The organism is Paenibacillus sp. CMAA1364 (assembly GCF_054373195.1).
The window spans coordinates 57,672-288,357 of sequence record NZ_JBITNB010000002.1 but is presented as its reverse complement, the minus strand read 5'-3'; the positions used below and the strand labels follow the sequence as shown (position 1 = coordinate 288,357).

Here is a 230,686-nt window from a genome sequence, read left to right as displayed (position 1 = left end):
TACCTTCCGTTATATGACGAGAATCTGTTGTCACACCATGAATGATTTTACTTTGATCTTGATCATGCAGTAACGTACCCCCGCACATCGTCGCGATCTCACCTAATGTTCTAATTATCACAATTCTATACCCCTTATCGCTTCCTTGGCGACGATACGATCATCGAAATCAAGGATCGTCTGTCCAATTTTTTGATAGGTCTCATGACCTTTCCCCGCAATCAATACTACATCTTCAGGGCTTGCCATATCAATAGCCTTTTGAATAGCTACACGCCGATCGATAATCAATTGATAGCGATCGCTTGCAATCAGTTCTTCAATAAGACCAACTTCAATTTCCTTCAATATGGATTCTGGATCCTCGGTGCGGGGATTATCAGAAGTAACAAAGACAACATCACTATACTTTGCCGCAATTTTCCCCATCAATGGACGCTTCGTGCGATCCCGATCTCCACCACATCCAAATACGGTGATGACTCTACCCTTGGCGAACTCATTCACTGTCTTCAAGACATTCTCCAGTCCGTCTGGTGTATGAGCATAATCAACGATGACTGCAAACGGCTGCCCAGCGTCTACCGCTTCAACACGTCCATCAACTCCAGCCAGTGCTTCAAGACTCATTCGTATATCCTCAAGCGGAACACCTTCTAATAGGGTAGCCGTGATCGCTGCAAGTGCATTATAGACATTAAATTTACCTACCATTTTCAATTTGATATCCGTACTGCCTTTGAATGTATTCACATGAAATTGTGTGCCTTGCGAGCTTATCGAAATCTCAGTTGCCCTTACATCAGCGTCTTCACCTAAACCATAAGTCACGACTTCAGAAGAAGTGATCTTATTGAAATATTGCGATGCTGGATCATCTGCATTTAACACTGCAAATTTACGTTTGTCGAGATTAGCCTGAAATGTGTTACCCATTCTAGAGAAGAATAAACCTTTAGCTTCACGATATTGTTCCATTGTATTGTGATAATCCAGATGATCCTGTGTTAGATTCGTAAATACAGCTGTATCGAAATCCGTACCTTTCACTCGGCCTTGTTCTAGTGCATGGGATGATACTTCCATTACACAGCAACGTGTACCATTCATAGCCATATCATGTAATGAACGTTGTAATTCCAGTGCTTCTGGTGTTGTGCCAGACATAGGAAATGAACGACCACCATATCGCATTTGAATCGTACCAATGAGTCCTGTTCTCACACCATGATCATTCATAATCTTCTCGATTAAATAGGCCGTTGTTGTTTTCCCATTCGTTCCTGTTATCCCAATGATTTTCATTTGTTTACTAGGTGAACCGAAGAATGAATCTGATAATACTGCCATGGCATACCGACAATCTTTGACGATCATCTGCGGCAAATCAATATCTAGTTCATGATCGACAACAAGCGCTACTGCCCCTTTAGACATGGCATCTTGGGCATATTGATGACCATCCACCGTATGGCCTCGTAAGCAGATAAATAAGTCTCCTTCTTTGACCTTCTGGGAATTCGTCTGTAGACCAGATACTGTAATATCCCCGTTCCCCATAATCCGCTTAATCATCAAGCTTGAAGCTAATTCATTAAGTCTCATAACATCGTTCCTCCGCTTATCTCAATTAACAACTATCATTAAGGATTTCCCATATAGATACGAATGGTAGATCCTTGTTCTACTCTACTGCCAGGTTTAGGTGCTTGGCTAACAACGTTCGTACCATTGCCTGACTTAGAGAGATTGAAATTCATATTCAGGTCTTCGTATAAGTCTTGAACCGTCGCACCTACCAGATCAGGTACAGTAACGATAGGAATTTCACCATATCTATATTCCTTTTCCAATTGATCTTGTCGTTCTGGCACTTTCATATAGTGGAGGGAATCCTCAAGTATATTCTGTACAATAGGTGCAGCAACAACTCCACCGAATTGAATCCCTTTGGGATTATCAACGGCTGTATACACCACAATCTGAGGATCATCTGCTGGTGCAAATCCGATAAAAGATACAATATGCTCAGAAGCAGAATATCGTCCATTCACAACAATTTGTGCGGTTCCAGTCTTACCACCAACACGATATCCATCGATGAAGGCTGGTCTTCCGGTCCCTTTTGCTACTACACTCTCAAGCGCTTCCCTAACTTGCTTAGAAGTTTCTTCTGATATAACACGCCTAATCAGTTCAGGCTTATTCTCTTCGACAATCGTATTGTTCTCCTTGTTGATCCACGCTTTTGAAATGTAGGGTTTGTATAAATTACCACCATTGATGGCAGCCGAAACTGCAGCCACTTGTTGAATAGGTGTAACAGACACACCTTGACCAAATGACGTTGTCGCTAGCTCTACAGGACCTACTCGTGGTAACTTGAATAGTATTCCATTACCTTCTCCATTGAGATCAACGCCTGTTTTCGTACCAAAACCAAAGTTTTTAATATATTTAAAAAGAGTCTCTTTACCTAGCCGTTGTCCAAGTGCAACAAACCCTGGATTACATGAATTCTCCACAACCTCAAGAAAGGTCTCACTACCATGACCTCCACGTTTCCAGCATTTCAAAGTCGCTCCTCCTACTTTAACATAACCAGGGTCAAAAAAAGTATCATGTTGTAGATCAACCTTCTTCTCCTCTAATGCCGCAGCAAGAGTAATGATCTTGAATGTTGAACCAGGCTCATATGTCATCCAAATGGGAAGATTTCGATTATAAATGTCAGGTGCGTAGTCTTGATAATGTGCAGGTTCATATCCAGGTCTGCTAGCCATACCTAGAATCTCCCCTGTTTTGGGATTCATCGCTATAGCCCAACTACCTCGGGCTTGAAACTGAACCATGGCTTGATCTAGTTCACGCTCAATAATCGACTGGATGGATTTATCAATCGTTAGTTCTAGACTCAATCCATCCTTTGGTTGTGCATATTTCTCTGAAGATCCTGGCATCAGTCGACCCGCTGCATCGGAGAGATATGAGATGTTTCCATTCAATCCCTTCAGCTTATCGTCATACCTTTGCTCAACACCTGTGATTCCTTGATTATCAATCCCTGTAAATCCTAGAATATGGGCGGCTAGATCACCATAGGGATAATATCTCTTATTATCCTCCGCAACAATAATCCCCGGTAACTTCAGATCGCGGATTTGCTGAGCAAGTTCCAATGTTATTTTTCGACCACCGGGTTGTAGTTTCTCATTCATAGATCGTTTCTTAGATATCTTCTTTAGAATATTCTCTTGACTCATTCCAAGCAAGGGAGACAGAATGCGAGCCGTTGATTCAGGATCCTGAATCTGTACAGGAATTGCCCATACGGTTGGTGAACTAACATTGTACGCTAGAGATATTCCATTTCGATCTAGGATCTCTCCTCTTTTGGCAGTGAAGGGAAGATTTCTGCGCCATAATTCCTCTGCTTTAGCCGTGAGCTCCTTACCTTGTCCAAACTGAACATAAGCAAGCCTACCTATAAGAGCTGTAAACAACACGCAAAAGAACAGTAAGCTCCATAGTAGCCTCCGTCTGCGTGTTACATTTGAAACCTTCATATTAAAACCTCCCTAGTAATCCTTTCTAGAATTCCATGACAAGCGTTCATATCATGAATATTCAAGATTACCAGGGGTTAGAACAAGCTATTTCGGCTCATCCTCTGTGACTATTTCATCCTTTAACTCATTGATAGGATTTAGTGTTAATTGGATCATTCGATTGCCTTGATCTGGTATTTCCTTTTGCTCGACAACATACCCTTCACCTACCACGCTCACTTTCACCTTCAGTAACGTTAATAGTTGAAGTGCGTCTCGTAACGACTCACCCTTTAAGTCTGGAATTTTCATGGTCTCACTATCTTCTGTTAAAAGATAGATTCGTTGTCCAACAGTCATAATAGAGCCTTTAGCTGGATATTGGCTTATAACCTTGTTACCTTTTCCTAAGGTTTCGAATGCGATACCCGTGTTCAACAGCTCACTTTTAGCCGCTTCAATAGATTTCCCTGTCAATTCTGGTGTGGTATTCCTCAATGGTTGCGATTCATGCTTCTTATCATTCCCTTTATTCCCACCACTCGCACCATTCACACGATCGCCTGAGAATGTCTTAGGTACTTTCATATATTGAAGTGATTGACTTACGATTCGTGAGAATACAGGTGCTGCAACTGCGCCACCACCGACATTCGGATCATTAGGTTCGTCCACAATAACAATGACTGCAATCTTGGGATCATTGACCGGTGCAAATCCGACGAATGATGCAACCGATTTGTCATGATCGTAAGAACCCTTACCATCTTTATCTCTTATAAGTTTTACTGCCGTTCCCGTCTTACCCGCCACACGGTATCCTTCGATATAGGCATGTCTACCCGTTCCTATCTCTTGATCTGCCACGACTTGTTCTAGATAGTTACTTGTCTCTTTGGCCGATTCTAGGGATACGGCCTGACCGACTACTTCTGGTTGTATCACATCCGTTATCCCTGTATTAGGATCATGGATTTCCTTAATAAGATGTGGCTGTAACAACTTTCCTCCGTTAGCAATAGCCGCGATGGCAGTCACCTGTTGAATAGGAGTAACTAGAACCCCATAACCGTAGGAAGCCGTTGCAACCTCGACATTTCCAGGTAAATCTATTGCCCAAGATGCCTCCCCAGCCATGTCTATCCCTGTCTTTTGTCCGAAACCAAAGTTGTTGATATATTGAAGCAAACGCTCTTTCCCTAGCATTTCAAGTCCCATTTTTACGAATGCGACGTTACTAGAACGCTTGACGCCTTCCAAGTAGGTGATTGTATCCCAACCTGCACGCTTTATATCATATAATATCGTCTTGGTACCTTTTACTTTGATTTGACCAGATAAATAGGTGTCTGTTGGTTTTACTAATTTCTCTTCAATGGCACCCGCTAGCGTTACGATTTTAAAAGTAGAACCCGGTTCATATAGCGATCTTACGGCATGATTGTAATAATTCTCAGGCTCCGGTGTTTCCCAATAGGAATTAGGATTAAAATTAGGCATATTGGCCAGTCCTAGGATTTCCATAGTCATCGGATCAACAGCGATAACGGTCATACTAATAGGCTTATACTTCTCAAATGCTTCTTTCATCGCATCTTCAATATAATATTGTATCGTGTCATCAATCGTCAGTTGGATGTCTTTCCCGTTCTTGGCAGGGACATAGACCTCATCCGCATTAGGTAACTTGTCTAATTGACCATCACTTTTATAATTAATAGATCCATTGGTTCCTTTGAGGACATCATCATAATATGCTTCCATACCCGTAATAGCGTTGCCATCACGATCTGCATAACCAATAATATGAGCGGCCAAAGAATTTTTGGGATAATATCTCTTTTGTTCTTTTAGTAGGCCAATCCCTGCATCGGTTACTTTCTTTTCTTCTTTTAATTTTAATTTGATCTCTTTAATTAGCGCTTCTACCTCATCACGCTTAGCCTGATCAATCTTCCAACCTTCGGTACGAACTTCGCGATTTGTTTTATAGCCATCTTTATCTTTGGCTGTAACGAGTTTAAGTAACTCATCTTCGTCTTTTCCAAGAATTCGATGTAATCCACTAACTACGTCCTTCTCAATACCATTCTCATGGATGACTTTAGGGTTAACTGTTACTGTGTACGCAGGGGCATCGATTGCCAAAGCGTCGCCATTGCGGTCTGTTATCGTCCCACGTGTAGCAGTGATAACATCCTTTTTGGACCAATTTGCGACAGCTCTTTCATGCCAGAGATCGCCATTTACAATTTGTATCATGAACACTCTAATTATTAAAATAGCAAAAAGGAGGGTTATGCATCCTCCTACTAACAATGTGCGTAGCTTTATTCTTTTTACCATCCTAATATCCCCACATCCACTATTTTTGTGCTGTATCTATTCCATTCTTCTGCGTAACTTTATTTGAACTAGAAACACGTGGAACATGAATAACACTATGTTCTTCTGGAAGAACATATCCTTCACTGAGTGCGGTTTCAACTATTTTTTCTTTTAACGTTTGTCTCTGCACCTCAAGTTGAGAGATTTTAACTTTATTACTTGCAATGACAGCACTTATCTTTTGACTTTGTTTATTTAGATCATAAATATGCGCATAACGAGAAATAACCAAACTTGCTATTGCCACACATACGATCACTGTTAATAAATATAGTAACTTCTCTCTAACTGGGATTGTGGTGCGTGTTGTGATTACTTTCGTCTGCTCACGATACCCAGGAGATACTCGTTCTATTGGTTTTGGTTTCATTGCTAAATTACCACGTGTATAAGCCATTTATTTATGCCCCCTGAACTCCCCTGATTATCATAAAGAAATGATTACATGTATTGAATTACAGTTTCTCTGCGACTCTTAGTTTGGCAGATCTTGAACGTAAATTCTCTTCAAGTTCTAATTCACTGGCAACAATAGGTTTGCGATTGATTAATTTTACTTGACCATTATTCCCACATACACACATTGGAAAGTCTGGTGGACACGTACATTTTGCAACATAACTACTAAGTATTTGTTTGCAAATTCGATCCTCCAATGAATGGAAGGTAATCACTGACACTCTTCCACCAGGTGCTAAACAACGTACCGCTTGATGCAACCCTTCTTCGAAAGCCCCTAATTCATCATTTACAGCTATTCGTAAGCCCTGAAAGCTTCGCTTGGCTGGGTGTCCGCCTGTTCTTCTAGTAGCCGCAGGTATACCTTCTTTAATAATCTCTGCTAGCTCACCTGTCGTCTGGATTGGATGTTTCTCTCTTCGAGATACGATCAGCTTCGCAATGCGTCTTGCATACTTTTCTTCACCATACTGGAATAACACTCTTGCGATTTCTTGTTCAGACCAAGTATTAATAATGATATCTGCCGTAAGCTCTGCAGATTGATCCATACGCATATCAAGCGGAGCATCCTGATTGTAACTAAATCCACGTTCACCCTTGTCGAATTGTGGAGAAGATACACCCAGATCGAATAATATTCCGTCAACCTGAGGAATTCCATCCTTCTCCGGAACCGATTGTGCTTTTAATGTCTCTTCTAAATAACGAAAATTCGTCTTCACTAAAGATACTCTATCGCTATAAGGAGCCAATTGTTCTTTCGCGTGTTCTAGTGCCCAGTCATCTTGATCTAAACCAATTAATCTTCCGTATTCTCCAAGCTTTGATGCGATTAATGAGCTATGTCCAGCTCCACCTAGGGTACAGTCGACATAAATACCATCTCTTTTGATACGTAAACCTTCAGCTGCTTCTTCTTTGAGCACTGTAATATGATGAAACAAAATGCACTCCCCCCAAACCATTAGAAATCAAAATTAAAATCGACTAACTTTTCAGCAATATCGTTAAATGTTTCCTCAGATTGATTGTAATATTCATTCCAAATCGGTTTACTCCATATTTCCATTCGATTAGATACACCTAGAACAATACATTCTTTATCCAATTTAGCGTAATCTCTAAGATTACTTGGTAGATTTACTCTGCCCTGTTTATCCCATTCACATTCGGTAGCGCCTGAGAAGAAAAATCTAGTAAAAGCACGAGCCTCAGATTTCATAAGTGGCAGTGTTTTAAGTTTCTGCTCCAGTAAAGACCATTCCTCTATCGGATAGACAAAAAGACATTGATCTAACCCTCTAGTAACAACGAATGAGCTGCCAAGAAGTTCACGGAATTTGACCGGGATAATAATTCGGCCTTTCGTGTCAATGCTATGTTGAAATTCTCCCATAAACATTGTTCTTCTCACTCCTTAGTCCGATTCCCCCACTTTGCACCACTTTACCCCACTTAACAATACTAGATTCGCCATTAAAAATCAAAGTCCTTCTTTTATATAGGAAACTCCCTTTGTAGGTCCAAAGACTCTTATTCCTGCACATATTATCAAACTACGGTACGTATTTAGAGTGAAAAGCATATATTTATAGCCATTTAAGTCGCTTTAACACTTTCAACGGTATCCTTCACCACTTGAAATATAGGTCTAAATACCCCAGTAATAACAACACTATTTCCATAAAAAAAGGTAAGCCCCACGAATTGGGACTTACCTTATCTACATCATAGTGTCATTTGGAGTGTTATTAGTTGGTATTCCAGCTCTCTAAATAAGTTGCTTGTTCTGGACTCAATGTATCTAATGAAATCCCCATACTCTCTAATTTGAATTTCGCTACTTGCTCATCAATGCTATAGGGAACATTAATTACGGCTTTACCTAGTTCTTCATAATGTTCATTTACATATCTCAAGGATAACGCCTGCAATGCAAAGGTCATATCCATAATTTCTGCAGGATGACCATCCCCCGCACCTAAATTGGCTAATCTTCCTTCCGCAATCAAATACATTTTGCGTCCATCTGTAAATTGATATTCTTCAATATTCCGACGTACCGTACGCACAGAACTCGAACGAAGTCGTAGTTCAGGCTTATTCACTTCAACATCAAAGTGTCCTGCATTTGCAAGAATAGCTCCGTCTTTCATCACATCATAGTGTGCACCAGTAATAACATCGCGATTGCCTGTGACCGTAATAAAGAAATCACCTAGCTTCGCAGCCTCAACCATTGGCATCACATGAAATCCGTCCATATGGGCCTCTACAGCCCTGATTGGATTAACCTCAGTAACGATAACATTAGCACCCAAGCCCTTAGCACGCATGGCTACACCTTTTCCACACCAACCATAACCTACAACTACAACGTTCTTACCAGCTACAACCAAGTTCGTTGTCCGAATGATCGCATCCCAGACAGATTGGCCTGTACCATACCGATTATCAAAAAGGTATTTACAATAGGCATCATTGACAGCAACCATCGGGAGCTGTAACATCTGATCTTTTTCCATTGCTTTTAAACGCAGAATACCCGTCGTTGTCTCTTCCGCTCCACCCCGTATATTTACGAGAAGATCAGGTCTTTCCTTGTGAAGGATAGTGACTAAATCTCCACCATCATCGATAATTAAATCTGGCTTCGTCTCTAATAAGGCGATCAACATTTGTTTGTATTCCGCTGGTTCTGGGTTATGCTTGGCTAGGACAGTTACACCATCTTCCACTAGAGCCGCACATACATCATCCTGCGTGGATAGAGGATTACTTCCAGCAATCGTAACTTCAGCACCTCCAGCTTGTACCACCTTTGCAAGGTAGGCTGTCTTGGCTTCCAAATGAAGAGATATCGCTACTTTTAATCCTTTAAAAGGTTGATCTGTTTCAAACTGCTTACGTATCCGATTCAATACAGGCATATGCGCCTCTACCCAATCAATCTTCAAATGTCCTTCGGGTGCTAGACTCATATCCCTTACAATACTGTTCTTAATCGATTTAGAATTCATTGTTTCCCCCCGATATTTTAAGATTCACACCAATATCAATCGATGTTCTTCTGAGTAATCTATATTTAATTCCATCAAATCTTTAATGAAGGATATGCCATAACAATTCAAATAATAGTATACATTATATACTCTCTCCTGTGGCTTACCTAGCGGAAATAAGGACGTATTGATTCTACTCCACTGACGAAGCTCCGCCTCATGTCGATGTTCCAGAGCTTCCTTAGATTTAAGTTCCAAATAAGATATTTGTTGCTTAATCTTCTCCTTATTCCGTTCACCCAAGGTACGCAATCCTTTTTGCATTTTACCAAGATCATCGAGAAGAGGCATATACATTTGTTCAAAAGCTGCTTGTATCTCATTGAATCTGTGATCGATGTGCAATGAATCTTGATTCGATAACCACTGCTCTCGGCGCTCTTCATAGTCGTATTGTACATCCTGAAAGGATAGATCATATTTCTCCATATACTTCATTTGCGTTCTATCTAGTAGCGTGAAGGACATCCTTGGAAGTAATATGGGCATCTGTAACCCCATCACTTCAAAAGCTTGTCGTGTGATAGCCCAGTAGGCAATCTCTCCTTGACCTAAGACACTCGCTAGAACAGGGAATAATGAATCTTGCATTATCGGTCGTGTAAGAACATTATTACTGAATCGCTCTGGATGATTATCTAGCATATCCAATAATTCAGCTTCTGTGAAAGACACCAAGCCTTTGCGATCCATGAATTTACCATCTTGTCTTAACAAGAGTAGTCTATTATCCTCATGAAGATAGAATAGGTTAGCACCATCATCCGCTACATCCGCCTGTAAATTATAACCTAAGGCAGTGATCTGATCTGCAGAAGATTGATAGGCACGTCCCAACAATTGATTCTTCTTAATGATAGACTGGAAAATGGGCGACTCCAGTTCTCGTAGATGAGGATCTGCTGAATCCAGCAATACAAGCCCATATTCTCCAAAGATATCTCCCAATTGCTTGGCAAAAGCACCACTAAGATCATGCGAATTATTCACCGCATGCTGAATTTTGACTATCATTTCTTCCTTTACATCACTGTCCGGTAAGTTCTCTCTCCACACCTTCATTACTTGGTACCATTCTTCTGTTGTTACAGGTGTCAGACTAACCGATGTACGCGATCTCATATGTTTTTGCAACATAATCTTCGTGGGCTCTGGATATTCTGATGATCCCATATACGTATGATTAACTTCATCCCAATCATGATCTTCACCAGCTATCCAAAAGACAGGTACTACCGAACGTTTAAGGCGTTGTTGCGCTTGTCTTGCTGTTAGGATAATCGTCATTGCTTTGTAGATCACAAGCATTGACCCTATAAAGAGACCGCTTTGTTGACCGCCCGTAACAACTAATGTGTCTGCTTGTCCTAACATATATAGTGATGTATGTACGGCATCATGGGCATTATGTTTCTCATTATATTCTCTTAATACCTCAACTAATGCTTGACGATCCACCCGTCTATGCTCCGATTGGTCCAACCACTTCACTCGATCAGTCCAAGTGCTATCCGCGCGATAATCTTCTCCATACAGTGGTGCAACCTTCTCATAGTGATGAATGTAATCATCAACAAGCTTTGAGCCACACTGTAGTGGTTCACTAACAACTTCCATCGAGTGTACCTCCTATTTCTATACTATAAAATAATCCAGGCAGATTATCTAAAATTCTTACTTGATTGTATCTAATATATTTCTCGTAGTCAAAAGATAGTTCCACTATAGCACAAGCAAATCCAAACAAACTAACTCAGTACATTCTTATCCCTTTTTACTTTTTAAAAAAACCGCCGATTTTCTCGACGGTTTCAATGTATTATGAGTATAAGATCATTAAGCATAAGGTGCTGCGACCCAATGCCCTTTCGATACTTCCACTAGTCTTGAATCTACTATTTCCTCACTTGATCCATTCGCATCATGGATTGGACCTGCAAGATCATCAGGCATAATAATACGTTTCTTATTACGTTCAATCTCAGGATCTGGGATTGGAATGGCGGATAGAAGAGTCTTTGTATATGGATGGATCGGATTGCTATACAGTTCTTCACTATCTGCTAATTCAACAATTTTGCCTAGATACATCACTGCTACACGATCACTAATATGTTTAACCATAGAAAGATCATGTGCAATGAATAAATAGGTTAATCCCATACGATCCTGTAGATCTTTGAGCAGATTCACCACTTGTGCTTGAATGGATACATCTAACGCAGAGATTGGTTCATCACATATGATGAATTTGGGATTCACAGCAAGTGAACGAGCAATACCAATACGCTGACGTTGTCCTCCAGAGAATTCATGTGGATATCTAGTGGCATGGTCTGGATTGAGACCAACCATATCCAATAATTCTTCAATCTTTTTCTTACGTTCTTTACGACTGTCCGTTAATTTATGAATATCGAATGCTTCACCAATAATATCCGATACTGTAAATCTAGGATTAAGCGAAGCATACGGATCCTGAAATATCATCTGCATGTCACGACGCATAGCCTTCATCTTGTTAGGTGTTAATTTGTATATGTCCGTACCATTAAAAGTAACACTTCCCGCAGTTGGCTCATATAGACGAAGTATAGTACGACCTGCTGTTGATTTACCACAACCAGATTCTCCAACCATACCTAACGTCTCACCTTGTTTAATGGAGAAGCTAATATCATCTACAGCCTTCAATATACTGCCTTGTCCAACATTGAAATATTTCTTCAATCCATTGACTTGAATTAATGATTGACTCATAATCATTCATCACCCTTCTGAGCCATTGGATGCAAGTTCCAGCAGCGTGCTGCATGTGTATCACCAAATAAGGTTGCATCTGGATTAATGGTCTCACATACTTTCATTGCCTCGTCACAACGGGCACAGAAAGCACATCCTAATGGTGGCTTAATAAGGTCTGGTGGTGTACCGATGATAGGAATAAGTTGCTCGCCTCGTTGCTGATCTAGACGAGGCATAGAACGAAGAAGCCCTTTCGTATATGGATGTTTAGGATTCTTGAATATCTCCATAACCGTACCTGTCTCTACCATTTCACCAGCGTACATGACGATAACCCGATCACACATCCCTGCTACGACACCAAGATCATGCGTAATCAAGATAATCGATGTGCCTAGACGTTGTTGCATTTCTTTCATAACTTCCAAGATCTGAGCTTGTATTGTAACATCCAGAGCAGTTGTTGGTTCATCAGCTATCAATAGTGAAGGTCGACAAGATAGCGCGATGGCAATCATAACACGCTGACGCATACCACCAGAGAACTCATGCGGGTATTGATTGAATCGATTCTCAGCATTCTTGATACCAACAAGCTTCAACATTTCTATGGCTTGTTTCTTTGCTTCTTTAGATGACATATTCTGATGCTTTATCATAACTTCAGTGATTTGTTTACCAATTCTAATGGTAGGATTCAAGGAAGACATTGGATCTTGGAAGATCATACCAATATCTTTACCGCGAATTGCTTCCATTTGTTTATTCGACTTTTTAAGAAGGTTCTCTCCGTGAAAGATAACTTCACCTTTCTTAATACGTGAAGGTGGAGAAGGAATTAATCGCATAATTGTTTGTGCGGTAACACTCTTACCACTACCAGATTCTCCGACAATCGCCACCGTCTCACCTTCACCAATCTCAAAGTTCATGCCGCGAACAGCCTGAACTTCTCCCCCATTAACATGAAATGATACGTGCAAATCTTTCACTTGTAGGATCGGCTCCATGATTCCACCTCCTATTTCTTTAATTTAGGATCCAGTGCGTCCCGAAGACCGTCACCGAAAATATTGAAACAAAGCATGATTAAGCTGATTAGAATGGCAGGAAATAACATCCGCCACGGATAATACTGCCAACCCGTTAATGCATCATTAATCATTGATCCCAACGATGCTACTGGTGCTTGTACACCTAATCCTAAGAAACTTAGAAATGCCTCTGAGAAAATAGCACTTGGTACAGATAATGTTAATGTAACGATAATCGGACCAACTGCATTAGGTAGAAGGTGTCGGAATATTAGCCGACCTGATCCTGCTCCCATTGAACGAGAAGCTAATACGAATTCTCTATTCTTCAATTGAATCATTTCTCCACGAACAATCCATGACATATTAATCCATCCCGTTATTGTCAGTGCAATAATGATCGTACTTAAACTTGGTTCCAGTACGACCAACAATAGAATGGTTACCAACAAATAAGGTATGGAGTATAGAATTTCAGAGAACTTGTTCATAATTTCATCAACACGTCCACCGAAATAACCCATCGTTCCACCATAGATAACACCTAGAATTAGATCTATCATAGCAGCCGCTAAACCAACAATAAGTGAAATCCTAGCACCCATCCATGTACGAACAAACATATCACGACCCAATTCATCTGTACCGAACCAATGAAGAGAGGACGGTGCCTGATTAGTTAATGACAAGTTATTGGTTTTATAGTCAAACTGCGAAATAAGTGGACCAAAAATAGATGCTACAATTATAAGAAGCAATATAATAAGTGAAGTCATTGCAAGCTTATTTTGACAAAGTCGACGCCATGCGTCTTTCCAAGCGGATAAGCTCTCTCTTTGAATAACCTCAGATTGTTTCTCATCCGTGCCAATCTTACGGAAATCATCAGGAGTTAACGCGACCTGTTCTGTTGGGTTCTGAATCTGATTATTATCCAACCGTTAGCCCTCCTTTCTCTTGGCGAATGTAATCCTTGGATCAATCATGACGTAGGCAATGTCTGTAATAAATCTTGCGAGCATAAGAATAACACCATAAAAAATAGTAACGCCCATAATTAACGTGTAATCACGATTGGTAATTGAATCAACGAACACTTTACCAATACCACCAATACCAAATATTCGTTCGATAACAACAGAACCCGTAATAATGTTAGCGGTCATTGGACCAACATAAGTAACAACCGGTAGTATACCGTTACGAATTACATGCTTGAACATAATTGTAAACCAATTCAGACCTTTAGCTTTCGCTGTCTTAATATAGTCCGCTTGTAGCACTTCTAGCATACTCGAACGAGTAAGTCGTGCTATAAAGGCAATCGGTTGCGCTGACAACGCCATGACAGGAAGAACGTAGTCCATTGGACTGTCGAAGCCAAGAACATTAAACCAACCTGCTTTCTCTGCCAGGTAATACTGCAAGAGAGAAGCAAGTACAAAGCTCGGGACAGACATACCTAATACAGCAAACACCATGGCCACATTATCAATTAACTTCCGATGATATAACGCTGCGAGCATCCCCAGAAGAACTCCCATCACTACAGCAACAACAATGGCCACAGCTCCAAGCTTCAGAGACGTTTGGAATGTGTCTGTAATAATTTTTGATACATTTTGATTCAGCTTCTTCATAGATATCCCGAAATCACCTGTGGCAATATCACCTAAGTATTTACCATATTGTTGGTATACTGGTTTGTCCAATCCATACTGCTCCATAAGACGTGCTTTCATTTCAGCAGAGACCTTCTTTTCAGATTGAAAGGGATCACCTGGGATCGCTCGCATGAGAAAGAACGTGGCAGATATCAATATGAACAACGAAAGAAGCATATAAAAGAATTTACTAGCAATATAACGAAACATCCCTATTTACACCTCCGTCAACAAAGTACTTCCCAATACATCATATTTATAATAATAGATTACAAGGATTAATTCCAATCACTTAATTTACCTAAGATTGTAATCCTTGGAATAGTCATAATCACAGACAAAAAAACGGGATATATATGGTGTTCCACATATACATCCCGAAGTAACTAATTAACTTCAAATGCCAAACTACTCGATGTAAGCACGTGAAAAGTCAATTGCACCACTATAATCAATGGAAATACCTTTAACATTTTCCTTTGTTAGCGATACATTGGTGTAATAGTAAATCGGTAAAATAGCTTGCTCGTCTTCTATGAGAATTTTCTCTGCTTTTGCCATACTTGCCATACGTTCTACATTATCTTGTGATACACGTGCATCTTTCACTAACTGATCATATGCAGCGTTACTAAATCCAGTATCGTTATTACCACCACCTGTTGTCCATAGGTCGATAAAGTTCATAGGATCATTATAGTCAGAACTCCAACCCGCGCGTGCTACTTGGTAGTTCAAGTTTTGACGAGTTTCTAAGAATACTCCCCACTCAAGGTTTTCTGTCTTCACAGCTACACCCAAGTTGTTGTTCCACATATCAGCAATAGCCAATGCAATTTTCTTATGGCTCTCACTAGAGTTATAAATCACCGTGATCTCTGGAAGTGTTGTGTATCCTTCTTCAGCCATACCTTCAGCAAGTAATTTCTTAGCTGCTTCAATATCTTCAGTGAAGTAACCATCTTTAAATTCATTACGGAATTCATCTTCTGAACCTTTGATACCTGGTGGTACGAAACCAAATGCAGGCAATTGTCCACCAAGTGTTACTTGCTCTACAATGCTTTGGCGATTTACAGCCATTGCAAATGCTTTACGGATCTTAACATTGTCAAAAGGTTTCGCAGTATTGTTAAATTGATAGTAATACGTACTTGCAGTTCCTTTAATATTAAATTCATTAGGTAGATCCTTCTTCAAGGATGGAATCGCATCGGAAGGAATTTCCCCGTTCGGCGCACCAGCATAATGAAGTTGTCCACTCTTATAACTTGATAATTCAGAATCGCCACTTTCTACAAGAGATGCTTCAATTTTGCTTAATTTAATATTTTTATTATCCCAGTACTTTTCATTCTTAGTGAACTCAAGTTTTTGACCTGTTGTCCAATTCGTCAAGTTGAAAGCACCATTCGTAATCATTGAATTATAATCTGTAGCCCATGTTGCGTTATCTTTCACAGAACTATGAACAGGGAAATACGTATAGAAGGAAGTAAGACCCAAGAAATATGGTGTAGGGTTCTCTAGTGTTATTTCTAATGTATATTCATCTGTTGCTTTAATTCCAACTTCTGCGAAGTCAGTAATTTCTTTTTTATTATATTTGGTTGCATTCTTAATGTAATCTAATTGATATGCGTAAGGAGGTGCAGGTGTTGTAGCAGGGTCAAGAACTCTCTGCCATCCAAACACGAAGTCATTAGCTGTTACAGGATCACCATTACTCCATACTGCATCTTTACGGATGTTGAATTTATACTGTAAACCATCTGGAGAGATCTCCCATGATTCAGCAGCAGCTGGAATCTCTTTACCACTCTCATCCATGCGTACCAAACCTTCATACATTAACTTAAGAGCTGTATTCGCTTGGCTATCTTGTGCTTGTCCTGGATCAAATGTAGGTGGTTCTGCACTCATGTTAATACGAAGCACCTGATCCTTTGTTCCCTGTGCTTCATTTGTTGCATTCTTACCTTTGTCTGCGGTTCCCTCATCTTTATTGTTTGATCCGCAAGCTGCAAGAACAGTACTTACGATCAAGATGAGAACTAGCATACTCAACAATCTTCTTTGTTTCATCTGATATATCCCCCTAGCAAATTAGTATATGGTAATTGATTATACAACCAGCGGTCAAAAAAATCTACATAACATTTTATTATTATTAAAAATCGTCCACATTCAATTACATTATTACGACTTTAGACAATTATATATAAAAAAAATCGCGTTATTTATGTATAACACTTGACTTTCTTGGGATCTACAATTGTACTTACATCGATTTATATATATAGCTGAACAATACAATGACTGTGAATATGACATAACTACACATCATAATAACGAATGTCATCCTCCATACAGCTCTAACCATTCGCGTGACATCTACCTTCCCTTTCATTCGATTCTGCGCCCCGCCAATCATGCCTACTCCAATCAGAAGGAATAACAAAATTAAATAAAATCCAAATTGATTATCAAAAATATTGTTAAATAAAGCAGACACAGCCACAATTAGAAATATGGTTGTAATGTCCATTGCTATTAATAAGGCGTTACGTTTATTATTCTTCCACTTAAGGTGAATGAAATATACGAATAAGAACGGAAAAAAAGGAAGAATACAAAATACGATTAAAGAATTACGTAATAATTCCATGCTTTCACTCCTCCACCCTATGAATTTCCTCAATCCATTCAACCATCTTCTTATGATAGATAGCTTCTATCCCATGTGCTTCAGCTAACGTAACGATGCTACCGTTAATCCAGTGTATTTCAGTAGGTCGACTTCTCGTTATATCATTTAGCATGGAAGATGTATTCCTTGAAGTCATCTCACATACATGTAATATCTGATTCCATAGATCAGTATCCCATGCAATGCCACAAGCATCATACACAGCCGTTCCTTCGTCAAAAAGTTTCCTCATCATATCCATTCTACTGTCCATTGCTAACAACTCACCATTTGTAATTCCCCATAGCGCTGTCAAAGGATTAATAACCGCATTAATCAATAATTTTCGATAGATAAACTTATCGATTTCATTCGACAGATCCCATTTAAATCCTGCTTTATTAAGAATATTCACGAGCTCGTTCTCATCTTTTGGCAAAAAAACTTCTTGACCATTCTTATTATGTATAGATTGACCCATTAAAGTAACTCCCTGTCCTGCATGGTTAACTTTATTATAGGCCTGTGTATTTGCCGCCTCTGTTGTGATCGCAGCGTAAATTGACCAACTTGGGTTTACAGAAGCTAATACCGCTAAATGGCCTACGCCATTTTGAAAACAAACAATTCCTTTTACTTTGTGTAACGATAACTCATCCATTCTTCTTAAATAGCTAGATACGATCTCTTCGACATCCTTTTGTTTCGTCATCAAGAATATCCAATCCCCCGGATGCTTAGCCCATGTATCTAAGAAATGATCCATTACATCAGCATCTATCTTCAAACCCCTTATGTCATTTGCCGAGCTCGAACTCGTCATTTCCACATAAAGTCCTTCCGTTGTTAGCAGACGTGATTGTTCAACACTTCTACACCATAAACGTACTCGAATACCATTAGATACTAATTTACCTGCAAATAGTAGTCCTAGTGACCCACCACCGATAATGTCAATTATCAACTCACTATCTCCCATCCGAATCATCTATCTTTGTAATAACATTATACTTATATCCAATCATTATTGCATAAAAAGCCTGAACAGAGTTTATAGAATACGCTGTTCAGGCTTTTTATAGAATCTTATCTAACTATTCAAGTCGTTCTAGATTCCCATTAGCATCCATTTTAAATCTGGATCTACTCTCATCATCATCCTCATTTAGAAAGGCTAACCGTCGAGCACGATCCATAATTTGAATTAATGCCTTATAGTCGTCATTTACGACTCGATAATCCGTTTGAACCTCGTTCACCTGTTTAGATAGTCTTTCATTTACATGCCTCAGTTGTTCTAGCTCATCATCTTTTTCGCGGAGCTCCTTCTCAAGCATCTTCAACTGTCTACTATTCTCCTGAACCGTACCTTTCCATTGTCTCAAAAACCGAATAACCGCTTCCATAGACAATGTTTCTTCACTCAATCCATCCATTTTATAATAATTACTATCGTCTTCCACTTTAGCTAAGCTAGCAACCTGAAAACTCATTGCTGCAGGTTGTTTCTTATAATAGCTACGCTTCTGACGCTGAGCCTTAGCGATACTAATCGCTTCTTCATACTTTTTACGAACAAAACTATTCCATCGAAACCCGCATGCAGCTGAAGTTCTACTGATGCGTTCCCCAACTTCTTCAAACGCCGATAACTGTGTACCACCATCACGAATATATCGCAAAGTTACTTCTGCCAATATTAAATCGTCATCTACACTCCATGCATCTTGTCTTACGGCTGTCATGCAATCAAACCCTCCTAACAACGTCCTAAAATAACCATCTTCATAACCAATCGTTTCGATAATGATTCTGGTATTAAAGCTGCTTAATTCATATCTATGCCTCTCTTAGAGTTCATAGAATCTATTTGATACTATTTTGTATTACCACTTTTATGATTACTCATACACGCAATTGAAGTTTATCCCTAAATGACCCGAATTATTAAATCTATAACATACATCACAAAAATAGAGATTTTATTAATTTCATCATTTACACTTAATTCTGTAACCGCTATAATAGAGCATAGATAACTTTGACCGTACATATAGAAAGGGGATATGAATGTGGGACGCATGTTTCGAACGCTTGGCTTTTTCACTCTTGCCATTGGGCTAATGGCCTATGCTGGAGGTATGGTGGAGATGGCGTTATTGTTCTTTCTACAAACTGCCTTCTTCGTTATTTTAGGTTACATGAATTTCACAGAGAGAACCTATATTCTCCTATTTTGGGCTTACATGATAGTCACATTTACAGGTTTTAGTTACTGGACTGTATTTATGATGGATATGCCGGTCTAACTTTCAGCAACCAATCGCATGACCAGAAAACGACTTTTCCGTCCTATATTTAGGATAGAAAAGTCGTTTTTATAGTTAGCTATAAAAGGTATAATAACTAAAACCATTTCCCCCTACATATAGTTAATACATGACATCGAAAGGAGGACAACCTTGTGCTCATTAAAAAATGCCAATATATCATTGGATGTATACTCTTATTCTTATTACTTAGCTCCATCCATTATTCTAGTGGGATCTCACATGCTGACCCGTCCATTCCATTTGATAAACAAACACAACAATTACTCGAGCAAAGCTTGTCCATCATAGAGATTGATCATGAAATTGAACGTATACATACACGAATGAAGGCGATGGAACAGGAACAAGCTAGATTGGAGACAGAACTCATTCAGATGCAACATCAAATCCTCGATAAAGAAGACCGTGCAGGTAAAATAGTCCGCTCATACTATATGGGTGAAAGAGACTTCTTACACTCGGCCTTTCTTTCGATCCATAATATTAGTGATTTGCTTCGAATCTATAATTATTATGATCTTATTATTAGTCATGACAAAGAAATTCTAAGTACATATAAGACGAACTACAATGATCTCCAATCCACCCAACATCGAATCAAGATCAATTCAGAGGAACTTGCTGGAATCAAAAACAATCTTCTAACACAACGTGAGCGCATACTAGCTTTTCAACAATCGATAAATGGTACTCTTAATCTAAGCGATAATCCCGAGGCAATGCGACAAATGATGAATGAATTTAATATATATTGGGAGAATGTTGGATTATATGAGGTCAAACGATATTTCAAAGCACTTGCCTCAGCAATGAATGATTTACCTACGTTTATACAGAATACAAAAGGTATGATGCGAGTCAACGGCTCAACATATACAATCGACATCACAGAAGATCAGTTAAACACATTTTTGCGCTCTAAAAATAAATTATTCAATGACTTTGCCTTCCAATTCAATGAGGACTCTATTATAGCTTCAGGTCAAAGTGGCAATCTGTCACTTTCCATTGAAGGAAGTTATAGCTTGATCAATGAACCCAAAAATGGCATTGTATTTCAAGTCAACAAGCTCTTGTTCAATAATCTGCAATTACCCGATACAACCTGCCGTGCATTGGAGGAAGAATTTGACCTTGGATTCTACCCCCAAAAACTTATGTCTTTTGTGAAAGCAACATCCGTTACCACATCTAAGAATCATTTAGTTATCACATTAAAATTAACGATATAATTTTTTGAATTCATCCATGTCTATCTGACCTGTTAGCAATTGTTTCACTGCTATTGTTAACGCTTCCCAAGACGGGCTGACCTTAAGATCTAGTTCCTCTTTAAATCTCTTAGGTTCCTGTAACCATTGGAGTCCATAAGGAATGTATTGAATATGACTTGGTTCCTTCTCATAGATCGTTCTCAATGCTGGTAAGCGCTTCGTTGTCTCTAACCATTGCTGTTGGTTGTACGTAGATATCATATAATCAATCCACTCTGCCGCTTGGTCAGATAATATGGTCTGTGATGTCACTGCGATAGAAGTACTTCGTAGAAATACAGGAGCTTGGTTATAGAAATCTTCTGGAATCTTCACCTTTAATCCATCATACTTGGGTTCCGCCATATCAGAATAAGGAACAAGGTATAGAGGCATGCCATGTTCTTCAATTAACTTCCCATCATCTTGTGTTTCTTTGTTCTTAACATATATATATGGAAGTGTTTGTTCCAACCACTGTAATGTCTCTTCATCTGGATGCAATAGATCAGAACCGAAACCTGCCATAAATGTAGCTAGTGCATGGGGATCATTTGCATCTAATCCAAGCAATATTTGCTCTTCTCTACTTCCTTGTTTACTTAAAAAATCCATCCATTCTTTATTCGTAGTAGGCACCTCATCCATACCCATTGTAGCTAAAATATCCTGTTGCCATATTAACACATAGGGATTCATATCGTAAGGTGTCGCCCAATGATAACCGTTCCATTCCACCGTTGGCAGCAATAGTCTTAAGGTATCACTTCCTGAGGTACTCTTGAGATAAGATTCCACGGGTAGTAGGTATCCTTTGGTAGCAAATCCTTTTACCCATTCACTCTTCATTAAAAGGATATCTGGGCCCTCTCCTATAGCTAACAATCGCGAGATTTCTTCAGAACCTATCTCTTCTGTATAATTAGTCAGAACAGTCTTTATTCCTGTTTCTTGATTAAACCTTTGATTCATTCCTTCTAGACTTTTGAAATCACTCTGGCTCATTTGAACAGAAATATGCATTGGTGAACGGTCATCATCTAAATTCGGTGAGTCCAAATCCATAGGATTCAAAGAAGTATTATTTGTTCTTCGCAAGTCTTTCTGAGTGAAATCAAGACTTGGAGATAAACTCGTTAAAGACAATAGCAAAATCGCAAATAAGATCAAATGATTTTTACGCTTCATTTGCCTATATCTCCCCCCTCAAACATATGAGACCATTTTAGCAAACAAACACCTGGTTTGTCCCACCATTATTTGTAAAAATTTCTCCCAAGCAGAATGAACTGCTAAATCCCTCGATTTGGGGAGTTAACAGTTCATTCTTGTTTAGTTCACAACTTAAAATATTGCTTGGGAAATGATCATTATAATAAATCGGCTGCTAATTGAGCTAATTGCGATCTCTCTCCTTTTTCCAAAGTGATATGTCCGCTTAGTTGCTCTTCTTTGAAGCGTTCTACAATATAGCTTAACCCATTACTTGAGGCATCTATATAAGGATGATCTATTTGCTCTGGGTCTCCCATCAATATCACTTTGCTTCCTTCACCTGCTCGAGAAACGATAGTCTTCACCTCATGTCTAGATAAATTCTGGGCTTCATCAATGATGATATACTGTCCTGGAATAGATCGACCTCTAATGTATGTGAGCGCCTCCACTTGGATGCTTCCAAGCCCCATCAGAATCTTATCTATGTCCCCTGAACGTTTCGTCTCAAATAAGAACTCTAAGTTGTCATAAATCGGTTGCATCCAAGGTCGTAACTTATCTTCCTTTTCACCTGGAAGGTAACCAATATCCTTACCCATGGGCACAACAGGGCGAGCGATTAACAACTTTTTATATTTATGCTCATCTTCTACCTTGGACAATCCAGCTGCTAGGGCGATTAGCGTCTTACCTGTGCCAGCCTTTCCTGTAATCGTAACTAGTGGAATCTCATCATTCAACAATAATTCTAAGGCCATGCGTTGCTGAGCATTGCGTGCGCTAAGTCCCCATATCGGTTCATGGCTAAGGAAAAGTGGTTCAAGACGAGTACATTCATGATTAACCTTTAGAAGTGCAGATTTTGTACTACCCATCTCATCTTTTAGAATAATAAACTCATGACTATATAAGGGATAAGTTAGTTCAAGCGTCTGCGTGAGTAAGAATCGATTCGTGTAGAATTCATCAATGATGGATGGGTGAACTTGAACTGTGCTGTATCCCGTGTATAGCTCACTAGGGCTCGCTGTACGGCCTGTAAGATAGTCTTCTGTATTTAGTCCAAGAACATCAGCTTTAACACGTACGAGCACATCCTTGCTTACAATAATTACGGAGGCAGGGTCTTCTTTCTCTTCTTCTTCCGCTTGGTAATTCAATGCCACTGCAAGGATTCGATTATCATTATTTATTTCGCCAAACAAATCTTGCATTTTCAAGTAACTACGATGATTTAGTTCTACTTTTAGAATTCCACCATGTTGTAGCATTACCCCACTATGCAGATGTCCTAGCTGTCTAAGACCATCCAATAACCTGGATACAGTGCGAGCATTTCGTCCAATTTCATCAGGGTTTCTTTTTTTTGAGTCGATCTCTTCAAGTACAATAGCAGGAATAATGACATAATGTTCTTCAAAGCTATATATGGAATTGGGATCATGCAACAGTACATTGGTATCCAACACATAAATCTTTTTCATCTACATCCCTCCACAGTATGCTCAAAGTAGATACATAAATTTTCTCGTCTCGGACATGATAAATCTACACTTCTAAAATAACAGCAATAAACTTTGTTGTGAAAGGACGGAACACATATGAGATTATGGAGATTATGCTTATGCTTACTCCTAGTTCTAACCCTATTGTCTAGTTGTAGCCATCAATCGAGGAATGCATCACCCTCTTCACAGAATCAAAAGATGAATAAGTTATCTTTGACAACTAAATCAATGGAGAGCACAGAGAAAACGAAAGATCTTTCTGATAAGAATCACTTAGAAGCTCTTGCAGAAAGGGTATCTGGCGTTAAAAAGGCGCACTGTGTCATTATGGGGAATACCGCCATCGTCGGCATTGATGTAGACGGTGACTTAACCCGATCACGCGTAGGCACGATTAAATATTCTGTCGCTGAAGCTCTTAGGAAAGATCCCCGAGGTATGCAATCCTTAGTAACTGCGGATATGGATATTTCTCACCGTATTGCAGAAATTGGTAAACATATTCGAGAAGGGCGTCCTGTATCTGGATTCACATCAGAATTAGCAGACATTATTGGACGAATCATTCCGCAACTTCCTAAGGATATCCAACCTACTCAGAACATTGCTCCTGCGGGAACACCAGACAAGAAAACTTCACCTTGATCAAGTTTATGCTCGATAACATCAAAAAAAGCCTAGTGATTGCTCACTAGGCTTTTTGCATGGCAGAGAATACTTGTACATCTAATTTCTCTGATGCACGTTGATCATATGTTTTAATGTATTGAGGGGCTGAGGATAGCTGTGCACCGTAGAACAACGCATTACGTACTGCTTCAATACTAATGTCGAAACAACATAGCTTGAAGGGAAGTTCAGGTAATGGGTCTAGGGCAACAGACGCTCTACCGTTAATAGCATGCACCTTACTATCTCCGAATACTGTAATGGTAACCATAGGATTATTTCTGATATTCTCCACGAGACGAGAACGATGATCAATAGCTATACGTAATGTTGAAGCGTTTAAGGCATAAATCCAAGAAATCGCACTGGAAGTTGGACCACCAGTTTCAGCATCTATCGTGTTTAACAGGACAAATGTCTCCGACTTCAATTGAGAAAACAAGGCATCTGTCATTTGTGTGACGGATTCAGACATAGATCCACCTCCCCGTATACGCTACAATCGATATTGTTCTATTGTATTATATCACATCTCGAAATTCACATCCAAGTTCAAGGATTGGATTGACTCGCTTCTATATCTGTCGCTGCTTTGGAGTGTACCGATTTACCAGCAATCTCATCTTGCAGTGCTTGCTTCGCTTGATTTAATTCTTCATCATTAATATACACATAAGGACTTTTCCAATTCCCAGTCACAGGAACAAACTTGACATTGTCTTTTGATATGTTCCAATACGTAGCAATGACGTTCTTAAGCTGCGCTTGTTCCATATCAATCTCCATGTTGTCATCTACGGCATCAATTACTTTACCCAACTTCGCAACACCGCTGAATGTTTGCATCTGATCAATTAATGAATGTAACACTTCATTCTGACGCATATTACGACTGAAATCATCGGATTCCTTCGTTCTTGGTTTACAGCCGGAACTAGACTTACGATAGCGAACATAGCCTAATGCGTCTTCACCCTTCAACTTGGCAGGTCCCTTAGTCAGATTAATGTTAGTACCATCTGCGTTATCCTTATAGCACATATCCATGCTGATATTCACATTCACACCTCCAAGAGCATCAACAACATCACTGAACCCTTGAAAGTTAATAATTGTTCCATAATCAACAGGAATATCCATATACTTCGACAACATGGTCTTCATTTCATCCATAGCCGTTATTCCTGACTTCTTCTCAGCTTCTAAAAAGGTAGGATAATAAGCATTTATCTTCCTAACTCTATATCCGTCAAGTTCAAAACGTGTATCCCGGGGAAGGGAGACCACCGTAGCTGATTTCGTATCCGGATTAAAGGCAGCAATCATCATCACATCCGTTAGATGGGTTCCTGTATTAGGACGATAATCTGTTCCTAGAAGTATCATTGTAATCGGCTTTACTTTGGCTGATGCCTCTGGTGCTACTGGGTTATCATTTCCGGTCTCCAGAATGGTATCATCCACTTTCATAGCTACCCAACCGACATAACCCGCAAATGCTAATATAGTTAATATCATAACAACAAGTAAAAATTTTAAAAAAGATTTAAATGCGCTCTTTTTCTTCTTTTTTTTCTTATGTGATACTTTCAATTGTTTATTGCCCCCAGTAGGTTTCCTCGGAGGTAATTGCACATTGCTAGGACTCATGTTACACACCTATTTCATTAAATTGAATTCAAGTTTGACCCCATATGAGAAGTATTCATACATTTTTGGATGATGAATTATCCTTTTTCTTCTGTCTGCCTTCAATGAAATAACGAAAACGGACAAGAAGCATTAGAAATACCGCAACCAATAAGCATTGAATAATCGGCAACTTATCATGTTGAAAAATAAGTAGCATTCCTGAACCTAATGCCATCAACATGTATAAAATGATCTCCTTGAGTAACGGCAACTTCTGATGCACTCGAAATACTTGATTATAAACATAAGTGATCAGTAAGAAGATAATAATATAAGAAACAAGAGGATGCGCTGCAAACCATGCCTGCATATAGGTTCCACTCCTTTCATAATGGGGATTTTCATTGCCAATTACTGTGCATTCTCCATCTTACGATGCTTCTCTGCACGTTCACGTTCACTTTTATTCAATATTTTCTTACGCATACGAATGGATTTAGGTGTGATTTCACACAACTCGTCATCATTCAAATATTCCAACGCTTGCTCCATAGAGAAGATAATTGGAGATTTCATTTTAACCGTTTCTTCTTTGTTCGCAGAACGAATATTATTGACTTGTTTCTCTTTACTTACATTTACAACGATATCATTGTCACGCGTATGCTCACCAACAATCATACCTTCATAAATTTCAGTACCTGGTTCTACGAATAAGGTACCACGATCTTCAATACCCATCATCGCATACAATGTAGAATTTCCATTCTCACTAGAAATCAATACACCCTTCTGACGACCACCAACTTGACCAGAAACGACAGGACCATAGCTATCAAAAGCATGGTTCATCACACCGTAACCACGAGTCAATGTAAGGAATTGTGTACGGTAACCGATAAGACCACGTGCTGGAATTAGGAATTCCAAACGAACGTTACCAGAACCAGTATTCACCATATTCGTCATCTCAGCTTTACGTTGACCAAGGCTTTCCATGACAGATCCCATATTCTCATCAGGAACATCAATCATAAGACGTTCGATCGGCTCGCTTTTTACGCCATCGACTTCTTTTATGATAACGGATGGTTTGGATACTTGTAGTTCAAATCCTTCACGGCGCATGTTCTCAATCAGAATCGTTAAGTGTAGTTCACCTCTACCCGAAACAATAAATGCTTCTGGGGTTTCCGTGTCGTCTACTCTTAGACTTACATCTGTTTCTAATTCTTTATAAAGACGCTCACGTAATTTACGGGAAGTAACCCATTTACCTTCACGTCCTGCGAATGGACTATTATTAACTACAAAAGTCATTTGTAGTGTAGGCTCATCTATTTTGAGTACTGGCAAAGCTTCTGGATTATTAGGGTCTGCGATGGTTTCTCCGATATTAATATCTTTAATACCAGCGATAGCAACGATATCACCCGCTCCTGCTTCTTCAACCTCAATACGCTTCAACCCTTGGAAGCCGAACAATTTCTCAATACGTGCTGTCTTGCTCTTACCATCACGCATAATAACTGTAACGGATTGTCCTTGGCGGATAATACCACGGTTAATACGACCAATCGCAATACGTCCCAAATATTCGTTATAGTCCATCAATGTTACTAGGAACTGCAATGGCTCATCTATTTTTTCAGTAGGTGCTGGAATATGATCAAGAATTGTTTCATACAGAGCATGCATCGTTTCGTCTTGTTTCTCAGCAACTAGACTTGACGTACCGTTCAATGCAGAAGCATATACTACCGGGAAATTCAATTGCTCATCAGATGCTCCAAGTTCGATAAACAAATCTAATACTTCATCAATAACTTCAGTTGGACGAGCTGCTGGTCTATCGATTTTGTTAACAACAACAATTGGTGTCAAGTCAGAATCTAATGCTTTACGCAGAACAAATTTGGTCTGTGGCATACATCCTTCATATGCATCAACAACCAATAGAACACCATCAACCATCTTCATAATACGTTCAACTTCTCCACCAAAGTCAGCGTGACCAGGTGTGTCCATGATATTTATTGTGAAGTCATTATACGTAATTGCTGTATTTTTCGCCAATATGGTAATTCCGCGTTCACGTTCCAAATCACCGGAATCCATTGCGCGTTCGTGATGTGTTTCATTGTCACGGAAGATCCCTGACTGTTGTAGTAATTGGTCAACCAATGTTGTCTTACCATGGTCAACGTGGGCAATAATCGCAATATTACGAATCTTTTCTCTTGATTGCATAGTTATTTTACCTATCCCTTCATTCTCAAGTCTCTACTTGCTTTACAACGTGTCTCACAAAAAAAGCGCTCGGCGATAATGCCGACGCTTCATCATATCTTATATATTATAGTTATTTTTATGAAAAAATCAAGTTCTATTGTAGAAAAAAGTTCGCTTTTACATAAAGAATGTTTACCAATTTCTACGAATTGTACCCTGTCTTCCTAGAATTAGCCAAATTCCTGCACCAATTAGCAGAATAGCTAACCAATAGATTCCACCTGTTCTCATTAGACTGAATAAGAAGAAGATGAATGAAAGGAGGCCTATACTAAGCGAAACCCACAGAAGAATATTCGAACTGTAATTTTCATTTAAGTAATATTCATATAACCCGACAGCAAGTCCAAGAAGCAAAGCTGGCCATAAGTATGCCATCAGTCCCCATCCCCATATATTACATATCAAGAATAGCAATCCCCACACGATGAATATACCACCAGGAATGAGAAGTAAGGATGGTCTTCTAAGATTGAAATAAAGCCAATGCAATATAACGCCTACAACGATTATAAGAATTGGCCATAACGAACGACCGAGAAAGCTGAACACTCCAAATTTACCAAGTAGAATAACAATACCTGCAATCACAATCCCTAGTCCTAGTTTTATATCTTTGTTAGATGACATTTATACACCCTCTTTTCTCTTGGCATGTCCATTCTTGTCGAAATATAGATGAACATATGATTAACAATATTGTATATGATAATCGTATAAATAACCATATTGTTAACGCAAAAAAGAACGTGAAGGTCACGAACTTCATGTTCCTTTTACTCTGCATTTATATCCAAACCATAAGAAGTTATACACGCTGCATTGTCAACTTCCTCATTCTTCCGAATGAAATCACTACGATTGCTAGTAGGATTGGTAGTACAGAATGCCATTGTGGCCAAAGGTTCCCTATAAAACTCCCAAATCTAGCATCTTGAAGCATCATTTCACCCGCTGTATAAGCGAGTATTCCAGCACCTAAGTATATAAGAACGGGAAACCGTTCAAGCCAATGAATTATAATCGTACTCCCATAGATCACAATCGGTATGCTAAGTGTAATCCCAATAACGATTACAGCTAGATCTCCTTTAGCAATTGCTGCAATAGCAATGACATTATCGATGCTCATAATGAAATCTGCTGCAAGGATGGTACGTATCGCCTTGGATATCGTTGGTATCTCTCCAAGTCGAAGATCTTTCTTCTGTTGCGTTATTAAATGGAAGGCAATCCATAATAACATAAAGCCACCTAGTGCCTGCAGATAAGGTATCTTTAACATCACCACTGCAACAAACGTGAGAAGACATCTAAGCACTATAGCACCCATAGCACCCCACCAGACCGTTCGTTTACGCTGAGCCGGTGGTAGATCTTTACTAGCCATTGCGATGACAACTGCATTATCACCACTTAACACTAAATTAATTACCAATATTTCCATCAATAACCATAATATATCCATAGTACAACCCCCTCCATTCATACATGTATGAATGAAACGAGTTGCATATGCTTATCCATTGATCATTGGATATATATTTATAGTGTTTGTTTAGAACCAGTCTTCTTGAATTGTATTATTCATCTTTGTGTTCTTACTTTGTGCAGGGGCTATTGTCACGGTCTCAGTACGATCCAAAGCTTGTTGTAAGAGTTCAGGAAGATTGGTAATACGTCGTTCAATTTTCTCAACGATCCGTAGATTGGGATTGGTTGATGGTGATTTAGATACGAATAATGTACAACAGTCCTCATGCGGTTGAATGGAAATATCATACGTTCCAATATCCTTAGCAACGGTAATAATCTCGTTCTTGTCCATCGTGATTAGTGGTCTAAGAATCGGTAGTGCTGTCGCACGTCCAATAGTATTCAGGCTAGATAACGTCTGACTAGCCACTTGACCAAGGCTGTCACCTGTTACAATCGCTAAAGCTCCTTCTCTCTCCGCTAAAGATGTTGTGATAGACAACATTGCTCTACGCATGAAGGTAATGATGAGATTATCCTGTCCCAATCCCGTAAATGCAGTCTGTACTTCCGTAAATGGAACGAAGTGAACTTTAATCCCACCCGAGTATTCAGCCAATACACTGACTAGATCCTCTACTTTATCTTTAGCTAATTTACTCGTGAATGGATAACTAAAGAAATGGACACATTCTATGGATAATCCTCTACGCATCGCACTCCACGCAGCCACTGGACTATCAATTCCTCCAGATAATAAGGTCATCGCTTTCCCATTACTTCCTCTTGGAAACCCACCTACTGCTGGAATAACTTCATAGAATATATAAGTCTCTACCTCCCTAATCTCTACTCGCAGATCAAGTTTAGGTTGATTCATACATACATCGAGCATTTGAAATTCTTTTAATAACAAAGATCCTACATGGTTGTTCATTTCATGTGTAGAATGAGGGAAACCCTTCCACACTCTTCTTGCACTTACTTTGAAGCTAGTATTCTGAGTCAAGTTCATTTCACTCAAGTATTGATGGCTTGTCCGAAGAATGTCATCTAAGTTAGATTCACAGACGATAACTGGACTGATTGAACCTACACCAAATACCTTTCTCAAAGCTTGTATCGCATCCGTAGCATTTTCACCATGAAGCATAATATAGATTCTTCCGAACTCACTCCTAAATTCCACACGTGGATAAGGGATAAGAACAGATTTAATATGAAGAAGTACAGATTTCTCAAACCTTCTTCGATTTTTCCCCTTTAACATAAATTCTCCAAAGCGTATTAGTAACATATCATAAGTAACCATTCATTATTCTTCCTTTCTAACCATTCGGTCTAGCTGCTTCACACAATGATGAAGCGCTTGTTGTAACATGTGTACTTCTTCTATCGTGTGACTGTCCCCAAGACTAATTCGTATACCACTCGTAGCTTCATCCCTACTAAGTCCCATAGACAACAATACACGACTTGCTTCTATTCGTTTCGTGGAGCAGGCCGATTTCGTCGATACAAGCATGCCTTGTTCTTCTAGTGCATGCAATAGCACTTCAGATCTCATCGCTGGGTATGAGAAATGAACAATATGGGGTGCTGAGTTCTCATGGGTATGTAACTTCAAACCGTTTATATCCTGTATAAACGCATGAATCTGATCACGAAGAACAGTTGTCTTTCGCTTAAAAAATTCTTGCTGTTCCTGTGCCATTCGCATTGCCTTAGCCATAGCAACGAGTTGGGGTGTATTCTCTGTTCCTGCACGCATTCCGTATTCTTGAGATCCGCCACTTAAAAGAGGTGTTATCTTCAAGCCTTCACGGATATATAACACACCGCATCCTTTAGGTCCACGAAATTTATGAGCAGATAGCGTATACATATCGACTTGCCATTGCTTTAGATGAATGGGTAACTTACCAAAAGCTTGAACACCATCAACATGAAATATTGTTCTTTTATTACATTTCTTAATTTCATGACCAATCGCTTCAATCGGTTGTATAGCCCCCATTTCGTTGTTGACATGCATAATACTGACAAGAATCGTATCTTTTCTTATCGTTGATGTAATCGATGCAGGATCAACACAACCACGGGCATCTACAGGAAGATAGGTAACTTCATATCCCCATTCCTCTAATTGGCGGAAGCTTTCGTATACAGAGGCATGTTCGATTTTAGTTGTGATCACATGTTTACCACGATTAGCGTATTGAAGGGCAACACCCTTAATCGCCATATTATTTCCTTCTGTTGCACCTGATGTAAATACGATTTCCCTTGGTTCCACATCTAATGAATTTGCACAACTTTCACGTGATCTTGTGATCAGCTTGATGGCATCATCGCCCATTTGATGTATGGATGACGGGTTACCATAGTGTGTCTTCATTACTTGACTTAATGTACGAATGACATCCTCATAAGGTGGCGTGCTCGCCGCGTGATCCCAATAAATCATTGTAGATCCTCCTTTATACAGAACAACGCAAAAAGATCAATTATCGGAGAGGGTGTAAAGGATATTGTTGATCCTTGACCCTAGTACCTCCTCGTATGATCTTCTAGCGATTCATATTTAATTGTTCTTATGCTTCGTATTTCGAACGAGCGTTCTGAACTTTAGTAATATAATTTCTAGTCTCCATAGGGAGTGAATCCAAACGATTCATGAGTTCTTGATCTGTAGATATTCCTAGTCGGGAAACTCTACCCGGACCCGCATTATAAGCAGCAAGTGCAAGATTCTCTTGTCCATCAAATCGCTTCAATTGGTAGGAGAGATACCTTGTTCCGGCATCAATGTTTTCTTTGGGATCAAATGAATTGTTCACGCCAAGTCCTGCAGCTGTCCCATCCATCAATTGCATCAACCCTTTTGCTCCTGCTGATGATACGCTATTAGGATTGAAAGAGGATTCTGTATCAATAACCGCTTTAATAAGTGTCTCAGATATTCCATACCGTTGACTTGCCTCATGAATAAGTTGGTTATAATCTGTCTGTACTGAATCTCCGTTGATTTCATTGTCATTAGATATTCTAGTATTATCCGTACTCACAACGCCAAGCTGCTGCCATAAGAGACCATCACTCCAAGATACACCAGCATTCGGAGATATCTCTTGTTGATCTGATAATTCAGAAGTTGCCATTACTTGAGTCAGTAAACCTTCGAAGTTAGATCCACTCATCTGAGCACTAAGTATGTCTTGAATGAGTTCATCCTTATTCTTAATTGTTGCATTTTTTTGTGAATTTATAAGTTGTTTCGCGGTCACACTATCCATTTGCATTCCCTTATCCCAACTTCCGTCATAATCTTCTTGTTATATTTTATCATGTGATCATGTCTTATGCCACCTTCTATCCTAAAGAATTGTTACAAATGTAAAAAGAGAGCTTTCTTACCTCAATAGGAGGCATTAGAAAGCTCACTTTGAAATGTTACTCGACTGAAGGCTGTTATGATCTTCCCAGAGGAATCAGCACAAGGTAGCTTATCGTTGCTAAGACCCCTAAACCCATTGCCCATGTACCTGTGACCTTTTTGCCTTGGAAATAGGCATAGTAGCCCATCATAATGGAAATAGGACCTAGAACGATCGACCACATGAATAAGGACACTAAACCAAGCGCAAGACCGACATACCCTGCCAAATTTCCTGTAGAACGATCAAAATCCTCTACATCGGTGTCTCTAGACTTAGGTATGTCTCGCATCCGCACGGGTGTAGATGCGACTTCTGCAGCATATTCCTCTTTATGATTGCTTACAAGACGTGGGTAATCCGCACGATTATTCAACTTCGGGTGGATCGTCCCATTCTTATCAATCACTTTATTACTTCCCAATGATTCTTCAGTTGCTGAACCTAGATCTTCATTCTTCATAACAACACCCCCCTCGATTTCAGATTAGAGTGCATGCTTATTGTGGTCTAAACGTTAAACAACAGGTCGATGAAGATGTACGAGCCTTATCCTGATTTAATGAAAATGGTTCTTCTCCATATTCCTCATGTAAGTTCATCGTTGAATGAGCATCAATTTCAATCATAATTTTCTCAGCACGACATAGGTTTTCTTCTCCCCAAAAGTGACAGTTACTCACACTACATTTTACCAATGTTTTATTATCATTATTCATGTATATCACCTCATCTACATTGTCTCCGACCATACATATGACTATGCATTATCGAAGTTGTAACTTGATGCAAACATGCAATAATTATCCTCACCATCTAACGAATAAATGCAGAGGATTTTCCTAAGGATAATATAAACAATGTTGATGAAGGAGATGTGGATATGTCGCAACGATCACGTATAGTTGGAGCCGTTATCATCACAACAGGGATTATCACTACGCTTGTATTATTACCTAATAAAAATGCCGTTCCCCATTACAACACCAGTTCCTATAACCGTTCTAACTCAAATGTAGATTCACTCACTCATGTTATAGACCCACATCAAGAAACTCGCATGAAGCAGAAGACGATGAATCAAGATATCTCATCAACCAACACATTATCTCGAATGGATGCGAAAGAGCATTTGATCGATCTCGCAAATCAATTTCTTACGTTGGGTACGAAAGACATGCAGACGTATATCCATCAATTACAGCAGACTCATGATCATATTCCTTGGATAGGTTGGATCAATTTCACAACACAGCAATCCCGCACTTATCAAGTGAAAAATTTGACTATCGATATGAAAAACAACAAGCACTACAAACAATATTATGCAATAGCCAAACATCACTTACGTAACCATCAACCTTATGAATCGCCTTCATTTCAAGTCGAAGATACACAATATTTCTTCATTGCAGAACCATCTACACAAGGAAATGCGGGTGTTATCGGACTCATTAGTCAAGACATCCTAAATGCAGTCACCAATCATCAGAAGCGTAATTTAAGACTAATCCCTTACCCCAAAGAAGGTAATTATCGAATCGAATCTGTGGATACTAACACACTTCGAGATATTACAGTAAAGACCGGACATGATAATGAAAATGCTAGCCATTATTATGAACATGAAATTGTGGTTCATTTCACAAAAGATATGACAGATAAACAATTAATGGCTATATCCAAAGATATTCAATCCAAGTGGGTGCGTAAGATGGGTTATGCTTATGTCTTTCATGCCAACACAATGGATTATTCTGAATTAAAGGAATATTTCACAAATAAATACCATCCAAACTATGTCGAACCACACTATTTATATCTGACCAATGGTGATCGTTCTCAACTAACGAATCCAACACCTCCGATCATTCCTAATGATTTATTATTCTCCAAATACCAATGGAACTTACCTGCGATAGAAACTAATAAAGCATGGGAGTTATCCAAAGGAAGCGAAGATGTCATTGTGGCCGTAATCGATACAGGCGTAGATTTGAATCATCCAGACCTGAAGGGCAATCTTATTCAAGGCTATAACGTGATTGATCCTTCCAAACCGCCTACAGATGATGTAGGTCACGGTACACATGTATGTGGAATCATTGGTGCTGTTGTGAATAACAACGAAGGGGTAGCTGGTATAAGTTGGTATAATAAGGTGATGCCCATTAAAGTACTCGATAGCTCTGGTGCTGGGACAACCTATTCTGTTGCAGAAGGAATTATATGGGCAGCGGATCACGGGGCCAAGGTTATCAATATGAGTCTTGGTAACTATGCTAAATCTAACTTTCTTCATGATGCTATCAAATATGCCTATGATCGTGATGTTGTCATTATAGCGGCGACAGGTAACGATAATACAGAACGACCAGGATATCCTGCGGCTTATCCTGAGGTATTCTCCGTATCCGCGACAGACTCAGAATTGAAACGTGCTTCCTTCTCTAATTATGGGGATTATGTAGATGTTGTGGCACCGGGGGCAAGCATAGCCAGTACCTATTTAAAGAATCAGTATGCTTCACTCTCAGGAACCTCTATGGCTAGCCCACATGTTGCTGCATTGGCAGGTCTTATTCGATCTAGAAATCCTAATCTCAACAATGTAGAAGTGATGGATTTAATGCGTGGTAGTGCTATTGACTTGGGAACTGCTGGACGAGATAAGTATTTCGGTTATGGTCAAGTTGATATATATAATAGTCTACAAGCCGCAGGGAATGGCGCTTCTGCTCTTCAATTCTGGCCTCAACATGTCCAAAAGAAAATGCAGTCCATAATCCACAATAGTGCACAGTCCAAATAACTTATTAAGGTAGATTTGTTTTCTTATAAAACGTCATAAAAATGGTGTTGTTTCATCAATAATTATTGATGAAACAACACCATTTAATGTTATACAGTTAAGTTGCAGTTGTGAAAGTTTGCCGTAAGCCGGGTCCTGTATTCTTTGTGGTATATTCGGGAACTACCCTCCCACTTCAAACGACAATCATCTATCTAGGCCGAACATTGCTGAACGGCTCAAGCGACCAACCTAAACGCGCCTCAGGCTAAGGTTGCTCTTCTTTACAGAAAAGCTGCGTTCCATTAGGTCTTGCTCCAAGTGGGGTTTACCAGGAACGAAGTCACCAGCGCTCCTCGGGGTCTCTTACACCTCGGTTCCATCCTTGCCTGTGCTACTTGCGTAGCCATCGGCGGTCCATTTCTGTGGCACTATCCTTCAACTCGCGCTGACTGGACGTTATCCAGCACCCTGCCATATGGAGCCCGGACTTTCCTCTCGTGATACCTTACGTATCACCAGCGATTGTCTGTCAAACTTTCAGAGCAACAAATGATAGTATACAGCGAATTTATCGCAGTTACAAGCTTCACTAACTTGTAACTAACGAAATAATCAACATCACATAAATTGAAACGGTTCCGTATTCACTTCAGATACATGTACTTTTGTATCGACACGAGCTTTTTGAAGTTTAGCACGCATCCAATCTGCGACTTTAGATTTCATAATTTTCTCAGCGTTATGTCCTGGATCAATAATAGCGATACCAGCCATTAGCGCATCTTGTGCCGTATGATAATCAATATCTCCAGTGACGAGTACATCTGCACCGCAATAGATGGATGGTGAGACATAACGACTTCCGGATCCTCCAAGCACAGCTGCTTTACGAATGGGACGATCCAAGTCTCCAACTACTCTAACATGTTCAACGTCTAAATTACGTTTCACTACTTCAACGAAGTCTGCTAATTTCATAGGGCTGCTTAGTTTACCAACACGACCAAGACCGAGCGTTCTTCCTTTTAAATTCATAGCATACAGGTCGTAAGCTACCTCTTCATAAGGATGGGATTTGAGCATAGCTTGGATCACTTTGCTCCTAATACCATGAGGCACGATGGTCTCAATACGCATCTCATCCACACGTTCCATTCTTCCTTGTTTACCTATAAAAGGTTCCGTTCCTTCCATAGGCATAAATGTTCCGTATCCCTCTATGTTAAAACTACAATGACTGTAATGACCAATCATCCCTGCACCTGCTCCAAGAATTGCATCTAACACTTGCTGATGATGCGTCTTAGGAACAAACACAACCAATTTAGATAACTCCTCTGTATGTAAATCTTCTATAGGGGAGCCATTCTCAATACCTAATGCTTCTGCCATCCAATCGTTCATACCACCCTCTGCAACATCCAGATTGGTATGACTGATGTACACGGCAATATCATGTTTGATTAATTTCTCATACAATCTACCCATCGCTGTGTCTGTCTGCAATTGCTTGAGTGGTCTGAATATAATAGCATGATGTGCAATGATAAGATCCACCTCAAGTCGAATGGCTTCTTCTATCACTTCATCATTCACATCAAGTGCAATCAGAACATGATGAATGTCTTTTTGTAGCGTCCCCAACTGCAGTCCAATTCGGTCATCAGGCATGGCTACGTGTTTGGGAGCTAGTTCCTCCATATATTGAATTACAGTTTGTCCTTTGGCAAACACGCGAGAACCTCCTTAATCTGATTCATTTCTTGTTGGAAATTTTTGATTTTGTCTTGGGATGAAGATAATGTTGACGTGCCCAAAGAACGTACTACGCGGTTTAGTTTATCAAGCTCTGATAACCACTTCGTTCTAAATATCATGTTATTCTCTTTGATTAACCAAGGTCCCATGCGTATTTGTATCTCTTTTGTCACTTTTACCGAACCATCCACATGAGCTATATCATATTCTTGGTATACCTCACTATTGGTTAACAGCGTAGCATCTGATTCCTCGGGTACGGCAGTTAATATTTCATATACTTTTCGATCTTCCTCCATAATGTGCTCCGATAACAGAACGAAGTGATGATCCAGTAACCATCGCCGTACAATCTCTTCTCCCACATTAGGTTGTAATATCAGCATTGTCACACCTTCAAGCTTATCTATACCCTGTTCCAATATGCTTGCGATCAACGCACCACCCATGCCTGCAATCGTGATAACCTCTACTTCACCAGGCGCTATCACATCAAGACCATCACCTAATCTAACAGAGATTTGATCTTGCAGACCCGCAGATGCAACTTGTCTCAAAGCCGCATCTCTAGGTCCAGCATTCACTTCACCTGCAACCGCTCGTAATACCTTGTTACTCTTTATAGCCGCAACAGGTAACATGGCATGATCTGACCCAATGTCAGCAAAGGTACTACCTTCCGGCATTTGTTCCATAATATATTGCAATCGTTTCGATAATTTCATAACAGCCCCCATACAGCATCCTTTATTTTCATATATAGATATATATTATTTGATGAAATCATTAACATTGTCATTTGCATTGGCATCCAAAAAGAGCTAAAATAAAAACTAATAAAACAGATTTAGGTAGTTCTACCATTTAGTACAAAAAGGACCTTTCTGAGCTAATAAGCCACAGAAGGTCCACCAAACCATTTATTCTAAAAAGTCTTTCAATCTCTTACTACGGCTTGGATGGCGCAATTTACGAAGTGCTTTGGCTTCGATTTGACGAATCCGTTCGCGAGTTACACCGAAGACTTTACCTACCTCTTCAAGTGTTCTCGTACGTCCATCATCCAGACCAAAACGTAAACGTAATACGTTCTCTTCTCGTTCAGTTAACGTGTCGAGTACATCTTCTAATTGTTCTTTCAGAAGTTCATAAGCTGCTGCGTCTGCTGGTGCTAACGCCTCTTGATCTTCAATGAAATCCCCAAGGTGTGAATCATCTTCCTCGCCGATCGGTGTCTCAAGTGAAACGGGTTCTTGGGCAATCTTCATGATTTCCCTAACTTTCTCAACACTTAACTCCATCTCTATAGCGATCTCTTCTGGTGCAGGTTCGCGTCCTAATTCTTGAAGGAGTTGACGAGATACACGGATTAGCTTATTAATCGTCTCGACCATATGAACGGGTATTCTTATCGTCCGAGCTTGGTCTGCAATAGCACGAGTGATCGCTTGACGTATCCACCATGTTGCATATGTGCTGAATTTAAATCCTTTTCCATGATCGAATTTCTCAACAGCTTTGATCAGTCCCATGTTACCTTCTTGAATAAGGTCTAGAAATAACATTCCACGTCCAACATATCGCTTGGCAATGCTGACTACGAGGCGTAGATTAGCTTCTGCAAGGCGTCTTTTAGCTTCTTCATCACCTTTTTCAATACGTTTAGCTAGTTGAACTTCATCTTCTGCTGATAGTAATTGAACACGTCCAATTTCCTTAAGATACATACGAACAGGATCATTGATCTTGATCCCTGGAGGCAATGATAAGTCGTCTGCAAAGATCGTCTCACCCTCCTGTTGTTCTTCAGAGTCATCATTAGGTCGAAGGGTATTCGTTTCATCATCCTCATTCTCATTAACCACTTCAATCTCCAAGTCACTGAGATGCTCATAGAACTCTTCCATTTGTTCTGGGTCTTGGTCAAATGGTGATAATTTCTCCACAATGTCTTTCATATTCAACGTCGATTTCTTCTTGCCTTGCTCAACCAGTTGGTCTTTGACTTGATCCAATGTTAATTCTGTCTCTATTTCAGTACGTTGATCATTCGCCATAACTCGACTCCCTCCTCCCTAGAAACAATCCAACCTTAACGATCATTTACTGTCTCTCTAGGGCAATAATTTCAATTGCAATTTGTGCTGCACGCATACTATCTCCTGATCTTTCGGCACTTACCATTTCTTCTTTTTTCAGTTCTATAATCTGTTGCTGTGGAACTTTATGAATTTCCCGAATGTAATCGTTCAATAACTCAACATTCCATTCTTGGGCTATATCCATCATCGAGATAGAACTAACTATCTTCTCGAATCGATCATCTTGAAGCGATGATATAAATCGACTTGTATCTGGGTGTTTGCCCTGTGCATAATAGGCATATAGATAAGCAGCAATAGCTGCATGACCCTCAATATTGAATGCATCTCCAAGATGTTCTCCAACGTATTGTGCAACTTCAACATTCTGAAGCATTAAGGCTATGAGTCTACGTTCTGCAGTATGATAAGCTGGCAATAAAGTTGGTGTAGGTACCTTCTCTTTTTTATGCCTACCATTATTCCACCCATAGTCAAAATTATCCCCATCCGATATGTTTTTTTGCATAGACTGACGAATAAGGTTGCAATCCTGCTTAAGACTTTCATAAGATAATTGGTGTTCTGAAGACAATTCCCTTAGATATACTTCCCGTTCTGTTGAGGATTCGAGAAGTGCAATAATCGGCAGAACTTCCTTCATATATGAGATCTTTCCATCTTCTTCTAGAAGTATATGGTTTTTTTTGAGATATATAAGTTTAAATTTCGTTGTAGAAACAGCCCCTTCTACAACTTGACTCATAAAGCGCTCAGGTCCATATTTACGAATGAAATCATCTGGATCAAGTCCATCGCTTAAGATAGCAATTTTAACTTTTATTCCTGCACTCTCAATCATTGGTATGTTCTTCATAGCAGAGGATTGTCCTGCTCGATCACCATCGAAGCAGATCAATATTTCATCTACCATCGTCTTCATCATAGAAATATGACCTTCCGTTAAAGAAGTTCCCATCGTTGCTACACCATTTTGAACCCCAGCTTCCCATGCGGCAATCACGTCACCGTAACCTTCGAACAGAACAATCTGGCGCAACTTGCGGATAGAACCTTTCGCTTGGTGTAAGTTGTACAATATTCGGCTCTTATTGAATAACTTACTCTCAGGCGAATTCAAATATTTGGGTTGCCCATCACCGAGTACTCGCCCAGCAAAAGCAATCACTTTGCCATTCCTGTCGTTGATAGGAAATATAACGCGATCACGGAATCGATCAATATAACCGGAACCATCACTACGAGCAGACAGTAGTCCACCCTTGTCCATTTCCTCAAGATCGAAGGATCGTTTCGTTAGAAATTGTACTAACGTATTCCATGAGTCTGGGGCATAGCCAATTTGAAACTGATCAATCAACTTATCTGTGAATCCACGAGAACGTAAATAAGCCATTGCAGGTATACCGTGTTCCGTATTCTTTAACAAATAATGATAGAATTTAGATGACCATTCGTAGGCTTGGAGTAGTCTTTCTCTTTCTGGGTTTGTTGAGTTCACTGCATAACTTGTGACTTCAGGCATCTCAATATGACTTTCTTCTGCCATCCATTTAACAGCCTCTGGAAAAGAGATCGACTCCATTTCCATCATGAATTTAATAGCATTTCCGCCTTTGCCACAACCATAACAGTAGAATATCTGTTTCTCTGGCGTCACTGTAAATGATGGTGTCTTTTCCGAATGGAATGGACATAGACCCTTCATATACTTGCCTTGCTTCGTGAGATGAACGTATTTTGCTACCGTATCGACGATATCATTGTGCTCTAGAACAGCATCGATTACCTTCTCCGGAATATTACCATGTCCGGTACTCATCTTTACCACCTTCATCTCTTTTAGCAAGTAAATATTATTCGCTACGAGTCGTCGTTCTCCTGCATTTTCTCTAAAAGTTTTGTCAGATTGTGTTGGAATAACATTTTATCATCTGCTGTAATCGGTTTCGGACCCTTAGAATGTTTGCCCATTCTTCTTGCCTTTGCTTGATGATGTCTTCGGTCCAACATTAAATCAATATTGTCATCTCCATATTGCAATCCTCGATTGGAGAGTACGTAACAGCCTTTGGCGAGTGCCAATGCTGCTAATCCATAATCTTGTGTCACTACAACATCCCCATGCTTAATATGGTTAGCAATATAGATGTCTGCACTTTGATCACTTCGATCCACTTGCACAGCAGTAACTCCCTCTTCCTCTCGAATGAGATGATCATATGAGGAGACCATGATGACGGGGATAGTAAAAGTTCGAGCTGTTACAGCAATTTCGTGTTTAACAGGACATGCATCTGCATCAACGACAATACGACAATTAATCTGTATAGTCACAATAACACCTATTCTACCTTTTATTTAATACTTATTATAAGTATATACGCTCTCGCCTAGCCAAAATCCTTCTTACTAGGCATTAGTAAAATAATGGTGGTTCATGTTAGGTGAATATATAGAACGGGTCTGTTCTATATACACAGACCGTTCCATATATAATTACCCATTTTAACGAACCTTACCACACAAGTTTTGAGAAATCTGCAAATTTCTTAATATCTTGATCAATTGCGACAAGAAGTGCTAAGCGATTATTTCTAATATTCTCATCTTCTGCCATAACCATAACTGAATCAAAAAATTGAGTAATTGCTTCTTGAAGTCCACCAAGTATTTGTAACGCTTCAGTTCCATCTCGATAATCCAAGGACTTTTGATATTGGTAAACCATAGCATTCCATACTTTATAGAGTTCTTTCTCTGCTTCTTCTTGAAGAAGCGATTCATCAATGATTTGATGTTCTGCTTTACCACTTAGATTACTAACACGGTTAAATGAATCAACCACTATTTTAAAGTTTTCTTGGCTTTTCACAGCGTTCATAAGAGCATCACCACGAGAAACGACGGAAGCTATATCAACAAAGTCAGATGATATCACTGCATCGACCACATCATAACGTATATTTTCTGAAAGTATTTTTTTTACTCGAAGTCCAAAGAACTCCGTTACAGGTATACGTATCTCATCAGCAGTACGTTTCATTTTACGAAGACTTTCGTGAACTTCTAAGCTGATATTCAACAATTCGGTCAATGTTATCGGTAATTTCTGATCAAGCATAATCTGAACAATCCCTTGCGCTTGACGGCGCAAAGCATATGGATCTTGTGATCCTGTCGGAATAATACCTACGGAGAAACATCCCACAATCGTATCCATTTTATCTGCAATACTAACGAGTGATCCAACTAGCGAAGAAGGTGTGTCGTCTCCAGCAAACCGTGGTTGATAATGCTCAAATACAGCTTTGGCTACTTCTTCCTTTTCTCCAGCTCTACGTGCATAATCTTCACCCATTACCCCTTGTAATTCAGGGAATTCGTAGACCATTTGTGTCACAAGATCGAATTTACATATTTCTGAAGCACGACTTACTGCGTCTGCATCTTGATTAGATACTTGTATAACAGATGCTAGCTTATCCGCAGTACGGCGAATTCTCCGCACCTTATCCGCTATGGAGCCTAATTCTTCATGGAACACAACGTTCTCAAGCTTCAACAATGCATCTTTAATATGAAGTTTTTGGTCTTCAAGGTAGAAGAATTTCGCATCCGACAATCGGGCACGCAGTACCTTTTCGTTCCCCTTCGCAATCATATCCAAGCCTACATCATTTCCATTACGAACGGTCACAAAGAAAGGTAATAATTGCTCCTCATCATTAAGTACAGGGAAGTAACGTTGATGCTCCCTCATGGAAGTGATTAGCACATCTTGCGGAATTTCCAAGAAAGAAGGATCAAATGTTCCGTATAAAATAGTTGGTATTTCAACTAGGAACAATACTTCTTCTAGCAGATCTTCTTTCACCGCAATCTTCCACTGCTTCTCTTGCGCGAGCGCATCAATTTGGTTCGTTATCATCTCTTTACGCTCATCTATATCTGCAATGACAGACTGACTACGAAGGACATCCAAGTATACAGATGGATTCTCTATAACAGCCTCATCGCCTAAGAATCGATGACCTCTTGTTATATTACCTGATTTAACGTCGGTTATTTCTAAATCAATTACATCATTTCCAAACAAAGCGGTAATCCAACGAATAGGTCTGACGAATTTAAACTCATAATGACCCCAACGCATATTTTTAGGGAACGTCATTGAAGTGATTATATTTAAGAGAGCTTCCGATAGAATACTTGATGTCTCTACTCCCAAATGACTCTTCGTAACATAAATATATTCAACACCATTTAGTTCTTGAAACCTGAATTGCTCAGGATCAACTCCCTGACTTCGCGCAAAACCTAGTGAGGCTTTACTCCATTGCCCACTGTCATCCTGTGCTATTTTACGAGAAGGGCCTTTTACTTCCTCTTCTGTATCTTCTTGTTTCTCAGCCACCCCTTCTACAAGAACAGCTAAACGGCGCGGGGTTGCATAGGCATGAACTGTTCCATGAGAGATTCTAGATTCGTCTAGCCACTGAACCAAACGGTCTTTCAACTGATCCACAGCTGCCCGTATGAAACGAGCCGGCACTTCCTCTAACCCTATTTCAAATAATAGATCTTTAGCCAAGTTCAACCTCTCCTTTCTTACACAATGGGAAGCCTAGTCTTTCGCGTTCCTCTAGATAAGTAGCTGCAATCTGTCTAGCCAGATTCCTAACACGCATAATATAACCTGTACGTTCAGTCACACTTATCGCACCACGGGCATCTAGCAAATTAAAGGTGTGTGAACATTTCAATACATAATCATAGGCTGGGAATACGAGATGTTGTTCCATCGCCTTATTGGCTTCTTCTTCATACATATTAAATAAGGTGAATAACATAGGGACATTAGATACTTCGAACGTATATTTTGAATGTTCAAATTCTGCTTGATGAAAAATATCCCCGTACGAAATACCATTCACCCATTCTAGATCAAATACATTCTCTTTATCCTGAATATAGGATGCAAGGCGCTCCAAACCATACGTAATCTCCACTGCGACTGGATTGGCATCAATCCCACCAACTTGTTGAAAGTATGTGAATTGCGTGACTTCCATACCATCCAGCCATACTTCCCAACCAAGACCCCATGCGCCTAAGGTTGGTGCTTCCCAGTTATCTTCTACGAATCTAATGTCATGCTTCAAAGGGTCAATGCCAAGACGGACTAGACTTTCTAAATAGATTTCTTGGATACGATCAGGAGATGGCTTCAGAATCACTTGGAATTGATGATGCTGATAGAGTCGGTTCGGGTTCTCCCCATAACGTCCATCTGCTGGACGACGAGAAGGTTCCACATAAGCCACATTCCAAGGTTCTGGACCAATAGAATGCAAGTATGTCATAGGATTCATGGTCCCTGCACCTTTCTCAGTATCATATGGTTGTACAATAATACAATTGTGCTCTGCCCAGAATTGTTGCAGTGTAAGAATCATTTGTTGAAAATTCATTTACCCTCGCTCCTTTACTTATGTACATGATAGGATCTTTTTTTATCAGCACAGCAAATAGCCCCCATCCCTACGCCTGCTGCACAGACATAGGGACGAGAACTAATATTCCCGCGGTTCCACCCTACTTGATCGTATTGCAACTTAAAGTCACAATACCATCCACTTTTATTATTCCATTCATGCTCCTGAGTTGCCATTCCACGATTCTTCCACGCTAGGCTCTCACCATCCCCAGCTCGCTTTACTTCTTGAATCCATCATCGTGATAATCTCGATCAATGCATGTTATTTCTCATTTAGTATTACAATATATTAATGGATATTGTTCCATTCGTCAAATTTCATACTTGTCCATTTGGTCTAGGAAATTTCTTGATTTGAGCTTTAGACCCAGCTGGATGTCAATAAATGCTCTCATGATAAGCTTAAGTTCCACTTTTGTTTCTTGTTTCACATCAATATTTCCTAGTTGTCTTAGATCAAGTCGGGCAAAGATTCGTAACATCTTAAGTCCACGCGGAGAAATTTCCATAGCTTGTCGATCAAGGTGTCGACAAGCTCGACATAGCAATCCTCCAAGTTGTGGACTTATCCAATGTTCATCATCATCTTTGACCAGACCACAGGAGATACATGTATCTAACTCGGGAGCATAACCTGCAGTTTGTAATATCTTCATCTCATAAATATGGATAATAATTTCAAGATCTTTGCCGTCTTCCAAGGCGGCAAGACATGCCTTCAGTTGCTGAAACCAAAAGCTTCCCGTCTCCTCATCATGAACAACACGGTCTAACAGTTCACAAGCATATGATGCGTATGCAGCTTTATAGAGTTCGCCATGCAGACGGTAATGTGAAGTTATAATCTCGCCTGCATTTAATGTCCCTAAGCCTGTACCACTCCGAAAGAAAACATATTCGCCTAGCGTAAATAGCTGTGTCAATGCAGCATGTCGACTTTTCAATTTCTTAGCACCGCGAACAAGAACTCCTATTTTACCCGCGTTCTCGGTGCAAAGCGTAATGATCTTGTTACCCTCGCCGTAGTCCATGCTGCGGATGACGATTCCTTCCACCCTGTATAGCAAGCTTCTTCCCCCAACCATTCTCGAAGCAATCGATCATTCATTCTCTTCATAATCAACCTTCTCTTCTACCACATTGTCGGGAGATAACAATACTGAACTTGGAGTACTGCCTGCTTCTTTGAATAATAAATAAGCATCCACATCTCCAGTCATCGCAAAATACTTCCACGAAAAATCTCGCATACGTATTCATCCTTTCCTTGAGAAATGCATCTGCATCTTCAAATTTAGGATGTACGATGTACGTTCTTATATGTGTTGCAATTCCTCCCAACCCGAAACAAAGGTATTAGCTACCGCGATGAAAACCGAGGTCACGAAGAATACGATCCTGATTGCGCCAATCTTTTTTAACTTTAACCCATAATTCTAGATATATTTTGGAACCTAATAAATTCTGAATATCATGTCTTGCTAGCTGACCAATTTCTTTCAACAAGACACCTTGTTTGCCAATAATAATCCCTTTTTGTGAACTTCTCTCCACATAAATAACAGCCGAGATATGAACTACGCCATTATCTCTTACTTGCATATCTTCAATCGCCACTGCGATGGAATGCGGAATTTCTTCTCTTGTTAAATGTAGTATCTTTTCTCGAATCAATTCAGAGCAGACAAATTGTTCTGGATGGTCTGTAATTTGATCCGAAGGATAATATTGAGGTCCTTCTGGTAGATATCTTTCTAATTGTTCAAGCAAGGTATTCACATTATTCCCATTCTTAGCCGATACAGGGATAATCTCAGCGAAATCATATAGTTTACGATATCCCTCAATAAGTGGTAACAACGCTTCAGGCTCGATGCGATCAATTTTGTTTAACACAAGAATAATCGGCGTCGATACATTCTTCAGTTGCTCGACTATGTATCGATCCCCACCACCCATTCCCTCAGAAGCATCTACAAGAAAACAGACTGCTTCAACTTCACCCAACGTATTTAATGCCGTCTGATTCATGAAATCACCAAGCTTAGATTGGCGTTTGTGAATCCCCGGTGTATCCAAGAATACAATCTGCATTGTTTCTGTTGTGTATACACCATGAATTTTATTACGTGTTGTCTGTGGCTTGTCTGACATGATTGCAATTTTTTGCCCAATGACTTGATTCATTAATGTTGATTTCCCTACATTGGGTCTTCCGACTATCCCTATGAAGCCTGATTTGAACTTTGCCATTAATTTATTGTCCTCCTAATATATGTTACCTTTGTGTACCGACCACTACCATTAATTTATGTCCTAGTCCTTGCTGTTCTTCAGATCAGATGGACCAAAATAGCCTGGGAGCAACTCACTAACCGTTGTTTCAAGAACATCACCCTTCAAATTACCAAGAATGACTTTCATATGTGGATCGCATAATTCTACCATCACTTGACGACATACACCACAGGGAGCAATCGGATCTTCTGTATCTCCTATAACAGCTAACGCTTTAAAGCTACCTACTTGATGTCCATCTGCAATCGCCCGGAACATGGCTGTACGTTCAGCACAATTGGTAGGACCATAAGCAGCATTCTCAACGTTGCAACCATAATGGACTTGCCCTTTAGAATCTAAGAGAGCCGCACCTACCCCAAAATGCGAATAGGGAATATACGCTTTCTCTCTAGCTTTTAATGCTTCCGCCAGTAACTCCACCGAATTCATTTGGCAACCTCCTGCTCTACTCACAACAATTCAATAATCGGTCTATAAAATACAACTATTCCTACAACTACCGCAAAAACCGCAGTGATGAACACAGCTCCTGCGGCCGTATCTTTGGCGACTTTAGCCAAAGGGTGATGATCTATGGACACGAGATCTACTACAGCTTCTATCGCTGTATTAAACAGCTCTGCTGCGATGACCAATGTAATGGCTAGCAACAGAAACAACCATCTCATGGGTGATAGAGCGAATAGGCTGGCTAGCAACAGTACAATCACCGCTGCCACCCCATGTATCCTTATGTTCCTTTGCGTTCTCCATGCGTATATAATACCGTCCACAGCATAGCTAAACGAAGATCGTAGAGGTCCTTTTGCCATTAACGAGTCAATCCGACTTGAACCAACACAGCTTCTTGTTTGGCCATCATCTCATCCTCAGCAGCTTTATCTTGATGGTCATAGCCAAGCAAATGTAAGAAACCATGAACGAATAAAAAGCCGATTTCTCTATCTAATGAATGACCAAATTCTTCACTTTGTAGTTTCGCTCTAGTAACAGAAATAATAATATCACCTAGTACCTCTGGTATTCCTTCAAGCATGTCACCCTCTTCTGATCCATAGATAATTTCAAGTTCATCATCAAGAGAATCGTTCATTGCAAAAGAAAGTACATCCGTCGGTCGGTCGATACCACGATAATCTCGATTCAATTCATGAATCTGTTCATCATTCACGAAAGTTAAGGCCACTTCCCCATCCATGACACCTTCAGCTTCTCCGGCCTTCTGCAAGGCTTGTTCAAGCAATGTAATGAAAGAATCCTCTATCTCGTATTCCGTCTGCTCATTGTTCCAAGCCAGTTGTAGACTCATATGCTAAACACCCTTTCTATCCTCTTCGTCGAGCTTTTTCGTTACCTTCTTTATTTCTTCTGGATATTCAATACGAGAATGGAATATCCCCATAACACTTTCCTTCAGAGTCTTCCCAATGATATCAAGCTCTTTCATCGTCAGATCGCAGTCATTAAATTGATGATCATCCAAACGATTTTTGATGATTTTCTCAATCATGGTTTCTACTTGTTCTACCGTAGGATTGCGTAACGATCGTACTGCCGCCTCCACGCTATCCGCTATTCCCACAATGGCAGATTCCTTGGATTGCGCCTTGGGACCTGGATATCTAAAGTCAAGGTCCGTAAAATCAGGTTCTACACCTTGCTCTTCTGCTTTCTTTAATGCCTTGTGGTAGAAAAAATGTAGAAATGTTGTGCCATGATGTTGTTCAGCTATATCTCTAATTAACTTTGGCAACTTATATTCCTTAAGCATTTCAACGCCATCTCTAGCATGAGCAATGATAATCGATTTACTGAGTCTCGGGTCTAACAAGTCATGTGGATTCTCCATATGATTCTGATTCTCGATGAAATAGCTCGGACGCTTCGTCTTACCAATATCGTGATAATAGGAGCCTACTCTGCATAACAGACCATTTGCACCAATTGCTTCCGCAGCAGCTTCTGACAGATTGCCAACCATAACGCTATGGTGATACGTTCCTGGTGTTTCAGTAAGCAATTTACGAAGCAATGGATGCGTTGGACTAGAAAGTTCAACTAACTTCAAGGCTGATAAGATACCAAAGGTTACTTCGAAGAATGGCATCAACCCTATTACAAACACAGACGTTAACAATCCACCAATAAATGCAAATCCAATCGTATATAGTGTCTCCATGTCACTCCACTTAGCACCATCGATGAGGATCATAATGAATACTGTGATAGACCCAATCAGACTCACCATGATACCACCCTTTAAAAGGGTGGATCGTTGGCTTGCTTTGTGAATAACGGAGATTGCAACATATGAAACCGTCATTGTAAAAAAACCAAAGTGAAAATCAAAAATTTGAGTAGCATTGACATTTAATATAATGCTAGACAATATACTGAATATCATCGTACAAAAGAATGCCAGTGACATATCCATCAATAAGGTCACTAAGATGGCTCCCAATGCAACTGGGGCAAGATAGCCTACATAAGGATAATCACTGTTCTGAAGAATACTCACAAGATTCATAGACACAATGGTAATCATAAATATGAGGATTAGCATGAGCAACTGCGAGTTATTGTACTTATATTTATTCGTACTGGATTGACGGATAAACATATGTAATCCGAGCGTCAATAAGCACGACAACATCAATAACCCCAATTGTGGCCAATAATTCACTTCGTTCTTGAGCAATTTATTATCATTCAAAAGAGTATAGAGTTCTTCCGTAATGAGTTGTCCTTTGCTTACTAGAACATCCCCTTGCTTAATAAAGACTGTCTCCGTATTCTCACGAGCCTTCACTTGAGCTTCTTTGGTTGCTTCTTCATCAAAGAATTTGTTCGCTGTGAGTGTCATACGTGCGAGTTCCTGCACAACTTCACGAGGAATCTTATTGCGAAGAGGGCTTGTACTAACTAACTCAGCGACTTTAGCTCTAGCACTCTGTGCATCTATGATCTGATCATTACTTAGCCTAGAGACTATTTCTCGAGCAACAGGCTTCATCTCTTGAATGTCTTCACTCGTCAGCCTTGATATCTTAATAAATGTTTCTTCTGGAATGCGATACACTTGTTGACTGGTGACTTTAGCTATTTCGTCAAGAATTTTATCCGAATACGTCCCCGCGCCTCTACTAGTCTTCAAGAAATTCTCGATGAAATCCTCAGACCGTTGTGGTATTTCTTGTCTATAAATGGATACCTTATCTTGATTAGACACCTGATCATCTTGATTCAGTCTATCTATCCGATCAAGAATTTGGACGATCAATGTTTCATTACGAATAGGAATGATACTGTAAATAGGCTGTACTTGTTCAGCAGCTTTTTCTTGCGCTTTTAACGTCGCTTTACTATTCGGAATTTGTCCAGGCGCTGCAATTTCTTTCTCACTGTAAGATCCCAATCGAATATCATAACGTTCGGGAAGTACTTTCGGAGCAAGACTCACATAAATCAGCATGACAAGTAATAGAAACAAAGTATAGCGTGCAAGCACACTATACTTATAACTAATCTCTCGGAATGATGATAAGAATGATTTGCCTGTTGGATGTCCCTTCGGATTCATAGAGTCAATCCTCTCTATCCTTGGTTTTCTGCCGCTAGATCATAGGCAACTATAATTTTCTGAACTAATGAATGACGAACAACATCTGATTCTGAGAAATAAATAAATCCAATATCTTCGATGGATCCCAAAATCGCATCCGCTCCGACTAATCCAGAACTTTTACCTCTAGGCAGATCGATCTGCGTTATATCTCCTGTAATGACCATCTTGGAACCGAATCCAAGCCTAGTCAAGAACATTTTCATTTGAGCAGGTGTGGTGTTCTGTGCTTCATCTAGAATAATAAAAGCATCCTCAAGTGTACGTCCACGCATATAAGCAAGTGGGGCAATCTCGATCAATCCTCGTTCCAATGCCTTTGCCGTCTGGTCTGGACCCATTACATCGTATAATGCGTCATAAAGAGGTCGTAAATAGGGATCTACCTTCTCTTGTAGATCGCCAGGAAGAAATCCCAAATTCTCACCTGCCTCTACAGCTGGGCGTGTCAAGACAATACGTTTTACAGAACCTTCTTTAAGAGCCGCTACCGCTAATACTACCGCCAAATAAGTCTTACCTGTCCCTGCAGGACCAATTCCGAAAACGATATCACGTTTTTGAATGGTCGATACATACTTCTTTTGCCCAATGGTCTTTACTCGAATAGGTTTACCACGATAAGTCTTCGTTATTTCACCTTTGAACAAATCCAAAAGTTGGTCTGCTCTGAAGTCTTTGGCTAGATCTATGGCATACATAATGTCTCTTCCTGTTAAGACATAACCGTTACGTACCAATTGGAGTAATACATCAAATAAATGTTGAAGCTTCTGAACTTCAAGCTCTCCGCCACTTATCGTAATTTCAGATTCTCGCGAATCAATCTTGGCAGGAATTTGAGCTTCAATCATATTTAGAAAGGTATCCTGTGCACCAAAAATAGCTAATCCTTCAGCTGCGTTTTGAACTGATATCTTTGTGTTATATGTTTTCTCAGACAAATATGCTCATTCTCCTTGGCTATATACTATGGGTAACTCTTCCGTGATAAACTCCTCGACTTCAAAGAGTACTTTCATATAAACTTTACCATTCTCTTTGTTCTCATGCAAAACTTTTCGACTTATGATCTGTGTCCCACTACCATACTTAGCCATAATATCACGAATTGCACCATCTATTCCTTGCTTCTTCGCTTCCTCTATAGTTATTACTTCGTTTCTCACTTCAACTTCCATCACATGCTCTGTCATCCATCCTATGGGTAGTTTAGTTGATCTCCAAGTAAGTGGATCGTGTTCGGTTACTACATCATGATTCTCAAATAAGATCTTCCCATATCCCCACAATTGGATGCCACGATCACCAAGAACGAGATAACTTCTATTTTTGATTTCTCCCGTATAGATTTTATGTCTTTTCACTATAGGGACTTCAATTTTGTATTCATGCCATACCAGTCCCTTAACTTCTCCTTTAGCAACGACAGACTCGGAATTCTCAGCATCACCAAGAAATCCAGAAATTAAGATCTGTCCTTTTTTAACACGACTATTCTTTGATACAGTTGGACGACCTTGCTCAGAATAAATACTTGTAATGATTGCGTCTTTGGTGCTTATTAAATGTCTTGGGCTAAGTAGTGGTCCGGTATCAGGTATGCTCGATTCGACCACTTCTATCGTTATCGTTGTTCCTTGTCTATTCACACCAACCCAAGCGGTTCCAGGTAGTTGTCTATTCAATTGCTGCGATAGCTTGTCCAGATGCTTCATACGATAAACCCATTGTAGAGGATATATCCCCTCTTGTTTCGCGATCATAAGGACGTCTTCCTTAGCGATCTTCACATTACCTATGACTTTCACTTCCCACACGAGAGAAGAGAAGAGCAGTAACATTGCAAAGAAGAACATGAACCCTAATGCAAAAAAACGTCGTTTTTTCAAACGGATCATTTGAAATGGAAATCCAATTCTTCGATTTACATGTATACGACAGCCTGTCCTTTTCAAAATAGGCAACACTTCATAAAAGTCCTCTACTAACAACTTCATTTCAACGGTCTGAAATGAAGTTGGCTTCACATCCCACACGGGGATTCCGATGTCAGTCAAAGAATTTATGAATGATTCCACGTGACCCTGTCTTATTGTGACTTCAATGTACCCACGCCAATACGATAATGCTGGAATTTTCAATACTTCGCCCCCGCTCCTATGTACTTTATATTCATAATGACACCTTCAACATGTACTTCCTGGGATAAAATAGTTCGAATCATGAGTTCTGAACCCTCTATCTCAAGGTATCCTTCATGAAGGGATAGAATGAGTTGATTGGGCGAGAATTGGATCACGCTGAGATGATTCTCTATAAGAAGTTCCTTATTACCAATCATCGTTAATCTTGGTAAATTAAAGACAATATCTTGGGGTAAATCCAATTTCTTATAAGTCCAATTCCGAAGTTTGCTACTGATTCGGGTCATACGAAGGTCTTCCCCCTTCCTATTACTAATAACGATATGCGGAGAATATCTATTTTATGAGCATAATCCCATCCATTCTTAGCGGATATAACAACATCAATGTAACGCTCTGCATGTCCAAGGAGACGCTAGAACGCCCATCAGTCGTATCCGAAGCAATTATCCATGGAAATACACATAAGTGTTCCTTAGTGACTAGAATCGCTCGCTAACCGCTCGCTTGCGTTGATAGGGTGTGAAGCTAGTTATGTATATGTATGTTTTCATACAAAAAAGGATGCCTATAACCGTTATTCACGGTTATAGGCATCCTATCTAATGATTAGAATTCAGTTATTCTAAAGTCTTCGTCTTACGAATGCCTTTTTGGATCGTGGTGATCCTAATATTTCAGACCATATCAATCCATTGACCGCATGATTTGCTAAACCTTGAGCATTAGATTCTACCATTTCCTTGTCAGCGGAAGCATAAGCATCCCACTCATTCGGCTTTTCATCAGAAATCCGATCCAAGTTAGCATTCATACGTTGAATATCTTCTTGCATTCCTACATGTCTATGATCAGGAATATCCCTAGACACTTCATAGGTATTCGTCTCTGATTTATAGTCTTGATGGGAGGATTGTTCCTCTTCATATGGGAATCGATCGAGTTGTTCCCTGTTCGTATCGTTATCATATTCTCTCATCTCACTGGGGTGAGACGTACGTTCATCTTCACCACCAAATGTAGGCATATTTCTTGGGGTACCCTTCGCTTTACTATTCCCTTTATTCATAATCGAAGAAATGACACCAAATGCAATGACTAAGATCCAAATGATATTCATAGGTACATCATTCCCTACTTATTATTTTTTGGGAGTACCAGAGATATCTCCACCATCCCCCATTTTACCAATAGATCCTCTCATCTGAGTATCTGCCTCGACATTCTTAAAGTTCATATAATCCATTACACCAAGCTGCCCAGCACGGAACGCCTCTGCCATGGCCAGTGGTACGTCTGATTCAGCTTCTACAACCTTCGCTCTCATCTCAATTACGCGAGCTTTCATCTCTTGTTCTTGCGCTACTGCCATTGCACGACGTTCTTCCGCCTTAGCTTGAGCAATTCGCTTATCTGCTTCTGCTTGTTCTGTTTGCAAGTAAGCACCAATGTTCTTACCAATATCTATATCCGCGATGTCTATAGATAAGATTTCAAATGCCGTCCCTGAATCCAGACCTTTTGCAAGAACGGTCCGTGAAATCATATCCGGATTTTCTAATACATTCTTATGAGAATCACTCGAACCAACGGTAGTTACAATACCTTCACCAACACGAGCAATAATCGTCTCTTCACCCGCACCACCAACCAGACGATCAATATTTGCTCGTACGGTAACTTTAGCTTTAACTTTCACTTCAATCCCGTTTCTAGCTACCGCTGCAACAACAGGGGTCTCAATAACACGTGGATTAACACTCATCTGAACCGCTTGGAGCACATCACGACCCGCTAGATCAATAGCAGCTGCGCGTTCGAATTCCAAAGGAATATTCGCACGTTGTGCAGCAATTAGTGCATTAATAACACGGTCGACATTACCACCTGCAAGATAATGGCTTTCAAGTAGGTTTATATCAAGTCCTAGACCGGCTTTCGTAGCCTTAATCATCGGATTGACAATTCTACTCGGCGTTACACGACGAAGTCTCATAGCAACAAGTGTGATGATGCCTATGCGCACACCCGAAGATAGTGCAGCAATCCATAGCATAATTGGGAAAAAGCTAAAAAACACACTAAGTAAGATAATAATAACTACAGCAATCAAAAGCACAGAAATCATTGTTGGGTCCATAAATTTGTTATCCTCCATAAATCAATATTTATCACATCGAATACATATTGTTGTGATATGGCTTCCAAATAAAACACTATCCTTCTACTCTACAACAGATTCAACAACAATACGAGATCCTTCTACTTTTACGATATGAATCTTTGTATTTACAGCGATAAATTGTCCTTCGGTTACGACATCAACCCGTTCACCGTCCACAAGGATCGTTCCACTTGGTCGAAGGGTGGTCACGCTGATACCTTCTTTCCCAAGCAAAGTATCCTTACTTGCTGTAGGTATAAATCCATTCTCTTTTGACAACGTATCACTGAGAATGAATCTGTGCCATATTCCACGTTTCTTAAAGATCATAGCTACCGCGATAATGGCGATGATCGCACACACAATAGCAATACCTAACGACAACGCTACGTGTGAAGTACTGTATGCCGCGCGCACTACTCCAACAATAAGACTTATTGAACCTAATAATCCTAGTATACCAAAGCTTGGAATAAACAATTCAAGCACTAGGAACAAGATACCCGCAATAAAGAGGATCCATGTCTCCGAGCCGGCGAAACCTGCTACATAATTACCAAAGAAATAGAGCGTAAAGCCTAAGATTCCTAGAATACCAGGAATACCAAAGCCAGGAACGATCAATTCAATGACAACACCAGCGATTCCCATAAACAATAGTAATGTCATGACAATACGACTCGTTAGAAATTCAGCTAATTTCTCAGACGCTGTATGTTCAACACGGAACACATCATCTGTTGAATAATCCATAAATGTGATGACTTCATCCACTGTTTTGGCTGTATTCTCTGAATAACCTACTTTTAATGCCTGATCACTGGTAAGCGATATAATTTCTCCGGCCTTTTTTGTATAATCGATTTCTGGCATTTCTACAGTCATATTTACGTCTGACATACCTTCCGCAATCTTGCGATTACGACCGTTGATCTCAGCGGCACTACCCATTTTGGACTTCCAAAAAGACACCAGCTTCGGATCTTCAACATGTTTGCCTGTACCATCCACTAATGCAGCAGCACCAATCATACTTCCTGGAGCCATCATAATAGCATCTGCATTCAACGCAATATAACTTCCAGCTGAAGCAGCATTGCCACGAATATACGCTACCGTCTTAATTTCACTATCGCGAATCAATGTCCCTATCTCTTCTGCTGCGTCAATGCGTCCACCCGGTGTATTGATCTCAAGTACAATCAGAGATGCATTCATGCTCTTGGCTTCCATAAATCCGCGTTCCATGAACTTTTGTAATCCTCGTTCGATATTCTGATCGACAGGGATAACGTATACACTACCATGGTTACTGCTATCTTTTGAAGTTACTGCTGTTGCATGAACAACTTCTCCGAACACTGGAATCAGTTGTCCTACAAGTAATAAAGTTAAAACCAAAGAAAAACCAATCTTCTTTATCAACTTCATTGCCCATCCTCCCCCCTCAGTTCATGATTATCTCTATTCATTTCAGTGTAACCAACTATCTTAGTTATTACGTATATATGTGCATCTGGTTCCAACAAAAAAACACCCCCAAATAAAAGGGATGTTCTTGTATGTTTATTGCAGAAATTGTTGAACCACTTGATTCACGAGTTTGCCGTCAGCGAGTCCCTTTACCTTGGGCATTAGGGCACTCATCAACTTCCCCATCTCGGCTTTCGAAGAAGCACCGGTTTCATGGATGGTCTGCTGTACAATAACTTTAATTTCCTCTTCAGATAGCTGTGTGGGAAGATACTGGCCGACTATCTCGATTTCTGCCTTAGCACTTGCGACAAGATCGTCGCGGCCTGCTTTTTCAAATTCTTGGAGGGCATCTTTGCGCTGTTTGATTTCACGACCTAAGATATCAAGCACTTCGGAATCATCCAAAGTTCTTTTTAGATCTATTTCAAGATTCATGATTGTCGAACGAATCATTCTAATAGTAGATAGTTTGAATTTGTCGCGACTTCTCATTGCTTGTTTCATGTCTTCGTTCAATCGCTCGCTAAGATTCATATATGTTAAATCCTCCTAGAACTTTCTCTTACGAGCAGCCTCAGACTTTAGCTTGCGTTTCACGCTTGGTTTTTCAAAATGCTTACGTTTCTTCACCTCAGCTAATACGCCATCTTTAGCGATGGAACGTTTAAAGCGACGAAGTGCAGCCTCGATTGTCTCATTCTTACGAACTTTCGTTTCAGACACCAGTTTTCCCTCCCTCCGACCAGACCGTCCAAGAGTAATAACACGGTTCATCAACATTTATTATAGGTGAAAGTGAAATAGGGTGTCAACCTTCCAACTTTATTTCATGAAAAAATTCCAATCACGACATGGAATGACATTACTGATGAGATTTAGAAATACCCGTTAAAGCCCCTAATCTCGCTCCACCGAGCAAATGATAATGTAGATGGTGTACCGATTGTTCCCCATCAGAACCACAGTTATTTATAAGTCTATAACCCGTATTAGAAATACCTAGTTCTTCTGCTACTTGTTGTGCAACTTGATGCATTTCACCAATTAGTGGAAGATCCTCCATAAGAACTTCATTCATGGACGGGATATGTTTTTTAGGGATGATAAGTACATGTGTCGGTGCTGCTGGTGTAATATCGTGAAACACAAATATATTGTCGTTCTCAAATACTTTGTTCGAAGGAATGCTACCCTCGACTATTTTACAAAATAAACAATCCACTACATTCACCCCTTTCTAATATGGAGAGCCAGACATCATCATGCCTTGTCCAACTTTAAATATACCATGCGTTAACATCTCTTGCCAATCACTCAAGAGCAACGCCATCCGCAAAAACCCAATGTAATACAAAAGGTACCCTAATCATCACAATTGTGATCATTGAGGTACCCTGTAGTTATCATATGAATAATCAGAAATAAGGTAATAAAGCCAGCGTGCCAAGCAATGCTAACGGTAGAACTACACGATTAAATCTTCGTCTACCATATGGATTGTACCCATATCCAGGTCCATACCCATAGCCAGGTCCAGGTGCTGGTGCAGGGTAATATCCGGGGATAAATGCTCTTGAATCCAAGCCCGGATAACCGCCAGAAGCCCAAGATTGGCCTCCACAGCCACATGACTGAGCACTTCCGTTGCCATAACCATGCTCTGGTCCATAACTGGCGGGTTGTACATTAGGCTCGTTACTATAACCTGCCAAGGGCGAAATGTTCTCCATCGATTCATGATTCATTTCATGACCTACAGGTACAGCTAAATACAGTTGTTCATCGTCTACATGCTCAATAAATCCATCAAATGTTCTTCCATCCACAATCATTACTCTCACATAACGATGCATGTGTTGATGACAAGTTTGTTTAGGGTCTACTTTTTCCATCCGCTCTATTCCTCCTAAATATTCCATGATCTACTGTCATCATATTCAAGTCTAGGCGAATGGATACTTATATTATTATTTAATCATTTCTAACAAAAAGACAAAAAAAAGAAGAAGCACCTAGTCAGCTTGTATAAGCTGCTTAACGTCCGGACCTATGTTAAGGAATTATTCCATTCCATAAGTCCGCCGAGGTACTTCTTAAGAGATGTCGGTTATTAACTGTATTATAACAACACGATGTATCTGTTACTGTGACGAGTATCACATTTATTGTTGTTTTACATATTTTCCACTACTAATCGTGAACCAGCCCCTGCATTCTCCGCTGGAAGAACGACCAGTTTACGCGGCAATCGCGCTCTAAGTTCGGGTACATGACTAATAATTCCCACGGATAAATGATCGTTATGAAGCCGTTCTAACGATGTGATCACCATTTCAAGGAGCTCTGGATCTAGTGTTCCAAACCCCTCATCCAAGAAGAAGAATTGTAAAGGATATTGACCACGCAGTTGGATTTGGGCGGACAAGGCAAGAGCTAAGGAGAGTGATGTTAGAAATGTCTCTCCACCGGATAATGTCGACACAGGACGGCGTATCCCGCCGTTCGCATCATCGCGAATAACAAATCCCCCTGCTGAGTCCACTTCTAGCGCATAACGTTGTCTGGTGAGGAATAGAAGTCGCTGTGAAGCAGCCTGACTCACTTGCATCAACTGTTCTTCTGCAATATATTCCACAAACGCATTGCCTCGCAAACACGACTGCAGTTTGGAGAGTTGATCTCCATTCATCTGTCCTTCTGTACGTTCTTTCTCTAATTCCATCCATCTAGAATGTCGAGTAATGACATCTTCCAAATCACGTTCTGCTCTAGCTTTTAATTGAAGAGCAGCTTCGTCGGCTTGTCTACTTTCTTCCAATGATGTTTTACATATCTCCCAATCTTCTAGTGATAATGATTGTCCTGACAGCCTATCGACGACATGGGCAAGCTGTAGCTTCACTTCCCTTTCTTGGTCACGGTGTGCTGTGATCTTCTCCGTATATTTCTTCTCTTCTTCGGGATGAATACAACATCCCATCACTTCTTCAGCACTTGATAAAATAGATTGAGCTAACATTTGCTCCCAACGTGTTAATGCAGCTTTATAATGCTCGACAGCCGAATCAAGTGCTTGCTGTGCTATAACAGCATCTTTGATTGCTTCATGCTTCTTTTCTTCCGCATTGCGTCTTGCTTGAGAGGATTGTTCTGATGCTTGTCTTAATACAGCTAATTGCTGAACACATTCCTCGAGTAAGCCTTCAGCCGAATTCTTTCCTACTAAAGTAAAGAGTCTCTCTTCTTGTTGCATCAGTTGTTCATGCTTACCTTCCCACTGCGTATTCCATTGAATATAACTCTTGTCTAATTCACTGATTTGCTGTTCAATTGACCGTACCATTTCTCCCTTTTGATCTATAAAAGGAATACTGATTTCAATACGCTCCTTGATGGTTTCAACTTCAGCATCCTTTTTCTGCATCCATTCAAATCTCTTTTCCAATTCTAACATTGGGAGATCGGGATATTGTTCCTGCCAATCCGCTAGTAACTTTGATAAATCTTCACTTATGCGTTCAAGTTTCTTAGTTGTTTCCGCGTGAATATTCTTTAGAGCATCTATGTCAGCCATATATTTCATATGTTGCTGTTGACGCTTAATATCATTCTCTTTCATCAAGATAATATCTTGCTTCAGAGTTGTAGTCTTACGCTTGCATTCTTGCAATGTCTCTTTCAACTGGCGGACCTTATCGCCCCACAGCTGTTCAGAGAATACCGTGATTTCTTGATTACTACTCTTGGATAGTTCCGGAACTTCCATTGTCAGCAAGTCATATTCATCTGGTAACGGTGCCCCTACTTGTTCCATCATTGTTCGAGTTTCTAACAAGAGCTGGCGAATTTCTAAGCGATCGTCTTGAAGCTTCGTATCTATCTGTTGAAGAACCACCTTTTGTTCCTTCAATCTTACTAGTTCCTCACCATCATTCATCATGACGACCGGATGTGGATGTTGTTCAGAACCACACACAGGGCAAGGGTGTCCATCGTGTAGCTGTGTAACCAATCTTACGGATAGTTCATGCGTCTCAAGTTCAACGATCTGAGTGGTGACTTCTCGCTCGTCTGAGCACAATCTGCTTATCTCCTGATTAATCCACTTATACTGTTCATGGAGCATATCTATATGAGAAGTTATTTGATCCATAAGATGCGTATGTTGATGCTTGTTCTTCAATACATCCTGTTCGGATTTACGTAACTTGGAACTCATTTCAGCGAGCGTATGAACCTGTATTTCATATTCTTTCGAGATCATTTGATGTTGCTCTTCACTCGATTGGATAACATGTTTACGCTGTATGGCTTGATGAATCAGCGCTCGATCTTGTGATCGCGTCTCTAATGATTTTAAGCTTAGTTGCAATTCAGCTTGTTTCTTTTGACCTTTCGATAGGAGTTCCTTTTCTTTCAGAAGTTGTTCCTGTAGATCAGATCTCGATCGTGAAGCATTCGTTCTCATAACATCTAAGTTATGACACTCATTGCGCAGTGTATCACGTTCCTGTTGCAGCTTCACCGCTTGTTCCAATTGATCTTGTCTAGTTAGCAACTTAGGTTCTTCTATCGATCCTTTTAATTTCGCAGCATCATCGACTTCTATAGCACAAAGTGAAACTTGTTCCGCTTCTTGTTGCTTCGTCCGTAACCGTATAGCACTTGACTCACGGCTCAGATATGCTTCTTTATTCTCTTTCATCTGAGTGAGTATTGGTAATAACTGCTGCGCAACGCTTGCCTTAGACAACCTATCCTCTAATACTTTCACTTCATTCTCGAAAGACGCCAGCTGCAATAATTGTTCGTGTCTGAGATCACGTTCCATTTGCCATTCCCATACTTTCATCAACCGCTCCGCTTGCATACTCATCTCTTGTAGTCTAAGACGAGAAGTTTCTGCATGAACGACCGCCTCAGCACGCCGGTTCTGAGTTTGTTCTAGCGCATCTTTACTGGCATTCCCCAGTCCTTGCTGCTCGGCTTCAATATTTCGAAGCATGGCTTCATTCTCTTTGACCCGTCGACTCAGTTTCTGACCTAATTGATCCCCGTATTGCTCTAGATGAAATAGCCGTTGCAACATTTGTCTTCTTTCCGTACCCTTTAATGCTAGGAACTCGGCAAATTTGCCTTGTGGTAGCACAACTGCGCGTGTGAAGTCATCCATCTTCAGTCCAATCTTCTCTTCTACACACCGCGTCACTTCAGCTAGCTTATCTGCCATAACGACATCTCCCTCAGGAGTAACTTCAATGAATCGACTGATCGTATTACTAATGGATAATTCATTCACTCGCTTAAATCGACGTTCAACTCGATATTGTTGTGCACCCTCAGATGACATCAATTCAAATGTAAAAGATACAAATAATGCATCTTCTGAATGATTCATAATTCCTTGTGTACCATTAACTGCTCTTTCCACTTTCCCGTACAACGATAATGTAATGGCGTCAAGCAAAGTTGATTTACCACTGCCTGTCGGACCAAAGATACCGAACAACCCCATCTGTGTTAGGTCATCGAAATCAATTTGTTGCATTTCACGATAACTTTGTAGACCAGATAGCTTTAGCGTGATCGGCTTCATGAGGCATCTCCTTCTTCCGAAACGGTATTATTCTCAACCACAAGTTCGAGGAACAATTGTACAAGTCCATCATCAGGCTCTGCGCCACCTGTTTGTCGTTGATAGAACTTACGGAATATTTCATGTAATGGTAAGCGTGACCGCTCAATCTCTAACTCCATCGTTTCCATTTCTGGATAGATGGGACGGATATGTACCAATCCTTCGCGACTCTTCCGTAATCTTTGAATCTCGCCCAGAGATAAGGCATCGGTTAATGATATTTCCAGATCGATAAAAGCACGCGCATCTAGATCCTCATCCAACCAACGGTATACTTCTTCCAAACCTCCCTTTGCCTTCCAGCGCACTAAAGGTCGACCACAAGATAGGAATAATTCTGTAAGTACCGGCTGTTCTCCAGGGGATATATCTAGCATCGTCACCGATTTCGCTTGACCCGCTTCAGAGAAGCTATATGCAAGTGGCGATCCACTATAGCGAATCATCCCGTCACCTTTAACCGCTTGTGCCCTATGAAGATGTCCAAGAGCTGTATATTGCGCACCTATGGATAGCGAGGATGGATCAACGGTGTATGCTCCACCAACCTGAATAGGCCGCTCTGAATCTGATTCGACTCCCCCTAAGACATAAATATGGCTCATGGCTATGTTAATGGTTTGAGGTGTGAATTCTCGCGCTAACATACCCATAAGTTGGCCAACACGAGCACTATAAGCATGACGCAAATCATCTTCATTTCCTTCGGTTATTAACAATTCGTTCAAACGAGCTTCAGATGGATAAGGAAGCGCGGCGATCTTAGCCACTTCTCCCGTTCGAGTGGAATGAACAGTTATAGCATTAGCACTTGGAAGTCCAACCAATGTAATACCTTGACGCGATACTAACGGTGATACGGACGATACTCGCTCTGGTTGATCATGATTACCTGCTATAATAACAAGTGGTCGACCATTCGCACTTAATCTTGCTGCAGCTTCATAGAACAATTGCTCTGCCGCAGCTGGTGGATTAACAGAATCATACACATCCCCGGCCATCAAGATGAGATCTGCCTGCTGTTCATCCGCCATTCTTACCAATTCATCTACGAAATCCTCTTGCTCTTTCAAGCGACTACGCCCTTCCAATGTACGGCCAAAATGCCAATCACCTGTATGCAATATACGCATGTTATCCCTCCTCTCATCTTGCTTATAATTTAGCCCAATGCGCACCATCGAAGAAGTACAGCCACAACTCATGTAGCGGTTCGCCCATGATATCTTCCAATGCCTGACTATATAGTTCTAACTGGAAGCGATACTGCTCGACTAAGGCCTGTACGCCACCACGTTCTTCTAGCACACGATCCGTTTTGTAATCTATAAGAATTAACTTCCCGTTATCTCTAAAAATACAATCCACAACCCCTTGGATTAACACCGTTTCTTGTTCCAACTGGCTTACATCAACGGATGCTTCTCTATTATCAGAGTCCGTTAGATTCTTTATGACATTTAGCCCTTGATAGGCTTCGGTCGCAGAAAGTGCATAACTGAACGGCATTTCCCGTTCCACCCAATCGGCGTGAAGTAGTCTTGAACCAATATCACTAAGGAACAATCTCGCTATCTCTTGCGCATCTATTAAACTCGACTGTTCTTTCGTAATAATCTGTAGATCAGCCAATAGCTGAAGTGTTTCTTCAACAATCTTGGAATCGACTTCACCAAGATCAAGTGGAATATGTTGCATAATCGTATGGTAAACGGTTCCCCGTTCAGTAGCACTCATACTTTTGTTCTCCATAAACTTAGGTCTTCGAAGTTGCAATGTTGCTTGTTGCACAGCCATCTTCTCCTCTACCCAATCCACAGACGGCAATTCCTGTAGAGAAAGAATCTTCTTCATCTCTGTTACGGATGTTTTAGCTGCCAGTGTACTAGCGACAGCATGTGGGTATGTCCACGCAAGTCTACTATCCATCTTCGCTTCATCTGATCCTTCTCTATTCTCAATAGCTGATAAAGAGATTAAGTCATGTGCTAACATAGCTTGTATCTTCTGCTCACGGTTCAAGGAGACTTCTTTCTCATCTAAGTCCACTATGAATGGTTGAGACAATTCATCGGCTTTTAGAATCGATATTGCCCACACGGAAGGGTCGTCACTCAATGTTGGTGCAGGCGCTTCTGACACACCACCGATCTGTCTTAGCACTTCTGCGTTTCGATGTCGGATCAAGGCTGGTCCGATCCAATCCAAATAATTACGCCCTCTTGATAGTACATGATCAGGAAGAATATATGGCTGATGCGTCTGGACCTGTGTCCACGATAATATTTTCTTGGTAAGATCCTTAGTCGTTCCTATAAGTATTAATTTCTCCTTAGGACGTGTTAGTCCAACATATAGAACGCGCATCTCCTCAGCAAGCAATTCTTGCTGTGAACGGCGGCGTATAGCAAGGTAAGGTAATGTTGGATAACTAACACGCATATCATGATCAACGAATTTGGGACCAAAACCTAATTCCTTATGCATTAGAAATGATTGATTTAAATCCTTTTGATTGAAATTCTTCGCAATGCCTGCTATGAATACAACTGGAAATTCTAAACCCTTACTTTTATGAATCGTCATGATTCTCACGGCATGCTCTTGCTTGTCAGATCCGCCTGGTGCGCCTAGATCGGAACCATGATCACGAAGCCTTGCGATGAACGTTAAGAAGCGAAATAAGCCCCTTGATGCTGTCGTATGTTCATATTGAACAGCACGATCATATAGTGCCGTAAGGTTACTCTGACGCTGTCTTCCCCCAGGAAGCCCACCTACCCAATCCATATAGCCTGTCTCTTTATAGAGTTGCCATATCAAATCTCCCAGGCTGCCACGACGTGCTTCATTACGCCACCTCTCCAACTTATGAAGGAATTGGCGTAACTGGGCACTCAGTTCAGAAGAGACCTTTGTCTTATGAAGATCTACGGTATCTTGCACTTGTCTTATGCTGTCTTCATCCATTGCTACTTCGGCAGCAGCAATAATTGCTTCATAGAATGATCCTGATGCACATAAGCGAACTTGAGCTAATTCTTCCTCCGTTATTCCAACAATAGGTGAACGCAGTACACTCGCCAGCGGAATATCTTGTAGTGGATTATCAATTAGCTGCAATAAAGACATCATGATCTCCACTTCCGTTGCCTGAAAATACCCTTGATTCTGCTCTCCATCACAAGCTATCCCTTGTTGACGAAGCTCGTCCATAATTAAAGGTCCCCAAATATAGGCAGAACGAAGAAGGATGACCATGTCACCATGAACAACGGGACGCATGGTCTTTGATTCCTTATCGAAGATGAACAAAGGTTCACCAGTTTCACCTGTCATCTCTTTGATCTTCTTAGCGATGGCACGTGCTTCTAGTTGGGCTGTCTCCATCTCCACCCATTCGATTTCTTGCACATAGGATTGATCCTCATCTTCAGATGTCTCTTCCTCATTTGATCTTCCACTATTCTCACGATCGATCAGCACCATTTCTGGTGTATACGGTGATTGATCTAAGCCATCTGAAGTATTCTGAAATGTAGCACCGTACACTAATTCAGCACGTTCGTTATAACTGATCTCGGCAACATTCTCATTCATGATTTGACGAAAGATGACATTAACCGCATCCAGAACATGATGTCTACTACGAAAATTACGGGCAAGATCGATCACCGTCCCCTCATTCTCTTCGACACCATATCTACTGTATTTGTCCATGAATAAGCCTGGGTCCGCTAGTCTAAATCGATAAATACTTTGTTTCACATCCCCAACCATGAAACGATTACCAGGCTTATCTCTGGAGATTAATCTCACGATGTCTTCCTGAACATTGTTCGTATCTTGATATTCATCTAATAACACTTCATCGAAATGATTTGCATATTCTATTGCCGCATCAGACGGGAGAAGTTGATCCATAGAGGAATCTGGATGTCTTAATATTTGTAGACAATAATGTTCCAAATCACTGAAATCCACGACTGCACGCGATTTCTTCTCCGCTTGATACAATTGACCGAATTGAATAACCACTTCAGATAACTCCTTCATCACTGGCGCAACATCATGAAGTTCGTTCAGGTAGGTATCTGCGGATCGCCCAAATAATGAATTTTTAAGTTCATTCAGTATCTTCTTAACATTATCTCTAAGCTCTTTCACACGCTCTTGGATGTCCGCATCAGTCTCATCTTTGCGACAACTTTTCAATTTCCCAAATGAAATGGTTTGAAAGGCATCGTATAGTGCATTCCAAGGGAAATCTTCTAGGCATTCTCGAAGAGATTCAACCATTTCCAAATCATCACGCAAATTATCTACATAAGGAGCTGGACCCCCAGGTGACATGGCCAAGCTTATAGCTTGTTGTAATAACCCCGAAGCACCTGCAATAGATAATTTCGCATCTTTAACAATACTCTGAACCCAAGGACTATCATCAAGGGTTGTTATATCTGAGATTAAGAATTGAGATGCCATGTGTCCTAGCCAATCATCTGGCCAAGAATGACTTCGCGAGAAGTCGTATAGCTTCTGAATCAGTAAGTATAGTGCATCATCACTTCGTTCACCGCTGAACCAATCAGCAACACGGAGAAAGATTCCCTCGTCGCCTGCTTGACCGTACTTCTCCTCAAAAAGTTGTTCTAGAATCTCCTGACGTAGCAATTCGGCTTCGTTCTGGTTGAGAATTCGAAATCCTGGATCTAAGGGAATCCATTGGTAGTAGCGACGTATAACTTCCATACAAAATGAATGGAGTGTCGTAATGGACGCTTTGCCCAGTAGCGCAAGTTGGCGACGTAAATGTGCATTATCAGGTTCTTTTTCAAGTTCCTTATCCAATGCTTCCCGAATGCGTTGACGCATCTCAGATGCCGCTGCTTTAGTGAATGTAGCCACGAGAAGTCGATCTACACTAAACCCATCTTCCTCATTCATGATTTTGCGAATAATTCTTTCTACCAATACAGCTGTCTTCCCTGATCCGGCTGCCGCTGCAACAAGAATGTGGTCACCGCTGTGTGTAATGGCCTTCCACTGGTTGTCGCTCCATATACTGCCTTCAGGCTTAACTGATCCCATCACGGTGTATCCCCTCCTTGCGTCTTGGACAACAACTCCCATACTTGTTCTTTACTTGGCTTACCAAGGATGTTGTAGTGATTACCTTCAATTGTTTCATCGAACTGACACACTGGCTTATAAGAACAGAATGTACAAGCCGTCTCATTCTGTATACGATACGGTTCAATCTTAACCTCGCCTTCAGTCATACGTGTGCCGATTTTGACGATATTCTGTCGAACAGATGACAATAGACTACCCCACTGTTCTTTGCTCGCTACAGCCGCCGTGCTGTAGAAGCTTCCATCAGCTTTCAACGCTACCGGAAGAATCGCAGAATGACCTTTTTCTAACGTGGCATCCATGTGCGCAACAACATCTCGATCTGCCAGTAACAAGCCCTTCATTTTAAATCGTTTAAGCAATTCATCAGCAGCCTGTTCAGCATTCATCGCATTCGTGGATTGCAATAATGGATCATGTACGTGGAAATACAACGTGCCTGCGGGTATTGCCACTTGTCCAAGCCATTCTTCTGAGTATGTCAATAATACGTCGAGATACGTTAATAATTGAAGGGATAAGCCATAATACACCTCATGTAGCTTGAGATCATTCTGACTGGATTTATAATCAATGACTCTTAACATCATTCCTTGTTCTCCCTGTGCCATATCTACACGGTCAATTCGCCCTACAATTTCCATCATTGAACCATTCTCCAATAGAAATTTCAGTGGAGGAAGTGTTTTGCCAGGTCCGAAATCAAGTTCAAGTCCGATAGGTTCAAAATGACCTCGACGTGCGTGTTCACCAAGAATAATCGAAGCTCTTCCAACAATATTCTTTAGTTTTCTTGAAATATATGCGTAACGTTTGGAACTTAGTAAGATTTCACCTTGCAAAAGAGGTGTCAAACGATCTACTGCGATATCCGCTTCCCATCGACATTCCTCAGCCGTTAGACTCCCCCAGCTGACGTTGCGGTTCTTTAACTGTGTAGCCATGTCGCTAAGTGCAGAGTGGAATAATTGTCCGATATCTGGCGCCTTTAACCGATACATTTGGCGTTCCTTCAACTTCAATCCATGCGAAGCAAAGTGTGAGAATGGACAAGCTACAAATCTCTCCATTCTAGACACACTTGTTCGAATTTTAGTTCCATACAGCCTCTGACTTGTTACATGTTGTAGCGGTATTGTCTTATTCTCATAAAATAATGAACCTAACAAATTCAATAATGGCTCACGCCACTGCTCATGATCTATATACCAATTGTAGACTTCCCACCACAAATCAGATATTTCACTGCCTTGTTTCCATTTGTGAAGCTCAACAATCAAATAACTTAACGTCTGTTGCGGATTCGTTATATAACTAAGTAGTTCTTCACTTGTCTGTTCTTCAGACGGTTGCGCTAATAATGGTTGTTCTTTCAGATACGGGAACATCTTCTTCACATGTCGAACCACTTCCGAAGGCAAGAGAACTTTCCCTTCCTCATCCGCAGAAGCGTAAGAAATCCATACATGATGACTAGCTGAAGTTAAAGCATTGTAGATCAGGAATCTCTCATCTAGAAGTTTGCGCGAGATGCTTGGAGCTAGCTCTATGCCAACTTCCGTTAACTGAATCCGCTCTTGTTCTGTCAATACACCATCTTCTTGTAGAATCGCAGGAACTATTCCTTCATTAAAGCCCAGTAGAAATGTATATTTCACACCACTCGTCCGAGTACGATCCATATTACCTATTAAGATCTGATCGATAGATGGGGGAACTAAGGCTAACTTCATCTCCGCTAAACCGGTGTCTAATATGCCCGTAAACAGATCAAAGCTCATGTCTTCATGACCCATCAACTCCACCATCTGATCAAGTAAATCTAGGATGGCTCCCCACAATTGTCGATGTTCCTTAGCTATCTCTGGTCGACCTACTTCTACCGCTTCTTGACTCAGAAAGTCTATCTTTTGCGGTACATCTGATTCTTCTAATAATAAATATAGTGCTGTACATAAATCCTGAGTAGTCTTTGCATTCTTCAATCTATTCTCAAATGCCATCAACGGTCTGCATATCGAGGCACGACAGCGTTCCATGAGTTCTAGCAGTTCTTCCCCCTTCTTCTCCCGGCTCACATTCGTGTCGCCTTCAAGAGATAGACTAGGCGTGGCTAGCCATGGACGTCCGTCCGTCCAACGATAGCCATGAATGCCGCAGGCTAGAACATAATTCTCTAAACGGTCCATGTCTTTACGCTGAAGGGATCCATCTAATGGCAATAATAAATCTGTCTTAACCAAACGAAATACATCTTCGTAACGCCACTTTCTTTTCACAATATCAAGGGAGGCCCGTATAAATTCTACTAAGGGATGGTGCAACTCACTCCGCTTCTGATCGAGAAAGAACGGAACATTATTATCGCGGCAAAGAGGACCTATGATAGATTCATAATCTCCTAATTGTCTAACGAAGATAGCCATTTCTCTGAACCTAGCGCCTTCATCACGAACCAGGCGCGTCATTTCCCGTAATGCTCCCTCTACTTCTGCACGTCGATGTATCGCCTGATGAATAGATATACCTTTAGGCTTATCACGATCCTCATGTTGTATATCGTGCCAGGGAACACGACGATCGAATCCTCGCTCAAGATGGGCAAGCTCGGGCGTATCAACAAATCTTGGAAGTTGATCAAGACTTAACAACCGATCTGATACCTCTATGCCTAGCTCCTCTGCTATGCCTTTTAGCTTCACATACGTTGTCGCAGTTGGATGAAATAAATCTAGCTCCTGCGGAAGCATTCCGCTAGGCAACACTTTATCTAAGGTTAACGCTATCGTTACCGAAGCAGCGTTAGCCATTAATTGCTGTAAGACCATATATTCTTGAGGTGTGAATCCATGGAAACCATCAATCCATATATCTGCTTCCTTAACAAAAGAGGAATTCGGAATGGCTTGCGTTAATGTCATTAAGTAATCTTCATTATCCATATATAAAGGAGATAGTTCTCGCTCGAAATCTTGATATAACGTCACAATATCCCTAAGCTTGTCTCTTAAGATCGGTGTCCCCAATCGATTCGAGACCATCACAGAGAGTTGTTCAGACACGTTCGCGGCATCTATACAATACCGTTTCATCTCTGAATAAAGTTCGCCCAATCTACCCACGAAACCTACTTGGTCACCTGAAGGGCCAAACAATGTTAGTTCTTCTTTGCGTCGTTGTAGAATCTTATAGAGAAGCATTCTTTTCCCATCTTCACTAATACCTACTCTTGCAGACCCACCGGTCTCTTGCATTACACGATAAGCCAGTCGTTGGAAACTTAACACCTGCGCGCGCGCAATCCCTCTCACCGAACCCGACGTTACTAAAGCATGCTCAGCTTGAAAAGAGCCCTGTTCGGGTACGATCAAGATCATGGGCTTTCCTTGTGACTCCTTGCTTAGACGAGTCGAAATTTCTTGTAATATATTCGTCGTCTTACCACTACCCGAACGTCCAATGAGAAATTGAACCGACATGGGATGCCTCCTTCATAATCCTATAAACTAACCGATTACTTTCTATTATAATCGTCCTTAAGCATTATATCATATCTTTCATTACACAGAACATACGTTTGTATCCATGTGTATGAATACTACCTGTTGAAGATCAAGACATTTATCTATTTCTACCTCATTGGATAGATGATATTATGTGATTTATGAATGACCTTAATCTATTGTATAAAGTTATACAGGATATTCCTGCACACTATGTTAAAATAGCTTTATATAGACAGGAGGGCATTCTATGTTACGCAAATTTAAAATACAGCATAGATTGATCGGAACTTTCCTGATTGTCTCCGTTCTCCCTATATTATTCCTTGGGTATTATGCTTATCATCTATATTCAGAATCAATCAGCGACAAGCTGAGTAAGTCCACTTACCAAGCCTTGAGCTTAATCAACATTAATCTACTTGCTGAACTTCAGAACTATCAATATCTTATTGGGTCCATCTCTACCAATGAATTTGTACAGGATAAATTATTACACGGACTTACAAAGCAAGAGAACCTTGATCATGCCAAAGAAACAGCGATGGATGAAATATTCAGAACCATATTTCCTTCACATGCTGTAAATGTAAGTATATTCGATACTACTCATCGTCTTTTTTATGAACTTGGATTTGTGACCATTGATAATCAAACCTTAGATAAGGCCATGAACAACGTGGACACGAACGCTCCTTATGATGGTCTTACGTATGTCAAGACAATCCGTTCTTACGATACAATCGCATTAGGGAGAAAAATACACGCCTTAAATGACAGTTCCAATCAGATTGGTTATGCTTTTGTATTTATCAATGGCGATTTATTCTCTGATAATATTCTATCCAATGTTGATCTTGGGACAGGCTCTAAGTTAATGATTATAGGAAGAGATGGAACGGTATTGTCTGCTAACGATAAAAACATTCCATTAGGTGCTACTTATAACGATCCTAATCTTTTCGATAAGATTAAAGTGCAGCATGAGCAAGGTATATCTTCCTTCTCTACACAGGTCAATGATACAGATCAACAAATTTCTTACATATATAACGAACAAATCGGTTGGTATCTAATTTCCATGATGCCCTTCTCCTATATCAATTCAGAAACAAGTAAAATAACCATCAGTATGTCTGTCATTATATTGCTTATTGTTATATGCTGTATCGTCATTATTTCTGTCATGAATACAAGTATTGTGAAACCGATAAAGGAAATTATTAATTTTAGTAATCAAGTATCGAACGGGGAATTCTCTATTCGTATCCAAGATGAGCAAGAAGATGAGATGGGCGTCCTCTCACGGAAAATGAATAGCATGGTTGGTGAAATTGAACATCTGATGCATAATCAGAAGCTAGACCAAAAACGTAAACGTGAGTTAGAGTTACAAATGCTTCAATCTCAGATCAATCCACACTTTCTATTTAATACATTGAACACGCTACGTTGGCTTGCTATTATTAATCAGGTACCCGTATTAAGTAACGGTATTACTTCACTATCCGAGTTACTTCGCAGTACCATTCTAGATCATAACGAGGAGATCACGATTGAACAAGAGCTTCTCAATTTATCTAACTATTTTGAAATACAAAAGATTCGTTATGCAGATAGTTTCCAAGTTGAATACGCTATCAATGATGAACTGCTTCAATGTCTTATCCCGAAGTTCATCCTGCAGCCTGTCGCAGAGAATGCTATTATTCATGGCTTATCTGAACATGGAAGATCCATTATCATTACAATCACCGTTGAACGAAGAGATCAATTTATCCATATTGAAATATTAGACAACGGTAAAGGGTTTGATACAACGACATTCAAAGCTTCTGATAATAATAAAAAGTTGTCTGGTATAGGAATAACCAATGTTAATGAACGAATCAAGCTCTATTACGGCGATGAATATGGTCTGAATCTTACCAGTATTATTGGGAAAGGTACTCGCTGTACCATTCTTATTCCGTACGAGAATCAAGATAGATTAGATTAGGGGGTATTCTTCATGTTTAATGTTCTACTTGTAGATGATGAACCTATTGTAAAGGTAGCACTCAGAACGATGATTAATTGGGATGATCTTGGTTTCCCGATTTGCGGAACAGCATCTGATGGTGTCGAAGCCTTAGCGATGGTCGAGAAACTACAACCAGATATTATTATCACTGATCTTAAGATGCCTAATATGGATGGTCTTCAATTCATTAAGGAATTAAACAACCGTAACTATAGTGGTAAAATTATTGTAGCGAGCAACTTTGGGGATTACGAGTTGGTGAGGGAGGCTTTGCTTCTTGGTGCCGTTGACTACATGTTGAAAATTAGTATCACCACTGGAGATCTTATTTCACAGCTCCAAAAAACAGCAGGTCTTCTACAAGAACAAGAACATACATTACTAGCACAAGAAGCTAAAGATCAATTCATGCAAACGAATCTAAAAAGTGTGAAAAATTCACTTTTGAAGGAGTTCTTTACAGATAGCTCTTATGATCTCAATCATTACTTACAGAATAAAACGATTTCATTATATATGATGGATACCCCCAGTTATCTATTCTATATTACTTTTGATCTTGATCATTCTGTAGATCATGCTGAAAAAGCTGGAATTTCGGTCGCATTTATTGAGAACATGATTCTTGATTTAATTAAGACTGCAGATGATATTGAAGTTTTTCAAGTAGAGACAAATGGTATCCTTGCCTTAATCTCCACACAAAAGCTTAACAACCATCAGATTAGTCCTGTAGATTTTATCAACAAAATCCGCAAATTGATTAGCATGTACATCTCCATCGAACCAACCATTGTGTATTCGGAAGAATTGACTGGCTATCAAGCTGCGAGAGACACATTCTGGGCTTGCAAAGAAGCTCTAAACATTAACTTTTATAAATATCTTCCGATGATCTATGTCCGTGATATCATGTTAAAGGAAGACCTTATTCATACCAACTATGTTGACTTCTCTATTTCTATCATTAAGAATTGGAAAGATACGAATCAAGATTCCATTGAAAATATGCTGAAGGCATTTTTCCAAGAATGCCAACAACGTCATATCCATCCGCATGTTGTTAAAGATTTCATGATGAAATGTCTAGACTATATACCTTTATATGAGAATAAAATACATATTGATAATCCAGTTGAATATGAGAAAATTCAAAAAGATTTAATTCATAGTAAAGATATATCATCATTTACTGTGGACTGTATTCAAGCTTTTCACTTGCTACGCTTCGACAACGATAAAGCTAGCACTCCTAAATTTAAAAAAGAAGTTGTAGATGTCATAGATTATATAGAGCATCATTATCATGAGAAAATCACCTTAGAGATGATTTCAAATTACACGAATTTCAGCGAAAACTATTTATGTCGTATGTTCAAGGAACAAGTAGGTACAAGTCTTGTCAGCTATATCAATAATGTAAGAATGAATAAAGCAGCTGAGATTATCACGAATGGGTCGAACTATATAAAGGAAGTATCTTCTTTAGTGGGAATCAATGATCAATTCTATTTCAATCGACTATTCAAAAGACATTTCGGCATGTCACCTACGGAATACAAAGCCCAACAAATCCAATGATTATTTCATTGTCATTTCAGATTGTATCTCAGCAAATGTTCGCTCAACATTCACCATCCATTGTTCCGTCGTCATTTTACCTGTCATAATAGGGGTCATTGCATTTCTGAATAATTCATCTTTAATATTCGTTTTAGACCCTTTAGCTGTAGCCTTCCATTCTTGTATTATCGAAGTTGCTCCATCATACGCACTAAACATTTCATAGACACCAGGTGTTAAGTACGGTTTAGCCAGTTCTTTAGCACCCTTTAATGCAAATACACCATTCGATTTCTCTGCAAATAATTGGATGGATTGATCTGTATATAGAAACTTCAAGAATTCCTTCGCTAGTTCCGGATTGTTCGCTCTTGCTGGAATAGAAAACTGTTCATAACTGGATAGTATAAAACGCTCATCTCCCTTGTTAAATACGGGTACAGGAATCATACCAAATTCAAATCCATCTTCTCGAGGTGAATTTGTCATTTCATTCTCCATCCAAGTTCCATTAACAATAAATATCGCTTTACCAAGCATCATGTCTGTTTGTGATTGTGTATGATTCAAAGCAACTGATCCATCCATAAGAAATCCTTCCATACCTATTTTCGCAAAAGTATCTAATACCTTTTTAACAACATCCGTTTGAAAAGATCCCGCTTCATAACTAAAAACGCCATTTAGATATTCTATTCCACCAGCATTAGCCAACGAAGGATACATAATTTCCTCTAAATATTCAGGATAAATGCCTTGATATGTAAATAACGCTCTTTTTACTCTATTTCCATTCTTGTCGATCAAATCATTCTCTTTTTTCTTCAGCTCTTCTCCCAAAGCGAAGAATTCATCCCACGTTTCAGGCAACTTCCATCCTTTATCTCGAAATAACTTTTTATTATACACTAAGCCCATAGGCCCAGCATTAAATGGGGCCAAATAAATGTTGCCATCCCCATAAGGTGAGAACCTCGTACTCTCTAACATTCCTGGAAGAATCAGATCCTTCAATATTTCATCTTTATCCAGTGCTTTACTTTCAAATACGTCACTAATATCAAGCAGTCCCTTTTCCCTAATTAACGAGGTCATCGTATCACTTTGTTCCGTATCTACTACAACTAGGAAATCTGGAGGATTGCCTGCCACGATTTGAGGTCTAACCACATCTCCTATTCTAGGACTCTTTGTCATGTTAACTTTTACCCCAGGATGGGATAATTCAAATTCCTTTACAATTCCCTCCCAATAATCAGATCCATATCCTCCTTGGAATACCGCTATATTTAATTCATTATTCTTAAACATTGTTGCTTGAACCACTTCATTTGAATTTGTACCTTTACCCATATATATCGAACTTAATCCTAATATCACAGCTAGTAAGATGAAGCTCATCATTCTCTTCACTATGCTCACTCCTACTTTGTATTCTATACCTAGAACACTTCAACTATAATGAACGGCAAAGAAACCTTACATGATCAAATCACACTAATCTATGTACAATATTATCCTCATCGTTCATAACAAAAGGCGAAGATTGATAATTATTATACCACATAAGTAAACGCTATCATCGCCTAATAGTCACAACTTGATAATCTTTGCATGTCTTTGTACTATTCTATCTACCTCTCTTATATCTATTGAAGTCATCAAATGTAAGCGTTATTCTAAATTTGCGAGATGGGACTCATCATCTCCATCGTAATAAACAAAACAAAGAAAAACAGGAGGGTTACAATGAAAAAAATTCTTAGCTTAGCTCTAACAGCAACATTAGCATTTAGTCTAGTTGCTTGCGGTGGGAACACGACCACGAACAATTCTAGTCCTGCACCTAGTGATACTCCAACGCCAGAAGTTACAACGCCAAAAGAGGAGACTCGCACTTTGAAATTAGCAGCATTAGAAACTGCTTACGGTGCCGATGTATGGAAAGAAATAGTAGCAGGCTTTGAAAAGGCTACTCCTAATGTAAAGGTCGAAACTACCATCGACAAAAGCTTAGAAGATGTCATTGGACCCGGCATGAAATCTGGAGATTTCCCTGATCTTATCCACCTTGCTGTAGGTCAGAAGAAAGGATTAACAGAAACCTTCATTAAAGATAATAACTTGGCCGATCTTACGGATGTATTATCTATGACTGTTCCTGGTGAGAGTATTACTGTTCAAGACAAACTGATTCCAGGATTTCTAGATACCACGATGACAAATCCATATGCTGATGGTAAGACTTACCTCATGCCAATGTTCTATAGCCCAACTGGACTATTCTACAACGCTGGATTATTTGAGCAAAAGGGTTGGACAGTTCCTACAAATTGGGATGAAATGTGGGCATTAGGTGAGACAGCTAAGGCTGAGGGAATCGCACTATTCGCATACCCAACTAGTGGATATTTCGATTCATTCTTCTATGCATTGCTTAACGAAGTTGGTGGTCCTGAATTCTTCACCAAAGCAATGAATTATACAGAGGGGATCTGGCAATCACCAGAAGCAACACAAGCCTTTGATATTATTAGCAAGCTAGCAACATACACAGAAAAGACAGTGCCTGCTAATGGTAATAAGGATAACTTCGCTAAAAACCAACAACTAATTTTGGATAACAAAGCTCTATTTATGCCGAACGGAACTTGGGTCGTTGGTGAGATGAGTAAAGCACCTCGTGCAGATGGCTTCAAATGGGGCTTCACATCCCTACCAGCAGTTACTGATGGCGGTGATCGTTACTCCTACACATTCTTTGAACAAATCTGGGTACCTGCAAAAGCTGAGAATGTGGATTTAGCTAAAGAGTTTCTTGCCTACCTTTACACAGATGAGGCAGCTTCTATATTCGCTAAAGTAGGAGCCGTACAACCGATTAAAGGAATGTCCGAGAAACTTGATGGTGATAACAAATTGTTCTACAGCATCTACGACACAGGCACGAAAGCTGCAATGGGTGCATTCTCAACAACAGATCCTGTTGAAGGTGTTAACATTTCCGATGCTGTATTTGCTGCAGTGGACTCTCTTGTAACAAAAGATAAGACGCAAGCACAATGGGTTGAATCAATCACCAAAGCAAGTGATGCACTACGTGGCGCATTGAAATAAATAATAGAAATGAATTAAATATATAAATCATGGTGGTATGCGCAAGCAGCCACCTTGATTTTTCCTTTGGAAGGAGACGGGCACATGGAAATCAAAAAGGGACAAGGAAGTTTTATATTCTTCTGTCTTGCTCCCGCTGTAATCCTATTTGTTGTATTTCTAATTATACCTACGATCGATGTATTTCGTATGTCGACATACAAATGGGGCGGATATACAGATGACAAAACCTTTGTTGGATTTCAAAACTTCACAAAACTTTTTCAAAGCGATAAATTCTACCAAGCATTTCAGAACAGTCTTCTACTCATCGTAATCGTTACCATTATTACCTTTGCATTTGCACTTGTATTCGCGTCTATGCTATCTCGCGAGAATTTAAAAGGACAAAATTTGTTGAGAGTTATCTTTTATATTCCTAACATCTTGTCTGTTGTCGTAATTAGTGCTATTTTCTCTGCTATATATGATCCCAATAGTGGTCTACTGAATGCATTCCTTAATTTATTCCGAGGAGCAGGGTCAGATGCTACGCTATGGCTTGGTGATCAGAAGATCGTTATTTACTCCTTAGCAGGTGCTATGATTTGGCAAGCAATAGGCTACTACATGGTCATGTATATGGCTAGTATGGCGAATATTCCAGAAAGTTTGTATGAATCCGCTGAACTTGAAGGTGCTGGTCGGATGGATCAATTCTTCTCCATTACAATTCCTTTGATCTGGGCAAATATTCGTACAACCCTTACCTTCTTTATCATCAGTACCATCAATATGAGTTTCCTATTCGTAGTTGCAATGACTTCAGGCGGTCCTGACGGTTCAACCGAGGTATTCCTAAGTTATATGTACAAAGAGGCTTATACTAATTCCTCGTATGGTTACGGTATGGCTATTGGTGTTATTGTGTTCCTATTCTCATTCGCACTTGCTGCTATCTTGAACGCAGTCACCACACGTGACCATTTGGAATTTTAAGGGGGCGTCAACTTGAATAATAATAAACTTACACAACGCGGCGTCAGTGACAAACTCTATAAGATTTTCATCTATATAGTACTAGTCGCACTGGCGGTCGTCATTCTCGTTCCTGTTGCTTGGGCTTTCATGGCCTCCATCAAACAGGATAAAGAATTCTACGGTAATCCTTGGTCCCTTCCAGAGGGAATCTTCCTACAGAACTTTTCCGATGCTTGGAACAAGGCTCAGATGGGCAGTTATATGTTCAACTCTGTTATTGTAACCATTATGGCTCTAGCAATACTACTCGTCATTGCATTACCCGCGGCTTACGTTCTATCTCGTTACAAATTTAAAGGTAGCGTATTCTGGAATATGATGTTTATGGCAGGATTATTTATCAATGTGAACTATATTGTTGTTCCAATCTTTCTTATGCTTAATAACGGTGATAAGGCCGTTCGTGGGTTACTTGGACACCCCATATTCTTGAATAACTTATTGATTCTAGCGCTTGTGTATGCAGCAATGGCACTTCCTTTCACGGTCTATCTATTAGGAGGTTATTTCAAGTCATTACCAAGGGAATTCGAAGAGGCGGCTTCTGTAGATGGTGCAGGCTACTTCAGAACGATGGTACAGATCATTATGCCAATGGCTAAACCTAGTATTGTTACAGTCATTCTGTTCAATTTCCTGTCATTCTGGAACGAATATATCATTTCGATGACTTTACTAACGAAGCCCGGACTTCGAACATTGCCCGTGGGATTAATGAATCTCATGGCAGCACAGAAGTCATCCGTTGAGTATGGTCAGATGTATGCAGGTCTAGTGTTAGTTATGTTGCCAACTCTCATTCTATATATTCTAGTACAAAAGAAGCTTACCCAAGGCATGACTATGGGTGGACTGAAAGGTTAAGGTGCTATTATGAGCGATTCCATGCGAAATATATTGCGAAGTTTAATGATATTGATTGTTTTTATCTTCGCTGTCGTACTCGTCATTATTGGTCAGAAAAACATTGGTGCTCCTGGTCTTGGACTAATGCTTCTAGGGTTAGCACTTCTAATAGGTCTTCTCTGGTTCTATAATCGGAAATTCAAATAAAAAGGAGAATTCATTACCATGAATAAAGGCCGTGTTACCATTCCAACTGATTTAGATGTCATTTCTCAAACCAAAGATGTTATGAAACGCTGGGGAGCGGATGCCGTTCGAGATTGTGATGGAACGGATTTCCCTGAAGAATTACGAGATATCGATGCTAAAGTCTATTCTACTTATTACACAACCCGCAAAGAAAACGGATGGGCAAAGGAAAATCCCGAAGAAATTCAACAGATGTATCTTATGTCCGCTTTCTATACAGCTGAAAGTTCCAATCTAACGATCCCTTTAATGAAGGGATTATATCCGGATATGCTGAAAGTAAATACCCATGATGATATCAAGCGTTGGTGGGAAGTCATAGATCGTACAACTGGTCAACCTCTACTGACTTCGAAATGGAGTTATAACGAGGAAACAGGGAGTGTCATTATTGAAGCGATCCCTTTCCATGATTATACGGTCAGTTTCCTAGCTTATATTATGTGGGATCCTGTACATATGTATAATGCGGTCACCAATGATTGGAAAGACGTTGAACCTCAAATTACGTTTGATGTTCGTCAACCGAAAACAAGAGAGTTCACCATGCAACGTTTACGTCAATTTATTGAAGAACACCCTTATGTCAATGTCATTCGTTTCACAACATTCTTCCATCAATTCACACTCGTATTCGACGAGCTAGCACGTGAGAAGTATGTGGATTGGTATGGCTATTCCGCATCGGTTAGTCCATATATTCTGGAACAATTCGAACAAGAGGTAGGCTATCCATTCCGAGCAGAATACATTATTGATCAAGGTTATCATAACAACAACTATCGTATTCCAAGTAAAGAGTTCCAAGACTTCCAAACGTTCCAAAGACGTGAAGTTGCGGCTCTTGCGAAAGAATTAGTTGATATTACACATGAATACGGTAAAGAAGCTATGATGTTCCTTGGAGATCACTGGATTGGCACTGAGCCATTTATGGAAGAATTCTCAACCATTGGTGTAGATGCGGTTGTAGGTAGTGTAGGTAATGGTTCAACACTTCGCTTAATCAGTGATATCCCTGGCGCAAACTATACAGAGGGACGTTTTTTACCTTATTTCTTCCCAGATACTTTCCATGAAGGTGGAGACCCTGTACGCGAAGCTAAGGTCAACTGGGTTACGGCTAGACGTGCAATTCTTCGCAAACCGATTGACCGGATTGGTTATGGTGGATATCTGAAGTTAGCACTCGATTTCCCAGATTTCATGGAATACATTGAGAGTGTGTGTGATGAGTTCCGTACATTATATGATAATGTCCAAGGAACGACGCCTTACAGCGTCAAAACGGTTGCCGTACTTAACTGTTGGGGTAAAATGCGTGCTTGGGGAAATCATATGGTCCACCATGCGCTCTACCAAAAGCAGAATTATAGCTATGCGGGTATTATAGAGGCACTATCTGGTGCACCATTTGATGTTAAATTTATTAGTTTCGATGATATTAAGAAAGATCCTTCGATCCTTAAAGGAATCGATGTTATCCTGAATGTTGGGGATGGAGATACCGCTTATACCGGAGGCGATTGGTGGCTGGATGCAGACATCATCACGGCTGTGAAGCAATTTGTTCATGAGGGTGGCGGATTCATTGGTGTCGGCGAACCAGCTGCTCACCAAGCTAACGGACGATACTTCCAGCTAGCGAACCTTCTTGGTGTAGAGCAAGAACGTGGCTTCACCCTAGGTTATGATAAATATAACTGGGATGAGCAAAACCACTTCATTACAGAAGATTGTGCTGTCGATTCAGAAGGACAGAAAATCATCGACTTCGGTGAGGGTAAGAAGAATATATTCGCCCATGAAGGCACTACCGTCCTTCGTCAGATCGATAAAGAAGTTCAACTTGCCGTGAATGAGTTCGGTCAGGGACGTTCGGTCTACATTAGCGGATTGCCTTACAGCTTTGAGAATAGTCGCATGCTATATCGTGCGATCCTCTGGAGTGCGAATAGCGATCACGAGCTTCAGCGTTGGTTCAGCGACAACTATAATGTCGAAGTCCATGCTTATGTGAAGAACGGTAAATATTGTGTAGTTAACAACACGTATGAACCACAGGACACTACGGTCTATCGTGGTGACGGCTCTAGCTTCCCTCTTAAGATGGAAGCCAATGAGATCAAGTGGTATGAGATTTAACAAGAGGCAGTCTATGCATCACTACGAATGCGGAATCATTCTTCCGTTGAGATAACTGATAACTAGAATTAGCAGGTCAAGGGGTTAACCCTGACCTGCTATTTTATATTTTAGTCTGTGGTTATGTGTTGAAAAAGAGAACACGACGATCAAATCCTCGCTCAAGATGGGCAAGCTCGGGCGTATCAACAAACCTTGGAAGTTGATCAAGACTTAACAACCGATCTGATACCTCTATGCCTAGCTCCTCTGCTATGCCTTTTAGCTTCACATACGTTGTCGCAGTTGGATGAAATAAATCTAGCTCCTGTGGAAGTATTCCGCTAGGCAACACTTTATCTAAGGTCAACGCTATCGTAACCGAAGCAGCGTTAGCCATTAATTGTTGTTACACCATATATTCTTGAGGTGTGAATCCATGGAAACCATCAATCCATATATAAAGGAGATAGTTCTGGTTCAAAACCTTGATATAACGTTACATTATCCCTAAGCTTGTCTCTTAAGTTCGGTGTCGCCAATCGATTCGAGACCATCATAGAGAGTTGTTCAGACACGTTCGCGGCATCTATACAATACCGTTTCATCTCTGAATAAAGTTCGCCCAATCTACCCACGAAACCTACTTGGTCACCTGAGGGGCCAAACAATGTTAGTTATTCTTTGCGTCGTTGTAGAATCTTATAGAGAAGCATTCTTTTTCCATCTTCACTAATACCTACTCTTGCAGACCCACCGGTCTCTTGTATTACACGATAAGCCAGTCGCTGGATACTTTAACACCTGCGCGCGCAATCCCTCTCACCGAACCAGACGTTATTAAAGTATGCTCAGCTTGAAAAGAGCCCTGTTCTGGTACGATCAAGATTATGGGCTTTCCTTGTGACTCCTTGCTTAGACGAGTCGAGATTTCTTATAATATATTCGTCGTCTTACCACTACCCGAACGTCCAACGAGAAATTAAACCGACATGGGATGCTTCCTTCATATAAGGATAAATGATCAAGTCCAGTCACACACAGGTTAACAATTCATCGTATAACTTATTTATTAAATTATATTAGAATAGTCATAATCATTATAACCTATTCTTCATTTCAAAGAACGTATGTTCGGTTCATCTACTCACATCTATGAAAGATTCCTATCGACGTCTTTAGTTAAAAAGTTACTACAGAGGTTGGTTTAATGTATCCAACACAAACGAAATGTTTTGATTATCACCTATACTGTAGCCACAATCTCACTGTTAAACAGATTTAAGATACTCGAGAGGTACAATATCTTTCCCCCGAATGGCAAATATGTAATATCTGTAACAAGTTTTTGTAGAGGTGTATCAGCTTGAAATTCACGCTTTAATGGATGTTCTGCTAGATGCAAAGGCTATCTTGTTGCTTTACGTCTCTTTACCCTAACTTTATACTGTCTGTAGTCCCTCACGTTGCATAATCTGTTGTACACGTTTGTGATTGATTGTATGTTCCATTCGAAGCAGCGCTGTGATCTTTCGATAACCATAGCGATACTTATGTTGCGTACAGAGCTCCCGAATCTTCTCTACCACGTGATCTTCGCGCTCGGTCTCGTACGCTGCTTTCCAACGATAGTATGTTGTACGAGGAATTCCAAGCCATGTACAAGCTTGGGTAACACTTACTTCTTCTCGAATTGACTTGATCCATTCCACTACAAGCTTTGGTGATACCTCCTTTCCATCTCTTTATACTTTTTTAGCACATCCAATTGTTGCTTCAAAAAGCGATTCTCAAGTTTTAGTTTCTCTAGTTCTGATGTTAACTCTGCTCCCTTACCGTAACTATATTGTTTGCCCACGGGTTGCCTAAGTCGATTCTCCTCACCATTACGATACCATCTCATCCAAGTCTTTAACTGTGTTTTATTTCGTATGTTGAATTGTTCCTTAACATCTTTCACCGGAACACAAGCTAATCTCATTTCAATTGCTTTCATTTTATTTCCACAGGGTAACTAACTCTTGTTGCCAATGCAAAAACACCTCCAAGTCTGTATCCATATCTTACGACATGGTTGCATTCTCTTGAAGGTGTTTTAATTTATCTCATGCTAGGGGGTCAGTCCCGATTATTCTTTCACGCCTCCGAGCGCTACGCCCGCGATAATATACCGGGATAACAGGAAGTAAACCACAAACAGCGGTAGAGCCGTCAAGGCTAGTCCCAAGTAGATCGAGCCGAACTCAGTTTTGTAGATATCACCGCGAAGTAGGCTGACCATGATCGGCATCGTATATTTCTCCTTCTGTGTCAGCAGAATCAGAGGCATGAACAGGTTGTTCCAGTTCCCAACGAAGGCAAAGATGGCCTGCGTCGCCACTGCCGGCACCATCAGCGGCATGATAATCCGGTTAAAGGTGCTGAATTCACTAGACCCGTCTACGCGTGCTGCTTCCACGATCTCTATCGACAGCGTGGCGAGCAGGTATTGGCGCATAAAGAACACGACCGCCGGCGCTGCAATCGCAGGCAGAATCAGTGGAAGAAAGCTGTTTGTCCAATGTATTTTATACATGAACTGATAGAATCCGATTGCACTTGCCTGGGAAGGAATCATCATCACGCACAAAATAAAGGTAAAGAATGGCCCACGTAGCTTCCAGCTATAAGTCACAAGCCCATAAGCCGCTAAGGACGAGAAATAGACCGTTAAGAGGGTTGCTGAAGCAGAGATAATAAAAGAATTCATAAACCCTTGAATGGGATCAAAGCTCTTGTCGAGCAGCACTCGTAGGTTACTCATCAAGTGCGTCGAAGGAAACAGTGAGATACCGCTTTGAATTTCCGCTGTAGAGCGAGTGGCGTTCACAAACATGATCCAAAACGGGATGATACTGAGTACCGCCAAAGAGATACAGACGATATAGATAATCGTCTTGTTCAATTTACGGGTGACGGTTCCACCTTTTTGATTATTGTTCATGTGATACGCCTCCCTTATGGCTATTCTTGGCGGCCTTTCTATGCATTTTATCTATTTTTTTTATTTTTGCCGCGTCGCGGTCACGCATTAAATAGAACACAAATCCAGACAATATTGCTGAAATCACGAACATGATCATACTCGCCGCTGCAGCACGGTTGTACAAATAGCTTCCCTTAAAGGCTTGCCCATAAATGAACATGGACGTGGTAAGCGTGGAATCATCCGGTCCGCCCGCAAGGAAGAGCTGCGGAATATCGAACATAGTCAAACCACCGACCATCGATGTAATCAGCGTGAATAACAAAATCGTACGTAAACTCGGTAGCGTGATACGGAAGAAGGTCTGAAATCCATTGGCGCCGTCAATCGACGCAGACTCGAATAGTGTAGGATTTATACCCATAACACCTGCGATCAGAATGATCATGGTGTTGCCGTACCACATCCAGAACTGGATGAACGCCACAATGCCCCGCGCTGTCGTCTTATCCTGAAGGAAGAAAATCGGAGCGTTGGACCAACCCATCATTTCAAAAAAACTGTTTATGGGACCCATCGGATAGGCAAACAGAGTGCTAAAAAGGACAGCAATTGTACCCGCTGTGATAATATTAGGCATATAGAGCAGAACCTTGAAAAAACCTTGCCCCTTAATTTTAAGACGCTGGTTCGTGAACCATGCAGTGAGCAAGAGCGCGAGAAGGATCTGGGGAACGAAGTTGACAATCCAGAGTATCCCGGTGTTAATTAGAGACTTTCTGAATGAGACATTATCAAAGAGGAGATCTTTGAAGTTCTTAAAAGGATCATCCAAAATCCGGATTGGCTTTGGTATTAATCCCTTTAAATCGGTGAACCCGATGAATGCTGTGTATAAAATAGGATATAGCGAGAAAATAAGAAATGCCAAAACGAACGGTAATGTAAAGATATAGCCGTATTTAGAGTAGTTAACACCTTTGCGGCGCATGCTCTCCCCCCCTTTAGTTGATACGAAGGGGCGGGAAGTTACCCCGCCCCTCCGATTCTTTTTTATTCGCTAGCGATATCAAGTTGATCCTTGACTTGTTGCTTGAAGGTTTCGATCGCTTTATCACGGTCCTTGTTACCCGCAGTATATTCGCGTACTTGATCACGCCAGAGCTGGTTGATCGTTTCGTCGAACTGGGTCAAGTTCTTACCTGAAGCGTTGGCGTTGGCCGGAACGAACACGTCGAACATATTCTGTCCGCCAAGCAATGGAACTTCGCCGTTAGACTTATCCATGATAACAGCAGAAGCAACACTGTCCTTCGTACCTTGCTCGCCATCTTTCATCGTTCCGTTAGCCCAGTAATACTGGAGCCCAGTTTCGGAGGTATCGAGTGTTACCCACTTAATAAAGTCCGCAACAGCCTTTTTCTTGGCGTCGTCCTTAGTTACGTCTTTGTTAGCGAGCAACCAGGTGCCTCCCCAGAAGAAGCCTGTCGGTGGCTCAGTAACTGCCCAGTCACCATTTGTATCTTTTACTTGTCCGTTCATGACGTAGTTGATAAGCCATGCGGGACCGAAGAAACCGAAGACCGGTTGGGAGCCAGTGCCGGACATATCGGCGTACCAAGCTTCTGTCCAATCTGTCGTATCGTTGTGGTATCCATTGTCTTTCAACTTCTTGGAGAGATCAAGGAACTCTTCGCGCTTCGGATCAATATGAAGCTTACCATCGACAATCCAGCCCTTCTCAGAACTGTTTTCGATCGCGTGCCACATATCCCCATCTCCAGAAACTGCGCCATACCCTTTAGCTTTCAGCTTCGTAGATGCATCAAAGAATTTATCCCAGCCTGGACCAATTTCGTTCTTGATGGCAGCCGGGTCATCTGTTCCAAAGACATCCTTGGCAATCGAGCGGCGATAGATAAAGGCTCCGCCAGTCGCCTGGTAGCCGAGACCTTTCAGCTGGCCGTCTTTGCTGCCGATATCAACTGAATACTGAGCAATGCCTGCGTCCTTAACCATTTGGTCATCAAGACCTAGGTCAGCATAGTTAGCTGCATAGGTGGATGCGTCGCCTTGCGTATACTTGAGCACGAACGCCGCTTCAGCTGCATAAATGTCCGGGGCATCTTTACCGCCACCGGCAAGACCCTGATCAAGTGCAGGCTGATAAGCACCATCGGTGGTTGCGATAATCGTGGTTTTGAAATCCACATTCGCATCTGGATGGGTTTCCATATACTTTTTGGTCATGTTCGGAATCTCGTCCGTGAAGCTCCATAGATTGATGGTGACTTTCTCACCAGTTCCGGCTTTTGGATCCGCTGGAGCAGTGGTAGTTGCTGGAGCTGGAGTGGAGTTTGGACTCGATGAGTTCGAATTTGAGTTCCCCCCACATGCTGCAAGAGCAGATGATATCACAAGCAATGTAGAAATCCCAACTAAAACACGTTTCATACTTTTCATACTGTACCTCCCCTTTTTTATTGATTCCTCGGTTTTTGTAACCGCATACACAATTATAAACCCTACAATTCTCTAGGATAAGGATCCATCTTTGGGAAAACTTCCACTTTTTTTGGATTTCGTTTCGTACAAGCCAAAAAAAGACACCAAGGGATCTTTACCTTGGCGTCGCCATTATCTGTGCCATTCCCTTTCACTAATTACCCGCTTTAAGCGCTTCATCCTGCTTCTTGACGAATTCTTCCGGAGTAATCTCCTTTCCGAATAGCGCCTGAACCTGATTAATATGCATATTGGAAGCCCCCGGTTTCATCTGGGTGTCCAGATAAAGGGTTACCTTATTGGCGTTATTCAATTCGTCTATTAGATCAATAAACATTTGTGGGAGCTTGATGGAAGCGGTATCTACTTTGGTGGCGGGAATTATCCCCGCATCGACAACGGAGTGCTTTCCCCACTTCTGAACGAAGAAGCTGACGAATCTTTTAGCCTCTCGAGCATGCTCGGAATTTCGGGATACGAACAATCCAGTCCCTGGACCACCAACCCAATTATCCACATTACCTTTACCACCCGCAACCGTCGGGAACTTGAAATAACCTATCTTGGCTTTAAATTCTTGGGATACGTCCGCAGTGGTCGTGTAGTTTGACAGTTCCCAAGTACCCATCGCGAACATGGCAGATGTCCCGTTCATGAACTGCACTTTGGCTTCGTCATTGGATAATCCGTTATACCCTTTGATGAATGTGTTCAGGTTCACCAACTCTTGTACTTGTCTTGCAGCCTCAAGTAAGGATGGGTCCGTGAATTCCTTGTTCGCAACGGCTTTATCCATCACATCCGATCCCCCGATACGATCAGCCAGATACATGTACCAGATAGAAGCCGGCCAACCATCCTTGCCGCCAAGGGTAACAGGAGTAATGCCGTTATCGTTCAGCGTTCGGATGATCGCTTTAAGATCATCCAAGGTATGAGGAGACTGTAAATTAAATCGGGAAAATATTTCTTTGTTATAATAGACCGGAACAATGTTCAGTTCGACTGGGAGAGCATACGTCTTTCCATCTACGGAGTACGCTTCGGTCACGTCAGCTACGAATTCTCCATTCAGCTCGCCCCGTAAGAGACCATCCATGACCGCAAACTTGTTTCCCTTGACATAGGGATCCATGAAACCGGCGGCCCAAGTGAGTCCTATGTCTGGCAAATCATTGGATGCGGCGAGTACTTTCAGCTTACTCTTGTACTGCTCGTTTTCAAGAGCTTCCGTCGTGATGGTGATTTGCGGATTGGCTTCTTCAAACTCCCTGATTATTCCTTTTACCATTTTGTTTTGCGCGGAGCTGTTGCCGTCCGACCATAGATGCATCATTTTCAAAGTAATTTTCTCGCCACCACTCTTAGGGCTGTTCTCTTCGTTTGCGCTGCAAGCAGTCGTGATCAAAAGAAAAGCCAGTAATAGGCCACAATATAAAATGATTCTCTTCATGAGTATTCCCCCTTGCCAATTCATTATTGGATATGGCTTTCCATTCCATTCCTCATGGATCGATATCGCCCTGGACTCATTCCATCATACTCCTTGAATAGCTTATTGAAATATTTGACGTTCTGATAACCGGTTCGACTTGCAATTTCCGCAATGGGCAGATTCGTTCTCAGTAGCAATTCCTTCGCTTTCTGCAATTTTCTACGGGCGACGTATTCGCTAAAATTGAGCTGGCATTGCTCTTTGAATAGTGAGCTGAAATAACTCACGTTCAGATGTATATGCTCGGCGACTTCCTGCTGTCTAATCGCTTCCTCTATATGCATTTCCACATAGTGGATCGCCTGGCGGATCGGATCGCTTAATACCGCTTCTTCATCCCTGATGGCCATTAATTGCGGATCGGCCACCTTCCTCATGAAGACGATATCTTTCCGCTCTTCCCCTGCCTTTAGGGCATTCTCCACGGATGCGATTAGCTTTTCCCTGCTAGCCGGCTTTAACAAGTAGTCCACTACCGACAAACGAATCGCTTGCTGGGCGTATTCAAATTGGTCATGCCCGGAGATGAGAATAACGGATGGCTGACGCTGGATCCCTTTCTCCCTCATTTGGCTAACTAAAGCAATACCGCTGATTTCCGGCATGCGGATGTCCGTTATCATGAGTTCCACAGAAATCTCCTCAAGAATTTGCATAGCAGTCACGCCATTACTTGCCGTCAAGATCTCATATTGACCAGCTGCCCATACCTCAAGTATTTTCTTCATTCCTTCTCTCGATCTCAGTTCATCATCGACGATAAGAATCGTTCGGCTACTCATTGCGTTTTTCCTCCTTGGACAGGAATTCGGATTTTTATACAAGTGCCTTGTCCCTTCTGGCTATCTATAGTCATTACCGCACTCTCATCATACTTTCCCGAAAAGAACAGTTGAAGCCTCCTCTGCACATTGACGATTCCCACACCGGAATCTTTAGAGGAAGGCACCTTCCCGCTATCCAGCCCTTCCATAAGGGAGCGTAGCTTTTCCTCGTCCATTCCCACCCCGTCATCTTCCACCGTAATGGCTATCCGTTCTCCGTCGCGAGCGACCGTAAGCCTTACCCGACCGGGCTCAATCTTGCTCTCGACTCCATGTAATATGGCATTCTCCACGAGTGGCTGCAGCAATAGTCGAGGCAGATCCACATCCGCAAATTCAGGAGGAGCATCGATTTCCCAATCCAAACGGTCTTCAAAACGCATCTTCATGATGAGCAAATATCGCTTTACATGCTCCAGTTCGTCATGTAGCCTCACCCATCCCCCTTTACTCTGACCAGTGATGGTATACCGGAATAAATCAGACATGGCGACAACATACTCTGCCAGTTGGTCTTGATCCTTATCCAGTAGCGACCAGTACAGAACATCGAGGGTATTAAATAAAAAATGCGGATTGATTTGAGCTTGAAGTGCCTTTAACTCGGTGTGGCTCCGAGATAGTTCTTTCTCATAAACCAGCTGGATCAGCTCGTTGATGTTATCGACCATTGTGTTATAGGAATAATTTAGTTCCTGGATTTCCATGGTGGATGACACGTTTTCGATGGGCTTCAGAATGCCGAGACCGCTATTCCTCATGGCTTTAATCAGTTTTAACACAGGGCGGGTGATAAGAGCGGCCAGAAAAAAGGAGAGTAAGATGAACAATAAGATGCCCATGATGGCCGATACGACTATCGTCATCCGCAAGATCGATATGCCTGCGGTGATGACGCTTACCGGAGTTAAGATGAGTAACGTCCATCCAGTTACGGAAGACCGTTGTTTGACTACAATAAAAGACTGCTGGTCGATGGCAACGACCTGATCGTTGGACCCCTCCATCAGCATCGTTGCTGTCTTTTGCGAAATGGTGGCATCGTTGGACGTGATGATTTGACCAGCAGAAGAGAGGAGCAACATGGTTTCCTTTTCCCCCTCACCGGACAAGGACCCATTCAGTGCAAACTTGCTACAGTCCGCGCGAATGAGCAAATACCCGCCTGTCGTGAAATCCCGGTCAATGAGGCTGATCTGCCGAATCGCCAAAACTGATGTGGGATCCAACGGATCGATGCCGAACCAGACGAGGCTACCTTCCTTCTCCTTCGTCAGCTTGATCCAATCCTCAGGCACCTTATCTCTCAGACTGCCGCTGTCCAGAGGATGCAGTCTCGCTCCGTCTTTGTTGTATAGCTCAACAGATTGTGTAGCATTCGTATAGATTTGAACCAGATTGATAATGGGTGCCAACGCCTGTCGTTCCGTAAAGCTAGCGGGCTGACCCTCTACATCCCGTATTAGTAGTTGCTGTATATACTCGTTAGTCGATACCAGCATCGTCAGAGAATTAATCTGTTCGAGAATCCCCTCTAGGCGGCCATTAGCTTGAATCGCATTTTGCTGAATATGCTTCTCGGCGTTGTTCTTGAGCAGCGTCGAGACGGAATGGAACGTAATCGCTCCGACGAACGTCAGAATGATCAACATGACGCTGAGAAAACCGAGCAACATTTGATTCCGAAGCGTATTTAAATTTAACATCGATAGCATCCACCGCACGCAGTCATTTCCTCCCTTCGTAAGGAAATCATGGAATAATCACCTGCATCAATATATGTAAGGGTTTTCAAAACTTACTGTCATTATATTATCATATTTACTAAATTTTCCGCAAAGCAAAATTGTGAAAGGCTACGCTGGATTATCTGCTTCTGTTTCGCCTCATGTTTCAATTCGTTCATCTCGAGCCACTCCACTTATAGAGATACTCTCCCTTCCACTCAGAGAAGAGAGAGTTTGTCCATAATCAAGCTACTTTCATAAAAGTTGTTCAAAAAGGTATCTTTTAATCATGAAGCATTTTAACTCGAAATTATGGTTCATCTTATTTACTTCGCACTTCAAAAATAGCGAATTTCAGATAGTGACCCTCATTCACACCTAAAATCTGCGGATGATCTTTACCTGCAGCACGCCATTCGATTAGACGAAGGATTTTACCTGCATCCGCAGCAGCTTCTTGAATGGTCTCTAGAAATAAATCAGGACGCATATGGTAGGAACAACTGGCTGTAACAAGGTATCCCCCTTCATTCACTAGCTTCATGCCGTGCAGATTAATATCTTTATAGCCACGACAAGCACCTGCTACGGCACTTTTATTCTTTGCAAATGCTGGCGGATCAAGGATGACAACATCCCATGTCCGACCTTCACTCGTAGCCATCGGTTGGGATGTATCCACTTTATTCTTGCCAGTACCCGTATGAGAGCGTCTCACTCTCTCATCTACACCTTTCACCTGTGTGCGTAGATATTGAAAGGCATCATCTACAACAAACTCAACACGATCCGTGAATCCGTTTAATTCTACGTTAGATTTAGCACTTTCAATCGCATGTTCCGATATATCTAAGCAAGTGACCTTCTTGGCGCCATACTTACAAGCATGTAATGTGAAGCTCCCTGTGTGTGAGAAGCATTCCAACACCGTAGCCCCATCCCAATAAGGAAATGTAACGACACTTCCACTCTTGTTCACAGGCAATGGAGTCGTCTTGCCATCTTGTTCAACATTCTGCACCTTAATCCCGCTTCTAGTCCCCCATCCTGTCATCAACGGCTTAATCGATGCCCGATTCTCACGCTGATCGAAGAAGTATCCCGTCTTCTGGCCTTCTACGATATCTACAACAATATCCAGCCCATTCTCACTGACTTTCACATGGCGTGGACATTCTCCATATAAGGGTCCTTTCACTTGCTGCAACCCTTCTAATTCACGTACAGACACATCACTGCGCTCATATATACCAACCGGTTGCAAGACTTCAACTAGGGCATTCACAATATCATTACGACATAAGTCCATGCCTAACGTCAACAATTGGACTACCAATACATCATCGAATCGATCCACAATCAATCCTGGTAGAAAGTCTGCTTCACCATATACCAGTCGATACGCAGTCTCTTCTGAGATAAATCGATCTCGATGTTGAAGGCAGTGTTGAAATCGTTCTGTAAAGAAGGCTTGGTCCATCGATTCAATGGGACGATACGAAACGATTCTAACGGTAATCTGTGATGCAGGATTATAATATCCGGTTCCTAGATACCTTTTCTGATGATTCAGTACACTCACTAATTGTCCGGCAACTGGATCACCTTCTACGCTTGCAATTTCACTTTTAAATACCCACGGATGGCCATGTTCTAACCTCTTCTTCTGACTTCGTTGTAGAATAACTGATCCCATTCATCTTCACTCCTTAATATGTACCTGTATCGATCTATGTCATCACAGGTCTGTTGTGTTTGTCATGCCTGTCCAATGATGGGCATATATTAATATCAAGGTCATTCATAACCTAAATAACTTATTGATTAACCACTTAAGGAGAATCTTGTCCATGTTTCATGCGATTATTTTCCCTGTCGTTTACGGTCTAGCCATCTTTCTTATGGGCATGAAGCTTATGGAACTTGCTCTTGGTCGATGGGCTGGCCCCTTGTTAACTAATGTTCTTAGCAAAGCGACTTCGTCTCCACTCAAAGGCATGCTATTCAGCACGATTATTACAGGTATTCTACAGAGCAGTACGGCCATTACAGTCATTACCATTGGGCTCGTAAATGCCGGACTTCTCACCTACGCTAGAACACTTGGCATCATTCTCGGCAGCAATATTGGTACTTGCCTTACAACCGAGTTAATGGGATTACAGATAGGTCGATTCGCTCCCCATCTTCTCCTCATATCCTTAGTCGTGTGGTGTATTGCTGTCATCCTTCATGATTATAATCCAAGGATATTGCGCCGGACCAGGCATCTAATGGAACCTATTCAATATCTATCGCTTGTTGTAGCTGGGTTCGGACTTATCTTGTTCGGTATTCGTGTCATGCAATCGATCGGGCCTGCATTGGATTCTTATGGTGTCTTTGGTTGGTTCATCGAACATGCTTCACGAAATGTCCTATGGGGTGTTATTGCTGGCGCATGTCTGACCGCACTCATCCATAGCAGTGCAGCAGTCATTGGCTTAGCCATGGGTCTAGCAACTTCTGGAGCCTTACCCGTAGAGGTTGGCATTGCCATTGTTCTTGGTTCCAATGTAGGAACATGCGTTACTGCTGTGATTGCCGCTGCAGGTAGTTCTCGTTCAGGTAAATTTGTCGCTTGGACTCATGTCATTTTGAATGTTGGGGGCGCCCTCTTATTCATGCCCTTTATCCAACAATTACATCATGTATCTACATGGTTATCTAGTGACTTCAGCAGCCAAATAGCTCACTCACAGACGATATTTAATATCCTCTGCTCTGTTATAGCACTACCTTTATGTTATCTTCCTATTTGGAAAAGAATTGATCATCCTCATCGCACGACCCCGAACATTCACTAATCAAGAAAATATAAGGATTTCATCGCCTGCTACACCTACTAACAGAACAATGAAATCCTTATCCATATTTGTTTTGCTTATTTAGATGTTGACACTAATCAACTTCCCTTTACACCCGTTCACACCAGCTTCAAGCATCTCCACACGACAAATTTGACGCTGAAGTTCTTCTGATCCATCAAAGGTCATCTGTAAATAGTTATCGCTGAATCCCTGTAGTTTACCTGAACCTTCAAATCCTTTACGGGCACCTTCAGGAATCACTTCAAGAACTTGTCCTATGAACTTCTGCGCATAGGCAAGTTGCATCTCTTCAGATAGGTCGATTAGTTCGTGAACACGTGCATTCTTAATCACTTCATCCACTTGATCCTCCATCCGTGCGGCAGGAGTACCTGTCCGTTTGGAATAGGGGAATACATGCATTTCCGAGAATTGGATTGCCTTCATCAGATCATATCCATTACGGAACATCTCATCCGTCTCACCTGGGAAACCAACAATAATATCCGTTGTAATGCCTACGTCCGGTAACGCTTGGCGAATTAAGCCCATTTTATTATAAAATTCTTCGGTTGTATATTTACGTCTCATTCTCTTCAATACTTGATCATCCCCAGCTTGCAGCGGAATATGAAGATGACGACACATTTTTGTAGATCGATTCAGAACGTCTAGCATCTTCTCATCAATTTGACTTGCCTCAATAGAGCTGATTCGAATCCGTTCTAGTCCATCTACTTTATCTAAATCTAGCAATAGATCAGATAAGTCATAATGTTCAAGATCATCACCATATCCACCCGTATGAATGCCTGTTAAGACCATTTCCTTATAACCAGCTTCCACAAGTTGATGTGCTTGGGTAATGATGTTCTTCGGATCTCTACTGCGAGACAACCCTCGTGACCAAGGAATAATACAGAATGTACAGAAATTGTTACATCCATCTTGAATTTTCAGAAATGCACGAGAACGATCGGTGAAATCTGGAACGTCCATTTCCTCGAATACTCTATTCTTCATAATGTTATGGACTGCATTCACAGGCTCACGCGATTCTTGAATTTCCTTCACATAAGGAATGATCTTGTCTCTATCCTGCGTACCAATGACAAGATCCACACCCGGTATATCCAATATCTCTGCGGGAGATGTCTGTGCGTAGCACCCGGTAACGGCAATGATGGCATTCGGGTTACGACGAACAGCACGTCTTATAATCTGTCGACTTTTCTTATCTCCTGTATTCGTAACGGTACATGTATTAATTAAGTACACATCAGCAGTCTGTTCATAATCGACCTGTTCATATCCCTCTTCTTTAAAAAGTTGCCATATGGCTTCTGTATCATAAAAGTTGACTTTACATCCTAATGTATAAAATGCTATGGATGGCATTCTCAAACTCCTCCCATTTCACCAAAATCATATAATATGCAAGTTAAGGCAACCATACCTGCAGTCTCGCAACGCAATATACGTCGTCCTAATCCAATGCTAATAGCTCCAGCTTCCTCAGCTTTACGGCATTCGCCTTCACTAAATCCACCTTCTGGTCCAACAATAAGTAACACTTTAGGTTCATTATTTGTTTTAACTTTCTCAATTAGAGGTTGAACGGCATCACGGAGTTGTGATCCATTCTCTTTCTCATAGCAGAAATACACCGCATCATACTGATTGAACGAATTCATTAACTGCTTCCAAGTCAATGGCGAGTCTACTACAGGCACAATATTGCGATGACTTTGCTCGGCGGCTTCTTTACAAATCTTTCTCCACCGTTCCAGACGCTTCTCTTCTTTCTTAGCATCATATTGAACAATAGTACGTTCCGATAGAAAGGGTATAAATGATACTGCCCCAATCTCTGTACATTTTTGTATAACGGTCTCCATCTTATCGCCTTTAGGGAGACTCTGTGCCAATGTGATTTTTACACGTGGTTCTTGTAACATTTCGAGATGTTCAACGATATTAGCCGTAACTAGGCCTTGCTCTAGTATCTCTAGTTCAACTATTGCTTCACGAGAAATACCGTCGCTCACAATAATCTTATCGCCAACTTTACCTCTCATAACCCTCGTAATATGACGTGCATCTTCACCTGTAATATCTACTGTTGTTTCTTTGAATTGTTCCATAGATATGAAATATCGTTGCATCCTTTATCAACATCCATTCTTACCGTAATTAACCACCGAATATTACTATAAACATATTAATAAACCCTACATACATCGACATAGCCGCATCATAAAGCGGCGTAATCGTATACTGCCGAAGTACAGGAATGAACAATATTAATAGGAACACTAACATCGACCATTGTTCAATCTGTTTCAGCTTCCCACTAGCACTTTGAGGAAGAACATCTTCAAGGATCCGATAACCATCCAATGGAGGTAATGGGATAAGGTTAAATAAACAAAGAAAGAAGTTCATAATAATAATAAAGTAAAACGTGGTAGATATCGCCTCACCAAGTTTTAGGTTGGTAATTGAGCCAAGGATATTAAATTGAACAAGTCCAGCATAGACTAGAGCTCCCACAACACCGAGCACGAAATTACTCAAAGGTCCTGCCAAAGATACCAAAGCACCCATGAGACGTGGACGTTCGAAATTATCGCGATTCACGGGTACAGGTCTTGCCCAACCAAAGCCCGCAATTAATAACAGTACAATTCCGAACAAATCGAAATGTACCGTTGGATTCAGTGTTACGCGCCCCAATAATTTAGCCGTGGGATCACCGAACTTGTTAGCAAAGTATGCGTGTGAGAACTCGTGTACCGTGAATGCCAATACAATTGCTATCAAAAAAAACGGCATTTTGTCTATCGGCCAAATTAATATACTATTAAGGAAATCCATACTTACCTCTTTCTAGCTACGAAGGCAATCCATTCTTCCTCACGATTCACATCGATGATTTCAAAGTTAGATGCTTGCAGCGCCTCTTGAACAATAAGTTCTTTATTGGAATATATGCCCGATGTAATAAAAATACCGTCGGGTTTTAAGACTTGGTACACATCATCAATCAATAATAATATCACTTCTGCCAGTATGTTGGCTACAACCATATCAACGGGTACGGTTACACCCAAATTTACGCCATCCTGTTGATGTTTGAATACGGATAGGAGATCACTTTCTTTAACCGTTATACTATCTTCCATCACGTTATAAGCGGTATTCTCTTGTGCACTATGTACGGCTACTGGATCTAGGTCAACGGCTAAGACATGCTTCGCCCCAAGAAGAATTGCCCCGATGGCTAATATACCCGATCCTGTTCCCACATCAATAATTTCTTCCCCACCCTTTATAACATCCTCTAATGTACGTAAACAAAGGGTTGTTGTTGGGTGTGTTCCTGTACCAAATGCCATACCAGGATCCAAATGGATTAATTTCTCATCTTCTGATTCTGGTGTATATTGTTCCCAAGTCGGCTTAATGGTTAGGCTCTTAGATACTCTGATAGGCTTGAAATATTGTTTCCAAGCATTAGCCCAGTCCTCTTCATCGACGATCTTCAATTCATAGCGAACGTCACCCGTATCAATATCATACTGACTCAGCTCATCAACGCGCTGTTTCAATACAGGAACAATATTGTCCATCTCCATATCTATGGAGAAATACCCTTTAATCTCGGCCTGACCCTCAGGAATATCATTCAAAGGCTCATCATATAGCTCGCCATACTTCGTATCTCTTACTTTATTGAGCGTTCCAGATTCTTCAATGGAAACACCACCAGCTCCCGCTTCATGCAGGAAATTAGAAATCATCTCAATGGATTCTTCGGTCGTGTGTATCGTGAATTCGTGATATAACATGTTGTCTGCGTCCCCCTTATACCTATGCGTAATTATCATTGTACTATACAAAGAGTTCAGTGTACAAAAAAAGTTGACATATATAGTAAGAGGCTATGCCATCCCTATTCGGACGGCATAGCCTGGCAATTAAGTCGCCATGAAATGCAGTTAAAAACTCTATTAATACTTATCCACGACCGCTCCTAACACTGCTCCTCGGATATAAGACTGTCCGCTAAGCTTCTGTATTTCTTTTGCGGTAGCTGTAAGGACAACACCATAAAGTCGAATATCCGTTTTATCTGGTTTGTCTTTCATAGCCTTCAAATAATTATAAATTCGATTGAACTCATAATGATATTTCCCATCAAGGCCTTTCTCCAATGAGTTAATAAATTCACTACCTGTAATTACTGGACCGTCTATATGAATACCGAAACCGTATACCCAATCATCAATAACTGGAGTTGCGTAGCTCATATTACCATTTCCATCTTTGTACGGTTCAAAGTACTTTTTATCATCGTAAGTATCTACCCAATACCACACTTGTGTTAACTTAGTAGGAATCATAGATTGGACCTCATCAAGTGAATAACTTTTATCAAAAGAAATAGCCATTTCCACAAGCTTTTCTTCATTTATCTTCTTCACAATCGAAAGGTCATTCAACACCTTATCATTATAATTTACTGTGGGTATGTAGAACGCCATTTTCCGCTGACCATTCTGTCCGTTATATCCACGATTATATCCAAAATTTTCCTTAAGCATTTCAGGATCAGGAAGGGATAGCATCAAACCGTTATCATTGCCGCTATGACTTGTAAAGGAAAGGAGCGGTAATACATTATAGACCGTCTTCTTTGTTAGCCAAGGCATGGGTACACCTTCAATAATTTTAAAAATATTAAATTCAATTCTGCCTGATAGAAATCCAGTTTCATCTGTAATACCTGATACGTATTGATTCGGCCCACTAATCTCTTTTAGCATATACTCATCTATTATTACACGCTTCGAACTCCAACTTGCAAGTTGTGCATTGCCTATTATACCTATAAACAGGACAACTACTGAGACAACTAAAGATATAGTTATATTCCGCGTCTTCTGATTTTGCTCCCAATCGGATTAAGTATCTTATTATCTCGGATAGCATAGGTTGAAGTAAGTGGTTCAGTTGCCCGGGTTCCATGTTTCACCTCCCATTACATGTATAACGAACAAGTGTCCCAAATGTTATATTTTATTTTATTTTATTTCATTGTTATGTACTATCTGCATCTTTCGTTTTCTATATCTTATATTTCCATTGCTCTAGCTAGGGTATCACGCAGTTAGTTGCAAATTTGTTCTCTAAATCCACCACTATTGCTCTTTCGCCCACTTTAGTTGATCAAATGGTATCTAATTGCTCGAAAACTCACATTTCATGGTTTCACAGCGTTTTAACTGTCATCTGAGCACTTATTTGTCGCTAGCAGTCTATTCTGTTAATTTAAATGTCATCTAGACACTTATTCCATACCTGCAGATCTTCTCACTCCGAAATATGCACCAAATACAATCTAAGAGACCCTATAGAAACTTATACTATCTCATATATCAAAAAAAAGCTTGACCACAAAGGGCCAAGCTTCAACTTAAAATCAATCTCCACGGAATGCTTTCTTTACACGATCAAAGAATGATTGCTCATGCTCATGTGTCTTTTCACCATCTAAAGAAGCGATTTGACGCAGTAGATCTTTTTGCTCATCATTTAGATTGCTTGGTGTAATTACGACCACTTTCACATGTTGATCTCCTTGACCAATACCACGAAGACGTGGAACACCTTTACCTTTAAGTCGGAAGAACGTACCTGTCTGAGTACCTGCTGGGATCTTCAGCTTAACTTTTTCCGTTAATGTTGGAACTTCAACATCGTCACCCAGTGCTACTTGTGCAAAGGTTAGTGGAATCTCGCAGTATATGTCATCACCTTCACGTTCGAAGAAATCATGTGCTTTCACACGAATGACAATATATAGATCCCCTGAAGGTCCGCCACGTAATCCGCCTTCCCCTTCACCTGTCATGCGTAGTTGTGCTCCATCATCTACACCAGCAGGAATCTTAACATGAATCTTACGTTGTTTCTTCACTTTACCTTGCCCTTGACAAGTTCCGCAACGTTCCTTAATAATCTTCCCAGCGCCGCCACAATTCGAACATGTACGACGATTAGCCATTCGTCCAAATGGTGTGTTCTGAACTACTTCTTCCTGCCCAGTACCATGACATACTTGACACGTCTGAGGTTTCGTACCTGGTTTAGCACCCGTACCATGACATGGATCACATGTTTCTGTACGCGGAATCGTAATGTCACTTTCTTTTCCAAATACAGCTTCTTTAAATTCAATGGTCATTGTATATTGCAGATCATTTCCACGCTGTGGCGCATTGGGATCTCGTCTTCCGCCACCGCCGAAGAACATATCGAATATATCACCCATGCCTCCGAAGTCACCACCGCCGGAGAATCCACCGCCCATACCTTGGCTTGGATCAACATGTCCATATTGATCATACCCAGCTCGCTTCTGTCCATCACTTAGTACATCATAGGCTTCTTTAACTTCCTTAAACTTTTCTTCCGCATCATCAGCCTTATTCACGTCTGGGTGATACGTACGTGCCTGTTTACGGTAAGCTTTCTTAATCTCTTCATCCGATGCGTTTTTACTGACACCGAGAACTTCGTAGTAATCGCGCTTTTCAGCCACTCTGCCACCCCCACAACATCTCTATTATCTTCTCATACATGCATTCACATTCTCACAAAGAGAAAGCCAAAGCACGGGATGCCCCAGCTGCTTTGACCTTCCCTTACTCCTTCAATTCATTCTTATGAAGGAAACTCTCTATAGGTTACTCTTGTTTCTTATCTTCGTCAACAACTTCATAATCTGCATCTACGACATTATCTTTCCTTGGTCCACTCTCAGCTGAACCTTCTGTTCCTTCAGCGCCTTGCTGTGCTTCAGCAGCTTGCTCATATAACTTCATTGACAATTGTTGAACAATTTCTGTTAATTCTTCCGTTGTTTTATTAATTTCTTCAAGGTTATCTGTTTCTAAAGCTGCTTTTACTTTCTCTTTTGCTGCTTCAGCCTTTTCAATCTCAGACGCGTCGATCTTCTCGCCGAGATCCTTGATTACTTTATCTGTAGAGTATACAAGTTGATCAGCGTTATTCTTCGCTTCAATCATCTCTTTACGGATACGATCTTCTTCGGCATGCTCTTCAGCATCCTTCATCATGCGATCCACTTCTTCATCACTCAACCCGCTTGAAGATGTGATTGTGATCTTCTGACTCTTGTTTGTACCTTTATCTGTTGCAGATACGTTAACGATACCGTTCGCATCAATATCAAATGTAACTTCAATTTGAGGAATACCACGTTGTGCTGGTGGAATATCACCTAGCATGAAGCGTCCAAGTGTTTTGTTGCCTGCTGCCATTTGGCGCTCACCTTGCAAGACGTGAATTTCTACGCTTGGTTGGTTATCTGCATAAGTTGAGAATACTTGTGATTTACTAGTAGGGATCGTTGTGTTGCGCTCGATCATCTTCGTAAATACACCACCTGCAGTTTCAATACCTAGAGAAAGTGGAGTTACGTCAAGTAGAACAACGTCTTTTACTTCACCTGTTAATACTCCCGCTTGAACAGCTGCTCCAAGAGCAACAACTTCATCTGGATTAACGCCTTTATGCGGATCTTTACCTGTTAATTTCTTAATAGCATCTTGGACAGCAGGTATACGTGTAGATCCACCCACAAGAACAATTTTATCAATATCATTGGCAGTCATACCCGCATCACTAAGTGCTTGACGAGTAGGTCCAAGTGTACGCTCAACCAAAGTAGATGTTAATTCATCGAATTTAGCACGTGTAAGATTGATTTCTAAATGCTGTGGAACGCCATCAACTACAGTAATAAACGGCAAGGAAATTGTTGTAGTCAATACACCAGACAATTCCTTTTTCGCTTTCTCTGCTGCATCTTTCAAACGTTGTACAGCTGCTTTATCTTTACTTAGATCAATTCCTTGATCCTTTTTGAATTCACTTACCAGATAGTCAATAACCAATTGGTCAAAATCATCTCCACCAAGACGGTTATCTCCACTTGTTGCTTTCACTTCAAAGAATCCATCGCCTAGTTCAAGGATAGATACGTCAAATGTACCGCCACCAAGGTCATATACAAGAATTGTATGATCCTCAGACTTTTCCATACCATATGCAAGTGCTGCCGCTGTAGGCTCATTTACAATACGTAGAACTTCTAGACCAGCAATCTTACCAGCATCTTTTGTTGCTTGACGTTGGCTATCATTGAAATAAGCAGGTACGGTAATAACAGCTTGAGTTACCGTCTGTCCTAGATATGCTTCAGCGTCTGCTTTTAATTTCTGCAAAATAATAGCTGAAATTTCTTGTGCAGTATAATCTTTATCATCAATTCTCTCTTTGTGGTCCGTACCGATAAAACGTTTAATGGACATTACCGTACGATCAGGATTTGTAATGGATTGACGTTTCGCTGTTTCACCAACAACACGCTCACCGTCTTTCTTAAATCCTACGATGGAAGGTGTTGTTCTTGCACCTTCTGGATTAGCGATAACAACAGCTTCTCCACCTTCCATTACTGCCACACAAGAGTTCGTTGTACCCAAGTCTATTCCGATTACTTTACTCATATTAAATTTCCTCCTTTTATATATACATCATTATTATTTATTCATCATTGATGGCTGGCTATCTATTCTTTTCAAAACTTCTATTCGCTTACTTTAACCATAGCTGGACGTAATAGCTTATCCTTCAACATGTAACCCTTCTGTACTTCTTCAACTACTGTTCCTTCTGGGTAAAGATCACTTTCAACCTTCATGATCGCCTGATGGAATTCCGGATTAAATGGTTGTCCTACCGTTTCCAAAGCAACTAATCCTTCACCCTGCAAGGTAGTTTCCAATTGACGGAAGATCATATCCATTCCTTTTGAGAAAGATGCAACTTGCTCATTAGCCATATCAACCGCAAATGCTCGTTCGAAGTTATCCATAATCGGCAAGAGTTCTGTAACTAATTGAATAGAAGCATATTTAGCAGCATCTGCCTTTTCCTTCAGTGTACGTTTACGAAAGTTATCGAAATCAGCTTGTGCACGAATAACGCGTTGTTGATTCTCATCCGCCAATGCTTGTAGACGCTCTATCTCAGATAGAACATGCGGTTCTTGTTCAAGCGAAGACGTGGTTTGATCTTGATTCATATCATCTAGGATGTCTACCAATCCTTCTGTATTGTTGTTCATTTCCTGTTGTTCTTCTTTCATGATGTCTCCACCTCCTTAACCAAAATTAAGTAAAATTAATTGATTATATTATACGAGTTCTAGGAGAATATAGGTGTCTAATCGCTTAACCGTCCATCCTCTTCCCTCATTTTAATCACATTATGAATTCGTAGCACTGCCATTGCTACTTCTCCAGCGGCCTTTAGTCCATGGGACTTCACAAGAGCTGGATCAATAATCCCTGCATCTTCATAGTTGATAAGTAAACCCGTATCACAGTCGATTCCCATGCTATCACAATTGGCTGCGAACTGAGCGGCACGTGCTTCCTCTAATTTCTCAAGTGAATGATAACCAGCATTGAGCAGAATTTGAGACATAGGCTTTCGCAGTGCTACCGCAACTGCTGCAACACCAAAAGCCTCCATTCCCATGATGCTTTGCCTTATGTGTTCTAATTCATAAGAAACAGACAATTCAACCGTACCTCCACCAGGGAGAATGCCACCTAATACCGCAGTCTGAAGCGCTGATGCTGCATCTGCTGCGATTCTTGCGGATTCCCCTACGACTTCAGCAGTGCTTGCACCTACAATTATCGTAACGAAGGTTCCTTCATTATGAATTTGAGATTTCAATCTCACTCGTTCAAGTTCTTCATCATATGCCACCTGAGGTGAAGTTCCTAATACACGTTGTAGTTGTTCAGGATTCTTACGCAGAGCTGTCCTTCTAACTGGCGTTGCACCCGTCATCTCACATATATGCGTAATATCAGATCGACTTAATCGTTGAATGACAAGTATATCATGATCAATACAGAACTGTTCTGCATCTGGATGTATACCACGCTCTAATAAAATAACACCAACACCGAGCTCGTTCAATTGTAGTAGTTCCCGACTAAACTGCTCTCGAAGTTCCATATAGCGTGCAAATCCAGATTCCGTTGTTAATACTTCTTCATCTAGAGATTCCGGTTCTAACGCATCTTGTAGAACTAGAATTCGGACATCTTCTACTAGCCTTTTGTTAATCGTATGCAAAGGCTTCTGTCTCAGTAACAATCCTTCATATACTTCATTGTCGGCCTTCTCAATGGCAATCACACAATTCGCTAGATGAAATGTGGGTTGGATCAATCGTTGCATACCCACTTTGGATGCAGCATCCATGACAAGTTCTACGATATCAGTACGTTCTCTTCCAGCAATATAAACCGTCTTATTTAAATACGGATCATGTAATCCTTGAATCTTTCTAGTCCGACTTTGTAATGCTTCAAGAGCAAATCCAATGCCTAGCTTCATACCCGATACAACTTTGGATGCTGGAACGCCCTTCATGATCTGAGCTACACCTTCTTGTACAAGTGCACCTGCTAATACAATCGCTGAAGTCGTACCGTCTCCGACTTTTCTTTGTTGTGATCTTGCAACTTGAATAAGTAGACTAGCTGCAGGATGACTTACATCTATTCTGTCCAAGATCGTGACGCCATCATTGGTAATAATTACTTCTCCTCTGGAACCCACAAGCATGACATCAAGTCCCTTCGGACCGAGTGTGCCTTCCACTGCAGAAGTAATGGCGCGGACCGCATTGCTATTGTTAAGCAAAGTCGAGTAACGTTCCTCACCATCGAGAAGTGATTGCTGTCCTTGGCTCATGTGTCCCACTCCCTATTTGTACCAATGTGACAATAATGTTGTCAAATCTTTAGATATAATGCCCATGATGCTCATAACACGAGCGTATTCCATCCGGGTAGGCCCCAAAATACCAATTGTACCTAAAGACTCACCTTCTAGTGAATACGTAGCTGTGATCAAGCTACAATCAGCAAATGCCTTATGATTATTCTCTGTTCCAATCCTGACCTGAATTCCATTTCCGCTTATACTTGGGTCCATCATCTTCATTAAGGTAGGGGTTTCTGCCAATAAATCAAGAATACCCTTCACCTTTTCTACGTCTTTAAATTCTGGTTGTGTCAGCATGTTCGTCGCACCACTAAGGTATACTTGATGTTCACTCTCACTATCTAACACGGAATCCAACACAATAAGCAATTCCTCATAATGGGAAGTGTACCTTGCAAGTTCTTCTGCAAGTTCAGAATATAAGCTTGATTTCAGCTTGAATAACGGAACATTTACAAGTTTACTATTAAGCAGATTCACCACTTTTTCCATCTCTGAAACAGACACACCAGGAGGGATTGATACTGTCTTATTCTCAACTTGCCCAGTGCTTGTAACAATAATTGCGACTGCAGTAGTCTCATTGAGTGGTAACAGTTGGAAATGGCGTAATGACGTATGGAATACCTCAGGTCCTAACAGAATAGACGTATAATTCGTCATATGCGATAAGATTGTAGCTGAATGTTGAATCACTTGTTCCATTGCATTTAATTTCTCGGCGTAAAAGGATTTAATCTTATTGCGCTCAACAGGATCAATTCCTATCCATGGAGCCATATGGTCTACATAATAACGATAACCTTTGTTGGAAGGTATCCTCCCTGCGGAAGTATGAGGTTGTTCTAGAAACCCCAATTCTTCTAGATCAGCCATTTCATTACGTATGGTAGCTGGGCTATATCCAACATCAGCTCTCTTAGATATGCTGCGAGAACCTACAGGTTCGGCAGAACGAATATAATCATCAACAATTACATTCAATATCATTCTTTGACGTTCGGTTAACAACTTGATCTCCCCCTCGCAGCAATCTTATTTTCGTTTTTCGTTAGCACTCACATCTGTTGAGTGCTAATCGCTAATACAAAAATACCAAACTGACCTATTTGTTGTCAAGTCAGTTCAGTATTTTTAGAACAGCTATTTCATCACAGCAATGTTGTTTACTACAGAAAACGCAGTCAGTCCACACTTTTTCAGGAAAAATTTCTTTCTCAACAACATCAAATCCGTTCTTAAGAAAAAAGGATACCTCATACGTTAATGCCATGACATTAGGTATCTGTCTTACTTTAGCTTCTTCTATTAATGCAGAGACGAGCATAGATCCTATCCCACGTCCCTTATATTCTTCCCCTATACCTAGAGAACGTATCTCTACCAAATCTGTCCCAAGTTGGAACAATGAACCACAACCAACGGTCTGACCATCGATCTCAGCGACAATAAACTGATCTAATTGTTGTTCCAGTATCTTACGTGAGCGAGGAAGCATAATTCCTTTTTCAGCATAACCCTGTATCATCACAAATAGATATTCTATATCTTCGGGTGATGCTTTCCTGCATACCGGCGACATGATACTCTCCCCCTAACACATGTTGCTAATCGTTATGAATAAATATACAACAAAGCGCATAAGAGTTCAAGCTGTTAATTGTTCACTAAGGATCCTACGAATTCACCAAACACATCATTACCGAATAATATTCCTTTATCGCTTAGACGATAACCCAACAGTGTAGGCTCTAGTAGACCATTGCCAACCATTTTGTTAAGTTGCTTAGCAAATATGACATCCATTTCCTCACCGAACTGATCTTCAAAATGAGCTTTGGATACCCCTTTCAACACGCGTAATCCCACCATTAGGAAATCTTCCATAGCTTCTTCCTTCGAGATTTGGAAATCATCCATTCGTGGAAGACCCTTTCGTACACTGTCAATATAGGGATTTACCCCTTTTATATTCATATGCCGTTTGCGGCCTACGTATCCATGAGCACCTGCACCAAGACCATAATAATCTTCATTTAACCAATATGTCATATTATGTCTGCTTTCAAATCCGGGCTTGGCAAAATTACTGATCTCATATTGATCATATCCTGCTTGCTTCATTCTATCCATCAACAATAGATACATCTGAAGTTCATCATCTTCATGCGGTAGAGGCAACTGATTTCTCTGATACATCGTATGGAAAAGTGTATTCTCCTCTACTTTCAAACTATATATTGAATAATGATTCAAGTTAAGTTCCAGCGCCTTCGTCACACTCTCTGCTAGCATCTCTAATGTCTGGTTCGGCAGTCCGAACATAAGATCAATGGACATATTATCAAATCCTGCTCTACGAGCGTTCTCAAGGCTGTGATAGACATCATCCGTATTATGAATTCTTCCGATTCCTGTTAGCAACTCATTCTGAAAAGCTTGAACTCCGAAGCTTACACGGTTAACGCCGCCTTCTCTCATCACTGTCAGCTTCTCTAGATCCGTTGTACCTGGGTTAGCTTCCATGGAGAATTCAATATCATCTGACCAGTCTGGGAAATGCGTACGTACGGAATTTAAGAAGTATTTCATTTCGTCAGGTTTAAGAACAGTAGGTGTTCCACCACCAACAAATATACTTTTGATCTGTCCAGGTGGCGTCTGCGCAACAGTCAATTCCATTTCACGATCAAGAGCAACCAAATAATCCATTACAGGCTGATCCTTTAATACATAAGAATTAAAGTCACAGTAAAAACATTTATTGGTACAAAACGGGATATGCAAATAAATCGCTTGAGGTTTACGGCTTCCCTGATGGATATTTTGCTGATGATGCTGAAGTTCGGCCATAATGTGGACCTCCTAAGATTTTTGTAGCATAACTTCCTGGATTCACTTCGCAAAAATCACTTCGGAAGCATATGCTCAATTTTTGTAGTTAGAAAAGGGGAGCCATTGTGGCTCCCCTGTGAATAGATTCACCCAATATGCATCGTATTCCGGCTGATCAATCGTCGACTTTCAATACCGCCATAAATGCTTCCTGCGGAACTTCAACGCTTCCGACTTGCTTCATACGTTTCTTACCTTCTTTTTGCTTCTCAAGCAATTTACGTTTACGTGAAATATCTCCACCATAACATTTAGCCAATACGTTCTTGCGCATAGCTCGTACCGTTTCCCGTGCAACTACCTTTGTTCCTACGGTAGCTTGAATAGGAACTTCGAACATTTGACGCGGGATAATCTCACGTAGCTTCTCACAAATGATACGACCACGAGCGAATGAACGGTCTCGGTGAACAATGAAGGAAAGCGCATCAACCTGTTCGTTGTTAAGCATGATATCCATCTTAACAAGATTCGATCTACGATATCCAGATAATACATAGTCAAACGAAGCATAACCCTTCGTACCCGACTTCAACTTATCGAAGAAATCATAGACAATCTCAGAAAGAGGAACTTCATAAATAATCGTTACTCGATTCTCGTCTAAATATTGCATGTTCACGAACTCTCCACGTTTGTTCTGACACAATTCCATCACCATACCAACATAATCATTAGGCACGATAACGGAAGCCGTAACATATGGTTCTTCGACATGATCTATCTTGCTAAGTTCCGGATAATTCGAAGGGTTATCAATCTGAATGAAATCACCATTTGTCATGGCAATTCGATAGATAACACTAGGGGCAGTTGTGATCAATGGAATGTTGAATTCACGCTCAATCCGCTCCTGAATGATCTCCATATGAAGTAAACCTAAGAATCCACAGCGGAAGCCGAATCCAAGTGCGCTAGATGACTCGGGTTCAAAGCTTAGAGAGGCATCATTTAACTGAAGCTTCTCAAGCGCTTCCCTTAGATCAACATATTCTGATGTCTCAATTGGATATAATCCACAATATACCATAGGATTGATTGTCCGATATCCAGGTAGTGGTTCTAGTGTAGGGTTTTTTTCGCTAGTTACGGTATCACCTACACGGGTATCCCCAACATGCTTAATCCCCGCAATAATGAAGCCAACGTCGCCTACGTGCAATTCATCCACGATGGTCATGCTTGGCATGAAAGCACCAACTTCAATAACTTCAAAAGTCTTGTTCGTTGCCATCATCTTAATTTTGCTTCCTGCTTTGATACTACCATCGACTACACGTATATAGACGATAACGCCTTTATATGCGTCGTAATGAGAATCGAAGATAAGCGCTTTGAGCGGTTGCTCGGGGTCCCCCGTTGGTGATGGAACCTGCTTCACAATCTGCTCTAGTATTTCTTTAATTCCAATCCCCGCTTTAGCGGAAGCAAGAACAGCCTCGCTTGCATCCAAGCCAATAACATCTTCTATCTCTGTTCTAACACGTTCAGGGTCTGCATTAGGCAGATCGATCTTGTTGATAACTGGTAAGATCTCAAGGTTGTTATCCAAGGCTAAATACACATTCGCAAGTGTCTGTGCCTCAATACCTTGTGCAGCATCAACAATCAATAATGCGCCTTCACAAGCAGCAAGACTTCGAGATACCTCATACGTAAAATCTACGTGTCCTGGTGTATCAATTAGATTGAGGATATATTCCTCACCATCATCTGCACGATATAATAAATTAACAGCCTGCAACTTAATCGTAATTCCCCGTTCACGTTCAAGATCCATCTTATCAAGGACTTGCTCCTGCATCTCACGAGAAGACAGTGCACCCGTATACTCAAGTATGCGGTCAGCCAAGGTAGATTTACCATGATCTATATGGGCAATAATACTAAAATTACGAATTTTCTTTTGTCTCTCAAATACGTCCTTCATTCCTTACCCCCACAAACATCCTGATGTTTCGATCAACTCATTATAACAGTTGTCGTATATACGAGCAATCCTTAGCTAGAGCGAAATGAAATTAAATGTCATAACACGATTTTCATTGTGTCGCAGAATTAAAAATAGATACGACTAAACGGATACCCTTTTGCGAAGCTCTTTGTAACAAAGAGGCTGTTTTATCAGCTAAAACATCTACTGAAGCTTTAGTATTATTCGGAATAAATATATCTTGGGGTGTTAAATCCGTATAGTTAGGAACTATTGTCTGCTCTTGTTCTGGACCCTCATAAATTGCAGGTTGTTTCACGTCAGGCTTTATTGTAATCGTATAGGAACGTTCAACACTTTGGTCAGCATGAATCTGTGGCAACGGAATCGTGATCGCTTGGGGAGCTTGTGTCTTTGCTATTACGCCTTGCTTAAGAGTCGTATATACGTCTGTAGGTTTTGAAGTAGCGAACTGCATCCCTATAAGAATTCCTATTCCAGCCCATATTCCAATCGTCCACATTCTTTTACTTAACCTAGACATATATAGTCCTCCCCCACTTAGCATTTTGTAAGTTAACTACCATTTGTTGTATTCACTTCTGATTTTACAGCATTAGCTTTCTTTGCATTTTGATCTTCAAAATACACATCCGCTAGAATATCAGCCAGAATGCGACTCGTCCGCTCCAACTCTTCTTTCGTATTATCTATGCCTCCGATTTCAATAATAATGCTATTCGGAGAGAGGGATTGATTATACTCGCCGTTACCCTGGTTTGCTGTTTTACCCCAAATTCCTCTAGAAATACCGGGATAAGTAGCTTCTAGACGCTGGTGAATAGAATTGGCATAAGCCTCATTTTGACGCCAATTCTTATTTTCATGACCAATAATAAAGTACATTTGAGCATAACTAACATTATTGATGGTGGTTGTCGTTTTATCGTGTCGTTGTGAATCACGATGAATATCGAGGAAATACGTTAACTTATCATTTTGCGCCATGGCTTTTTTAATAGATTCTCGTGAATATTTATAAGAGAACTTATAACTATAATCTTTCATATAAGAAGGATAATCATCTTGCAAATGTTTCGTAGCTATCCCTTTCACCTTCAATTGTGTTGCAATCATACTTCCTACTTGCATCACATTCTCACTAGATTTAGCTGAACTAGGATTAGTGCTTGGAGTTCCTATAAGTGGATTAAATGCTTCCCTAGGATGAGAGTGATAGATTAGAATCTCTCCATTGCGATCTTGCAATTCATCTTTGGGTTCTAACGGTTCCTCTGGTTTAGTAATTTCATTCGCCATTGTGATAGGGTCAGGGATAGCAATACCTTCTTGAGCTTTTGCACTTGCCACAGCTTTGCTAGAATCAGGATGATAATCCTCTGGAGCTTCCATATTCTTATTTCCAGTAGCGCTACGAAGCAGAACGGGATTATTCCGATCCATACCTGGCAATTCTTTTGCTAACAGACTTTTAGGATCCCGAATATTAACATTGGTCAGCAATTGAAATACAAATGTACTCATTTTCTCAGCAGATAATGATGATGATTCTTTATCTTTATTTAAATGGGGCATTTCCATTGCCAACATATCCTTGAATAAATCACTGGTAAGGGATGAAGCGAAACCTTTCATGGAAGAGATAGGTGAAGTGTTGAAGCTTTGCTCTGCTATACCGCCAAGACCTAACATGATGAAAAAAATAATTGAACTCATCATCAAAATCATAAACGTTCTTCCCATGGTAAGAACTGATAGCCATTTGGCTCTCCAGAGATGTAAATTCCAAATTTGAAACCATTCTTTTTTCATTCGTATGTCCTCCTGAACTCTCTTATACTTTCAATCTATGAACTGGAGGGAATTACTAGAACCAACAACCACAAAAAAAGAAGCTCCGATAGACTCGGAACTTCCTCCAATTGCGATATATCGACATTGATTCTTAGTGTGTATATGATCCTACATTTGTAGTATCCACAGCTTCATGCAGTGCTGCATTTAATCCTGTAGCTATGATATTCGCCATATCTTCTATAAATTCATCGATCTCCTTCGGTGTTACAATGAGATCGTGACCGAGCGGTTCCAGTACTTCTTTCACAAGGGCAAGCCGTTCTTCTTCAGGCATATCATCTAGCATGCCCATGATCTGCCTCGTATGTTGTGTTTCTTGATCCAGATGCTTCTTCATCAAATCTATTGCATTATTGACGATAGTCGATGCATAGCAAACGGTAGGTACACCTATCGCAACACATGGTACACCCAGTACTTCCTTGGTTAATCCACGTCGTTTATTACCAATTCCAGAACCAGGATGAATGCCAATATCCGCAATTTGTATTGTCGTATTCACCCTCTCAAGTGACCTAGATGCCAACGCGTCAATGGCTATAATCAAATCAGGCTTCGTACGATCTATAATACCTTGTACGATCTCACTTGATTCGATTCCCGTTACACCGAGCACACCAGGAGCAATCGCACTCAATTCACGGTATCCAGGGGCCACTTGATCAGGTACTAATTCGAAATAATGACGTGTAACTAATATATTCTCTACAACGAGCGGCCCTAAGGAATCTGGGGTCACATTCCAATTCCCAAGACCAACAACTAGAACCGTGCTGTTCTTTTGAATACCAATCAGTGTGAGGAAATCTTCGAATTCTCTGGCAAAGGCCTCGGCTACTCTTCCTTGTAATCCAGTGTCACCACCTCGTAAGCCAGGAACCTCTAACGTGACATAATGTCCTTTTACCCGGCCTATCCTTCTAGAGCCCTCTTCATTGAATACATTTAGCCTTGTAATTTTAATGCCATCACTCTCGGTTATTTCTTCATCTACTCCTGATATGGGAATATTAGATCCCCGTTCAGCCATTTCTTTCGCATCTACTGCGAGATCTGTACGAACACTGTAATTCTGTAAATCTAATGTCATTTCATTCATACCCCCTTCTAATTCCTACTAGTAGTGTGCGAGGGAGGGTGGATGTTTATACAAAGCCTTTTAAGTATTGCTTTTTCATGTATCACATGCTAAAATATTTTAAGTTGTGAATCATGTCGATCTATCGAATGTCTTTCAGGAGGTGAATGCAATGCCAAATATTAAATCCGCTATCAAACGTGTAAAAGCAAATGACAAACGTCATGCGCTGAATGCTTCCCAAAAATCCGCTCTTCGTACAGCTGTTAAAGCTGCTGACAACGCGCTGGTAAATAATGAAGTTGAAGGTGCAAATACTGCTATTCAATTTGCTTCCAAGAAATTGGATAAAGCTGTAACAAAAGGCTTGATCCATAAGAATGCAGCAGCTCGTAAGAAATCACGCTTAGCGAAAAAACTTAACGCCCTTAACGCACAAGCTTAAGAAGCGCTATTCATACGACAGATGCAAAAGTCCTGAACAGCAGGTAGCTGATCAGGACTTTTTATCATTTCTACGACCCATTTCTTAGCCTAAACGGAGCAAGAATAATTCTAATCCAAGCACCTTGTCTATCCTTCCAGTCTTCATCTCATAATCAAGATCTGCTAACCTACTCAGTATAGTTCGTAAATAATCGAATTTGAACTTTCGTCCTTGTTCTCCTGCGATTTTGACAGCATAGGGGTGGATAGATAATTGTGATGCAATTTGTCCTTGAGAATAACTCTGACTTGTAAGTTCTTTCACCTGAAGTATGATACGGAATTGCCTTGTAATTAATGCTGCAATCTTAATTGGCTCTTCTCGCTGTTTCAAGAGTTCATAATAAATGACCAACGCATGCTCTAATTTTAGGTTTGCCATATCCTCCACTAATGCAAATACATTCTGCTCTGTACTTCGGGCTACCAATTGCTCCACGGTATCCACTTCGATCCTGCCATCTTCTCCTGAATAAATACACAATTTATCTAGTTCGGATGAAAGTTTCTGAAGCTGTGTGCCTGCGTTTCTGATAAGTATACCTGCCGCCCCTGATGCCATCGTACAACCTCTTACCCTTGTCTCCCTTTCTACCCAGTCAACAAGCTCATCGCCTCCTAAGGAAGCAAATGCGAGGGTAATGCTAGAAGCCTTCAAGGCTTTAACCACTTTCTTGCGTTCATCTAATTTATCATGGTTAACTAGAAATACAAGAACACTGAATTCAGAAGGATTCTTCAAATAATCCAGCAGCGAATCCAAATGATGATCTATCTTTCCATTCTCTTTACCTGCTGTGAAAATAGAAGCATCCCGAACAAAAATTAATTTGCGTGGCACCATGAAGGGTAATGTCTCCGCTTCTTCCATAACCATTTGAATTGGAGTCTCTGCTAAATCATAATTCACAATAGCAAATTCATGATCTTCCTTCGCAATGGCCTGATCAATTAATAGCGAACTGAACTCTTTCATTTGATACTTCTCTGATCCATATAGCAAGTATACCGGAGCAATATCTCCTGTCTTAATCGCTTTTGTTGCTGATTTGATATCCAATGTAATCCCCTCCGATCCATCCATACACATACATTATCTCTCTTTGTACATTATTCTATCAAAAAAGAAGCGTTGTAACCACAACAAAGGAACCTTCTGTCTTCACCTAAGGTTCCTTTGTAATTCAGTTCTTCTATAACAACTAACGCAATCAGATCATAACTGATTCCGATCATTGTATATGGCGTACCCATCCCAGTATCACTAGGGGTTAGTCAAAGATTGAATTTGTTCGGGAAATGTATAGACAGATGTCTGCCCATCACGTTCGATGTGATACGTAAACGTAGTACTGTCCAAGGACCATACACCCATTATCCAATCGCCAACAATATCCACACTCTGAAGTACCTTTTTAGTACCAGCATTTTTATTAGGTAATTGGTAGATCACTAGTTTGTTATTCTCAAGCACTGCATTCATGGTACCATTCGGAGATTCTAATGCATTTGTTACTGCACCTGTCTTCTCAAGCATAGGTTGTGAAGCACTAAACCTCGCGATATCATCCATAATATGTTGCTTATTCGGAACAGGATCAATCGTGCCATCCTGATCTGATTTCTTCGCTACGCTATCATCAGGGTTGGTTATCTCTACGTCTTGTTTCACCGGTTCCTCAATCAATTGCGCAGTAGACACACCATTGGATTGATCTACTGAGCGATCCGTAATTTTTGTCTTATTCTTTGGATCTAGCGTATTGGTTGAATCTAATTGTTGTGGATTGGATGGTGACGAAGAGTCAGCACTCGGTTCTTTATTATCTTTTATGGGAGTAGTTGATTCTTCATGATCTGAATTTGGCTGTATGATATCCGGTACTTCTGGATTGGAATCACCATTATCCAATGCGGATGATCTCAGTACATTATTTAGCGAGTCTAGATTTGCATCTTCATCTGCATTAGATGGAGACGTCGCTGCCTGCATCTTATTAGAATTAGATTCCACAGCTGTTGTAGAATCTAGACTGGCAGGAGCCGTTCCATGATATTGAATCTGTGCATCTGAAATCTGTTCTGGAGAATAACTATAGATAGCTACTCCTAATACACCTATGGCCGCAGCCACACCCATGAAGGTTCTAGTAGCTTTCATAGTAAAGAATTTCTTCTTATGCTGATTGATATTTGCAACCGGAATCATCTGCGCTGGTTGAACCTCTTCATAATCAATCTGGACTTGTCGTACACGATCCAATGCATCAAGTTGAGGCATAATAGCATCCACCAAACTAAATCTAGGTACAACTAACGGAAGTGCTTCTAGTTCATGATTAAGCGCTTGTATTGCACGAAAAGTCTGTTCACATTGTGGGCACCCAGCAATATGTTCCAACATTTCTTTCTCCTCTTGCACTTGAAGTTCGTTATCTAAATATTGGTGCATCCATTCTACAACCCCACTACATCTCATCCTGATACACCCCCTTTCTGATACTCATGTAATAAGTTCTGCAGTTGTTGTCTTGCTCTGAATAAATAGGACTTTACCGTATTTAGCGGAAGATCCAAACACTCCGAAATCTCGTTATAGGAAAGTTCCTGTAGGTATCTCAACACAATTACATTTCTATGATGTTCTGGGAGTTGATTAATAGCTTCTCGAATATCTTCTGCCACATAAGAGGATAGAACAATATGCTCAACATCCTGTTTATCTTGAAAATTAAACTCATGCTCATCCATAGATACCGTCGGTTTAGTTCCCCTAAATTTGTCGATACATATGTTGGTTACGATTCGTTGTACCCATGTTTTGAACTTTGCCTTTTCTTCATAAGAATCAATTTTTGTATAAATACGGATAAGTGCTTCTTGCGCAGCATCCATTGCATCTTGTTCATTATTAAGCATATAAAAGGCTGTACGATAAACATGATGTTCAATATCTCGTAATAGGGTAATTAGAGCGTCGCGATCGCCCGATTGAGCGGCTCTAATGAGTCCAAGCTCTACCACAAAGGATCCCCCTCTCCCTGCAATCTTACTGACGTGTAAGACCAGCAAATTGTTGCACTTTTTTTATTTTTTCTAATTATATTTCATCATATAATAGAAATACTACTATGCGAATCTTACAAATGTAAAGATGAGAGTTCAAAGCCGGTATGAAATCGATAAATTAGATCATCAATTCAATTTATTTCTAATCCATACACCATTTGGGTGAAGCCTCATCTGAACCTCCCCATGTTGATCTGTGCGATATATGGTCATATCATGCTCTTTAATGCGATCAACCACTTCAGCTTTGGGATGACCATATGTATTGTGGATTCCCACAGATATAACAGCAACGCTTCCTTTCCAATGAGAGAGCCATTGCTCTGAAGTTGATGTTGAACTACCGTGATGGGCAATTTTAATTATATCAATACCTGTTGATATAAGATTTGCATTCGCTTTATCTTTTAGAATATTCAACTCGCTAGAAACGTCCATATCCCCCGTTAATAACATTCGAACACTATTCATCTCTAGCGTAAAGACGACGGAATGGTGATTCTGTTCCTTGACCACAGGTAACCCCTCCTGCTCTACTTGGGTCATATCTGGCGATATAAAGGTGAATTGAGTATGTGAATCAGGTCTCATAATCATCTTATTATGAAGGGCATACATGGGAATATCCTTATCTAGTGCTGTCAAGAACAATTTGTTGAATGCAACTCCACCTGTTAGTGTACCATTAAACATTATTACTTTCACTGGGATATGATCCAGCACAGCCTGTAACCCACCGAAATGATCCTGATCACCATGAGTAATGATCACTGCGTCAAGATGATGAATACCCCTCTTTTTCAATAATGGAACAACGACTTTCTCGCCTACTTCAAAAGGCTCACGCCGATTCTTCCATATATCTTTTTCTTTCCTAAAGTTCAATGTTCCTCCACCATCCACAAGAATCTGTTTGCCATCAGGTGTCGTAATAAGAATGCAATCCCCTTGACCAACATCGATAAAAGATATTTGACCTGCACCCTGTAAGGATGGTGGTTGATACGCTGTATATAAAAGAACGATAAATAGTATTAAGAATGGGGCTACAATCCATTGTTTCCATGTTAACTTATGACCTCCATTCTCCTTATGAAGTTTAGAATGTAGCACGCCTTCAAGTGGAAGTGTATCATCGATACACACAGGATCCCGTCGAACATGGTATACCCATATTTGACCTAATCTTAATAGCACATATAAGAGGATGTAGTAAGAACAGATCCACAATACAGATGGCGAAGGCCATATGGTGATCCATGCTGGATATGCATTCATTCCTTCGACTATGGCAAAAGTCAACTTATTGAGCCATTCCACAACCCATGCTATACTCCTACCCACTGGGAACCATAATGACCCTAAGATCAATGAGGTCATACCCATAGGCATAACAACAGCAGAAATAAGAGGCACAAGCAGTAAATTAGCAAGAAAAGATAATAAAGAGAATTGGTTGAAGTAATATATCGTCAATGGAAAGGAAATAAGCTGGGCAATGATTGCCACCGCGATTGCACCACCAAGCTTAGATGGCAACCATTTCAGCATCGATCTAGCTAAAGGTAGGTATAGTATTAATCCCAAAGTAACAATAAAAGAAAGCTGAAAGCTAACATTTAATAATAAATATGGGTTCCATACTAGCATCACAAACGCTGTAGCACTAATGATATTCAATCCATCTTTCAATAATCCTTGTCTAAGCGCATAGAGGGTAATCATGCTCATTATACCAGCGCGTATAACAGATGGACTGCAACCTGTTAGAAGAACGTAACAGGGTATAAGCACTATAACGATGGTAAGTGTCGTTTCACGTGTGAGTCTGAACCAAGATAACATGATCAACATCAGACAAGCGACAAACACGGCAACGTGTGTACCGGATACAGCCAATATATGAGATAATCCTAATTGTGAGAATTGACCGTATGTCATTGGATCCACATCATCTCGCATACCGATGATAAGACCATTCATATAACCAGCATGTCGTCCTTGGTATAGTTGATCCATCTTCGTTGCTATCTTTTCTCTTAACAGATCATTCAAGCGAAGTATAGATATCATACCCCATGAAGAATTTGGCGTGACTTGCACATTATTCAGACCATCCACTTTTATGATCCAATGAATTTTCTTCGTCCGTAAATAATTGCGATAGTCAAATGCATCAAAGTTTCGTGCTGTAGACGGGATTTCAAGCGTTCCTTGAGCTTTAATCATATCCCCACGTTGCCATGACATAGCAAGAAGTTGCTCTTCTTGTGTCTGAAGTTTTACCTGTAGAAGCAATGTCTCTGAGACCTTCAGTGTATGGATAGCTGATAATTCTAAGTTCATACTGACTCGATCACCATCTATATTTACGATGCTAGTAATCATTCCTTCAGCCTGAATACTCGACATATCTAATTGCGTAATATCCTGATGCATCGCCAAAGGTAATGAGCTCACATTCGTCACATCAACCCATTCCCAATAGCCACCAGAAAGTGTAAAAGCCAACCATATCATGATTGTTAATCTCCATCTTATATTTAGAATCGGGATCGAAGCTAGAAGTATCAAGCTCAACCCTAACCATATCAAGCCCAACATATATCCTGAATATGAATAGGCTGTGATACTTCCGAGAAGCCAACATAGCGCAAATAACATTAGGGGTCTGCTCTGCATTTCTATCACCTTTCTTCTATTAATTCAGGTCGCGAAATTTCATTTATAACAAAAAGAATCCCTTTCACGACTAAGGTAATTGTCGTCAAAGAGATTCTTTCTCTAGGGTATTGCTATGAGTTAATGGCAATTAGAATAACTATGTTTAGTTCGTGACAATACTCGATGTATCGTTAGGTGGGACAAATGATTGAATCTGACGAAACGTAATTTTCTTCGTATTCATCATCAAGGTTACTTTATCGGTGTCTTTCGTATACGGTCGATGATATACAATTTCACTAACCCCGCTGTTGGCTAACATATTAGCACAGGTCCAACACGGTTCATCTGTTACGTATACTGTACTACCTTCGCGATCGACACGGTCGGTAAACAGCAATAAATTCTGTTCCGCATGGATAGTTCGAATACAACGTTGCTTCTTGACCATCGTTTCTTGATCATCCACAAGGACCAAGGATAGATCCTCTGCGATCATACAACCCGCTTCTGAACAATCTGGCATACCCATAGGTGCGCCATTATAAGCCGTCCCTAGTAATTTCTTCCCTTGTACAAGTACAGCACCCACATGTCTACGTTCACATCGAGAACGTGTTGACACCATATAAGCGATATCCATGAAATACGTATCCCAATCTTTTCGAGTATCTGTCATCTCGTTGTCCTCCTTTATAAAATCATCCTATAGTTCCACAAGTGGGGCTATCTTTTCAAGCATTTTAACTCCAATTCCTTTCACTTTCTCAAGGTCAGAAATTGTACGAAAGGGGCCCTTTTCATTACGATAATCCAATATCGCCTGTGCCTTTTTGTCTCCAATCCCTGGGAGTGTACTCAATTCTGTCTTGTTAGCTGTATTCACATTTATAATCTTACTATTGGATACCTGCGTTGTTAGGGATTGAGATGGGTTAGGTTCAGTTATATTCTCAACTGTTGCAGGGACTTGGACAGAAGGTTCATTATTCAGCTTCATCGGTTCAGATATATCAGTATCTGTTAGCACATGCGCTATTTGTAAATTTAATGGTTGCCAGTCTTCAATGCCCCCTTTATCACCTGTACCTGATAACAAAATATACCCACTGCTTATGACCGCACCCAGTAGAAATATCCCTTGATGTATTCGTCTCATCGCTTTACACCTCTATCCTATGAGATTGGTATGACCTCACGACATTTCGACAGAATCACATGTAAAATAATAATATAACTTCATATGATCTGTTATTTCGTCATGAGTCAAAGGTACTTACGCATAGATTATGAAGTAGGATTATGTCATGAACGCTAATTATGAAAGGAGGAACTATACGACATGAAAGTAGGAATGATTGGAACCGGTAGTATGGGAAGCACATTAATTGATGCTTTTATTCAATTCGGTGCCTTACAACCACACCAACTCTTCATAAGTAATCGTTCTCCAAAGAAATCGCTTGTACTTACGCAGCGCCATGAAGGTCTAAATATGTGTCGCAACAATATTCAGACGGTAAGATGCAGTGACATTATATTTCTGTGTGTCAAACCACTTCAATTCTCCTCATTAATTCAAGAAATCAAAGATGAGATTCGACCTAACCAACTTGTAATATCGATCACTAGCCCGGTGCAAATTGAACATTTAGAAAATCATTTATGTTGTAAGATCGTCAAAGTCATTCCAAGCGTAACTCATAAGGTGGGTAGTGGAACATCATTAGTTATGTATGGCAGCCGAATCGAAGAGACAGACAAGCGCGTGATTCATGATCTTCTCTCTTCGTTCAGCAAACCGTTAGAAATTAAAGAATCGCAGGCACGCATTAACTCAGATTTCTCTAGTTGCGGGCCTGCTTTTATGAGTTTCTTCTTATCCAAATGGATTGATGCTGCCGTTGAGATGAAAGGTAGTTCTAAAGAAGAAGTAACCTGCTTAGCAAGCGAGATGATGCTAGGCACAGGCAAACTACTAACTCAGGGAGGTTTGACACCTTTACAGCTTCAAGAACTAATTGCTGTACCTGGCGGAATTACCGCCCAGGCTTTGGCTCAATTAAATAAAGGCTTAGAAGGTGTCTTCCATCAGTTAATCACTACTACCCATGATAAATATGATGAAGATGTTGCGAAATTAGATAAGTTATTCGCTAAATAGATAATTAAATAATTAGCTAACTACAATATTAACTAATTTCCCTGGAACAGCAATCACTTTACGAATGGTTTTGCCTGCAATAGCTTGCTCCACGCTTGAGAGAGATAGACTATGACTTTGTAAAGTCTCTTGGTCCATATCCTTAGGCACCAGTGCACGCTCTACAATTTTACCATTCACTTGTATAACGATCTCCACTTCTGAATCCACTGTGAAAGATTCATCGAATGACGGCCATTCCACAAGCGTGATGCTTTCTGTATGCCCAAGGCGCTGCCATAACTCTTCAGCTATGTGCGGTGCCATTGGGGATAACATCTGTACAAATTGCTCCACAGCAGCCTTCGGCAATTGTTCTGTCTTATAGGCTTCATTCACAAATATCATCAACTGACTGATAGCTGTATTAAACCGTAGATTGTCCAAATCCTCAGTAACCTTTTTGATACTTCTATGCCATACTCGTTTGAATTCAACGCTAGCTTCACCATCCACAATCTTATCCTGTAGGTTGCCTTCTTCATTCATAATCAGGCGCCATACACGTGCAAGGAAACGATGGCTTCCTTCCACACCGTTCATACTCCATGGCTTCGTAGCTTCTAATGGGCCCATGAACATTTCATATATCCGCAACGTATCCGCACCATGACTCTCGACGATTTCATCTGGATTAATGACGTTACCACGTGATTTACTCATTTTCTCATTGTTCGTACCTAATATCATTCCTTGATTCACAAGCTTCTGGAAAGGTTCCTTCGTATCGACGATACCAAGATCATAAAGAACCTTATGCCAGAATCGGGCATACAGCAAGTGTAATACGGCATGTTCTGCGCCACCAATATACAGATCTACTGGAAGCCATTGTTGTTGCTTATCTTTTGAACATAGTTCTTTATCATTATGAGGATCAATGAAACGTAGATAATACCAACAGCTACCAGCCCATTGCGGCATGGTATTCGTCTCACGACGAGCCTTCATCCCAGTCTCAGGATCAGTCGTTTCTATCCATTCCGTCACATTAGCTAGCGGTGATTCCCCAGTACCCGATGGCGTAATATGGTCTACTTCGGGTAGAACTAGCGGTAATTGATCGACAGGAACGGTCTTCATTGTTCCATCTTCGAGATGAAGAATAGGTATCGGTTCTCCCCAGTATCTTTGACGGCTAAATAACCAATCGCGTAGACGATATGTAATTTTACCTTCGCCTTTGCCGTTCTCTTCTAGCCATTTAATCATCTTCGCTATAGCTTCTTCATTCTTCAATCCATCAAGCAGTTCAGAGTTAACGTGTTCGCCATCTCCGCTATATGCCTCTACATCGATATTTCCACCTTTGACTACTTCAATAATCTCTAAACCGAACTGCTTAGCAAATTCCCAGTCGCGTGAATCATGCCCAGGTACAGCCATGATCGCTCCCGTTCCATATCCAGCAAGTACATAATCAGCGATCCAGATTGGCATTTGTGCACCATTTACCGGATTAACTGCGTATGCCCCTGTGAACACGCCAGACTTATCCTTCGCTAAATCTGTGCGTTCCAGATCACTCTTATGGGACGCTTGCGTAATATAAGCTTCCACAACACTTAATTGCTCTGCTGTTGTTATTTGTGATACCAATTCATGCTCTGGGGCTAACACACAATAACTTGCACCAAATAATGTATCTGGTCTAGTTGTGAATACAGCTAATTGCGCGTCGTATCCTTGAACATCAAATCTAACTTCTGCCCCTTTGGATTTACCAATCCAGTTACGTTGCATGTCTTTGATACTCTCCGACCAATCTAATTCTTCTAGATCCTCTAATAACCGGTCAGCATATTCGGTAATTCTCAACATCCATTGTCTCATCGGTTTACGTACAACAGGATGATTTCCACGTTCACTTAATCCATTAATCACTTCTTCGTTCGCAAGTACCGTTCCAAGCGCTGGACACCAATTCACAGGTACTTCAGCTACATAGGCAAGTCCTTTATTGAATAACTGAATAAATATCCATTGTGTCCATTTATAATAGTCTGGATCGGTCGTACTAATCTCTCTATCCCAATCATATGAGAATCCTAATGATTTAATCTGACGGCGGAAATTGTTAATATTCTTAACGGTTATATCCCTTGGATGTTCACCCGTATCTATCGCATGTTGTTCCGCAGGTAGACCAAAAGCATCCCATCCCATTGGATGAAGGACATTGTAACCTTTCATTCGTTTGTAACGCGATATGATATCTGTAGCTGTATATCCTTCAGGGTGGCCTACATGTAGCCCTGCTCCTGATGGATAGGGAAACATATCCAATGCGTAGAATTTCGGCTTTGTTGGATCTTCACCTGTTTTAAATGTTTCGTGCTCATCCCAATATTGCTGCCATTTAGGTTCAATAATACGTGGCTGATAGCCCTGTTGTTGCTGTTCACTCATGACTAAATATTCCTCCTCATAATGTTGTTCATGTTCTCAGTCAGACACTATTATCCATCAAAAAAACCCCTACATCCTTAGCGTTTGATCGCTAGGGACGAGAGGTTTGATTCCCGTGGTACCACCCTAGTTAGCGAAATGCATTCTTTGCATTCCACTCACTTTGACCCCTTAACGCGGGTAAGACGATGATACTTCGTATATAGAAAAATTGTCGTTTATAAAGAAAAGTCCGACAAGCCCTTCCACATTCATATCATTACTCCGAGGCAAGTTCGCTCCAATATACCAACCGGCTTGCAGCAATCGCCGGCTCTCTGAATGATATCTCGAAATTACTACTCCTCATCAACGTTTATATATACATTTTGATGAATCAAATTATACAGAATCAAATAAATTAAGTCAACAAGCGCTTTAGTTGTACATATTCTGACTTTATTGTCTTTGAGTATAAATCAAATCATATTAACGAATACTAATAGACGTCTTTCCAAAACAACTAAGGGAGAGATCATATGAGAGAAGGTTTAATTCCTACCGTTCTTGGAACTGTCGTATCTGCATCTGGTGCTGCAATGCTCGGAAGTAGGTATAAGCTTGCTGCTTATGGTGTTCTTGGCTTCGGTCTAGCACATATCATCCTGGGAAGTATCGACCTTGTTGAACATCGTTGAGTTATGGAAAGATTACGTTGCATAAGACGGTTTCTTATGTGTGTGAATGATGACTAGCACGAACAAGCCTTGGATCAAAGGATCCAAGGCTTGTTTATTATCTCTTATTTAACGGCTACATAGAAAAGTCTCTGTGCATCATCTTTGGCTTCGTTCCATTCAAAGTCTGCGTATACATGAACATCACGAAAGCCTGCTTTGATGAGCTCAACTCTCATCCATTCAGGATCATAGGCACGCTGCACATGAATTTCCTCAAAACGACGATATTGATCGCCACCTTGTTCAGCACGAACAAATATTCGCAAATGATGCTCAATCTCACAACGATCTGAATTAAGATCACAAGTCCAAATATACGATACCATACGTTCATCAAGGACAAACGGCTGTTCCTCATTGTAACGTTTCATCGTGTTCGGATGATGAACATCAAATAAGAATGTACCATCTGTCTTAAGACCTTTATATGTTCGAGCAAACAGAGACACAACATCTGATTCTTCCGTAAGATAGTTAATGCAGTCACAAAAGGATATAACAGAATCAACGGGTTCTGGTAATTCCCATTCCCTCATATCCTGTTGAATCCAACGTATACTCCCTTCACGAAAAAGACGATTTCCGCGTGGAGTTCCTTCCATCTTTCCCCTGGCAACGGATAGCATATCCGACGATATGTCTATACCCGTCACTTCAAATCCAGCATTCACCAAGGGAATGGTGATACTCCCTGTGCCACATCCTAACTCAGCTACACGAAGAGGCATGCCATATTTCTCCCAAGCCGTTCTGGCAAACCTTATCCAGTCAGGGTATGGCATGTCTTCCATTAGTTCATCGTATACATATGCAAATTTTCGATAGGATGACATCATGACACCACACTTTCATTGAACCTAGCCTAAGATGGCTCGATCTCACTGTTATTCGGCTCTGCAACCACGAGATAGGTCCAATTTTCCTTTTGCGCAATGAGACCTTCTTTCATCAACTTACCTAAAGCCCGTTTGAATGCTGATTTACTAATTCCGAATCTCTCTTTAATAATATCAGGAGGAGTGGCATCAGAATAAGGCATTCCACCACCTGGACGATCCTTTAGGAATGTCAATAATTTGTCGGCATCTATATCTCTTCCAATCTCTTTTAAGGGAGTCATTGAAAGATTAACTCGTCCATCTTCACGGATATGACTAATGCGAACATTGACTTCTTCACCTAATCTCAGCATTCGAGTTCGCTCTGAAGTGTGTATGAATCCAATCATCCCAAACCCAACAACCCCACCATCTACAATGACGAAAGAGCCTATCTGCAGTGGTCTATAGACGGTTGCATTCATCCATTGGTTAAGACATGAAGTCGGTGCATCGTAGGTTAGTTCTTCCAATTCATATTCCCCTACTAACTTAGCAAGAAGTCTACCTTGTTTATCATGTTCCATCGTAACGAATACCGAGTCACCCACCAAGGGATGAAGTTCTTTGATCTCTGGTAATTCACGAATAGGTAACAAGAGTTGACGCCCCAGTCCCATTTCGAGGAAACATCCTAAGCGTGGATTCACATCCGCAACAACGAGCTTAGCTAACCCTCCTAATATCAAGAAAGGTTTCTTCATTGTCGCTGCTAACCGATCTTGTGTATCGAAGAAAATAAACACTTCAATGATGTCTCCGGGTTTGATTTCACTTGTAATCTCCGTATAGTGAAGTAAGACATCGAAATCATCACCATATAAAAAGAAACCATACGGAGATACTTCACGTGCTACTTCAAGCGAGACAACTGTACCCGCAACTAGACTCATACGATCTCCACGACCGCTGCATCAGACCAAAGCTTCTCGATATTATATGCGCTACGCTCGTCACGATGGAAGATATGAACGATAACATCTCCTAAATCCATCAATACCCAACGTGCACTATCCATACCTTCAATCCCACGAATCGTAGTACCTGCATCCATAGCTGATCTACGGATCTCCGTAGCAATGGCTTGTACCTGTACATCTGAATTACCATGACAAATGACAAAATAATCAGCAACTAATGATATGCCTTTTAAATCGAGTGCAACAACATCCATAGCCTTTTTATCTTGAACGGCAGCTATGACCAAATCTAACAATTTCTTAGGTTCTATAAAATTCTGTTTCATGAATTCGCCTCCAATGTTGTTATTAAATCATTACGTGCTAATACGGTTAATGGAAATATGACCTGCTTACGGGACACAAGGAAGTTGATCGTAGTATCTAAACCAGCAATTAATCCTTCTTCTAAGCTATCCTTGGCAAGTTCTCTAATATTATTCACACCTGGGAAATCTCTCCCTGGTTCCATGTAATCAGCCAAACACACTACTTTATCTAATAAAGTCATCCCGACACGACCTGATGTATGATAGCGTATAGCATCTAACACTTCGCTATCTACAATACCATAATCATATCTTGCGACGAATGCCCCAACCTCAGCATGCCAAAGTTGTTTATTGTATAACAACAAATCATCCGATAACTGATGATCAACAAGAATCATTCTGAGTTTATCAACAGGCCAATATTTAGCTACATCATGTAAGATCGCAGCCAGATCAGCCTTTAGCGGATCAGCCCCATATTGCTCAGCTAACTTTACTGCTGTCTCCATAACACCCTTCGTATGTTCCCATCTTTTCGTAGGCATCTGTGAAGATACAACTTCAATGAGTTCACTACGACTGTATCCCATAAAATCCCCTCCTTAGAATATAATCATATACTCGTTCAGGGACCATGTAACGGATAGAATGACCATTCTCTGCCTTCTGCCTAATACTAGAAGATGAGATGTCTACAAGAGGCATATCCGCTAATCGTACATTTGACTGTAAATAAGAAGGCAATGTATTCAATGCTATAGGAGAACCAGGTCTACCCACACCAATAAACGTTATTAATTTGGAAAGATCTTCAATCCGGTCCCAATGAGGTAAATAATTAACCATATCTGCCCCAATAATAAAATAGAAGTCAAACGATGGTTGTATCGATTTGAGTTCCTCTATTGTATCGATGGTGTAGGAGACACCTCCTCTTCTTATCTCTAGATCAAGCGTCCGAAAAGAAGGATGGTCTTTAACCGCTTCAGCAACCATAGCTAATCGTTGCTCACCCGTTACTCCTGCCTTATCTTTATGAGGTGGAATATGGCTTGGCATGAACCAGACCTCATCAAGCTGATATGAATCTCTCGCAGATTCCGCTGCGAGCAAATGACCGATATGAAGTGGATCAAAGGTCCCCCCCATGATGCCAATCTTCATACTGAATCCTCCCTTATTACGGCAGTTGAATTTCTTTATTATCTTTCGACTCTTTATATAGAACGATCACTTTCCCAATAACCTGAACGAGTTCCGCACCGGTCTTCTGGGCTAACTCAGCCCCAATCTCGTCACGATCTTCAAGACAAGTATTCAAGACCGTTATTTTCATTAGTTCTCTTTTTTCAATGGCTTCTACGATATGGCGAATCAAATGATCGTTTGTTCCATTCTTTCCTACTTGGAACACAGGATCTAAATGATGTGCTAGTGAACGTAGATAACGTTTCTGTTTGCCGTTTAACATGTCATTTCCAAACTCCTTTTATTCAATTCATTATTCTATGATCTCTTTTATTGATTAATCTAGCAAACTTTGCAATACAGCCTGCCTCATCTGTTCAATGGGTGCTTGCTTGCCCGTCCAGTATTCAAGTGCATACGCTCCTTGATTGATAAACATCCCTAGCCCACCATGTATCGTACAACCACGCTCTTGACTTCTATTCAGCAATGCCGTCGTTATCGGATTATAGATCAGATCACTGACAATGATCCCTTGGGGAAGACGATCTGGGTTGATGGGAGCTTCGTCTACATGTGGATGCATACCGATGGAGGTCGTATTAATGACAATATCCATATCTTCAAGATAAGTAGATACATTGTCCATAGATATCCCATGAATATTTCCTGAAGTGTTCCACTCCGTTGCTAATTGAATAGCTTTATCTTCCGTACGGTTGGCAATCACGATATGTCCTGGACATTCCTGTACCAACGCATGAACAATCCCACGAGCTGCACCACCCGCTCCTAGGACCATGATTGATTTTCCGCTCAAACTCACATGCGTCTCATCCTTTAAAGACCGAACATATCCGATACCATCGGTATTGTACCCTGTAAGATAGCCGTTATCATTTACAATGGTATTTACAGCGCCGATCAATTTGGCTGATTCATCCAATTCATCCAAGTGCGCCATGACGTCAACTTTATGTGGGATGGTCACATTTATACCACGAAACCCTAACTCTTTGATACGACGGATGGCTTGACCTAAATCTTGACGACTGACATGTAGTGGGATATATTCCCCTTCCAGACCAAGTGCTGCCAATGCAGCATTATGCATCACTGGCGATTTAGAATGAGCGATAGGGTCCCCGATCACTGCAAGACGCATAAAGTGGTTAGGTTGTGAAGTTAATTCGCTCCATAACATTTGCCTATTTCACTCGCCTCTCGTGTGTATTCGATTCATTCTGTGCGTCTAATATCCTTCGCACGAAGTTCGAAATACTACTATATCAATGACGGTCTAGTCAATACCTTGACTCCACGTGGTACGTGGATAGCAATGACAGCACCTTTGTCACTATTTATCTTAATCCAACCTAGACCAGAGATGAACAGATCACTCTGAGCACCACGCTTAATGCTGAATTCATGTCTTGTCCATTCAGGTAGCTTAGATAAATTCTCTTTGTTAGGCGGAGCCAACATTACACCAGCATGTTCTGCATACAACTCATCCGCACGTTCCAACTTGGTACGGTGAATATTGGTCTGGTTACTTAGGAAACAGGTGAATGATTGCCGATCGCCTTGGATGAAGTCGAATCGAGCTAACGCTCCGAAGAATAACGTTTGCCCTTCATTCAGTTGATACACCATCGGTTTAAGTTGATTCTCTGGCATCGTTGCACCAAGATCTTGACGACTCACAAGTTCACTGAAACGCCATTGGTACACAATACCCGGTGTATCAATAATGTATTGACCATCATCAAGAGGAATATTCACCATATCCAACGTCGTACCTGGATAACGTGAAACCGTTAATTCTTGTTCAAGGTCACTATAATCTCTAATTAGACGATTAATTAACGTTGATTTACCTACATTTGTTGCACCTACAACATATACATCCCGATCTCCACGGTAGGTAGCAATGGTCTCAAGCAAACGGTCAAATCCTTGGTTCTTCTTAGCGCTACACAAGATAATTTCTTCCGTTTTAAGTCCATTTTCTTTACTTTGTTGCTGAACCCAGTTCTTGACTTTATTCCAATTCGTAACTTTTGGGAGCAGGTCAATCTTATTAACAGCAAGAATGACAGGATTATTCCCGACAAAACGCTGTAATCCAGAAATCATACTTCCTTGGAAATCGAACAGATCCACAATATGAATGACCAGCGCATTCTTATTGCCAATCTGGCTTAATAGCTTCAAGAATTCATCTTGATCCACCGTAACCGTAGAAGATTCATTATAATTCTTAATACGGAAACAACGTTGACATATAATTTGTTCTTGCTCTAGCGCCTTCGCCGGTACATACCCAGGTAAATTTGCTTGTTCTGTTTGTAGTGTAATCCCACAACCACTGCATCTTATGGCTTCTTGCTCGCCAATAACTTCACTCATTCTTGTTACTCCTCCTCAAGCCATAATCCTTTTTTACGAAGATTCTTAAGCGCAATGCGCTCTATTCTCCGATTCATTCTAGTTGTCCATCCTTCATCTTGAACCGAGATCGGTTGGACTAATACTGTATACAGTTTGAGTCGATTACCACCGAACACATCTGTCAGCATTTGATCTCCTACCATGATTGTCTCTGTATTTGAAAGTCCCATCATCTTCATAGCCTTCTGAAAAGGTTTTAACGAAGGTTTACGAGCTTCATGCACAAATTGAATATCCAATGGTGTAGCGAAATCCGATACACGCGCTAGATGATTGTTGGAAACAATGATTAGTTGAAAGCCTTTTTTCTTTATCAGCTCAAACCAAGTGAGTAGCTCCGGATGAGCAAGTGGTGCTTTGGCACCCACCAGCGTATTATCCAAATCGGTAATAATCCCTCGGTAGCCTTTCGCATATAGATCTTCTAAGTCGATATCGAATACTGTATTCACTCTTAATCTCGGAATCAACATTTCAAACAAGTCCAGTCACCTCAGTTTCATACGACAAACTATACCATAATATGATGAGCTATTACAAAGGAAAACCGCCCAATTCACACATGTGAATCGGACGAGTGGTTGACTACCTTTTCCTTTTCGCCCTTATAGCTTGCTTAAGTTCCCTAGCAACTCGATCAACGTTAACCCACTCATTAGCATCTACAACCTCTGAGCTATACTTTGCTTTTTCAAACAATACTAGTAATTTCATCAATAAAGGTTCCAGTGTCGGTTCATTAATCTTCCATTTAAAGACGGTTTCACGTAACGTGTCTTGCTTATCATAGATCATTCCATGTCTATGAACGTACCAAAGCCAACGTTCTGTCTCAATGAACACTTTCTCATTAGACGTTAGTTCCTTTCCTTGTCTAAGCCGAAACCATAGAAAGCGAAGAGAATGACGCGAGCGGTATCCCTTATATCCGAGCCATAGGAACAATGGAATACTAATCACTGCGCTTATAATTTGTAACCAGTGCGTATTCGCAGTTGACACCTTGGATTCTTTTATATCTACCTTATCTTCTATCTCTGGTTGATCCACAGGTTCTTTCTCTTGATTGTCCGCTGATTCGAGGATAGGCATATCAAATCCAGGGGTTGCTTCAATTGGAATCCAACCATAGGGTCCGAAATAAATTTCTGCCCAAGAGTGTGCATCTGCATTAGTAACGTTATATACACCGGAATTCATCTTTTCCTGCTGACCTAAACCATATTCAATAGATCCAAGTTGATTCCCAGGAGCATACCCTTTGACCCATCGTGCTGGAATATCGAGTGATCTCGCCATCATGACAATCGAAGATGAGAAATAATCACAGTATCCTTGCTTCACCTCAAAAAGAAAGCTGTCCACGAAATCATCACTTATTTTGCGAGATAAATCCGGTTTATTTGTATACGTATAATTGTTCTGTAAATGAGCCTGCAATAATAATATTTGCTCATAAGGCGTCTTTGCTGATTGCGTGACCTCTACTGCAAGTTCCTTTACCCGCTTAGGGTAATCATCAGGAATCTGTAGATAACGCTCATCTACTGCATCTTTATACAAATCATTATAGGATTGTTCGAGTAATTCATCTGTTGGAATCATAGGAATCTCTGAAATCAGACTATATGTCTTTGGATATGTCCCCTCGGTCTCTTTACCATTCCAATGAAGTTCATCTTGCGACCCTTTCCATTGGATTTCCTTTATGTCCTTCTCGTCATCTAACGTTTCAATTGAAGTAATTCGATAGGCACCAAATAATACTGGATACATACGATCCGTCATCATCTTTATTGTCTGTTCCACTGTTTCTGTCTGCATTACGGATGGTATTACCTGGTTAAGCTGTTCGAGAAGCCGTACATCTTCGTAGGCGTTATCCTTTTTGTCGCTTGTCCAACCCTTTCCAGAGTAGAGTCGTCTAGTCTCCCCACGCCAATAACTTCTCTTCGATGATTGCACAGTCATCACCACATCGTAATTATACTCAAATGCCCCTCCCAATTCACGGTCATCTCGACGATATCCAGAGATGGTAGGTCCTGCGTTGTCCTTGTCTTGAGACCCTGATTCAGAAATACCATCAGACGTTGCATTCTTTTCATTCCACAGAGTATATGGATCCTTAAGAATAGGAGAGAACTTCGGCATATTTACACCAAGAAGAAAGATTATAGAGAAGATCAGAACGATTTGGGCTATCAACTGAAATGGATAATGAAGCATTTGCTTCCATCCTTGTGGATATTGCTGTTTGAATCGCTTCAATTGATGACTGACCAACCAGCCCAGCATGACGAATACTAGCCATACCGCTTCATCCCACAGAATGTCAGATGTGAATGAATCCAGAATAGCAAAAGTAACAATCTGAACTCCCATGAAAATAAGAATCGCCCATTTACTAGTTACGAATCTAGCTGTGATCAAGCACACTATAGCGGACAAACAAGCGAACCAGATATAGGGTTGTGACGCACTAATAAAAGTTTGCATACGAATGTATAGATCATCACTTGGCACATATAATCCATATTCTATAAGCGTATAACGTAACAACACTATGCCAAGAACAGATTCCAATAACATCCGGTAAACTCTTTTAATTGGTAACAACATTTCAATTATAACAAGCATAATCACAGTTCTTTCCACGAGTAAGGTCGTCTGTTCTAACCATATCGGTTCTGTATATGATAACCACTGTCTCGCAACAATCCAAATCCATATATATGATGAAATAGTTACCCAATCATACTTCATAAGAGGTCTATCTTGGGTCATCCAAATCCGCCTCCTAATGCTCTAGGCAATTCTTCTAATGAGGAGATTGTATACGCTTGAATGCCATCTGTTCGAAGTAAAGTTACCCATTCTTTCGACTTCTTCTCATTAGATCTACGAATGTGTATATGCGTAGGACTCATATGATACGAATGTGCCCATCGCATAATATCCACCACCGATTGTCCATTCATCGGACTAATTAGAACGAAATAAGAACCTTGTTTCAATATTCGAGTAGTCGATTCTAGCTTCGGAAATATTTCGCCGACGCCATCCGCGTCCAGATCGATTAAATGATGTTGCATCCTCTTACATTCTATTATATTGTCGGAAGGCTCAAAGACTTTCAATTGACTACCCATCGTGCATAATCCAATATTCATACGTTCTCGGCATCCATATTCTAATAATGAAGCCACGGTGGAGACAGCAAGTTCAAATTGTTCATCGCTTGTATAGTGAGCCTTTGTTGCATCTAGCATAAGTATTGTTCTGGGAACCGATTCATACTCGAATTCTTTAGACTTCCATGTTCCTGTCTTCGCAGTAGCATTCCAGTGCACTCTTGTAAGTCGATCACCATATACATAATCTCTCACACCACTAATTTGGGTCGTTTCATTTCGGGATGAAGATATCCCTGCCTGAGGTCCGGCTAATCGAGAATGCCGATCAAACAACTGCCAATATGGAATAAAGATCGTTTGTGGCAATACATGAAATGATGCAGGAGCATGTATAACTCCTTGATATTGCATAATTCCAAAGATATCTTCTGCAACACACTCTGTATCTAAGAAGTTATATTTTCCTCGTTCCAGAGGAGGCGTTTGAAATACCAATTGCGCTTTTCCACGAAAACTCGGAATCACACTTTCTTTGAAAGACCATAACTGACCATTATGTCTTCTTAACACGTCTCTTACGATGATAAAAGGAAACGGAATAAATCCGGGAATAACTAATACAAATTTAATTTGTAGCTGATCCCCCGCATATAAAGTCTCGAAATGATCGTCATTTCTTGTAAGAATACGATTACCTACTACCGCATTCACACCGTTATAACCTCCAATGAGTAGGTATGCCACTAATAAACTTGACATCCCAAACAGCATGGAAGACAGCTTCCCCCCTTGCAACAACAAATAGAATAGGCTAATCACCCATACCGAAATAACTGCCCATAGTCTTCGGTTACGTAATCCCTTTCTTAAAGTACTTAGGATTTTCTTCATTCCTCCTATCGTCCCATCATGGTGACTGGCACATGGGTCTGTTGAATAATACCCTGCAAAATACTGTCCTTGTGTAAATTATCTAGACGCGCTTCCGGCCGAAGCAGTATTCTATGCAACAACAGATGTGGAGCGAGATGCTTAATATCATCAGGAAGTACATAATCTCTTCCTTGAATAAACGCGTACGCTTTACATGCCAACATGAATGACAGCGAAGCTCGAGGGCTTGCTCCCAATAGCACCGATGGATGTTCGCGTGTCTTACGAATCAATTCAAGCATATAATCTATGATCACATCATCCATATGGACATGACGTATTTCTTGTTGCATAGCAGCAATTTGTTCCATATTCGTTACGGAATTTAATTCATCCACAGGTTGTCCCATTCGATGCCTCAACATTAATTCTTTTTCGGTTATTGCATCTGGATAACCAAGGTTCATTTTCATCATGAATCGATCTAATTGAGCTTCTGGAAGAGTGTAGGTTCCTTCGAAGTCAATTGGATTCTGAGTCGCTATTAGCATAAAGGGGTGTGGCAGTTCATGTGTTTCCCCGTCTACGGTTACATTGCGTTCTTCCATTACCTCAAGTAGGGCCGATTGAGACTTCGTCGTCGCCCGATTAATCTCATCAACTAATAAGATATGCGTCATGACAGGTCCTGGCCGAAAATAAAACTGTTGTTCTTTCGGATGAAATACAGATACACCTGTGATATCACTTGGTAGAATATCAGGGTTACATTGAATACGTCGATAATCACCATGGATTGATTTAGCTAATGCCTTCACTAACTGTGTCTTCCCCGTACCGGGTACATCTTCTATAAGCACATGTCCTCCTGCAAGAAGTGCAGTTAGTAATAGTTGTATTTCTAAAGATTTACCTAATATGCATGATTCCAAATTTGTACGTAATTCCGAAATAATTCTACTGGACTCTAGTCGTACTGGCATGTCGTAGTCAAACCTCCTATAACTTACATTTATTACATTGTACATGATGAATAGTTTTAAGTATATTGGGCACAATCCCAATCCATAATCGTCAACCGTGACAAATAGATAAGCGATCGTCCTGCATCCGATTGGAGTGGACGATCACTTACAGCGTCAACTTGTATACTTCTAATTAAAAAGACAAATCAATACAATAACCAACAAAATAAATAAAACATATATCACAAGACGTTTCTTCAACGTTAGTTCCATGATATGTGCTCCTTTCTGTTGCGTGCTACAGAACATTCACCCATTGCATGTTATTCGTGTTAAAGGGCTTTTGTGCATGTCTATATCGCATTGACGTGGACATTCCACAAGACAAAGTTCATACTAAGTACATTGAAATTTATTAAAAGAATGAATGAACACTAAAAAAGGAGCGTTGCTACAATGAACCAAAAAACGATGGATTTATTTCGCCAATTAACAGAATTCCCAGCCGCATCGGGCTTCGAACGAGAATTACGCGCTTGGGTTAAAGATGCGATGTCTTCCTATACCGAAGAATTTGTACAAGATCGTCTTGGTAGTCTATTTGCCGTGCTACGAGGAGATGAGAACGGTCCTAAAGTCATGGTGGCAGGTCATTTTGATGAAGTTGGATTCATGGTAACAGGGATTACGCCAAGTGGGATGATTCGATTTCAGCCACTTGGAGGATGGTTTAGCCAAGCAGTTCTTTCTCAACGACTACGGATCATAACTGATAATGGTCCTATCCTAGGTGTCGTGGGCTCTACCCCAACTCATCTATTAGATGAAGCACAACGCAGCAAACCGGTAGACATCAAATCTATGTATCTTGATATCGGGGCTGATAATCAAGCAGAGGCAGAATCATTCGGTATACATCCCGGGCAACAAATCGTACCCATCTGTGATTTCACACCACTCGCCAATCCTAAGAAGATCATGGCTAAAGCATGGGATAACCGCTATGGACTTGGGCTTGCTATGGAATGTTTAGAAGCACTCCATAAGGAGAAGCTTCCCAACACATTGTATGTCGGTGCAACCGTACAGGAGGAATTAGGATTACGTGGAGCACGTACATCTGCTAACCTTATCCAACCCGATATTTTCTTCGCCTTAGACGCTAGCGCAGCCAATGACATGACAGGTGACAAACAATCCTTCGGACATATTGGGCAAGGTACGTTACTGCGTATTTTCGATCCATCGATGCTTACACACCGGGGACTGGTCGAGTACGTTCAGGACACGGCAGAGACACACAAGATTAAATACCAATACTTTGTTTCTCCAGGTGGCACAGATGCAGGTCAAGTTCATCTTAGTGGTATTGGCGTTCCATCTACCGTGATTGGAATTTGCTCTCGTTATATCCATACATCTTCATCTATCATCCATACAGATGATTATGATGCAGCCAAGGAATTATTACTTACCTTGGTTAGAAACTTGGACCGTACAACGCTGAACACGATTCTGGAGCGTAGCTAGATAGTTAAATGAGGCAACAGCCTTGCCCAAATACAACAAGTTGACTCCTGTAGGTTACGAGGAGTCAACTTGTTGTTTAAGGATTTCTATTACTACAACAGCGATCGTAAGAATGATCCGCATGCGTAGTCAACATCGCATTTGTCGAATACTTTCCTTATATTCGCTAGGCAATAACTGAAAGGAATGCTGAAAAGAACGAGTAAAATGAGCCTGATCATAAAATCCACATTGATCCGCAATTAACTTGATTGATAGACTCGAGTTTTCAAGAAGCATTTTAGCTCTCCTCAAACGCAATTTTTTCAACATGGCTACTGGTGTATTTCCGTAGATCCTCTGAAAATCACGACTGAAATACACGGGGTCCATAAATACCAGATCTGCTAGCGTATTTCTATTAATCTTTTCATGTAAGTGTTCTTGCATATAACTTATAATCTTCCTGAACCGATCTTTTCCATTTAATAAATCTAAGGGAACCATACCCGGAGTACTGCGTACACTACCGAGCAATTCATTCAACAATGTAAACACGAGGAATAGACTTTGTACGTCGCGAAATGAATGATCTTGCACCCATAGTTGAAATAGCTCATAGAAGCATTCCTCATAACGCTCACAATCTCTTAGCGTGATCACATTCTTTAGTGGATACATCTGAAAGAAATCAATGTCAGTAAGTACCTTAAGTTCAATATTCATAAATAAATGAATACCATCACCGCCACCAATCACACGAATATCTAAATCCGGACGATGTATCATGACATCTCCCGCTTTCGCGTGATAAATCCGATCTCCCACAATAACCGTAACATTCCCTTTTTTGATATAAGAAATGGTACAGTATGGCTGCTTATAAATAGTGATGTCACGCGTCTTATAGATAAGTTCCTCCATATAATGTAAGGAGACTTGAAGTTGATCTTGAATACTGGTACTGGTATACGCTACCGTCTCATTAGCACTCGTAATCTTTTGCGTGAAAAGGTCCCCCTTCTTTCATTACTGTCCACAATGGATCGATATCTTCCTGCATGGATAGCATCATTTCGTCGTGCCACTCATTTAATAAATAAACAGCGTTCATGCAGATATCTCTTCTTGCATCCGCAAGATTGTTCTGCTCGTACGGATCTATTGTAAGATTAAACAACATTTCTTTAGGGAAACCGTGATACCCATCATGATATGATCGAATATATAACCACTCATCAAATCGAACACTCCGCTGACAGACATGTGCACACTGTGATACAACTAGGTAATCTCTTCCAGTAGACGTACCTTTCGTAATACTATCCGCATAACTAGAACCATCCCACGTATCTGACTTAGGGGCACCAAGCAAGCTAGCTAGTGTTGGTGCAAGATCAAGTTGATAGTGCAATCCATCATCTTGCACTCCTTTTAATCCATTTGGCCAACGAACAATCATTGGGATATGGCATGTCGCCTGATCTGCCGTGCCATGCTCGGAGTAAATACCTAACTCACCAAGGCTTTCACCATGATCAGCACTAATAATAATTGCTGTTTCTTCCATAATACCCAATTTCTCAATTGTGTCGATAATGTGTCCAATATGATTATCCATATAACGTACAGCCGTATCATAATTATCAATAATCGTTCGTAGATCTGAGAGTTCCTCAATCGGTTTATTGTGCCTTGCATATTTGTAATAATGCGACTTAGCCAGCTTATTCATATCTTCAATGCTGTGTTGTCCCTTTTTGAGTTTGTGTTGTTCGAATACCTCTTGTGTGATCCATTCTGGCAACGGTTCATTCTCGAATGGATTGCCAATGTGATCTGGTGCTCTGTATGGTGTATGTGGATCCCAGAAGTTCAAATGAAGAAACCAATCATCTTTCGTACCGTTATCCTCTAACCATTTCAGTGCCGTAGGAAGAACTTCTTCAGCCGACTCTCCACCTTGACCTCCAATATTCAACACTTCATTGAAACCAGCATTGAATGTCCAGACAGAGTGCCGTTCTGCAAATGTACTGATCGAAGTTGTCTTGAACCCAAGGCTTCTAAGCATACCCGGTAGACTCTCAGTCCGCAGACGGTCGCTGAATCCTCGGTCTGCGCCTTCACGTCTCATATCTCCAGCAGTACCGCCATGTCCAACAAGCCCATTATGGATTCCAAATCTACCCGACATCAACGCTGTTCTCGATGGCATACACGGTGCATCTGAACAGTAATAATTCGTAAACCGAACGCCTTCCTTTGCAACTTTATCAATATGGGGTGATGTCTCACGATGATATCCATAGCAACCTAGATGATCAGGCCGTAAGGAATCTAAATCTAAATATAGAATTCTCATTTCATCCATCCTGTCTTTGTATTATATGAATCAACCCTTTACTGCTCCGGCAATTCCATCTACGAAATAGCGTTGTAGGAACATGAAAATAATGATGATGGGAACAATTGCAATCGTTCCGCCCGCTGCTATTCCTGTCCAATCTATGATATTCTCCCCTCGAAGTGCATATAAACCAACTGCAAGTGGCCGCAAATCTGGTTTACTTAACGTTAATATCAATGGAACCATAAATGAATTCCACGACCAAATGAATTGCATAATGACAACACTTCCTACAATTGGCTTAGACAAGGGAACCATAATTCGAATGAATGTTTTGACAAATCCACAGCCGTCCATGATGGATGCTTCTTCTAATTCCTTGGGGATTCGACTGAAGAATGTGGCAAAGAGTAGAATAAACACAATGTGATTTCCACCCGCTTCAGCTAAAATAACCCCTAATAAATTGTTCATGAGCCCCAAATTTTTGATCAAATCGTAAATGGGGATAATCGCCAACTCCATCGGTACGAACATACTAGAAACAAGAAGCAATAAGACATATTTCTGACCTTTAAATGTATATCTTCCGAGCACATAACCACTGGTCGCTGTAGCAAGCAACACAATGATGATCGTACTAATCGAAATGACCACACTGTTAAAAAAATAACTTTGGAAATTGGCTTCATTCCAAGCTCGTACGATATTACTTGTATTGAAGCTTTCCGGCATTAACTTAAGGCCATTGGTAAAAAATTCACTCTGCGTTTTAAAGGATGCCGATACCATCCATATGAATGGATATATCCATACGAAACAAAAGATGATCATCACAACATGAAACAATGACTTATTGAATATCTTCATACTTTTCCACTACCTTTAATCCGTTTACTCACAACAGATTGAATGATGGCCAATATAATGATCGTAATCGCAAAAAAGATGCCTGCCGCAGATGCATAACCTAATTGTGGAAGTCCCATTTCACTTGAGAACGCATACCGATAAATATATGTAGATACAACGTCCGTAGTAAAGAAAGGGCCACCGTTAGTCATCGTTTTGATTAAATCGAATACTTTCAAAGAATTTACTACGTTAAGCAATAGGATTACCGCACCAATAGGTACAAGTAGAGGAATCGTTATATAATAGAATAGTTTTACACCTCTGGCTCCGTCCACCTCAGCTGCTTCATACAGGTCCTTTGGAATTCCTTGAAGTCCTGCCAACCAATAGACTAAGTTAACGCCAAGGTTCTTCCATACCGAAATGATCACGATCGTGAACATCGACCATTTGGCATCTCCTAACCAATTCACAGGAATGTCCAGAAATCCAATCCTGATTAGTGCATCATTCACCGCTCCATCGCTTCCCCATATAAAAACCATAATAATACCTACAATGGATGTCGTTGTAACGACGGGAAGGAAAATTAAGGTTCTATAAATACTTGCTCCCTTTAATCTAGGATTATTCAGGATGACGGCTAGAATCAATGGCACAAATAAATGAAGTGGAACGACACCTAGCATAAATTTAAAGCTGTTTTTGAACGCATTCCAAAAATATGGATCTTTGGCAACATCAACAAAATTCTGAAGTCCAACATAGGTCGAGTCTGAAGTCAGACCCGACCAATCTAAGGTAGCATAATACACGCTGGCCACGATGGGCCAGCCTTGGAACAGTAAGAACAACACTAACGTAGGGGCAAGGAATATCCAGCACCAAGCTTCAATCTTACGCTGCCTATTTCCTTTTGGAATCACCACTGTTGGTTTAACAGTTACCGTCTGCATATTATGAAGATTTCCTTTCATCGTATAGAGTCGTAATCCGCAGAAGTATAGTCCTTATCTGAACTCCAATTTGAGAATCTAAAATCATCAATCCCTACGTTTGCTCCATCTGCCTTTGCTTTCTCAATAGCATCATTTAGTGCCTTATCGATTCCCGCAGATAATTGCTTAAGAGGAGCACTTGGATCTTTCAACGCACCTGCTACAACACCCTGGAGAATATCTCCCACACCTGGTTGAACGTCTTTATAATTGGCGTACACATCAGCAAGATCTGGATTTCTAAGCTGCGGACTTGGTACTAATCTAGACATTTGTTGTGCAACCTCATAATATTGCTTGAATTGCGGAATTTCCGAAGAATCATCATTCACTTCTTTGAGTACAGAGAATCGATCTCCGTTCTTCACCAAGATAGATTGATATTCTTTACTGAAGTATTCCTTCAAATAGATAGCTGCTGCTTCTGGATGCTTAGAAGTTTTGGATATACCTATCCAAGGATTAAAGTTGGATCTAGGCAAATAGCCCTTTTGTCCTTCATCTGGTATAGGTGGTGCCATAACACCGAAATCCAAATTAGGATTATCTCTAACCCATACGCCGATTGACCATTCCCCTTGGAGCATGAACCCCGCTTGACCTTCACCGAATAAAGCACGTGCTTCAGGAGCAGATAAGCTCATCGTGTTCGGATGGAAACTTCCATCGTCTTTCAATGCTTTAAATAGGTTCATCACATCTATCACGGGTTTAGAATCATAGGATGCATTATTGGTAACTAAACTGATAGGCGAATGCTGATTCAAACCACTTCCACCTAATGCCGACCAATCCATTACTGCAAGTCTCCAACGATTTACTTGTTTGCCACCTTCGATGATACCATAAGCTTTACCTGCACCGGCTTCTGTTATTTTCTTGGCAGCTTCACGAAATTCACTATATGTTTTGGGTGGATTCTCAGGATCTAAGCCGGCATCTCTAAACAATTGTTTATTATAATAAATGATTGTACTTGGCACGCTCATTAGCGCTGGTATGGAATAAATCTTCCCATCCAACATCGTTGAACCTTCAGCAAATATGCCGTCTACAAATCTATTCTTAAATTCATCATCAATATAGGGATCTAATGGTTGATACCATTCTCCCTTAACAGCGGTACTCAATGACATATTAGCTGGAATTGGGAACAAATCGGGTGCATCATTAGATTTAATGGAAGTAGTCAAGGTGTTTTGGAATTGATCTGCGGTGAGTAGTGTATATTCAATCTTAATATTGGGGTATTTGATTTCGAAGTCCTTGATGAATTGATCCCGGAAGACTTTCTCACTGTCTGCCCAATCCATGACGCGTAATGTAATTTGCTCATCCTTCGCCGGCTCTGTGGCTACCGGTTCAGCTTCTTTATTCCCGTTATTGGTTACAGTTGTATTATTCGAACCAGCACACGCTGTGATGACTTGTAAAATTAATGTTAGAATAATTACAAATCCAACAATCCTCATTTTACTCTTCATTATTAATCCTCCTTGTTTTCCTGTCGAGTCTTATTCAATAAATCAAACAATTACGCTATATACCGACAATGTATGCGCTATCATTTCCTCCCTCCGCATGTGATTTATTTCATATTATATTACAATTCACCTTCAATCAATGTAAGTGTGATAGTTAGATTTGTATTTTTGATACTTTATACCAAGTGTATTAATACGGTATATCCTATGTATTGAATGATGGATTAATAAAGCACAAACAGCCCATCCTCTAATGTGGATTGGGCTGTTAGATATACTACTTATTTAGGCGTATGAAACTTATACCTGCTAAATATTGCTTCTTTTTATTAATTATGAACATTTACAGGTACACCCGTTGCTGCACTCTCATAAAAGGCATCGATAATTTCTGAGAAATAGATACCATCTTCAGCTGGAGAGAGCAATTTCTTCGTTTCATTCTCAATGCAATCAACAAAATGCTGGAACTCATTCACTAATTGTAAATTGGGATTTAATTTCAGTTTAGGCGTAATATCTAGACAAATATCGGAACTTCCATCGAAGAACTTCAATACGCCGTTAACGAGACTGGCTCCGCCTTTGGTTCCCATTAGTTCCACATAGAACCGATCTTCTTCAATGTTGGAAGCCCAACTGAAATCGAAGGAAAGTGAAGCCCCTCCGTGTAAACTCAAATAACCTACTGCAGCATCTTCCACGTTGAAAATACCACCGTCTATTCCTTTATAGCCGTTGCGATTTCGGGTCGTCGTATGAATGAAATTCTGATGGATGTTACCTGCAACGTAGGAAACTTTCGGTTGTCCCATGAGATAAAGGGCTAGATCCAGATAATGAGCTCCAAGATCAATCATAACACCACCGCCAGAAAGTGCCTTATCCGTAAACCACGTACCTCTTCCCGGAATACCGTTTCTTCTGATCCAGCCTGCTTTTGCGCTATAAATTTCACCGAGATTACCTTCAGTAATCCACTTTTTTAAATAAACAGCTTCATTAGTAAAACGGTTATTTAACCCGATCATGACCCTCTTGCCCGATTGGTTCTGTGCCGCCACAATTCTCCGCGCTTCCTCTGCGCTAATGCTAAGTGGTTTCTCACAATGGACATGAATCCCTAGTGACAGTGCATATTCCGTAATTTCTGCGTGCAGGTAGTTCGGTGTAACAATACTCACGATATCAAGCCGCTCTTTAGCAAACATCTCTTTGTAATCACAGTATGTATTTAAAACACCATACTTCTCTGCCATGCGAGCTGCTTTATCTGGAATGATATCGCAGATGGCCACAATCTCCACATTTGGTATATCTAGATAGCCATGAATATGCTTCTTCTCCGCATTTCCACCTGCACCAACTATGCCATATCTCAATTTTTCAGTCATTTTCTCACCTCATTTAGGTTGTCATTTAGTTCTCTAGTAGAAGATTCTTGAAATACGATACTGAATAGACCACACCTTTGGCTACAAGTTCATCAGGAAGTGCTGATTTACGTGGCTCAATGCTAAGTCCAGCGTTATATCCAACAGCTCTTAGTGTAGCTACAAAAGAAGGCCAGTCCGTTTGATCCATACCAGCAGGTGGCTCATCCACCTTATTTCCATTTACCAACAGTGAACCTTTTAGATGCACGTGATTGAACCGATGTCCCCAGTCAAACGTTTCTTGCATATAATCGCCACCAAAAAAGCGCGCATGTGATGGATCGAACTTAATCCCAAGCTCCGGTAAATGACCGTGAATAATACGCCATACATCAGGTGAGTGTACGAAGTTTACTTTTCGACAGTTATACGTTGAGATCTTAACATTTCTAGTTCTTGCATAAATAAGGAGTTCATTGAAAAATGCAATCGCTGCTGTACAGTTCTCGTAGAATGACAACTCTTCTACATAGTTGCAACCCACGACAAAGCTTGGGCAATTCAACTTGTTTGCCGCATCAATTAATTGGAAGCATCGATGCAATTCATCTTGCAGGATTTGTCCCTTTTCATTAATACGCTGGGATTTCCATCGTCCGATGGAACCAATCTCAACATTATATTTGACTTTCCATTCAGATATTTGCTCCAACTGCTCACAAAAGTCCTCTACGCTGTCTCCTTCATTCACACAGAATTCAAGAAAGTTCAATTCTCTTCTATTTGCTACAATAAAGCTATCTTCATTCATAGGAGCGATAATCCCTAACTTCATAAGCTTCTGACTTCCCTTCTAGACAAAAAATATAATATGTACATTATTAAATTATCGTTCAACATATAGCCTAATCCCATTCACCATAAGAATCAAGCTTCCTAGATATATACATTCTCTACGCTGTCATCTGGCACAGAAAAAGCTGAATAAACCAGCGAAATACGGAGCGTATTAACGTCGGTTTGTTCAGCTCTCTTATTATCTATTCATTTCAACGTGCTGTGACCTTTTCTTACGACAAGTCCCTTTTATACTGAATCGCCATGTAAATTCCACCAACTAAAATGGCTAACGCATATTTGAACAAGAAAAAGATATTCCACATATATTCTTTAGGAAAAATAATGTCACATAGAATAATTGCACACAGCATGAAGTAACTGCTTTTCAAAAATATTTTATTTGTCCGCTCGTCGTCTTGCCCAATTTTCTTATAAAATACATAGGCAAAAATCACACTACCCATGAGCAGTAAAAAACCAACTCCAATGAGAATATTCCAATTTCCCGTGGATTGTTCAGCCCAAGACTTTAAAGGGGAAAATATTGCGTTATGGATATCTGAGAATAGCTTATTTATCATTTTGATCATTTCCTTTCACATAAGTAAAAATATCGTTTACATCAACATTAAAGAAATTGGAAATACGAAAAGCTAACAGCAAAGTCGGAACATAATTCCCTTTTTCCATTACAAAGATGGTTTGTTTGGAAACCCCAACTTTCTCTGCTAATTCTTGCTGAGACATTCTGGCAAGCACACGATATTCATAAACCTTATTGGATATCGAATCACCAAAATCTTTCTTCATGGCAATCACCTCTTAAATAAAACTATAAACTAAACATTCAATAAAGTAAAGTTAACTTATACAAAACATTTAAAAACCTTTATCTTATGATCTATTACCTTTATGTAACAAGAGCCAGAATGCAGAAAGAACTTGGATTACTGATCTCTACGCTGAAGTAATACACAAGCTAACGATTCATCCTGTAATACTTGCATCATTCCATCCATTTGCAAATGCTAGGCTGACCCACGAATATTTTCTTTTTTCAATCTTCAACTGGACCAAGTATGCTACGTCATCTGCTTCACTACCTAAAATATCAATTAGAGAAATTTCATTCCCTTCTTTGTCAGTCCCTATTGGATCGTGGAATGTCGCCAACTTCGTTCCTTTACTCGTCTGAAGACTTTCAATGGCTTTATCAGTCCAATGGTTCCAAACGATATCAGATCCTCTAAATCTTCCCCAGTGTTATCTAACTTCTTGACGATATGAACACGATATAATGTAAAAAAGTAAACTAATGGCGATCGCTCCCGATTCGAATTAGTTTACTTTTATGTTTTGTTCCTGATCTGTAATTGTCGATCAATCATTTGTGCCCATTCAGGCAATTCATCTATATAATATTTCACTCCACCTTTATCTGCTTCAAGAATAATTTCACCATCTGTTTTACTATTATCAATAATAACTAATTGATCTAATTGGTCCAAGTGAGACAACAGGTTATTCATGCTCGTTACGTTACGTCTAATAATATCCTCAGTTTCAATGTGATGACCACCATTTTTCACACGCGTAGCAACACGTTCAATATTCAGTCGAACATCCCCTAGTCCTACATAAAACATAATGATTTCAAAACCTTGTTCCTTTGCATCTCGCATCTCGCATCTGTTGAATAACGTTACCACCCGCTAAAGTAGTTTCTACAGTGAAATCACACTTACCCCAAGTCGGTCAACAATCAAATTGCGGATTGTGCTCTTACCACTTCCATTATTACCAGCAAACACAAACATGGTTGCAACTGTCTCAGTCATGGTTAATTTCCTGTTCATTCACTTCCTTGATCTCACCTGTGCTATATTCTTTAACAATCTTCCCCTCAGCTGTTTTATATACGATATATGTCCCATTTGCTTTAGCATCCAATTTCGCACGATCGCCTGTTAACCGAATCAATTTAGCAAGGTCCTTTGTAAGATTCATCATTTATACAAACACCTCATTTTTTATTACAGCTCGAGTATAACACAGTACATTACATATTAGCTTAAGTCTGTATGCATCATACAAACAACTAGCTCATAAGAATGAGCTGTATATTTCTCACTCTAACAGACTAATTCATTTCTCACCCGTCATATACGTTTCAAAATCCATCCTTTATGAAGCCAATCAAAAGTTTGTTGATTATCGTCTAGTAAGGCACGTTTTCCCGCTGTCCAACTTAAAAGCTGCTCATCTTTTTAAAAAAAGGATTTGCCAACATACAAGAAAGCAAGAATCCTTACGTTGATATCCTTCGTTTGTTTATGTTGCAGAAACACAAATAGCCAGTAGGATTGAGAAATTAGTATCTCTTCCCTACTGGCTATTATCCTACATTTTCAAGTTATCGTTTCGCCTTATAAAACTCATGATATAGCTTCATCAACGCCCGCTTCTCAATCCGCGATACATAGCTGCGACTAATCCCAAGTTCCTTCGCTATTTCTCGCTGTGTTCTTTCTTCGCCACCATGTTCCAAGCCGAATCGACCTTTAATAACTTCTTGTTCCCTAGCGTCTAGTATACTTAAATTTCTATAAATTTTACTCTTCTCAATCTTCAACTGTACCAAGTCTGCTACGTCATCTGCTTCACTACCTAGAATATCTATTAGAGAAATTTCATTACCTTCTTTGTCAGTCCCTATTGGATCGTGGAGTGAAACATCTTTACGCGTCTTCTTCAATGAGCGAAGGTGCATTAGGATTTCATTCTCAATACATCGTGCCGCAAATGTCGCCAACTTCGTACCTTTACCTGTCTGAAAACTTTCAATGGCTTTAATGAGCCCAATCGTCCCAATGGAGATCAGATCCTCTAAGTCTTCTCCGGTGTTATCGAACTTCTTGACAATATGCGCCACAAGCCGCAGGTTATGTTCAATCAACATATTTCGTGCGTAGCCATCGCCCTCGGCCATTAACTTTAAGTACTTGCTCTCATCTTTTTCAGATAGAGGCTGAGGAAAGGCGTTGTTCTTGACGTACGAGACAAGTAAAGAAAGCTGCTTAATGAATAGCGCTATCGCTGAGATCAATCCAGGCATTGAACCGAACACCTCCATGTTGGATTCCGTTAGATTATGAGGCGCATCCCGCACGGCTTCCTATCTAGTCGAATATTGAAGTCTGTTCTTTAGTCTATGTGGGCAATGGCCTAGAAGTGCATGTACGAGAAAGAGGACAGATAAAAGGTTTGCCGCAAAAGAAAAAACTAATATGATTATGGCAATAGAGCGTAACCGTTCGTGATGTCAATTAAGTGGAGCCACTGAATAACTTGTGATTTTAGTTTTGCAAAATGAATTTCAATAAATAAAGGCGATCTCCATTCTAAAATGTTCCCTATACAACATTCTTTCCTTGAACTATCAGGACTACTAATTGGGTTCTACCTTGATTCACACAAACAGGCAGCTTCCATGAAGGAGGCTGCCTGCTTATCGTCTTACAACATAATTTCAATAACTATTTCAAAGTATCCAATAACTCCCTAATTTGTTGATTGAGGTTCAGAATATTCATAATTACCGTCAATGCCTCTGCGCGTGTCGATGTTCCTGTAGGGTTAAACTTATCTTTAGCTGTCCCATTGAGGATTCCCGCTTTGGCCGCTGTGGCTATTTCCTCCTTCGCATAAGAATCATCGATATCCGTGAACGTCATTTTTCCATCTTGCTTAATATTTTGTAAATTCAGAATTCTGGACATGATCACAGCCATTTCTTCCCGGCTGATCGTTTGGTCCGGTTTAAATGTAGCATCGCTGTAACCATTGATTACTCCCACTTGCATAAGTGCCTCAATGGCTTTGACCGCCCAGTGATCACTAATGTCCATCAATGCTACATTCGCTCTATCCCCGCCTGCAATGTCAAACACGCACTCTTCGTTTCTTCGTATAACGATGTCTAATGAATTAATGTGTAACTGTTACTGTCATCGTGCTGCTCGATGTAGCTCCCGAATCATTCACGAGCTCAGCCCGGTACGTATAGGTGCCTGCTGCTCGATTCGTCAAGTTCGTTAGTGCCGACTGGGCCGACGATGTCTGACTGGTCAGTGTTTGCGTATCAATTAATACGTCGTTCTCATACAAACGGTAGGACGTTCCATTCGTTCCCCACCACATATTCATACTCACCTTGAACATGCCGTCTCCATCCCAATTGTCGTTGGAAATAACTGGTATGCCTGGATCAGCCTGCGTGACATTCACCACGAGCGTATCGCTTGTTGTGGTACCGAATGCATTGATAAGCTGCGCATAATAACGGTACGTTCCGTTCTTCCTTCCGCTTATTGACGTAGCGGCGATTTGGGCACTCGGGCTATTATCTGTAAGGATCTTGATTTCGATAAGCACATCATTCTCATAAAGCTTATAGATTTTGCCATTATTTCCGTACCACTGGTTCATGGTGACTACATATTGACCATCCAATATGCCGTTATCATAGCCATTGTCACTAGACAGAACAGGTTTGGCTGGAATAGCTGTGCTTTTCGAAACGATGGAGTTCACCGTTGCGGTAGCCGTACCTTGATTACCGACAGCGTCGATAAATTCAAAAGTAAAGCTACCGTTACTTGTAAATAAATACGTGCTTAATCCGTCGTTATTCGTAATGGTAACAGGCTTGCTCGTGTTCAGCGTTGCCTGCACAGAATTAGTTATCACATCATAGACAGCATAAGTCACAGTGCCTACCGCTACGACTTTATCTATATTGCTGATGACGATGCTTGTTACATTGGATACATTGCCTGCGACATTCGATCCTCTTGCATATACGGTATCATTCGCTGTAACGACAACAGGCTCGCTGTATACTGTCCATGTCCCGTCTATGCCGACCTTGTATTCCTTCAATGTCACGTCCGTAGGATACGTGATGGTCACAGACACATTGCCGTTGGTTGGTGCTGTCGGATCAGCAACTAATGTTGCATCTGCTAGAGGTGTTGGATCGACATCCATATTGGATACCTCCGTTGAATTCTCCCCCTCCAGCCCATTACGATATCCGCTAACCGCGAAATAGTAGGTGCTTCCAGCCTCCAAACCTGTGATTGGGACTCCTTCCGAAGCTGGAGCGACCACATCCATTTCTTCTGTGTAGAGGTTCGGCTGCTTCCCGTACTTGATTCGATACCCGTCAGCTTCTGTCACTAATCCGAACTTGACAGTGGCTTCTGTTGTCGTAATCATAAGGACTTCTTCTATAACCGGTCGTGCGACACCGTTTAACTTTTCAACTTGAAAATCATCATAGCTGACGGCTGCATTAGCAGATAGAAGTCCAGCCGTACCGATCGGTAATGAGTTATCCTCCGCTTCAGCACCCAGCTGTCCATCGATATACAGCTTGATGTTGCTGCCATTAAATTCTGCACGCAAGGTGTGCTCCAGCGCATCGTTCCACAGTGGGAACTCTACTTCCTTCACAGAGCTAATGACACTATTCACCTTTTTACGTATGGCTGCATACCCTTTCCCTGCTGTTTTATCCAGCTTATAACCAATCAAATAGTAGTTAAATACATTGGTAGTACGTCCGAGCAGATAGCCCTCACTGATGGCATTCGCAGTATCGGGTGTCATCTTAATCTTCGCTGACACACTGTAATCCTTCCAGTTCATCCCTTCGGTGACCCACATCCGATCGGGATTGCTGCCCGTAGATAGAACATGATAATTACTATTATTTTCTTGAAGTTGGAACGCACCTGTTGATAAGGTCCAATCATTTAGGAACTCTCCGTCTGTGAAGTCATCACTAAATAGCAGATCGCTATTAGCTTTACCTACAAGTTCATTCGAATTCGGGCTGATTCCCGTCGCATTCACACCTGCAACGACAAAGTAATAGGGGGTTCCCGAAATATTCACTTGAATCGCATTGACGCCTTCAGTTAAGCCTTCCACACTATTCGTATAATTGCCGGCCTCATTGCCGTAACGAATGATGTAAGACGTATTCTTGGGATCTGTTGTGAAACTCACAATGAGCTTGTTACCGTCTGCAATAACATGGCTTAACACCGGAGTTACCACATCTGGGACGACAGGCGCCATAGATAACTCATTGGAAATTTCGCTTTCTCCAATAGCCGTCACGGCTGATACCGCGACATAATAGGTTGTGTTGTTCGTCAGACCCTTAATCACCGAGCGTGTTTTTCCTGTCAACATAGTTGACGTGTATTGACCTGGCTGCGTACCGTACTTCACCTTATATTGTGTAGCTCCTTCGACCTTAGCGATATTCACCGTCAGTTGTCCGTCGCCGACTTGAAGCGTCTTGAGAACCGGTGCCTCCGCCTTGGTAGGCTGTACAAGAATGCCATCGAACTTAGCGCTAGCCCCCCAATTGTATAATCCGATGGCCCCTTCCACATGGGATACGTCCGTTACACTTAGTTGCAAGATACTATTCACATATAACTCAATGGCTTCACCTGTAAATGTCCCTTTGAATCGATAGGCCGTGCCTGGCGTTACAGTAAATGGCTGCTCGGCGATCGTCGTCATCACGCCGTTCACATTCTTCTTAATATAAAGTTTACCCGCATTATAAGACATCAAATAGTAATTATTCGCATCAGATACGCGTGCCAGCAATCCCGCTTCCCCTGAAGCAGATGGTTGCACCCACGCCATATAACTCACGTCTTTGAACGTATTCTTCGTGTAAGCAACCCCTGCGGAAGCAGAAGTGCCATCGTCCGAAAGCAGCTTTTCTTCAGGATCCACTGCTGTTGCACCTAATGCCGTCGTAAGTGGCGTTTTTCGATTAAAAGGAATAATCGTATTTTTCTCAACGACCCAATTACCGGACCCTAGAATCCAATGATTCGTGATCGGGTTGATGATACTGTCATAATTAAATGTATCATTGAACACAACGGGGTGAAGAAGACCTACACTAAACATATTATCGACTAAGCTTTTATAGGGTGTCAGATACTCCATATGGGTCCCTAACCATGATTGCGCATAGTACCCATTCATCACCTTGGCATAGTAATCGGATACCCCGACCATCTGCCAGCGGTTAATCTCATCCGCTATGGTCTGATTATTTGGCATGTTCCAAAAACCATATACATGCAACATAATGCGGTTCAGCAATGATGGATCAATACCTAGTACAGCATAACCGGAACTTTGCCTACTACCTGCTGCATCCGTTGAATAGAATTCTTGAGCCATGCCTGGCTCTCCCATGTAATCACCGTCTTCAGCAGTAAGCGACCACATGTAACGCTGAGTTTCATGATAGAGCTCCATCGGATTCGCAATAAATCTGTCTAAAGATACGCCTTTAAAAGACCATTTATTACTTTGTACAATCTTTTCCATCAACTGCTTCTTAGCTGCAAGTGTACCGAAGTTGGTTGTCGATATAAAAGACTTGTAAATAGTTGTCAAGCCTTGTTGATTAAGTTCGGCATTGAATGTATCGAAATTATAATCCTTCATAATCGACTTCACATTTTCCAAGCCAAGTACAAAAGAAGCTGCCAAGAAAATCGTTATGTTGGGCTCAGAGAAGTTGGAGTTCCCTCCGTTCCAGACGTTGGTATCCCCATTAACAGCTATACGTTGTGCGCTTCTCGGATTATCATTAATGTCAAAATCGCTTAACGTATACGCCGTAGCGATCAGTCCTGCTTTGAAAAGAGTGATAAGCTTGGAGCGCTCATCGGCTGTGAATTGCTGCATAATCTCCTCGTCATTCCAAAGTAAAGCAATCGCTTGTAACAGCGGGGATTGCTGTCTAGAATCGAGTCCACCCATAAGGTTAGGCATATTCGCCTCAGTCGTAATCATCTTCCTGACCGTGCTCACATATCGCTCGATATAAGCGGGATCTCGGTCGCCATGTGCGATCGCCATAGCAATCGCGGCTACGGCACCTGTTGTCGTCATTTCAACACCCGATCCATTTGCTATAGCTTTGTTCTCGAAGGTAACATTCACGGAATCCTTCATCGCATCTACCAGATATTCCTCACTAGGCGGAGCATAAGGATACTTGATTTCCTCGCTTGCAAGCACTTCACTCTCCAGCGCTGGCGCTATGTTGCCTGATAAATCCTTGAGCGCACCTGAATCAATACGGAAACGGTTCGAACTTCCTTGCATTGGAGCAATCAAAATCACAGTTATCGTATTCCCGCTAATTTTCACTTCATCCTGTGCACCAAGCGGTACATAATTGGTTCCACCATCCTGTGACCGTTGTACGGATGCCTTGAACTGCGCTGTATCTAACCCATTTACGGCTATACTTTTGTTAAAAAGCAACACTACCTTTTTATTAAAGTTACTGACATAGGCTTCTTGAATCACTGGCGCACTTACGTCGACGTTGATGGAATCCGAGGTCCATACATCAGATACCACATTGCCAGCTACATCTTTAAGCGTTCCTGCGGCAATTTTCACCTTGCTATCTGTAGCCAGCTTAACTGTCTTGGTCATAACAAGCTCTCCGCCAACCAACGCTATTGAATCCGTTGCATCCAGTGCTGCAAAATTCACACCATCTGCCGCATAGGTTACTGCAGACTTCAGCGCTGCATCGTTCGCCAATGCATTAACCAAATACTCATTCGCACGAATCGTCATCATCTTGTTCGATTCATCGAGCAAGCCTGCAGTTTGTATAACAGGAGCTGCACTATCATACGGAAGAACATCTGATACCCATTCAGCAGACAAATTACCTTGTGTATCTCGGAGGAGATGTCCATCCATCTTGAGCTTTGCCCCGGGTATGGATAAGCGACTCGACAAGTTCAGGATAAGCTGTTTATCTACGATTTGCACACCATCTGTTATAGCTAATGCTGTCCAAGCTGTGCCATTTCTTGCTATCTGGATTCCTTTCTTCAGCGCAGCCATATCTGCAGTATGATTCGTAATTTTCTCATTATACCTCAACACAATCTTCGAATTCTGATCTTGGAGGGCAATTTCCGTAACCTGTGGAGCACTTACATCATAGTCAAGAACAAGCTGAGGCGCATTTGCACCGCTCTCCTTAGTTGACACCGTACGATTAACATTGGCCGTGCCAGTCAGTAGAAGTGACATCGTCTTATCCCCGACAAGCTGCGCCTGGGTGTATGCAGTAATATCCCATTCGTACCAGCCTTCCGTGGTTCCAACGATCGTCTGAGCGACAATAGCGGAAGCAGCAGGAACAGGTACCGGCTGATTGGCATATGTAAGACCATTTTCTGTCCAGGTATCCATCGGAACGGTATACAATTTCAATGTTTCTGCAGAAGTTCCTGCAAGTGGCAAATAGAGCCGCAACATGGCACTATTAAACTGCTTAGCATCATTGAGATTGTACTTCAGATACAATCTTCGATTATATATTTCTGTGCCTTCTTTCAGCTGGACTACATCTGTGTTACCATAATTCTTGTTCAGATTGGCTGTTCCACTGTCCACCCCTGCATCAGCAGTAGGCAGTAGGATCCGACGTTGCTCATAATCTGTAATTGAGCCCGATCCCCCGGATAACTTACCACTTATGACTTCAGTAATAAGCATATTTCCATCTGTATCCTTGATGGAGTTAGGCAGTAGCTTTATCCGATTCTCCGTCCCAATAAGCGCACTCCCAAGAGCAATAGTCAGTGTATTTGCATTCACACTTACACTCGCCTCCGCAGGAAGCGAAGAATAATCTACACCATTAGCTGCTAATGAAATAGCAGACTTCAGCGATCCTCCTGTTGCATCCACAATCGGCTCATCAAAGGTCATCGACACGATCGTAAACGTGCTGTTTACAGTAGTAGACTGGTACGAAGGAGCGATACCACCATAATCAAGAATGAGCTGCGGGGCAGTAGCCACACCGCTTTCCTTGGTGGACACTGTCCGATTCGTCGCGTCGGCCGTTCCGATCAGTAATAGTGACATGATGTGGGTTCCTGCATTTTTTTCATTCGTATATGCAGAGATGTCCCATTCATACCAGCCTTCCCCCGCTCCAACCACCGCCTGACCTACACTGGCAGTAGATACAAGAGTAGTCGTGCTAGGTATTGGCTGATTGTTAGACGTAATACCAGTTTCCGTCCAAGCATCATCCGTAATCGGATACAAATACAATTTTTCTGCAGCGCCGGCAATTGGCATGTAAAGTCGGAGCTTGGCAGTGGTGAACAGCTTGGCATCCGTAAGATCGAACTTGAGATAAAGGCGCCGTTTCGTAGTAGCATTGCCCTCCTTGAGTACGGCTTGGACTGAGGTACCATAATTGGTATTCACAGTCGCTGTACCACTATCCACATAGGCATCGGCGATAGGCCGTAAGTTCCGATGGTTCTCGTATACGGGCGGCAGATCAGCAGAGACCAACGCAGGAAAGCTAACCTGCAAAATAAGCGAAATCAGCATAATGACGGATAAGAAACTGCTAGTGCGTTTTATTAATTTTTTTGGCAACATGATCAAAACTCCTTTATCCATGGTTTGTCATTGGTCAATCAATCATTCGCAATTATTATTGATAACGCTTCCGTTTGATATAGTGATTGTATCGAGCAATCCACTACCATAGGACAATGGATTGCGGGTCTGCCCAGTTACCTCAAGGCATATCTGCCGAGCAACAAGGCCAAATAACGATTTTATTCGTTATGTAATGATAGGATAAATGAGAATCCTTCATAGCCTAACGACCTGATCTGCCGGTATTTCAACCGAATCACTTTCGACGCTTATCCAAACATTCAATGCTGAAGGATTATGCACAATTCGGCAATCGGCGGAGAAACGAAGCCGCTTCAACGCTTGCATGTAAGCAACGATTTCTGCGTTGGTCGCGTACCAAATATCGTCCCGAAAACCGATTTGCTCACCAAATCGATCAATCTGCTCCCAATTGTTATCATCTTCAAATTCGTAGCTGTGACCCCAAACGTAAAGCAGTGTCATGCGCGAATACTTGGGCTGAAGCTGAACGAACGTGTCTGCATGATCAAGCATTTGCTTGTGATGGCAGGTCGGATGCCAGCTCAAAAAGTCACTTGGCACAGCATAAGTACCATGGCTTCTTATGGTCCTGGCATACTCTATACCGATGTCTGGCAGTAGCCCAATCACCTGATCGTTGTAGCTGCCAAACGGATAGCTCATCCCACGAACCGGATATCCGACAAGAGACTCAAGCGCTTCACGGTCCTCCAAGATTTCACGGACGATTAAGTCCGTCTGCAATTGTTCAAGGAACGGGTGATCGACCGTATGCGCCGATACTTCATGACCCTCGAATAATGAAGCAACCTCCGACGCAACGATATAGCCTTCTTTTCCCAAAAAACCACTGTTCAAGTGAAACGTCCCTTTCAGGCCGTACTCATTTAACTTTTTCACCAACCTGCGATCGTGCACGGTACCATCATCGAAACTCAGAGTAAGCGCTTTAATTACGCCCCTCGGAAATAAATCCAAACCAATACGCATATACATACCTCCTAAGTTCATGGATAATTGTGGTTCCGGTCTATTCCCTATATTGGTTATCAATATAGGCACGGCTCATAGCCACATGTGATAGCTGCCCCGTTTTCTGTACTGATCTTACACCCCATCTATCCGATGAACAAGGCGACCAGATAACGATTTCATTAGTCATGTAATCAAATACAACGAAGAAACGGAGATGCCCATCATCGCGCACTCTTCGTTTCTTCGTATAACGATGTCTAATGAACTAATGTGTAACTGTTACTGTCATCGTGCTGCTCGATGTAGCTCCCGAATCATTCACGAGCTCAGCCCGGTACGTATAGGTACCTGCTGCTCGATTCGTCAAGTTCGTTAGTGCCGACTGGGCCGACGGTGTCTGACTGGTCAGTGTTTGCGTATCAATTAATACGTCGTTCTCATACAAACGGTAGGACGTTCCATTCGTTCCCCACCACATATTCATACTCACCTTGAACATGCCGTCACCATCCCAATTGTCGTTGGAGAGAACTGGTATGCCTGGGTCGGCCCGCGTGACATTCACCACGAGCGTATCGCTTGTTGTGGTACCAAATGCATTGATAAGCTGCGCATAATAACGGTACGTTCCGTTCTTCCTTCCGCTTATTGACGTAGCGGCGATTTGGGCACTCGGGCTATTATCTGTAAGGATCTTGATTTCGATAAGCACATCATTCTCATAAAGCTTATAGATTTTGCCATTATTTCCGTACCACTGGTTCATGGTGACTACATATTGACCATCCAATATGCCGTTATCATAGCCATTGTCACTAGACAGAACAGGTTTGGCTGGAATAGCTGTGCTTTTCGAAACGATGGAGTTCACCGTTGCGGTAGCCGTACCTTGATTACCGACAGCGTCGATAAATTCAAAAGTAAAGCTGCCGTTCCAATAAAATAAATGCGTGCTTAATCCGTCGTTATTCGTAATGGCAACGGGCTCGCTCGTTGTCAGTGTTGCTGCCTGAGCTGTGCCGTCATAGACAGCGTAAGTCACTGTCCCTGTTGGTGCGACTTTATCGATATTGCTAACTTCATAGCTGCTTTCTGGAGACACATTGCCCAAGGCGTCGCTGCTTCTTGCATAAACGATCGTATTGTTGGATACAACAACTGGAGAACCGTAAGCAGACCATGCCCCGTCAGCACCGAGCTTGTATTCCTTTAACGTCCCGTCCATAGGATAGTCAACAGTAACTGTAACGCTAGTGTTGGTTGGGACCGTCACATCTGCATGGAAGGTGGCAGGGGAGATGTCATTTTTTTGAGAACTGGTTGTCTCAATTGAATTCTCCCCCTCCAAACCATTACGATATCCGCTAACCGCGAAATAGTAGATGCTTCCTGCCTCTAAGCCTTCGATCTTCACTCCGCCCAAAGAAGCTGGAGCGGAAATATACATCTCCTCCGTGTACTGGTGGGACTGCTTCCCATACTTGATCCAATAACCATCAGCCCCTGCCACTGCTCCGAAGGTAACCGTTGCTTCTGTATTCACTCGGGCTACTTCCTCAATAATTGGCCGTTCCATGGCATCTAACCGTTCAACTTTAAAATCATCATAGCTAACGGCTGCATTAGCAGATAAAATACCAGCTGTGCCAGTTACTAATGAGGTATCCACTGCTTCAACAGCCAGCTGTCCATCCATATACACCTTGATGTTGCTACCTTTAAATTCGGCTCGCAAGAGGTGCTCCGCATCACTGTTCCAAGTAGGAACCTCCACTTCCTTCACAACGGTGATCACACCATTTACCTTTTTACGTATGGTTGCATACGCTTTACCTGTTGATTTAACCAGCTTATATCCAACCAGATAATAGTTATATACGTCCTTCGTTCGTCCAAGTAGATAGCTCTCACTGATATTAGTCATCAAGGCGTCGGGTGTCATCTTAACCTTCGCCGACACGCTATAATCCCGCCAATTCATCCCTTCGGTAACCCACATCCGATCGGGATTATTCGCCTTGGAAACGACTTCATTATTCGTCCCTTGAATTTGGAACGCGCCTGTTGATAAAGTCCAATCGCTTGCAAACTCGCCATCCGTAAAGCTATCGCCAAATAGAAGATTACTATTTGATTGGCTAACCACTTCATTGGAATTAGCACTGATTCCCGTTATATTCTCACCAGCAACCACAAAGTAATAAGGGACCCCTGCTGCTTTCACTGGAATGGCAAAGACGCCTCCTGTCACCCCTTCCACAACATTCGTATAGTTACCAGACTCTTTGCCATAACGAATGATGTAAGACGTATTCTTAGGATCCGTTGTGAAATTCACAATGAGGTTATTACCGTCCGCAATAACATTCCTTAACACAGACGTCGCAACATCCGATACAAATGGAGTCTTAGACAACTCATTGGAATTTGCACTCTCTCCAACAGCCGTCACGGCTGAAACGGCGACATAATAGGTGGTGTTGTTCGTTAGACCCGTAAGTACCGTGCTCGGTTTACCTGTTAGCATAGTAGATGTGTACTGACCAGGCTGCGTACCGTATTTCACCTTATATTCCATAGCTTCCGCGATCTTATTGATATTCACCGTCAATTGTCCATCGCCGACTTGAAGCGACTTTAGAACAGGTGCCTCCGCCTTGGTAGACTGTATAAGAATGCCGTCGAACTTAGCGCTGGCCCCCTTATTATATAAACCGATGGCCCCTTCCGCATAGGATGCGTCCGTTGTACTTAGCTGCAAAGTGTTATTCACATACAACTGAATGTCTTGACCTGTGAATGTCCCTTTGAATCGATAAGCCATGCCTTGCGTTACGGTAAATGATTTCTCAGCGATCGTCGTCATCACACCGTTCACATTCTTCTTAATATAAAGCTTACCCGCACTATAGGACATCAAATAGTAATTGTTCACATCAGATACCCGTGCTAGCAATCCCGCCTCCCCCGAATCAGATGGCTGCACCCATACCATATGACTCACGTCTTTGAACGTATCTTTCGTGTAGGCAACCCCCGCCGTAGCAGATGTACCATCGTCCGAAAGCAGCCTTTCTTCAGGATCCACAGCCGTTGCACCTACTGCCGACGTGAGTGGCGTTTTCCGATTGTAGGGGATGATCGAATTCTTTTCAACAACCCAGTTGCCAGTTGCCAAAATCCAATGACTCGTGATCGGGTTGATGATACTGTCATAATTAAACGTATCATTGAACTCAGCTGGGCGGAATAATCCCAAGCTAAACATACTATCGACAATAGCTTTAAAGGGTGTCATCAATTCTGTATGGGTGCCCATCCAGCTCTGTGTATAATAACCGTTCATCACCTTGGCGTAGTAATCAGATACCCCAACTTCTTGCCAGCGATTAATCTCAGCTGCCATTGCTTGATTACTAGGCATCTGCCAGAACCCGAAAACATCTATAAGAATACGGTTCTGCAATGATGGATCGATACCCAAGGCGACATAAGAGGCGCTTTGCCTGCTACCTGCTGCATCTATGGATTTGAACTCTTGAGCCATCCCCAGTTCTCCCATATAATCGCCGTCTTCGGCTATGTTGTTCCACATTTTACGCTGAGTTGTATGATGGAGTAGCATAGGATTCGCAATAAACGCATCCAAGGTCACGCCTTCAATCGCAAATTTAGTGCTGTGTACGATATTTTCCATTAACTGCTTCTTAGCCGCCAGAGTACCGAAGTTGGCTGTAGCTATAAATGACTTGTAAATAGCGGTTAAGCCTTGTGCACTAAGCTCCGCATTAAATGATTCGAAGTTATATTCACTTAGGATCCTTTTCACATTCTCAAGCCCAAGCACGAATGACGCTGCCATGAAAATAGTTACGCTCGGCTCACGGTAGTTGGCTCCGATCCAAACATTGGTATCCCCATTAACAGCTATGCGCTGATCTCTCCTCGGACCATCATTTTCATCAAAATCGCTTTGCGTGTAAGCTGTAGCAATAAGTCCTGCTTTGAAAAGAGTGACAAGCTTGGAGCGCTCAGCAGCTGTGAATTGCTGCATAATCTCCTCGTCATTCCAAAGTATGGAAATCGCATATAACAGCGGTGATTGCTGTCTGGAATCGAGTCCGCCCATGAGGTTAGGCATATTCGCCTCAATCGAAACCGCCTTTTTCACCGTGCTGACATAACGTTGTACATAGGCAGGGGTTCGGTCACCCTGTGCGATCGCCATGGCAAGGGCCGCTACCGCATCTGAAGTCAGCAATTCAGGCCCCGAGCCATTGCCTTGAGGTTTATTACTAAATACAACATTAGTTGAATCTACCATTGCATCTACCAGATACTCCTCGCTAGGCGGCGCATAGGGATAACCAATGTCATTGCTTGTAAACAGATCACTCTCAATCGCATTGGCTATGTTATCTGATAAATCTTTGAGAGCTCCTGAAGCCAAACGAATACGATTTAAATTCCCTTGTATAGGCTGGTTCAAGATCAAAATTAGCGCTTTCCCGCTGATCATCACCTGATCCTGAGTACCAAGCGGCTCATAAGTGGCTCCACCATCCTCGGATCGTTGTATGGCTGCCTTAAACTGAGCATCCATCCCATTCATTGCTATACTTTCATTAAAAACTAAAACCACCTTTTTGTTATGACTGCTGACATGCGCCTCTTGAAACATTGGCGCACTTGCATCGGTGATGAATGGGTCCGAGGTCCATCCCCCAGTGGTCACATTATCTTGGGCATCCTTTAACGCTCCCGCGTCAATTCTCATCTTGCTGCCTGCTACTAGCTTTTCTGTTTTGCTAACAACAAGCTCTCCATTAACCAACGCCACCGAATCTGCAATTCCCAGAGGAGTGAAGTTCACACCATCCGCCGCATAGGCAACAGCTTGTTTCAATGCTGCGGCATCCGTCAGCGCATTATACAATTCCTCATTAGCATGAATCGTCACCACTCTATTACTTTCATCGAACCCGACAGATGATTGAATATCGGGAGGAGCACTATCATACGGAAGAACATCGGATATCCATTCGATATTCTTCACATTTCCAAATGTATCTCGAATAATGTTCGGGTCCAACTTGAGCTTAGCCCCTGCAAAGGATAAGCGATCAGTCAACCGAATAATAAGCTGATCCTTCGCAATTTCCACAACATCCGTTTCCGCCAACGCTGTCCACGTCGTTCCATCCCTCGCTATCTTGATTCCTTGCTTAAATATCGTCAAATTCGCAGTATTATTCACTAATTTCTCATCAAAGCTTAACACAATCTTCGAATTCTTCTCTTGGAAGGAGGCTCCGGTAACCTGTGGAGCGATCACATCATAGTCAAGAAAAAGTTGAGGCGCATTCGCACCACTCTCCTTGGTAGACACGGTCCGATTATCTTCGGCATTCGACCCGAGCAGCAACAACGACACGATGCGGTCTCCCACATTTTGCTGACTGGCGTATGTGGTAATATCCCACTCATACCAACCTTCCCCTGCTCCAGCCATCGTCTGAGCTACAATTGCAGTAGACGCGGGGGTAGGTACCGGCTGATTGATAGATGTAATACCGGTTTCTGTCCAAGCATCATAGGTAACAGCGTATACGCTCAGTGTTTCAGCACTGCCCGCAATTGGCATGTAGAGACGAAGCTTGGCAGTGTTGAATATCTTGGCTTCGGAGAGATCGAATTTGAGATAGAGACGCCGTTTCGGTGTACCTTCTTTGATAACAGCTTTGTCCAAAGTTCCATAATTAGAGTTCAATGTCAATGGACTACCATCCACATAAGAATCGTCAACAGGCAGCAAGTTATGACGGTTCTCATAATCGTTGACTGAGCCCGATCTCCCAGTTAACTTACCGCTCACGATTTCAGTAGTAAGTACATTACTGTATTTATCCTTTACGGAGTTAGGCGAAAGCTTAATCCTATTATTCGTCCCAACAAGCACACTTCCAAAAACAATATTCAGTGTATTCCCACTCACGGTTACAGTTGCCGCCGGAGGAAGTCCAGAATAATCTACGCCATTCGATGCGTATTGAATATTAGACTTAAGTGATCCTGCTGTTGCATCCATTATCGGCTCGTCAAAGATCATCGACACCGTATTAAACGAGCCTTTTACAGCTGTGTACTGATAACCAGGTATCTGATTATCGTTGAGAACTAGCTGCGGTGCATTCACCCCGCTTTCCTTGGTAGACACTGTCCGATTCGTCGAATCGGCCGTTCCGATCAGCATCAATGACATGATGCGATCTCCTGCAGCTATTTGACTCGCAAATGCGGAGAGGTCCCACTCATACCAGCCTTCTCCCGCTCCAACCATCGTCTGACCTACACTAGCAGTAGTTACAAGGGTAGTAGTGATAGGAATTGGCTGATTGTTAGACGTAATACCGCTTTCCGTCCAAGCATCATCCATAACCGGATACACATACAGTGTTTCAGCAGCGCCCGCAATTGGCATGTAGAGACGAAGCTTGGCATTGTTGAACAGCTTGGCATCGGAGAGATCGAATTTGAGATAAAGACGCCGTTTTGTGGTAGCGGTTTCCTTGATCGTCGCTTGGACTAAACTTCCATAATTGGTGGCCGAGATCGTTGGATTATCAGCCATCACCTGAGCATCGGCGATAGACCGTATGACTCGATTGCTCTCATATACAGGGACTGAATCAGCAGAGACAACACCGGGAAAGCTAACCTGTAAAATAAGCGAAATCAGCATGACTACGGCTAAGAAACCGCTAGTTCGTTTAATCATGTATCTTGTCAACATCAACAAAACTCCTTTACCCATGGTTTGTAATTGGTAGATTACTCTTTCAACAGGAAAATGATGTAAGCGCTTCCACATTTGAGAAATCGTCCCTCCTGATCCCCCCTTCTGATTTATTAGAGACCTTCTCTTAGCTTCATACTAGCAGGTGCATAGCTGCCTACCAACGAGTCTAAGTAACGATTTTATTCGTAATGTAATGAAAACACATCAAAATAATTACGCTGTATTATGGTTCATGGATTTCCCCACCTTATCCTCTGATAAATGCGTAAAAGCAGGCCCCTTTTTGAGGAACCTGCTTGAACTTGGTCTTAACCATGTTAAGATCATCTATTTCTTATTTTTTTCATACCATTCGTCATTGGCCTTGATGATCGCAGCACCTTCGGTCCGGTAACGATCCACATATTCCTGGAATGTTTTATCGATATCGACCTTGCCAACAACAATCTTAGCCGCTGTTTCCTGCCAAGCCGTTTCTAGGGTGTTCTTTAAAGGAGTAAGATCAGCATTCGGAGCTTTCTTCAGGGTTGGAATCCCTTCATTGGCAAGAACATCGATCGCATTCTTCAAGAGAGCTGCATTCTCTGGCGTTAACTTAACTGATGTCAACTTTTCATTAAAGCCATGCATACGGAACAAGTTATCTCTAAGAACGTTTAATTTTGTCGCAGCATCCTTTTCAGCGTCATACGTAAGTTTTCCATCGGTGTTTGTATAGCTTTCGCCTTCAATTCCTAGCTCAGAGAATGTTTGCCCCTCTTCACTGAATAACCAATCTAACATCTTCACGATGGCCTCAGGATTCTCAGCATCTTTATCCACAATATAAGTTTTGGTAGCAGACGCAACTGCAAAACCAAGAGGGCCTTCATAACCTGTACCGCGCGGTGTTGCAAATGTGATAACGACTGGCTTCTTATCCGGAAGTGCTGTACTTAGATCATCCTGCCACTTCGGTAGTAACTCAGGCGCATGATTCCAAACCCCAACTAGATCGGATTTGATTTTTTGTTCCCATTGCGGACGTTGATTCGTCAGGAAATCTTGATCCAGCAATTTCTCATCATACATCGTTTTAAAATATTCGAGTGCTGTTTTCATATTCGGAGCCATGTTGCCACTAATTACTTCTCCATCTACAATCATTTCAACTTGCTGAATCACACCGAACATACCGAAGATGTTATCTCCCCAAGACCAATTATCACGCATGGAGAAAGGAATTTCGTCTTTCTTACCGTTCCCATTTGGATCCTTGTCTCGGAATTCACGAAGTACATTAAGCAACTCGTCCGATGTTTTTGGAATTTGAAGGCCTAGGTTATCCAGCCAATCCTTACGAATGTATAAGGTACGAGTCGAATTAGCGATAGCTGGCTGTGGAATGCCCATGATCTTACCATCCACCGTAATGTTATCCCATACCGCTTGGGGAACCACTTTTTTCATATTCGTTCCATACTGATCAATAAGTGGTTTCAAGTCTAAAGCACGATTAGCAAGGATCAGATCGTCCTGTAAGCCGTATCCCAAGTGAACATCACCATATTCACCTGATGCGACTTTCAGACGATACGTCTCGATCGCATTGGCAGCAGGCAGAAATTCGATATCAATATCCGTATTAGTCTTACTGGCAAGGTATTTAACAAACGGAATATCCATCGCCTTGCCTCCAGGAACAGGCTGGTTAAAATCAGACACGATGAACTTAACCTTTGCTGGAGCTGAAGACGTAGCTTCAGGCTTACTTGTCGTACTTGTGCTTGGCTTATTAGTAACAACTGGCTCGCTTTTGCTTGTCGCACAACCTGCTAGAAGTGTAAAAACTAGAACCATTGACCCCACTACACTTACACTTTTTTTAATCTTGTTACTCATTTAAATTGACCCCCCTTAGTATAATAAATGTTCTTTATATGAACGGCCTAAGCCATACATAGAATTTTTACTCTTTAAGCGAACCCAGTAGAGCACCCTTGATAAAGTGCCGTTGAATGAATGGGTAAATAACAACAATCGGTAGCGTGGAAAGGATAATCGTCGCCATCTGAATACCTTGCGGTGACACGCTTGTAGCTGATTCAAGCGCAGCGGAGGTACTTTCATTCGTACTTCCCCCGTTAATAACGTTATATAGATATAATTGCAGTGGTCGTAAATCGATATTCGTAATGTAAATCAATGCCGAGAAAAAGTTATTCCAATGCGCTACCGCGTAGAATAAGAGCAAGGTCACCAAGATCGGTAACGAAAGAGGTATGGCAATTTTGAAAAGTAACCGATATTCACCCATACCGTCTATCCTAGCTGCCTCAAACAATTCCTCAGGCAATGCACGAAAAAAGGTTAGACACAAAATCATATTGAATGCATTGATAGCTCCAGGCAAGATTAGTACCCAGACTGTATTAAGAAGTCCCAGTTGCTTAATAACTAGGAATGTAGGAATAAGTGGTGCATGAAAAATCATAGTAACCAGAATGAACAGAATGACCAGCTTCTTGCCTTTTAAATGCGATTTCGACAATGGGTATGCCGTAATAATTGTAAGGAATAGGTTCAATAAAGTTCCGACTACGACAACAAATACAGAAATTTTGATCGCTTTCCAGAAGGCGGCATTTCCCAGAACATACCTAAAGTTATCGAGATTGAACTCCACCGGCCAGATGCCTACCCGCCCCTGCGTAACGGCCACGGATGAACTGAATGCCCCAGCTGTTACATGAAGAACAGGTGCAAGAATACAGATGGAAATCAGAAGAAGCAAGGTTACATTGAAGATATCGAACACTTTTTCCCCTGTGGATTGCCTAATTTTCATGATGTCCCCCCCTAATATAGGCTTTCGCCAGTTGTAGCTCTACTCAGGCGATTCGCTGAAACCAGAAGTACGAATCCAACAACGGATTTAAACAACCCGATGGCTGCTGTAATACTGTACATACCTGTCTGAATTCCTGTTCGATACGAATACGTATCTAATATTTCTGAAACAGGCAGGTTCGCCGGATTCTGAAACACGAAGACTTGTTCAAAGCCTACTTCAAGTACACTACCAATCCGGAGCAGGAACAAGATCATGATGGTTGAAAGCAATCCAGGAACCGTAATGTGAACGAATTGTTTCCACCTTCCAGCACCATCAATTTTGGCAGCTTCATATAGGGAAGGACTTATACCAGCAATGGCGGCAAGGTAAATGATCGCGCTCCACCCCATCTCTTTCCACATAGAAGACGCAATGATAACGGATCTAAAGTACTCCGAATTCTGCAGGAACATGATCGCGTCCCCACCTTGGGCTGTAATCCATTCGTTAACCATACCACGAGAGGACAACAGCATAAACGCGAAGCCGAATATGATGGTCCATGAGAAGAAGTGGGGGAGATACACAATGGTTTGTATCCATCGTTTAAATACCATTCTTCTTAATTCATTCAGCAGCAGTGCAAGGATAATTGGAGCTGGGAAGGCAAATATAATCTGATACAAACTGAGAATTATGGTGTTCCAAATGATCTTCCGCAGATAAGGGTATGTAAATATAGCTTCGAAATGCTTGAACCCCACCCATGGGCTTTCCCAGAATCCCTTCAAACCCAACATGAATTTGAAGTCTTGGAAAGCGATGATACTTCCAAGTAGCGGAAGATACTTGAAAATAAGAAAGTACAAGATACCTGGAATAAGCATGATATACAATGCCTTATTGTTAAGCAAATATCGAATTAATGCCTTTTTCTTAGCAGGTTGTAGTCCATTTGCAAAGGGTTCCTTCGCTGGCCTGGTCTTACCCACAGCAATGTGTTTCATGGTCTTCTCCTCGCTTATGTTTGATTTGTAACTTCATTTTAACAGCAACTAAGTTGCCCACCAACGGGGCCAGATAACGATTATAATAGTTATATAATGAGATAATGATAAAAGTTGGTTATCAGCTTTAACGAAGGTCCCAAGGGGCATTTATGTTTATGAATAGCAAAAAAAGGCAAGAGCCTTGCTCCTGCCTTTTTTGCTATTCATTAACTGATCATTCGTTTCTTATATTCCATCGGACTTAGACCATAATGTTCTTTAAACACCTGAGAGAAATGCATCGCATTATCATAACCAACATGTCCAGCAATTTCGTACATTTTGAGTTCTGTTTCAAACAGCAGTTCCCTAGCCTTATGCATGCGGATCGCAATAAGCTCATGGATAATCGTGGTTCCTGTTTCCTGCTTATATAAGTTGACAATATGCGACCGACTCATCGCAACATAATCCGCAACATCCTGTAGGGCAACCTTTTTGTCATAATGGCTATGAAGGTATTGCTTAATTTTATCAATAACTTTGAGGGATTGGCTATCTTGAAGTTTCATCATTACTTTAAGGATTACATGGGCTCCCTCCTCCAGGCGCCTTACAGCACATAGACGGAAATACATTCTCCGCTTATCATTCTTAATCAATCTCTCACCCAGACCTAGATCCTTGCCTTCCTCCAAAACAAATGATACTCGTTCGGTTCTAATTGAATCGATGATCAATTGAAGCCAAGCCATCGACAGTGCGTTCAACAGATGATACTCCCCATCGACCCACAGTTCTAGCATCTCCAAGGTTTCCATCAAGAGCATAGGCATAGTCTCAACGTGTACTGTTCGAATCTGCTCGATCCAGCGATCCAGCATATCACGAGACTGAGGAAGTCTATCTATCAGCAACTTTTGTGCCAACTGATCCCGTTTGGACTGAATATTGCTTATAGCATGGCTGATGGATTCACCCAGCCGCATCTCATCGATTGGCTTGAGCAAGTAGTCAATCGCCCCGAGTTGCAACCCCCGCTGTGCAAAATAGAAGTCATCATGGCTCGAAATAATAATGCTACTCATCCAAGGGTATTGAGCATTGATCTCCTTAATTAATTCCAACCCGTCTTTGATCGGCATCCGGATATCAGTCACGCACAGATCAGCATAGTTATGCTTCAGCCAATCCAATGCCTCCTGTCCATCTGCAGCAGCACCCGATACGACAATCGTATTGGCAATTTCTTCGATTCTTTTGGTTAAACTAGTACGTATGATGAATTCGTCGTCTACAACAAGTACATGGATCATGCTTTAATCGCCCTCTCAGGAAGTTTATCAGGAAAGTTAAGGATGACGCAGCAACCTCCCCACTCGCTGCTGTTCGAAATCTGAATGCCAGCATGGGGATGATCATAGACCAACTTGAGTCTGTAATGGACATTCAGCAGTCCGATTCGCGACAATTGATCATATTGAAGTCGATAATCCGGATTATCCAACTGCTGTTGAATATTCTCCAGATTGCTCGGATCGAAGCCTGGACCGTTGTCTCTGACAACGATGCGAACCCATCCCCCACTGCACTCAACTACCACAGATAATTGCAGTAGCTTGCCTGTCTTTTCCAAAACATGTTTAAAGGCGTTTTCGGTGATGGGCTGAAGAATAGCCTTTAGACACGGAATACTTGCATCCTCAACGGAAGATGTCACGTCATATTGAAATTTATCGCTGTATCTGATCTGCATAATCCTCAAGTAATGTCCCAAAAAAAGGACTTCTTCTTTTATTGAGACGATAGTATGCCGGTAATCAGCTGTATAGCGAAGCATATGGGAAAGACCTACCGTCATGGTCTGAATCTGTTTATGGTCGATCAGACTCGCCATACCGTTGATCGATTCCAACGTGTTATACAGAAAATGAGAGTTTATTTGCGATTGAAGTGCTTTATGTACAGCATCCTGCTGCCGAAATTTCGTCTCTGTTAACTGATCTATTGTAGCATTCAAGTGGTCCAGCATGGCATTATACGCTCGTCCTACATCAGCAACTTCATCATTGCCAGTGATGAGGACCTTATGTTCAAACATACCGAGTTTAGTTTGCTTGATCGCGGCCCGTAACCTTCTCAAACCACGTGTAGATCCCGAGGTTACCGTAATGATGAGCAAGAAAGAAATAAGCAAGCCCATAGTCCCTATTATAATAGTTGCGTTTCGGATACGGCCAATACTTATTAACACATCATCATACGGAATGGAAACGACCGATTTCCAACCAGTAAACGGAATCGTTTGAAACATAATTAAATCCTTGGTGGTTGCCCGAAAAAAGGAGCCATTTTCTTTATCCTTGATACCAGCTATGACGTCCGAATCAAGTGATTTCATAATTAAATCGCTTTCAGGATGCACAAGAATATGTCCATCCTTATTGATGATAAAACCAACTCCCTTGTCTCCGATTCCCATTTCATTCAGAATCTCGATAGTAGGCGTTAATGAAATATCCAGCTTGATAAAGCCCTTATGTCCGATATAGTTCAGGTACTTTACTAGCGTCAGTGTAGGTAATTCCTGATTATTCCCTTGATTCGTGAGCAGGCTTGTCGTATTGCTTCTAAAGATGGTAGTCTTGCTTGTAGTGGGGATGCTCTCAAACCATAGCTCATTTTTGACAGAGTAATCCTTGTCCGTGCCAGTCAAGCTGTAATTCATTTCATTCCCATTGTAATTAAATAATGTGATATTCAAGACTTCAGGGTGTAGCTTTGTAAACGGTGTGAAATTCTTCTCTTCCATCCTTCGATAGGCTAAGTACAAGTTAATTACATCATCTTTTGGAGACTTCAACCAGTCCTGGAAATCCTGGCTTGAACCAAGTAGCAGCAACTCTTGATCATAGGCTTCAAAATATCGGTTCAAGTTCAAATTCGCTTGCTTCAGCACGAGATTACTCAACCGTTCAACATCCAACCTTAATGTTCGCGAGTAATCATAATAGCTAAACCCCCCGATGGAAAACAAAAGGAGAAGGATAATAGCTGTGTTCATCATAATAAGCTTATTCGTAAGTGAGCGGTTCACAGGCTCGCGGATTCGTTTCCACATGAGGATATTGACTACCCCTCCTCTTTTCCCTTGATTTTACTATTTACATGTATCTCGAGCAACTGTTATCTATAGGAAGAGGCTAGATTCGTTATATGATTACATAAATCATTATATAACGATGTATAGGAACAAGAGTGAGCTATCTAGTAGAGGTGAAGCAGATCTTATGTCATGCTTGTAAAGCCTCATTCGTTAAAACGTCAAGTCGTTGAAGACTCGAATGTAACGAAAGACATCACTTGCTACCTTGGAACACCACAGTGTCAATCCGAACTTCGTCACCGGATGGTGATGTTCCAGGTTAACAATCAAAATGTGAATACCGTATTTAATCAATTGTTCGCAGCACTCATGACATATGTGCTTTTAAAGTTAGTTTATGATAATCGTAAATTCTGGGTCATATTATATTTCGTCACTCCCAATAAACTATGTATTCTTACATTATAAACAAGTAGTAATATATTGGAGGCATCCTTCCTCGCAGTCTTACATCGGATAATCTAAATAAAGAGGGCCCTTTTTCAGATAGAGGCTGAGATCAATCCAGGCATTGAACCGAACACCACCATGTTGAATACTTAGATTAGTAACCGATCGGTTCCTAACTAGTCGAACATTAAAGTCTGTTCTTAAGTGTATGTAGGTGTTTGCCTAGAAGTGCCTGTACGGGGGAATGGGAGCATACAAGAAAATGAGCCATAGCATTTATGCTTTGGCTCATTCATCTTGGATTGCTTATATTCATCTGAACAGAATAGTGTGAAACAAGAAAAAGCTCATAAGTGGAATCCATATGCCCTAAGTAATCACTTATTTTTTATTGAAAATAAGTGTATTGGTGATATCTTGATAGCCCGGTTTTTTATCCTTAAAGTACTGTTCAAGCGTCCATAATATAACCTGCGTGTAATGAGTTGGATGATCAACGACCGTAATCAAATAAGCGATCTTCACCTTTCCGACTTCACCGGAAATCTCGAATTGAAGAGCATCCCTTTCATCGACCTTCGTCTTGAGCGGATCACTAATCTTTACGCCTTCCAATGAACCTTCCATTTGATCTGCAATCAGTTTGTGATAATCCTCCAATGTTGTACCATCTCCGAACAATTCCTTTTCCTCAGATATAACGCCCACATAATCCTCTGTATCTGTTTTGCTAGCCTGTATACTAGCATCTTGGACAAGATTGGGATGTTCAATCCAACTAGCAGGAAGCGTAATGGTCAACAACCCATCCTCGCTATTGAAATCTGACGTTTTACCTTGGTCCACACCAGTTGTGGGAGATAGACTTACGCTGTCATCTTCCTTTAGAACCTGAAATGATTGAATAATCTGTAGGAATTCGTCCTTATTGTTTGAGAATTTGCGTTCTGACGACCAACTAATAATTTGGTAAAATCGATTTCCCTTTTCTATGATTGCCGCCATGTAATGAACCTTAGTCTTTTGAACCTCACCCGTAAATTCAATCAGGGTCGCGGAAGCACCTGCAATTTTTATATCATCTGCACTCTTTATTTCCATATTATTTACATTAATTTCAGTATTCTCTTTGAAAATATTTACAAAATCCTGCAAACTCGTATCGTCGGAGAAATCCTTCTTCTGGTTTGCAATAACCATGATGTATTTGTCCTTGGACTCATTAGAGGCAGAGATGATAGCAGCATCGTTTATTGCCTTCTCTTCTTTCCAATCCTTGGGAAGGGTTAGTTGGATATCTTCATTTGCACTTTTAATAGCAGTACCTTTAAATTCTGGTGTTGTGCTATCGTTTGTTCTGTCCATAGATTGTTGGGGATCTGGCGTGACTGGTGTTGACGCTTTATCTTCTTTCTCGGTACATCCAGTTAGAATTCCTGTTACTAAGAGGGCTGTGAGTATCAACCACTTCATTCGTTTGTTAATTATAATAATATTCTCCTCTTTCTGTTAAATAATAGTTATCTAAAGGTTTCCTTACCCTAATTGGCATATGTTCAAACAGGATGGCAATGATGATCATTTTACTCAAATTATTCTAATTAATGTCATTAACCAGATTAAAAAGGTTGATCCACAGACGATAATTTCCATGAAGTGTATCAGCATTACCTTAGCGTCGCCTTGGTTTATTTGACGAATCCCTAAGAAATTACAATGCTGAATGATATAGATGAACACGCAGGTAATTGCTAATTCAGCTGAGAGCCAAGCTCCACTCGGTAAAGTCATGGTATACCTGTTATTACCGCTTATCTCCAGACTTAGTGCAAATCCGAAATGCTTAGATAACATAAATGTCAGAACAATCATAATAAAAAGAATCAGTGGTAAGCTGAAAGGATGTTCTCTATAATCGATTTTCCGCATTAAATACCGAACTTTAATACTTTTGAATTGAATGTCCTCCTCTCCTGTATCCTCTCCTGTATCCTTCATAATATAAACAAACGAGAGTCCGACAAATCCCACAGACAGGATTGGTTCCAGCAGACTATACGCCACAGCAGAATCATAGATGAAAATAATAACTAGCATAACAAAAAGAAAAATAAACAGTCTTTTTACAAACTTCTCCCTTTGTCTCCACAACTTGTTGATAAAACCCCGATTATCCTTACCTGTACCTGAACCATTATTTACTGTCAGAGTAATCCGCTTTCTATTACGCTGGATGATTGAATAAGCGATAAGTATCAAGCATATTCCGAGAATCAAATAGATATAACTTTCTTTTGGATAAGTAATATACGAATAATAATTATCTATAACCCACATACCATCCATAATAATGATGAGTAGGCCAACAAGTAAAAGATAAGGAGCCATTTTATAAATTATCATCTTCTCCCCCCCTTTTCATGGTATCAGTCATTTGAAGACACGTCTTCAATATAGTTGTATTTACTAATCTAAAAGGGTATATCCCGGATGGTAGATCCTAATGAATACAACAACCTTCGACGTTAACGGTCACTATTATCCTATATAAGGGCGAATTCCTATCTGTGCATGTACGGTGTAAATATATATCTTTGGAATATAAAAAGAGCCCTCATTGAGACAATGTAGTATCTGCTCGTGGGCCCCTTTCCTTATATGCAACTTATTGTCATCCCATCTAGAATAGCTTGGTCCGCCAGAAGAGCAATCTCCATTGCGCGGTAAGCTTCTTCCATCAGAGTCATGGACGAAAGATTGTTCTCGATCATCGACAGGAAATAGTCCAACTGGGCACCGGTTGACTTCTCAGTGAAATCTATATTCATATGACGAACGGTTCCCTTTCTGTAGTCCTCATATTCAACCAAGTTCCCCAAGTGCTGCTCTTCCTGAGGTCGGTCGCTTTTATAGATGATTCGGATCCGTCCAGCTGGACCAATAAACTCTTTTCGGTTATCGAAGGGCATATCAGTGCCCCATCCAGTTTCGAAGGATCCGATAGAACCATCTGACAGTCGTAGAGTAATAAGCCCATAATTGTACGTGTAAGGCGGAACATCCTCGTCTAACCGTTGTCCGATGCCATTAACATTTAGAACGTCCGCCCCGGTGGCCCAGCGCATGACATCGATATAATGAACCCCGCAGTCCACAATCGGTGATGCATCCTTCAAGAGGGAAAGATGAGTCGCCCAGTCCTTGGATCGCTTCAACTGAGTGAAACGCATGACCATCGGGGATCCAACAGCTCCGTCATGAATCATCTTTATCACCGACTGGTAAGTGCTATTGTGTCGCAAGATGTGGCCAATCAGTACTTTTGGCTTGGACTCCCTAGCCATCTTCATGAACTCCAGCGTCTCCTTGGCGCTCTTGGCGATAGGCTTCTCGCACAAGACATGCTTGCCGGCGGCAATGCTTGCTTTGGCGATTTCAAGATGGGAAGATGGATAAGTCGCGATTATAACGAAATCTACATCGCTTCGCTCGATCAGGATGCGATAATCATTGCTCCAATATTTAGCCCCGTATTTATGGGCAACTTGTTCAGCCTTCTCTTTATTCCAATCAACAACACCGACCAATTGGACCCGTTCATGGCTTACAATAGCGTCCAAATGGAGAGTCCCCATATAGCCGCAGCCGATCAATACCACTCCATACTTTTTCATAATAAATCATACCTGCCCTTGTTCACCCAATTCGTTCAGGGAGAGTTGTGTTACTTATATTATAGTCAATTTAATGATGAATTGATTTAGTTAATGAAGATACTTTTTGGATTATTCCGTTATTAGTGACTATCAAGAAATAAGTTCTCTCTCCATAATCATGTGTTACGACCGAATTCATATTCTTCCGGTTTCAACTTTAAGTACTTGCTTTTATCTTTTTCAGTTAGTTTCTTAATGAATAGTGCTAGCGCTGAGATGAGTCCAAGCATTGAACCGGATACCTTCACGAGGGATTACCATAAAATATACCCGCAAAATGATCCCTTTTCATCGTGTCCACCTCTACAGGTTATCGTTCAGGTTACATCTTGTTCTTCTATCCTTATCGAAGTAACATCTCCAAGCGAGCACTTACCCCTGCTTCATCTTCCATCCGTGACCAATAGCCCTTAAGTTGCAGACGCAAGGCCTCTATCATATCAGCATCGAGTCCGAGATCGAAATATTGTCTACAATTAAGCCACATACTGTTATATACATTTTCGTTATGCGGTCGATTACCTAGCAATCCATCCGTTAACGAAAGTGCTTTTTCATGTGTAGGTAATGAAAGAGTATGTCGACGTATGTGTGACTGTGCCTCGAAAGAACTTAAGTAATCCACAAATCGGTTGGCTAGTTCTTGCTGCGGGGAGTCTCTATGAACAGATAGACCTGTGACAAGCACCAGTGTATCCGCATTGGTAAGCGTCGGCAATGGTGCTAACGCATAATCCAGATTCGATTTATGTAGCCGATTGAGACCGAAGTACGTTGTCAGGATAATAGAAGCATTACCCTCAAGAAATAATTGTTCTATATCGGAATTATCCTCCGTCCACAACGATATTGGTCTTCCTTGTTTGTGAATAAGGTCACGTGCTATTCGTAACCCTTCCCATAGTGCTGGATCATAAATCGCACGCTTTCCTGACTCATCTGAGTTGAAACGAAATCCATTCTGTAACAAGAAGATCGGCCAGCGATTGATCGATTGAATATGCGTTGCAAAACCCCATACATCTAATTGATTTGTAAGCTTTCGAACAGCTTTTAACAGTGTATACCAAGTCCAACTACTATCTGGCATCTCTATATCGCATTCCTCAAAGTGCGCACGATTATAACAAAGAACAAGTGGTGAGAACAAGAATGGTGTCGCCATTAGACGTTGATTGTTCGACGAATGAGGATCTAGAAAAGGTATATTCAGTATTGGACTAGCTACATCGTTATAAGGTAGAGAAGTTAAATGACTCAGACCCGCATGGTGTGAAGAATGATTTCGACGTTTCATCGTGTCCCAAGAAGTAACGCTCACTACATCTGCTAGTCCGTGATCTGCATACTCCATCGGAAAAGCTGTCGGCATCATATGTATGCGTACACCCGAATGGGTATTCTCGAATGAATCCACTAGCTGTTGTAAATCCGCTTCTTTAAGTAAAGATGGATGATAAGCGAAACGAAGTGTCGTTTGCCCGAATTCAATTGCATTCGTATTGGTTATGGTGGAACTATCACTATCCTCAGGGCAATGAGATCCCCTTAACCACATGGAAGGATCATTAACTTGATTGCCCACACGACGCACTTTCGTTATCAAACCTTCATTGACGAGCCCATCCAATGCACGCCTTACTGATTCTTTATTCAAATGATATTGTTCCCCTAAACGTACCTCCGAAGGAAGGTAATCATTCGGTTGGATCCAACCATTGTATATTTGGTCTCGAAGTTGAACGACTAACAGCTGAATCCGTTGATTAAACTCCGTTTGAGTTGGTCTTACCATGATTTCGCCTCATTTACTTATATCTTATCTTTGAAAAAAGAAGTATCTTCCATGGAGTTTACCACAAAATAAAAATATGATGAAATGATATTTGTAGGTATAGTCGATAAATCAGTTAATCTATCACTTTATATATCCTTGCACATGCAAATCGATAAATAGTCTTTAATAACTTACTATTATACTGTTGACAGCGCTGTCATTAATATCTAGGCTATATAGTATAGCCTAGATTGAAACATAAAATATTCTAGCAAAAGGGAGGAACTTCATTTGAAATCGAAACGAGTTATTATAATAATGCTCAGTATGTTGCTTGCTCTACCCGTTATTACACCAATGACGCAGAAGGCGCAAGCACAACCCAGCGTTACGTACGAGAAGGTTAATATCGACAATCCGGGGTTTGAACAGGTTAATGATGATGGTAGCTTTCCAGGATGGAATATTAACATTACGGGTGTAGATGACGGATTTCTTACTGAAGCCGTATCTGTCACTGACATTACTTATGTTAAATCTGGATTGCGTAGCTTGAAGCTGGAAGATCATAGTCCGAAGAAAGGAATCGAGTTTAAAAGTAATAAGATTCCAATTGAAGGAGGTAACTTTTATCGAGTAACCACAGCTGTCTATGCTGCTGCCAAAAGTGTAGGTATTTATGTGAAGTATTATGACAATACCGGAAAGTTCGTTGGAGATAGCAATATTCTGGCTAATAACCCCATGACATGGGAAATGAAGGAATTGGAAGTGTTCGCACCTACAACGGCCTCTCATGCAGAGATCTGGTACTATAAATCGCCTGCTGGTGCAGGTACCAAGGTATATATCGATGATGTGGTCTTTGAGAAAAAGATAGAAACTGTAAGCGTTGAACTCGATGCACCCTATGAGGATCAAGCTGTGGATCTTGGTGAAATGGTGAAGATTGGATTGTCACAAGCAGCTACCTTTGGCATGGGACCCGATGGCAAATACGAACAGTATATTACAACGACGGGCTCACCAAGTGCTTTTACAGTCGTCGATGCCATTACGGGTGAACAGAAATTCACCGAACGCGTAGCTGGCGCGAATGACCCGGTGTGGGGAATTGCAACAGGATCAGATGGCAATATTTATTTCGGATCTTCTGCTAAGCTCTACCGCTACATGGTCCAAGATAAAAGAATAGAGAACTTGGGAATTAACCCTACCGGAAATACAACGATCTATGATATTAAGGCAAGCAATGATGGCAAAATATATGGAAGTACATTCCATGCCACGAATATGGGAAAGGTATTCGAATATGATATCGCTCAGGCTACATTTACAGACCTTGGCGTAAGTAAAGCTGGTCAGAAATATGTACGAGGACTCGGCGTAACAGATCAATATGTGTATGCCGGAGTAGGTGAAATGGCTCACCTTATGCGAATTGATCGTTCAACGAAGGCGATAACTGAAATTCAAATACCGCCGATTAGCGGTCAGAAAAAGACACTTTCAGCTGTAGATATCTACAACGGACATCTATTCGTCTATGCAGGCGATCGAGTATATGTTCTGAAAGAAGATGCTAACTATACATTCGTAAGAGAGCTTCCATTTCAAAACAAAATATCTCCACCGTCCACAACAGAGCCTAATATTATTTACTACAAACTAGGTGAGCAACTATATAGCTACAATATGGTGACAAATAGTGAACCCACGTTAGTTGCCGCTATTACGCAAGCGCTTCCTGATACAGATTTCAAAGCACACCATTGGATAACGCCTGATTCCGGACGTTTTGCAGGTCGTAACGTGCTATACAGTATGGCAGCTTATGGTGAGACTATTATTTTTGATCCGGCAAGCGGAGAATATGAATCACATGTAGCACAACTCCCAGTTATAGGGACTCCAATCAATACCTTGGAACATCATGATGGACTATTATATATGGGCGGCTTCCAACGCGGGATGAGTATATATGATATTGCTAGCAAAAAAGTAATTCATGATTATCCAACGTTCCATCAACCTGAAAGCATCGGTTTCTTTAATGGAGCGGCTTATTTCGGAACCTATACGGGTGCCAAAATGTATCGTATGGATTTATCAGAGCCACTTCAATATAATCAATTCGGTTGGGGAAATCCGGGGCTTGCATTGAAAATTGAAGATCAAAACCGCCCTTATGTCATGACGGGTGGCGATGGTAAGTTATTCGTCGGCACATTCCCATCAGGTAGTCGGTTCGATGGGTCATTGACGATTATCGAAGAAACGAAAGATTCTCAGAACAAGATCATAGGTGTAACATCTGAAACCATTAGTAATCCTGCCGACAACCGAACTATTATTGGTCTGGCATATCATAATGGTAAATTGTTTGGAAGTACAACCGCATTCAGCGGCAGCGGAAGTGCAACTCCAGCTCCCCTGCAAGATAATGCTACTGTATTCCGTTTCAATTTCGATACGAAAACAATCGAGAATTCATTCACTCCCAAGGTTGAAGGAATTGATAGTAAAGTTCAAATCATTGGCGAATTGTCTGTTGGCCCCGACGGTCTGATATGGGGTGTAATGGATAGCTTTGTGAATGCAACGATAGGTTACAAGGCAGCCATCTTCGCCATGGATCCCGAAACAATGAATATTGTGAAGAGTAAGATCATTACCACATCACCTAATACAACGAGTAAATATCGTCCATATCATCTACGTTGGGATCATGATGGGATGCTGTATTCAACCATTGGACGAAAATTATTCATGATTGATCCAGAAACATTAAATGCTAAGCAACTGTTGATTGGTAAAACGATCAATTTAATGACAATGTCCGATAACGGAGATATCTATTACGTAGAGAATGCAAAACTATTCAAACTACCTAGAAAACAAGATCCTGTGGACCCTGTAGATCCTGTGGACCCTGTGGACCCTGTAGATCCTGTAGATCCTGTAGACCCAGTGGATCCTCCTGTAGATCCGGTGGATCCTGTATATCCTACGAATCCACCCGTGGATACACCCAATCCTATCACACCAACACCACCTGTTGACTCTAAGAATGAAACAACACAAGTGGTGTCTGCGAGCCAGTTAAGCTCTCAGCAAGGACCAGCCGTGATTGTGGTGAACAGTAATACGAATGAATTACTACTACCTGCAAATGCAGCTGAATTAATTGCTGGTGGAATGCTACAAATTGTTCAGAATAATAACATCATTACATTGCCAGTCGCTGTGCTAGAAGATCTTGCAAGCACACTCGGCTCTAAACAGCACCCTAATTCGTTCATCTCCCTCAACTTAGGTCAACTAAGTACAGAACAAACGAAGGATTTGGCTAACAGTGTACAGAGCGGAGAGCATGTTCAGATAAAGTTAGCTAGTGCAATTATACCTTTAGGGTTGAATCTTAGACTATCATCGGGTTCATTGCTTCCTTATCCGAAGTTTAAGGCGCCAGTGAAAATACAGATCGATATTGGCGAACAAATCGATGGTAAGCTACTTGGCATCTACTATATAGGTCAAGATGGTAAGCTGAATTTCGTTGGAGGTCAAAGAAACGGCAAATGGTTGGAAGCCGAAGTAACTAGTGTTGGAAATTACGGTGTGTTCGAGTATAACAAGTCTTTCGTAGACGTATCAACCAACCATTGGGCTGACATAGCCATTCGGGTATTGAGTGCCAAACATGTATTCAAAGGTATCACTGAAGCTGAATTTGGTCCAACGCAAACACTGACAAGGGCTCAGTTCGTTGCGATGATTGTACGCGCGTTCGAACTTGAATCAAGTGACTCAACGCAAGCCAAATTCAAAGATATAAAGCCAGATGCTTGGTATGCAGCGGATGTTGCAACGGCTGTAGCTGCTGGTGTTGTAAATGGTATATCGATGGATCAATTCGACCCACATGCTTCCATCTCACGTGAACAGATGACTGTAATGCTTGTACGTGCATATGAAAAAGCATACGGACTTCCAAATGTAGAAGGAATACAATTACAATATGGAGACACTCCTGCGATAAGCCCTTGGGCAGATCAGGCAATGAATGTTGCTGTTGAGCTTGGTTGGATGCGAGGCACAACGTCTAGCACACTAGCTCCGGCCAATACGGCTACACGCGCTGAAAGCGCCACATTGATCTATAATGTAATGAAATCATTCTATAAATAATCATTTTAAAAGAACAGGCAACTTTCTAGTTCGATTTCGAACAGAAAGTTGCCTATTTCTTTCGTGAACTTATTCTCGTCCGATTACAATTGCAGCGATATAAATTCGCCCGGAACTTTTAATAGGAATCGTATTATACCCTCTCTTTTTCCTGTGTGACTCCAAGAATCCGCACTAGAGGACGAATCGTCAGACCTTGAACCAGCAAAGAGAATAGAACCACACTAAATGTAAGAACTAAAATATCTTCTCTTCCTTCAAAGGATGGTGGCAGACTTAGCGCTAACGCGATGGAGAGGCTTCCTTTGACCCCACCCCAGTTCAAGATAACTTTCCATGATCGCTGAAATCCTTTTAGAAACATCAGACTTGTATATACTGCCAGTGTTCGCCCAATAAGTACAATCGCTATGGCAATCGCTATGAGTACCCATTTATCTGAAAAATCAATATTTTTTATTTCAAGTCCAATCATTAGGAAAATAAGTGAATTAGCAAGTAATGTCACTACGTCCCAGAAAGAATTGATATTCATTTTAGTTGTTGCAGACATGCCAATACGTGAGCCATAATTTCCAAAAATCAATCCACTAACGGCAACCGCAATAACGCCAGACACCTCGAAATGCTCCGCTATGAAATAACTTCCAAAGAATAAAAGCATAGAAAAGCCAATCTCCAAAGGATAATCGTCATACAGCCGAATTAGTTGGGAGAATAAATAGCCTAAGACCGCACCAATTAGAATTCCACCCACAGCAAATTTCAGAAACAACAAAATACCACTGCCCATCCCTATCCAGCCCATTTCCATATAAGTTAGCAGGTAAACAGAAGAGATTTGGAACAATACAACAGCAATCCCATCATTAAAAATGGACTCCCCTTCAATAATTGTAACCATATTTCGAGGAACCCCTAATGATTTGAAAATGGAAATCACACTGATCGGATCTGTAGCGCTCATCAATGCCGCAAATGTAAAGGCAACCGTTAACGGCAGCCCAAGCGTCATATAAATCAGCAAGCCAATGATTAAATAAGACAATAGTGTTCCTCCCAAAGCTAATGCCAGAACGGGCTTACTCTGCTCTCGAAGGTGGGAGATGGGTAGCTTCAGCGTGGCATCTCCCAACAGTATTGGAAGAAACAATGAAATGATAATGGCCTGGAATATATGAGATTGTGTTATAAAAGCTTCTGCATGCTCCAAGACCGGAATATGTACAAATCCAAGCAATAACCCTGTCAAGACTAAGGCTATGGAATAAGGTTGGTTGGCTTTTTTTGCGATTGCAATGATACCCATAGAGATGGCTAGCAAAATAAGGATCTGAATAAAGACTTCATTAAAGTGATTCACTCCACACCCCCTATTACCTTTGTTTCAAGTTGAACCTTGTGTTCGTTATTTTACCCTAGAGATAGAAGTAATATTACTCGGTTACCTAATATTAGGGTGGCTATAGAATGACGCGGAATCATCGCCTTCATCCACGATGACCCCATAATTAGCGCCTATATCTCCATACTCATGTTTGCATCCTTTATATATTGTTAATTATTACCCGTATAGGTTTGGGATAAATCATATAGATAGGTCAATAGCTTGTCAGCAAACGTAAGTTTGAACAATGAGTGTGATAAAATAATCTCGCCAAAGGCGAGGTATTGAGAAATCTATCTTAGGATAAGAACTCACGATGAACTAACTTACATGAAATTCAGTATAACTGTATCCCTCTCTAGTCTTCTTTACTTCCAAGATCGCAGGTATCGCTTGCTTTAGCTCCTGAACATGTGAGATAACGCCTATCATTCGACCGGATTGCTGCAAGTCAATCAGAATATCAATGGCTTTATTCAATGACTCTTCATCTAGAGAACCAAAACCCTCATCAATAAACATCGTTTCTAGCGAAACACCACCTTCATAAGATTGAATGACATCTGCCATTCCCAGTGCTAAACATAATGAGGCATTGAACTTTTCTCCACCAGATAATGTCTTCACGTCCCTCAACTGACCAGTATAATTGTCATACACATCAAATCCAAGACCACTTTGCTTGCCTCGTTTCTCCATACGATCGCTCCGAACAAGGTAATATTGTCCTCCCGATATTTTTTGTAATCGGAGGTTCGCATTACCAATAATCTTCTCCAAAAATTCAATTTGCAGATAGCGTTCGAAAGAGATCTTTTTACCATTTTCTCCACGTACCACATCATATAAATCTTTAACCAGTAGATGCTTGCGTTCGGCATCCTGACAAATGCTCTCAGCCAATTGTATATTCTCCTTAAGTTCAGTCCCCTTATCATGATTATTCTCGGCTTGCATAAACTCACCACGAAGAATTTCTATGAATAATTCCAACTCCTTCAGTTGCTCCTGTAGCAAGACAAGATCTTGGCGTTCTTTGCCAAGAAGCGACGCATCTAATTCCTCAATCTGCTTGCTTATCGATGCTAATGATGTTTTATACACTTCAATCTCATGTTTCAATGCCACTTGTACTTCGTCAATCATTTTCGCTGCTTTATAGGCTTCTTCAGTCGTAAATCCGCCCTGCTCTAACGCTTCGATATAACTCTGGTTAGCTTGTTCCTTATGGACAATCGCCTCTTTCTTCAGAACCTCCGCATGGTCGCGGCTTGTAACTGCCTTAGTACTCCGTTCATTGGCCTCTTGGTATTGCTTTTGTGCCATCTTCCATGCAACCTCTAGTTGCTTCTTGTTGTCTACCACCACTTGGATGTGCTGTTCTAGCTTCTCTAGACTTCTCACATCTTCTGGCAAGATGGATAATGATTGAACGAATAGCGCCTTCTCTGTCGCATATTCTGTCTTCTTCTCATGGAAGATCACCAGAATAGTTTCACTATATTTACGCATTTCATCTATTTTGACATCTAACGTATTCAACACTTTTTTAAGCGGAGCTAGCTTGGTGTTATCTTCTTTCAACTGCTTCTCCTCTTCAGAAAGCGCTTTTCCTTCCTTCACTAACTCAGAATAAATATGCTCAATACCTTCTATTCTTAAGCCCTGTTCAATCAATTGAAGCTGTTTCTCCTTCATTTGCTGTTCTGTAGCTGTAAGAGTTGCCTTTGCTTCAAGGTGTCTCTTTTCAGTTATTGATTTATCCTTACGTAACATCTCAAGCTCTTCTTTCGTAGGGATGTCCCCAGTTGCAGCTGCTTTCTTTGGATGGTCCACGCTTCCGCAAACCGGGCAATGATCACCATCGTGAAGATGACTTGCGAGCAATCCTGCTTGACCCTCAATCCAGCGGTCCTCCACGATAGAATACGCTTGATTCGCTTGTTCAAATATTATACTACACTCTCTTTCTTCTTCTTGTCCTTTAGTGAATTTTTGTAGGAAAACAAAGTAATCTTGTATCAATGCGGCTTGCTGCCTTAGAAGATTAAGCTTCTCTGTCTTTTCAGGTAAATGATGCACCTTTTCTTCTAAATCCTTGATTTGAGCAGCTTTAGCCGTTCGTTCAGTTTGATGGGTCTCTATTATATTCTGGGTATCCGCATGTTGTTTCGACAAGGATTCTACTTCTATCGTAAGAGTTGATACCCGTTGTTGCTTCTGATCTATTTCCTTTACTGTTGGCAAGAATCCTTGGAGACGATCCAGATCGCGCAAAGCTTGTTCTCTTAATCCTTCCTTGTTCTCTTCTTGCTCGTAAATGACAATAGACTTATTGAGAGATTCCTCTGCCTGCATTAATTCAGCAAGTGCATCTTCGAAGAGCTTAATCTTACGTGACAGTTCTTCCATTGATTCGGCGTGATGCCGCTCATAGACATGAAAGTGAACTGCTTGCTCAGCGAGAGATAATTGCACCTTCTTTTGCTTGAACTCGTTATCTTGTTCGACAAGCTGCTGCCAAATAGTGATTTTTCGATTCAAAAGATCCAATTGCTCGTTCACCGTCTGTGCTTGATGAAATAAGATCGTATTGTCTTGAAGTTTGGTAGTTTCAGATTGCAGTCGTTGTTTCTTTTCTTTCATTTGTTGAACATAATAATGAATCTCTTTATCTAATGCTTCAAGTACTTGATACGTATTCTTATGTTCTTGTTGAAATACGTTATACAGATCAGAGTCTTCGCGCCCGGCCAATGATCCCTTCACATTGCTAATATGAAACTCCCGAATACTTACCAGCTCCGAGCAGAAATGCTGCATTTCCTTTCGTTTTTCATTTAGTTTTTCGGTGACATCTTTGTACAATCCCGTCTTAAAAATACGACGCAATATCTCTTCTTTATTCTCTGTCTCCGAGGTTAACAGCTTGCGGAATTCACCCTGTGGAAGCATGACGATTTGGCTGAACTGATCCTTCGTGAGTCCAATGATTTCGCGAATCTTCTCATCCACCTGCGATACGATAAAGCGGTCCGTAATCGGAACATCTTCTCCACTCTTGATTTCGTATAGCTCGTTTCTCTCACCCGTTGCACCTTTATTTCCTAACTTCACATGGGCTAACTGTCGAAACACACGGTATGTCCGACCTTTCAAGCAGAATTCCAAATCAACGGATGTATGCATTTGATCATTGGCGAAATGACTGCGAAGCATTCTACTGTCGTTTCGATCCTCCCCGCTTGCATCTCCGTATAACCCAAAACTGATAGCATCAAATATGGAGGTTTTCCCCGCTCCCGTATTTCCAGATACGACAAATAAACGGTTATCCTTCAGTTCGGAGAAATCAATTACTTCTATATCCTTATACGGCCCGAACGCCGTCATCGTTAGCTTCAACGGTTTCATATCGCTCACCCTCTTTCTCAGATATTTCTTGCAAGGTTTCGATAAACAATTTCTCGGTTTCTGGTGAAAGTTCCGTTGCACACACTTCTTTATAAAATGATTTGAACAGCGAAAGCCCATCCATTTTAGCTCGTCCATCAACTCCTAGAGATTCCTCGCTCAGCTCTTGAATGGCCATCTTCCGTTGTACATGCATGGCATTTGGATAGACCGAACGAACCCGTTCCATTGGAGATAATACTAAGGCTTCATCAAGCAAGCGAACGAACACATAATCTTCATTAATCGGTTGGCTTTCGATGTCCGCAATCAGTCCTTCTACCGTCCGCATGTCATGTTGTGGTAATAACTCTTTTTTCTCGGTTGTAATGCTTCCGTGTTGATCTAGCTCAACAATTAAATATCCTTTGTTATGATGTTCTTCCGAAATGGAGTACTTCAAAGGCGAGCCAGCATATCGGACCGTTTCGTTACCAACATGATGCGCCTGATGCAGGTGACCTAGTGCCGTATAGTTGAATCCGTCAAAATGTTTGGCGCTTACGTGTTCAGCCCCACCGATGGATAAAGGTCGTTCCGAGTCGCTTGTATTATCCTGAGCTTCACCGCCAGGCGTTACAAAGGCATGTCCGACGAACACGTGACGAGCGCTCGGGTCCATGGTTGCTATGATCGTCTCCGTGATCTTCCGCATGGCATCATCATGTGTTGTGATACTATCATCGCCCAGGATATAGCGTACCTTCCCAGGCTCCATATAAGGAATGAGATGGAAATGGACCTCACCGTGCTCATCACTCAACACTATGGGTTTCAATGGATCCGTAAGTTCACCTGTGATATATAGTCCTGATGACTTCATAATGCTGCTACCGAAATCAAGCCGGCTCGGACTATCATGATTCCCCGCAACCGCTAGTACAGGAATTCTCATCTGAAGTATAATTCTTTCTAACACTCGATCCAGTAGTTGTACAGCTTCCGTCGGCGGAATCGCACGATCGTATAGATCACCCGCGATAACGATAACATCCGGCTTCTCCGTCTCTATATCCTTCATCAATTGCTCCAAAATATATTGCTGATCCTCCGTCATATATACGCCTTGTACCAGCTTGCCTAAATGCCAATCTGCCGTGTGGAATATTTTCATCTTATCCGTCCTTTCTGGGTATCTTTTTACCGTAGCTATCTTGAGGGGTTATATTGTAGACCTAATATAACAAAAGTCCGCTGACAGATAGATGTCAGCGAACTTTTGTTCGGGTGGGTTTATTTTTAGATGGAAATGGTTAAGGAAGAGCTACTAGGAATATTTCATTTCATAATACCCCTGCAATATAAAAACGCCCCAACCTGGGACACATTGTGAAGAGGTGCGGGTGGGAACTGTTCCTTAAATAATAAATCAGTTGTTAAACAATCGTCAACAATTCAATTCTTATCCCCACTTCAAATTATTTCATTAATTATTTATTAACCACATATGTATCGGCCATCATATCGTGCATTCCTCTTTTTTTAGCGTGGAAGGCTACCATAAAATATCCTATTAGAAATAAGCTGCCAGACAGGAGCTGTGCAAGAAAACGTCCACATGAATGTACATACGTTAAACGATTACCGTTCACATCTACTATTTTAGCACCGATAGCCACTTTTCCAAAAGTCCCCTGCATGTGGGTCGAAGGCCAGTATGTATAGTAAAAGACACCTATTAAAATTTCAATTAATAAATGAGTATGAAAAAGATAAAAAAATATGCTTAGAATCAACGAATCCAGAAAAAATGCAAATACACGACTCCAAAATCCAACATAAAGCGATACCTGTGGGATATACACTATTTCTTGACGAATTATATTCGGTTGCTGAATGTGATCTAGAATTGGAGTCGGTGAACTTGGATTTTTGCTATTACCTTCTTCCACTTGCTTCAACCATTTTTGCATGCGTTGATTATGTGACATAATTACCTTCCTCCTGTAATTTACTATTATATAAACTCCAGTTCACTCTCTGGTTTAATAGAATTCTACGGTTCTAAATATAGGTTATTGCTATGATTACTCCACCCTTTGACTTTTCCGCTTACATCAAAATCAATTTGAGACAAACCATAACCCCAAATGTCCCCTATCATTTCATAAGATTGTATACTGTCCGGTGTACCCATCAACTTATTTACAGTTTCCTTGTCGCTTCCAAGTCCAAAAGTCGAATCTTCCTTGCCTAATTCCTTATTCGGCTGCTCAGTAAGCTCACGCGTAGGATCCTTTTGTTCACTAATGAATGTCTCCGCTATCGGTTCTTGTTCTATAGTTGTTGAATCCGCTATAATATAATCACTCTTTCTTTCACTAACTGACTTCCAACCGCTTCGTGTGCCGGCATTTAGGGAAGCTGGTACACCCATAGAACTGACCTCTGGGTCCATTCCGTAACACGAGCTTGGAATTGCATTTTGGACATATTATTTCATCCACAATAGGTATTCCCGCTATATCAGCGATAGGGTTTAGCATCGTAGTATCAACTCCATCAACAACTATGTTCTTCTCTTCCACAACAACTGCTTTGGATAATAAACCCTCACCAGCCTCAATAGATAGAATCATTTGGATCAAGCCTTCTCGATTAATTAATTTAACTACATTAGACTTGGCCAGTTCATAAGCAGCAACGGTGTAATCACTATTGGATACGACCCATGCCTCAACAGCTCCATAATGAGCAATGGATGCTTGTGCTTCTTGCACTGCTTTAATACCTACGTTCTTACTGTAGCGCTTGGCCTGCACAACAATCTTCTTGCTATCTTTTTGGATGATAAGATCTGCGCCATAATCGCCTGCCGCTTTCGTCACTTCTGCTTTGTATCCCTGGGCACGGAATAGATGTCCTAGATAATGTTCAAATTCGATACCTTCCATCTTGTCTATATCAGCGATTCCAGAATTTTTAATACGTTTCTGACTATTTAATTTTCGAATGATAAGAAGGGATGTAAGGAAAGAAAACACCAAACCACCTACAATAATCGATATTTCTATAGATTTCGTTAAGATATATGTTCCCGCCATCGAACCCAACAATACAAGTCCTATAAACCCAGTAATCATTTCATTCATCTGACTTCCTCTGCTTTTATTCCTAGCCATTGTTACGCCTCCGTTGATCATTTCGCATGTTCCTATGATTCGGCATAAAGGAAGTAATTCCCTCTATTCATACCGAACTTTAGACCTATGAAAGAGAATAAAAGTTCTACAAGATACCTGTGTATTATAAAAATAGTAAGAATCAAATCAATATGTGGATACCTAAAGTATGTAGACACTGTTTAAAGGGATTAGACGAAAAGTACATTATCAACCTTAACGGAGAACTGTATTGTGGCGAGGATTGTCTTGATCGTTTTAATGATATCTCCTATGACCCATATCCTTATGAAGATCAATATTTGGGCATCCGAAGAGACTATATCGATCTATTTGAAAACTGGGAGCTTACATTATCCTCAGCAGAGAATAATCAGGAGTGTGAAATAGATGAGATGTATGAAGGAATTGATGAGATCATCGATGATTACTACGAATTCTTCCAATCTGAGGGAGATGATGGCATCTATGCACAAGAAATTTACCAATACATCTGGAAACTAAAAGAATTACAGCAGAAGATACTAGCTTGGCGTCCGAACCGCAAAACATATTATTGGTTATCTACCAATTTAGGCCTGTATGCAAAATATGGTTCAACCGATACACCTTATGACGAGATGATGTACGACAAGATTACTATAGCACTATATTTGGATGGTTACGGAGAGGACTTGCATGATATCATTAAGAATTATGCCCATCCTATTCACTGGGGTTGTAATTTAGTATTTAACAACAATGAGGACGCCACTGAGGTATATGAAGTATTCAAACCATATTTCGAAAGGTATGATCAAGAAATACGTATCATCGAGTCGCATCGATGTGAGGCCCTATACTGCGAAGACATTGCTGATAAAAGCGATGAGAGTTTGTACTTGAATGGCTTCTTTTATTGCAATACACATATCGACTGCGGTGAATATGGTATTTATTCCGAGAAAGAATTAGCTGAGAAAGTTAATTACTATGCGGCAAATGAAGATAGGCGCCAGGTTGTAATCGAAGGTATCGACGACTGGTGTTATCCTTTCAAAGAAAAAGTGAAACGATCGTGCCGCAGCCATTGCGTAGAGATCCCTACATGGGCAATATGAGTATTGAGGGATATTAATATTTTCTCTAGAGGTAAATCTATTGGGCTCCTCATTAAGATCAAGTAGCTGTAAAATCGAATTTATTAATTCCACTCCATGTGGAGTAGAACTACGGTTCACTGAATATTTTGATCCGAGTGATTATCTTACTCAGTCGATCCACTTGTATCTATTACCATTGGAACATGATCACTTTTTGCGATCCAATCCACAAATCCCAAGATGTTGATCTTAGTATTCTCATTTATAAATGACTGTGACAAAAAACAGTAATCGATATGAAATTGATTCATCATATCCTTTCTGAACGCAAGGGTGTTTGTACGCTCTTCCCCTTGCTTCTCTTGCGTTAAACGATGATATAAACTCGTAATATAATTATTTTCTAGAAATTCCACAACTTTTGAATGATTTCCTGTCTTTAAATGTCCCTTGTCCCATATAGTATTACTATTAAAGTCTCCTATCAAGATGGTATCTTTTTGAAGTAGATGCTTATATTCCTGTATTGCTAACCACACTTGTCCGATATAACGATTATTTCTATCATTAATATCGTTTTGTGCCCATACTGCGAATAAATTAAAAGCGTATTGACCACTCACCTTAACTGGCAGTATATATCTAAATAAAGGATTATATTCTTTTTGAATTTCAATATTAATATTTTCTTTAGCAACGACTAATAGACCTTTATTATTATTGTTACCAATCCAGATTCTATTCGGGTATGATTTCAACTCTTCAATATTCAACTTAGAGGTGTCTTCGCTCTCCTGAATCACATACATATCAGCATCAAACTCCAACAAATATTTCGCCTTATTTCTAAATGCTTGATTACAATTCCAACTTATTATTCTTATTGCCCGCTCACCTTCCTTTCAATTACTTTTAGTATGATAAAAGTTCCACGAGACCCCTATGTATATTGTGTGAGAGAGGCAGCCTAAATAACACAGAAAATCGAAGGAGATAAGATCATTGTCATTAACCAATGAAAATCTATCAACCATTCCACATAAAAATCAAGCTTCTTGCTGGCAGCATTTCAAAACAATCTTAGATGATCAAAGTCTTTTAGAGGAATATGGGGAGATGATTGTGTCTATTCTGAATTCTTCGTTCTTCTGGAGAGCCATACAACGACGTTTAGATTTTCTTATTTATTCGATGATTATGAACGGAAGTTCATCAATTTCCTAAACTCTTTTCTGGACGAGAGAACAATGCGGTATAGAAACTGATGCAACATTCAGTGTCATTGAACAGGACATTGCGATTCTTATAAACCCTGCAGGTGATGTATGAATAATCCAGTTGTTACGCCACTGGGTGAGTGGAGTCGTTGAAGAATTACCAGAGATAGATGATGAAGCTTGCTATATGTTTCTCTCTGCTCCATATTTCACTTCCATGATTAATGAAGTACAACGAACCCAGGGGCAGAATGGTTGGAAGTACTCACAAGTGATTTATGGTATACGCCTCTAAAAGAACTGAAAAGCGAAATAAATGCAGGACTAATTAAAAGCTAATCCAAATAGAGTCAAGGAGCCGAGCGAAATGCAGGAGTAGATACCTGGGTTTCGCTCGGCTCAGCGGTGAACTTCAATTGATATGCATATCAACTCAATAGCCACCTTTGTAGAACAGTGATGAGTTAAAGGATATTCATATCGGGGACCGACATTGGTATTAACCTATCTCCAGCTCTTTTTTATTATTTTACAAACCATTCTTGCGATTGCTTTCGATGTTCATCCGTAATGTGGATGCTAATAATTTTATATGCCGTCCAAAAAGCTGCAGCATCATCCGTATACCCCACACCTATTAATACATCAGGAATGAGGTCAAAAGGAAGTACGATATAGGCGAGTGCACCAAAAGCTGTTAGTCTTGCTGTTAATGGCGTTTTGCTGTCCACCGCACAGAAGTACATAGATACTGCATCTTTTGCAAAAGGGATTTTGGATGCATGTTTTTTAATCTTTTTTAAAAACTCCCTTTTTACATACTTCTCTTTTTTTTCACTTCCACCAATTTTGGAAGTCCAAGAGTCCACATCCAGTTTTTCAGTTTGAGAAAAATCGCTATTAATCTCAAGAGCTGCAGCTAATTCATTATTTGACTCATATACACCTAAAGCGACTTCACTACTAAATTTAACCTTACAAGAACCACACAATGCTTGAGAGAATTTTTGAGTATCCACATTATTTAATTGACCACATTCTGGGCATTCGAATGTTTTAATCATTTGATAATTATTCCTTTCATACCAGTGATACCAAATATTTCGCCATCAAGTTCCTATTCCCTTTATTATAAAACGAAATTCGACAAATTATGGGTGTATTATATTGGCTTTTATTAAAGTTTGAAAGCTTTAGTCGGAGACTGATTGGATATAAGGAAATGTCTTCTCTAAAGTCCCTCATTACTCAAACGGTTTACCCGTTAACTTCTGTATAACTTTGCAGAATCCTTTTCATTCTTTTGGATACGCATTACTTCCATAGATTTGTATGGTTCTATCATCTAACTCGATGTCCAGACTCCACTGTGTTCCATCCAACGATTCAGGATCAATATATTCAACCTTACAATCCAAAATGCGGCACTTAGTCAACTCTACTCTTAATTTAACAATACCTTCATTATCCATTTGGAGAGATAAAATTGGTTCCACATTACCATCTTCTCTTACTTCACAAGTCATCTTTCGTGTTATAAATTCGACTTCGAGAGAATAGCTTGAACCAAAGTAACCACCAATAGAAGCTTCCATCCGTTTAATGGTTTTGTATTGATCAGATAGATCTGTGTTATACCATCTCATTTACGCTCTACGTAGCATATCTCAATCATTATTCTCCTCTTAGCATCTGTGGCACTTCATATTACAATCTTTCATAAATAGTTTGTTTTTTAGATGGTGCTATTTTGAGAGTTCATCCTGAACGTATTTAATGGGGATAGCAAACTCCAAATTAGATCCTTTATATCCTGAGGAGGTAATACCAATAACCTCTCCATATTCATTTAACAAGGCTCCACCTGAAGAACCACTATCAATATCCGCAGTATGTTGGATCATAGTTACACCATCGATAGTTCGTATACCAGATACTATACCATCTGATATGGAATTTTCTAAACCAAGGGGGCTTCCAATTGCATATATTTTATCTCCTATTTCGGGAAGTTCGGCTTGCATAGATAAGAATTGATTAGGCGATATGCCTGTTGTGTATCCATCTGAACTATACGAAGTTGAGAGTATGGACCCATAAATGTCTACCTCAGCATTCTCCAACCAGTACCAACCTCGTGTATCATAGATTTCGCCATCTATTTTCACCATTAAACCAGAACTTCCTTCAGCAACATGATAGTTAGTGATAAACATACCGTTTCCTATTAAAAAACCCGAACCGGAAGTATAAGGTTGTCCATCGGTATCATATGCGACAACGAATCCTACTCTATCCATCAATTTAGCAATTTCCTTAGCGGTCAATATCTTTTTGGGATTTGGTGGTATGTTAGAATCAGATTTTATGATGGAATCATCTAATGTAAGTCCAACTCTTGGAAATATACTGTTTTTAATTTGATTTTCGGTAACGTTGAATAATACTGTATAGGTATATTTATTATAATTAACATCTGCACCAAACAATTCGGCGAACGCTCGCAAAGGAACATAAACAGTGCCCTTATAAAGGATAGGATTTCCAGAAATTTTTACATCTATTGATTTGCTGACAAGAAAATTAGATTCAATTTTAACAACGTTTGAGTTAATCTTAAAAGCCATCTTAAATGCGCCTTTATTGTACCAAGCAACCGCCTCTTTATATTAGGGATAATATTCAACTGTAAAATATATATTTTCAAATAAATTTCTAAGAGGGATGTAAGTAGATCCATTTATTATGACAGGAGGTGCTCCATCTGAAATGTAGGATCCATTAATAGCCAATGAAATATTTGTGCTTCTGGCTTGGGAAACATCCGGAAAAATTAAAAATAGAAATATTATTGCAATAATTACCTTTTTCACATTAGCACTCTCCCAAAGTTCATTTACAATATCTCTGAAGAAATCGAATCACAACCAAGCCACCCGCCTTATGTAGCGGCTCATTCTGCCTCTCACAACGGAACAGCTGAATACAGGACGGACAACCATCCGAACAGCTACAACTCCTTATCAAGAGCTCTGCCTTATCAAGCAGTACTCCAATCTTCTCTGCCAGAACTTCTACAATCCCTGAGCCTCCGCCAGTTTGACTATCATAGAAGAACAATCCTGGCATCCCGAATAATGCAGAACTCGAGTGAAAAGATACATGCTGGAAATCAGCTGTGCTACACTTTACAATGGCAGGAATAGCTGCAGCCAACGCATGCTCAACCGTGTGTATACTCCCCTCGAGTAGTTCCTCAAATGTGAGATGCCCTGATTCCTGCAACTCTAATAATAGAATTCTAAGCTGACTTTTCCCTTGATCGTCCCACAACAACCAGAAGGCATCCGTTTGAAAAGAAACTGGATAGGTATTCGTAATCTGTACCGTTTCCGGTGGTTTTGTGCTGTGTGTATATATCTTTTTGTAACCAAACGTGCTTCTTTTTACGATAATGTTTCCGATGTTCGCTTTCAGTTGATCTCCATCAATTACCTGTTTGATGACATCATTAATCTCGATACTATCACGCACAATGCCGCGCGTATGGTAGTCCGATCGTACTGATTCCACAAAGACCTTCTTCTGTCTTTTATCGATCCACTTCACCTTGTAAAAGGTACGGTTATCTGTTCCCAGAAATATGGCCTCTACATGATAGTCTCTAATTAAGGATCGAGCATCCACATTCTGAAACAATATCGTTTCGTTCCAGCCATTCTTACTCACAACTGTATATGTTTCTCCCATAGTAATTAACGTCTGATACTTTGGAGGCTCTCCCGAGTATACTAGTTTTCTTTCAGCTAGTTGCCATTGATCATCAGCTTCGACGACCTCTCTACGAAGGACTGAAGCGCGAACATAATTAAGTACATTAGTGATCGTTCCTCCCTGCTCATGTGCTGCATAGACAAGGTGCTCCTTCAATAATCTTGGATTGTTAATGTTAATAGAGGCCGATTCCGGAGACTGTTGGAAGAACTCTATCGGATTACGAGCAAAATATTGTTGTAGTGGCTCCTCCTGTACCATCATGATTACAACGCCATCTCTACTACGCCCTATACGACCTGCTTGCTGCCAGAAGGATGCTTGCGAGCCAGGGTATCCGAGCAATATGCATATATCTAGACACTTGACATCAATCCCCACCTCCAAAGCGCTCGTCGTAACAACGCCCAAGATTTCTCCTTGTTCAAGCTTACGAATCGTTTGCTCTTTAATGTCCTGTGGTAAATAAGCATGGTAAGGAAGGAACAGATCCTGACTCTCATCCGATTCCAATACGCCGCAATCAATAAGATGTGTCCTTATAATTATATTGAGTTCTCGGCTAAGGAGCTGGGCTTGTTGACGACTACTTGCAAAGATGATACTTCTAGGCCACTGTCCATTATTGTAGACAGTTCTGAGAATATCGTAGAGATCCGAAACGACCGCTCTACGTTTTGTTTCCATGTCAACAAGACCTGGATTCCACAGAAGTATCTCCTTTTTCTTAATAGGAGCTTTGCTTTCCATTACCTCGTGAAAACCTTGTACGCCCCTTTTTCCTGTCAGCTCCTCTGCCAAATACTTTGGATTCGCAATGGTAGCAGAGCAAGCGATGAATTGGAGTTGCTTATTACCTAATCTTTCACATAACATTCGTATACGACGAATAACCATCGAGACTTTTGAACCGATAAGACCGGAATATTGATGCAACTCATCTATGACGACATATCGTAGATTTCTCAGAAATCGTATTAACTGCGAAGCCTTCCCAGTTTGTGAAACTATACTTTGAAGAACAAGATGCAAATAGTGAACATTAGTTAACCAATAACGACCCTGTTCATAAACTAGATTAGAAGCTTGGTCTTTCCTCATATGCTTAGCAACATTTCGTTGACCGTGTAGAAGACCAACTGCTACTTCTTTACCATGGACCATCAGCTTCGAGAAACCATCCATTCGAATGCCATCTCCGATTTCATCGTCTAAGTCCGCCCATGCTTGAAGGTGAGCAAATTGATCCTCAACTAATGCCTTATATGGCGATAAATAGAGTACGCAAGCATCCGCATCGGCCACGAGTTTTTCCATTATCGGTATGTTATAAGCCAATGATTTACCGGATGCAGTCTTTGTACAAATGACTACATTGCGTCCTTGTCTTATCTCTTCAATCGCTTCCCCCTGATGCTCATACAGCTTATGAACACCCATTGCTTCTAATTTCCTACGCATCCAATCAGCCATCGTTATCTGCTCATCATATACGCCTTTTACTTCTTCAATTTCATGGACATGTACATCACTACGAATGCGTTTACTCAGATCCAATAGGTGTTGGACTAGCATACTACTGTTAAAAGTCTGCTGTAGTGGAAGTCTTCTATCAAGTAACAACGTGACTTCTTCACCCATAAGCATGTCATCCATAATTGGGCTTCCATCATGAATACAGTAGATACCAGTCTCTTGATTACTATAGCTATCAACCCTAGATTCAAGAGAATGCCACTCGGCTAATCGAAGCCCATTAGCTCGTTGCATCATTTCCCGACAATAACCTTGAGGGTCTGCTTTATAGCTAATTTGTACGAAATCCCCGTATGGTCTTTCTGTTCCACAAGATGGACATATTAGAGGCATAGTTATTCATTCCTCTCAATTAAAGCCTTCAGTAGCATCGTTGCACCAGGCTTAAATAGTTCCACATTGTACTTACCAGGAAGCTGAACACAGCTTGGACATCCCTCACTACAAGGACAACTCTCAATAAGTTCAAGCGCCTTACGCATCACCTTAGATGTATTCTCAAAGATTGCCTCAATAGTTCCGAGTCCAGAGCCATTCTCACCATAGAACCCAATTATCGGTCGATTGGCGAATGCAGACATTCCACTAGCGGAGAATCCAGTGAAATCATTAGAATCGCATATAATCATATCTGGAATCACCGACGTCATCGCATGCTGAGCCGCGTGAAGAGAGCCCTCCATTAACAGCTCTACAGTTCGATCCTCCTTTACCCATTCCTGTACTTTCATTTTCAACTGCAACCAATCTGAATCATCCACGGTTAACCAAGTTCCTTCTGGAGCGAACTTCGTTACATAGGGGTGATTCAGTGCTACTTGCTCTGAATCACCTTTTTGCCCGAAGAACAACTTTCTGTATCCATACACACTTCTCTTAATCTCCAGTTCACCATACGCCATCTCAATCCCATCAAGATCGTGCTTCTGATACGTTTGCATAATATCAATTGTATCTTTATAGGAAGATTGAGTATGGTACGTTAACTCCTGAATAGGCAACAGAATAATTTCGCCCTTCCGGCGGTTAATGGAGTCCACTCGGTATGCTCGGTCTCCTGGCGTCCAATAAATCGCTCCTTCATGGAAATCTCGCAGGGCGCTCCATTCATCCAGACCATCCACTACGGAATGATCTTGTCCACGGATTGAAACGCTGTAACTCTGACCTGAAATAGAACGCAGACTAAACTTCTTCTCGGCAGTCACTTCTTCTATCTCCGCTGCAGATGCTGTTTGCAGAACGGATCGGATATAATCCTCGTGCATGTCAGGGAACATACTTTGCATATCTATTTCTGTTAAATCTCGGCTAAGTTCATCTTTTAGTAAAGGTAAGTGAAGAGCTAAAAGCTTGTAGTTAGTTGGATTAATTCTTACCACTTCAGGTGCCTTATGAAGGAATTCCTGTGGATTGCGCATGTAATATTGTTGAAGTGGATCATCCTGCCATAGAAGAATGGCTACGCCTTCCCCTTTACGACCAACACGCCCGATCTGCTGAGAGAACGCCGCTTTGGAGCCAGGGTAGCCAACCAAGACGGCTAAGCTCAAGTCACCAATATCTATACCGACCTCCAGCGCATTGGTCGTAATAATGACGTGAATATCATGAGATTTCAGACGTTCGATAATGCGCTTTCGAGTTTCATTAGGCAAAATGCCAGTATAGAACACTGCTAGCTTTTCCCCTTCAACCTTCTCCTTCTGCAAGCGAAGAGGCTGTCTTAATACATCTTTGATATATCTAGTGAACACCATCGTTTGACTCCGGGATGGTTGAAAGATAATGCTCTTAATCACTTTCTGATTGACCGTCATGACCCGCTTCGCAATCGTAATCGCATCCGTAGAGGGCGCTCGTCTCACCTGTTCCCCCGCCGATATTCCTGGGTTCCATAGGACAATCTCCTTATGTTCATGCGCAGAACCATCCGTATCAATAAGTACGAACTCTTTAAGACCTGTTAGATCTTGAGCCAACCTCACTGGATTATCAATCGTAGCTGAGCTAGTAATAATCTGGATATCATTTGTATTTCCAAGCTCACTGCATACTTTTAGCAACCTTCTAAGCACCAGGGCTACATGAGAACCGAACGTACCGCGATACATATGCATCTCGTCCAACACAATAAATTTAAGATTTTTAAGATAATTTCGAATATGCTGCCCGCTTGCATATTTCAACATCTGTACCTGACTAAGTATAGAATAATGGACCATATCCGGGTTACTCATCCATACTTGAGCTTCCGCCATAATCCTTTGCCTTGGTCCATTCTCCGTATCTCCATCCATGCGCCCAATATGAATGGTACGTTCACCTAAGTCCAATTTAGTTTCAAACCATTCATCTAGCGATGACTGATCGGGTAATTTTTTTGTACCAAAACGTTTGATTTGATCCAACTGATCATTCGCCAGCGCCTTAGTTGGGAACAGATACAGCGCTCTATCATTCGGATGATGGTAAAGATGACTTAAGATCGGAAGATTATATGACAATGTCTTCCCCGAAGACGTCGAAGTAACCATTACCACATTCGACCCTGATTGAATGGCTTCCGCTGCTTGTTTCTGATGTACATAGAGTTGATTAATACCCATAAGGGTTATTGCTTCCCTGATCGGTTGCGGCGTGAAATCCGGAATATTCGCATACACAGCATCCTTAGCTGGCAACGTATGTACATATACCTCCGCTTCTTCTTCACTAGCCAGAACTTTCAACTTCTCCACTACATCACGGGCTGAGAATTCACTGCTTGTAACACCGGGTATTCTAGCATCCTCGCATAAAGGAATTTCATCCTTCTCCAGTTGGACAACTGCTTGGCAATCTGGACAATAAGCTCCTTCCGGATAATTTGTATAGCTAGCTATGACTGATGACCAATCTGAACATTTAATTCCATTTGGTGTATACTCCAACTTCCGTTGCTCGCCAACCTGACTAATTCTATGTGATATTTGAACAGCTTTAAGCATGCTTGAGCATTCAGAACATTTCAGAAATGCCATTTCAACCCCTCCTATATTAATCTTGCTAGATTTATTAAACCATAGTGATAAGACATAAGTTTGTCAGCGAATATATGTTCTTATGTAAAAAAACGACCATAAAGGTCGCCTAATCTTGATATGGATTTGATCGCAGAACCATCCCTGGATTAGTAAGAGAAAGCGTGTACTGATGATCTTCAAATAGATCAGATAATTGGGAGAAGAATTCCTCATCCAATTCTATAGGATAAGCTTGCCCCTCTTCAAAAAGACAAACAGGAACGGCGCCCTCTAATATAGGTGTCGCTGAGGATGCCCTGATGTAGCCTTTATGTTTCCACATTGCTTCAACAATAGGATCAACATCCCTGCCAACAATCTTGTGATAAAAAGGAGTTATAATTAGTACATAACCATCTGTAGGTTGGTTGTTATCCCCAGTTAGCCTCTTCAAACAGTTCCAGATAACGAAGGGACCTTTCTTTAACTTTTTTGATCTTTGATTGGATAGTGTTTCAACTGCAGACACATAAATATTTCGGATGTGTTCGTTAATTGCATCTTCATCCTCTGGGTTGTTCAATTGAGATAAATCAAACTGATAAGTCCATCCATTGGATATTAACATTTCTTCAGTTAGCTCGACTGTTTGCAAGAATATCCTCTCCATTCGGAACAATATGTGACTAAGCATACTCTATCGAAATGACAACTAGCTGTCAGGAAACGTACGTTCTTATAAATATATGATTAGCTTGTGGACACCAATTCGCCTTGTGGAATTTTCCCATTTCAGCCGTCCTTTCTGAAATCAGCATGTTGGTGTCGCTTGTTATGATGTAGCCCTAATATAACAAAAGTTCGCTGACAGATAGTTGTCAGCAAACTTTTGTTCGGGTGATTTGTTTGGGTGTTTACTTCATCTTCCACTTTTACTCCACACCCAACGCCTTAAACACAGCATCTTCCGGCGATTGGTAAAATATCAGATTGAATTTGCCCATGAGTTCAGGTGGTACAGTCATCATATCTACCGTCGATGTGATTGGCAGCAACACTTTTTTTGCTCCACTATCAAGACAGACCTGTAGAACATTTGCCAGCTCTTCAACCTTAATAATTGAACCCCCAATGCTGAGATTACCTAATATTGCAAGACTACTTATTACAGGCTTATGTAATGCAGCAGAACACAATGCTACAAGTGAAGCCAATGCCAACTGAGTTGTGATGCCGATACCATTCAAATCCTGTAAATGCATCAAATAATCTTTTGTTGTTGTACTGATTGACCCACTGATATTCTTGCTATTGGCTTTTAAGTATCGAAACGCTGTCTCAACAGATTCTTTCGCTTCTCTATCAGAGCCTATTCCAGTACGCTCAAATTTACCTGAACCTGTCACCATTTCAGTCTCAAGCTTAAAGACACCTATCATGCCAGACTTGCCACGGCTAACAGTGTAAACTTGCCCAGGCTTGTGTAATCCTTCTGGAATTAATTTTCCGCCACCTTGCTCTGGAACAGGAACAAACTCCTCTGCAAAGCTCTCATTGTCTATATAGGAGAAATTAACATCATAAAATTCCATACCACCGATTTTCTTCAGCTGCTCTTTTACACGTCTACGCATTTCAAGGGCAAACCTTAGTACTTCTTCCACATCCACTTTTTCAAATTTACCATGTGGATAAATTAATTTAATAAGGCCAGAGACCATCTTTCTTACACCGATAACATCTCTTTGATTCAAATCATTACCCAGGTTGAAATATTTATCAAAAGCATCGGTATATGAGGTTTTTCTAAGTTCACGTAAAAATTCCGATAAATAATCAGTTATAAATCCATATTCATTTGTAAAAAAATCCGGTCTATATTTAGGTATTTCCCAACCTGGTACGTAACAATGCATTCTATCAAAAAACGCACTGTCATATGCCATTGCTTCTGGAAACGGATCAAATAAATGTGATGTCTTCAAAAGAACATCTACACTTTGATTTATATTTCCAACAAATACCATCGAAGCAGAAGCATTTTTCTCTTCTTTTCCTCTTGAAAATGAGCCTGAAGCCATGTAATCCTTCATAATCTGAATGCCATCTTTATCCTTGAAGGTAATACCGGCAACCTCATCAAATGCAACGCAATCCCACATTCCAACAAGTCCTACCGTCTTATTAGCCATGTTGTAAAATAGATTTGCAACGGTAGTCTGTCCACCTGATACCAGAATACTGTTAGGTGAGATTTCTTTATAGACATGAGACTTACCAGTACCACGAGGACCAAGCTCACATAAATTAAAGTTATTCTCAACAAGAGGGATCATTCTTGCAAGTAGTAGCCATTTTACTCTATTTGAAAATCTGGAAGGTTCCATACCTACAGAACGCAGTAAAATATCGATCCATTCATCTTTTGTGAATTGATCTCGTCCTTTCAAGACTTCATCTAGGTCAAGATTTGGCATTTGTATAGGTGTCAGCTTTTTTATGATGAAAGGACATCTGTTTTTATCCGCTTCATCATAGAAATATTCAAGCTGAATGATACACCAAATCCCCCCACTTAATAAGCGTTCGAAATCAGATGGATATTTTTCAGAAACAGGTACATTTCTTATACCTAGATTTGAAAATTCCACTTCATAAATATCATCTCTAAAATTCAGTTTTACAGCAACTTTATCAATAACTGTATAACTTCCTCTTTCACGAAGCTTTGATATAATTTTCTGAGCTTCATCTGGACGCACAAAGTTTTCAGCAAGAATGTTTTTGACGTTTTGTACGCCTACAGCAATAGAGTCTTCCTCCGTTGTTGCACAGTACATACCAAGAAGGTACTCAAGGACATAAACAGGTACGTTGGCACCTTCTTTAATCTTTTTAGTAAGATCTTTTCGCACAATCTTGCCAGCAAAAATATCATTCAGTTTATCATTAAGACTGTTGTCTGATGACTTTGGCTCGACTGATAAGTCTTCATTAATATCAATATTTTCAAAATCATCTTCAAATTCTTCTGCTTCGATGCTATCCACATTTAATCCCAATTCATCCATCTATCCACACCTCCCTTATAGACTAAATCCAAAATCATCTGCTAAGGCAATATCAATAATATACTCATGTCTGGTTAATTCCATATCAGAACCTGCATCCTTCATGACAAGGTAATACTTCTCATTTTTTGAATACTTGCGGTTTTTAAATGTAAACTTCTCATGAAACTGACGTTTGTCTGGTGTAGCATTCTTTCGATCCGCTACAATAAGCTCCTCATCAGATATCTTTTCACCTGACTCTGTTTCAAAGCAAACATTTATTTTAATAGCTTGTAATGTATCACTCACATTTTCCGTCTGAATGAAATCCAAATAAGTAATAAGGTTTGTGATCTTGCGTGATAATGATGTCAACGCAACCTCAACATTTCCCACATCTTTCTTGTACCTTTCAGTTTTCACTTTAAGGAGAGGTACAATAATCTCTTGAAGAGATGCGCCACCATGAACAAAGTTTTGTCCACCTCCAGGTGCTTTAAATATGTCTGCCCCACGAGGCACCGTCACGTATATATCCTTGTTCTCTCCACTAAGATAATCTAACCCGTAGCAAAGTGATCCTTCAATAGCCAACGGTTCTTTTGACAAAATATATCTTTTATTCACCAAAGAACCCTCTTGTTTTGGTAAATTCACTTTATCGCTTTCATCCAGTTTGTCTCTTTTATAAATAAAACCATGATCCGCTGTAATCATGTAATTCGTTATAGATTTATCTACAGTGAGTTTTTGAATCAATTTTATGATCTCATGAATAGATTCTTTGGCTGCTGAGAACACTTCATTTTCCGTAGGTGCATGATCACCTCTTGCATCCACTTGATTATGATATATATAAATGATTTCTTGCCCTGTCATGAGTTTTCGCACCGCTTCTCTACTCATAACAATTACATCAGAATACGTTGTTACCACTGACAATGGATTATAGGATTTGAGTATCTTTTCCCTCTGTACTGAGGAGCTGCATGGTTCCCCATTAACCAGAACATCGTAACTTTCTGTAAAGGTTATGGATTTATGCGGGAGTAGCCCCGCCATCCCAAGCCTAGTATAGGAAGGTATAACCGAGAGCATAGACTCTAGCTCTGAACTGGTGCCTGCTCTTTCCTTGAACCTTTCGTGTAGCTCCATGCCACATTCGTATCTAAATCCATCTGAAATGATAACCACAGTGCATTCTTTTTTGGCAGCAGGGGCTACGATACGATTATAGAAATCATATTGCTTTTGACCTGTGAGGTTATTAATAGAGTCTACCTGTTCTAATTTTTCTGCCCATAACACAGATAACTTCATCAGATAACTATTGGTGTAGATATTTTCAACCAGATTCCTAAGCTCATGAAAGCGATCATTGGATTCTATAAGATCATATGCGGTATAAAACCCTCTGTAATACTTGTCAATTTTCGCCCATTTTGTTGTATATAGTGTAATGACCTCATCTGCATTCTTAGCGCTATCCTTGGAGAATCTCTGAATCTCTCCAATCAGCTGATCAGCCCTGTCAATGATCTTATAATGATGAACATACTTTACTGAAAAATGTTTCTTGCTACTTCTCTTTTTGATCACTTCTCTATAGGATTCAGAGAGCGGTTCAGCAGTGGATACCAGTACTGTTGCTAGATGACTTAGTATTTGCAGGTCAAACACTTCAAAGGTATCACACTCAAAAAAGCTATCAACTGTCACATTTTCAAAGAATTCATTTGCCTTGATTTTTACTGCAATCTGTTCCGTAATCAAATCAAACTGATCCTTGTACAGCATACTATTCATGAGATTGGACACAAATACAGCACTGTCGTTCTTTTTATGCGAGACATAAGGCTCCCAAGACTTTGGTAACTCTCCTTTATAGTGATGAACCGTATAAGTAATCAGTAAAGTAGCAACCAGTTTCTCAACCGATGGTTTCTCATCATTAAATCCATAATATTTATCACATAAGTGCCAAAAACACTTAAGAATCCCCATTTTATCAAATGAAGTAATATACTTATTATCAGTAAAATCTCCACTGATAATGACAGTCTTAAGGATCTCTTCAAAGCTTGGTGTTCTCACCCCTGCCATGACGGATAAGAGACCAATCTCAATGGTTTCAGGATTATAATTCTCTATTCCAAGAGTAGCAAACTTCTCCACTCGTTCATTGGAGCGCCAGAATTTTGGGTATCCAGACAACTGTTCCTTGTATCTTTCGGGAATATGAAGATCCGCACAGAGTAAAGAAACTCTATCAGCATAAAACTGTTTTGAGTAATATATCATATCTGCCAGGTGGTTTTCCCGATCCATAGGTTTAGGAAAAGGGGCATAAATCAGATAACTGTTCTCCAGATCTTTACACTCTAATAAGTACTTGGTGTATAGCGCATTGTCTCCGGTAAGCTTGTGCAAGCTGGCATTTGCAAGTTCTAAAGAATCTACTTCTTCAGCAAACTCACCATTGTCATCATACCAGAACACAAGCTTTCGTTCACTGCTCTTAAATTCTTCGTTTAATTTTTCTTGTATTGTTTGTAGGTTCATTGAATCACCTTTTCTTATACATTATTCACCAAAAGTTTGATGGTATATGTCCTCTAGTACTTTTTCAAGCTCATTTTGTACAAACTCTGAACAATCATACTTATGCTCTTTGTGTATCAAAAAGTTGCTTAGCGGTACAACCTCATACTTGTGTCCCTTTCGTATTGAAAAAAATTCACTAAGCAAAGAGAAAACATCAATTTTTTGATCTATTAGATTACAAAGCGCTTCATAATCTTCTATATTAAAATTAAAATATGCACATATTTCCGGCGTTTTAATCTTCCAATCCGTATTACTAATACTACCATTATCCTCAATCGGAGCCGATTTACCCTCAATCAGAAATTTATCTGCATAGCATAACAAATCATTTATTGGCTGAATTTTTTCCATACTCACGCATATAACATATATTTGCTTAATACCAGTAAAAAAATCTTGTTCTTCTTCCGTTTGAAACTTAGTAACCGGATTCAATATTTCTTGTAATCGACAATCAACTTGGTGAGTTGGTGCCACGATTAAATCTATAACTTCTTTATATAATAGGTTGATCTCATATCCTTTTAAAACGTTTGAGTGAGGACTTTTAGCTTTCACTTCTATTACCAATAATTTATCTCGTTTCTTTATATAATAATCAGATGACTTATGATTCTTTTTAGAGAGTGTAAAAGAAAATTCATTTTGACAAGTATAAGCACCTTCAGAGTTTAAAACCGCCGATGCCGAAATTAATTGTACATATTTTTCGAACGGCCTTCCAAAGTCTCTCATAAAATTGAGACCTTCTTTCTTATCATACAAATACCGAATTGTCCAATACAGACCATCAAAAAATTTATAAATTGATGTTATTGGACAAAAATTGAGGACAATATTATTCAACTTAATCCAGGGATAACTGTAAAACAATTCAAAGTTCCATTGTTGTGTTTTTGTTCCAATCGCTTCGTATTTCATATCTTTATAATCCATTGATAAATCTTTAACAATCAAAGAATAACAATGTTGTAACCGCCCAGCATCAAACCCCTCAATTACATGCCCAAGTGATCCACCAAATATCCCTCCCGTGGTCAAATCGTAATTATTAAAGTACAAACAATTGAATAGAACTGCAAGATATTCTTTAATTGTATATCCTTTTCTGCTTTGGAAATCATAAATATTTTTTTTTGATAAATCATCTTTTTCCATAAGATTTACGAATATATAATAAGATCTCGCTATTTGGTTTTTTATGTTTTTAAAAGTATTGTGATAAATAGTCGTATACAAAAACTCAATTTCATAGCCTTCAACATCTACATCAAGTGGTAAATAGTCATTTATCATTACAGCAAGACTGATGATTTCATTCACATCATCAATAGTTATACCCCGTATGGTTTCTTGATCATTTAGTTCAACCCCATGGACTAAAATCCATTTACTTAATATAAATAGAGTCTGAAGGCAGTATATATGTTTAGAACCGAAGTAGAGTTCCATATTGCCTCCATTTTGGGTAACTATACGTGAATATCCATATTTTAAGACATTAAAATATCTTTTCGCCTCATCGTTATTCTGCATTATATCAATTTGCATAGATATTAGCCTAGAAACTATGATCAGAGAAAGTTCCATATTTAACTTTGAAATACGATTAACAATTCCATCCTCCGGAATAACTTTTCCATATAAATCACTATGCTGTAATACTGCCTCATAGTTCGTATATTCTGTCCTCATAATAACTCCCTTAAACCTTTCCAAGCAAATCTATTTTCGCTGACTTTTTGCCTTCATTAGCAACCTCAACACCTTGGAATTTCCCATAATTGACTTTTACTCCGTCATCAAGATCAATTGAAATACGTTTGTGTGCAATATGAGCAATGGCTTGATCATATATTCTAGTTTCAGAAAGTTGTTTAATAAGCTTCCCTTTCTGCTTAACCGCTTTTGCTTTATCACTTGCTGATGCGCTACTTTCTAATACCATGTCACAATGAGTAATGGCATTTTCAATCGCAGCTTGAGTTTTATGCAAATAGTCAGTTCGCACACGCCCTACAGTATCCTCATTATAACGATGTATGTAGATGAGTGCCTTGAAACCATTCTCTTTTCCACTGTCAAACAGCCAGTAGATTGGTCTCTTTTGATAGACTTTTAAATGGTCTTTGTAGAAGTCTTTGAGGAAATAGTTGCGGATCACTTCACGAGAAGTATTACCTTTAATTCCAAGTGCTTCTGCAATAAAGTCGAGGTTTTCTTCTAAAGTATCAGCACCATACACAACTTTTACAAACTCTACTAATCGAGCGACAATGTCATCGTTAAAATATTCTTCATCCGTAATTGGTATAATATTATCATTATCAGGAATGAAAGTAGAATATTTTGAATCATCCCACTCTCCGCCAGCATAAGAAAGTCCTTCTAGATCAAGACTGTAACGGCCGAGCATACAGCCAACGGCGTAGGAAACCAAACTTTTAATGTCTTGTTGCAGATCTGCCTTTCTAATAGTTATTTTTTTTTCTTCTACTTCTGGTGTCATCTCTTCCCTCAAACCGTAGATATCTAAAAAAATGTAATTTAGTTCCTCTTCATTAAATTTGAGTTGGTTGAATTGTTTTTTTGTTATCTGCTCCCATTCTGCAAAACAATGAGATATTCTTGAATTCTTCTGAATAAGTGGGTGTTTCTCAAAGTCCCAGCTTGTTTCAAAACTATTCCAGTCATCTCTTGAAAGTTGAATGTTTTTACTAACCAATTCATCAATAACGGATTTTTTATTGTCTTGTATAATAAAAGGTAGCGAGCTTAGGTTACCGGGCTGAAACGAAATAGTAGGATTAAGGACATTTATAAATTTACTAGCTATCTTAGAATTAAGATAACTAATAATATAAGATAATAGTTCATCACTTGCAAAAGCTGAGGATCCTTTATCATCAAAAAGAAAACCAATTTCAACTTTTCGAATTGAAATTTCAGCACTCGATAAAGCAGACCACGTCAATCCCTTTTTGAAAATATAATCTAAGTTATAATTATGTGATCTTATTTTCCCCGTATTTTCATCTTTATAGCTTTGAATCTCGGCGCCATCATTTTCCCAATTGACTACTAGGTCTGTATTTCCATACCAACGTCGAAATTCACCACCTTTATTATAAGGAAACCATTTCAATCCTGATTCAATAGCTTCTTTTCTACTCGAAATATTTAGTCCGATTTTATCATAATTAACTTCTGACCAAAATCTTACAAAGCTATTATTATTAGCTGTTGCCATTCCTAAGCGTGTTGTTAAATATTTTGACAGCTTATCTTCTTTATGAAAAATCTCAAAAAAACGCTCACTCACCCAATAAGCAATTGGCATACCTGGGATTTTCTCAAAGTTCTCTTGCTTAGAAGTATAGGAATCTATATTGTTTATAAATCTCTCCAAATAAGCTTCTTTTTTTGCTACTTCGCTTTTATAGTCCACAAGTCTTACAAAAGAAGAATTGTAATCATTTACTTTTCTATTTCGATAAACAAATGAAGTGGCCTGTACCACTTCACCACTGATTTCTTCAAAAGCTCTTGCTCCTAAATGCACCATATTGACTAAGTTGAACTGATCTAATTCCAATCTTAACTTTTCATAGCTCGATAAAAACATCCAAGAATGCATCGTGATCATGGCAGTCAATCCCGTATTTTTAGTTAGTTCTAGACATTTTTCAATAAATACCGCAAACATATCTGATTTACTATTAGGAAAATTCTTTTTTACATATTCCGAAAGTTTAGGTGACATATCCGAACCTGAAAAATAGGGTGGATTTGTTAATACTACATCATATTTATTCATTAATATTTTCGCTTGTTTTATTAACGCTGGTAATACATTCGAAATATTACTAATCCATACGGACATAAACAAATCCTCTGCACCAGATTCCTTAATTCCCTCGACATAATTTAGCAAGCCATCATAATTATGTTTTTCTACATCTAAAACAGAGCCGTATTCTTTACCATCTTTGAAAGTCTCAATCAAATAATTAGCCGTAATCTCGTGGTTTTCTTCCAAGGAAATTTGACCTGCACCCTTTTCAAAATGGTCAAGTCCATTGCTCTCTTGAATAGCACATAAATTAGGTGAAATCTCTCTTGTTAGAAACCGTCTATCGTACTTTCTGCCTTTCATCATCACAGCGAAATATGCCAGTTGATAGGCTCTGTCATCAATATCAAGTCCATAGAGATTATTGGCAATGATTAAACCTGCTGCATCTCTTTCTGTATATCCAGAAGTAACATAAATTTGCATTAGCACTTCAAATACATAGACTAGTATATGACCACTACCCATACAAGGGTCTAAAATTTTCATCTCTTCTAACTTTAAATTTCTATACTCTTCCTTTATATTTATTAACTCTTCTATAACAGTTTGCTCTTGTTCAGCATCTTCGAGGTAGTACTTCCACTGAGATTTTAAATTATCATTAGGACGACCCTCTACCCAAAGTCTACCTACTGAATTTTCAACCATATATCTTACAATCCAGTCTGGCGTAAACAACTGAGTTTTCGCTGAAACATCTTCTTTTGGTACCTTCTTTTTCCCATTGTAAGCATCTACGGCTGCTTTTGGCTCTGTATTGTAATACTGATACATCCAGCCAATAATCTCGACGGCTTCCAAGAAATCCTCTTCATCGATTTTAAGAAGATCACGCACCACACCATCTTCATTGGTATAGGAAATATCAAATAAAATTTCTGTATAATCATTATTTTGCTTAGATATATCCTCAAAGAGCTCCGGCAATACCTTCCCAAGCTCATTGCATTGCTTAATAAAAAGCATTCTGAAAAGCTGATCCATTTCATTTTTTTCTTTTAATGAAATGATCTCTTCTATTTCCTGCTGTGATAACTCTAAGTCAATATTAGGGGCTTGTGTTACGATATCAGGTTCAAATTTACCCTTTGTCTCACTTGAAAGTACTCGAATACGAGAAGGCAGATAATCATTTATCTCCATGAACCTTACTGCTATAATTCTGTTAAACCATGTGTAGGCTACTTCTTCCATAACAAGGTCATAGCCGTTTTCTCTATTCTTAATTTTATTAACAAGGTTCTTCCTTTGTTCTAACTCTTTACCTGAAAGCTTTGCGGTGGTCCCTATATAGGTAGGAAAAATTGCAAACCCCTCGCCTTTACTGATTGGCTCTGTGATCTGATCTTTCATTATACCTATACGTCCTGCCTTGTCTTTGACTGATGCAATAAGTTTTTTCCTAGCCTCAATTGAGAAGTTTTTAATCGCTGTCTTGTTCATTTAGTGGTTCCCCCTCTATTACATCAATAAATTGATTACGGTATCTTCACCTTCTCCAAGCTCTTTCATGATTCTTATCTTCACAGACTTTAAGAACTCGTCAATATCATTTTCTTTTTCAATGGTCACTGTTTTTTCAGGCGTGATCAGTCTTAAATTTATGTTCTTTGTTTTTTTAGCAACGTATTTGACTACTGTTTCTTTCCAAACATCCACTTCTTCTTCTTGATCTTTTTCATTTAGCTCAGCCAATGTTTTTTCATGGTCTGAAATTTCATTTAGGCAGCGCATTTTAAGTGCGTCACTTTCATGGCGGATATTCTTTACAGCTGCCACTTCATTGGAATGCTCTAGTTTCTCTCTGAGTTCAGCAAAGCGCTTGGTGAACTGCTCCTTGAACTTTTCTCCAAATGTCTTTTGATCTAGAATATCCATTACCTGCTGATGATCGATAATGATCTCAGCACGAATAGGCGCAGCCTCATTCTCAAGTAGTGTGATGTGTAGGTCTGCAAACTGCTCCAGTAATGAGGGTAGTTTGTGAATTTCACTATATGGCGAAGCTTTAGTCGCTACTGCATTGATACTTTCAACCATATCGATAATTTGCTTATCCACAACATAAGTCTTGCTATTGTTAAAGATATCAATATACTTCCAAGCCTTTGCAAGAATTGTTTTCTGTTCGCCTTCAAAGAAAGTGATAACTGGCGCAGTATCTTCTGCCAACTCCAATAATTCATCTTTATGGGTATCAACAAACTTGAAAAACTCAACTGGATTTGAAGTATCCATCATTTCTATTAACTTATCCTTCGCTTTTGTCAAAACCAATTTACCAGGGAAACGACTTTCAAGTCGATATTCAACCAACAAGTTTTCAATGTCCCTTATTTTATTTCCAGCCCTTGTTTTAAAGTTTTTCATTAGCGTGTCATCTTCATCGCTAACTACGGTCATGGAGAACAGATCCTTCATCACTTCTTTAACAGACTTAATCTGTCTTTCAGTTGCTCTCTCACGCTTTTCAATTAATAATTTATCCGAATACTCCCGCTTCGTGATATATTTGACAAGCTCATTTCCGTCTGTATCTATTGGCGAGATATTCTTGCTATTTACAGTAAAGGTCACTTTCCCTTGCTTGAACAGTATCGCCACCAACCACTGGATATCTAGTTCCACAAATCCATAGGGTGCCACTGAGAATCGATCTAGGAGACTCTTCATAGAGGTTTTGGCATGACGAAGAGAAGCTAATTCTATAGCTCGCAACACATCATCAAGGGCAAGTTTATTAGCCACGTTATCCTCAATATTTCCAAAAGCCATTTGATTGCTAGTCCGGAATATAGCATCAATGTCAGATAAGGTTGGTGATGTTTCCATATAAGAAAGCTTGTTGTATCTTGCATTCACTAGCTTACCTAAAGCATCATTGATTCTGCTCGCAGGATCTTTCGTCCCAATATTCGCTTTATCCCCATTCACATACATATCAGCATGCTTTAATGCATCTTCTATAAAGATGCGGATACGCTCAATCTTTTCAATTCTTTCTTCTTCCTTCGCTCTCTTGATGCTATCAAAGTTCTTGGCCAATGCCACACCTTGCTTTGTGAGAAACTTTGTGATTTTCAAAGTTTCTGTGATCTCATCTAGAAATGTTGCATCGTTGGGCAAGTGTATTAAGACATTATTTTCGCTTATAGAGATCATTCGTAGCATTTCAGTGTTATACTCCAAATCACTATAGGGTGTAATAATTCTAACACCAATATCTGCTGACTGATTACCCTTATGGAACCTACCATCTACATTTTGATTATAAGAGAAATTGTATCTTGCGTTGTATCGGTACTTTGGTTCTTTGATCAAATCTTGGAAAATAATACTCATCACTTCATTGATGATTTCACCAAGTTCAACATTTTCATTCTGGATGGCCTTATTGATGTCTTGCTCTTCGTTGGTCAAAAACATATAAAGATCACCGTTCTTCTGAACGAGAGTCTGCTTACTCAGTCTTACAAGTGATTCCTCTACTTGCTTTCTAAGGGCTATACGATCCTCATCAATTCTAGATACCATAAGGGTTGTGATATTCTCAACATTTGCTTTAATCTCTTTAACATATTTAATCATGAACAGCACTTTAAGAAGTTCCACATCAAGGGCATTTAATCTGCTGTTATCTTCTGCTTGTTTAATGACGATTCTATGGGTATGGTCAATGAATTTATCAAGGGCATTATAAAATATATTAAAAGGTACTATGACACCTTCTAAATCATCCATAAAGCGCATTGCTGATTCCTTGAATAAGGCAATCATGGAACGCTCTCCCTCGGCAAGATGCTTGCCAGAAGCTCCGTGTGTTCTGATCGCAGTAAGTACTTGTCCTAACAGGTTAAACTGATAAGGGATGAATGGGTAGACTGAAGCAAATTCCTCACGATCCGTGTAGAGCTTTTTTTCTACTTCATCCGTAAAGGTAATCAGATTCTTAATGATTGACTCTTTCTGATCATATAATAACTGCAATGTAGACATTGCAGTGTCTGTCTTTGCAAGGATTCTCTTTCGGATAACTTCACCCACATTAGCACTCGAAAGAGACAATCTTGTATCGAATCTTCCTTGAATTTTAGAAAAGTCATTACCTTTCACTGAAACGACCGAATCAATATCTTGCTGACTGGTTACAATCACCCACGCTTTACCACCACAAGCAGTCCCTAGGTCTTCGGTCACTGTCTGCAAGTTGAGCATTAATCGGCTATCCCCTGCGATGTATTGTCCAATTTCATCTACTAAGAATACAACGTGATGATTTTTCCCTTTGCTTTCGCAATATTTTCTAACCATATTGGCAAATTTCTCAATGGATAGAGAATATGTATCGGCTGCTTTTTCACACCATGTTCTTGCAGCGTCCTCACTCATAACATCTAGTGAAATTAATACTTCAACGATCTCATCTTGTATGAAATAAAATTCTTCCCTTACATCTTCCCATTCTCTACCTGAAACTTCTGAAAATTTCAACTTGAAATGTTCGAATTGGCCACTTTCTGTGAGTTTACGTTCTAAATCAGCAAGGAATGGTAGCGAGCCACAGAATCCTTGCATTTCATTGAAGACCTTCATAAAAACATCAATAATTGCGTCTTTATTCGATTTGGAATCGGCCTCACTTTTTGAATCAATATTAAATAGAATAACATCCGTTGTTATGTTTTCTGCCAATTTGATATCAGCAATAACCATAGAGTCCTCTATTTTATGACCCTCTGTAAAAAAATCTATGGCTCTCTTCCCGTTCACTTCTTTATTTTGCAAGAGATATGATAATATTTTCAGAAAGTGCGATTTACCGCTACCAAAAAAACCTGAAATCCAGACACCCATTTTGTCTGTATTGCTGTTAATCCCTTTCTTATAGCTTTCAAAGAAGTCTCTAAAATGTTTCGCCAGTTCTTTTGTAACAACATACTCGTCAAGTTCCTGAAATATATTATCTTCGTCATCTTGACCTACTTTAATGACACCTTTAATATCTCGATCAATTGGTTTTACAAACATATCTGCAATGCGCATTTCTTATCCCCCCGAGTCTAATATTATGCCTCATACAAGATTGAAAGCTCTGTAATAGTTATCATCTTTAATCGTTCCAAAAAGTTGCAAATCCTGTCCCGAGTATTCACCAGGAAAGAACATAACGACTGGCACACTATCTAATACCTGATGTAAATTATTGAGTACATTGTGAGAACGGACAAGCGGGAAACACTTCCCTACACCCGTTATGAAAACCACTGAATTCTCAGGTGTGTTCTCTACAATATGACTCACAATTACATTTGCTTTACCAGTCAGCTTTAGCATTTTAATAATCGCTTCATAGGTGAAATCAATGCCTTTCGTTTGTTCAAACTCAAAGCATTTCTCCAAATAGCCTCGTTCTTTCAATACATCAATGACAATATTATATAAATCAAACTCGACAATTTTCATGCCAATATCGGATTTGTTGATCTTTTCTTTTAGGTAGGTTATATGGCTTCTTACATAAAGTTCATCTTTTGGTGCATAGTCAAATATATAATAGCCCACCTCGTTACCAAGACCTTTATTCTTTAAAAAATCTTTATCTGTAATCTTTTCTTCAATTTCAGCTAACCTGTCATCAATATTTCTCATACTACGCTTCCCCCGTTATTGCGTTTAGATATGCTTTGAGATTGTTATCTTCCAGCACCTTTCGCAATTTATAGTCTACTGATGGTATGATGATTTTTCTTTCAGTACTTGCATCACTCAAAACACCCGCTTCAAAAAGCATCTTGGTGTAGCACTGTTTCAGATTCTTTATTGAACTGTCTGACCATCTTGACACAATCTCACTTTGAGCTTTCTTTTCGTCAAAGAAAGAATGGATGGCTCTATTTGTAATCAAATTCTCACCCAATATAATCGCATGTCTATGTACTTCATGCAGAAAATCAAAAAACAGTAGATCTGTTTTCAAAATACTAATCAGCACAAGTAACTTAACCGTTGCGATATCAGCGGTTGCAATTTGATTCACTAAGCAATCTGGCATAGCTCCAAGCCGCTTTACGACTACTCCAAATATTCGACGTTTTCTAGCATCTGCGTTGACCTGATAAAGGTTCTCTTCATAGGCCAATCTTTTAATTTCATCTTTACTTATTCCCTCAACCATTAGATTGGCTGTCTTTCTTGTCTCTAACAGCCAGAACAGTGTTGATACAGTACCTGCACTATATTCCATATTGCACACCCCTATCATTATATACTTTACACTGCCCAAAAAACGGACTGCTAATCGTTGTAGTAAAAATATGTTCAGCTATTTATTCTCAACATCGTAAAACGCAATAACATCCCCGACATTACACTCAAATAACTTACACAACTTGTCTATTGTTTCATAATCAATACGTTGTGTTTTGTCATGATATAAATTAGCAATGGTGCTCCTAGCCAGTCCCGTTTTTTCATAAACATCTTGTATGCTATACCTTTGGGTTCCCATCAAGATCGATAGTTTGCTTCTGATTGCCACACTAAACACCTCACAAGCTTTAGGATACTCTTTCATAACTATAAGAATAACGCACTAATCGGTTATCGTAAAGCGAATGCACTCTATTTCGAGTGTATTCTAATCTATGAGTTGTTAGAACAAAAGAAAAAGCACCGACTAGGTGCTTAATAAGCAGACTTCGTGAACCATGCCGGTTTTTTCTTTGAAGCCTGGCTGCCACTTTCAACGTATTGAAAAATAACTCCTCTTTTTGACAGATCCTTCATAACTCGATTGAGCTTCATATCGCCTATGGCCCAAAGAGCACCACCTTTTTCTCTTTTATCGATGAAAGAGATATTTTTTTCTTTCAAAAAGTCACATAAATTAAATGCTTCATCTACCACCTGACCTGGGCCTTTTAGAGTAGAATCATCAAAAAAAGATAATTGCATAACCGCCTCTTTCTTGGGTTCTTTCTTGGGTTTTGTTACCTCATTGTTCACTGTTATCGTGACTTGTGGTGTATCTACTTTGGTTTGGCTTATTTCCCCTTCCCGTCCCTTCTTTTTAGGTAAAGTCGTGTAATCCTCCTTCTGATTCTCCCATTCTTCCCGTATTTTAGCAGCCCGATTAATTACTCTGTTTTTAAGTTCATTCTCGTCATCTCCAACTTCCTTGCCATCCGTTCCCCTTTGAATTTGACGTGGAATTCCCATTGTTTCTAATTTTTCAAACACTTTTTTCATGGCCTGATCAGGATTTCTAAAAAACTCACCACCTCTGATCCGAACAAAAGTCCAACCCACTCTCTCTAAAATTGCTTGACGTGCCATATCCTCACTAATCTTCTCGATCCCATGCCACCTGTCACCATCACATTCGATTGCTAAGTGTTTGCCGCCCCCCTCTACAACCAAATCTATTCGGTAAGCACCAACCTTCCACTGAGGAACTACTTTATACCCTTCATTTAGTAATATTACGATGACCTGCTTCTCAAATTCGGATTCCAATTTGGCTTCGGCTTGTTTGAACAACTCCGATGCTGCGGTTGGATCACTAAAGTGATCTATCAATCTTTTACGTAAATCTCCATCTTTCAAATCAACTGAAGAGGTTAGGGAATGAATCAACCACATCTGATCACGTGCACGGCTTGCGGCAACATTATAGCGTTTCTTCATACGCTCTCCAGGGTCTGCAAGACGTCTAAGCGGACCTTCTCCTTTTGAAGAATGAACCATGGATAAGAATATAACGTCCCGTTCATCCCCCTGAAACTGAGCAGAATTTCCACATCTAATCTTCCGCTTGTGATACTCCGTTGTAGGAAGATACTTTTGTAAATGCTGATCAATCAGCACCGCTTGATCGGTACCTAACAATGAAATGACACCTATTGTTTTTTCTTGGTACTCTTCCTGCTCGATGGCTGCAAGAATAAGGGAAGCGATGGTTAGAGCTTCGATTGGATTCGTTTTAGTTCTGCTTTCTATCCCTTCCACTCTATAGTCAACCGTAAACGGCCTGGTCTGAACTTGACTTGAGTCCCTCAGTGGAAGGATCGTCCCCTTATACGATAGAGCGTTACTAAATTGGATAATAGGTTCCACACTGCGAAAGTGTTCCCGCAACTGTGTCATGCCAGAAAAGGATGTTTTGGCCAGATCAAAGATTGAAGTTTGACCATCATACAACGCCGGATTAGGGATACCATTCAGATAAATATCAATAATTCTCTGTACTTCATCGTGTTTTTGGCCAATAGCTTCAGGACTTACTTGTTCATCATCTCCCACTACAACCACTTGTTTACCTAAATATAATGCAGTTAAAGCCATTACATCCGCCTGGCTAGCTTCATCCACGATAACCACATCAAACTGATTAAATCTCGGGTCAAAATTTTCTGCAACCCGACTAATAGGCATTATCCACACCGGCACAGCTGACTGACATTGGGGCATTAATTTTCTTGCTTCAGCTAGCAAATGAGGAGCGCGGATCCCCTTACCTGCCCCCTTTTTCTTCATTAACAACTTCCAGCCATGTAGAGCATGTTGTTGCTGTAATGTTGTCTTTCCCTTCAAGGCAAGCCACGCTCTTTTCTCTACCAATTGAATCGTAATGCACTGAAATTCTTCCCGTATCATATGTAATTGACTGTGCAAATTATCAACCTGTAGATGGTTACGACGATTAAGCTCTCCCTCCAATTGTTTCAGGATCCAAACATCAAATAGGTCGCTAGGAGGTTGACTATGACCGTGAATATTACTCCGTTTCCTAATGTCTGTCGCCCAAACTGGTGCAACAACATCCAATTCCGTTAAAAGTTCATGCCTTCTTTTTATTATTTCATTCCTATCCAGAAGAGATTGTATTCTTTCTAAAGCTTGGACATAGTTCTCTACATGAAGTTGGTTTACCGCTTCCAGTAAGAACTTTGTGATTGCTGAACCGCTTGAGTGCTCTAGAATTGTATTCGATAAATGTAATAAACGGCTCTGCACCTGATCCCAATCGTATTTATTACTAAAAGAATGCACAATATGAATAAGGTCAGTTTCCACAAGTGATTTAATATGAAAGAGCTCTGAATATTGCCTTAGCTCAGGTTCTCTTAAGTGGCTTAATGTATTCCATTGCAATCCATTCTCTAAGAGATGAAGTAAGGTCGGACTCCATACATTGCTGTACCAACCAAGACATGACTCCATTTCACTCTTGTATTGTTCCAATATACTCTCGGGCTCTATCCCAAGTGAATCCACCGATGGGCCTCCAATGTCAGATACTTGACGTTCCCAACGTGATAATAGCTGTTTCCTCATAATACGATGCTCTGCTATACATAAGATTGCCTGGAAATGTTCTATTTCAGAAGGGAGCGATCCGTTCACTTTAAGTCGTTGTATTGTTTTATCCCAATTAGGGTTTACAAGACGATTGATAAAATTAAGCCTTTTCCCGCGCTGAAGTGACAATATGATTTCTTTTAATGTAGCCACTAAATCTTGATAATCCGTGATTCCGCCAAGGTCAAGATCGTATTTGTAATTGGCTGATTTAGCGAGTTTATGATATTCCAGTAATACATTAACTTGTTCTAGTAATTCATTCCAATCTAAGGCTCTTGTACCACCCTCTTTGCCAGCCATCAGTACTTCTAGCTTCCAAGCTGCATTAGTTGAAATCACAGCTACCGAATGAATTGCTTCTTTCAAAAGTTGTTCAATATTCCCTCTTGTACCGTCAGCCTGATCAATCCAAAGAGAATCATGAGCATCCTTGATACTATCCTGGAGTATGTGGTAGTCAGTAACCCATCGTTTAAATTCATCTACTCTTGTAAGTTGATTAGGATGAATATGCAAACTTTTAAATTCTATTTCATCTGTGAGGGATACAACCCCATTACTTTGGTAAAGTTCATTTATTTCTTCTTGGTTTAAGGTCAAAGCACTTCCCAATTCGATATACCCAGGTATAAGTGGAAGCAAGTGTTCACTTTTCTTAACAAGATGTGCCGCATCTATTGGAAGATACTCGTGACCCATGAAGACTATTGGAGTATATTCACTTTCTCTAGTAAGTTTAATGTCACGATTTATTCCCCGAATACTATCTAATAATTCAGCACGTCTATTCGTTAAAAGTTGAATCTCATTGTTATAAGCTCTTTCACTCATCGAGTTCAATCTTTCGGTAATAACATCTATCGATTGACCTAACTGTTTCTGTCCGCCACTTTCATCAATTACACTGACGCAAAGGTCTCTTAGCGGCTCAACCACCTTATCTCGAAGGACATGAAGTGCCTTTGAAGTGTGGCTTGTTACCAACACTTTCTTCCCTTCAGCTAGAAAGTGTCCTAATAAGTTTGCAATCGTATGTGTTTTTCCTGTACCCGGTGGCCCTTGAACCACAACAGAACCGTATTTATTTATTTTTAAAGCAATATCTAATTGCTCTGAGTTGGCGTCTTTTGTAAATAATATATCCTCATGCTCACCATTTACATTTAAGGGAGGGGAATCATAGTCCTCAGCTTGAACTCCTCTACTTAAGTCAATACCCGTAATACGAGTCACGGCTTCAGGTAAATATTTACTCTCATTTAAATGATCAAAAATCCGATCGATAGCATTAGCAAATCCATATGATCTTTTCCGTAAGAAAAGGATAGGATTTCTGGTTAGAATAGGTGTTCCTCTTTCACCTTCATGAGAGATTCTATCGGTAACCTCGTATGGATAAAACAACCCCTTCGCAGACAGTTGACTCGTTACCCTTTTCAAAAAGTCGTCAGTATCTTGGTGGTCCATTGGGGAACACTGCCTCTGTTCGAGGTCTTCCGTACACTTATTAATGGACGTGGCACTGACTTCTTGAACATCACGAAATAGGGCATTATAAAATTCAATAGGTTGATCTGTAGGAGTCAGCTTAAATGCTGGTAAATTAGGGTCAAAGATTAGTCGTACTTTCTGTAGAATTACAGGATGCATAATATTCTTGCCCTGAGACATCTTCCAATCGAGAATACCATCACCTAACATTAGTTCTACTTGTTCGTTCTCCCTCTCTATCCATGCATATAAAGCGTAGAGCCTCTCAAATACCTTCATTATTTGACGGACAGGCGTCTCATATTCCTTCCAATGTGATCTATCTTCAGACCAGTTATGGAGATTTTGAACTCTTTCTAAATCACTTTCGAAGTCTTCAATCATTCCTTCTTCTATGTCTACTTTTTTATATTCTATTATTTCTGGTTCATTCTCGATATTTTGCCAACCTGGCTTGATCCACAATAAAAGATTGGTTGGTGGTTCTGGACAGATGGTTATTTCAGGCCGCCGAATGGTGAAATACTCATCATCGGCATCTTCGATTAATTTGGAGGTTCCCTGATGCAGGAAGCGACATTCAATATCCGAATGATTTGGCATATCTTTAAACCAAAAGGTCCATAGTTGGTCGTGAACATTCTTTTCTACAGGGTTCCTTAGCTGATCTAATGCTTGTAAGTATTTAAATATTTGAGTTATCTTTTTTTTCGCTGCTACTTGCTCTTCTTTATTAACCCTTGTCATGATTTTAACCTCCACACACACTATAATAAGATATCCAGATCAATATCCCTTTTCGTTGACGGTAGACAAACATAATAATATGTATAGGATATTCTAAGTAATTGCTATATATAAGTCACAGAATGAATATATTTCGTATAATTCCAAAAAGGACACGAACCATACAAATAGGATACGTGTCACGAACTATCATTTTTTCATATTAATATCGACCTATTCGGTCAACCTTGCTATGAAGTTATACGATGATCCATCAGTATTGCATAAATGTACGATGGACCCCTTAAATGTTGAATTTTCGTAGTATTTGTTTGAGGAAAAAATGTTAGCGCTTCTTGTAATAGGTTTTTAGAAATTTGCACATTGGTTCGATCTGGATAAATCAAATTACCTTTCACTTCGTATGTGAATTCACCTCCAGGTATTTGACGGAATAAATTACCTTGGTGCTTAAGAACATTTGACCACACCGTCTCAATATCTAGCATGATGATTACTCCCCTACAAGTTTCGATGTGTTACTCATTATCTCATTCAAAAGAAAAGCCTGAAATCCCTATTGCTCCTTCAATATATCTTGCAATTCCTTGAGAGCACAACTTTCATTCTCGTAATCAACAGAATATACAAGCAACCTTTTATCCGGTTGACTCTCCACATGCCAAGATTCCAGAGGAACGCCTTGTGCTTGATTAATTCCATCATGATGGGGATAGAGAAGTATAACGGTTCCGACATTCTCATAACGGGTCAAGTAGGCATACATCTGGTAGAAATCTTCTCGTTTCACACCATGCCGACTATACGAGCTGTCTATCATTTTCCATTTCGTATCGATAATCATTTGATTGTCCATATTATCGCAGATTAATATATCTGGTTCCAATTGGAATACACCTCGGCCAGCTGTACCCGTCTTGACCAACAACTTGTGAGATCGATCCTTAAGCACCACTTCAGATGTCAGCTTTCGGACTAGATAAGCTATGTATCCTTCAAAGAGGTCATTCATTTTAAACAAGATGGAGCTTGTAGAATTCCTACCTATTTGTGGTGTTGGAGCGGACCGAGATAGAATGAGCATCGCCAGTCGGTAACTTGCCTTAAATCTACGATTGCTTCGATCAAAATGGATTGCCGTACGCAGTAATCGCTGATCCATTGTGTCTGTGACATCCTCCAGATAAATCATCGCATGACCGGCACGTTTGCGCGTATTTATCTGATTGGATAGCAGAACGATTCTTCTTAATGCTGCTTTGAGAATTATATTAAGTGAATGATCCGGATGAAATTCATCATACGTGCAACTCACCATAGTCGACTTGAGATGAGCTCGCCTCATTTGAGCAGTGGTATCGATCTTTCCACGGACCGTGTTCAGTTCATCTTGTTGTTCGATATATTTCTTGATAACCCCTCGCGATAGCTCCTTGAGTACCTTATCCGTATACAGGTGTGCAAGAATCTCGAACAAGTTCATTTTCTCGACATTTAGTTGTGCAGTCTCGCTCTCATGAATATCCAAGTAACCTGTTCGTTCTAGCATACGCAGAAGTACTCGACGTGATTGAGATGGCTCGTTTCCAGACACTTTGGGCAGAACTTCAATCGAACATGTAGATAACTGAATAAGCCCTACATAATTGATGAATGTAACACTTTGTCTGGTCATACGGATTAGATCTTGATCCAGTCCATGGCTAGATACATAAGTGAACAATTCATCTGCCTGCATACTCGACATAGCGTTATTCTCACTATCAGATATGTGAAGTGATCCATAACATTCCGTTACAATAAAATGATTCATTCCACATCATCCATCTGATCCGAATTAGCACTTTGTTCGTAAATTCTCTTCAAAGCTTTGAGTGTCGGGGTTGGTTGAATGTTATATCGAATTTTCTCGTTATCGGCAAATGCCGAGGTCGTTGCAAACAATTGAGTGGCCATCGTTCTGGTCTTGGTTATTAGGTAATCCTGATCATTACTCTTATTCCCAGCCCCACCTAGCACAAGAGCAATCGATTCCCAATTGTCATAAAAATACTCTTGCAATAACGGAATAATCTTATGTTGCATAACACTAATATAATAATCCAATGAAGGCTGTTCTGTAATAAAGTAGGCGTGTCCCACCACATGATCACGATCATATAAGTATTCAATTCGATCATTCATCGTTTGAAGTAATTGACGGACATTCAACCCATCCACATCCGTTGGAAGCACGTTATAATTCGGCATCATCTCAATAAAATCAAACCTTCTACGAAGTGCCGTATCCAATAGGGCAATCGAGCGGTCAGCTGTATTCATGGTGCCAAGAATATGTACATTAGGTGGGACTCTGAACTTTTGACCTGAATAAGGTAGCGTGACTGAAATCTCATTTTTTTGTCCCTGCCTTTTATCAGGTTCTATTAGCGTAATTAACTCTCCAAATATCTTAGATATATTACCACGATTTATTTCATCAATTACGAGAACGAATTGGGACTCACCTCTTCCCTGGTCGTTCTTTCCTGCTATTAATTCACGTAGGCTATCTATATTTAATATGTTGTTGGAAAGCATATAAATCGTTTGCTGTGAAAATATTTTATCAATTAGAATCCGCTCAACTGGCACAATATCGAGGTCATCACTACTAACCCATAGCCACTCTACGGCACGAAAATGATGATAATCTATCACACCCATTTCATCATATTCATATTCACCAATGACCTTACCAATAGCTCTCGCTTTATAATTGCCACTGGAGATAATAACAATATCATTGAGATCAATCCCATGTTTAAATCGATCAACCGCATCTACCCCGAATGCTCTGTCATCCTGAGATTGTTTAAAATATTGCTCGCGAATATTTCCCTTATTATTGCAGTTAGTGTAATCAACTTGATTTCCCCAACCCAATGCAATCTTATTGTTGTTGATGCAGTAATCATAGATATCGTCTTCGTCATCCTTCGTATTACCGAGTGACATTTTATGAAATTTGGTTATACTCGGATCGAAATCATAAGTTTTCTTGTTCTCACTGACTACTGCCCTAGCGGCATTGCATAAGCGCTTAAACACACCATCCCGGACCTCATATCCAGCAGTCTCTTGCACGAAGCGAATGCCTTCCACGAAATCTTCATAACTATAAGATTGATGAAATGTACAAAATACAACTTGATTACTATCAACAAATCGATGATATAATTCTACAGTTTCATGTCGCCGAGATGGATTAGTCAACATATCTGGATCTATTTCCGGTTCGAGTAATTCCAAAGCCTTATTGATTATATCGTATGTCTTTCCCGTTCCCGGAGGACCGTAAAGTATAAGGTTCTTTGCAGGGTTGTCGTTCATCAATTCAATATTCCCTCCAAGCGATTTGTTTTTATTCCAATAATTGTGACTATCAGCCTGATTTAGATATTCAGATAGTATTTTTACATCCTCTTTTTCCCATGGCTTACCACTTGGACGATTATGTTTGAAATGAACCATTGAGATATCCATTATATTTACCGAAGGAAAAGACTTAAGTAGCATAGATACTCCAGCTCTCTTTGCTTGGTCTAATTTCCCGTCTACAGATGCATTGCCTATCTCTTTGTCATTATCAATCAATTTAACATCGTATAGGTAAGATGTGTGCTTCATTATAAGGATATAGAATCTTGTGTCTTTTCCAATTTGATATTTTCTCGCAGTTATATCTTTCTCAGCTTCACTTTTTATCTCCATATTCAACATTTTAAATCCTCCTTCTGACGATTTCCTCTAACCACATTATGATACTAGCTTGTGACAGCTATCCGTCAGCGAATAGCTGTTCGTCCTATTTAATCTTAAATAAAGAGTCCTTAATTTAGACATGCTTCTTCATTGATACATTCCTATCCATTCGTTCAACTGTCCCTTCAAGGATTCACGCACAGACTTCGGCTCCAATATCTCTGCAGCTGAACCATACTGAAGAATCCATCTTATGAACTCTCTTTCGTTATTTACGGTAACTTCAAATATCATGCTGCCATCCCTTTGATCCGTCATACGTGGATGAACAAACAACTCTTCTTCCTTGATATATCTTGCAATTTCCGCATTGAAACGGACCTTAAACGCTATATTCTTATTTCCTTGTTCAATAGACCATGTATTCTTCAAATGTTGTTTAATATTGAATTGGCTCTTGTCGAATGACTCCGCTGTCAGCTCAACATTCAAGAATCGACTGATTCGGAACGTTCGAATTTCTTTCTTTACATGACAAAATCCGATGAGATAAAATCGTTGATCTCTCGGGATAAGATAGTAAGGATCTATTTTGCGCTCAGTCGTCTCATTACGGGATTGCGTATGGTAAAGGGTATGTATTGTCTTCTGATCAAGAATAGCTTGAATAATGGGTTGCAGAAAGTTAGGGCTTTCCTTCCGATACGCAGGAGTACCCATTTGGATAATACTTGTTATATCTTCAATGATACTATTGTGCTGAGATTTCTCTTTATAATGCGTTGCCATGACTTTATCGTATGCGGTATGAAATCCTGGGGGGAGCTTGTCTTCATCCAATACGGATGGTAGCAACGAGAACGCTAACGCTTCCTGCTCTGAGAAATTAAGCGGATATATGAAGAACTTCCCCATGAAACGGTATCCAGTACCCCGGCCTTCATTGGTAACAGGAGCAATGTGACTAAGAATATCGAGATCTCTATAAATGGTTCGGATATTCACGTTACATTTCAATGCAAGGTCAGCAGCAGAAACACCTGGATTGGCCTGAATAGCGTTGATGATACTAAATATACGGATAACTTTATCGATCATTCTAATTCTCCTCACTTATATATCTATTAAGAGTATCATTCGACAATTTGAAGATTTTCCCTCTTATTCATTTAGCCACTTTTATAACCACGCTGACCATCCCGTTGTAACTTCCCACACGATCAACGACCTTGGAACAGTAATATTGGAACTTAGGATAAAAATAATTCGTAAAAAAAAGGATATTATCTATCTACAAAGCTTAGTAGACAAATAAAATCCTCATTTAAATTTATGACATAATACCAATCCGTTATTCTTACTTCATTCCAGTAATCAGTTCGTACTACTTCACACCAACCCAATGCCGTACATCATCATCCTCAATAATTCCGAATGTCACATCGACGATGTCTGGATCTTTCAACACAAGATTACGGATATCAAATTTAATATCATCTGCTACAGCAAGGGTGAGGCCTTTTTCCAGCTCAATCAAGCCATCCACATGGTAGTAACGACCTTCTTGGATGATTCGTAAGGAATAAATATCTACGATATGATTGGATTGTAGTATTAAATTTGCAATTCTTGTTTCGATTTCCTTAGGTGCTGCGACACCAATAAGACCAATCATATTATCGTAGCCCACTTTAAATACGACACCTAGCATAAGTACACCAATTAGAATTGTAGTGACCCCATCTAAATAAGATGCATCTACGATAGAGGTAATAACGATCGTTATCAGTGCAAGAATAGCACCTGCCACGGCTACAAGATCCTCATAGAATACCAATCTAGTTGGGGGTGCGGCACGACCAACATTTCGAAATGCACCCTTGACGATCCCAATTCCTTTTATCTCCACCCTAGCTTCATGTAGAATTTCTTTCATGGCTTTGTACAGAATTACACCGTCCACTAGAATGTTAATAATGAGTACACCTATACTTAACCAAAAGTATCCGCCACTAGATTGAGGTTGCTGGATTAAATGAATTCCTTCTAATATTGTTTCATAAGCCATGATGGTAACAACAAGTACGGCGATCATGCAGAAAATGTTAATGACTCGACCAAATCCAGTCGGAAAGCGTGGACTAGCCTTTTTCTCTGAAAGAACACTGCCTATGAATACAAAGCCTTGGTTTATTGCATCTGCGAGTGAATGCATACCTGATGCAAACATCGTTCCACTACCACTTAATGTTGCAGCAAACGTCTTAATCCCCGCCAATATGAAGTTACCTGTCATAGCAATCGCAGACGATTTATTTCCTTTATTAATTAACTGCCATACCGACTCTTTCTCTGTGGATAATGGTTTCATTGGAGCCTCCTATTTATCAAATAAAATTAATCCCATCTGCTATATTCATCTTCTTATACATGTTATACCCAATATGTAGCACAATAGCACACATCAATGAAAAATGGATGTGTGCTATGCGTTTCTATCTATTTCATTACTTCAACTTGATTAAGAATAAAAGATTCCACAACTTTGGCCACGCCATCTTCCATATTCGTATCGGCTACATAATCGGCGATGGCTTTGATGTCGTCAGGTGCATTGCCCATCGCTACACCAAGTCCAGCAAATTTAATCATCGCTAGATCGTTGTAACCATCTCCTATCGCAATCACTTCTTCTTGTGTCATGCCTAGTTTGGTAATTAGCTGATGCAAGCTTGTTCCTTTATCGACACCCGCTTCCGTGAACTCTAAGAAATAGGGTTTCGACGTTACCACGGTTAATCGACCTTCCAGCTGTTGTTGCATTTTTTTCTCCAGTGTCATCAATCGTTCAGGTGCACCTACCATCAATACTTTAACCACTGGACCTTGGATCGCTTCGATGAAGTCTTCTCGTTCTATAATGGGCATACCGGTAATTTGTCCTTCGATGTCCGTATACTCGTTATTTGCTGCCGTTACGATATCGTCACCCACATAGGTATGAATCCACACTTCTTCTTGTTTACTAATGTTGTATAGTTCATGCGCCGTGTCTGCTGGTAGCATACTGTTGAACAGTTCGACCTTAGTTTCCCAATTTGTAATCTTTGCCCCATTAAAGGATAGAATGAAACTACCATATTTCTCAAGTTCCAATTCCTCAGCAATATGTGTCATGGCAAAGGTTGGTCGACCAGAAGCTAGGACAACTTTGACTCCTATTTCCTGTGCATCCATCAACGCTTTCTTTGTGCGTGGTGAGATCGTATGATCATCCTGGAGCAACGTATCATCCAAATCCAGTACTACCATTTTATAAGTCATCCTATTACGTCCCTTCTAAAAATAATTTAGCATAAGTGCCACTCGTCCTAAGAAAAACACCTTACGACATCCTTGGTGCGGAAAGTTACTATTGTGATCAGATAGGTATTTTCCAAGATATTACTTCGTAGATTCCTCCAACTCCGCCTAAATAGATGTAAAGAGAGCACTTATTTCCCTACGATACCCATAGTTGCGCCTTTTAGTTGCATAACTGGTATCTATATTACTAGATAGCCCGCTTTTCCCCGTTATGCCTACTTTTAAGTGCCCTTTATGCAACTACTTCCCTTCCAACAACCTTTTCCACCGATATAAGTACCATTCATGCAACTATTACATTCCTAATTGCTGTACTTCGACTTCGAAGTAATCTCGTAGCCCTAATCAGCCACGGTATCCACAAGAACTTACATTTTCTTAGATCTTTAAATATAAGGACACCCATATAGGGTGCCCCTAGATTCATTTGTAGAGGTAATTCAAACAAACACTCTTTGAACTCGCACCCATAGTTTTAGTTGCCTTCTAACATCATTTTCTCTAAATCCAACGGCTTAATATATTTTCCATCTTTATAAGCTCTCATATTTCCACCAGAGATTTCATCGATGAGGACAATTTGTTTATCTTCACCTACTCTACCGAATTCCAGCTTAATGTCGTATAATTCAATACCTTTATGATTCATCTCTGCCTTGATGACATCACTGATTTGCTTCGTGAGATGTTTCAAAGTGTTATACTCATCCGCTGAAAGTATGCCTAACATATCAAGCGCATCTTTGCTAATTGGCGGGTCTAAGCGGTCATCGTCTTTCAGTGTTACTTCAACGAATCCATCTAAAGGCTGTCCCTCTTGCGCATATAGACCATAACGGCGTAAGAAGCTGCCCACAGCTCTGTAACGACAAATCACTTCAAGTCCTTTGCCAAAAACGGTCGCTGGCTTCACCGTCATTGTCGCTTCATCAATATTAGCATCGATATAATGTGTTGGAATTCCGGCTTCTCTTAATTTCTCGAAGAAAAATTTCGTAAGAGTAAGGCCTGCACGACCTGCCCCTTCCATCACAAGACCAACGGTGTTCGCTCCAGGATCGAAAACCCCATTCTCTCCCGTTACATCATCTTTAAATTGAAGCAAATAATGACCATTATCTAATTCAAATACATCTTTGGTCTTTCCCTTATACAATAAATTCATCATGATAGTTCCTCTCCGACTTAGAATTACTGTATTATATCATGAAATTCAAGGGCTTAACATTGCTAGTCTTAGGAAAAGAAGAGCGGCAAGTATTGTTTATTCGCTTCTAGCATCTCATCTAGCATATCAATAGCTATTTGCACAGTCGGGACAAGTGGATGATGTGCCATCGCTTGGATCGCCAAACCTCGGTCTCCTGTTACAGCTGCTTCTATGGCAAGTTGCTCGTAGGTCTTGACAGCATGGATCAATCCTACAGCAGCATGCGGAATCTTCGTGAGTTGAAGTGGTATCGGACCATTCTTTGTCACAACACAATTGACTTCAATGCTAGCATCGTCTGGTAAAAAGTTAATAATACCGTTATTCGCCACATTAAGTGTCTGAATATCATTCGTACCATTGTAAAGTGATATCATGAGGTTCACAGCCGCTTCAGAATAATAGGCTCCACCACGTTGCTCCAATTGTTTTGGTTTGTCTTGTAGTTCAGGATCCTTGTATAGCTCAAATAGTTCTTCCTCCACGCGTTTAACAACTTCTGCACGGTTACCGCCACTCTTTACCGATTCCAATTGCTCTTTCAGCATTTCATCCATCATGTAGAAATACTTTAGATAATAGGAAGGCAAGGCTTGTAGTGACTGTAGGAATTCTGGATTCCATTCACACGCCGGTACGTTCTTAGCACTATATCCAGCTGTATCCGCCAACATCTCGTCTAATTTATCTTCACCATCGACTTCAATACGGGTAATCCAATGAAGATGATTCAACCCGACAAATTCTGCATAGACACGGCTCGGATCAACGTCATACTTCTTTGAGGTCTGTTTAATTAGACCGATGGGGGCATTACACAATCCAATGCTTCTGACGTTAGAATACTTAAGAATAGCTTCCGTTACCATACCAGCAGGATTGGTGAAATTAAGTAGCCAAGCATCAGGCGCTAGCTCTTCTATATCACGGCAGACATCGAGCAGAACAGGAATCGTTCGCAGTGCCTTCATCATCCCTCCCGGACCCGTCGTTTCCTGACCGATGACGCCGTATTTTAATGGTATAGATTCATCGCGCCCTCGGGCTTCCAACATACCTACTCGCATCTGAGTACTTACAAAGTCAGCTCCAGCAATTGCCGCTCTTCGATCTGTCGTTAGATGAACCTCTATGGGAAGTCCCGATTTCTCTACCATACGTTTCGCTAAATTGCCCACAATATTTAATTTATGTAATCCGGATTCGATATCAACGAGCCATAATTCACGGACAGGAAGTTCTGCATAATGAAGAATAAATCCCTCGACTAATTCTGGCGTATAGGAAGACCCGCCACCGATAACTGCTATTTTCAATCCTTGCTTCGTTTCCATTCTTATCCACATCCTATTCATTTATTGGATTGCTTCGAAATCAGTAAAATACCGCATTCTTTCATATACTTCTACATTAATCGTAAGTCCGTCTACTTCCATTGCAGACCACAAAGCACCTACAACAGGTTCTGTCGTTAGTGTCACCACAGATGCCTGTGGCGCAACCGTTCGTAATGCGCTCTCTATCGGACCACGGATCCACCCGCGATCGCCCCTTGTTAGCAGACTCCCCACAAGGACAACGTCGAATATATCTGATGACATAGATAGTTTACGTACGATAGCGACAGCAGACTTTCCAAGTTCTACACCTTGATGATTTAGAATCTCTAATGCTACTGCATCTTCTTGAGCTGCTGCTTCGAATAATAATCGGCTAACATCCACGGGCACATCCCTCTTATGATGATCCTGATAATCATTGAACATTTCTTCCACGGTCTCATAGCCAAGATGTTGCAGTAATAGTTGGGTTAGAAGGGTTGGTTGCTCCCTACCATCCCATGCACGAATAACAGAGCGGAACACCTCAATATTCAAAGATCCACCACCACCGAAATCACCGTACATATAACTAAATCCACCACACTGATACTCAACACCATGGGAGTTTCTCCCTGCTGCATTCGTTCCAGTTCCACAAATAATAGATATGCCAAATGGTTTATTCGTTCCTGCACGTAGACCAATCATGGTATCGCAGTT

183 protein-coding genes, 1 other RNA gene, 2 pseudogenes and 1 other annotated feature (2 of these 187 only partly in view) are annotated in these 230,686 nt (G+C 40.5%); of the genes and pseudogenes, 20 read left to right on the top strand and 166 right to left on the bottom strand.

Features of this window, described 5'->3' with window-relative positions; all coding sequences use genetic code 11:
- The 17 genes from ACH8E3_RS03050 to ACH8E3_RS02970 form a co-directional block, all read right to left on the bottom strand.
- Positions 1-121: the 5' portion of a UDP-N-acetylmuramoyl-tripeptide--D-alanyl-D-alanine ligase gene (locus tag ACH8E3_RS03050; protein ID WP_458631123.1), read on the bottom strand. Its footprint begins 1,298 nt before the window's first position; only the first 121 of its 1,419 coding nucleotides appear in the window; it begins with the start codon at positions 119-121; the stop codon falls past the left edge of the window.
- On the bottom strand, positions 118-1,605 hold the full coding sequence (locus ACH8E3_RS03045) for a UDP-N-acetylmuramoyl-L-alanyl-D-glutamate--2,6-diaminopimelate ligase (protein ID WP_458631122.1): 1,488 nt from the start codon (positions 1,603-1,605) through the stop codon (positions 118-120). Before ACH8E3_RS03045 ends, ACH8E3_RS03050 begins: the two co-directional genes overlap by 4 nt.
- A 38-nt stretch (positions 1,606-1,643) precedes the next feature.
- Positions 1,644-3,566 (bottom strand): stage V sporulation protein D, encoded by a 1,923-nt coding sequence (locus ACH8E3_RS03040; protein ID WP_458631121.1) that lies wholly within the window; start codon positions 3,564-3,566, stop codon positions 1,644-1,646.
- Positions 3,567-3,653: 87 nt separating this feature from the next.
- Positions 3,654-5,810, bottom strand: a complete 2,157-nt coding sequence (locus ACH8E3_RS03035) for a penicillin-binding transpeptidase domain-containing protein (RefSeq protein ID WP_458631120.1) — start codon at positions 5,808-5,810, stop codon at positions 3,654-3,656.
- 103 nt (positions 5,811-5,913) lie between these two features.
- On the bottom strand, positions 5,914-6,333 hold the full coding sequence (locus ACH8E3_RS03030) for a hypothetical protein (protein WP_458631119.1): 420 nt from the start codon (positions 6,331-6,333) through the stop codon (positions 5,914-5,916).
- Positions 6,334-6,391: 58 nt separating this feature from the next.
- Positions 6,392-7,342 (bottom strand): 16S rRNA (cytosine(1402)-N(4))-methyltransferase RsmH, encoded by a 951-nt coding sequence (rsmH, locus tag ACH8E3_RS03025; RefSeq protein ID WP_458631118.1) that lies wholly within the window; start codon positions 7,340-7,342, stop codon positions 6,392-6,394.
- 20 nt (positions 7,343-7,362) lie between these two features.
- Positions 7,363-7,800, bottom strand: a complete 438-nt coding sequence (mraZ, locus tag ACH8E3_RS03020) for a division/cell wall cluster transcriptional repressor MraZ (protein ID WP_458631117.1) — start codon at positions 7,798-7,800, stop codon at positions 7,363-7,365.
- Between the two features lie 349 nt (positions 7,801-8,149).
- Positions 8,150-9,418: an adenosylhomocysteinase gene (locus ACH8E3_RS03015; protein WP_458631116.1), complete on the bottom strand. Its 1,269-nt coding sequence runs from the start codon at positions 9,416-9,418 to the stop codon at positions 8,150-8,152.
- Positions 9,419-9,442: 24 nt separating this feature from the next.
- Positions 9,443-11,077 (bottom strand): bacillithiol biosynthesis cysteine-adding enzyme BshC, encoded by a 1,635-nt coding sequence (gene bshC / locus ACH8E3_RS03010; protein WP_458631115.1) that lies wholly within the window; start codon positions 11,075-11,077, stop codon positions 9,443-9,445.
- 219 nt (positions 11,078-11,296) lie between these two features.
- Positions 11,297-12,226: an ABC transporter ATP-binding protein gene (locus ACH8E3_RS03005; RefSeq protein ID WP_458631114.1), complete on the bottom strand. Its 930-nt coding sequence runs from the start codon at positions 12,224-12,226 to the stop codon at positions 11,297-11,299.
- Positions 12,223-13,215, bottom strand: coding sequence for an ABC transporter ATP-binding protein (locus ACH8E3_RS03000; protein ID WP_458631113.1), 993 nt, complete (start codon positions 13,213-13,215; stop codon positions 12,223-12,225). Before ACH8E3_RS03000 ends, ACH8E3_RS03005 begins: the two co-directional genes overlap by 4 nt.
- Positions 13,216-13,226: 11 nt before the next feature.
- On the bottom strand, positions 13,227-14,177 hold the full coding sequence (locus tag ACH8E3_RS02995; RefSeq protein WP_458631112.1) for an ABC transporter permease: 951 nt from the start codon (positions 14,175-14,177) through the stop codon (positions 13,227-13,229).
- A 3-nt stretch (positions 14,178-14,180) separates the two neighbouring features.
- Positions 14,181-15,113: an ABC transporter permease gene (locus ACH8E3_RS02990; RefSeq protein WP_458631111.1), complete on the bottom strand. Its 933-nt coding sequence runs from the start codon at positions 15,111-15,113 to the stop codon at positions 14,181-14,183.
- Between the two features lie 198 nt (positions 15,114-15,311).
- Positions 15,312-16,988 carry a peptide ABC transporter substrate-binding protein gene (locus ACH8E3_RS02985; protein ID WP_458631110.1) on the bottom strand — a complete coding sequence of 559 codons (1,677 nt, stop codon included), beginning with the start codon at positions 16,986-16,988 and terminating at the stop codon, positions 15,312-15,314.
- Between the two features lie 196 nt (positions 16,989-17,184).
- Positions 17,185-17,571, bottom strand: a complete 387-nt coding sequence (locus tag ACH8E3_RS02980; protein WP_458631109.1) for a DUF3397 domain-containing protein — start codon at positions 17,569-17,571, stop codon at positions 17,185-17,187.
- Between the two features lie 4 nt (positions 17,572-17,575).
- Positions 17,576-18,556, bottom strand: coding sequence for a ketopantoate reductase family protein (locus tag ACH8E3_RS02975; protein ID WP_458631108.1), 981 nt, complete (start codon positions 18,554-18,556; stop codon positions 17,576-17,578).
- A 130-nt stretch (positions 18,557-18,686) separates the two neighbouring features.
- Positions 18,687-19,337, bottom strand: coding sequence for an RsfA family transcriptional regulator (locus tag ACH8E3_RS02970; protein ID WP_458631107.1), 651 nt, complete (start codon positions 19,335-19,337; stop codon positions 18,687-18,689).
- A 327-nt stretch (positions 19,338-19,664) separates the two neighbouring features.
- Between ACH8E3_RS02970 and ACH8E3_RS02965 the strand changes: the two genes are divergently transcribed.
- Together ACH8E3_RS02965 and ACH8E3_RS02960 are read left to right on the top strand one after the other, a co-directional pair.
- Positions 19,665-19,901 (top strand): DUF2626 family protein, encoded by a 237-nt coding sequence (locus ACH8E3_RS02965; protein ID WP_458631106.1) that lies wholly within the window; start codon positions 19,665-19,667, stop codon positions 19,899-19,901.
- A gap of 155 nt (positions 19,902-20,056) precedes the next feature.
- Positions 20,057-21,157 carry a coiled-coil domain-containing protein gene (locus tag ACH8E3_RS02960; protein WP_458631105.1) on the top strand — a complete coding sequence of 367 codons (1,101 nt, stop codon included), beginning with the start codon at positions 20,057-20,059 and terminating at the stop codon, positions 21,155-21,157.
- Here the strand turns inward: ACH8E3_RS02960 and ACH8E3_RS02955 are convergent.
- Together ACH8E3_RS02955 and ACH8E3_RS02950 are read right to left on the bottom strand one after the other, a co-directional pair.
- The gene (locus ACH8E3_RS02955) at positions 21,146-22,366 is read right to left on the bottom strand and encodes an extracellular solute-binding protein (RefSeq protein ID WP_458631104.1); all 1,221 of its coding nucleotides are present in this window, start codon (positions 22,364-22,366) and stop codon (positions 21,146-21,148) included. The genes ACH8E3_RS02960 and ACH8E3_RS02955 overlap by 12 nt on opposite strands.
- A 182-nt stretch (positions 22,367-22,548) precedes the next feature.
- Positions 22,549-23,880, bottom strand: coding sequence for a PhoH family protein (locus ACH8E3_RS02950; RefSeq protein WP_458631103.1), 1,332 nt, complete (start codon positions 23,878-23,880; stop codon positions 22,549-22,551).
- A 117-nt stretch (positions 23,881-23,997) separates the two neighbouring features.
- Here ACH8E3_RS02950 and ACH8E3_RS02945 point away from each other — a divergent pair, with 117 nt between their 5' ends.
- Complete coding sequence (locus ACH8E3_RS02945) at positions 23,998-24,549, top strand: YhcN/YlaJ family sporulation lipoprotein (protein ID WP_458631102.1); 552 nt, start codon at positions 23,998-24,000, stop codon at positions 24,547-24,549.
- Positions 24,550-24,595: 46 nt separating this feature from the next.
- On the opposite strand, the gene ACH8E3_RS02940 is transcribed toward ACH8E3_RS02945, so the two are convergent.
- From ACH8E3_RS02940 to ACH8E3_RS02890, 11 genes are all read right to left on the bottom strand, one after another.
- A complete protein-coding gene (locus ACH8E3_RS02940; RefSeq protein WP_458631101.1) occupies positions 24,596-25,048 on the bottom strand; it encodes a pyridoxamine 5'-phosphate oxidase family protein in 453 nt (150 codons plus the stop codon).
- Positions 25,049-25,125: 77 nt separating this feature from the next.
- A complete protein-coding gene (locus ACH8E3_RS02935; protein WP_458631100.1) occupies positions 25,126-26,223 on the bottom strand; it encodes an LCP family protein in 1,098 nt (365 codons plus the stop codon).
- Between the two features lie 55 nt (positions 26,224-26,278).
- Positions 26,279-26,575 (bottom strand): YlaH-like family protein, encoded by a 297-nt coding sequence (locus tag ACH8E3_RS02930; RefSeq protein WP_458631099.1) that lies wholly within the window; start codon positions 26,573-26,575, stop codon positions 26,279-26,281.
- 41 nt (positions 26,576-26,616) lie between these two features.
- Positions 26,617-28,455, bottom strand: a complete 1,839-nt coding sequence (gene typA, locus ACH8E3_RS02925) for a translational GTPase TypA (protein ID WP_458631098.1) — start codon at positions 28,453-28,455, stop codon at positions 26,617-26,619.
- Between the two features lie 174 nt (positions 28,456-28,629).
- Positions 28,630-29,127: a hypothetical protein gene (locus ACH8E3_RS02920; RefSeq protein ID WP_458631097.1), complete on the bottom strand. Its 498-nt coding sequence runs from the start codon at positions 29,125-29,127 to the stop codon at positions 28,630-28,632.
- Positions 29,128-29,305: 178 nt separating this feature from the next.
- Complete coding sequence (locus ACH8E3_RS02915) at positions 29,306-29,965, bottom strand: TerC family protein (protein ID WP_458631096.1); 660 nt, start codon at positions 29,963-29,965, stop codon at positions 29,306-29,308.
- Positions 29,966-30,055: 90 nt separating this feature from the next.
- On the bottom strand, positions 30,056-31,285 hold the full coding sequence (gene thiI / locus ACH8E3_RS02910; protein WP_458631095.1) for a tRNA uracil 4-sulfurtransferase ThiI: 1,230 nt from the start codon (positions 31,283-31,285) through the stop codon (positions 30,056-30,058).
- 3 nt (positions 31,286-31,288) lie between these two features.
- Positions 31,289-32,440 (bottom strand): cysteine desulfurase family protein, encoded by a 1,152-nt coding sequence (locus tag ACH8E3_RS02905; RefSeq protein WP_458631094.1) that lies wholly within the window; start codon positions 32,438-32,440, stop codon positions 31,289-31,291.
- 127 nt (positions 32,441-32,567) lie between these two features.
- Complete coding sequence (locus tag ACH8E3_RS02900; protein WP_458631093.1) at positions 32,568-33,275, bottom strand: lytic transglycosylase domain-containing protein; 708 nt, start codon at positions 33,273-33,275, stop codon at positions 32,568-32,570.
- 169 nt (positions 33,276-33,444) lie between these two features.
- The gene (locus tag ACH8E3_RS02895) at positions 33,445-33,873 is read right to left on the bottom strand and encodes a hypothetical protein (RefSeq protein ID WP_458631092.1); all 429 of its coding nucleotides are present in this window, start codon (positions 33,871-33,873) and stop codon (positions 33,445-33,447) included.
- A 37-nt stretch (positions 33,874-33,910) separates the two neighbouring features.
- A complete protein-coding gene (locus ACH8E3_RS02890; RefSeq protein WP_458631091.1) occupies positions 33,911-34,129 on the bottom strand; it encodes a DUF1540 domain-containing protein in 219 nt (72 codons plus the stop codon).
- Between the two features lie 164 nt (positions 34,130-34,293).
- Here ACH8E3_RS02890 and ACH8E3_RS02885 point away from each other — a divergent pair, with 164 nt between their 5' ends.
- Positions 34,294-36,222: a S8 family peptidase gene (locus tag ACH8E3_RS02885; RefSeq protein WP_458631090.1), complete on the top strand. Its 1,929-nt coding sequence runs from the start codon at positions 34,294-34,296 to the stop codon at positions 36,220-36,222.
- 109 nt (positions 36,223-36,331) lie between these two features.
- Here the strand turns inward: ACH8E3_RS02885 and rnpB are convergent.
- The 30 genes from rnpB to addB all read right to left on the bottom strand — a co-directional run bounded on the left by rnpB (position 36,332) and on the right by addB (position 71,530).
- An RNA gene (gene rnpB, locus ACH8E3_RS02880) (RNase P RNA component class A) lies at positions 36,332-36,742 on the bottom strand.
- Between the two features lie 80 nt (positions 36,743-36,822).
- On the bottom strand, positions 36,823-37,938 hold the full coding sequence (locus tag ACH8E3_RS02875; protein ID WP_458631089.1) for a Nif3-like dinuclear metal center hexameric protein: 1,116 nt from the start codon (positions 37,936-37,938) through the stop codon (positions 36,823-36,825).
- Positions 37,914-38,687, bottom strand: coding sequence for a tRNA (adenine(22)-N(1))-methyltransferase (locus tag ACH8E3_RS02870; protein WP_458631088.1), 774 nt, complete (start codon positions 38,685-38,687; stop codon positions 37,914-37,916). The genes ACH8E3_RS02875 and ACH8E3_RS02870 overlap by 25 nt, the downstream gene beginning before the upstream one ends.
- A gap of 195 nt (positions 38,688-38,882) precedes the next feature.
- Positions 38,883-40,019: an RNA polymerase sigma factor RpoD gene (rpoD, locus tag ACH8E3_RS02865; RefSeq protein WP_458631087.1), complete on the bottom strand. Its 1,137-nt coding sequence runs from the start codon at positions 40,017-40,019 to the stop codon at positions 38,883-38,885.
- A 46-nt stretch (positions 40,020-40,065) separates the two neighbouring features.
- A complete protein-coding gene (gene dnaG / locus ACH8E3_RS02860) occupies positions 40,066-41,886 on the bottom strand; it encodes a DNA primase (protein ID WP_458631086.1) in 1,821 nt (606 codons plus the stop codon).
- A 41-nt stretch (positions 41,887-41,927) separates the two neighbouring features.
- Positions 41,928-42,395 carry a YaiI/YqxD family protein gene (locus ACH8E3_RS02855; RefSeq protein ID WP_458631188.1) on the bottom strand — a complete coding sequence of 156 codons (468 nt, stop codon included), beginning with the start codon at positions 42,393-42,395 and terminating at the stop codon, positions 41,928-41,930.
- Positions 42,396-42,582: 187 nt separating this feature from the next.
- A complete protein-coding gene (glyS, locus tag ACH8E3_RS02850) occupies positions 42,583-44,658 on the bottom strand; it encodes a glycine--tRNA ligase subunit beta (protein ID WP_458631085.1) in 2,076 nt (691 codons plus the stop codon).
- The gene (glyQ, locus tag ACH8E3_RS02845) at positions 44,651-45,538 is read right to left on the bottom strand and encodes a glycine--tRNA ligase subunit alpha (RefSeq protein ID WP_458631084.1); all 888 of its coding nucleotides are present in this window, start codon (positions 45,536-45,538) and stop codon (positions 44,651-44,653) included. The genes glyS and glyQ overlap by 8 nt, the downstream gene beginning before the upstream one ends.
- A 14-nt stretch (positions 45,539-45,552) precedes the next feature.
- Entirely contained in the window at positions 45,553-45,738 is a 186-nt protein-coding gene (locus ACH8E3_RS02840) for a hypothetical protein (RefSeq protein ID WP_458631083.1), read from the bottom strand.
- A 137-nt stretch (positions 45,739-45,875) separates the two neighbouring features.
- Positions 45,876-46,631, bottom strand: a complete 756-nt coding sequence (recO, locus tag ACH8E3_RS02835) for a DNA repair protein RecO (protein ID WP_458631082.1) — start codon at positions 46,629-46,631, stop codon at positions 45,876-45,878.
- A gap of 33 nt (positions 46,632-46,664) precedes the next feature.
- On the bottom strand, positions 46,665-46,814 hold the full coding sequence (locus ACH8E3_RS02830) for a YqzL family protein (RefSeq protein ID WP_458631081.1): 150 nt from the start codon (positions 46,812-46,814) through the stop codon (positions 46,665-46,667).
- A 106-nt stretch (positions 46,815-46,920) separates the two neighbouring features.
- Entirely contained in the window at positions 46,921-47,817 is an 897-nt protein-coding gene (gene era, locus ACH8E3_RS02825) for a GTPase Era (protein WP_458631080.1), read from the bottom strand.
- Between the two features lie 63 nt (positions 47,818-47,880).
- A complete protein-coding gene (locus ACH8E3_RS02820; RefSeq protein WP_458631079.1) occupies positions 47,881-48,294 on the bottom strand; it encodes a cytidine deaminase in 414 nt (137 codons plus the stop codon).
- Positions 48,295-48,314: 20 nt separating this feature from the next.
- Positions 48,315-48,677 (bottom strand): diacylglycerol kinase family protein, encoded by a 363-nt coding sequence (locus ACH8E3_RS02815; RefSeq protein WP_458631078.1) that lies wholly within the window; start codon positions 48,675-48,677, stop codon positions 48,315-48,317.
- Positions 48,677-49,174, bottom strand: coding sequence for an rRNA maturation RNase YbeY (gene ybeY / locus ACH8E3_RS02810; protein WP_458631077.1), 498 nt, complete (start codon positions 49,172-49,174; stop codon positions 48,677-48,679). The genes ACH8E3_RS02815 and ybeY overlap by 1 nt, the downstream gene beginning before the upstream one ends.
- Before the next feature lie 3 nt (positions 49,175-49,177).
- On the bottom strand, positions 49,178-51,445 hold the full coding sequence (locus tag ACH8E3_RS02805; RefSeq protein WP_458631076.1) for an HD family phosphohydrolase: 2,268 nt from the start codon (positions 51,443-51,445) through the stop codon (positions 49,178-49,180).
- A 14-nt stretch (positions 51,446-51,459) separates the two neighbouring features.
- On the bottom strand, positions 51,460-52,431 hold the full coding sequence (locus tag ACH8E3_RS02800; RefSeq protein WP_458631075.1) for a PhoH family protein: 972 nt from the start codon (positions 52,429-52,431) through the stop codon (positions 51,460-51,462).
- A 6-nt stretch (positions 52,432-52,437) separates the two neighbouring features.
- Positions 52,438-53,631, bottom strand: coding sequence for a sporulation protein YqfD (gene yqfD, locus ACH8E3_RS02795; protein ID WP_458631074.1), 1,194 nt, complete (start codon positions 53,629-53,631; stop codon positions 52,438-52,440).
- Positions 53,628-53,921: a sporulation protein YqfC gene (yqfC, locus tag ACH8E3_RS02790; protein ID WP_458631073.1), complete on the bottom strand. Its 294-nt coding sequence runs from the start codon at positions 53,919-53,921 to the stop codon at positions 53,628-53,630. The genes yqfD and yqfC overlap by 4 nt, the downstream gene beginning before the upstream one ends.
- A 338-nt stretch (positions 53,922-54,259) precedes the next feature.
- Entirely contained in the window at positions 54,260-54,754 is a 495-nt protein-coding gene (locus ACH8E3_RS02785) for a hypothetical protein (protein WP_458631072.1), read from the bottom strand.
- Between the two features lie 21 nt (positions 54,755-54,775).
- Positions 54,776-55,774, bottom strand: a complete 999-nt coding sequence (gene floA, locus ACH8E3_RS02780; RefSeq protein WP_458631071.1) for a flotillin-like protein FloA — start codon at positions 55,772-55,774, stop codon at positions 54,776-54,778.
- 84 nt (positions 55,775-55,858) lie between these two features.
- Positions 55,859-57,229, bottom strand: coding sequence for an NfeD family protein (locus ACH8E3_RS02775; protein WP_458631070.1), 1,371 nt, complete (start codon positions 57,227-57,229; stop codon positions 55,859-55,861).
- A gap of 135 nt (positions 57,230-57,364) precedes the next feature.
- Positions 57,365-57,808, bottom strand: coding sequence for a GatB/YqeY domain-containing protein (locus ACH8E3_RS02770; protein ID WP_458631069.1), 444 nt, complete (start codon positions 57,806-57,808; stop codon positions 57,365-57,367).
- A 15-nt stretch (positions 57,809-57,823) separates the two neighbouring features.
- Positions 57,824-57,997: a 30S ribosomal protein S21 gene (rpsU, locus tag ACH8E3_RS02765; protein WP_458631068.1), complete on the bottom strand. Its 174-nt coding sequence runs from the start codon at positions 57,995-57,997 to the stop codon at positions 57,824-57,826.
- A 139-nt stretch (positions 57,998-58,136) separates the two neighbouring features.
- Entirely contained in the window at positions 58,137-58,496 is a 360-nt protein-coding gene (locus ACH8E3_RS02760) for a histidine triad nucleotide-binding protein (protein ID WP_458631067.1), read from the bottom strand.
- Positions 58,497-58,689: 193 nt separating this feature from the next.
- Positions 58,690-59,166, bottom strand: a complete 477-nt coding sequence (locus ACH8E3_RS02755; RefSeq protein ID WP_458631066.1) for a hypothetical protein — start codon at positions 59,164-59,166, stop codon at positions 58,690-58,692.
- 281 nt (positions 59,167-59,447) lie between these two features.
- Positions 59,448-62,870, bottom strand: a complete 3,423-nt coding sequence (locus tag ACH8E3_RS02750) for an AAA family ATPase (protein ID WP_458631065.1) — start codon at positions 62,868-62,870, stop codon at positions 59,448-59,450.
- The gene (locus ACH8E3_RS02745) at positions 62,867-64,048 is read right to left on the bottom strand and encodes an exonuclease SbcCD subunit D (protein WP_458631064.1); all 1,182 of its coding nucleotides are present in this window, start codon (positions 64,046-64,048) and stop codon (positions 62,867-62,869) included. Before ACH8E3_RS02745 ends, ACH8E3_RS02750 begins: the two co-directional genes overlap by 4 nt.
- A 22-nt stretch (positions 64,049-64,070) precedes the next feature.
- Positions 64,071-68,006: a helicase-exonuclease AddAB subunit AddA gene (gene addA / locus ACH8E3_RS02740; protein ID WP_458631187.1), complete on the bottom strand. Its 3,936-nt coding sequence runs from the start codon at positions 68,004-68,006 to the stop codon at positions 64,071-64,073.
- Complete coding sequence (addB, locus tag ACH8E3_RS02735; protein ID WP_458631063.1) at positions 68,006-71,530, bottom strand: helicase-exonuclease AddAB subunit AddB; 3,525 nt, start codon at positions 71,528-71,530, stop codon at positions 68,006-68,008. The genes addA and addB overlap by 1 nt, the downstream gene beginning before the upstream one ends.
- Before the next feature lie 274 nt (positions 71,531-71,804).
- On the opposite strand from addB, the gene ACH8E3_RS02730 reads away from it, so the two are divergent.
- Both ACH8E3_RS02730 and ACH8E3_RS02725 read left to right on the top strand, forming a co-directional pair.
- Positions 71,805-73,553 carry a sensor histidine kinase gene (locus ACH8E3_RS02730; RefSeq protein WP_458631062.1) on the top strand — a complete coding sequence of 583 codons (1,749 nt, stop codon included), beginning with the start codon at positions 71,805-71,807 and terminating at the stop codon, positions 73,551-73,553.
- Between the two features lie 12 nt (positions 73,554-73,565).
- Positions 73,566-75,158, top strand: a complete 1,593-nt coding sequence (locus ACH8E3_RS02725) for a response regulator (RefSeq protein ID WP_458631061.1) — start codon at positions 73,566-73,568, stop codon at positions 75,156-75,158.
- Here ACH8E3_RS02725 and ACH8E3_RS02720 read toward each other — a convergent pair whose 3' ends face one another.
- On the bottom strand, positions 75,159-76,544 hold the full coding sequence (locus ACH8E3_RS02720; protein WP_458631186.1) for a carbohydrate ABC transporter substrate-binding protein: 1,386 nt from the start codon (positions 76,542-76,544) through the stop codon (positions 75,159-75,161).
- Positions 76,545-76,889: 345 nt separating this feature from the next.
- Between ACH8E3_RS02720 and ACH8E3_RS02715 the strand changes: the two genes are divergently transcribed.
- The 5 genes from ACH8E3_RS02715 (at position 76,890) to gnpA (ending at position 82,517) form a co-directional block, all read left to right on the top strand.
- Positions 76,890-78,257 (top strand): carbohydrate ABC transporter substrate-binding protein, encoded by a 1,368-nt coding sequence (locus tag ACH8E3_RS02715; protein ID WP_458631060.1) that lies wholly within the window; start codon positions 76,890-76,892, stop codon positions 78,255-78,257.
- A gap of 84 nt (positions 78,258-78,341) precedes the next feature.
- The gene (locus ACH8E3_RS02710; protein WP_458631059.1) at positions 78,342-79,235 is read left to right on the top strand and encodes a carbohydrate ABC transporter permease; all 894 of its coding nucleotides are present in this window, start codon (positions 78,342-78,344) and stop codon (positions 79,233-79,235) included.
- 12 nt (positions 79,236-79,247) lie between these two features.
- The gene (locus ACH8E3_RS02705) at positions 79,248-80,141 is read left to right on the top strand and encodes a carbohydrate ABC transporter permease (protein ID WP_458631058.1); all 894 of its coding nucleotides are present in this window, start codon (positions 79,248-79,250) and stop codon (positions 80,139-80,141) included.
- 9 nt (positions 80,142-80,150) lie between these two features.
- Positions 80,151-80,330: a DUF6903 family protein gene (locus ACH8E3_RS02700; RefSeq protein WP_458631057.1), complete on the top strand. Its 180-nt coding sequence runs from the start codon at positions 80,151-80,153 to the stop codon at positions 80,328-80,330.
- A 12-nt stretch (positions 80,331-80,342) separates the two neighbouring features.
- Complete coding sequence (gene gnpA / locus ACH8E3_RS02695; RefSeq protein WP_458631185.1) at positions 80,343-82,517, top strand: 1,3-beta-galactosyl-N-acetylhexosamine phosphorylase; 2,175 nt, start codon at positions 80,343-80,345, stop codon at positions 82,515-82,517.
- A 121-nt stretch (positions 82,518-82,638) separates the two neighbouring features.
- On the opposite strand, the gene ACH8E3_RS02690 is transcribed toward gnpA, so the two are convergent.
- From ACH8E3_RS02690 to ACH8E3_RS02635, 12 genes and pseudogenes are all read right to left on the bottom strand, one after another.
- Positions 82,639-82,896 (bottom strand): hypothetical protein, encoded by a 258-nt coding sequence (locus tag ACH8E3_RS02690; protein WP_458631056.1) that lies wholly within the window; start codon positions 82,894-82,896, stop codon positions 82,639-82,641.
- A 49-nt stretch (positions 82,897-82,945) separates the two neighbouring features.
- Positions 82,946-83,233: pseudogene (locus ACH8E3_RS02685) on the bottom strand (hypothetical protein).
- A 32-nt stretch (positions 83,234-83,265) separates the two neighbouring features.
- Positions 83,266-83,427, bottom strand: a complete 162-nt coding sequence (locus tag ACH8E3_RS02680) for a hypothetical protein (RefSeq protein WP_458631184.1) — start codon at positions 83,425-83,427, stop codon at positions 83,266-83,268.
- 511 nt (positions 83,428-83,938) lie between these two features.
- A complete protein-coding gene (locus ACH8E3_RS02675) occupies positions 83,939-84,208 on the bottom strand; it encodes an IS3 family transposase (RefSeq protein WP_458631055.1) in 270 nt (89 codons plus the stop codon).
- On the bottom strand, positions 84,208-84,492 hold the full coding sequence (locus ACH8E3_RS02670; protein WP_458631054.1) for a hypothetical protein: 285 nt from the start codon (positions 84,490-84,492) through the stop codon (positions 84,208-84,210). The genes ACH8E3_RS02675 and ACH8E3_RS02670 overlap by 1 nt, the downstream gene beginning before the upstream one ends.
- 132 nt (positions 84,493-84,624) lie before the next feature.
- Positions 84,625-85,479, bottom strand: a complete 855-nt coding sequence (locus ACH8E3_RS02665) for a carbohydrate ABC transporter permease (RefSeq protein WP_458631053.1) — start codon at positions 85,477-85,479, stop codon at positions 84,625-84,627.
- Positions 85,469-86,452, bottom strand: a complete 984-nt coding sequence (locus ACH8E3_RS02660; protein ID WP_458631052.1) for a carbohydrate ABC transporter permease — start codon at positions 86,450-86,452, stop codon at positions 85,469-85,471. The genes ACH8E3_RS02665 and ACH8E3_RS02660 overlap by 11 nt, the downstream gene beginning before the upstream one ends.
- A 62-nt stretch (positions 86,453-86,514) precedes the next feature.
- On the bottom strand, positions 86,515-87,924 hold the full coding sequence (locus ACH8E3_RS02655; protein WP_458631051.1) for an ABC transporter substrate-binding protein: 1,410 nt from the start codon (positions 87,922-87,924) through the stop codon (positions 86,515-86,517).
- Positions 87,925-88,120: 196 nt separating this feature from the next.
- Positions 88,121-89,419: an extracellular solute-binding protein gene (locus ACH8E3_RS02650; protein ID WP_458631050.1), complete on the bottom strand. Its 1,299-nt coding sequence runs from the start codon at positions 89,417-89,419 to the stop codon at positions 88,121-88,123.
- A 23-nt stretch (positions 89,420-89,442) separates the two neighbouring features.
- Positions 89,443-90,243 (bottom strand): response regulator transcription factor, encoded by an 801-nt coding sequence (locus ACH8E3_RS02645; RefSeq protein WP_458631049.1) that lies wholly within the window; start codon positions 90,241-90,243, stop codon positions 89,443-89,445.
- Positions 90,240-92,000 carry a sensor histidine kinase gene (locus tag ACH8E3_RS02640; protein ID WP_458631183.1) on the bottom strand — a complete coding sequence of 587 codons (1,761 nt, stop codon included), beginning with the start codon at positions 91,998-92,000 and terminating at the stop codon, positions 90,240-90,242. Before ACH8E3_RS02640 ends, ACH8E3_RS02645 begins: the two co-directional genes overlap by 4 nt.
- Positions 92,001-92,334: 334 nt before the next feature.
- Positions 92,335-93,708 carry a class I SAM-dependent rRNA methyltransferase gene (locus ACH8E3_RS02635; protein ID WP_458631048.1) on the bottom strand — a complete coding sequence of 458 codons (1,374 nt, stop codon included), beginning with the start codon at positions 93,706-93,708 and terminating at the stop codon, positions 92,335-92,337.
- Between the two features lie 154 nt (positions 93,709-93,862).
- Between ACH8E3_RS02635 and ACH8E3_RS02630 the strand changes: the two genes are divergently transcribed.
- Positions 93,863-94,858: a Na/Pi cotransporter family protein gene (locus ACH8E3_RS02630; protein ID WP_458631047.1), complete on the top strand. Its 996-nt coding sequence runs from the start codon at positions 93,863-93,865 to the stop codon at positions 94,856-94,858.
- An 81-nt stretch (positions 94,859-94,939) separates the two neighbouring features.
- Here ACH8E3_RS02630 and mtaB read toward each other — a convergent pair whose 3' ends face one another.
- From mtaB to gpr, 16 genes are all read right to left on the bottom strand, one after another.
- Positions 94,940-96,259: a tRNA (N(6)-L-threonylcarbamoyladenosine(37)-C(2))-methylthiotransferase MtaB gene (gene mtaB / locus ACH8E3_RS02625; protein ID WP_458631046.1), complete on the bottom strand. Its 1,320-nt coding sequence runs from the start codon at positions 96,257-96,259 to the stop codon at positions 94,940-94,942.
- A gap of 2 nt (positions 96,260-96,261) precedes the next feature.
- Entirely contained in the window at positions 96,262-97,026 is a 765-nt protein-coding gene (locus tag ACH8E3_RS02620) for an RsmE family RNA methyltransferase (protein ID WP_458631045.1), read from the bottom strand.
- 28 nt (positions 97,027-97,054) lie between these two features.
- Positions 97,055-97,738 carry a site-2 protease family protein gene (locus tag ACH8E3_RS02615; protein WP_458631044.1) on the bottom strand — a complete coding sequence of 228 codons (684 nt, stop codon included), beginning with the start codon at positions 97,736-97,738 and terminating at the stop codon, positions 97,055-97,057.
- 2 nt (positions 97,739-97,740) lie between these two features.
- Complete coding sequence (prmA, locus tag ACH8E3_RS02610; RefSeq protein WP_458631043.1) at positions 97,741-98,712, bottom strand: 50S ribosomal protein L11 methyltransferase; 972 nt, start codon at positions 98,710-98,712, stop codon at positions 97,741-97,743.
- A gap of 162 nt (positions 98,713-98,874) precedes the next feature.
- Positions 98,875-99,789, bottom strand: coding sequence for an anti sigma factor C-terminal domain-containing protein (locus ACH8E3_RS02605; protein WP_458631182.1), 915 nt, complete (start codon positions 99,787-99,789; stop codon positions 98,875-98,877).
- Between the two features lie 557 nt (positions 99,790-100,346).
- A complete protein-coding gene (dnaJ, locus tag ACH8E3_RS02600) occupies positions 100,347-101,468 on the bottom strand; it encodes a molecular chaperone DnaJ (RefSeq protein ID WP_458631042.1) in 1,122 nt (373 codons plus the stop codon).
- Between the two features lie 145 nt (positions 101,469-101,613).
- Positions 101,614-103,461 (bottom strand): molecular chaperone DnaK, encoded by a 1,848-nt coding sequence (dnaK, locus tag ACH8E3_RS02595; RefSeq protein ID WP_458631041.1) that lies wholly within the window; start codon positions 103,459-103,461, stop codon positions 101,614-101,616.
- An 80-nt stretch (positions 103,462-103,541) separates the two neighbouring features.
- A complete protein-coding gene (gene grpE, locus ACH8E3_RS02590) occupies positions 103,542-104,102 on the bottom strand; it encodes a nucleotide exchange factor GrpE (RefSeq protein WP_458631040.1) in 561 nt (186 codons plus the stop codon).
- Positions 104,103-104,179: 77 nt separating this feature from the next.
- A complete protein-coding gene (locus ACH8E3_RS02585; RefSeq protein WP_458631039.1) occupies positions 104,180-105,733 on the bottom strand; it encodes a TCP-1/cpn60 chaperonin family protein in 1,554 nt (517 codons plus the stop codon).
- A 12-nt stretch (positions 105,734-105,745) separates the two neighbouring features.
- Positions 105,746-106,777, bottom strand: a complete 1,032-nt coding sequence (hrcA, locus tag ACH8E3_RS02580) for a heat-inducible transcriptional repressor HrcA (protein WP_458631038.1) — start codon at positions 106,775-106,777, stop codon at positions 105,746-105,748.
- A gap of 109 nt (positions 106,778-106,886) precedes the next feature.
- A complete protein-coding gene (locus ACH8E3_RS02575) occupies positions 106,887-107,348 on the bottom strand; it encodes an N-acetyltransferase (RefSeq protein WP_458631037.1) in 462 nt (153 codons plus the stop codon).
- A 74-nt stretch (positions 107,349-107,422) separates the two neighbouring features.
- Complete coding sequence (hemW, locus tag ACH8E3_RS02570; protein WP_458631036.1) at positions 107,423-108,619, bottom strand: radical SAM family heme chaperone HemW; 1,197 nt, start codon at positions 108,617-108,619, stop codon at positions 107,423-107,425.
- Positions 108,620-108,776: 157 nt separating this feature from the next.
- Positions 108,777-110,591: a translation elongation factor 4 gene (lepA, locus tag ACH8E3_RS02565; RefSeq protein ID WP_458631035.1), complete on the bottom strand. Its 1,815-nt coding sequence runs from the start codon at positions 110,589-110,591 to the stop codon at positions 108,777-108,779.
- Positions 110,592-110,703: 112 nt separating this feature from the next.
- Positions 110,704-111,138: a hypothetical protein gene (locus ACH8E3_RS02560; RefSeq protein WP_458631034.1), complete on the bottom strand. Its 435-nt coding sequence runs from the start codon at positions 111,136-111,138 to the stop codon at positions 110,704-110,706.
- 32 nt (positions 111,139-111,170) lie between these two features.
- Positions 111,171-112,427: a stage II sporulation protein P gene (locus ACH8E3_RS02555; RefSeq protein WP_458631033.1), complete on the bottom strand. Its 1,257-nt coding sequence runs from the start codon at positions 112,425-112,427 to the stop codon at positions 111,171-111,173.
- Between the two features lie 133 nt (positions 112,428-112,560).
- Positions 112,561-113,562 (bottom strand): GPR endopeptidase, encoded by a 1,002-nt coding sequence (gene gpr / locus ACH8E3_RS02550; RefSeq protein ID WP_458631032.1) that lies wholly within the window; start codon positions 113,560-113,562, stop codon positions 112,561-112,563.
- 160 nt (positions 113,563-113,722) lie between these two features.
- On the opposite strand from gpr, the gene rpsT reads away from it, so the two are divergent.
- On the top strand, positions 113,723-113,995 hold the full coding sequence (rpsT, locus tag ACH8E3_RS02545; protein ID WP_458631031.1) for a 30S ribosomal protein S20: 273 nt from the start codon (positions 113,723-113,725) through the stop codon (positions 113,993-113,995).
- A gap of 84 nt (positions 113,996-114,079) precedes the next feature.
- On the opposite strand, the gene holA is transcribed toward rpsT, so the two are convergent.
- From holA to ACH8E3_RS02515, 6 genes are all read right to left on the bottom strand, one after another.
- Positions 114,080-115,096 carry a DNA polymerase III subunit delta gene (holA, locus tag ACH8E3_RS02540; RefSeq protein ID WP_458631030.1) on the bottom strand — a complete coding sequence of 339 codons (1,017 nt, stop codon included), beginning with the start codon at positions 115,094-115,096 and terminating at the stop codon, positions 114,080-114,082.
- 204 nt (positions 115,097-115,300) lie between these two features.
- Positions 115,301-116,515: an anti-sigma factor family protein gene (locus ACH8E3_RS02535; protein ID WP_458631029.1), complete on the bottom strand. Its 1,215-nt coding sequence runs from the start codon at positions 116,513-116,515 to the stop codon at positions 115,301-115,303.
- Positions 116,512-117,060: an RNA polymerase sigma factor gene (locus ACH8E3_RS02530; protein ID WP_458631028.1), complete on the bottom strand. Its 549-nt coding sequence runs from the start codon at positions 117,058-117,060 to the stop codon at positions 116,512-116,514. The genes ACH8E3_RS02535 and ACH8E3_RS02530 overlap by 4 nt, the downstream gene beginning before the upstream one ends.
- Positions 117,061-117,231: 171 nt before the next feature.
- Complete coding sequence (locus ACH8E3_RS02525; protein WP_458631181.1) at positions 117,232-119,709, bottom strand: DNA internalization-related competence protein ComEC/Rec2; 2,478 nt, start codon at positions 119,707-119,709, stop codon at positions 117,232-117,234.
- 223 nt (positions 119,710-119,932) lie between these two features.
- Positions 119,933-120,448, bottom strand: coding sequence for a deoxycytidylate deaminase (locus tag ACH8E3_RS02520; RefSeq protein ID WP_458631027.1), 516 nt, complete (start codon positions 120,446-120,448; stop codon positions 119,933-119,935).
- 27 nt (positions 120,449-120,475) lie between these two features.
- Positions 120,476-120,928, bottom strand: coding sequence for a ComEA family DNA-binding protein (locus ACH8E3_RS02515; protein WP_458631026.1), 453 nt, complete (start codon positions 120,926-120,928; stop codon positions 120,476-120,478).
- Between the two features lie 183 nt (positions 120,929-121,111).
- On the opposite strand from ACH8E3_RS02515, the gene comER reads away from it, so the two are divergent.
- Entirely contained in the window at positions 121,112-121,933 is an 822-nt protein-coding gene (comER, locus tag ACH8E3_RS02510) for a late competence protein ComER (protein WP_458631025.1), read from the top strand.
- Positions 121,934-121,945: 12 nt separating this feature from the next.
- Here comER and leuS read toward each other — a convergent pair whose 3' ends face one another.
- Positions 121,946-124,381 (bottom strand): leucine--tRNA ligase, encoded by a 2,436-nt coding sequence (gene leuS / locus ACH8E3_RS02505; RefSeq protein WP_458631024.1) that lies wholly within the window; start codon positions 124,379-124,381, stop codon positions 121,946-121,948.
- Between the two features lie 90 nt (positions 124,382-124,471).
- Positions 124,472-124,742 (bottom strand) — a binding site (T-box leader).
- A 157-nt stretch (positions 124,743-124,899) separates the two neighbouring features.
- Between leuS and ACH8E3_RS02500 the strand changes: the two genes are divergently transcribed.
- Positions 124,900-125,058, top strand: a complete 159-nt coding sequence (locus ACH8E3_RS02500) for an asparagine synthase (protein WP_458631023.1) — start codon at positions 124,900-124,902, stop codon at positions 125,056-125,058.
- A gap of 104 nt (positions 125,059-125,162) precedes the next feature.
- Here ACH8E3_RS02500 and ACH8E3_RS02495 read toward each other — a convergent pair whose 3' ends face one another.
- The 12 genes from ACH8E3_RS02495 to ACH8E3_RS02440 form a co-directional block, all read right to left on the bottom strand.
- Complete coding sequence (locus ACH8E3_RS02495) at positions 125,163-125,933, bottom strand: class I SAM-dependent DNA methyltransferase (protein WP_458631180.1); 771 nt, start codon at positions 125,931-125,933, stop codon at positions 125,163-125,165.
- Between the two features lie 29 nt (positions 125,934-125,962).
- Positions 125,963-126,871 carry a CvfB family protein gene (locus tag ACH8E3_RS02490; RefSeq protein WP_458631022.1) on the bottom strand — a complete coding sequence of 303 codons (909 nt, stop codon included), beginning with the start codon at positions 126,869-126,871 and terminating at the stop codon, positions 125,963-125,965.
- Positions 126,868-127,224: a ribosome silencing factor gene (gene rsfS, locus ACH8E3_RS02485; RefSeq protein ID WP_458631021.1), complete on the bottom strand. Its 357-nt coding sequence runs from the start codon at positions 127,222-127,224 to the stop codon at positions 126,868-126,870. Before rsfS ends, ACH8E3_RS02490 begins: the two co-directional genes overlap by 4 nt.
- Positions 127,221-127,799 carry a bis(5'-nucleosyl)-tetraphosphatase (symmetrical) YqeK gene (yqeK, locus tag ACH8E3_RS02480; RefSeq protein WP_458631020.1) on the bottom strand — a complete coding sequence of 193 codons (579 nt, stop codon included), beginning with the start codon at positions 127,797-127,799 and terminating at the stop codon, positions 127,221-127,223. Before yqeK ends, rsfS begins: the two co-directional genes overlap by 4 nt.
- Positions 127,783-128,373: a nicotinate-nucleotide adenylyltransferase gene (locus ACH8E3_RS02475; RefSeq protein WP_458631019.1), complete on the bottom strand. Its 591-nt coding sequence runs from the start codon at positions 128,371-128,373 to the stop codon at positions 127,783-127,785. Before ACH8E3_RS02475 ends, yqeK begins: the two co-directional genes overlap by 17 nt.
- Before the next feature lie 16 nt (positions 128,374-128,389).
- Positions 128,390-128,680 (bottom strand): ribosome assembly RNA-binding protein YhbY, encoded by a 291-nt coding sequence (yhbY, locus tag ACH8E3_RS02470; protein ID WP_458631018.1) that lies wholly within the window; start codon positions 128,678-128,680, stop codon positions 128,390-128,392.
- 54 nt (positions 128,681-128,734) lie between these two features.
- Positions 128,735-129,601: a shikimate dehydrogenase gene (gene aroE, locus ACH8E3_RS02465; RefSeq protein WP_458631017.1), complete on the bottom strand. Its 867-nt coding sequence runs from the start codon at positions 129,599-129,601 to the stop codon at positions 128,735-128,737.
- Between the two features lie 80 nt (positions 129,602-129,681).
- The gene (gene yqeH / locus ACH8E3_RS02460) at positions 129,682-130,809 is read right to left on the bottom strand and encodes a ribosome biogenesis GTPase YqeH (protein ID WP_458631016.1); all 1,128 of its coding nucleotides are present in this window, start codon (positions 130,807-130,809) and stop codon (positions 129,682-129,684) included.
- A 5-nt stretch (positions 130,810-130,814) separates the two neighbouring features.
- Positions 130,815-131,333: a YqeG family HAD IIIA-type phosphatase gene (locus ACH8E3_RS02455; RefSeq protein ID WP_458631015.1), complete on the bottom strand. Its 519-nt coding sequence runs from the start codon at positions 131,331-131,333 to the stop codon at positions 130,815-130,817.
- Between the two features lie 103 nt (positions 131,334-131,436).
- Positions 131,437-133,638 (bottom strand): transglutaminase family protein, encoded by a 2,202-nt coding sequence (locus ACH8E3_RS02450; protein WP_458631014.1) that lies wholly within the window; start codon positions 133,636-133,638, stop codon positions 131,437-131,439.
- Positions 133,635-134,879 (bottom strand): DUF58 domain-containing protein, encoded by a 1,245-nt coding sequence (locus tag ACH8E3_RS02445; protein WP_458631013.1) that lies wholly within the window; start codon positions 134,877-134,879, stop codon positions 133,635-133,637. Before ACH8E3_RS02445 ends, ACH8E3_RS02450 begins: the two co-directional genes overlap by 4 nt.
- 5 nt (positions 134,880-134,884) lie before the next feature.
- Positions 134,885-135,844, bottom strand: a complete 960-nt coding sequence (locus ACH8E3_RS02440; RefSeq protein WP_458631012.1) for an AAA family ATPase — start codon at positions 135,842-135,844, stop codon at positions 134,885-134,887.
- 438 nt (positions 135,845-136,282) lie between these two features.
- Between ACH8E3_RS02440 and ACH8E3_RS02435 the strand changes: the two genes are divergently transcribed.
- Positions 136,283-137,356 (top strand): M42 family metallopeptidase, encoded by a 1,074-nt coding sequence (locus ACH8E3_RS02435; protein ID WP_458631011.1) that lies wholly within the window; start codon positions 136,283-136,285, stop codon positions 137,354-137,356.
- Positions 137,357-137,485: 129 nt separating this feature from the next.
- Here ACH8E3_RS02435 and ACH8E3_RS02430 read toward each other — a convergent pair whose 3' ends face one another.
- From ACH8E3_RS02430 to ACH8E3_RS02325, 22 genes and pseudogenes are all read right to left on the bottom strand, one after another.
- Positions 137,486-138,124, bottom strand: coding sequence for a helix-turn-helix domain-containing protein (locus ACH8E3_RS02430; RefSeq protein ID WP_458631010.1), 639 nt, complete (start codon positions 138,122-138,124; stop codon positions 137,486-137,488).
- Positions 138,125-138,320: 196 nt separating this feature from the next.
- Positions 138,321-139,700, bottom strand: coding sequence for a sulfatase (locus tag ACH8E3_RS02425; protein WP_458631009.1), 1,380 nt, complete (start codon positions 139,698-139,700; stop codon positions 138,321-138,323).
- A gap of 30 nt (positions 139,701-139,730) precedes the next feature.
- Positions 139,731-140,555 carry a carbohydrate ABC transporter permease gene (locus ACH8E3_RS02420; protein WP_458631008.1) on the bottom strand — a complete coding sequence of 275 codons (825 nt, stop codon included), beginning with the start codon at positions 140,553-140,555 and terminating at the stop codon, positions 139,731-139,733.
- Positions 140,552-141,496: a carbohydrate ABC transporter permease gene (locus ACH8E3_RS02415; RefSeq protein WP_458631007.1), complete on the bottom strand. Its 945-nt coding sequence runs from the start codon at positions 141,494-141,496 to the stop codon at positions 140,552-140,554. Before ACH8E3_RS02415 ends, ACH8E3_RS02420 begins: the two co-directional genes overlap by 4 nt.
- Positions 141,497-141,513: 17 nt before the next feature.
- Complete coding sequence (locus tag ACH8E3_RS02410) at positions 141,514-143,022, bottom strand: ABC transporter substrate-binding protein (RefSeq protein WP_458631006.1); 1,509 nt, start codon at positions 143,020-143,022, stop codon at positions 141,514-141,516.
- Positions 143,023-143,351: 329 nt separating this feature from the next.
- On the bottom strand, positions 143,352-144,416 hold the full coding sequence (locus ACH8E3_RS02405) for a Gfo/Idh/MocA family protein (RefSeq protein WP_458631005.1): 1,065 nt from the start codon (positions 144,414-144,416) through the stop codon (positions 143,352-143,354).
- A 25-nt stretch (positions 144,417-144,441) separates the two neighbouring features.
- Positions 144,442-145,233 carry a sugar phosphate isomerase/epimerase family protein gene (locus ACH8E3_RS02400; RefSeq protein WP_458631004.1) on the bottom strand — a complete coding sequence of 264 codons (792 nt, stop codon included), beginning with the start codon at positions 145,231-145,233 and terminating at the stop codon, positions 144,442-144,444.
- 235 nt (positions 145,234-145,468) lie between these two features.
- Positions 145,469-145,819 (bottom strand): DUF2178 domain-containing protein, encoded by a 351-nt coding sequence (locus tag ACH8E3_RS02395; RefSeq protein WP_458631003.1) that lies wholly within the window; start codon positions 145,817-145,819, stop codon positions 145,469-145,471.
- Positions 145,809-146,048, bottom strand: a complete 240-nt coding sequence (locus ACH8E3_RS02390) for a helix-turn-helix transcriptional regulator (protein ID WP_458631002.1) — start codon at positions 146,046-146,048, stop codon at positions 145,809-145,811. Before ACH8E3_RS02390 ends, ACH8E3_RS02395 begins: the two co-directional genes overlap by 11 nt.
- Before the next feature lie 177 nt (positions 146,049-146,225).
- Positions 146,226-146,524: pseudogene (locus ACH8E3_RS02385) on the bottom strand (sigma factor); the annotation flags it as partial.
- A 63-nt stretch (positions 146,525-146,587) separates the two neighbouring features.
- Positions 146,588-146,920, bottom strand: coding sequence for a hypothetical protein (locus ACH8E3_RS02380; protein ID WP_458631001.1), 333 nt, complete (start codon positions 146,918-146,920; stop codon positions 146,588-146,590).
- A 148-nt stretch (positions 146,921-147,068) separates the two neighbouring features.
- Entirely contained in the window at positions 147,069-147,248 is a 180-nt protein-coding gene (locus ACH8E3_RS02375; protein ID WP_458631193.1) for a hypothetical protein, read from the bottom strand.
- 403 nt (positions 147,249-147,651) lie between these two features.
- A complete protein-coding gene (gene sigK, locus ACH8E3_RS02370) occupies positions 147,652-148,353 on the bottom strand; it encodes an RNA polymerase sporulation sigma factor SigK (RefSeq protein WP_458631000.1) in 702 nt (233 codons plus the stop codon).
- Between the two features lie 421 nt (positions 148,354-148,774).
- Entirely contained in the window at positions 148,775-149,188 is a 414-nt protein-coding gene (locus tag ACH8E3_RS02365; RefSeq protein ID WP_458630999.1) for an S-layer homology domain-containing protein, read from the bottom strand.
- A gap of 37 nt (positions 149,189-149,225) precedes the next feature.
- The gene (locus tag ACH8E3_RS02360) at positions 149,226-155,786 is read right to left on the bottom strand and encodes a CBM96 family carbohydrate-binding protein (protein WP_458630998.1); all 6,561 of its coding nucleotides are present in this window, start codon (positions 155,784-155,786) and stop codon (positions 149,226-149,228) included.
- A gap of 219 nt (positions 155,787-156,005) precedes the next feature.
- The gene (locus ACH8E3_RS02355) at positions 156,006-156,803 is read right to left on the bottom strand and encodes a polysaccharide deacetylase family protein (RefSeq protein ID WP_458630997.1); all 798 of its coding nucleotides are present in this window, start codon (positions 156,801-156,803) and stop codon (positions 156,006-156,008) included.
- Between the two features lie 250 nt (positions 156,804-157,053).
- A complete protein-coding gene (locus tag ACH8E3_RS02350; protein WP_458630996.1) occupies positions 157,054-163,581 on the bottom strand; it encodes a CBM96 family carbohydrate-binding protein in 6,528 nt (2,175 codons plus the stop codon).
- A 333-nt stretch (positions 163,582-163,914) separates the two neighbouring features.
- Positions 163,915-165,468, bottom strand: a complete 1,554-nt coding sequence (locus ACH8E3_RS02345) for an extracellular solute-binding protein (RefSeq protein WP_458630995.1) — start codon at positions 165,466-165,468, stop codon at positions 163,915-163,917.
- A gap of 67 nt (positions 165,469-165,535) precedes the next feature.
- Positions 165,536-166,414, bottom strand: coding sequence for a carbohydrate ABC transporter permease (locus ACH8E3_RS02340; protein ID WP_458630994.1), 879 nt, complete (start codon positions 166,412-166,414; stop codon positions 165,536-165,538).
- A gap of 11 nt (positions 166,415-166,425) precedes the next feature.
- On the bottom strand, positions 166,426-167,409 hold the full coding sequence (locus ACH8E3_RS02335) for an ABC transporter permease (protein ID WP_458630993.1): 984 nt from the start codon (positions 167,407-167,409) through the stop codon (positions 166,426-166,428).
- A 209-nt stretch (positions 167,410-167,618) separates the two neighbouring features.
- Positions 167,619-168,707, bottom strand: coding sequence for a response regulator (locus ACH8E3_RS02330; protein WP_458630992.1), 1,089 nt, complete (start codon positions 168,705-168,707; stop codon positions 167,619-167,621).
- Complete coding sequence (locus ACH8E3_RS02325; protein ID WP_458630991.1) at positions 168,704-170,512, bottom strand: sensor histidine kinase; 1,809 nt, start codon at positions 170,510-170,512, stop codon at positions 168,704-168,706. Before ACH8E3_RS02325 ends, ACH8E3_RS02330 begins: the two co-directional genes overlap by 4 nt.
- Before the next feature lie 174 nt (positions 170,513-170,686).
- On the opposite strand from ACH8E3_RS02325, the gene ACH8E3_RS02320 reads away from it, so the two are divergent.
- Entirely contained in the window at positions 170,687-170,965 is a 279-nt protein-coding gene (locus ACH8E3_RS02320; protein WP_458630990.1) for a hypothetical protein, read from the top strand.
- A gap of 363 nt (positions 170,966-171,328) precedes the next feature.
- Here the strand turns inward: ACH8E3_RS02320 and ACH8E3_RS02315 are convergent, their stop codons facing one another.
- The 4 genes from ACH8E3_RS02315 to ACH8E3_RS02300 form a co-directional block, all read right to left on the bottom strand.
- On the bottom strand, positions 171,329-172,420 hold the full coding sequence (locus tag ACH8E3_RS02315; protein WP_458630989.1) for a PsbP-related protein: 1,092 nt from the start codon (positions 172,418-172,420) through the stop codon (positions 171,329-171,331).
- Between the two features lie 114 nt (positions 172,421-172,534).
- Entirely contained in the window at positions 172,535-173,350 is an 816-nt protein-coding gene (locus tag ACH8E3_RS02310; protein ID WP_458630988.1) for a hypothetical protein, read from the bottom strand.
- Between the two features lie 251 nt (positions 173,351-173,601).
- Positions 173,602-174,621 carry a Gfo/Idh/MocA family protein gene (locus ACH8E3_RS02305; RefSeq protein WP_458630987.1) on the bottom strand — a complete coding sequence of 340 codons (1,020 nt, stop codon included), beginning with the start codon at positions 174,619-174,621 and terminating at the stop codon, positions 173,602-173,604.
- Positions 174,622-175,006: 385 nt separating this feature from the next.
- Positions 175,007-176,458 carry an ABC transporter substrate-binding protein gene (locus ACH8E3_RS02300; protein WP_458630986.1) on the bottom strand — a complete coding sequence of 484 codons (1,452 nt, stop codon included), beginning with the start codon at positions 176,456-176,458 and terminating at the stop codon, positions 175,007-175,009.
- Between the two features lie 273 nt (positions 176,459-176,731).
- On the opposite strand from ACH8E3_RS02300, the gene ACH8E3_RS02295 reads away from it, so the two are divergent.
- Positions 176,732-180,631, top strand: coding sequence for an S-layer homology domain-containing protein (locus tag ACH8E3_RS02295; protein ID WP_458630985.1), 3,900 nt, complete (start codon positions 176,732-176,734; stop codon positions 180,629-180,631).
- A gap of 133 nt (positions 180,632-180,764) precedes the next feature.
- Here ACH8E3_RS02295 and ACH8E3_RS02290 read toward each other — a convergent pair whose 3' ends face one another.
- The 6 genes from ACH8E3_RS02290 to ACH8E3_RS02265 all read right to left on the bottom strand — a co-directional run bounded on the left by ACH8E3_RS02290 (position 180,765) and on the right by ACH8E3_RS02265 (position 188,593).
- Positions 180,765-181,994: a cation:proton antiporter gene (locus ACH8E3_RS02290; RefSeq protein WP_458630984.1), complete on the bottom strand. Its 1,230-nt coding sequence runs from the start codon at positions 181,992-181,994 to the stop codon at positions 180,765-180,767.
- A 345-nt stretch (positions 181,995-182,339) separates the two neighbouring features.
- Entirely contained in the window at positions 182,340-185,432 is a 3,093-nt protein-coding gene (locus tag ACH8E3_RS02285) for an AAA family ATPase (RefSeq protein ID WP_458630983.1), read from the bottom strand.
- Entirely contained in the window at positions 185,389-186,585 is a 1,197-nt protein-coding gene (locus ACH8E3_RS02280) for an exonuclease SbcCD subunit D (RefSeq protein ID WP_458630982.1), read from the bottom strand. Before ACH8E3_RS02280 ends, ACH8E3_RS02285 begins: the two co-directional genes overlap by 44 nt.
- Before the next feature lie 316 nt (positions 186,586-186,901).
- Positions 186,902-187,402 (bottom strand): RDD family protein, encoded by a 501-nt coding sequence (locus ACH8E3_RS02275; protein ID WP_458630981.1) that lies wholly within the window; start codon positions 187,400-187,402, stop codon positions 186,902-186,904.
- Positions 187,403-187,467: 65 nt separating this feature from the next.
- A complete protein-coding gene (locus ACH8E3_RS02270) occupies positions 187,468-187,848 on the bottom strand; it encodes a hypothetical protein (protein WP_458630980.1) in 381 nt (126 codons plus the stop codon).
- Entirely contained in the window at positions 187,793-188,593 is an 801-nt protein-coding gene (locus ACH8E3_RS02265; RefSeq protein ID WP_458630979.1) for a restriction endonuclease, read from the bottom strand. Before ACH8E3_RS02265 ends, ACH8E3_RS02270 begins: the two co-directional genes overlap by 56 nt.
- A 152-nt stretch (positions 188,594-188,745) precedes the next feature.
- Here ACH8E3_RS02265 and ACH8E3_RS02260 point away from each other — a divergent pair, with 152 nt between their 5' ends.
- On the top strand, positions 188,746-189,693 hold the full coding sequence (locus tag ACH8E3_RS02260; protein WP_458630978.1) for a hypothetical protein: 948 nt from the start codon (positions 188,746-188,748) through the stop codon (positions 189,691-189,693).
- Positions 189,694-189,839: 146 nt separating this feature from the next.
- Here ACH8E3_RS02260 and ACH8E3_RS02255 read toward each other — a convergent pair whose 3' ends face one another.
- Entirely contained in the window at positions 189,840-190,550 is a 711-nt protein-coding gene (locus tag ACH8E3_RS02255; RefSeq protein ID WP_458631179.1) for an endonuclease/exonuclease/phosphatase family protein, read from the bottom strand.
- A 127-nt stretch (positions 190,551-190,677) separates the two neighbouring features.
- On the opposite strand from ACH8E3_RS02255, the gene ACH8E3_RS02250 reads away from it, so the two are divergent.
- Positions 190,678-190,899, top strand: a complete 222-nt coding sequence (locus ACH8E3_RS02250; RefSeq protein WP_458630977.1) for a hypothetical protein — start codon at positions 190,678-190,680, stop codon at positions 190,897-190,899.
- A 517-nt stretch (positions 190,900-191,416) separates the two neighbouring features.
- On the opposite strand, the gene ACH8E3_RS02245 is transcribed toward ACH8E3_RS02250, so the two are convergent.
- From ACH8E3_RS02245 to ACH8E3_RS02125, 25 genes are all read right to left on the bottom strand, one after another.
- Positions 191,417-191,956, bottom strand: coding sequence for a YkvA family protein (locus ACH8E3_RS02245; protein ID WP_458630976.1), 540 nt, complete (start codon positions 191,954-191,956; stop codon positions 191,417-191,419).
- 231 nt (positions 191,957-192,187) lie between these two features.
- Positions 192,188-192,538 (bottom strand): hypothetical protein, encoded by a 351-nt coding sequence (locus ACH8E3_RS02240; RefSeq protein WP_458630975.1) that lies wholly within the window; start codon positions 192,536-192,538, stop codon positions 192,188-192,190.
- Positions 192,539-192,637: 99 nt separating this feature from the next.
- Positions 192,638-193,519, bottom strand: coding sequence for a trypsin-like peptidase domain-containing protein (locus ACH8E3_RS02235; RefSeq protein ID WP_458630974.1), 882 nt, complete (start codon positions 193,517-193,519; stop codon positions 192,638-192,640).
- A 42-nt stretch (positions 193,520-193,561) separates the two neighbouring features.
- On the bottom strand, positions 193,562-193,765 hold the full coding sequence (locus tag ACH8E3_RS02230) for a stalk domain-containing protein (protein ID WP_458630973.1): 204 nt from the start codon (positions 193,763-193,765) through the stop codon (positions 193,562-193,564).
- A 19-nt stretch (positions 193,766-193,784) separates the two neighbouring features.
- The gene (locus ACH8E3_RS02225) at positions 193,785-196,535 is read right to left on the bottom strand and encodes a DEAD/DEAH box helicase (RefSeq protein WP_458630972.1); all 2,751 of its coding nucleotides are present in this window, start codon (positions 196,533-196,535) and stop codon (positions 193,785-193,787) included.
- Positions 196,536-196,537: 2 nt separating this feature from the next.
- Positions 196,538-199,225 (bottom strand): DEAD/DEAH box helicase, encoded by a 2,688-nt coding sequence (locus ACH8E3_RS02220; RefSeq protein WP_458630971.1) that lies wholly within the window; start codon positions 199,223-199,225, stop codon positions 196,538-196,540.
- A 109-nt stretch (positions 199,226-199,334) separates the two neighbouring features.
- On the bottom strand, positions 199,335-199,862 hold the full coding sequence (locus ACH8E3_RS02215) for a hypothetical protein (protein ID WP_458630970.1): 528 nt from the start codon (positions 199,860-199,862) through the stop codon (positions 199,335-199,337).
- A 277-nt stretch (positions 199,863-200,139) separates the two neighbouring features.
- The gene (gene brxL / locus ACH8E3_RS02210; protein WP_458630969.1) at positions 200,140-202,278 is read right to left on the bottom strand and encodes a protease Lon-related BREX system protein BrxL; all 2,139 of its coding nucleotides are present in this window, start codon (positions 202,276-202,278) and stop codon (positions 200,140-200,142) included.
- A 15-nt stretch (positions 202,279-202,293) separates the two neighbouring features.
- Positions 202,294-204,822 carry a BREX-1 system phosphatase PglZ type A gene (gene pglZ / locus ACH8E3_RS02205; RefSeq protein WP_458630968.1) on the bottom strand — a complete coding sequence of 843 codons (2,529 nt, stop codon included), beginning with the start codon at positions 204,820-204,822 and terminating at the stop codon, positions 202,294-202,296.
- A 21-nt stretch (positions 204,823-204,843) separates the two neighbouring features.
- Positions 204,844-206,562 carry a hypothetical protein gene (locus ACH8E3_RS02200; RefSeq protein ID WP_458630967.1) on the bottom strand — a complete coding sequence of 573 codons (1,719 nt, stop codon included), beginning with the start codon at positions 206,560-206,562 and terminating at the stop codon, positions 204,844-204,846.
- A 10-nt stretch (positions 206,563-206,572) separates the two neighbouring features.
- Positions 206,573-210,166 (bottom strand): BREX-1 system adenine-specific DNA-methyltransferase PglX, encoded by a 3,594-nt coding sequence (gene pglX / locus ACH8E3_RS02195; protein ID WP_458630966.1) that lies wholly within the window; start codon positions 210,164-210,166, stop codon positions 206,573-206,575.
- 18 nt (positions 210,167-210,184) lie between these two features.
- Entirely contained in the window at positions 210,185-213,766 is a 3,582-nt protein-coding gene (gene brxC, locus ACH8E3_RS02190) for a BREX system P-loop protein BrxC (RefSeq protein ID WP_458630965.1), read from the bottom strand.
- Positions 213,767-213,796: 30 nt separating this feature from the next.
- A complete protein-coding gene (locus ACH8E3_RS02185; RefSeq protein WP_458630964.1) occupies positions 213,797-214,372 on the bottom strand; it encodes a DUF1788 domain-containing protein in 576 nt (191 codons plus the stop codon).
- Position 214,373: 1 nt separating this feature from the next.
- Entirely contained in the window at positions 214,374-214,967 is a 594-nt protein-coding gene (locus ACH8E3_RS02180; RefSeq protein WP_458630963.1) for a DUF1819 family protein, read from the bottom strand.
- 78 nt (positions 214,968-215,045) lie between these two features.
- Positions 215,046-215,297 carry a helix-turn-helix domain-containing protein gene (locus ACH8E3_RS02175; RefSeq protein WP_458630962.1) on the bottom strand — a complete coding sequence of 84 codons (252 nt, stop codon included), beginning with the start codon at positions 215,295-215,297 and terminating at the stop codon, positions 215,046-215,048.
- A gap of 110 nt (positions 215,298-215,407) precedes the next feature.
- The gene (locus ACH8E3_RS02170) at positions 215,408-220,324 is read right to left on the bottom strand and encodes an AAA domain-containing protein (protein ID WP_458630961.1); all 4,917 of its coding nucleotides are present in this window, start codon (positions 220,322-220,324) and stop codon (positions 215,408-215,410) included.
- A 230-nt stretch (positions 220,325-220,554) separates the two neighbouring features.
- Positions 220,555-220,812, bottom strand: a complete 258-nt coding sequence (locus tag ACH8E3_RS02165) for a hypothetical protein (RefSeq protein WP_458630960.1) — start codon at positions 220,810-220,812, stop codon at positions 220,555-220,557.
- A gap of 68 nt (positions 220,813-220,880) precedes the next feature.
- Positions 220,881-222,137 carry an McrC family protein gene (locus tag ACH8E3_RS02160; RefSeq protein ID WP_458630959.1) on the bottom strand — a complete coding sequence of 419 codons (1,257 nt, stop codon included), beginning with the start codon at positions 222,135-222,137 and terminating at the stop codon, positions 220,881-220,883.
- Entirely contained in the window at positions 222,134-224,086 is a 1,953-nt protein-coding gene (locus ACH8E3_RS02155) for an AAA family ATPase (RefSeq protein ID WP_458630958.1), read from the bottom strand. Before ACH8E3_RS02155 ends, ACH8E3_RS02160 begins: the two co-directional genes overlap by 4 nt.
- Positions 224,087-224,215: 129 nt before the next feature.
- Positions 224,216-225,166: a helix-turn-helix transcriptional regulator gene (locus tag ACH8E3_RS02150; RefSeq protein ID WP_458630957.1), complete on the bottom strand. Its 951-nt coding sequence runs from the start codon at positions 225,164-225,166 to the stop codon at positions 224,216-224,218.
- Between the two features lie 286 nt (positions 225,167-225,452).
- Positions 225,453-226,439, bottom strand: a complete 987-nt coding sequence (locus tag ACH8E3_RS02145; protein ID WP_458630956.1) for a cation diffusion facilitator family transporter — start codon at positions 226,437-226,439, stop codon at positions 225,453-225,455.
- Positions 226,440-226,567: 128 nt separating this feature from the next.
- On the bottom strand, positions 226,568-227,392 hold the full coding sequence (locus ACH8E3_RS02140) for a Cof-type HAD-IIB family hydrolase (RefSeq protein ID WP_458630955.1): 825 nt from the start codon (positions 227,390-227,392) through the stop codon (positions 226,568-226,570).
- A gap of 517 nt (positions 227,393-227,909) precedes the next feature.
- Entirely contained in the window at positions 227,910-228,599 is a 690-nt protein-coding gene (locus ACH8E3_RS02135) for a phosphoribosylaminoimidazolesuccinocarboxamide synthase (protein ID WP_458631178.1), read from the bottom strand.
- A gap of 71 nt (positions 228,600-228,670) precedes the next feature.
- Positions 228,671-229,978, bottom strand: coding sequence for a 6-phospho-beta-glucosidase (locus tag ACH8E3_RS02130; protein WP_458630954.1), 1,308 nt, complete (start codon positions 229,976-229,978; stop codon positions 228,671-228,673).
- A gap of 21 nt (positions 229,979-229,999) precedes the next feature.
- On the bottom strand, positions 230,000-230,686 hold the 3' portion of the coding sequence (locus ACH8E3_RS02125; protein WP_458630953.1) for an N-acetylglucosamine kinase. 294 nt of this gene lie beyond the right edge of the window; only the last 687 of its 981 coding nucleotides appear in the window; its start codon lies off the right edge, out of view; its stop codon occupies positions 230,000-230,002.

What these genes read in the sequence shown, in the direction of transcription:
- ACH8E3_RS03045 (WP_458631122.1), bottom strand. Translation starts at nt 1,605, where the DNA reads ATGAGACTTAATGAATTAGCTTCAAGCTTGATGATTAAGCGGATTATG.
- ACH8E3_RS03040 (WP_458631121.1), bottom strand. Translation starts at nt 3,566, where the DNA reads ATGAAGGTTTCAAATGTAACACGCAGACGGAGGCTACTATGGAGCTTA.
- ACH8E3_RS03035 (WP_458631120.1), bottom strand. Translation starts at nt 5,810, where the DNA reads ATGATACAAATTGTAAATGGCGATCTCTGGCATGAAAGAGCTGTCGCA.
- ACH8E3_RS03030 (WP_458631119.1), bottom strand. Translation starts at nt 6,333, where the DNA reads ATGGCTTATACACGTGGTAATTTAGCAATGAAACCAAAACCAATAGAA.
- mraZ (WP_458631117.1), bottom strand. Translation starts at nt 7,800, where the DNA reads ATGTTTATGGGAGAATTTCAACATAGCATTGACACGAAAGGCCGAATT.
- ACH8E3_RS03015 (WP_458631116.1), bottom strand. Translation starts at nt 9,418, where the DNA reads ATGAATTCTAAATCGATTAAGAACAGTATTGTAAGGGATATGAGTCTA.
- bshC (WP_458631115.1), bottom strand. Translation starts at nt 11,077, where the DNA reads ATGGAAGTTGTTAGTGAACCACTACAGTGTGGCTCAAAGCTTGTTGAT.
- ACH8E3_RS03005 (WP_458631114.1), bottom strand. Translation starts at nt 12,226, where the DNA reads ATGATTATGAGTCAATCATTAATTCAAGTCAATGGATTGAAGAAATAT.
- ACH8E3_RS03000 (WP_458631113.1), bottom strand. Translation starts at nt 13,215, where the DNA reads ATGGAGCCGATCCTACAAGTGAAAGATTTGCACGTATCATTTCATGTT.
- ACH8E3_RS02990 (WP_458631111.1), bottom strand. Translation starts at nt 15,113, where the DNA reads ATGTTTCGTTATATTGCTAGTAAATTCTTTTATATGCTTCTTTCGTTG.
- ACH8E3_RS02985 (WP_458631110.1), bottom strand. Translation starts at nt 16,988, where the DNA reads ATGAAACAAAGAAGATTGTTGAGTATGCTAGTTCTCATCTTGATCGTA.
- ACH8E3_RS02980 (WP_458631109.1), bottom strand. Translation starts at nt 17,571, where the DNA reads ATGGAATTATTACGTAATTCTTTAATCGTATTTTGTATTCTTCCTTTT.
- ACH8E3_RS02970 (WP_458631107.1), bottom strand. Translation starts at nt 19,337, where the DNA reads ATGACAGCCGTAAGACAAGATGCATGGAGTGTAGATGACGATTTAATA.
- ACH8E3_RS02955 (WP_458631104.1), bottom strand. Translation starts at nt 22,366, where the DNA reads ATGAAGCGTAAAAATCATTTGATCTTATTTGCGATTTTGCTATTGTCT.
- ACH8E3_RS02950 (WP_458631103.1), bottom strand. Translation starts at nt 23,880, where the DNA reads ATGAAAAAGATTTATGTGTTGGATACCAATGTACTGTTGCATGATCCC.
- ACH8E3_RS02945 (WP_458631102.1), top strand. Translation starts at nt 23,998, where the DNA reads ATGAGATTATGGAGATTATGCTTATGCTTACTCCTAGTTCTAACCCTA.
- ACH8E3_RS02940 (WP_458631101.1), bottom strand. Translation starts at nt 25,048, where the DNA reads ATGTCTGAATCCGTCACACAAATGACAGATGCCTTGTTTTCTCAATTG.
- ACH8E3_RS02935 (WP_458631100.1), bottom strand. Translation starts at nt 26,223, where the DNA reads ATGAGTCCTAGCAATGTGCAATTACCTCCGAGGAAACCTACTGGGGGC.
- ACH8E3_RS02930 (WP_458631099.1), bottom strand. Translation starts at nt 26,575, where the DNA reads ATGCAGGCATGGTTTGCAGCGCATCCTCTTGTTTCTTATATTATTATC.
- typA (WP_458631098.1), bottom strand. Translation starts at nt 28,455, where the DNA reads ATGCAATCAAGAGAAAAGATTCGTAATATTGCGATTATTGCCCACGTT.
- ACH8E3_RS02920 (WP_458631097.1), bottom strand. Translation starts at nt 29,127, where the DNA reads ATGTCATCTAACAAAGATATAAAACTAGGACTAGGGATTGTGATTGCA.
- ACH8E3_RS02915 (WP_458631096.1), bottom strand. Translation starts at nt 29,965, where the DNA reads ATGGATATATTATGGTTATTGATGGAAATATTGGTAATTAATTTAGTG.
- thiI (WP_458631095.1), bottom strand. Translation starts at nt 31,285, where the DNA reads ATGGTTACTTATGATATGTTACTAATACGCTTTGGAGAATTTATGTTA.
- ACH8E3_RS02905 (WP_458631094.1), bottom strand. Translation starts at nt 32,440, where the DNA reads ATGATTTATTGGGATCACGCGGCGAGCACGCCACCTTATGAGGATGTC.
- ACH8E3_RS02900 (WP_458631093.1), bottom strand. Translation starts at nt 33,275, where the DNA reads ATGCAAATGGATAGTGTGACCGCGAAACAACTTATAAATTCACAAAAA.
- ACH8E3_RS02895 (WP_458631092.1), bottom strand. Translation starts at nt 33,873, where the DNA reads ATGAAGAATGAAGATCTAGGTTCAGCAACTGAAGAATCATTGGGAAGT.
- ACH8E3_RS02890 (WP_458631091.1), bottom strand. Translation starts at nt 34,129, where the DNA reads ATGAATAATGATAATAAAACATTGGTAAAATGTAGTGTGAGTAACTGT.
- ACH8E3_RS02885 (WP_458631090.1), top strand. Translation starts at nt 34,294, where the DNA reads ATGTCGCAACGATCACGTATAGTTGGAGCCGTTATCATCACAACAGGG.
- ACH8E3_RS02870 (WP_458631088.1), bottom strand. Translation starts at nt 38,687, where the DNA reads ATGAAATTATCGAAACGATTGCAATATATTATGGAACAAATGCCGGAA.
- rpoD (WP_458631087.1), bottom strand. Translation starts at nt 40,019, where the DNA reads ATGGCGAATGATCAACGTACTGAAATAGAGACAGAATTAACATTGGAT.
- dnaG (WP_458631086.1), bottom strand. Translation starts at nt 41,886, where the DNA reads ATGAGTACCGGACATGGTAATATTCCGGAGAAGGTAATCGATGCTGTT.
- glyQ (WP_458631084.1), bottom strand. Translation starts at nt 45,538, where the DNA reads ATGAATTTTCAACAAATGATTCTTACACTGCAACAATTCTGGGCAGAG.
- ACH8E3_RS02840 (WP_458631083.1), bottom strand. Translation starts at nt 45,738, where the DNA reads ATGGCAACTCAGGAGCATGAATGGAATAATAAAAGTGGATGGTATTGT.
- ACH8E3_RS02830 (WP_458631081.1), bottom strand. Translation starts at nt 46,814, where the DNA reads ATGCGAGATTTTTCGTGGAAGTATTTTGCGATGACTGGAGATGTGGAT.
- era (WP_458631080.1), bottom strand. Translation starts at nt 47,817, where the DNA reads ATGGCAAAGTTCAAATCAGGCTTCATAGGGATAGTCGGAAGACCCAAT.
- ACH8E3_RS02820 (WP_458631079.1), bottom strand. Translation starts at nt 48,294, where the DNA reads ATGAATTCGGTGGAGTTACTGGCGGAAGCATTAAAAGCTAGAGAGAAA.
- ACH8E3_RS02815 (WP_458631078.1), bottom strand. Translation starts at nt 48,677, where the DNA reads ATGGCAAAAGGACCTCTACGATCTTCGTTTAGCTATGCTGTGGACGGT.
- ybeY (WP_458631077.1), bottom strand. Translation starts at nt 49,174, where the DNA reads ATGAGTCTACAACTGGCTTGGAACAATGAGCAGACGGAATACGAGATA.
- ACH8E3_RS02805 (WP_458631076.1), bottom strand. Translation starts at nt 51,445, where the DNA reads ATGAATCCGAAGGGACATCCAACAGGCAAATCATTCTTATCATCATTC.
- yqfC (WP_458631073.1), bottom strand. Translation starts at nt 53,921, where the DNA reads ATGACCCGAATCAGTAGCAAACTTCGGAATTGGACTTATAAGAAATTG.
- ACH8E3_RS02785 (WP_458631072.1), bottom strand. Translation starts at nt 54,754, where the DNA reads ATGAATATCATTTGGATCTTAGTCATTGCATTTGGTGTCATTTCTTCG.
- floA (WP_458631071.1), bottom strand. Translation starts at nt 55,774, where the DNA reads ATGGACCCAACAATGATTTCTGTGCTTTTGATTGCTGTAGTTATTATT.
- ACH8E3_RS02775 (WP_458631070.1), bottom strand. Translation starts at nt 57,229, where the DNA reads ATGAAGTTGATAAAGAAGATTGGTTTTTCTTTGGTTTTAACTTTATTA.
- ACH8E3_RS02770 (WP_458631069.1), bottom strand. Translation starts at nt 57,808, where the DNA reads ATGAATCTTAGCGAGCGATTGAACGAAGACATGAAACAAGCAATGAGA.
- ACH8E3_RS02755 (WP_458631066.1), bottom strand. Translation starts at nt 59,166, where the DNA reads ATGGAAAAAGTAGACCCTAAACAAACTTGTCATCAACACATGCATCGT.
- ACH8E3_RS02750 (WP_458631065.1), bottom strand. Translation starts at nt 62,870, where the DNA reads ATGAAGCCGATCACGCTAAAGCTATCTGGTCTACAAAGTTATCGTGAA.
- ACH8E3_RS02745 (WP_458631064.1), bottom strand. Translation starts at nt 64,048, where the DNA reads ATGCGTATATTGCATACAGGTGATTGGCATTTTGGCCGTACATTGGAA.
- addA (WP_458631187.1), bottom strand. Translation starts at nt 68,006, where the DNA reads ATGGGATCAGTTAAGCCTGAAGGCAGTATATGGAGCGACAACCAGTGG.
- addB (WP_458631063.1), bottom strand. Translation starts at nt 71,530, where the DNA reads ATGTCGGTTCAATTTCTCATTGGACGTTCGGGTAGTGGTAAGACGACG.
- ACH8E3_RS02730 (WP_458631062.1), top strand. Translation starts at nt 71,805, where the DNA reads ATGTTACGCAAATTTAAAATACAGCATAGATTGATCGGAACTTTCCTG.
- ACH8E3_RS02725 (WP_458631061.1), top strand. Translation starts at nt 73,566, where the DNA reads ATGTTTAATGTTCTACTTGTAGATGATGAACCTATTGTAAAGGTAGCA.
- ACH8E3_RS02720 (WP_458631186.1), bottom strand. Translation starts at nt 76,544, where the DNA reads ATGATGAGCTTCATCTTACTAGCTGTGATATTAGGATTAAGTTCGATA.
- ACH8E3_RS02715 (WP_458631060.1), top strand. Translation starts at nt 76,890, where the DNA reads ATGAAAAAAATTCTTAGCTTAGCTCTAACAGCAACATTAGCATTTAGT.
- ACH8E3_RS02710 (WP_458631059.1), top strand. Translation starts at nt 78,342, where the DNA reads ATGGAAATCAAAAAGGGACAAGGAAGTTTTATATTCTTCTGTCTTGCT.
- ACH8E3_RS02700 (WP_458631057.1), top strand. Translation starts at nt 80,151, where the DNA reads ATGAGCGATTCCATGCGAAATATATTGCGAAGTTTAATGATATTGATT.
- ACH8E3_RS02690 (WP_458631056.1), bottom strand. Translation starts at nt 82,896, where the DNA reads ATGGCTAACGCTGCTTCGGTTACGATAGCGTTGACCTTAGATAAAGTG.
- ACH8E3_RS02670 (WP_458631054.1), bottom strand. Translation starts at nt 84,492, where the DNA reads ATGAAAGCAATTGAAATGAGATTAGCTTGTGTTCCGGTGAAAGATGTT.
- ACH8E3_RS02665 (WP_458631053.1), bottom strand. Translation starts at nt 85,479, where the DNA reads ATGAACAATAATCAAAAAGGTGGAACCGTCACCCGTAAATTGAACAAG.
- ACH8E3_RS02660 (WP_458631052.1), bottom strand. Translation starts at nt 86,452, where the DNA reads ATGCGCCGCAAAGGTGTTAACTACTCTAAATACGGCTATATCTTTACA.
- ACH8E3_RS02655 (WP_458631051.1), bottom strand. Translation starts at nt 87,924, where the DNA reads ATGAAAAGTATGAAACGTGTTTTAGTTGGGATTTCTACATTGCTTGTG.
- ACH8E3_RS02650 (WP_458631050.1), bottom strand. Translation starts at nt 89,419, where the DNA reads ATGAAGAGAATCATTTTATATTGTGGCCTATTACTGGCTTTTCTTTTG.
- ACH8E3_RS02645 (WP_458631049.1), bottom strand. Translation starts at nt 90,243, where the DNA reads ATGAGTAGCCGAACGATTCTTATCGTCGATGATGAACTGAGATCGAGA.
- ACH8E3_RS02640 (WP_458631183.1), bottom strand. Translation starts at nt 92,000, where the DNA reads ATGCTATCGATGTTAAATTTAAATACGCTTCGGAATCAAATGTTGCTC.
- ACH8E3_RS02635 (WP_458631048.1), bottom strand. Translation starts at nt 93,708, where the DNA reads ATGGGATCAGTTATTCTACAACGAAGTCAGAAGAAGAGGTTAGAACAT.
- ACH8E3_RS02630 (WP_458631047.1), top strand. Translation starts at nt 93,863, where the DNA reads ATGTTTCATGCGATTATTTTCCCTGTCGTTTACGGTCTAGCCATCTTT.
- mtaB (WP_458631046.1), bottom strand. Translation starts at nt 96,259, where the DNA reads ATGCCATCCATAGCATTTTATACATTAGGATGTAAAGTCAACTTTTAT.
- ACH8E3_RS02620 (WP_458631045.1), bottom strand. Translation starts at nt 97,026, where the DNA reads ATGCAACGATATTTCATATCTATGGAACAATTCAAAGAAACAACAGTA.
- ACH8E3_RS02615 (WP_458631044.1), bottom strand. Translation starts at nt 97,738, where the DNA reads ATGGATTTCCTTAATAGTATATTAATTTGGCCGATAGACAAAATGCCG.
- prmA (WP_458631043.1), bottom strand. Translation starts at nt 98,712, where the DNA reads ATGTTATATCACGAATTCACGATACACACGACCGAAGAATCCATTGAG.
- dnaK (WP_458631041.1), bottom strand. Translation starts at nt 103,461, where the DNA reads ATGAGTAAAGTAATCGGAATAGACTTGGGTACAACGAACTCTTGTGTG.
- grpE (WP_458631040.1), bottom strand. Translation starts at nt 104,102, where the DNA reads ATGAAAGAAGAACAACAGGAAATGAACAACAATACAGAAGGATTGGTA.
- ACH8E3_RS02585 (WP_458631039.1), bottom strand. Translation starts at nt 105,733, where the DNA reads ATGAGCCAAGGACAGCAATCACTTCTCGATGGTGAGGAACGTTACTCG.
- ACH8E3_RS02575 (WP_458631037.1), bottom strand. Translation starts at nt 107,348, where the DNA reads ATGTCGCCGGTATGCAGGAAAGCATCACCCGAAGATATAGAATATCTA.
- hemW (WP_458631036.1), bottom strand. Translation starts at nt 108,619, where the DNA reads ATGGCCGAACTTCAGCATCATCAGCAAAATATCCATCAGGGAAGCCGT.
- lepA (WP_458631035.1), bottom strand. Translation starts at nt 110,591, where the DNA reads ATGAAGGACGTATTTGAGAGACAAAAGAAAATTCGTAATTTTAGTATT.
- ACH8E3_RS02560 (WP_458631034.1), bottom strand. Translation starts at nt 111,138, where the DNA reads ATGTCTAGGTTAAGTAAAAGAATGTGGACGATTGGAATATGGGCTGGA.
- ACH8E3_RS02555 (WP_458631033.1), bottom strand. Translation starts at nt 112,427, where the DNA reads ATGAAAAAAGAATGGTTTCAAATTTGGAATTTACATCTCTGGAGAGCC.
- gpr (WP_458631032.1), bottom strand. Translation starts at nt 113,562, where the DNA reads ATGACATTAGATTTACAGAATTACAGTGTTCGTACAGATCTCGCAGTA.
- rpsT (WP_458631031.1), top strand. Translation starts at nt 113,723, where the DNA reads ATGCCAAATATTAAATCCGCTATCAAACGTGTAAAAGCAAATGACAAA.
- ACH8E3_RS02535 (WP_458631029.1), bottom strand. Translation starts at nt 116,515, where the DNA reads ATGAGATGTAGTGGGGTTGTAGAATGGATGCACCAATATTTAGATAAC.
- ACH8E3_RS02525 (WP_458631181.1), bottom strand. Translation starts at nt 119,709, where the DNA reads ATGTTGGGCTTGATATGGTTAGGGTTGAGCTTGATACTTCTAGCTTCG.
- ACH8E3_RS02520 (WP_458631027.1), bottom strand. Translation starts at nt 120,448, where the DNA reads ATGACAGATACTCGAAAAGATTGGGATACGTATTTCATGGATATCGCT.
- ACH8E3_RS02515 (WP_458631026.1), bottom strand. Translation starts at nt 120,928, where the DNA reads ATGAGACGAATACATCAAGGGATATTTCTACTGGGTGCGGTCATAAGC.
- comER (WP_458631025.1), top strand. Translation starts at nt 121,112, where the DNA reads ATGAAAGTAGGAATGATTGGAACCGGTAGTATGGGAAGCACATTAATT.
- leuS (WP_458631024.1), bottom strand. Translation starts at nt 124,381, where the DNA reads ATGAGTGAACAGCAACAACAGGGCTATCAGCCACGTATTATTGAACCT.
- ACH8E3_RS02500 (WP_458631023.1), top strand. Translation starts at nt 124,900, where the DNA reads ATGAGAGAAGGTTTAATTCCTACCGTTCTTGGAACTGTCGTATCTGCA.
- ACH8E3_RS02495 (WP_458631180.1), bottom strand. Translation starts at nt 125,933, where the DNA reads ATGTCATCCTATCGAAAATTTGCATATGTATACGATGAACTAATGGAA.
- ACH8E3_RS02490 (WP_458631022.1), bottom strand. Translation starts at nt 126,871, where the DNA reads ATGAGTCTAGTTGCGGGTACAGTTGTCTCGCTTGAAGTAGCACGTGAA.
- rsfS (WP_458631021.1), bottom strand. Translation starts at nt 127,224, where the DNA reads ATGAAACAGAATTTTATAGAACCTAAGAAATTGTTAGATTTGGTCATA.
- yqeK (WP_458631020.1), bottom strand. Translation starts at nt 127,799, where the DNA reads ATGGGATACAGTCGTAGTGAACTCATTGAAGTTGTATCTTCACAGATG.
- ACH8E3_RS02475 (WP_458631019.1), bottom strand. Translation starts at nt 128,373, where the DNA reads ATGAAGATTGGCATCATGGGGGGGACCTTTGATCCACTTCATATCGGT.
- yhbY (WP_458631018.1), bottom strand. Translation starts at nt 128,680, where the DNA reads ATGTTAAACGGCAAACAGAAACGTTATCTACGTTCACTAGCACATCAT.
- aroE (WP_458631017.1), bottom strand. Translation starts at nt 129,601, where the DNA reads ATGTTATGGAGCGAATTAACTTCACAACCTAACCACTTTATGCGTCTT.
- yqeH (WP_458631016.1), bottom strand. Translation starts at nt 130,809, where the DNA reads ATGAGTGAAGTTATTGGCGAGCAAGAAGCCATAAGATGCAGTGGTTGT.
- ACH8E3_RS02450 (WP_458631014.1), bottom strand. Translation starts at nt 133,638, where the DNA reads ATGACCCAAGATAGACCTCTTATGAAGTATGATTGGGTAACTATTTCA.
- ACH8E3_RS02445 (WP_458631013.1), bottom strand. Translation starts at nt 134,879, where the DNA reads ATGAAGAAAATCCTAAGTACTTTAAGAAAGGGATTACGTAACCGAAGA.
- ACH8E3_RS02440 (WP_458631012.1), bottom strand. Translation starts at nt 135,844, where the DNA reads ATGCCAGTACGACTAGAGTCCAGTAGAATTATTTCGGAATTACGTACA.
- ACH8E3_RS02435 (WP_458631011.1), top strand. Translation starts at nt 136,283, where the DNA reads ATGAACCAAAAAACGATGGATTTATTTCGCCAATTAACAGAATTCCCA.
- ACH8E3_RS02430 (WP_458631010.1), bottom strand. Translation starts at nt 138,124, where the DNA reads ATGATACATCGTCCGGATTTAGATATTCGTGTGATTGGTGGCGGTGAT.
- ACH8E3_RS02425 (WP_458631009.1), bottom strand. Translation starts at nt 139,700, where the DNA reads ATGAGAATTCTATATTTAGATTTAGATTCCTTACGGCCTGATCATCTA.
- ACH8E3_RS02420 (WP_458631008.1), bottom strand. Translation starts at nt 140,555, where the DNA reads ATGAAGATATTCAATAAGTCATTGTTTCATGTTGTGATGATCATCTTT.
- ACH8E3_RS02415 (WP_458631007.1), bottom strand. Translation starts at nt 141,496, where the DNA reads ATGCAGACGGTAACTGTTAAACCAACAGTGGTGATTCCAAAAGGAAAT.
- ACH8E3_RS02410 (WP_458631006.1), bottom strand. Translation starts at nt 143,022, where the DNA reads ATGAAGAGTAAAATGAGGATTGTTGGATTTGTAATTATTCTAACATTA.
- ACH8E3_RS02405 (WP_458631005.1), bottom strand. Translation starts at nt 144,416, where the DNA reads ATGACTGAAAAATTGAGATATGGCATAGTTGGTGCAGGTGGAAATGCG.
- ACH8E3_RS02400 (WP_458631004.1), bottom strand. Translation starts at nt 145,233, where the DNA reads ATGAAGTTAGGGATTATCGCTCCTATGAATGAAGATAGCTTTATTGTA.
- ACH8E3_RS02395 (WP_458631003.1), bottom strand. Translation starts at nt 145,819, where the DNA reads ATGATAAATAAGCTATTCTCAGATATCCATAACGCAATATTTTCCCCT.
- ACH8E3_RS02390 (WP_458631002.1), bottom strand. Translation starts at nt 146,048, where the DNA reads ATGAAGAAAGATTTTGGTGATTCGATATCCAATAAGGTTTATGAATAT.
- ACH8E3_RS02380 (WP_458631001.1), bottom strand. Translation starts at nt 146,920, where the DNA reads ATGCGAGATGCAAAGGAACAAGGTTTTGAAATCATTATGTTTTATGTA.
- ACH8E3_RS02375 (WP_458631193.1), bottom strand. Translation starts at nt 147,248, where the DNA reads ATGATGAATCTTACAAAGGACCTTGCTAAATTGATTCGGTTAACAGGC.
- sigK (WP_458631000.1), bottom strand. Translation starts at nt 148,353, where the DNA reads ATGCCTGGATTGATCTCAGCGATAGCGCTATTCATTAAGCAGCTTTCT.
- ACH8E3_RS02360 (WP_458630998.1), bottom strand. Translation starts at nt 155,786, where the DNA reads ATGTTGCCAAAAAAATTAATAAAACGCACTAGCAGTTTCTTATCCGTC.
- ACH8E3_RS02355 (WP_458630997.1), bottom strand. Translation starts at nt 156,803, where the DNA reads ATGCGTATTGGTTTGGATTTATTTCCGAGGGGCGTAATTAAAGCGCTT.
- ACH8E3_RS02350 (WP_458630996.1), bottom strand. Translation starts at nt 163,581, where the DNA reads ATGTTGACAAGATACATGATTAAACGAACTAGCGGTTTCTTAGCCGTA.
- ACH8E3_RS02345 (WP_458630995.1), bottom strand. Translation starts at nt 165,468, where the DNA reads ATGAGTAACAAGATTAAAAAAAGTGTAAGTGTAGTGGGGTCAATGGTT.
- ACH8E3_RS02340 (WP_458630994.1), bottom strand. Translation starts at nt 166,414, where the DNA reads ATGAAAATTAGGCAATCCACAGGGGAAAAAGTGTTCGATATCTTCAAT.
- ACH8E3_RS02335 (WP_458630993.1), bottom strand. Translation starts at nt 167,409, where the DNA reads ATGAAACACATTGCTGTGGGTAAGACCAGGCCAGCGAAGGAACCCTTT.
- ACH8E3_RS02330 (WP_458630992.1), bottom strand. Translation starts at nt 168,707, where the DNA reads ATGATCCATGTACTTGTTGTAGACGACGAATTCATCATACGTACTAGT.
- ACH8E3_RS02325 (WP_458630991.1), bottom strand. Translation starts at nt 170,512, where the DNA reads ATGTGGAAACGAATCCGCGAGCCTGTGAACCGCTCACTTACGAATAAG.
- ACH8E3_RS02320 (WP_458630990.1), top strand. Translation starts at nt 170,687, where the DNA reads ATGCTTGTAAAGCCTCATTCGTTAAAACGTCAAGTCGTTGAAGACTCG.
- ACH8E3_RS02315 (WP_458630989.1), bottom strand. Translation starts at nt 172,420, where the DNA reads ATGAAGTGGTTGATACTCACAGCCCTCTTAGTAACAGGAATTCTAACT.
- ACH8E3_RS02310 (WP_458630988.1), bottom strand. Translation starts at nt 173,350, where the DNA reads ATGATAATTTATAAAATGGCTCCTTATCTTTTACTTGTTGGCCTACTC.
- ACH8E3_RS02305 (WP_458630987.1), bottom strand. Translation starts at nt 174,621, where the DNA reads ATGAAAAAGTATGGAGTGGTATTGATCGGCTGCGGCTATATGGGGACT.
- ACH8E3_RS02300 (WP_458630986.1), bottom strand. Translation starts at nt 176,458, where the DNA reads ATGGTAAGACCAACTCAAACGGAGTTTAATCAACGGATTCAGCTGTTA.
- ACH8E3_RS02285 (WP_458630983.1), bottom strand. Translation starts at nt 185,432, where the DNA reads ATGAAACCGTTGAAGCTAACGATGACGGCGTTCGGGCCGTATAAGGAT.
- ACH8E3_RS02280 (WP_458630982.1), bottom strand. Translation starts at nt 186,585, where the DNA reads ATGAAAATATTCCACACGGCAGATTGGCATTTAGGCAAGCTGGTACAA.
- ACH8E3_RS02275 (WP_458630981.1), bottom strand. Translation starts at nt 187,402, where the DNA reads ATGTCACATAATCAACGCATGCAAAAATGGTTGAAGCAAGTGGAAGAA.
- ACH8E3_RS02270 (WP_458630980.1), bottom strand. Translation starts at nt 187,848, where the DNA reads ATGGGTGTACCAGCTTCCCTAAATGCCGGCACACGAAGCGGTTGGAAG.
- ACH8E3_RS02265 (WP_458630979.1), bottom strand. Translation starts at nt 188,593, where the DNA reads ATGGCTAGGAATAAAAGCAGAGGAAGTCAGATGAATGAAATGATTACT.
- ACH8E3_RS02260 (WP_458630978.1), top strand. Translation starts at nt 188,746, where the DNA reads ATGTGGATACCTAAAGTATGTAGACACTGTTTAAAGGGATTAGACGAA.
- ACH8E3_RS02245 (WP_458630976.1), bottom strand. Translation starts at nt 191,956, where the DNA reads ATGATTAAAACATTCGAATGCCCAGAATGTGGTCAATTAAATAATGTG.
- ACH8E3_RS02240 (WP_458630975.1), bottom strand. Translation starts at nt 192,538, where the DNA reads ATGAGATGGTATAACACAGATCTATCTGATCAATACAAAACCATTAAA.
- ACH8E3_RS02235 (WP_458630974.1), bottom strand. Translation starts at nt 193,519, where the DNA reads ATGGCTTTTAAGATTAACTCAAACGTTGTTAAAATTGAATCTAATTTT.
- ACH8E3_RS02225 (WP_458630972.1), bottom strand. Translation starts at nt 196,535, where the DNA reads ATGCCTCTAATATGTCCATCTTGTGGAACAGAAAGACCATACGGGGAT.
- ACH8E3_RS02220 (WP_458630971.1), bottom strand. Translation starts at nt 199,225, where the DNA reads ATGGCATTTCTGAAATGTTCTGAATGCTCAAGCATGCTTAAAGCTGTT.
- brxL (WP_458630969.1), bottom strand. Translation starts at nt 202,278, where the DNA reads ATGGATGAATTGGGATTAAATGTGGATAGCATCGAAGCAGAAGAATTT.
- pglZ (WP_458630968.1), bottom strand. Translation starts at nt 204,822, where the DNA reads ATGAACCTACAAACAATACAAGAAAAATTAAACGAAGAATTTAAGAGC.
- ACH8E3_RS02200 (WP_458630967.1), bottom strand. Translation starts at nt 206,562, where the DNA reads ATGAGGACAGAATATACGAACTATGAGGCAGTATTACAGCATAGTGAT.
- pglX (WP_458630966.1), bottom strand. Translation starts at nt 210,166, where the DNA reads ATGAACAAGACAGCGATTAAAAACTTCTCAATTGAGGCTAGGAAAAAA.
- brxC (WP_458630965.1), bottom strand. Translation starts at nt 213,766, where the DNA reads ATGCGCATTGCAGATATGTTTGTAAAACCAATTGATCGAGATATTAAA.
- ACH8E3_RS02185 (WP_458630964.1), bottom strand. Translation starts at nt 214,372, where the DNA reads ATGAGAAATATTGATGACAGGTTAGCTGAAATTGAAGAAAAGATTACA.
- ACH8E3_RS02180 (WP_458630963.1), bottom strand. Translation starts at nt 214,967, where the DNA reads ATGGAATATAGTGCAGGTACTGTATCAACACTGTTCTGGCTGTTAGAG.
- ACH8E3_RS02175 (WP_458630962.1), bottom strand. Translation starts at nt 215,297, where the DNA reads ATGAAAGAGTATCCTAAAGCTTGTGAGGTGTTTAGTGTGGCAATCAGA.
- ACH8E3_RS02170 (WP_458630961.1), bottom strand. Translation starts at nt 220,324, where the DNA reads ATGACAAGGGTTAATAAAGAAGAGCAAGTAGCAGCGAAAAAAAAGATA.
- ACH8E3_RS02165 (WP_458630960.1), bottom strand. Translation starts at nt 220,812, where the DNA reads ATGCTAGATATTGAGACGGTGTGGTCAAATGTTCTTAAGCACCAAGGT.
- ACH8E3_RS02160 (WP_458630959.1), bottom strand. Translation starts at nt 222,137, where the DNA reads ATGAATCATTTTATTGTAACGGAATGTTATGGATCACTTCACATATCT.
- ACH8E3_RS02155 (WP_458630958.1), bottom strand. Translation starts at nt 224,086, where the DNA reads ATGTTGAATATGGAGATAAAAAGTGAAGCTGAGAAAGATATAACTGCG.
- ACH8E3_RS02150 (WP_458630957.1), bottom strand. Translation starts at nt 225,166, where the DNA reads ATGATCGATAAAGTTATCCGTATATTTAGTATCATCAACGCTATTCAG.
- ACH8E3_RS02145 (WP_458630956.1), bottom strand. Translation starts at nt 226,439, where the DNA reads ATGAAACCATTATCCACAGAGAAAGAGTCGGTATGGCAGTTAATTAAT.
- ACH8E3_RS02140 (WP_458630955.1), bottom strand. Translation starts at nt 227,392, where the DNA reads ATGACTTATAAAATGGTAGTACTGGATTTGGATGATACGTTGCTCCAG.
- ACH8E3_RS02135 (WP_458631178.1), bottom strand. Translation starts at nt 228,599, where the DNA reads ATGAATTTATTGTATAAGGGAAAGACCAAAGATGTATTTGAATTAGAT.
- ACH8E3_RS02130 (WP_458630954.1), bottom strand. Translation starts at nt 229,978, where the DNA reads ATGGAAACGAAGCAAGGATTGAAAATAGCAGTTATCGGTGGCGGGTCT.